The 229,114-nt window shown below is 62.2% G+C and carries 206 protein-coding genes, 2 tRNA genes and 2 riboswitches (2 of these 210 only partly in view); of the genes, 93 read left to right on the top strand and 115 right to left on the bottom strand.

Annotated features, from left to right (window positions below; genetic code table 11):
* The 24 genes from gatB to KP004_RS00595 all read right to left on the bottom strand — a co-directional run.
* On the bottom strand, positions 1-219 hold the start of the coding sequence (gene gatB / locus KP004_RS00480; RefSeq protein ID WP_216800450.1) for an Asp-tRNA(Asn)/Glu-tRNA(Gln) amidotransferase subunit GatB. It extends 1,221 nt beyond the left edge of the window; the window shows 219 of its 1,440 coding nt (coding positions 1-219); it begins with the start codon at positions 217-219; the stop codon falls past the left edge of the window.
* A 143-nt stretch (positions 220-362) separates the two neighbouring features.
* A complete protein-coding gene (gatA, locus tag KP004_RS00485) occupies positions 363-1,820 on the bottom strand; it encodes an Asp-tRNA(Asn)/Glu-tRNA(Gln) amidotransferase subunit GatA (RefSeq protein WP_216800451.1) in 1,458 nt (485 codons plus the stop codon).
* 67 nt (positions 1,821-1,887) lie between these two features.
* Positions 1,888-2,175: an Asp-tRNA(Asn)/Glu-tRNA(Gln) amidotransferase subunit GatC gene (gene gatC / locus KP004_RS00490; protein WP_216800452.1), complete on the bottom strand. Its 288-nt coding sequence runs from the start codon at positions 2,173-2,175 to the stop codon at positions 1,888-1,890.
* Positions 2,176-2,264: 89 nt separating this feature from the next.
* A complete protein-coding gene (locus KP004_RS00495; RefSeq protein ID WP_239026888.1) occupies positions 2,265-3,026 on the bottom strand; it encodes a fibronectin type III domain-containing protein in 762 nt (253 codons plus the stop codon).
* A gap of 12 nt (positions 3,027-3,038) precedes the next feature.
* Entirely contained in the window at positions 3,039-4,415 is a 1,377-nt protein-coding gene (gene argH / locus KP004_RS00500) for an argininosuccinate lyase (protein WP_216800454.1), read from the bottom strand.
* Between the two features lie 318 nt (positions 4,416-4,733).
* Positions 4,734-5,873, bottom strand: a complete 1,140-nt coding sequence (locus KP004_RS00505; RefSeq protein WP_216800455.1) for a hypothetical protein — start codon at positions 5,871-5,873, stop codon at positions 4,734-4,736.
* Between the two features lie 138 nt (positions 5,874-6,011).
* Positions 6,012-6,440, bottom strand: a complete 429-nt coding sequence (locus KP004_RS00510) for an NUDIX domain-containing protein (RefSeq protein WP_216802317.1) — start codon at positions 6,438-6,440, stop codon at positions 6,012-6,014.
* Between the two features lie 61 nt (positions 6,441-6,501).
* Positions 6,502-7,722 (bottom strand): argininosuccinate synthase, encoded by a 1,221-nt coding sequence (locus KP004_RS00515; protein WP_216800456.1) that lies wholly within the window; start codon positions 7,720-7,722, stop codon positions 6,502-6,504.
* 9 nt (positions 7,723-7,731) lie between these two features.
* Positions 7,732-7,920, bottom strand: a complete 189-nt coding sequence (locus KP004_RS00520; RefSeq protein WP_216800457.1) for a HepT-like ribonuclease domain-containing protein — start codon at positions 7,918-7,920, stop codon at positions 7,732-7,734.
* 124 nt (positions 7,921-8,044) lie between these two features.
* On the bottom strand, positions 8,045-8,380 hold the full coding sequence (locus tag KP004_RS00525; RefSeq protein ID WP_216800458.1) for a nucleotidyltransferase family protein: 336 nt from the start codon (positions 8,378-8,380) through the stop codon (positions 8,045-8,047).
* A 25-nt stretch (positions 8,381-8,405) separates the two neighbouring features.
* Entirely contained in the window at positions 8,406-9,317 is a 912-nt protein-coding gene (argF, locus tag KP004_RS00530) for an ornithine carbamoyltransferase (protein ID WP_216800459.1), read from the bottom strand.
* Positions 9,318-9,530: 213 nt separating this feature from the next.
* On the bottom strand, positions 9,531-10,724 hold the full coding sequence (locus tag KP004_RS00535; RefSeq protein ID WP_216800460.1) for an acetylornithine transaminase: 1,194 nt from the start codon (positions 10,722-10,724) through the stop codon (positions 9,531-9,533).
* A gap of 172 nt (positions 10,725-10,896) precedes the next feature.
* Positions 10,897-11,775, bottom strand: a complete 879-nt coding sequence (gene argB, locus KP004_RS00540; protein WP_216800461.1) for an acetylglutamate kinase — start codon at positions 11,773-11,775, stop codon at positions 10,897-10,899.
* A 96-nt stretch (positions 11,776-11,871) separates the two neighbouring features.
* Positions 11,872-13,011, bottom strand: coding sequence for a hybrid sensor histidine kinase/response regulator (locus KP004_RS00545; protein ID WP_216802319.1), 1,140 nt, complete (start codon positions 13,009-13,011; stop codon positions 11,872-11,874).
* A 109-nt stretch (positions 13,012-13,120) separates the two neighbouring features.
* Positions 13,121-15,748, bottom strand: a complete 2,628-nt coding sequence (alaS, locus tag KP004_RS00550) for an alanine--tRNA ligase (protein ID WP_216800462.1) — start codon at positions 15,746-15,748, stop codon at positions 13,121-13,123.
* Between the two features lie 269 nt (positions 15,749-16,017).
* A complete protein-coding gene (locus KP004_RS00555; RefSeq protein ID WP_216800463.1) occupies positions 16,018-16,479 on the bottom strand; it encodes a regulatory protein RecX in 462 nt (153 codons plus the stop codon).
* Positions 16,480-17,643: a type IV pilus twitching motility protein PilT gene (locus KP004_RS00560; protein ID WP_216800464.1), complete on the bottom strand. Its 1,164-nt coding sequence runs from the start codon at positions 17,641-17,643 to the stop codon at positions 16,480-16,482.
* A gap of 3 nt (positions 17,644-17,646) precedes the next feature.
* The gene (gene recA / locus KP004_RS00565) at positions 17,647-18,663 is read right to left on the bottom strand and encodes a recombinase RecA (RefSeq protein WP_199390767.1); all 1,017 of its coding nucleotides are present in this window, start codon (positions 18,661-18,663) and stop codon (positions 17,647-17,649) included.
* Between the two features lie 303 nt (positions 18,664-18,966).
* The gene (locus KP004_RS00570) at positions 18,967-20,937 is read right to left on the bottom strand and encodes a sensor histidine kinase (protein WP_216800465.1); all 1,971 of its coding nucleotides are present in this window, start codon (positions 20,935-20,937) and stop codon (positions 18,967-18,969) included.
* Between the two features lie 132 nt (positions 20,938-21,069).
* Positions 21,070-22,314 carry a competence/damage-inducible protein A gene (locus KP004_RS00575; RefSeq protein WP_216800466.1) on the bottom strand — a complete coding sequence of 415 codons (1,245 nt, stop codon included), beginning with the start codon at positions 22,312-22,314 and terminating at the stop codon, positions 21,070-21,072.
* Positions 22,311-22,760 carry a phosphatidylglycerophosphatase A family protein gene (locus KP004_RS00580; protein WP_216800467.1) on the bottom strand — a complete coding sequence of 150 codons (450 nt, stop codon included), beginning with the start codon at positions 22,758-22,760 and terminating at the stop codon, positions 22,311-22,313. The genes KP004_RS00575 and KP004_RS00580 overlap by 4 nt, the downstream gene beginning before the upstream one ends.
* A complete protein-coding gene (gene larC / locus KP004_RS00585) occupies positions 22,757-23,914 on the bottom strand; it encodes a nickel pincer cofactor biosynthesis protein LarC (protein ID WP_216800468.1) in 1,158 nt (385 codons plus the stop codon). Before larC ends, KP004_RS00580 begins: the two co-directional genes overlap by 4 nt.
* A complete protein-coding gene (gene larB, locus KP004_RS00590; RefSeq protein WP_216800469.1) occupies positions 23,911-24,666 on the bottom strand; it encodes a nickel pincer cofactor biosynthesis protein LarB in 756 nt (251 codons plus the stop codon). Before larB ends, larC begins: the two co-directional genes overlap by 4 nt.
* Before the next feature lie 196 nt (positions 24,667-24,862).
* A complete protein-coding gene (locus KP004_RS00595; RefSeq protein WP_216800470.1) occupies positions 24,863-25,141 on the bottom strand; it encodes a BrnA antitoxin family protein in 279 nt (92 codons plus the stop codon).
* Between the two features lie 188 nt (positions 25,142-25,329).
* Here KP004_RS00595 and KP004_RS00600 point away from each other — a divergent pair, with 188 nt between their 5' ends.
* Both KP004_RS00600 and KP004_RS00605 read left to right on the top strand, forming a co-directional pair.
* Positions 25,330-26,046, top strand: a complete 717-nt coding sequence (locus tag KP004_RS00600) for an SDR family oxidoreductase (protein WP_239026889.1) — start codon at positions 25,330-25,332, stop codon at positions 26,044-26,046.
* 490 nt (positions 26,047-26,536) lie between these two features.
* Positions 26,537-26,812: a helix-turn-helix domain-containing protein gene (locus tag KP004_RS00605; protein WP_183344920.1), complete on the top strand. Its 276-nt coding sequence runs from the start codon at positions 26,537-26,539 to the stop codon at positions 26,810-26,812.
* Between the two features lie 134 nt (positions 26,813-26,946).
* On the opposite strand, the gene KP004_RS00610 is transcribed toward KP004_RS00605, so the two are convergent.
* Positions 26,947-27,150 (bottom strand): helix-turn-helix transcriptional regulator, encoded by a 204-nt coding sequence (locus KP004_RS00610; protein WP_183344922.1) that lies wholly within the window; start codon positions 27,148-27,150, stop codon positions 26,947-26,949.
* Between the two features lie 390 nt (positions 27,151-27,540).
* On the opposite strand from KP004_RS00610, the gene KP004_RS00615 reads away from it, so the two are divergent.
* The 3 genes from KP004_RS00615 (at position 27,541) to KP004_RS00625 (ending at position 29,860) form a co-directional block, all read left to right on the top strand.
* Entirely contained in the window at positions 27,541-28,113 is a 573-nt protein-coding gene (locus KP004_RS00615) for a TetR/AcrR family transcriptional regulator (RefSeq protein WP_183344924.1), read from the top strand.
* Between the two features lie 64 nt (positions 28,114-28,177).
* A complete protein-coding gene (locus KP004_RS00620) occupies positions 28,178-29,014 on the top strand; it encodes an SDR family NAD(P)-dependent oxidoreductase (protein WP_216800472.1) in 837 nt (278 codons plus the stop codon).
* Positions 29,015-29,173: 159 nt separating this feature from the next.
* Positions 29,174-29,860, top strand: a complete 687-nt coding sequence (locus tag KP004_RS00625; protein WP_216800473.1) for an NAD-dependent epimerase/dehydratase family protein — start codon at positions 29,174-29,176, stop codon at positions 29,858-29,860.
* A gap of 115 nt (positions 29,861-29,975) precedes the next feature.
* Here the strand turns inward: KP004_RS00625 and KP004_RS00630 are convergent, their stop codons facing one another.
* On the bottom strand, positions 29,976-31,049 hold the full coding sequence (locus KP004_RS00630) for a Fic family protein (RefSeq protein WP_239027062.1): 1,074 nt from the start codon (positions 31,047-31,049) through the stop codon (positions 29,976-29,978).
* 407 nt (positions 31,050-31,456) lie between these two features.
* On the opposite strand from KP004_RS00630, the gene KP004_RS00635 reads away from it, so the two are divergent.
* The 3 genes from KP004_RS00635 to KP004_RS00645 all read left to right on the top strand — a co-directional run bounded on the left by KP004_RS00635 (position 31,457) and on the right by KP004_RS00645 (position 32,430).
* Entirely contained in the window at positions 31,457-31,798 is a 342-nt protein-coding gene (locus KP004_RS00635; protein ID WP_216800474.1) for a helix-turn-helix domain-containing protein, read from the top strand.
* Entirely contained in the window at positions 31,795-31,932 is a 138-nt protein-coding gene (locus KP004_RS00640) for a hypothetical protein (RefSeq protein ID WP_216800475.1), read from the top strand. Before KP004_RS00635 ends, KP004_RS00640 begins: the two co-directional genes overlap by 4 nt.
* A gap of 150 nt (positions 31,933-32,082) precedes the next feature.
* The gene (locus tag KP004_RS00645) at positions 32,083-32,430 is read left to right on the top strand and encodes a hypothetical protein (protein WP_216800476.1); all 348 of its coding nucleotides are present in this window, start codon (positions 32,083-32,085) and stop codon (positions 32,428-32,430) included.
* 164 nt (positions 32,431-32,594) lie between these two features.
* On the opposite strand, the gene KP004_RS00650 is transcribed toward KP004_RS00645, so the two are convergent.
* Positions 32,595-32,972, bottom strand: a complete 378-nt coding sequence (locus KP004_RS00650) for a hypothetical protein (RefSeq protein WP_216800477.1) — start codon at positions 32,970-32,972, stop codon at positions 32,595-32,597.
* A 286-nt stretch (positions 32,973-33,258) separates the two neighbouring features.
* Positions 33,259-36,351 carry a MobF family relaxase gene (mobF, locus tag KP004_RS00655; protein ID WP_216800478.1) on the bottom strand — a complete coding sequence of 1,031 codons (3,093 nt, stop codon included), beginning with the start codon at positions 36,349-36,351 and terminating at the stop codon, positions 33,259-33,261.
* Positions 36,352-36,572: 221 nt separating this feature from the next.
* Here mobF and KP004_RS00660 point away from each other — a divergent pair, with 221 nt between their 5' ends.
* The 6 genes from KP004_RS00660 (at position 36,573) to istB (KP004_RS00680) (ending at position 41,933) form a co-directional block, all read left to right on the top strand.
* The gene (locus tag KP004_RS00660) at positions 36,573-37,088 is read left to right on the top strand and encodes a hypothetical protein (protein WP_216800479.1); all 516 of its coding nucleotides are present in this window, start codon (positions 36,573-36,575) and stop codon (positions 37,086-37,088) included.
* Between the two features lie 68 nt (positions 37,089-37,156).
* The gene (locus KP004_RS00665) at positions 37,157-38,584 is read left to right on the top strand and encodes a hypothetical protein (RefSeq protein WP_216800480.1); all 1,428 of its coding nucleotides are present in this window, start codon (positions 37,157-37,159) and stop codon (positions 38,582-38,584) included.
* Between the two features lie 235 nt (positions 38,585-38,819).
* Entirely contained in the window at positions 38,820-39,089 is a 270-nt protein-coding gene (locus KP004_RS21545; protein ID WP_437178139.1) for a 4-fold beta flower protein, read from the top strand.
* Positions 39,090-39,173: 84 nt separating this feature from the next.
* Entirely contained in the window at positions 39,174-39,515 is a 342-nt protein-coding gene (locus KP004_RS00670; RefSeq protein WP_216800481.1) for a hypothetical protein, read from the top strand.
* A gap of 364 nt (positions 39,516-39,879) precedes the next feature.
* Entirely contained in the window at positions 39,880-41,151 is a 1,272-nt protein-coding gene (gene istA, locus KP004_RS00675) for an IS21 family transposase (RefSeq protein WP_216800482.1), read from the top strand.
* An 11-nt stretch (positions 41,152-41,162) separates the two neighbouring features.
* The gene (gene istB / locus KP004_RS00680) at positions 41,163-41,933 is read left to right on the top strand and encodes an IS21-like element helper ATPase IstB (RefSeq protein ID WP_216800483.1); all 771 of its coding nucleotides are present in this window, start codon (positions 41,163-41,165) and stop codon (positions 41,931-41,933) included.
* 45 nt (positions 41,934-41,978) lie between these two features.
* Here the strand turns inward: istB (KP004_RS00680) and KP004_RS00685 are convergent, their stop codons facing one another.
* Complete coding sequence (locus tag KP004_RS00685) at positions 41,979-42,701, bottom strand: tyrosine-type recombinase/integrase (RefSeq protein ID WP_216800484.1); 723 nt, start codon at positions 42,699-42,701, stop codon at positions 41,979-41,981.
* 295 nt (positions 42,702-42,996) lie between these two features.
* Between KP004_RS00685 and KP004_RS00690 the strand changes: the two genes are divergently transcribed.
* Positions 42,997-43,533 carry a hypothetical protein gene (locus KP004_RS00690; protein WP_216800485.1) on the top strand — a complete coding sequence of 179 codons (537 nt, stop codon included), beginning with the start codon at positions 42,997-42,999 and terminating at the stop codon, positions 43,531-43,533.
* Positions 43,505-44,548, top strand: coding sequence for a hypothetical protein (locus tag KP004_RS00695; RefSeq protein WP_216800486.1), 1,044 nt, complete (start codon positions 43,505-43,507; stop codon positions 44,546-44,548). The genes KP004_RS00690 and KP004_RS00695 overlap by 29 nt, the downstream gene beginning before the upstream one ends.
* A gap of 149 nt (positions 44,549-44,697) precedes the next feature.
* On the opposite strand, the gene KP004_RS00700 is transcribed toward KP004_RS00695, so the two are convergent.
* From KP004_RS00700 to KP004_RS00715, 4 genes are all read right to left on the bottom strand, one after another.
* Entirely contained in the window at positions 44,698-45,963 is a 1,266-nt protein-coding gene (locus KP004_RS00700; RefSeq protein WP_216800487.1) for a tyrosine-type recombinase/integrase, read from the bottom strand.
* A 194-nt stretch (positions 45,964-46,157) separates the two neighbouring features.
* Positions 46,158-48,944 (bottom strand): GPMC system transcriptional regulator, encoded by a 2,787-nt coding sequence (locus tag KP004_RS00705; protein ID WP_216800488.1) that lies wholly within the window; start codon positions 48,942-48,944, stop codon positions 46,158-46,160.
* A gap of 77 nt (positions 48,945-49,021) precedes the next feature.
* Positions 49,022-50,866 carry a TIGR04442 family protein gene (locus KP004_RS00710; protein ID WP_216800489.1) on the bottom strand — a complete coding sequence of 615 codons (1,845 nt, stop codon included), beginning with the start codon at positions 50,864-50,866 and terminating at the stop codon, positions 49,022-49,024.
* A gap of 37 nt (positions 50,867-50,903) precedes the next feature.
* Complete coding sequence (locus tag KP004_RS00715; RefSeq protein WP_216800490.1) at positions 50,904-51,659, bottom strand: GPMC system MBL fold metallohydrolase; 756 nt, start codon at positions 51,657-51,659, stop codon at positions 50,904-50,906.
* A gap of 157 nt (positions 51,660-51,816) precedes the next feature.
* On the opposite strand from KP004_RS00715, the gene KP004_RS00720 reads away from it, so the two are divergent.
* From KP004_RS00720 to KP004_RS00755, 8 genes are all read left to right on the top strand, one after another.
* Positions 51,817-52,839: a GPMC system family 4 glycosyltransferase gene (locus KP004_RS00720; RefSeq protein ID WP_216800491.1), complete on the top strand. Its 1,023-nt coding sequence runs from the start codon at positions 51,817-51,819 to the stop codon at positions 52,837-52,839.
* Between the two features lie 250 nt (positions 52,840-53,089).
* The gene (locus KP004_RS00725; protein ID WP_216800492.1) at positions 53,090-54,595 is read left to right on the top strand and encodes a methylmalonyl-CoA carboxytransferase subunit 5S; all 1,506 of its coding nucleotides are present in this window, start codon (positions 53,090-53,092) and stop codon (positions 54,593-54,595) included.
* A gap of 28 nt (positions 54,596-54,623) precedes the next feature.
* A complete protein-coding gene (locus KP004_RS00730) occupies positions 54,624-56,168 on the top strand; it encodes an acyl-CoA carboxylase subunit beta (protein WP_216800493.1) in 1,545 nt (514 codons plus the stop codon).
* Positions 56,169-56,177: 9 nt separating this feature from the next.
* Positions 56,178-56,378 carry a hypothetical protein gene (locus KP004_RS00735; RefSeq protein WP_216800494.1) on the top strand — a complete coding sequence of 67 codons (201 nt, stop codon included), beginning with the start codon at positions 56,178-56,180 and terminating at the stop codon, positions 56,376-56,378.
* Positions 56,379-56,447: 69 nt separating this feature from the next.
* Positions 56,448-56,855 carry an acyl-CoA carboxylase biotin carboxyl carrier protein subunit gene (locus KP004_RS00740; protein WP_216800495.1) on the top strand — a complete coding sequence of 136 codons (408 nt, stop codon included), beginning with the start codon at positions 56,448-56,450 and terminating at the stop codon, positions 56,853-56,855.
* A gap of 52 nt (positions 56,856-56,907) precedes the next feature.
* The gene (locus tag KP004_RS00745) at positions 56,908-57,291 is read left to right on the top strand and encodes a type II toxin-antitoxin system RelE/ParE family toxin (RefSeq protein WP_216800496.1); all 384 of its coding nucleotides are present in this window, start codon (positions 56,908-56,910) and stop codon (positions 57,289-57,291) included.
* Complete coding sequence (locus KP004_RS00750) at positions 57,284-57,586, top strand: helix-turn-helix domain-containing protein (protein ID WP_216800497.1); 303 nt, start codon at positions 57,284-57,286, stop codon at positions 57,584-57,586. The genes KP004_RS00745 and KP004_RS00750 overlap by 8 nt, the downstream gene beginning before the upstream one ends.
* A 134-nt stretch (positions 57,587-57,720) precedes the next feature.
* Complete coding sequence (locus KP004_RS00755) at positions 57,721-58,185, top strand: CHRD domain-containing protein (protein ID WP_216800498.1); 465 nt, start codon at positions 57,721-57,723, stop codon at positions 58,183-58,185.
* Positions 58,186-58,424: 239 nt separating this feature from the next.
* Here the strand turns inward: KP004_RS00755 and KP004_RS00760 are convergent, their stop codons facing one another.
* Genes KP004_RS00760 through recC form a run of 5 tightly spaced genes read right to left on the bottom strand, consistent with a single transcriptional unit; the run spans position 58,425 to position 69,072 of the window.
* Complete coding sequence (locus KP004_RS00760; protein ID WP_216800499.1) at positions 58,425-59,747, bottom strand: DNA recombination protein RmuC; 1,323 nt, start codon at positions 59,745-59,747, stop codon at positions 58,425-58,427.
* Positions 59,748-59,749: 2 nt separating this feature from the next.
* Positions 59,750-60,547, bottom strand: coding sequence for an alpha/beta fold hydrolase (locus tag KP004_RS00765; protein ID WP_216800500.1), 798 nt, complete (start codon positions 60,545-60,547; stop codon positions 59,750-59,752).
* A gap of 54 nt (positions 60,548-60,601) precedes the next feature.
* The gene (recD, locus tag KP004_RS00770) at positions 60,602-62,401 is read right to left on the bottom strand and encodes an exodeoxyribonuclease V subunit alpha (RefSeq protein WP_216800501.1); all 1,800 of its coding nucleotides are present in this window, start codon (positions 62,399-62,401) and stop codon (positions 60,602-60,604) included.
* 55 nt (positions 62,402-62,456) lie between these two features.
* Positions 62,457-65,828 carry an exodeoxyribonuclease V subunit beta gene (gene recB / locus KP004_RS00775; RefSeq protein ID WP_216800502.1) on the bottom strand — a complete coding sequence of 1,124 codons (3,372 nt, stop codon included), beginning with the start codon at positions 65,826-65,828 and terminating at the stop codon, positions 62,457-62,459.
* Positions 65,829-65,832: 4 nt separating this feature from the next.
* A complete protein-coding gene (gene recC / locus KP004_RS00780) occupies positions 65,833-69,072 on the bottom strand; it encodes an exodeoxyribonuclease V subunit gamma (protein WP_216800503.1) in 3,240 nt (1,079 codons plus the stop codon).
* Between the two features lie 399 nt (positions 69,073-69,471).
* Between recC and KP004_RS00785 the strand changes: the two genes are divergently transcribed.
* The 3 genes from KP004_RS00785 to KP004_RS00795 all read left to right on the top strand — a co-directional run bounded on the left by KP004_RS00785 (position 69,472) and on the right by KP004_RS00795 (position 72,938).
* On the top strand, positions 69,472-70,404 hold the full coding sequence (locus KP004_RS00785; protein WP_216800504.1) for a polysaccharide deacetylase family protein: 933 nt from the start codon (positions 69,472-69,474) through the stop codon (positions 70,402-70,404).
* Between the two features lie 81 nt (positions 70,405-70,485).
* Positions 70,486-71,523, top strand: a complete 1,038-nt coding sequence (locus KP004_RS00790) for an endonuclease/exonuclease/phosphatase family protein (RefSeq protein ID WP_216800505.1) — start codon at positions 70,486-70,488, stop codon at positions 71,521-71,523.
* Between the two features lie 212 nt (positions 71,524-71,735).
* Entirely contained in the window at positions 71,736-72,938 is a 1,203-nt protein-coding gene (locus KP004_RS00795; protein ID WP_216800506.1) for an acetate kinase, read from the top strand.
* Positions 72,939-73,260: 322 nt separating this feature from the next.
* Here the strand turns inward: KP004_RS00795 and metX are convergent, their stop codons facing one another.
* The 5 genes from metX to KP004_RS00820 form a co-directional block, all read right to left on the bottom strand.
* Entirely contained in the window at positions 73,261-74,364 is a 1,104-nt protein-coding gene (gene metX / locus KP004_RS00800; protein ID WP_216800507.1) for a homoserine O-acetyltransferase MetX, read from the bottom strand.
* Between the two features lie 98 nt (positions 74,365-74,462).
* A riboswitch (SAM riboswitch) is annotated at positions 74,463-74,561 on the bottom strand.
* Between the two features lie 85 nt (positions 74,562-74,646).
* Positions 74,647-74,817, bottom strand: a complete 171-nt coding sequence (locus tag KP004_RS00805) for a hypothetical protein (RefSeq protein ID WP_216800508.1) — start codon at positions 74,815-74,817, stop codon at positions 74,647-74,649.
* A complete protein-coding gene (locus tag KP004_RS00810) occupies positions 74,814-75,677 on the bottom strand; it encodes an NAD(P)-dependent oxidoreductase (protein WP_216800509.1) in 864 nt (287 codons plus the stop codon). Before KP004_RS00810 ends, KP004_RS00805 begins: the two co-directional genes overlap by 4 nt.
* 107 nt (positions 75,678-75,784) lie before the next feature.
* A complete protein-coding gene (gene pabB / locus KP004_RS00815; protein ID WP_216800510.1) occupies positions 75,785-77,545 on the bottom strand; it encodes an aminodeoxychorismate synthase component I in 1,761 nt (586 codons plus the stop codon).
* Positions 77,545-78,402 carry a TIGR02757 family protein gene (locus tag KP004_RS00820; RefSeq protein WP_216800511.1) on the bottom strand — a complete coding sequence of 286 codons (858 nt, stop codon included), beginning with the start codon at positions 78,400-78,402 and terminating at the stop codon, positions 77,545-77,547. The genes pabB and KP004_RS00820 overlap by 1 nt, the downstream gene beginning before the upstream one ends.
* Before the next feature lie 115 nt (positions 78,403-78,517).
* On the opposite strand from KP004_RS00820, the gene KP004_RS00825 reads away from it, so the two are divergent.
* Positions 78,518-78,889 carry a pyridoxamine 5'-phosphate oxidase family protein gene (locus KP004_RS00825; protein WP_216800512.1) on the top strand — a complete coding sequence of 124 codons (372 nt, stop codon included), beginning with the start codon at positions 78,518-78,520 and terminating at the stop codon, positions 78,887-78,889.
* A 2-nt stretch (positions 78,890-78,891) separates the two neighbouring features.
* On the opposite strand, the gene dtd is transcribed toward KP004_RS00825, so the two are convergent.
* The 5 genes from dtd to dapF form a co-directional block, all read right to left on the bottom strand.
* The gene (gene dtd / locus KP004_RS00830; RefSeq protein ID WP_216800513.1) at positions 78,892-79,341 is read right to left on the bottom strand and encodes a D-aminoacyl-tRNA deacylase; all 450 of its coding nucleotides are present in this window, start codon (positions 79,339-79,341) and stop codon (positions 78,892-78,894) included.
* Positions 79,338-79,856 (bottom strand): O-acetyl-ADP-ribose deacetylase, encoded by a 519-nt coding sequence (locus tag KP004_RS00835; protein ID WP_216800514.1) that lies wholly within the window; start codon positions 79,854-79,856, stop codon positions 79,338-79,340. Before KP004_RS00835 ends, dtd begins: the two co-directional genes overlap by 4 nt.
* 24 nt (positions 79,857-79,880) lie before the next feature.
* Complete coding sequence (locus KP004_RS00840) at positions 79,881-80,732, bottom strand: deoxyribonuclease IV (RefSeq protein ID WP_216800515.1); 852 nt, start codon at positions 80,730-80,732, stop codon at positions 79,881-79,883.
* Positions 80,732-81,169: an HIT family protein gene (locus KP004_RS00845; protein WP_216800516.1), complete on the bottom strand. Its 438-nt coding sequence runs from the start codon at positions 81,167-81,169 to the stop codon at positions 80,732-80,734. Before KP004_RS00845 ends, KP004_RS00840 begins: the two co-directional genes overlap by 1 nt.
* A 156-nt stretch (positions 81,170-81,325) precedes the next feature.
* Positions 81,326-82,162: a diaminopimelate epimerase gene (gene dapF, locus KP004_RS00850; protein WP_216800517.1), complete on the bottom strand. Its 837-nt coding sequence runs from the start codon at positions 82,160-82,162 to the stop codon at positions 81,326-81,328.
* A 134-nt stretch (positions 82,163-82,296) separates the two neighbouring features.
* Between dapF and KP004_RS00855 the strand changes: the two genes are divergently transcribed.
* The 3 genes from KP004_RS00855 (at position 82,297) to larE (ending at position 83,982) form a co-directional block, all read left to right on the top strand.
* Positions 82,297-82,506 carry a hypothetical protein gene (locus KP004_RS00855; RefSeq protein ID WP_216800518.1) on the top strand — a complete coding sequence of 70 codons (210 nt, stop codon included), beginning with the start codon at positions 82,297-82,299 and terminating at the stop codon, positions 82,504-82,506.
* Positions 82,507-82,617: 111 nt separating this feature from the next.
* A complete protein-coding gene (locus KP004_RS00860) occupies positions 82,618-83,076 on the top strand; it encodes an RrF2 family transcriptional regulator (protein WP_199387599.1) in 459 nt (152 codons plus the stop codon).
* Between the two features lie 99 nt (positions 83,077-83,175).
* A complete protein-coding gene (gene larE / locus KP004_RS00865; RefSeq protein WP_216800519.1) occupies positions 83,176-83,982 on the top strand; it encodes an ATP-dependent sacrificial sulfur transferase LarE in 807 nt (268 codons plus the stop codon).
* Positions 83,983-83,985: 3 nt separating this feature from the next.
* Here larE and KP004_RS00870 read toward each other — a convergent pair whose 3' ends face one another.
* Positions 83,986-84,408 (bottom strand): Hsp20/alpha crystallin family protein, encoded by a 423-nt coding sequence (locus KP004_RS00870; protein WP_216800520.1) that lies wholly within the window; start codon positions 84,406-84,408, stop codon positions 83,986-83,988.
* Between the two features lie 103 nt (positions 84,409-84,511).
* Complete coding sequence (locus KP004_RS00875; RefSeq protein ID WP_183345018.1) at positions 84,512-84,685, bottom strand: hypothetical protein; 174 nt, start codon at positions 84,683-84,685, stop codon at positions 84,512-84,514.
* Positions 84,686-84,869: 184 nt separating this feature from the next.
* Between KP004_RS00875 and KP004_RS00880 the strand changes: the two genes are divergently transcribed.
* Genes KP004_RS00880 through KP004_RS00890 form a run of 3 tightly spaced genes read left to right on the top strand, consistent with a single transcriptional unit; the run spans position 84,870 to position 88,754 of the window.
* Positions 84,870-85,043 carry a DUF4177 domain-containing protein gene (locus KP004_RS00880; RefSeq protein WP_216800521.1) on the top strand — a complete coding sequence of 58 codons (174 nt, stop codon included), beginning with the start codon at positions 84,870-84,872 and terminating at the stop codon, positions 85,041-85,043.
* Positions 85,044-87,722 carry a DNA polymerase I gene (polA, locus tag KP004_RS00885; RefSeq protein ID WP_216800522.1) on the top strand — a complete coding sequence of 893 codons (2,679 nt, stop codon included), beginning with the start codon at positions 85,044-85,046 and terminating at the stop codon, positions 87,720-87,722.
* 42 nt (positions 87,723-87,764) lie between these two features.
* Positions 87,765-88,754 (top strand): PilZ-like domain-containing protein, encoded by a 990-nt coding sequence (locus KP004_RS00890; protein WP_216800523.1) that lies wholly within the window; start codon positions 87,765-87,767, stop codon positions 88,752-88,754.
* Here KP004_RS00890 and KP004_RS00895 read toward each other — a convergent pair.
* Entirely contained in the window at positions 88,738-89,589 is an 852-nt protein-coding gene (locus KP004_RS00895) for an HDOD domain-containing protein (protein WP_216800524.1), read from the bottom strand. The genes KP004_RS00890 and KP004_RS00895 overlap by 17 nt on opposite strands.
* 1 nt (position 89,590) lies before the next feature.
* On the bottom strand, positions 89,591-91,507 hold the full coding sequence (locus KP004_RS00900) for a GspE/PulE family protein (protein WP_216800525.1): 1,917 nt from the start codon (positions 91,505-91,507) through the stop codon (positions 89,591-89,593).
* 232 nt (positions 91,508-91,739) lie between these two features.
* Here KP004_RS00900 and KP004_RS00905 point away from each other — a divergent pair, with 232 nt between their 5' ends.
* The 3 genes from KP004_RS00905 (at position 91,740) to KP004_RS00915 (ending at position 94,058) form a co-directional block, all read left to right on the top strand.
* Positions 91,740-92,468: a Smr/MutS family protein gene (locus KP004_RS00905; RefSeq protein WP_216800526.1), complete on the top strand. Its 729-nt coding sequence runs from the start codon at positions 91,740-91,742 to the stop codon at positions 92,466-92,468.
* A gap of 214 nt (positions 92,469-92,682) precedes the next feature.
* Complete coding sequence (locus KP004_RS00910) at positions 92,683-93,585, top strand: ROK family protein (protein ID WP_216800527.1); 903 nt, start codon at positions 92,683-92,685, stop codon at positions 93,583-93,585.
* Positions 93,586-93,671: 86 nt separating this feature from the next.
* Entirely contained in the window at positions 93,672-94,058 is a 387-nt protein-coding gene (locus tag KP004_RS00915) for an FKBP-type peptidyl-prolyl cis-trans isomerase (protein ID WP_216800528.1), read from the top strand.
* Positions 94,059-94,180: 122 nt separating this feature from the next.
* Here KP004_RS00915 and KP004_RS00920 read toward each other — a convergent pair whose 3' ends face one another.
* Positions 94,181-94,477 (bottom strand): MTH1187 family thiamine-binding protein, encoded by a 297-nt coding sequence (locus tag KP004_RS00920; protein WP_216496826.1) that lies wholly within the window; start codon positions 94,475-94,477, stop codon positions 94,181-94,183.
* Positions 94,478-94,713: 236 nt separating this feature from the next.
* On the opposite strand from KP004_RS00920, the gene KP004_RS00925 reads away from it, so the two are divergent.
* The 4 genes from KP004_RS00925 (at position 94,714) to KP004_RS00940 (ending at position 97,632) form a co-directional block, all read left to right on the top strand.
* Positions 94,714-95,655 (top strand): NAD(P)H-binding protein, encoded by a 942-nt coding sequence (locus KP004_RS00925; RefSeq protein ID WP_239026890.1) that lies wholly within the window; start codon positions 94,714-94,716, stop codon positions 95,653-95,655.
* A 115-nt stretch (positions 95,656-95,770) separates the two neighbouring features.
* A complete protein-coding gene (locus KP004_RS00930) occupies positions 95,771-96,163 on the top strand; it encodes a response regulator (protein WP_216800530.1) in 393 nt (130 codons plus the stop codon).
* Positions 96,164-96,182: 19 nt separating this feature from the next.
* Positions 96,183-96,902 carry a PilZ domain-containing protein gene (locus tag KP004_RS00935; RefSeq protein ID WP_216800531.1) on the top strand — a complete coding sequence of 240 codons (720 nt, stop codon included), beginning with the start codon at positions 96,183-96,185 and terminating at the stop codon, positions 96,900-96,902.
* Positions 96,903-96,927: 25 nt separating this feature from the next.
* On the top strand, positions 96,928-97,632 hold the full coding sequence (locus KP004_RS00940) for a cytidylate kinase-like family protein (protein WP_216800532.1): 705 nt from the start codon (positions 96,928-96,930) through the stop codon (positions 97,630-97,632).
* Here the strand turns inward: KP004_RS00940 and KP004_RS00945 are convergent.
* From KP004_RS00945 to KP004_RS01065, 25 genes are all read right to left on the bottom strand, one after another.
* Complete coding sequence (locus tag KP004_RS00945) at positions 97,622-99,793, bottom strand: alpha-amylase family protein (RefSeq protein ID WP_216800533.1); 2,172 nt, start codon at positions 99,791-99,793, stop codon at positions 97,622-97,624. The genes KP004_RS00940 and KP004_RS00945 overlap by 11 nt on opposite strands.
* A 223-nt stretch (positions 99,794-100,016) precedes the next feature.
* Complete coding sequence (locus KP004_RS00950) at positions 100,017-100,442, bottom strand: MarR family winged helix-turn-helix transcriptional regulator (protein ID WP_216800534.1); 426 nt, start codon at positions 100,440-100,442, stop codon at positions 100,017-100,019.
* Positions 100,443-100,541: 99 nt separating this feature from the next.
* Complete coding sequence (locus tag KP004_RS00955; RefSeq protein ID WP_216800535.1) at positions 100,542-102,599, bottom strand: PocR ligand-binding domain-containing protein; 2,058 nt, start codon at positions 102,597-102,599, stop codon at positions 100,542-100,544.
* Positions 102,600-102,787: 188 nt separating this feature from the next.
* Positions 102,788-103,387, bottom strand: a complete 600-nt coding sequence (locus KP004_RS00960; protein ID WP_216800536.1) for a response regulator — start codon at positions 103,385-103,387, stop codon at positions 102,788-102,790.
* A gap of 29 nt (positions 103,388-103,416) precedes the next feature.
* A complete protein-coding gene (locus tag KP004_RS00965; protein WP_216800537.1) occupies positions 103,417-105,327 on the bottom strand; it encodes a PAS domain-containing hybrid sensor histidine kinase/response regulator in 1,911 nt (636 codons plus the stop codon).
* 200 nt (positions 105,328-105,527) lie between these two features.
* Positions 105,528-106,268: a molybdate ABC transporter substrate-binding protein gene (modA, locus tag KP004_RS00970; protein ID WP_216800538.1), complete on the bottom strand. Its 741-nt coding sequence runs from the start codon at positions 106,266-106,268 to the stop codon at positions 105,528-105,530.
* A gap of 429 nt (positions 106,269-106,697) precedes the next feature.
* On the bottom strand, positions 106,698-107,126 hold the full coding sequence (locus KP004_RS00975; RefSeq protein ID WP_216800539.1) for a c-type cytochrome: 429 nt from the start codon (positions 107,124-107,126) through the stop codon (positions 106,698-106,700).
* 5 nt (positions 107,127-107,131) lie between these two features.
* Positions 107,132-107,599, bottom strand: coding sequence for a HyaD/HybD family hydrogenase maturation endopeptidase (locus KP004_RS00980; protein WP_216802329.1), 468 nt, complete (start codon positions 107,597-107,599; stop codon positions 107,132-107,134).
* A 67-nt stretch (positions 107,600-107,666) separates the two neighbouring features.
* On the bottom strand, positions 107,667-108,332 hold the full coding sequence (gene cybH, locus KP004_RS00985; protein WP_216800540.1) for a Ni/Fe-hydrogenase, b-type cytochrome subunit: 666 nt from the start codon (positions 108,330-108,332) through the stop codon (positions 107,667-107,669).
* Between the two features lie 12 nt (positions 108,333-108,344).
* Positions 108,345-110,042, bottom strand: coding sequence for a nickel-dependent hydrogenase large subunit (locus KP004_RS00990; RefSeq protein ID WP_216800541.1), 1,698 nt, complete (start codon positions 110,040-110,042; stop codon positions 108,345-108,347).
* A 1-nt stretch (position 110,043) separates the two neighbouring features.
* Positions 110,044-111,156: a hydrogenase small subunit gene (locus KP004_RS00995; RefSeq protein WP_216800542.1), complete on the bottom strand. Its 1,113-nt coding sequence runs from the start codon at positions 111,154-111,156 to the stop codon at positions 110,044-110,046.
* 224 nt (positions 111,157-111,380) lie between these two features.
* Positions 111,381-112,016 (bottom strand): response regulator, encoded by a 636-nt coding sequence (locus tag KP004_RS01000; RefSeq protein WP_216800543.1) that lies wholly within the window; start codon positions 112,014-112,016, stop codon positions 111,381-111,383.
* A 1-nt stretch (position 112,017) separates the two neighbouring features.
* On the bottom strand, positions 112,018-113,724 hold the full coding sequence (locus KP004_RS01005; protein ID WP_216800544.1) for a sensor histidine kinase: 1,707 nt from the start codon (positions 113,722-113,724) through the stop codon (positions 112,018-112,020).
* Between the two features lie 234 nt (positions 113,725-113,958).
* Positions 113,959-114,501: a C-GCAxxG-C-C family protein gene (locus tag KP004_RS01010; RefSeq protein WP_239026891.1), complete on the bottom strand. Its 543-nt coding sequence runs from the start codon at positions 114,499-114,501 to the stop codon at positions 113,959-113,961.
* Positions 114,502-114,622: 121 nt separating this feature from the next.
* Positions 114,623-115,753, bottom strand: a complete 1,131-nt coding sequence (locus tag KP004_RS01015; protein ID WP_216800545.1) for an ABC transporter permease — start codon at positions 115,751-115,753, stop codon at positions 114,623-114,625.
* Between the two features lie 10 nt (positions 115,754-115,763).
* Positions 115,764-116,897 (bottom strand): ABC transporter permease, encoded by a 1,134-nt coding sequence (locus tag KP004_RS01020; RefSeq protein ID WP_216800546.1) that lies wholly within the window; start codon positions 116,895-116,897, stop codon positions 115,764-115,766.
* Positions 116,894-117,913 (bottom strand): ABC transporter ATP-binding protein, encoded by a 1,020-nt coding sequence (locus tag KP004_RS01025; protein ID WP_216800547.1) that lies wholly within the window; start codon positions 117,911-117,913, stop codon positions 116,894-116,896. The genes KP004_RS01020 and KP004_RS01025 overlap by 4 nt, the downstream gene beginning before the upstream one ends.
* On the bottom strand, positions 117,910-118,884 hold the full coding sequence (locus KP004_RS01030; RefSeq protein WP_216800548.1) for an ABC transporter ATP-binding protein: 975 nt from the start codon (positions 118,882-118,884) through the stop codon (positions 117,910-117,912). The genes KP004_RS01025 and KP004_RS01030 overlap by 4 nt, the downstream gene beginning before the upstream one ends.
* Before the next feature lies 1 nt (position 118,885).
* Complete coding sequence (locus KP004_RS01035) at positions 118,886-119,884, bottom strand: HlyD family secretion protein (RefSeq protein WP_216800549.1); 999 nt, start codon at positions 119,882-119,884, stop codon at positions 118,886-118,888.
* 18 nt (positions 119,885-119,902) lie between these two features.
* Positions 119,903-121,240: a TolC family protein gene (locus tag KP004_RS01040; protein WP_216800550.1), complete on the bottom strand. Its 1,338-nt coding sequence runs from the start codon at positions 121,238-121,240 to the stop codon at positions 119,903-119,905.
* Between the two features lie 26 nt (positions 121,241-121,266).
* On the bottom strand, positions 121,267-121,899 hold the full coding sequence (locus KP004_RS01045; RefSeq protein WP_216800551.1) for a TetR/AcrR family transcriptional regulator: 633 nt from the start codon (positions 121,897-121,899) through the stop codon (positions 121,267-121,269).
* Positions 121,900-122,117: 218 nt separating this feature from the next.
* A complete protein-coding gene (locus KP004_RS01050; protein WP_216496797.1) occupies positions 122,118-122,330 on the bottom strand; it encodes a hypothetical protein in 213 nt (70 codons plus the stop codon).
* Positions 122,331-122,446: 116 nt separating this feature from the next.
* Positions 122,447-123,250: an amino acid kinase family protein gene (locus KP004_RS01055; RefSeq protein WP_216800552.1), complete on the bottom strand. Its 804-nt coding sequence runs from the start codon at positions 123,248-123,250 to the stop codon at positions 122,447-122,449.
* A gap of 25 nt (positions 123,251-123,275) precedes the next feature.
* Positions 123,276-124,025, bottom strand: coding sequence for a hypothetical protein (locus tag KP004_RS01060; RefSeq protein WP_216800553.1), 750 nt, complete (start codon positions 124,023-124,025; stop codon positions 123,276-123,278).
* Positions 124,026-124,244: 219 nt separating this feature from the next.
* Positions 124,245-124,320: transfer RNA gene (locus KP004_RS01065), tRNA-Asn, on the bottom strand.
* A gap of 285 nt (positions 124,321-124,605) precedes the next feature.
* Between KP004_RS01065 and KP004_RS01070 the strand changes: the two genes are divergently transcribed.
* From KP004_RS01070 to KP004_RS01080, 3 genes are all read left to right on the top strand, one after another.
* Positions 124,606-125,235, top strand: a complete 630-nt coding sequence (locus KP004_RS01070; protein WP_216800554.1) for a cation efflux transmembrane domain-containing protein — start codon at positions 124,606-124,608, stop codon at positions 125,233-125,235.
* 241 nt (positions 125,236-125,476) lie between these two features.
* Positions 125,477-125,902: a large conductance mechanosensitive channel protein MscL gene (mscL, locus tag KP004_RS01075; RefSeq protein WP_216800555.1), complete on the top strand. Its 426-nt coding sequence runs from the start codon at positions 125,477-125,479 to the stop codon at positions 125,900-125,902.
* Positions 125,903-125,972: 70 nt separating this feature from the next.
* Positions 125,973-127,355, top strand: a complete 1,383-nt coding sequence (locus tag KP004_RS01080) for an OmpA family protein (RefSeq protein WP_216800556.1) — start codon at positions 125,973-125,975, stop codon at positions 127,353-127,355.
* Positions 127,356-127,584: 229 nt separating this feature from the next.
* On the opposite strand, the gene KP004_RS01085 is transcribed toward KP004_RS01080, so the two are convergent.
* The 6 genes from KP004_RS01085 to KP004_RS01110 form a co-directional block, all read right to left on the bottom strand.
* A complete protein-coding gene (locus KP004_RS01085; protein WP_216800557.1) occupies positions 127,585-128,238 on the bottom strand; it encodes a hypothetical protein in 654 nt (217 codons plus the stop codon).
* An 87-nt stretch (positions 128,239-128,325) separates the two neighbouring features.
* The gene (locus tag KP004_RS01090) at positions 128,326-128,907 is read right to left on the bottom strand and encodes a putative metallopeptidase (protein WP_216800558.1); all 582 of its coding nucleotides are present in this window, start codon (positions 128,905-128,907) and stop codon (positions 128,326-128,328) included.
* Positions 128,907-129,203: a cytochrome C gene (locus KP004_RS01095; RefSeq protein ID WP_216800559.1), complete on the bottom strand. Its 297-nt coding sequence runs from the start codon at positions 129,201-129,203 to the stop codon at positions 128,907-128,909. Before KP004_RS01095 ends, KP004_RS01090 begins: the two co-directional genes overlap by 1 nt.
* Positions 129,204-129,433: 230 nt before the next feature.
* On the bottom strand, positions 129,434-130,210 hold the full coding sequence (locus tag KP004_RS01100) for an acyl-CoA dehydratase activase (protein WP_216800560.1): 777 nt from the start codon (positions 130,208-130,210) through the stop codon (positions 129,434-129,436).
* Positions 130,211-130,350: 140 nt separating this feature from the next.
* Complete coding sequence (locus KP004_RS01105) at positions 130,351-131,334, bottom strand: 2-hydroxyacyl-CoA dehydratase family protein (protein WP_216800561.1); 984 nt, start codon at positions 131,332-131,334, stop codon at positions 130,351-130,353.
* 5 nt (positions 131,335-131,339) lie between these two features.
* Entirely contained in the window at positions 131,340-131,678 is a 339-nt protein-coding gene (locus KP004_RS01110) for a hypothetical protein (RefSeq protein WP_216800562.1), read from the bottom strand.
* Positions 131,679-131,822: 144 nt separating this feature from the next.
* Here KP004_RS01110 and gcvT point away from each other — a divergent pair, with 144 nt between their 5' ends.
* The 6 genes from gcvT (at position 131,823) to lipA (ending at position 138,244) form a co-directional block, all read left to right on the top strand.
* On the top strand, positions 131,823-132,914 hold the full coding sequence (gene gcvT, locus KP004_RS01115) for a glycine cleavage system aminomethyltransferase GcvT (protein WP_216800563.1): 1,092 nt from the start codon (positions 131,823-131,825) through the stop codon (positions 132,912-132,914).
* Positions 132,915-133,032: 118 nt separating this feature from the next.
* Entirely contained in the window at positions 133,033-133,404 is a 372-nt protein-coding gene (gcvH, locus tag KP004_RS01120; protein ID WP_216800564.1) for a glycine cleavage system protein GcvH, read from the top strand.
* A gap of 1 nt (position 133,405) precedes the next feature.
* A complete protein-coding gene (gene gcvPA / locus KP004_RS01125) occupies positions 133,406-134,743 on the top strand; it encodes an aminomethyl-transferring glycine dehydrogenase subunit GcvPA (RefSeq protein WP_216800565.1) in 1,338 nt (445 codons plus the stop codon).
* The gene (gene gcvPB, locus KP004_RS01130) at positions 134,734-136,173 is read left to right on the top strand and encodes an aminomethyl-transferring glycine dehydrogenase subunit GcvPB (RefSeq protein ID WP_216800566.1); all 1,440 of its coding nucleotides are present in this window, start codon (positions 134,734-134,736) and stop codon (positions 136,171-136,173) included. The genes gcvPA and gcvPB overlap by 10 nt, the downstream gene beginning before the upstream one ends.
* 233 nt (positions 136,174-136,406) lie before the next feature.
* Positions 136,407-137,207 carry a lipoate--protein ligase family protein gene (locus KP004_RS01135; RefSeq protein WP_216800567.1) on the top strand — a complete coding sequence of 267 codons (801 nt, stop codon included), beginning with the start codon at positions 136,407-136,409 and terminating at the stop codon, positions 137,205-137,207.
* A 152-nt stretch (positions 137,208-137,359) separates the two neighbouring features.
* Positions 137,360-138,244, top strand: a complete 885-nt coding sequence (gene lipA / locus KP004_RS01140) for a lipoyl synthase (protein ID WP_216800568.1) — start codon at positions 137,360-137,362, stop codon at positions 138,242-138,244.
* 181 nt (positions 138,245-138,425) lie between these two features.
* On the opposite strand, the gene KP004_RS01145 is transcribed toward lipA, so the two are convergent.
* The 5 genes from KP004_RS01145 to KP004_RS01165 form a co-directional block, all read right to left on the bottom strand.
* Entirely contained in the window at positions 138,426-138,755 is a 330-nt protein-coding gene (locus KP004_RS01145) for a carboxymuconolactone decarboxylase family protein (protein ID WP_216800569.1), read from the bottom strand.
* Positions 138,756-138,776: 21 nt separating this feature from the next.
* On the bottom strand, positions 138,777-139,298 hold the full coding sequence (locus KP004_RS01150; protein WP_216800570.1) for a flavodoxin: 522 nt from the start codon (positions 139,296-139,298) through the stop codon (positions 138,777-138,779).
* Positions 139,299-139,479: 181 nt separating this feature from the next.
* The gene (locus KP004_RS01155; protein WP_239026892.1) at positions 139,480-140,505 is read right to left on the bottom strand and encodes an MBL fold metallo-hydrolase; all 1,026 of its coding nucleotides are present in this window, start codon (positions 140,503-140,505) and stop codon (positions 139,480-139,482) included.
* Between the two features lie 258 nt (positions 140,506-140,763).
* A complete protein-coding gene (locus KP004_RS01160) occupies positions 140,764-141,822 on the bottom strand; it encodes an NAD(P)-dependent alcohol dehydrogenase (protein ID WP_216800572.1) in 1,059 nt (352 codons plus the stop codon).
* A gap of 21 nt (positions 141,823-141,843) precedes the next feature.
* On the bottom strand, positions 141,844-142,854 hold the full coding sequence (locus KP004_RS01165; RefSeq protein WP_216800573.1) for an aldo/keto reductase: 1,011 nt from the start codon (positions 142,852-142,854) through the stop codon (positions 141,844-141,846).
* Between the two features lie 311 nt (positions 142,855-143,165).
* On the opposite strand from KP004_RS01165, the gene KP004_RS01170 reads away from it, so the two are divergent.
* Complete coding sequence (locus tag KP004_RS01170; protein WP_216800574.1) at positions 143,166-144,083, top strand: AraC family transcriptional regulator; 918 nt, start codon at positions 143,166-143,168, stop codon at positions 144,081-144,083.
* A 58-nt stretch (positions 144,084-144,141) separates the two neighbouring features.
* Here the strand turns inward: KP004_RS01170 and KP004_RS01175 are convergent, their stop codons facing one another.
* The 4 genes from KP004_RS01175 to trxA form a co-directional block, all read right to left on the bottom strand.
* Positions 144,142-144,369, bottom strand: coding sequence for a hypothetical protein (locus KP004_RS01175; RefSeq protein ID WP_216800575.1), 228 nt, complete (start codon positions 144,367-144,369; stop codon positions 144,142-144,144).
* 343 nt (positions 144,370-144,712) lie between these two features.
* The gene (locus KP004_RS01180) at positions 144,713-144,952 is read right to left on the bottom strand and encodes a hypothetical protein (protein ID WP_216800576.1); all 240 of its coding nucleotides are present in this window, start codon (positions 144,950-144,952) and stop codon (positions 144,713-144,715) included.
* 233 nt (positions 144,953-145,185) lie between these two features.
* On the bottom strand, positions 145,186-145,698 hold the full coding sequence (locus KP004_RS01185; RefSeq protein ID WP_239026893.1) for a TlpA family protein disulfide reductase: 513 nt from the start codon (positions 145,696-145,698) through the stop codon (positions 145,186-145,188).
* A gap of 13 nt (positions 145,699-145,711) precedes the next feature.
* Positions 145,712-146,041, bottom strand: coding sequence for a thioredoxin (gene trxA, locus KP004_RS01190; protein WP_199396653.1), 330 nt, complete (start codon positions 146,039-146,041; stop codon positions 145,712-145,714).
* A gap of 223 nt (positions 146,042-146,264) precedes the next feature.
* Here trxA and KP004_RS01195 point away from each other — a divergent pair, with 223 nt between their 5' ends.
* The 6 genes from KP004_RS01195 to hemB all read left to right on the top strand — a co-directional run bounded on the left by KP004_RS01195 (position 146,265) and on the right by hemB (position 152,930).
* Positions 146,265-146,939, top strand: a complete 675-nt coding sequence (locus tag KP004_RS01195; RefSeq protein ID WP_216800578.1) for a precorrin-2 dehydrogenase/sirohydrochlorin ferrochelatase family protein — start codon at positions 146,265-146,267, stop codon at positions 146,937-146,939.
* Entirely contained in the window at positions 146,936-147,751 is an 816-nt protein-coding gene (gene ccsB / locus KP004_RS01200; protein ID WP_216800579.1) for a c-type cytochrome biogenesis protein CcsB, read from the top strand. Before KP004_RS01195 ends, ccsB begins: the two co-directional genes overlap by 4 nt.
* Positions 147,752-147,783: 32 nt before the next feature.
* Positions 147,784-149,085, top strand: coding sequence for a glutamyl-tRNA reductase (gene hemA, locus KP004_RS01205; RefSeq protein ID WP_216800580.1), 1,302 nt, complete (start codon positions 147,784-147,786; stop codon positions 149,083-149,085).
* A gap of 78 nt (positions 149,086-149,163) precedes the next feature.
* The gene (gene hemC, locus KP004_RS01210) at positions 149,164-150,120 is read left to right on the top strand and encodes a hydroxymethylbilane synthase (protein ID WP_216800581.1); all 957 of its coding nucleotides are present in this window, start codon (positions 149,164-149,166) and stop codon (positions 150,118-150,120) included.
* A gap of 215 nt (positions 150,121-150,335) precedes the next feature.
* Complete coding sequence (gene cobA, locus KP004_RS01215; protein WP_216800582.1) at positions 150,336-151,877, top strand: uroporphyrinogen-III C-methyltransferase; 1,542 nt, start codon at positions 150,336-150,338, stop codon at positions 151,875-151,877.
* A 33-nt stretch (positions 151,878-151,910) separates the two neighbouring features.
* Complete coding sequence (gene hemB / locus KP004_RS01220; RefSeq protein WP_216800583.1) at positions 151,911-152,930, top strand: porphobilinogen synthase; 1,020 nt, start codon at positions 151,911-151,913, stop codon at positions 152,928-152,930.
* Between the two features lie 218 nt (positions 152,931-153,148).
* Here hemB and KP004_RS01225 read toward each other — a convergent pair whose 3' ends face one another.
* Entirely contained in the window at positions 153,149-153,481 is a 333-nt protein-coding gene (locus tag KP004_RS01225; RefSeq protein WP_216800584.1) for a cupin domain-containing protein, read from the bottom strand.
* A gap of 115 nt (positions 153,482-153,596) precedes the next feature.
* On the opposite strand from KP004_RS01225, the gene KP004_RS01230 reads away from it, so the two are divergent.
* Together KP004_RS01230 and KP004_RS01235 are read left to right on the top strand one after the other, a co-directional pair.
* Positions 153,597-154,673 carry a ribonuclease Z gene (locus tag KP004_RS01230; RefSeq protein WP_216800585.1) on the top strand — a complete coding sequence of 359 codons (1,077 nt, stop codon included), beginning with the start codon at positions 153,597-153,599 and terminating at the stop codon, positions 154,671-154,673.
* Positions 154,674-154,920: 247 nt separating this feature from the next.
* Positions 154,921-155,283 carry a translation initiation factor Sui1 gene (locus tag KP004_RS01235; protein WP_216800586.1) on the top strand — a complete coding sequence of 121 codons (363 nt, stop codon included), beginning with the start codon at positions 154,921-154,923 and terminating at the stop codon, positions 155,281-155,283.
* Positions 155,284-155,290: 7 nt separating this feature from the next.
* On the opposite strand, the gene yaaA is transcribed toward KP004_RS01235, so the two are convergent.
* The gene (gene yaaA, locus KP004_RS01240) at positions 155,291-155,488 is read right to left on the bottom strand and encodes a S4 domain-containing protein YaaA (protein WP_216800587.1); all 198 of its coding nucleotides are present in this window, start codon (positions 155,486-155,488) and stop codon (positions 155,291-155,293) included.
* A 95-nt stretch (positions 155,489-155,583) separates the two neighbouring features.
* On the opposite strand from yaaA, the gene KP004_RS01245 reads away from it, so the two are divergent.
* The 9 genes from KP004_RS01245 to KP004_RS01285 all read left to right on the top strand — a co-directional run bounded on the left by KP004_RS01245 (position 155,584) and on the right by KP004_RS01285 (position 168,210).
* Complete coding sequence (locus KP004_RS01245; protein ID WP_183345153.1) at positions 155,584-156,147, top strand: elongation factor P; 564 nt, start codon at positions 155,584-155,586, stop codon at positions 156,145-156,147.
* Between the two features lie 67 nt (positions 156,148-156,214).
* Positions 156,215-156,290, top strand: a tRNA-Phe gene (locus KP004_RS01250).
* A gap of 95 nt (positions 156,291-156,385) precedes the next feature.
* Positions 156,386-156,817 carry a nucleotidyltransferase substrate binding protein gene (locus KP004_RS01255; RefSeq protein WP_216800588.1) on the top strand — a complete coding sequence of 144 codons (432 nt, stop codon included), beginning with the start codon at positions 156,386-156,388 and terminating at the stop codon, positions 156,815-156,817.
* Positions 156,804-157,127 carry a nucleotidyltransferase family protein gene (locus tag KP004_RS01260; RefSeq protein ID WP_216800589.1) on the top strand — a complete coding sequence of 108 codons (324 nt, stop codon included), beginning with the start codon at positions 156,804-156,806 and terminating at the stop codon, positions 157,125-157,127. The genes KP004_RS01255 and KP004_RS01260 overlap by 14 nt, the downstream gene beginning before the upstream one ends.
* A gap of 652 nt (positions 157,128-157,779) precedes the next feature.
* Positions 157,780-160,113, top strand: a complete 2,334-nt coding sequence (locus KP004_RS01265) for an ATP-binding protein (RefSeq protein ID WP_216800590.1) — start codon at positions 157,780-157,782, stop codon at positions 160,111-160,113.
* Positions 160,110-162,347, top strand: a complete 2,238-nt coding sequence (locus tag KP004_RS01270; protein ID WP_216800591.1) for a CHASE domain-containing protein — start codon at positions 160,110-160,112, stop codon at positions 162,345-162,347. Before KP004_RS01265 ends, KP004_RS01270 begins: the two co-directional genes overlap by 4 nt.
* A complete protein-coding gene (locus tag KP004_RS01275) occupies positions 162,344-163,609 on the top strand; it encodes a sensor histidine kinase (protein WP_216800592.1) in 1,266 nt (421 codons plus the stop codon). Before KP004_RS01270 ends, KP004_RS01275 begins: the two co-directional genes overlap by 4 nt.
* 18 nt (positions 163,610-163,627) lie before the next feature.
* Positions 163,628-165,910, top strand: coding sequence for a response regulator (locus tag KP004_RS01280; protein WP_216800593.1), 2,283 nt, complete (start codon positions 163,628-163,630; stop codon positions 165,908-165,910).
* Between the two features lie 200 nt (positions 165,911-166,110).
* A complete protein-coding gene (locus tag KP004_RS01285) occupies positions 166,111-168,210 on the top strand; it encodes a hybrid sensor histidine kinase/response regulator (RefSeq protein ID WP_216800594.1) in 2,100 nt (699 codons plus the stop codon).
* A gap of 48 nt (positions 168,211-168,258) precedes the next feature.
* Here KP004_RS01285 and KP004_RS01290 read toward each other — a convergent pair whose 3' ends face one another.
* A complete protein-coding gene (locus KP004_RS01290) occupies positions 168,259-171,126 on the bottom strand; it encodes a hybrid sensor histidine kinase/response regulator (protein WP_216800595.1) in 2,868 nt (955 codons plus the stop codon).
* 176 nt (positions 171,127-171,302) lie between these two features.
* Here KP004_RS01290 and KP004_RS01295 point away from each other — a divergent pair, with 176 nt between their 5' ends.
* Positions 171,303-172,799: a hypothetical protein gene (locus KP004_RS01295; RefSeq protein ID WP_216800596.1), complete on the top strand. Its 1,497-nt coding sequence runs from the start codon at positions 171,303-171,305 to the stop codon at positions 172,797-172,799.
* On the opposite strand, the gene KP004_RS01300 is transcribed toward KP004_RS01295, so the two are convergent.
* From KP004_RS01300 to mgtA, 4 genes are all read right to left on the bottom strand, one after another.
* Positions 172,796-173,386 (bottom strand): DUF4337 domain-containing protein, encoded by a 591-nt coding sequence (locus tag KP004_RS01300; RefSeq protein WP_216800597.1) that lies wholly within the window; start codon positions 173,384-173,386, stop codon positions 172,796-172,798. The two genes, KP004_RS01295 and KP004_RS01300, sit on opposite strands and share 4 nt — an antisense overlap.
* A 208-nt stretch (positions 173,387-173,594) precedes the next feature.
* The gene (locus KP004_RS01305) at positions 173,595-174,254 is read right to left on the bottom strand and encodes a hypothetical protein (protein ID WP_216800598.1); all 660 of its coding nucleotides are present in this window, start codon (positions 174,252-174,254) and stop codon (positions 173,595-173,597) included.
* Positions 174,255-174,478: 224 nt separating this feature from the next.
* The gene (locus tag KP004_RS01310; protein WP_216800599.1) at positions 174,479-175,270 is read right to left on the bottom strand and encodes a PTS sugar transporter subunit IIA; all 792 of its coding nucleotides are present in this window, start codon (positions 175,268-175,270) and stop codon (positions 174,479-174,481) included.
* Positions 175,270-177,954: a magnesium-translocating P-type ATPase gene (gene mgtA, locus KP004_RS01315; protein WP_216800600.1), complete on the bottom strand. Its 2,685-nt coding sequence runs from the start codon at positions 177,952-177,954 to the stop codon at positions 175,270-175,272. Before mgtA ends, KP004_RS01310 begins: the two co-directional genes overlap by 1 nt.
* A 461-nt stretch (positions 177,955-178,415) precedes the next feature.
* Positions 178,416-178,584: riboswitch (M-box (ykoK) riboswitch) on the bottom strand.
* A gap of 480 nt (positions 178,585-179,064) precedes the next feature.
* Here mgtA and KP004_RS01320 point away from each other — a divergent pair.
* The 4 genes from KP004_RS01320 to KP004_RS01335 all read left to right on the top strand — a co-directional run bounded on the left by KP004_RS01320 (position 179,065) and on the right by KP004_RS01335 (position 181,067).
* The gene (locus tag KP004_RS01320; RefSeq protein ID WP_216800601.1) at positions 179,065-180,069 is read left to right on the top strand and encodes a hypothetical protein; all 1,005 of its coding nucleotides are present in this window, start codon (positions 179,065-179,067) and stop codon (positions 180,067-180,069) included.
* 213 nt (positions 180,070-180,282) lie between these two features.
* On the top strand, positions 180,283-180,528 hold the full coding sequence (locus tag KP004_RS01325; protein WP_216800602.1) for a hypothetical protein: 246 nt from the start codon (positions 180,283-180,285) through the stop codon (positions 180,526-180,528).
* Positions 180,521-180,739, top strand: coding sequence for a hypothetical protein (locus tag KP004_RS01330; RefSeq protein ID WP_216800603.1), 219 nt, complete (start codon positions 180,521-180,523; stop codon positions 180,737-180,739). Before KP004_RS01325 ends, KP004_RS01330 begins: the two co-directional genes overlap by 8 nt.
* Before the next feature lie 112 nt (positions 180,740-180,851).
* Complete coding sequence (locus KP004_RS01335) at positions 180,852-181,067, top strand: hypothetical protein (protein WP_216800604.1); 216 nt, start codon at positions 180,852-180,854, stop codon at positions 181,065-181,067.
* A 1,257-nt stretch (positions 181,068-182,324) separates the two neighbouring features.
* Here KP004_RS01335 and KP004_RS01340 read toward each other — a convergent pair.
* Both KP004_RS01340 and KP004_RS01345 read right to left on the bottom strand, forming a co-directional pair.
* Positions 182,325-182,798: a hypothetical protein gene (locus KP004_RS01340; protein ID WP_216800605.1), complete on the bottom strand. Its 474-nt coding sequence runs from the start codon at positions 182,796-182,798 to the stop codon at positions 182,325-182,327.
* Between the two features lie 29 nt (positions 182,799-182,827).
* On the bottom strand, positions 182,828-183,073 hold the full coding sequence (locus KP004_RS01345; protein WP_216800606.1) for a hypothetical protein: 246 nt from the start codon (positions 183,071-183,073) through the stop codon (positions 182,828-182,830).
* Between the two features lie 328 nt (positions 183,074-183,401).
* On the opposite strand from KP004_RS01345, the gene KP004_RS01350 reads away from it, so the two are divergent.
* Positions 183,402-184,037, top strand: a complete 636-nt coding sequence (locus tag KP004_RS01350; protein WP_216800607.1) for a tyrosine-type recombinase/integrase — start codon at positions 183,402-183,404, stop codon at positions 184,035-184,037.
* Positions 184,038-184,085: 48 nt separating this feature from the next.
* Here the strand turns inward: KP004_RS01350 and KP004_RS01355 are convergent, their stop codons facing one another.
* From KP004_RS01355 to KP004_RS01410, 12 genes are all read right to left on the bottom strand, one after another.
* Positions 184,086-184,226, bottom strand: a complete 141-nt coding sequence (locus tag KP004_RS01355) for a hypothetical protein (RefSeq protein WP_216800608.1) — start codon at positions 184,224-184,226, stop codon at positions 184,086-184,088.
* A gap of 268 nt (positions 184,227-184,494) precedes the next feature.
* The gene (gene istB / locus KP004_RS01360; RefSeq protein ID WP_216800483.1) at positions 184,495-185,265 is read right to left on the bottom strand and encodes an IS21-like element helper ATPase IstB; all 771 of its coding nucleotides are present in this window, start codon (positions 185,263-185,265) and stop codon (positions 184,495-184,497) included.
* 11 nt (positions 185,266-185,276) lie between these two features.
* Positions 185,277-186,548, bottom strand: a complete 1,272-nt coding sequence (gene istA / locus KP004_RS01365) for an IS21 family transposase (protein ID WP_216800482.1) — start codon at positions 186,546-186,548, stop codon at positions 185,277-185,279.
* Positions 186,549-186,663: 115 nt separating this feature from the next.
* Complete coding sequence (locus KP004_RS01370) at positions 186,664-188,235, bottom strand: DUF6538 domain-containing protein (protein ID WP_216800609.1); 1,572 nt, start codon at positions 188,233-188,235, stop codon at positions 186,664-186,666.
* Positions 188,236-188,558: 323 nt separating this feature from the next.
* Positions 188,559-188,837, bottom strand: coding sequence for a hypothetical protein (locus KP004_RS01375; RefSeq protein ID WP_216800610.1), 279 nt, complete (start codon positions 188,835-188,837; stop codon positions 188,559-188,561).
* A 151-nt stretch (positions 188,838-188,988) separates the two neighbouring features.
* Positions 188,989-191,571 carry a sigma 54-interacting transcriptional regulator gene (locus KP004_RS01380; RefSeq protein WP_216800611.1) on the bottom strand — a complete coding sequence of 861 codons (2,583 nt, stop codon included), beginning with the start codon at positions 191,569-191,571 and terminating at the stop codon, positions 188,989-188,991.
* A gap of 487 nt (positions 191,572-192,058) precedes the next feature.
* Positions 192,059-193,291 (bottom strand): hypothetical protein, encoded by a 1,233-nt coding sequence (locus KP004_RS01385; protein ID WP_216800612.1) that lies wholly within the window; start codon positions 193,289-193,291, stop codon positions 192,059-192,061.
* The gene (locus KP004_RS01390; RefSeq protein WP_216800613.1) at positions 193,288-194,094 is read right to left on the bottom strand and encodes an outer membrane lipoprotein-sorting protein; all 807 of its coding nucleotides are present in this window, start codon (positions 194,092-194,094) and stop codon (positions 193,288-193,290) included. Before KP004_RS01390 ends, KP004_RS01385 begins: the two co-directional genes overlap by 4 nt.
* Positions 194,095-194,247: 153 nt before the next feature.
* Complete coding sequence (locus KP004_RS01395) at positions 194,248-196,800, bottom strand: ABC transporter permease (protein WP_216800614.1); 2,553 nt, start codon at positions 196,798-196,800, stop codon at positions 194,248-194,250.
* The gene (locus KP004_RS01400; protein WP_239026894.1) at positions 196,797-197,519 is read right to left on the bottom strand and encodes an ABC transporter ATP-binding protein; all 723 of its coding nucleotides are present in this window, start codon (positions 197,517-197,519) and stop codon (positions 196,797-196,799) included. Before KP004_RS01400 ends, KP004_RS01395 begins: the two co-directional genes overlap by 4 nt.
* 63 nt (positions 197,520-197,582) lie before the next feature.
* Positions 197,583-199,085 carry an ABC1 kinase family protein gene (locus KP004_RS01405; RefSeq protein WP_216800615.1) on the bottom strand — a complete coding sequence of 501 codons (1,503 nt, stop codon included), beginning with the start codon at positions 199,083-199,085 and terminating at the stop codon, positions 197,583-197,585.
* Positions 199,075-199,692 carry a TetR/AcrR family transcriptional regulator gene (locus KP004_RS01410; RefSeq protein WP_216800616.1) on the bottom strand — a complete coding sequence of 206 codons (618 nt, stop codon included), beginning with the start codon at positions 199,690-199,692 and terminating at the stop codon, positions 199,075-199,077. The genes KP004_RS01405 and KP004_RS01410 overlap by 11 nt, the downstream gene beginning before the upstream one ends.
* 532 nt (positions 199,693-200,224) lie before the next feature.
* Here KP004_RS01410 and KP004_RS01415 point away from each other — a divergent pair.
* From KP004_RS01415 to KP004_RS01480, 14 genes are all read left to right on the top strand, one after another.
* The gene (locus tag KP004_RS01415; protein WP_239026895.1) at positions 200,225-200,608 is read left to right on the top strand and encodes a cytochrome c3 family protein; all 384 of its coding nucleotides are present in this window, start codon (positions 200,225-200,227) and stop codon (positions 200,606-200,608) included.
* Between the two features lie 86 nt (positions 200,609-200,694).
* Positions 200,695-204,312 (top strand): AsmA family protein, encoded by a 3,618-nt coding sequence (locus tag KP004_RS01420; protein WP_216800618.1) that lies wholly within the window; start codon positions 200,695-200,697, stop codon positions 204,310-204,312.
* A gap of 178 nt (positions 204,313-204,490) precedes the next feature.
* A complete protein-coding gene (locus KP004_RS01425; protein WP_239026896.1) occupies positions 204,491-205,081 on the top strand; it encodes a DUF1318 domain-containing protein in 591 nt (196 codons plus the stop codon).
* Positions 205,066-213,384 (top strand): CHAT domain-containing protein, encoded by an 8,319-nt coding sequence (locus KP004_RS01430; protein WP_216800620.1) that lies wholly within the window; start codon positions 205,066-205,068, stop codon positions 213,382-213,384. The genes KP004_RS01425 and KP004_RS01430 overlap by 16 nt, the downstream gene beginning before the upstream one ends.
* Positions 213,385-213,434: 50 nt before the next feature.
* Positions 213,435-213,944, top strand: coding sequence for an SH3 domain-containing protein (locus KP004_RS01435; RefSeq protein ID WP_216800621.1), 510 nt, complete (start codon positions 213,435-213,437; stop codon positions 213,942-213,944).
* 10 nt (positions 213,945-213,954) lie between these two features.
* The gene (locus KP004_RS01440; RefSeq protein ID WP_216800622.1) at positions 213,955-214,845 is read left to right on the top strand and encodes a M48 family metallopeptidase; all 891 of its coding nucleotides are present in this window, start codon (positions 213,955-213,957) and stop codon (positions 214,843-214,845) included.
* A 289-nt stretch (positions 214,846-215,134) separates the two neighbouring features.
* Entirely contained in the window at positions 215,135-216,142 is a 1,008-nt protein-coding gene (locus KP004_RS01445) for an ABC transporter substrate-binding protein (RefSeq protein WP_216800623.1), read from the top strand.
* Complete coding sequence (locus tag KP004_RS01450; RefSeq protein ID WP_216800624.1) at positions 216,126-218,066, top strand: sensor histidine kinase; 1,941 nt, start codon at positions 216,126-216,128, stop codon at positions 218,064-218,066. Before KP004_RS01445 ends, KP004_RS01450 begins: the two co-directional genes overlap by 17 nt.
* 18 nt (positions 218,067-218,084) lie before the next feature.
* A complete protein-coding gene (locus tag KP004_RS01455; protein ID WP_216800625.1) occupies positions 218,085-218,735 on the top strand; it encodes a response regulator transcription factor in 651 nt (216 codons plus the stop codon).
* Positions 218,736-218,863: 128 nt separating this feature from the next.
* Positions 218,864-219,154: a hypothetical protein gene (locus KP004_RS01460; protein WP_216800626.1), complete on the top strand. Its 291-nt coding sequence runs from the start codon at positions 218,864-218,866 to the stop codon at positions 219,152-219,154.
* 207 nt (positions 219,155-219,361) lie between these two features.
* On the top strand, positions 219,362-219,541 hold the full coding sequence (locus KP004_RS01465; protein ID WP_216800627.1) for a CsbD family protein: 180 nt from the start codon (positions 219,362-219,364) through the stop codon (positions 219,539-219,541).
* 157 nt (positions 219,542-219,698) lie between these two features.
* Positions 219,699-219,890 carry a Thivi_2564 family membrane protein gene (locus KP004_RS01470; protein WP_216800628.1) on the top strand — a complete coding sequence of 64 codons (192 nt, stop codon included), beginning with the start codon at positions 219,699-219,701 and terminating at the stop codon, positions 219,888-219,890.
* 55 nt (positions 219,891-219,945) lie between these two features.
* Positions 219,946-220,095, top strand: a complete 150-nt coding sequence (locus tag KP004_RS01475) for a lmo0937 family membrane protein (RefSeq protein ID WP_183345221.1) — start codon at positions 219,946-219,948, stop codon at positions 220,093-220,095.
* A gap of 79 nt (positions 220,096-220,174) precedes the next feature.
* The gene (locus tag KP004_RS01480; protein WP_239027025.1) at positions 220,175-221,008 is read left to right on the top strand and encodes a hypothetical protein; all 834 of its coding nucleotides are present in this window, start codon (positions 220,175-220,177) and stop codon (positions 221,006-221,008) included.
* A 111-nt stretch (positions 221,009-221,119) separates the two neighbouring features.
* On the opposite strand, the gene KP004_RS01485 is transcribed toward KP004_RS01480, so the two are convergent.
* Positions 221,120-223,690, bottom strand: a complete 2,571-nt coding sequence (locus KP004_RS01485) for a sensor domain-containing protein (protein WP_216800629.1) — start codon at positions 223,688-223,690, stop codon at positions 221,120-221,122.
* A 251-nt stretch (positions 223,691-223,941) separates the two neighbouring features.
* Between KP004_RS01485 and KP004_RS01490 the strand changes: the two genes are divergently transcribed.
* From KP004_RS01490 to KP004_RS01510, 5 genes are all read left to right on the top strand, one after another.
* On the top strand, positions 223,942-225,468 hold the full coding sequence (locus KP004_RS01490; protein WP_216800630.1) for a mercuric reductase: 1,527 nt from the start codon (positions 223,942-223,944) through the stop codon (positions 225,466-225,468).
* A 62-nt stretch (positions 225,469-225,530) separates the two neighbouring features.
* On the top strand, positions 225,531-226,214 hold the full coding sequence (locus KP004_RS01495; RefSeq protein WP_216800631.1) for a TVP38/TMEM64 family protein: 684 nt from the start codon (positions 225,531-225,533) through the stop codon (positions 226,212-226,214).
* Between the two features lie 66 nt (positions 226,215-226,280).
* Positions 226,281-227,336 carry a pyruvate dehydrogenase (acetyl-transferring) E1 component subunit alpha gene (pdhA, locus tag KP004_RS01500; protein WP_216800632.1) on the top strand — a complete coding sequence of 352 codons (1,056 nt, stop codon included), beginning with the start codon at positions 226,281-226,283 and terminating at the stop codon, positions 227,334-227,336.
* Positions 227,336-228,298 carry an alpha-ketoacid dehydrogenase subunit beta gene (locus tag KP004_RS01505; RefSeq protein WP_216800633.1) on the top strand — a complete coding sequence of 321 codons (963 nt, stop codon included), beginning with the start codon at positions 227,336-227,338 and terminating at the stop codon, positions 228,296-228,298. Before pdhA ends, KP004_RS01505 begins: the two co-directional genes overlap by 1 nt.
* Positions 228,299-228,443: 145 nt before the next feature.
* Positions 228,444-229,114, top strand: the 5' portion of a protein-coding gene (locus tag KP004_RS01510; RefSeq protein ID WP_216800634.1) for a dihydrolipoamide acetyltransferase family protein. Its footprint extends 661 nt past the window's final position; only the first 671 of its 1,332 coding nucleotides appear in the window; its start codon is at positions 228,444-228,446; the stop codon falls past the right edge of the window.

A 229,114-nucleotide genomic window follows, 5' to 3' on the forward strand; every position in this document is an offset into this window, starting at 1 on the left:
TCTCTGGGTGATGGAGCAGTTGGTCGCGAGTCCGGCGCGGATGGCGTTTTCCACCACCTGCTTGTTGAGGACCGGGAGTGCGCCGGGGAAGCCGAGGCAGACCGGGCAGGTCTGGGAGTTCGGCTCGGCGCCGAAGCGGGTCGAACAGCCGCAGAAGATCTTGGTGTTGGTGGTGAGCTGGGTGTGCACCTCAAGCCCGATGACAACCTGATATTTCATAGATAGCTCCGACAGAGTTGTTTTCTGTGTGATGCTGCCCCCCTCCCGACCTCCCCCCTCCTGGGGGAGGAGTTAACTCTCGCCCAAGCGTGGGAGTTGCTACTCCCTCCCCCGGAGGGGGAGGGCTGGGGAGGGGGGAAAGGCTAAAGCGGCGCCTTCTTCAGGTGCCACTGGGTCTCCTTCTCGAACGCGTAGGCGGTGGAGAGGATGGTGGCTTCACCGAACGGCTTGCCGATCAGCTGCAGGCCGATGGGAAGACCGGCGGCGCTGAAACCGGCCGGGATGCTGATGCCGCAGGTGCCCGCCAGGTTCACCGGAATGGTGAAGATGTCGGAAAGGTACATCTGCAGCGGGTCGGCCAGTTTCTCCCCGATCTTGAAGGGGGGCGTCGGCGCGATCGGGGTCAAGAGTACGTCCACCTCGTTGAAGGCGTTCAGGAAATCCTGCATGATCAGGGTCCTGACCTTCTGGGCCTTGACGTAGTAGGCGTCATAGTAGCCGGAGGAGAGGGCGTAGGTCCCGAGCATGATCCTTCTCTTCACCTCGGAGCCGAAGCCCTCGGCGCGGGTCTTGGCGAACATCTCCTTCAGGCCGCGCGCGTCCTCGGCGCGGTGCCCGAAGCGGACGCCGTCGTAGCGTGCCAGGTTGGAGCTCGCCTCGGCGGTGGCGATCAGGTAGTAGGTGGCGACGGCGTATTCGGTGTGCGGCAGGCTCACCTCGCGCATCTCGGCGCCCAGGCTCTTGTAGAGGGCGATCGCCTCGTCCATGGCGCGCTTCACGTCGGGGTCGAGACCCTCGATGAAGTACTGCTTCGGGAGACCGATCTTCAGCCCCTTGACGCCCGTGGCAAGCCCGGCGACGTAGTCGGGGACCGGGGTGTTGACCGAGGTGGAGTCTTTGGGGTCGTGCCCGGCAACGGCACCCAAAAGGAGCGCGGCGTCGGTGACGTCACGGGTGAGCGGCCCGACCTGGTCCAAGGACGAGGCGTAGGCGATCACGCCGTAGCGGGAGACGCGGCCGTAGGTGGGCTTCAAACCGACACAGGAGCAGTGCGAAGCGGGCTGGCGGATGGAGCCGCCGGTGTCGGTGCCGAGGGTCGCGGTCGCGGTGCGCGCGGCGATGGCGGCGGCGGAACCGCCGGAGGAGCCGCCCGGGGTGCACTCGAGGTTCCAGGGGTTCTTCACCGGCCCGAAGTAGGAGGACTCGTTGGAGCTTCCCATGGCGAACTCGTCCTGGTTCAGCTTGCCCACGATGACTGCGCCCTGCTCCTTGAGCTTGGCGACCGCGGTGCCGTCGTAGGGGGGGACGAAGTTTTCCAGGATGCGGGAGCCGCAGGTGGTGCGGATCCCCTTGGTGATGAAGATGTCCTTGAGGCCGACGGGAATGCCGGTCAAGGGGGCGATGTCGCCGGCGGCGATGCGCTTGTCTGCCGCTTCCGCCTCGACCAGTGCCTGCTCCGGGGTGACCGTGATGTAGGCGTTCACCTGGCCGTCAACCGCCTCGATGCGATCCAGCATGGCGCGGGTCGCCTCGACGGAGGAGACCTCCTTCGCCTTAAGCTTCTCGTGCAGCTCGTGTATGGTAAGGTCGAAAATTTCCATTAAAGACTCCGATCTCAAAGTTGTCGGACTAGTCCGACTAGTCCGACCAGTCTGACTGGTCCGACAGCTATTCTATTACCTTCGGCACCCTGAAAAAGCTCTCCGCGCGCTGCGGCGCGTTGGCGAGGGCGGCTTCCACGCCGATCGAGTCGGCGGGCTGGTCGGGGCGGAAGGCGTTTTCCATCGGCACCGCGTGCGAGGTCGGTACGATCCCCTCGGTATCCAGTGCGTTCAGCTTCTCGACGTAGGCGAGGATGCCGTCCATCTGTCCGGTGAAGGTGTCCAGCTCGCTGTCGGAAAGCTCCAGTCGGGCCAGCCTGGCTACGTGCTCCACCTCACTTCTCGTGATCTTCATACCTGCTCCAAATGCGCCCACGGAGGGGCGTCCTGACGTTAAAAGTGTCCCCGGTTATTATCATGAAAGGGCTGAAAAGGCAACGGGAGCTAGTCCGGGAGCACCAGCCCCGCATCGACGACGTTGGACGGCGCGCTTTCGACGGTCTGGCCGTCGACGGTGGCGACGCTGGTCACGGCGTAGCTGTAGGTTTTTCCCAGGATCACTTCCTGGTCCTGGAAGGTGTTGCCGGTCAGCGGCGCCTTGTTGAGCGGGGCGAGCGGCATCGGCTCTCCCTTTTTGCTCCGGTACACGTTGTAGCCGGCAGCGCTTCCCTGTTCCGGAGGAAGCCCCACGAAGTTCAGTGTCACCTCGTTGGGCGAGCCCGCCGCCTCCAGCACCGGGGGGAGGGGAGGGGTGACCGCCGTACGCCGCACCTTGTTGGAATCCTTGCTCTGCGCGCCGCTTTTGGTGAAGGAGCGCACCTTGTACTGGTAGGTCTGACCCTTCTTGAGGTCGAAGTCGTCGTAGATCCAGAGGCTCCCCACCTGGCGCACACCTTCGGGGAGCTCGAGATCGACCCGCACCAACTGCTTGTACGCGCTCGGGCACTCCTCGCAGTCCTCAGCCGGCGGAAGCACGTTGCGCCGGAAAAGCAGGAACCCCGCCAGGTCTTCCAGCTTGCCTCCCTTTTCCTGCTTCCCCGGGCCGGTCCAGCTTACCTGGAATTCGCCCCCCTTCTGGGGAGCGGCCAGCGTGGTGATCGGCGCCGGGACCAGCGCCTCGGGGGGAATCAGTTGTCCTCTCTTGCCGCACCCCGGCACAAGCGCGAGCGACGCGACCAGGAACAGGGGGGGCAGGAATCTACGCACGATCGCCACGGTTTAACGCCCTTCCTTGGCGCGTTCGATCTCGGCCTTGACCCGCTCCAGCGCGGTGCCGCCGGTTGCGCGGCGGGCGTTGACCGAGGCCTCCAGCGTGATGGAGCCGAAGATGTCGTCCTCGATGCGGTTGGAGAAGATCTGCCACTCGGCCAGGGAGAGTTCCGGGATGTCCATCTCGTTCTCGATGCAGTAGCGGACCGCCTTGCCGACGATCTCGTGGGCGTCGCGGAACGGGATTCCCTTTCTCACCAGGTAGTCGGCCACGTCGGTCGCGGTGGAGAAGCCGGCGCCGGCGGCCACCTTCATGCGCGCCTCGTTCACCTTCATCTCGCGCACCATGTCGGCGAAGATCTTGAGCGAGCCCTTCACGGTGTCGATGGTGTCGAACAGCGGCTCCTTGTCCTCCTGCATGTCCTTGTTGTAGGCGAGCGGGAGCGATTTCATCAGGGTAAGAAGGGACATGAGGTTCCCGTAGACCCGGCCGGTCTTGCCGCGCACCAGTTCGGGGACGTCCGGGTTCTTCTTCTGCGGCATGATGGAGGAACCGGTGCAGAAGGAGTCGGAGAGGTCGACGAACTTGAACTCGCTGGTGGACCAGAGGATCAGTTCCTCGGCGAAGCGGGAGAGGTGCATCATCAGGATCGAGGACGCCCCGCAGAACTCGATGGCGAAGTCGCGGTCGGAGACCGAGTCGAGCGAGTTCCTGGTCACCTCGGGGAAGTCGAGCAGTTCCGCCACGTACTCGCGGTCGATGGGGAAGGTGGTTCCGGCCAGCGCGCCGGCGCCCAGCGGCAGCACGTTGGTGCGCTTCAGGCAGTCTTCCATGCGCCCCTTGTCGCGCTTGAGCATCTCGTGGTAGGCCATCATGTGGTGCGAGAAGAGGATCGGTTGTGCCGTCTGCAGATGGGTGAAGCCAGGCATCATGACGCCGAGGTTCTGCTCCGCCTGGTAGATGAGCGCGTCGATGAGGAGGTCGATGTAGGCGGAGATCTCCACCAGTTCGTCCCTGAGGTAGAGGCGGATGTCCAGCGCCACCTGGTCGTTTCTGGAGCGGCCGGTATGGAGCCTCTTGCCCGCGTCGCCGATCTTTTCGGAGAGGCGCGCCTCGATGTTCATGTGGATGTCTTCCAGGGAGACCGAGAAGTCGAAGTCGCCCGCCTCGATCTTGTCCAGGATTTCCCGGAGGCCGTGCACGATCTGCTCGACGTCCTGGAGCGGGATGATGCCCTGCTTGCCCAGCATGGTGGCGTGGGCGATGGAGCCGCGGATGTCCTGGTGGTACAGGCGCTTGTCGAAGTTGATGGAGGCGGTGAACTCTTCTACGAACTTGTCGGTGGGCTGGGTGAAACGGCCACCCCACAGTTTGTCTTTGGACATGTCTTTCGGTCTCCTGCTGCTGGTTTTTTATAGAACTGCAACTTCTGTAACGCAAAGGCGCCAAGGCGCGAAGCCGCAAGGGAAAAGCCGTGAGGTTTAGCCGTCAAAAGTTTTCCTGATTGGCGACTCTCTTCCGCGATCTCCCACTCCCCCCTTTGCGAAGGGGGGGCGGGGGGGATTTGCCTTTCCCGAACCTAGAGCAAATCCCCCTAAATCCCCCTTCGCAAAGGGGGACTTTTACCCGCGGAACCTTGTGACTAATCGGGAAAGCCCTTACTTTGCGTCTCTGCGCCTCCGCGTCTTCGCGTTGAATGCTTTTTAAAGTACCTGCCCCGCACCGTCGCCCGCCTTGATCCACCCCTCATCGGTCCAGCGTTGCACCGTGTGCACTTTGAGCGGCACCCGGGAACTCCTCGGGTCGAGCTCGTGGTAGAGCGGCAGGTTGAAGTAGAAAAGCCTGGTCCCGGTGCCGAACCTCAACCGGCAGATCGGCGCACCATCGAAGTCGTCGCTGGCGAACTCCCGCTCCTGGACCAGGGACATTTTGTGGCGCGCGCTGATGGCCACAAACGATACGCCGTAGCAGCTCTGGCAGCGCACCCCCTCGATCTCACTCTCGTCGGAGCAGTTGCCGAAGACTGTGACCGTCTCGCGCACCCCCGGGGTATCCTCGAGGTGCTCGCCGTAGAAGCCGGTCAGCACGTCCCGGTAGGCACTGTGCTCGGGCTTTGGGTTGCACTGGATCACGAAGAGGGCGTCCAGCGACTGCCTCATGGTGAAGAAGAGCCGGTTGGCGTGATCGATGATCTGCTTGATGTTGGAGGAGTAGAGGTCCCGGTAGAGGTAATCAAGGCAGATGATCGTCATGAAGTTGAAGCAGGCCGGCTCGCCGCGGAACAGGTAGAAGTGGCGCCCGCGGTACAGGTCGTGGTCCTTGTCCAGGAACTCCTCGCCGCGGAAGGGGTGCGTCTTCGCCTCCAGGAAGACCCTGAGGCGGCCGCTGGTTTCCTTGATGGCGATGCAGCACCAGTTGACCGGCATACTCAGGATGTCGCCCGAGTCGATGTCCCGCTCGACGCACTCCAATGCCTCGGCGTTGTCCTCCCGGAACCGGGTCAAGAGCGCCCGGTACTGCTCCAGCCGGATCTGCTCCAGGCCGAACATGGTCACCGTGTCGTTGCGGAAGCGTTCCCCGATCACCTCGAGCAGGTCGTCGAACCGGGACACGGGAATCGAAGTCTCCGGGAACATCAGGAAGTGCAGCCGCTTCAGGTTTCCCGCACCGTCGGCCACCAAGTCGAGAACGCTGCGCACCATGTGCCACTGATCTTCCGGGTTCACCAGCGAGAACAGGTGCTCGCGGCGCTGCAGCCGGTTCGGGATCTGCGCGATGAGGCAGTGCAGGTGATGACCCAGAGGGAAATCGAGCTGGACGTGTTTCTCGACGATCTTGACCAAGCGTAACCCCAATTGACAATGGAAAATTGACAATTGACAACTAACACCCGGAGACAAGTGTCAATTGTCAACACGCAGCGTTTTGCCAGTACGAAGTGGCAGGTAGCCGTATCGTTGTCAATTGCCAATCGTCAATTGTCAATTGGTTTCAAAGATCTTACTCAGGATGAAGCGGGCGCCGGCCGGGATCTTGTACCTCTCCAACTCGGCCGGCTCGACCCAGCGGGCCTCAGCCACTTCGTCCTTGTTGTGGTTCACGTCGCAGTAAAGCGGCGTGCAGCGGTAGTAGATGATGATGAAGTGGTAGTTGTCCTCGCCCGGCGTCACGTGCTCAAAGACGTCGATCAACTCGCCCACTTCCACTTCGAGGCCGACCTCTTCCCAGACCTCGCGCTTGAGCGCCGCCACGATGGGCTCGCCCAGGTCGATCTTCCCCCCCGGCATCACCCATTCCCCCTGAAACGGGGGGATGTTCCTCTTGGTGAGGAGCACCCTGCCATCGGTATCGATGATCACGGCGACCACCGAAGTGACTATGTGGCTGGCCTTGAAACCGTTTTGCTCCATATAAGCGGATAGGGGCACGAAAGCCTCGTGCCCCTATGAGCCTCCTCTACTGCAGTCGGAACTACTTGTTCTTGTTGGCCAACATCAGGGAACGGATCCTGAGCCTCAGCGAGTTCAGCTTGATGAAGCCTTCGGCGTCCGCCTGGTTGTAGACCTGGTCCTTCTCGAAGGTCGCGAAGTCGAGGTTGAACAGGGAGTCGCTCTCGGACTTGCGGCCCACGGTGCGCACGTGCCCTTTGTAGAGCTTGAGACGGGCGACGCCGTTCACGGTCTTCTGGGAGTCGTCGATCAGGCACTGCATCATCTCGCGCTCCGGGGAGAACCAGTAGCCGTTGTAGATCATCTCCGCGTAGCGCGGGATCAGGGAGTCACGCAGGTGCATGACTTCGCGGTCCATGGTGATCTGCTCGACCGCCATGTGGGCTTCGCGCAGGATGGTGCCGCCCGGGGTCTCGTACACGCCGCGGGACTTCATGCCGACCGAGCGGTTCTCCAGGAGGTCGACGCGGCCGATGCCGTGCTCGCCGCCGATGGTGTTCAGGTGCGCGAGCAGCTGCGCCGGGGTCATGCGCACGCCGTCGACGGCTACCGCGTTACCCTTCTCGAACTCGATCTCGACGTACTGCGGCTTGTTGGGCGCCTTTTCCGGAGCCTTGGTGAGCACGAACATGTTCTCGGGCGGCTCGAGCCAGGTGTCCTCCAGGATGCCCCCTTCGAAGGAGATGTGCAGCAGGTTGCGGTCGGAAGACCAGGGGCGCTTCTTGGTGATCGGGATCGGGATGTCGTTGCGCTTGGCGTAGTTGATGAGCGCCTGGCGGGAGTTGAGTTTCCACTCCCTCCACGGTGCGACGACGGTGATGGCCGGGTTGAAGTGGTAGTAGGCCAGCTCGAAGCGGACCTGGTCGTTGCCCTTGCCGGTGGCGCCGTGGGAGACCGCGTCGCACCCTTCGATCTTGGCGATTTCCATCTGGCGCTTGGCGATCAGCGGGCGCGCGATGGAAGTGCCCAGCAGGTAGGAGCCCTCGTAGATCGCGTTGGCGCGGAACATCGGGTACACGAAGTCGCGCACGAACTCTTCGCGCAGGTCGTCGATGTACACCTTGTCGGCGCCCGTCTTGAATGCCTTCTCGCGCACCGGCTCCAGCTCGTCGCCCTGGCCTAAATCTGCGGAGAACGTCACCACCTCGCAGCCGTACTCGTTTTTGAGCCACTTGAGGATGATGGAGGTGTCAAGCCCGCCCGAGTAGGCGAGGACGATCTTTTTCACTTCTTTCTTTGCCATGGGTTCTCCTTATGCGTTGTTTTGTACTAGTTCTTCCAGGACAGGCAGCAGGTCCTTTTGCAATTCAGGCAGATCTTCTTGTACGGCGCTCCAGACGATTTCCAGAGCGATGCCGAAGTATTCATGTATGAGTTTGTCCCGCATTCCGGCAATCATGCGCCAGGGGAACGCCGGGGTATCTGCTCCGGATTTCCTCATCTATATGCGTGGCAGCTTCCCGAGAATCTCGAAACCGCGTGTTACGGCGTAGATGGTTTTTTTGTCGTTGCAGAACTCCTCATAGTTCATGCCTTGGGTGAACTCGAGGATGCTTTGCATCGCATCACTCATGTCGACCAGGTAGTCTCTGATATCCCTGGGGCAAGACATACTGGACTTCTCGGAGGATGACCCTGCCGATATACGGCTTGAGGGCTTTACGCGAAACGAGGTCCACCTTCGTGCCGCCGAACAACTCTTCGAGGTGGTACTCGAGCCTCATGAACTTCATCAGCCCGATAGGGCGGCTGAAGTCGACGAGGACATCGACGTCGCTGTCCTCGCGGGCTTCGCCCCTGACCACCGAGCCGAAAACACCGATTTCGGCGACGCCGTACTCCTCGGCAAGCTCGGTCTTGTGGTCCCGGATGATCTCTTTGATCTCGTTCAGAGGTTTCACTTCAAAGCCTCCTTCAGCTTTGAAACTACTTCATCAGTGTGGCCATGATGGCCTTCTGCACGTGCAGGCGGTTTTCGGCTTCGTCCCAGACGGCGGAGTGGGGACCTTCGATCACCTCGTCGCTGATCTCCTCGCCGCGGTGCGCCGGCAGGCAGTGCAGCACCATGGCGTTCCCCTTGGCGAGATCGAGCAGTTCCTCGTTCAGCTGGTAACCGGCGAAGGCCTTCTCGCGGATCTTCTGCTCCTCTTCCTGCCCCATGCTGGCCCAGACGTCGGTGTTCAAGACGTCGGCGTCCTTGGCGGCCTCCTTGGGGTCGCGGGTGATCACGATCTTGGAGGAGCCGTTGGCCTTGGCCCAGGCGAGTACCTGCGGGTTGGGATCGTACCCTTCCGGGCAGGCGAGGGTCAGGTCGAAGCCGAAGATGGCGGCGGCCTCGATCCAGGAGTTGGCCATGTTGTTGCCGTCGCCGATCCAGGCGAACTTGAGCCCGTCGTAGCTACCCTTGTGCTCGATCACGGTGAACACGTCGGCCATGATCTGGCAGGGGTGGTGCAAATCGGTGAGGCCGTTGATGATCGGGATGGAGGCGTACTTGGCGAACTCCTCGACGGTTTCCTGGGCGAAGGTGCGGATCATGACGCCGTCGCAGTAGCGCGCCATGACGCGGGCGGTGTCCTTGATCGGCTCGCCGCGACCCATCTGGGAGTCCTTGCTGGAGATGAAGAGCGGGTGCCCACCCAACTGGTACATGCCGACCTCGAAAGAGATCCTGGTGCGGGTCGAGGACTTTTCGAAGATCATGGCCAGCGTCTTTCCCTTGAGGAGGTGGTGCTCCTCGCGGTTCTTGGTCTTTGCTTTGAGCTCCTTGCACAGGGCAAACATGGCATCAAGTTCAGCCTTGGTGAACTGGCTCAGCGCCAGGAAGTCTTTTTTCATATTCGCTGGTTCTCGCTTCCTAAGTTGATAGCCGACAATGCGGCTTTGCTACGCTTTATGTCCACACTCCCTCTCCCCCTGGGCGAGGGGAGCAAAACTCTCGCCCCCGGAGGGGGAGGGCTGGGGAGGGGGTAGTTGTTGGTGCGAAACCTTCCCCCCTCCCGGCCTCCCCCCTCCGGGGGGAGGTGGGTGGACAGCGAGGGAGGTCGGCGCTTACAGTTCGGCCAAGATCTCCGTCAGCGTGGCGATCATCTCGTCCACTTCCTTCTTCCCGACGATGAGCGGCGGGACGAAGCGGAGCACCTTCTCCTGGGCGCAGTTTAAGAGCAGCCCGCGGGAGAGGGCGGTCTTGACGATGTCGCCGCCGGGGATGGCCAGCTCCACGCCGATCATGAGGCCGATGCCGCGCACCTCGGTGATCAGGGTGGGGAACTTCTTGCCCAGCGCCTCCAGTTCGCCCATCAGGTACTCGCCGATTTCCTCGGTGTGGTTCAGGATCCCTTCTTCCTGGATGGCGCGTACCGTGGCCACCGCGGCCGCGGTCACCAGAGGGTTGCCGCCGAAGGTGGAACCGTGGGTGCCCGGGGTGAAGGATTCCGCCAGTTTGTCGGTGGCGAGCATGGTGCCGATCGGGGCTCCGCCGGCCAGCGCCTTGGCGAGGGTCATGATGTCCGGGGTGATGCCGAAGTGCTCGTGGGCGAACATCTTGCCGGTGCGCCCCATCCCTACCTGGACCTCGTCGAAGATGAGGATCAGGTTGTTCTCGTCGCAGATCTTGCGCACTTCCTGGAAGTAGGAAGCATCGGGGACGACCACGCCCCCCTCGCCCTGGATCGGCTCCAGCATGACGGCGCAGGTGCCCGGCCCGATGGCATCCCTGAGGGCCTGGGCGTCGTTGAAGGGGATGTGGCGGAAGCCGTGCAGGAGCGGATCGAAGAACTTCTGCACCTTCTCCTGGCCGGTGGCCGAAACGGTCGCCATGGTGCGGCCGTGGAACGAGGAGATGGCGGTGATGATCTCGTAGCGGTCAAGGCCGTATTTCTCGCGGCTGTACTTCCTCGCCAGCTTGATGGCCGCCTCGTTTGCCTCGGCGCCAGAGTTGCAGAAGAAGGCCTTGTTGGCGAAGGAGAGGTTGCACAAAAGCTCGGCCAGTTCGATCTGGGTCGGGATGTGGTAGTAGTTCGAGCAGTGGATCAGTTCCGCCGCCTGTTTGGCGAGTGCCGCCGTGACCTTCGGGTGGCAGTGACCCAGGTTGTTGACGGCGACCCCGGCCAGGAAGTCGAGGTAGCGTTTGCCGTCCGCGTCCCAGAGGTAGCACCCCTCGCCCTTCACCGGCACCAGCGGGTACCTGCCGTACGTCTTCATGATGTATTTGTCAGCCTTTTCTATCCAGGCAGATGAATTCATAAAACCTCCAAAACCGGTTCAACGAAAACCGGTTCAACGTTCAATGTTCAACGTTCGAGGGAGGACCTCCTTCACAGCAATTTCACCGTGACGGCGCCGTACCGGTCGGTTGGCTATGGGCAAGACCCATGTCGAACCTTGAACGTTGAACGTTGAACGGCCGTTAAGGCCGTTAGGCCTGTATCTCCGTCCCAATCCCCACGTTGGTGAAGATCTCCAGAAGGATGGCGTGCTCGATGCGGCCGTCGACGATGTGGGCCTTCTTGACACCGGCAGCGAGCGCGTCGGTGCAGCAGGTCACTTTCGGGATCATGCCGCCGGTGACGGTGCCGTTGTCGATCAAGGCGGGGACATCGGCGAGCGGGATGCTGGAAAGAAGCTCCCCTTGCTTGTCCTTCACGCCGGAGACGTCGGTCAAAAGGATCAGCTTCTCCGCGCCCAGCGCCGCGGCAACCTTGCCGGCCACCACGTCCGCGTTGATGTTGTAGCTCTGCCCGTCACGTCCCACGCCTACCGGCGCGATCACCGGGATGAAACCACCCTTCTCCAATGCCTGCAAAATGGCGGGGTTCACTTCGACGACATCGCCCACGAAGCCGATGTCGACCATCTCGACCCCGCCGTCCTCTCGTCGGACTTCCTGGAGCAGTTTCTCGCAGAGCAGGAGACTCCCGTCCTTGCCGGAAAGGCCGGCGGCACGGCCGCCGTGCTGGTTGATGTAGCCGACCACCTCGCGGTTCACCTGGCCGGTAAGCACCATTTCGACGACACCCATGGTTTCCGCATCGGTGACGCGCATCCCTTTCACGAACTCGGACACTATACCGTAGCGCTTCAGTGTCTCGTTGATCTGCGGGCCGCCGCCGTGCACTACCACGGTGTTGATGCCGATGTATTTGAGCAGGATGATATCAAGGGCAAAAGACTTTCTCAGCTTTTCTTCTGCCATGGCGTGGCCGCCGTACTTGATGACGATGGTCTTCCCCGAGAAGCGTCTGATATAGGGAAGGGCCTCCATGAGAGTGCTGGCTTTTTCTATGAGATGCTGCATAAGTGCCTCTTATAGCGTTAATTAGGGCATAGAAAGACGTAATATAGCAGATAGGGGGAAATAATCAACTTCAAAGAGGGGCGAAGCCCAGAGTTATCAGGGGCTTTGGCTGGCTTTGTTGGGGAGTGTGATGACGACGCGGGTGCCGACGTTTTCCTCGCTGTCGATGCTCACGGTACCGCCGTGCATCCGGATGAACTCGCGCACGTAGAACAGGCCGAGCCCGAAGCCACGCACCTGGCCGGTATGTTCGGCGTCGACCTGGTAGAACTTCTCGAACAGCTTGGGGAGCTGCTCCGTCGGGATGCCGATGCCGTCGTCCTGGACCGTGATCTCGCACTGGTCCTCAAGGTTTCTCAACGTGACGCAGACCACGCCGGTTTCCTTGGAGAACTTGATGGCGTTGTCGATCACCTGGCGCACGGCGAAGCAGACCTTGTCGCGGTCCAGCATCAGCTCCGGAACGGTGTCCTGGGTGATGTGGGCGGTGACTCCGGGGCGGTCGGCGACTTCCTGGGCCTCCTGCAGGAGCTTGGGGAGCAGCAGGTTGAGGGTGCAGGGTTCCAGGTGCAGCCCGGCGCCGCTGTCCATGACCGAGGAGAAGGTGAGCAGGTCGGTGACCAGGTTGCCCAGGTAGCACGCCTCGTTGTAGATCAGCTTGATGTGTTCCTTGGCACCCTCGTCGGACGGGTCGATGATTCCGGAGGCGAGGTTCTGCAGGAACAGGGAAATCGAGGTGATGGGGGTGCGGAACTTGTGGGAGATGAGCGACAGGAACACCGTCTTGAAGCGGTCCAGGTTCCTCAGGTTGGCGATCTCTTCCTTGAGCGCCTTTTTCACCAGCGCCTTGCTGATGGCGCTCTTCAGCTGCAGGAGGTTGAGCGGCTTGGTGATGAAGTCGTCCGCGTCGGCCTTCAGGGCCTTGAGGATCAGGTCCTTGTCGGCGAAGCCGGTCATGATGATGACCACCATGGTCGGTTCGCGCTCTTTCAGTTTCTTCAGGAGCTCGATGCCGTCCATCCGGGGCATCATGACGTCGGTGAGGATGACGTCGATGCCGCCGCGCAGGAAGATCTCGTACGCCTCCTGCCCGTCCTCCGCCTCCACGATGTGGTAGTCGTTGAGAACCCGCCTGCACAGGTCGCGGATCACCCCTTCATCGTCGACGATGAGGATGGTTTTCTTTTCCCTGTCCTGTAGGAGTTCCTGGCTGTGCTGGGCGGTCAATTCGAGCATAGGCATGTCCCGGTCGTGCTGAAATATCTGCCTGTTGCAAGTACGAGTTAACTTCTTCCCCTAGAGGGGGGGGACAGGCACCTATCGGAGCCAGTCCCCTTCCATCTCTCTACCCTACGATGCGGTACACCGCCTCGAGTGCCTCGGCGAGGTTCTCTGGCTTGGTGCCGCCCGCTTGGGCCAGCTCCGGCTTGCCGCCGCCGTTGCCGCCGACGATGGGGGCGATGGCCTTGATGATGTCGCCTGCCTTCCAGCGCGAGGTGAGGTCGGAGGTGACCGCGACCAGCAGGTTCGCCTTGACGGCGTCTCCGGCGCCCAGGACGATGATGCCCGAGCCGATGCGGTCCTTCAAGGTGTCGGAGAGTTCGCGCAGCCCCTTGGCGTCGCCGTCGACTTTGACTGCGAGGATCTTGACGCCGTTTTGTTCGCGCACCTGCTGGATGAGGTCGGCGGACTTGGAGGCATTAACCTTCGCCTGCAGCGCATCGAGCTCCTTCTGCAGCTCGCGCTGGCCGGCCAGAAGTTTCTCCACGCGATCCAGGGTGCTGACACCTTCGGCCTTCAGGAGCGTCGCGATGCTGCGCTGCTCGTCTTCCATCTGGTGCACCACGGCCAGGGCGCCGTGCCCGGTCTGGGCCTCGATGCGCCTGACCCCCGCGGCGATGCCCGCCTCGGAGATGATCTTGAAGAAGCCGATCTCGCCGGCGCCGTGTACGTGGGTGCCGCCGCAGAGTTCGGAAGAGACATCGCCCACGCGCACCACGCGTACGACGTCGCCGTACTTCTCGCCGAAGAGGGCGGTGGCGCCTGCGGCCAGGGCCTCGGCAGCCGGCATCTCGCGGGCGTCGACGGAGTCGTTCTGCATGATGTGGCCGTTGACCAGGACCTCGACCCTGCGGATCTCCTCTGCGGTCATCGGGCTGAAGTGGGTGAAGTCGAAGCGCAGGCGGTCCGGGGTGACCAGGGAGCCGGCCTGCTTGACGTGGTCACCCAGCACCTCGCGCAGCGCCGCCTGCAACAGGTGGGTCGCGGTATGGTTCCTGGCGGTCGCGGAGCGGTTCGCCGAGGCGACCTTCAGGTCGACGGCCTCGCCGTTACGGATGTTGCCGGAAACCACCTTGCCGCGGTGCACGATGAGGTCGGTGAACGGGCGGCTGGTGCTTTCCACTTCCACGTGTGCCGCGCCGGTGGAGATGGTGCCGGTGTCGCCAGCCTGGCCGCCGGACTCGCCGTAGAAGGGGGTCTTGGCTGTGACGATTTCGACCTCGTCCCCGGCGTTGGCCTCTTCGACCAGCACGCCTCCCTTCACAATGGCGCTCACGGTCGAGTAGGCGGTCTGCTCGGCGTAGCCCACGAACTCACTGGTGATGCCGGAGCCGTGCAGTTCCTTGTAGATGGCGGCGAGCCCCTGCTCGCCGGAGCCTTTCCAGTTCTCCCTCGCCTTGACGCGCTGCTTCTCCATGCACAGTGCAAAGCCGTCCTCGTCCAGGGTGAGCCCTTCCGCTTCGACGATGTCGGCGGTGAGGTCGACCGGGAAGCCGTAGGTGTCGTAGAGCTTGAAGATCACTTCGCCGGAGAGCACGGTTTCACCCTTGCCCTTGAGCGCAGCGGTCTCCTCATTGAGGATGGCCAGGCCGCGGTCCAGGGTTTCGATGAAGCGCTCCTCCTCCGCCTTGATCACCTTCTTCACGTAGTGCTCGCGCTCGAGCAGTTCCGGGTAGGCGTCGCCCATCATCATGTTGACGGCGTCGACAACCTTGTAGAGCATCGGCTCGGACACGCCCAGCATCTTCGCGTGGCGGGCGGCGCGGCGCATGATGCGGCGCAGCACGTAGCCGCGACCCTCGTTGGAGGGGAGCACGCCGTCGCAGATCAGGAAGGTGGTGGCGCGGGAGTGGTCTGCGATGACGCGCATGGAGACGTCGTCCTTCTCGTCGGCGCGGTACTTCTTGCCGCAGATCGTCTCGATGTGGCGGATGATCCCCTGGATGAGGTCGGTGTCGTAGTTGGAGGTGACGCCCTGCATGACGGCGGAGATGCGCTCCAGGCCCATGCCGGTGTCGACGGAGGGTTTCGGAAGCGGCGTCAGGGTGCCGTCCTTGTCGCGGTTGAACTGCATGAAGACGTTGTTCCAGATCTCCATGTAGCGGTCGCAGTCGCAGCCGACGGCGCAGTCCGGGGAGCCGCAGCCGGTGCCGGGGCCGTTGTCCCAGAAGATCTCGGAGCAGGGGCCGCAGGGGCCGGTGTCGCCCATGGCCCAGAAGTTGTCCTTCTCGCCGAAGCGGTAGATGCGCTCGCGGGGCACCCCTTCCTGGGTGTGCCAGATGTCGGCCGCTTCGTCGTCGTCGTTGTAGACCGTCACGTAGAGGCGGTCCTTGGAGAGGCCGAGGTCGACGGTGAGGAATTCCCAGGCGAAAGCGATGGCTTCCTTCTTGAAGTAGTCCCCGAAGGAGAAGTTGCCGAGCATTTCGAAGAAGGTGTGGTGGCGCGCGGTGCGGCCCACGTTCTCGAGGTCGTTGTGCTTACCGCCGGCGCGAACGCATTTCTGCGAGGAGACGGCCCTGTTGTAGTCGCGTTTCTCAAGGCCCAGGAACACGTCCTTGAACTGGTTCATGCCCGCGTTGGTGAACAGCAGGGTCGGGTCGTTTTTCGGGATGAGGTTCGAGCTCTCCACCAGGGTGTGACCCTTTTTTTGAAAGAAGTTGAAGAACTGCGCCCTGATCTCTTTGCCTGTCATAAAAAAACCTCAGTAAATGGAATATCTGAACCTTGAATCGGTTGTGCGCGGTTTGTGCACCAGATGTCGTCTTCGCCCTTTGCCACGGTTCATCCGGATTGGAAGGGACGTTTTGCTGTGCTGGCTACCGTGGCGCTGAACGAGCCCTCACGTTCCCCCCTTGTGAAAGGGGGAAGCTGGGCTTGAGGCTGGTGGCTAGGCTGAACGCAGCGTTCCGCTAGAGGGACAGGCACCTGGCGGAGCCAGTCCCTTCTGCTATTCGCCCGCCTTTAATCCTCGTGCGCCTTCAACTCCCGGAAGATGGCGGAGAGTGAAAAACCCTTCCTCTGCAGGTACCCGACGATGCGTCGCTTCTCCTTGTCGGTTGCGCTGGCCGCATCGAAACCCGGATAGCGCCGCTCCACCAGCTGCGCCAGCAACTCGGCCTCGCTGTACTCCTGGGCCAGTTCGTCCAGCACCTGGTTCACGATGGAGCCCGCGATACCTCGGCGGGTAAGCTCCAGCTTCAGCCTCGGCCCGACCCCCTTGCCGTTTCTCAGCGCGGAAGAGGCGAAACTGCGTGCGAAGCGCAGGTCGTCGAGATAGCCCAGCTCTTTCATCCGGGCGACGCTCTCTTCGATCTCCCCTTCCTGGTACCCCTTGCCGGAAAGCTTCTTTCTGAGCTCCCCTTCCGAGTGGTCGCGCAGGGTGAGCACGCGCAGGCAGCAGTCGTAGGCCGTACCGCGCTGCACCTAGTACTTCTCGATGACCAGCTCCTTGTCGCCGCCCTCGGTCGCGCCCTCCGGTTGTTCCTCGGCGAAGCTGTCCCAGCTGGAATCCGAGGTGGAGGAGATGCCGGAGACTTTGAGGGCGAAGTCGTCGGGGTTGCTGGACTGGCGCAGGGCCTCTTCGTAGGTGATCAGCTTCCTGCTCAGCAGCTGCATGAGCGACTGGTCGAAACTCTGCATCCCGTAGGTGGTATGTCCCTGGGCTATGGCATCCGGGATCTGCTTGGTCTTTTCCTTGTCGTCGATGCAGTCCCTGATGCGGGCCGTGCCGATCATGACCTCGACGGCGGGAACGCGTCCCTTGCCGTCGATGCGCGGCACCAGGCGCTGCGAGATGACGCCCCTGAGGATACCGGCCAACTGCATCCGCACCTGGCGCTGGTGGAAAGGGGGGAAGACCGAGATCACCCTGTTCACCGTTTCGGCGGCGTCCAGGGTGTGCAGGGTGGAGAGCACCAGGTGCCCGGTCTCGGCGGCTGTCAGCGCGGTCTCGATGGTTTCGTAGTCGCGCATCTCGCCGACCAGGATGACGTCCGGGTCCTGGCGCAGGGCCGAGGTGAGCGCCTTGCCGAAGGTGAGCGTGTCGAAGCCGACCTCGCGCTGGCTGATCAGGCTCTTCTTGTCCTTGTGCAGGTACTCGACCGGGTCCTCGATGGTGATGATGTTACAGGTCCGGTGCTCGTTGATGTAGTCGATGAGGGAGGCAAGCGTGGTGGACTTGCCGGAACCGGTGGTCCCGGTCACCAGGATCAGGCCGCGCTGCTCCAGGGCGAGTTTCTTCAGCACCGGCGGCAGGTTCAGCGCCTCCAGGGTCGGGATGGCGATCGGGATGGCACGCAGCACCATCGCCACCGTCCCGCGCTGGGCGAAGGCGTTGACGCGGAAACGCCCGAGACCCGGCACGCCGTAGGAGAGGTCGGTCTCGTAGTTCTCCTCGAAGATCCGCTTCTGGCGCTCGTTCATGATCGAGAAGGCCATGTTCCGGACCGCGTCAGCGGAGAGCCTTTCAGCGTTGGGGATGGCGCGCAGGGAGCCGTCGATCCTGACGATGGGGGGGAGGCCCGCCTTCAGGTGGATGTCCGACCCCTTCGCCTTCATGGCTATGGCGAGGATCTCGTTAAGTTGCATGGTTTAGGCTGCGCCGGGTGCTTGGGCGTCTTGTTCTGGAGCGGTGAGCTTAGCCCTGATCTCTTCGGTGATTTCCGGATGTTCCTTGAGGAAAAGCCTTGAGTTTTCACGTCCCTGGCCGATGCGCTCCTTGCCGTAGGAGAACCAGGCGCCGCTTTTCTCCACCACGTTGCGCTCAACGGCCAGGTCGAGCACGTCGCCTTCCTTGGAGATCCCTTCGCCGTAGAGGATGTCGAACTCCACTTCCTTGAACGGGGGGGCCACCTTGTTCTTGACCACCTTGACGCGGGTCCGGGAACCGATCATGTCGTTGCCCTGCTTGAGGGCGGCGATCTTCCTGATATCCATGCGGACCGAGGCGTAGAACTTGAGCGCGTTGCCGCCGGTGGTGGTCTCCGGGTTGCCGAACATGACGCCGATCTTCATCCTGATCTGGTTGATGAAGATGACACAGCAGTTGGACTTGGAGATGATGCCGGTGAGTTTCCTCAGGGCCTGGGACATCAGGCGCGCCTGCAGGCCCATGTGCGAGTCGCCCATGTCCCCTTCGATCTCTGCTTTCGGGACCAGGGCGGCGACGGAGTCGACGACGAGGACGTCGATGGCGCCGGAGCGCACCAGGGTTTCCGCGATTTCCAGCGCCTGCTCGCCGGTGTCCGGCTGGGAGACCAGCAGGTCGTCGGTCTTGACGCCGAGCTTCCTGGCGTAGCCGATGTCGAGGGCGTGTTCGGCGTCGACGAAGGCCGCGATGCCGCCCAGTTTCTGGGCTTCGGCGATCACGTGCAGGGCGAGGGTGGTCTTGCCGGAAGATTCCGGTCCGAAGATCTCGATGACGCGGCCGCGGGGCACGCCCCCGACCCCAAGGGCGAGGTCCAGGGAGAGGGAGCCGGTCGGGATCGACGCCACGTCCGGCAGCGCCTCCTCGTTGCCGAGCCTCATGATGGCCCCTTTGCCGAACTGTTTCTCGATCTGGCTCATGGCCAGGTCGAGGGCTTTTTCCGCTTTTTCCTTATCGAGCATCGTTTTATATCTCCTTAGCCTTGTCAGGCGCTGTTTTGGGTCTGGTTCCGGAACCAATCACACATAACATAAAAACCGTTCAAGGTTCAACGTTCAATGTTCAAAACGGGAAAACGTTCGACGTTCAAGGTTCAACGTTCAAGATTTGACGGTCGCCAGATGAACACGCTCTGCTACGGCTCCCGTGCCACTTCGTATTGATGAGGTCAACGTCGAACGTGTTTTTAGAGATCTCTGTCGCCATGGCTCCCGTGCCACTTCGGATGATCGGGTTAACGTCGAACGTTGAACGTTGAACGGCCGTTAAAACAGCGCCGGCTGGATCAGCTCCTGTTCCAGCGGCAGCACCAGGAAGAAGGAACTGCCGTCGTTGCTCTCCACCCAGACCATGCCGCCGTGGGCCTCGACCATCCCCTTGACGATGGCGAGCCCCAGCCCGGCGCCTTTGCCCTGCCGCCTGCCGCTGGAGTGGTGCCTGATATCGCCCACCTCGTAGAAGATCTCGAAGATGCCCAGTTGTTCGTGCAGCGGGATGCCGATGCCGCAGTCGCGCACCTCGACTTCCAGATAGCAGCGTTCGCCGCAGCGCCTCAGGAAATCCGGGTTGAAGCGCGTGAGGGTGTGGGCGCGCTGGTGCAGGTCCTCTTGCTGGACCACGCGGCCGTTGACGACGATCTCGCCCCCTTCGGGGCTGAAGCGGATGGCATTTAAAAGGAGCTCGTAGAAGACCCGCTCGAGATAGCCGCAGTCCCCCTGGAAAAAGGGGAGGTGGTCCAGGTCGCGTAGCGTCACCACCTGGCTGCGCTCCTCGAAGAGGGGCTGCAACTGGTCCAGGAGGTTCTCCAGGAGCATCCTCAGGTGGATGGCGGACGTCTCCAGCCCTTCCCGGCGCGCCTCCAGCCGGATCAGCTTCAAAAGGTCCGCGACCAGGGCCTTCAACCTCAGCCCGCCGTCGCGCACCATCTCCATGACCCGGCAGGCGTCCTCCTGCGAACTCCATCCCTGCTGCAGCAGGTGGTCCACCCCGGAGATGATGCTGGTGAGAGGCGTGTTGAATTCGTGGGAGACCATGCCCAGGAACTGGTTCTTCATGCGATCCAGCCGGGCCTGTTCCAGGTGCGCCTTTTCCACCAGGGCGAGGTTGTGCTTGAGCTTCGTTTCGGACACGGAGAGGCTGTGGCTGCTCTTTTCCAGCAGCCGGTGCGAGCGGAGCAGTTCCTCGCTCTTCCACTTGAGCTCGGTGAAGAGCCTGATCTGCTCGATGATGCTCCCCATCTGCTTGCCGACCGTCTCCAGGAAACGCAGCTCTTCGGGGGCGTAGCTGTGGGGCTCGCGGTGGATGAGGTGAATCACCCCGATCAGGCGTTCCTGGGAGCTGATGGGGATGGAGGTGAGGCTCCCCCAACCTTCGCCGGCATCGCCCAGCGGCACCGTGCAGACCTGGCGGAAGCCGTCGGGATTCTTCAGGGTTTCCCCGAGCACCTGTTCCAGGTTGGGGGAGGCGTGTTTCGAGGCGCAGAGGGAAGGAGAGGATGCCTCCGGGGTGGAAAGGTGCAGGGTGCCCCCTTCGGCGCGGAACAGTTCCATCAGCTGGAGCAGGGTCCCTTCCTGTACCGCTTTAAGCTCCATGCCGAGGTTCATGCTGGTGAGCATGTTGTTGAGGATGGAGAGCTCGCGGTTTCTCTGCCAGATCTCCCGCTCGGTGCGGCGCTTCTCCGTGATGTCGCGCAGCAGGCAGTGCGCCACCTGCTCGTCGCCGAGGTCGATGAGCCGCGCGTTGATCTCGCCCAGGAACGAAGAGCCGTCCTTGCGTATCAGCCGTACCTCGTCCCAGTCAGCCTTGCCGCTGCGCACGAGCTGGTACAGGAAGCTGCGCAGCCGCTCGTGTTCGCAGGGGTCGAGCAGGTCGCGCACCACCATGTTGCCCAACTCGTCCTTGGTGAAGCCGAAAAGCTCGCGTCCCAGCCGGTTCTCTTCTTCGAGTTCGGCCGTTTCCACGTTGAAGATGAAGATGGCGTTGCCCGCTCCTTCCAGCAGGCTCTTGTAACGCCGTGCACTCTTGGCCGCCTCCTGCTGCATCTCTCCGATCTCGCGGCGCAGGCCGTCAACCATGCTCTCCTGGCGCTGCTTGAAGAGCGCCACAAAGCACAGGAGCACCGCCGCCAGCGACACGGAGACGCCGAGGTGGAGCCATCCGGGCAGCGGCGTGTACTGCTCGATCAGAACGAGCAGCAGTTCGCAGGCGACAATGAGTAACAGCGGCGCAAAGTGCAAGGTCGTTTCCCCTGTACCAGCATTTTGACACCTGATTGGCGACGATCTTCCGCTACCTGCCACTCCCCCCTTCGCAAAGGGGGACTTTTACCAGCGGAAGTTTGTCACTACTCGGGTTTTGTTATGGCCCCGTCACTCGGGGACCGCTGCACCATGGCGGGTGAGGAGGTGTTCGCGCAGCCAGTTGAGCGCGGTAAAGCAGGTGATGGAACGGACCCGGGCCCGGTCCCCCTGGAAGTTGCAGCGTTCGACCCGGCAGGATTCGGCGTCGGCCAGCGCGATGTACACGGTGCCCACCGGTTTTTCGGACGTGCCGCCGTCCGGCCCGGCGATGCCGGTGACCGACAGGGCCAGGTTGCTTCCGGAGGCCTCGCGGGCGCCTTCGGCCATGGCGCGGGCGACCTCGGCACTGACCGCCCCGTGCCGCTCGATCAGTTCCGGGGAGACCGCGATCATCCGGCTCTTGGCGGCGTTACTGTAGGTCACGTTCCCTTCCAGGAAGTAGGCGGAGCTGCCGGCCATAGCGGTGATGCGCGCGGCGATCATGCCGCCGGTGCAGGATTCTGCCAGGGCGAGGGTGACCCCGCTCTCCCGGAACAGGCGCGCCAGCACATCGTCCATGGTGTCGCCGTCCTCGGCGAAGAGGAACTCGGACAGCCGCCTCCTTACCTCGGCCGCGGCCGCCTCGAGGTGCTCCGCGTCTGCTGCCGCCGCCCGCAGGATCACGTGGATCTCCGGGTACTTAACGCAGTAGGCGAGCTGCAGAGGGGCGTCCGCCGGGAAGGCGCCTTCCAGCCGCTCGGCGATGGCCGCCTCCGGGATGCCGAACACCTTCAGGGTGATGCGCCGCCAGGGCGCGGGGAGCCGCTTGGAAAGCTCCGGGAGCACCGTGTCCGCCAGCATCCGCTCCATCTCGTAGGGGACCCCGGGGAGGAAGAAGAGCTCGGCCTGGTCGATGTCGATCGCGAAACCGCAGGCGGTTCCCAGTGGGTTGGGGATGAGCCGGGCACCCTTGGGGAAAAGCGCCTGGCGCCGGTTGGCCGGGTGCAGCGGTTTTGCGATCCTCTTTTCGAACTCCGCCAGGTGGTCCAGCGCCGTCTGTGAGAGTTCCAGCTCCACTCCCGCCGCCCGCGCCGCGCCTTGGGCAGTGTAGTCGTCGGGGGTGGGACCGAGCCCGCCGGTGACGATGACGGCATCGCTCACCCCTGCCAGCTCGAGGAGGGCCTGCGCGATCGCCTCCTCGTCATCCGGGACGGTGAGGTGCCGAAAGACGCGCGCACCGCAATCGTAGATCCGGCCCGCGATGTGGCTCGCGTTGGTGTCCGTCACCTCGCCGGTCAGGAGTTCGTCCCCTATGGAAAGGATGGCGACTCTCACAAAAACCTCAGGGCCAGGTGCGTGGCGGCGCAGGCGTAGATGCCGGCGACGATGTCGTCCAGCACCACGCCGTAGCCGTTTTTCAGCGAGCGGTCGAACCAGCGCGCCGGCTGCGGTTTCAGGATGTCGAAGATGCGGAACATGACGAAGCCCGCGAGGATCCCCTGCCAGGACGCCGGGACCGCGGTCATGGTCACCAGGTAGCCGGCCACCTCGTCGATGACGATCTTGCCCGAGTCGTGCTCGCCCCAGAGCTCCTCGCCGAAACCCGCGCTCCAGCAGGCGAACAGCGTGAAGGCGGCCGTGGTGAGGAGGTAGAGCCACAGCGGCATGCCCGAGAGGAGCAGGAAGAAGGGGATCGCCCCGAGCGTCCCGACCGTTCCGGAGGCAAAGGGGGAAAAGCCGGTGCCGAACCAGGTGGCGGAAATGATCACGAACTTTTTCATCCCTTGCTGCACTCCCTCTCCACGGTCCGGTACACCTCGAAAAGCGGCACTTGCTTTGCGAGGGCGATCTCCCGGCAGGATTCGTATTCCGGCGTGACCCGCCCGTTGCCCAGCACCTTGACCCGCACCTCGCCCAGCGAGGTCTGCCGCGTCTCGCAGGAGCGGGGGAGGGTGATCCGGCCGGCGGGGTAGTAGCGCAGGCCGATGGCGCTCGATTCCGCGAGGATGATGGCCGACAGTTGCTCCAGGTCGTCCGGCTTGGCGATCACGGTGAGGCGGGTTCCGGGGCGGTTCTTCTTCATCTGCAGCGGCGAGAAGGCGACGTCCAGCGCCCCCGCCTCCATGAGCCGTTCCATGAGGAAGCCGAAGATCTCCGCGGGCATGTCGTCGATGTGCGTCTCGAGGACCAGCACCTCCTGTGCCTCTCCGGATGCGGCGCTTTCCCCCAGCACGAGCCGGAGCAGGTTGGGGAGTTCCGGGAAATCCTTTTCTCCGGCGCCGTAGCCCGTCGCCGCGACGGTCATCGCCGGGGGAGGACCGAACTTCTCGGCGAGCGCCGCGACGATCGCCGCGCCGGTCGGGGTGACCCGTTCGCCGGGGCCGATGTCGGGGCCGAGCGGGATCCCCTCCATCAGCTTCGCTGTGGCCGGCGCCGGGACGGGAAGGAGTCCGTGGGCGGTTTTCACGAAGCCGTGGCCGTAGGGGAGGCCCGAGGCGCAGACCTTCTCGATGCCGAGGTAGTCGAGGCCGATGGCGGTGCCGACGATGTCGACGATGGAGTCGACGGCGCCGACCTCGTGGAAATGCACCCGCTCCAGCGGCACGCCGTGCACGCTCGCCTCGGCCTGCGCCAGCTTCAGGAAGATACGCTGGGAGAGTTCCTTGACCCGCGGCTTGAGATCCGACTTCTCGATCATCGCAGCGATGCCCGAGTAGTGGCGGTGCGGTTGGTCCTCTTCGGTGAGGGTGACCTTGAAGGAGGCGCCGGAGACGCCGTGGCGCTCCACCTTGCGGCTCTCCAGCGTGTAGCCGCACAGCGGCAGCGTAGAGAGTTCCTGCTGCAGCGTCTCCAGCGGGAGCCCGAGCTCGATCAGGCCGGCTACGGTCATGTCGCCTGCGATCCCGGCGAAGCAATCGAAATACAGTACCTTCATCCGTGAATCCTGTTCATGAGGCTCGCCGCGTAGGCAGCTCCGAAGCCGTTATCTATGTTGACCACCGTCACCCCGGCGGCGCAGGAATTGAGCATGCCGAGCAGGGCCGCGACGCCGCCGAAGGACGCGCCGTAACCAACCGAGGTGGGGACCGCGATCACCGGTTTGTCCACCAGCCCCCCCACGACGGAGGGAAGGGCCCCCTCCATCCCCGCCACGACGATGATCACCGAGGCTTCCGCCAGCGTGCCGCGCCGCGCCAGCAGGCGGTGCAATCCCGCCACGCCCACGTCGTACACCTTTTCCACCACGTTTCCCATCATCTGCGCGGTGAGGACCGCCTCGGCCGCCACCGGTATGTCCGAGGTGCCGGCACAGACCACCAGCACCTTGCCGCGGCCGCGCAATTCGACCGGATGCTGTTCGATGGTGAGCGCGCGGGCGTCGGGGTGGTAGATGGCCTGCGGGAAGAACTCCTTGAGTTTGGCCCCCTTGGCGCCGTTGACCCGCGTCGCCAGGACGTTGCCGCCTTTCTCCAGGAGCGCCGTGATGATGGTGCGCATCTGGGCGATGCTCTTGCCCTGCCCGAAGATCACCTCGGGAAAGCCCTGGCGCAGGGTGCGGTGGTGGTCCACCGTGGCGCAGCCGACATCTTCGAAGGGGAGGTGCTTCAATCTCTCCAGCGCCTGGGGGATGTCGAGCGCCCCCTCGCGTACTTCCAGGAGGACCTTTTCAATTACCTTGTTTTGCATGAATATGAAGCTGCCTCCGCAGGTTGCAAAATGGGATTAAGGCTAACATAGAAACGTGGGATTCGCTGCTAAAAAATACTTTTTTTGGCAGGAGCGGGGAATTTTCTGAGAGATGGACGGGATGGGGATGTCGCTGTGTCGTAACGTGTCAAAGTACAAAGAAAAGCCCCGTTGTAGAGGAGGCTTTTGAGAGGGATTAGGGCGTGCGGGATTTCTTTGTGACGGCAGAGGTCCCCACTCTCTTCTTGCGCTGTGCTTCCATGACCGTCCGCAGGATCCTGTTGGCCCTGGTCTGATACCCTCTGCCCGCCTCCTTAAGCCATGTCACCACATCGGAATCCAGGCGTATGGTAATAGTCTGCTTAGCGGGGACAAAGGTCGCCTTCTCGAAAAAATCGTCCCCCAGTTCCGGCAGGTCCGAGTAGTCGATTTCATCATCTTTCATGGCATCAACCTTGTCCCACTCGAATTTCATCTACGGCCTCATTGTAAATACACATGTATGTACAGTCAAGCAGCAGAATGCAGTCCCGGCGGTTATTATACCCGCTGTTTATGTTTGCGCGCGTATTGTCCATGTTGTACCGTTTGAACGCTTGACAGAATGGGGATGGTACGGGAGGTTGAAAGATGGCACAGGGGGAGCAGAAAATGGTGGCGCTGGTGACGGGAGCCGCACGCGGGATCGGCAAAGGCATCGCGCAGCGACTGCTTGCGGAAGGCTACGCCCTGGTGTTGGCCGACATCGACGGCGCGGCGCTTGCCGAGACGGCAGCGGCACTCGGTGCCCCCGATGCGGTCCTGGCGGTGGAAACTGACGTTGCGGATGAGCACTCCGTGCAGGCGCTCATTGCCGGGACGTTGGCCCGTTTCGGACGGCTGGACCTGTTGGTGAACAATGCGGCGCTGGCCCGTGCTCACGCGGCACCGGTGCATGAACTGCCGCTTTCTGAATGGAATCGCGTCATCGGCACCAACCTGACCAGCGTCTTCCTCTGCTGCAAATACGCGGCGCCGCACCTCAAGCAAAGCCGCGGCAGCATCGTCAACATCTCCTCCACGCGGGCGTTGCAGTCCGAACCGGATACCGAAGCCTATTCCGCCAGCAAGGGAGGCGTCGTCGCCCTCACCCACGCGCTTGCCATGAGCCTTGGGCCTGAGGTCCGGGTCAACTGCGTGAGTCCCGGCTGGATTCACAATGGCGATGAGGCGGAACTGCGACCGGTGGACCACCGGCAGCATCCGGCGGGGCGGGTTGGTCGCGCTGCGGACATCGCTGAAATGGCGCTCTTTCTCGCCTCGCCGCGCGCCGGTTTCATCACCGGCCAGAACTTCGTGGTCGACGGCGGCATGACGCGCAAGATGATCTACGAGGAATAGGCCGCGGCCCATATCCCGCGATGCGCCTTATGGTGCCGCCCGACCGGAACACGGGTGTAACCGTGCTTCCTCGCGTCGGCTAGATCTTCACCGTCTTGTAAAGGAAGTTTAAGGCAACTTCAGTTAAATTAGCTGGTTATCTATGATGGGTACGATATGGGTACGAAAAAAATTAAAGAAAGTTAATTATAAGTTCAAAAACTCACTCCTGATTTTGCTTCATTTTGTCTCATCTTCCGGTAGGTGTTTTGCGGATTGCTTTGCTACACCTCAGTATAGGGCTGCAGCCAGTTCTTTACCAGCCCTCCTCCACCCAGGGGCTCTTTTCCCGGACCTCCCGCTTTGAGGACCTCCTTTCCACTACCAAAGGTACGAATTCGCAGGTCTGAACCTTTAGACAAACCTGCTGAATATGTCCGTACGGCAATTTCTGGTTGGTTTCCCCGCGAGATCAGGTGTAATGTGTCCGTACGGAAAAACGGAGGGAGGCATGGACCAAGAACAAAAGACAAGGGTCGGTGAGGCAATCTACGGCAGGGTCGTCAGCGCCAAGGATCTCGGGCAGGCCATTCGCAGCAAGCGCAAGGAAATCGGGATGCGGCAGGAAACCGCCGCAGGAATGACCGGGGTCGGGACCAAATTCCTTTCCCAACTGGAGAACGGGAAGGAAACGGCGGAACTGGGTAAAGCGCTCCAGGTGCTGTACAAGATGGGGCTCGAACTGTACGTCTTCCCGAGAAGCGCCGACCCCTTCAAGGAACGATGAGTCTCCCCATATTCAGGAGATCCTGCCACGTGACGCACCTGTCATGGTGTTCCGGGCGCAGCGAGAATTAGGGATACGGCAGCCTGAGCGGACCGCATACAGGCGGGCGGTCCGCTCAGGCTGCTGACCTGGTTTCACCTCCTGCCGGGGTCGCTGGTGCTGGTGCGAAAATGTGCATCGATGAACTGCCGCACCGCCTCCTCCTGGTAACGCACCGCACCGTGCTGGGCCATCTTTATGAACGGGATGCCACCCCCCTCCCAGCGCTTTCTGCGCAGCCAGTGCACCGACATTCCCACCATCTGGGCCGTTTCCTGCTCCGTCATCAGCCGGTTCATATTTTCCTCCTTTCGGGCCAGGTTCAGGACCCGGCTAGATTTGAATCCTCCAATCTTTAGGCATGGAACATGCCAGCCCCAACTGCCCGATTTCACGTGCTTCAGCTGGTCGTGGCAATGCCAGGCTGGTCAGGATCTGCGCTGGCTGCTGTTCAGGATTCGAACTTTGGGTTGAGTGACGTGGAACGTGGTGGCGATCAAGGCAGGGCCGTTCGAATAAAAAGGATAGAAAGAGGGGCTTCCGGGTTTTCCGTGGGTGGCAGGGTAAAGATTGAGCCCGCCCAGCCGGAACCAGATCATGATTTTGAACTATACACGAGATTTTGCTTGCAATTGTTCCGGCTGGGCCCTATAGTTGAGTAACTACTCAGTTAAAAAGTGGGATAAATAATGGCGCGGCCCAAAAGCGAAGACAAACAAAAGGCAATTTTGAACGCAGCGGTCCTCGAAATTGCAGAACATGGGGTAAGTGCCCCAACTGCACGGATAGCTAAAATTGCCGGGGTTGCAGAGGGTAGTTTGTTCACCTATTTCAGCAACAAGGATGAACTGCTCAATCACCTTTACCTTTATTTAAAAGAAGAGCTTCGTGAGTCCATGATGTCGGACTACCCGAAGGCTGAAACCGTTAAGAACCGCATCAAACACGCTTGGGAAAAATACGTTGCCTGGGGTATCAAAAACCCATCGAAACGAATAGTTCTTGCTAAACTTGGTATGTCGAACCGCGTGAGTGAGCAAACCAAAGCATTGGGGCTGGATGCTTTTTCTGATGTCGTTAAAATGATTCAAGAGAGTACAGCAAACGGGTTGTTACGTGATTATCCGTTCGACTTTGTATGCGCAATCATGGGGTCGCTTGCAGATACTTCAATGGATTTCATCGTCGGAGAACCTGCTAAAGCTGAATACTATACTAATGCCGGCTTCGAAGCGTTCTGGAATGCTGTAGCAAACGATTAGTTTTTTTTACCATCATAAATGAGCAAGTACTCGCTCGTTTATATATTAACAAAGGAGAACCTATATGTCTAAAAACACAAAAGTCTGGCTGGTCACAGGAAGTTCACGAGGACTCGGACGTAAGGTAGTGGAAACTGCGCTCAAAGCCGGTTACACCGTCGTGGCGACAGCACGGAAGCCGGAGCAACTCAATGACTTGGCAGCCGAATATGGAGAGCGCCTACTTCCGTTAGCACTTGATGTTACTGACGCTGAAGCAGTACAGGCAACAGTAACTCAAGCTCACAAAACTTTCGGTCGAATCGACGTTGTTGTGAATAATGCGGGCTACGCAAATACAGCGTCTGTCGAAGACATCACTCTCGACGATTTCACACAGCAGGTTCAAACCAATTTCTTCGGTGTTGTGTACGTCAGCAAGGCTGTTATCCCCATTATGCGCGAGCAGGGGCATGGCAATATCTTCCAGATTGCGTCTATTGGTGCACGGCTCTCAGGTCCAGGATTGACAGCTTATCAGAGTGCAAAATTCGCTGTTCGAGGGTTTTCCCTGGGGTTAGCACAGGAAGTAGCGCCGTTAGGTATCAAGGTTACCACCATTGAGCCAGGTGGAATCCGGACTGATTGGGCGGGAGCCTCAATGAACATTCCCCCTGTTAGTCCACCTTACGAACAGACAGTAGGCGCATTTGCAAAAATGCTCCGGTCAATGGCGGGCAACGAATCGTCAGATCCGGCTAAAATTGCCAACGCGATCATCGAACTCGCAAACCGTGAAGACACACCATTCGAGATCTTAATGGGAGCGGATGCAGTCGAATATGTTGCCAACTCGGATAGCGCGGTTTCTGAAAATGATCGTAAATGGCACGACTTCTCCGTTTCCGTTAAAGCCGACTGAAAGGGGTTATTTCATGATATGGCCGTGACCCCTGTTTTTATCGGTTGGAAAACAAGAAAAGTCGGTCAAGATGTCAGTGACTCCGCTTCCTTGCCAGAAGCGGAGTGCTACACAAGATAACTTGTTGAACCCGTATTCACATTGAAGGGGCTCAATACAATGAAAGTGATAATATTTGGCGCCACTGGTATGGTTGGGCAGGGAGTATTGCGTGAATGTCTTCTTGCGGATGACATCGAGTGCATCCTGACTCTTGGACGCTCGCCTTCTGGTCAACGCCACCCGAAGTTGCGGGAACTGTTGCATACAGACCTATTTGACTACAGGGCAATCGAATCAGACCTGCACGGCTTTGACGCGTGCTTCTTCTGCCTTGGGGTGTCAGCAGCAGGGTTATCAGAAGCTGAATATACCCGATTAAACCATGATCTGACTCTTGCGGCAGCTCAGACGTTGGCTCGCCTAAATCCAAAAATGACGTTCACTTATGTGTCGGGTGCAGGTACTGACAGTACCGAGCAAGGACGTAGCATGTGGGCAAGAGTTAAAGGCAAGACAGAGAATGACTTGTTACGATTGCCATTCAAAGCTGTATATTTATTCCGTCCAGGTATTATTCAACCGTTACATGGCGCACGATCCAAAACGACCGCGTATCGGATCGTGTACACAATACTCAAGCCGCTGCTGCCTATACTCCGCGCATTGCTGCCTAATATGATATTAACAACTGAAATTATTGGAAAAGCAATGCTTGCAGTAGCCCGTCGCGGTGCAGCCAAGGCAATTTTAGAAGCTCGTGATATTAATACTGTTGCACAGGAAACTGCTGTGGAAGATGATTGACCCAATTGACTAGAGAAGAGTGCGACCGCAGTTCAAAACGAAAGAGCGCCAACTTCGGGTGCCAGAACGAGGGAGGGGCGGGGGGCGGTCCTTGTGAGGGAGCCGCCCCTTTATGTTAGGTACCCATAGGGAAGAGGTCGGGGAATAGGCGTCCTGCGGCGTGCGCCGGGAACCCCATTCTGACGGGGCCTTTTGCCGAAGAAGATACGAGGAGGCCTTCAGCCAGAAGCTGAGCGAGGATGTCTCTACCCATGCGAGGGGACGGGCAGGCTGCGGCAGCTTGGCCTCGGGTCATCTCCCCACGAAGCAGCACTTCCTGGAGGATATGTGCGGCCTCCACCCTCAAGGTGGGATACTGATCGGGTAGTGGCGCCGGAGCCATCTTCAACTCGCGGAGCTTCACGTAGCCAAGGATTCTTCCCAAGAGGCCATCAAGGGAAAGCATGGACGTCATGTACTCCACCTGGTCAAGACAGGTCAGCAGGAAAAACTTGCAGAAAAAGATGAGCCCTTCGTTGGACAGGTTCCCTCTTCCGTCCAGGTCATTTCTCCTGCCGGCATCTGCAACCGCCAAGGCCTCCATGTATTTGTCCTTGCCGCGGGCCAAGCCTCGACTGACATTCCATAAGCCATATCCAGGCAGAGGAATTGATCTCAGATAGGCGTCGGAGAAAAGCCGCGCGACCCTCCCGTTTCCGTCCAGAAACGGGTGAATCCAGACGAGCCTGTGATGAGAGGCGGCAGCGGCAATAATGGGTTCCAAGCCATGGAGCGTTTCGGCCTGGTACGCGTCGTGGAATCGAGCCAGAAACATCGGTAGCGAGGCGTATTCCGGAGGGAGGTGTCTTCCTACCTCTACGTCACGTTCCCGGAATTGCCCGCCGATGACCTCCACCTTTTCCCCGGTCTTTTCGTTGGTCACCCAGCGCATCTCATCCGGAATCAGCTTGTAGAACTCGTCATGGACCCACGAGAGGAAGTGAGCTGTCGTAGGATCGAAAGCCTCGAGAGTTTCTGCCGCCAACCCCTCTACGGCTCGCTGGCAACTGATGTGCGCCAAGCTCTCCAATTGGAGATTGCGCCTCGCGGGGTCCTGTGAGTAGTCGGCGCGCATGGCGCGCTCGATCTCCACGGGGTGGGTGCTATTGCCTTCGATGAGGTTGGAATAGTAGCTGTTGATGATCCGCACCAACTCGACAACCCCCTCTTGCGTTTTGGGGTGCAAGATGCCGCTAAGGACGGAGGAGCGGGAGAGGAGATCTCGCGCCAAGTCCGCGAGCTCACCCGAAGGATCGGTAGGGAGCATAGGAAACATTTTGGATGGCAAGTCAGGCATGGCGTCAATCTTATCGGCGATTATCGGCTTAGTCAAACACTTTATTTCCTGTAGTAATTTGCAATGTATGCCGGTGGATAAGCTCTGTTTTCCGTCAATCCTTCCGTCAATCCTTCTCTGGGGTGGAGGGGTGATCAAACGCTGATGTCCGCTGATCAAATCTCGCGCCGTAAAAGGGATTGGTATAATAACTAAAATATGGTAATCAATTACTACATTTTAGTAACTTCGCAGGGCGTCAAGCCGAGGAGAGCAACACTATGGTGTACTATCTAAGCGGACTGCTGGGCTCGAAGGCGAAGGAGTGCGTCCTCATGTTCGTCTTCGCCAGGGGCAAAGCTTACGTTTCGGAGATGGCGGCATTCTTCCCCGAACTGAGCCGTAGCGCGCTGCAAAACGCGGCTGAAGTGCTGGAGAAGGACGGTATCCTGGCAGAGGGACAGCAGGGAAACCTGCGCGTTTACGAGTTCAGCCCGCGTTGTCCATATTCAGGTTCCCTGCAACTCCTTTTGCAGGACGTGGCCAAGTGCTATGCCCCCGAGGAGCGCGAGCGCCTGTTCATTTACCGGGGCGCTCCGCGCAGGAAAGGAAAGGCGGTATGACACATCGCACCGACTTCAGTGAGGCCACTCCCGAGGAGATCGCGGCGGAGGTTTCCGAGGCCCTGCGCCGGCACGGCATCACCGCTGTCATGTCCGGGGGCGGCTGCGTATCCGTCTATTCCGAGAACAGATAACACTCGGACGACCTCGACTTTATAGACAGCTACCGGGACCGGTCCGGCATCCAGCGCGCCCTGGCAGAGATCGGCTTCTACAGCGAAAAAGACCGCTATTTCAAGAACGACAGCACCACGGTCTACCTCGAGTTCCCGCCAGGGCCGGTGATGATCGGCAACGAGCTGGCGAAGGCTCCCGTCGGGTGGGAGACCCCATCCGGGAGAATCAGGATGCTGAGCCCGACCGACTGCGTGAAGGACCGCTTGGCGAAATTCTACGCTTGGGATGACGCCCAGGCCCTCTATCAAGCGCTCCTGGTGGTGGCCTCACAGCCGGTGAACTTCAGGGAAGTGGAGCGCTGGTCCGTCAAAAGCGAAGGGCAAAAGGAGCGCTACCGGCTCTTCCACAACCTGGCGAAAAAGGTCCAAAGCCGCTGGGACTTCGATGAAAGCGCCATAGTCGATCTTGCCACGGACCAGATAATTAAGGAGCGGGTCAGAAGACTCGGGCGCTAGCACTAGCGAATGAACAAAGAAAAGGGTGCGGGACTCTCCGGCTTAAACGATAGCCGGTGCGAAGGGGGGCGCTGCAGCGCAAGCGGAAGCGCCACCCGCAGCACGGGCGGGACCGGTTAAAGCTGCCGCCACAGGCGGCTGCTTTGGTCCAAGAATTTTTCCTGCTAACGGCTCCGGGACAGGAAGGAGGTCCACCCGGTAGGGTGCGCTTTTTGCTCCGAGACCGTCTCCCGCAGTGCTCCGATCTGCTGCGAAAGATCCCACAGGAAACGCTCGATTCTCTCCAGTGCCGCGCCCAAAGCGGGGGGCATTTCGGGCGCGGGTGAGGGGGCGTTTTCCCCTCGCTCCGCGAGCCGCAAAACCCCCTCCGAAAGCGTACCGACCTGCCGCGTCAACTCCTCCACCCGCAGGCTCACCGTGAGCCCCTGGGGGGCGAAAAGGCGCTCCCTGATCAGCTCGGAAAGGGAGATGCCGAGCGCCTCGGCCTGCCCGTGCAGCATCCCCCGTTCCTCCTCGGAAAGTCGCAGCGAAATCTTGTCCATGGACACTTAGGCACCCCCTTTTACCGTCGGACGCAGCGCGATTTTTCCGGTACCGCTGGCGCCAGCTCTCATTTCGCGAGCTTAACTGCACTTTGTGGCCACCGTGGTACCACGCGGTGCCACGCAACCAGCTCAAATGACGACGGTTCTTTCGTCGGACATTTTAACTCGGGTAGCTTCAGCTGCGTGAGGTGTGAGAGAAAAAAGCAGCCGCGCGAAGCGAGGCCCGCAGTAAGCTTGTGCCGCCAAGAAAACCCTGTGCCGATGCCACCAAGAGGGAGCTGAATCACCTCTCCAGCTTCGAGCCGAACCCTCTCGGCAGGGTAAGCTCGAGCTCCCTTCCCGCCACCTTCTGGACCGCTGCGATTTCCTTCGCCGGAGACGGCACCGGAAGCGGAGTTCCTGGCCTCGCAGCGGGAACCTGCACGGTAGGCTCCTGCTTGCCGATCTTCTCCCCGAGCCGCCGCTCGTTCCCGGCAAATCTCCCCTGCAGCGTCGTGCTCTTTTCCTCCACCGTTTCCACCGAACGCGCGAGGCCCTCCATCGAGTTGGTGAAGATGCGGGTGCCATACTGCGCCCGCGTCACGGCGACGTTCAGGGCGTTGTAGGTCGTTCTCCCGTACTGCTCTTCCGGTGCCGCCTGCAGCTCCTCCGCCGGCCGCGTTTTCGCCTCCTCGCTGCGGCACGGTGCGTACAGGATGGAGTGCTCCACCGTGGCGCCCTGGCTCTTGTAGATGGTGAGCGCGTAGGCATGGTCCAGGTGCCGGTAGCGCTTGAGGTCGATGCGCACCTCCCGCCCTTCAAGATCGAGCAGCGCGCCCCCTGCAAGGTCGATCTCGCGGATGGTGCCCAGGGTGCCGTTTTGCACGTCGAGCCTGGAGTCGTTCTTCAAGAGCACGATCCTGTCCCCGGCTGAGAGGTGCCGCTCCTCTTCGCGATAGAGGGCCGTCTTCCCCGCCATGTCGGCGGCGGAGAATTCCCTGGTCACGGTGCGGGAGAGCTCGCGTCCGTCGTGCTTCTTGGTATCGAAGGAGTACGTCACCTGCACGAGGTTCCGTTCCCGGTTTATCCCCGTGACCTTCGCCTCCGTGTTGAGGCGCGTCCCCCAGCGCTCCACGTGTCCGTTCGGTCGCGTCTCCCCGCAGAAGAGGACCGTATCCCCGACCCGGTAACCTTCCACCGTGACCCCCTGGCGCACCGGAACCAGCACGGCATAGGGGTTCCCCTCGGCGATCTCGCCGGTGCTGATCCGCTCCCTCCTGATCTCGCTGTTCAGCTCCCTGCGCGCCGTGTTGGTGCTGGTCAAAAGGAGCACCCGCTGCGGTTCACCCGACTCCACCCGCCGGGGGTGCCTGGAAGGCTTTTTACTCTCCTCCAGGTAGTGCCTGACCACCGCGTTCCTGAGCTGGGCCTGGTCGGCGATCTCCACCACCTCCCGGCGCCCTTGAAGGGTGCGCAGTGCCCTCTGTGCGTTCTCGGCCAGCGGCCGGTCCATCCGGTTCAACCCGCGCGCGATCTCGAGGAGCCCCGGGTCCCTCTGCCGCAGGATGTCGGTCAGGCGCGCGCAGTCGATCTCCCCCCTGGCGCCGAGCCTCTGCAGGGGGCCAAGCAGGTTCCCCGCCTGGATCCCCGGCATCTGCTTCGCGTCGCCCAGGAGGTGCAGTTTTACCTGTACACCGCTCTTCCCCAACTCCCGGACCACGTCGAGCAGGCGCTCGGTCTGCCTCGCCCCGAGAAACCCCGCCTCGTCCACCCGGATCACCACCTGCTGCTGTGGCCCCACGGGCATGAGAATTTTTTCACCCCTTACCACTACCATGGGCGGCTCCCCGTTTTGCCTCTGTAGGGCAAATTTGGAAGCCGGATTCTCCTTTTCGAAGCTGTGGATGGTGCAGGCGGGTCTGCCGGTGGCGAGTGAAAGCTCCCGCGCCGCCTTCCCGGTATAGGAGAGGTTGATGGAGAGGTGCGTGCGCCCCTCGGGGCGCAGCTTCTCCTCGTTGAAGCGCTCGATCAGCCCGAGCGTCGAGGTCTTCCCGGTCCCCGGATCCCCCATGGTGAGAGCGACGCCACGGCTCCCGGTCAGCTCGTTCACGATCTCCCTTTTCTGGCCGCGCGTGGGCTCTACCCCCTCTGCCGCGAGCCGGCCGAGGAAGCGCTCTACCTCCGGCGCGGCAACGAAGGCCGCACGCGGCTCAAGCTCGGAGATCCGCTCCAGGTTGCGTCGCTCCAGGTCGCGCATCTCCATCGTCGTGTAGTACTCGCGCCCCCTGGCATCCCGCCCGAGGCAAAGCACTTCGGGCGTCCCCCCGTCCAGGGCCTGGTTCAGCTCCGGAATAGTGTGGGCTCCCCCGGAGATCCGCACCGCCTCGTCCAGCACCCTGGCCCGGTCCAAGACAGCCTCGCGCTCGGTGAGTTCCCGGACCGCCCGCTCGATCACCCGCGAGGGTGCCTCGGCCTCAAAAGCCGGCTTGAGGCTTCGCCCCTTCTCCAGTTCCAGGCGCACCCGCTCCGGCGACGTGCCGCAGGCCTCGAAACCCCGGGCGAAGATCCGGGTCACTTCCTCCTTGGTTATGCTGCGCTTGGGGTCCCGGCTTTCCATCGCCGCCATCTCGTAGAGCCGGGCGTGGGGCACCTCGGTGAATCTCCCCTCGGCCCTCCAGATCTCCACCTGTTCCTCTATCGCTTGCCGGCGGGAGGAAAAGTGCTCGGCGAGGTCTGGGGCGATACCCTTCAACTCGATGAACATCTGCGCGCGGTCCCGCACCTCCACATCGAAACCGCGCTCGGAAAGTTCGCGGGCGAGCGCCTGCCGGTACAAGAGCCCCAAGGACTTCTGATCCTGGAAGATGGCCCTCGGTTCGTTCGCCATCCATCTCCCGTCCCCGGTGTGCACCGCGTTCACCACGAAGACGTGGGAGTGCAGCTGCGGGTCCACGTTTCGAGAGGTGGCGTGGTCGAACTTGGCCGCCACCATGCCGCCGCTCCTGATACCCTCGGGGCTCCGGTAATGTGAGTAATGCTCCTCCATGTGCGAGAGGACCGAGAATACCGCCGCGTCGTGCGCATCCCTGACCAGGTCAACACCTGCCGCAAACGCGATCGAGACCGACTTGGGGGCGGAGAAGGTGCAGTCGTTCCCGGCCCGGTGTATCTCGATGGGTAAACAACTCTCCGGGTCCCGCGTCAGCTTCGGAGCGACGATCCGGTTTCCCTTGGGGGCCTCCCCCCGGCACAGCGCGCGGAAATCCTCCTCGGTGACCGGGCCGTGGAGCCCCAGCGCCCTTGCACCACGGCCGTACCAGTGGCTGCTCCCCTCTTCGATGCCGCGCAGGTAATAATCCTCCTTGGAGAAGTACCCGGCAGCTTGCCCTGCGGCCATCCCTGGTGAAACAGACATCATCGCCATCTCTCCGGCCAGCGAAAGGTTATGGTGTTCACTCCAAAGCGCTATAATCCATTGGCGTACTTTAACAAAAAATAAGAGTATTCCAATGCCGGTCGCAGGAGTAATTTCTTATTGTTATCGATTAACCTTGCGTGATATGCTGCGCCTGTTTTGGAAGAAGGAATTAAATCTTTCTACTACACTTAGGAGATCCTATGGCAATCACAGTATTAGGTCTGGCACTGGAAGAGTGGGCCCACATTGCAACCTCAGGTGGTGTGGTGATTGCTGTCATTACATACGTGACCTCTACGCTTGCGAACAAAAGACAACGTTCCATTGATAACGCGATTCGCTACTGGGACTGTCATGGAAAACTGTTCGCTCCAAACGGATATATACGATCCAATGTTAAAGCGATGGAAGCAGGAACCTATAACAGAGATTTAAGTGACATAGAGATGGAGGTGAAGTTCAACGAGTTCCTTTCAAACTGCGAACATGTGGCACTTTTGCAAAAAGCGGGTGGGGTTCCTAAAACAATCAATGCGTATATGATGGGATGGTTCGCAAAAAAAATATTTCCTGAGTTGACAGACCGCGAAAAGGCAGAACCTTATTGGGAAATAGCAGTGGATTTCCTCAGGGAAACCAAACTCGAAGCCGAACGCCTAGACACTTTTCCAAAAGAAAAAAGAATTGCTTATCTCAAGAAGAACCATTTTAGGTAGGCGCTACGCTTCCACCGCGGTCGCATGATGTGGTGAATCCGACAATGAAAATCATGGAGTTGTTTTAAATGGGAGAGGCGAAACGGAGAGGCACCTTTGAAGAGCGGAAAGCGGCTGCGATTGCTAGGAATAAAATGAAGCTGGTAGAGATGATTGGGGGCAGGGACGAACGCCTTAACGCTCTATTAAAGGGAGCGATCAACCTGTTCCTAGCACATCTTACGAAAGAAGAATGGAATAAACGGCGCAATGAGATAGTCGAATCACTCAAGCAATTCCCAGCAGAGAAGGGCCTTGAGAAGGCTAAGCCAATCAGAGTTAAAAAAGACGAAATAGGCTGGTACCTGTTCCTTTGCGAGCAGACAGTCGAGGACCCGTTATGCGTAGAAAGCTCACAACAGCAACGTATTCTGCCCTTTTTTGCAGGAATCGGGGAACGAAGTGCTTACGCAAAAAGAGTAAAGGGGTTTGGCCGAAAAATAAAAGAAGTCCTTACAAAGTATAAAACAGAACCCGATGGAGCCATCTTTGAAATACTTGTTGCCTTGTCATATGCTTCAAAAGGCTGGGATGTAGAGTTTATTGAAGAAGCGCCACCGTCAAAAACTCCAGATATAGTTGTTAGAAAAGATGGAAAGGAACTTTTTGTTGAGTGCAAGCGTCTTGACCGGAGAACTGCCTATGCAGAGAGGGAAAGGAATGAGGCCCTGCGTATTTGGGATGCTGCGGTGCCTGTATTGGTTAAAAACCAACAATGGATATGGCTTAAAACAACTTTTCATGTAAATATTTCTACTGTTGAGAGTGGGTTTTTAGCCGATATTCTAAAAACTAACTTGCCTATAAAAAATGAAGAGAGGATTATTCACGATAGTTCAATTGCTACTATTCATGCCCGTATTATCGATAAACACGCAGTAAATCTTCACCTCGATAAATATATGGTCAAAGAGCCATCTCCTATGCTGAACAACCTTTTGGGAGGGGATTGGGCACCAGAAAACTCAGAAGTCAGCGTTGTTTATTACGCAAAACGTGGCGAAATGAAAGGTTGTGAGGCTTCTATTCTGAGCACATACGTTGAAGAAATTGCTTGGGCGAGTGGAATGACTCGTAAATTCGATGCAGAGGAGTCTATCGAAAAGAAAGCCCGTGACATAACCAAGCTCCTCTCGGAGGCGGTAAAGCAGGTTCCCAACGATAAACCATCAGTGATTCATGTGGCCGCCGAAACACTTGAAGGCCGAGATGTAGAGTTAAGGCGAACTCAAAAGGTCATGTCCAAAATCCAGAAATTTGTAACAGATAAGCCTGTCTTGGGAGTCAGGTTTCACCGATTCCAGTCAAACTCTAGGACAAACATGCTTTACGAGTTCGATGAAACTATTGAAAGATTTGAAATTAATGGCAACATGCTTAGAGATATCCCAATGCAGGTGGTTGTCCCTGAAAGTACTCCTATGGTTAATGGGTCCCACTGGGAAATTTATGATTAGGTAGTACGGTGAACAATACACACAAGTGCCAAAGAAGTCTGGCTATAGTGACATCCCGAAATCGTGTTATCCACTGTAGTTGGTGAACAGATCTGCTCCTCGAAGGCCTTCAGCCAGCACGCTGTGGTTATGAATTATTGGTGCCGAGATGCTGGCATTCTAAATGAGGTACATCGTTTAACCGTTCAACTACAAAGTTGGCAAAAACTGGAAGACTAGGAGGAGGTAAACCCCAATGTACACAAAAAATGGACGGCCTCTACAAGTTCATGGGAACTATGTGTTCAGCCGCTCAGGTAGACCCGTCGGCCAAATTCGCGGGAATAAAGTCTTTGGTCCAGATGGTCGGTATGTTGGCAGTATTGATGGTGGTCGCTTGGTGTATCGATCGACAGAGAGCGCAGAAATCTCCTCATCATTTTCTGTTGCGCCCATAGCAGGCAGCGCATCTGCTAACATGGCAGGATCTGCTATCTGGGGCGATGAGCCAAATATTCTAGATTAAGTCCCCAGGATCAAAGCTTTTGCCAGAACCACAGCACCCAAACACACCGGGGGATCCTAATCCGAACAAGTGAGGGGGGTAAACATGGACAAGCAAAAAGGACAGTGGCAGTGCAGCAAATGCCACACCAAATTTGAAGGAACCGAGAAGCAGGCAGTAAAAAAATGGGATGAACACATATCGCAATGTCCCGCACTTCTGGCAAGGAGCTGGGAAGGAGGACGATTCTCTTTTAATGCTACCCTGCAACCGGTGGCTAGCCCCCCCATCCAGGGACAGGAGCTAAAAGCAAGGATGAGACAAACAGGCGTCATCGAAATTTGGGAAGGAGAACCAGGTGGAAAGAACTCCGAATTCGTCTGGTGCATTCCTGTGGCCATGGTTCCACCCGTGCTTGATATGTTACGTGAAGAGCAGGAAAAGTAGCTCAAAGGACGGGAGAGGGGGACGCTCTTGCGATTATGCGTTTCCCTTGTCCCGATCGGTAGAAACGCATAATCGCAAGGCATCACCATGTGGTGCATATGTACGCTGGTGCGAGGCCGAGATAAGCCAATGGAGCTGAGCAGAGGCGATACCAACAAGCGCAAGGACCGGACTACGCGGCCGATGAGAGCTGGAAAAGCTAGTAAGAGTTAGCGCTTCTGCCGGTCACGCTGGCGTTAGTGCAATTTTAGCACCTTTGCTTTCCCTTGTCAGCGATGATGTAAAAATACCCCCCTGTGGTAATTGAAAAGTACCCCCCTCACATCACAGGGAGGGGAAAATGATTCACCCAGGAGAGCTTCAGGTGCAAGATGCCCTTCAGCAGACTGTCATGCTGGAGGGGACCATGGTCGACAGAAACAAGTACGGAGCGATCCGAGAGCTTGCCCGGCTTGGAACCGCTAAGAAGGAGATCGCCAGGCAGTTGGAGGTGACCGTCAAAACGGTACGTCGTGCCCTCAAGAAGCCGCAGTGGGAGCCGTACCAGCGACCGAAGCCAACAGACACTGTGCTTTCGCAATTCGATGAATGGGCCACCTCCCGTGCTGAGGAGGTTAATTTCAACGCTGCCATCTTGTTCCGCGAACTCAAGGAGAAGGGCTACACCGGCGGATACGAGATGGTAAAGCTGTTGGTGCGCCCCCTGCGCGAGGAGTTCCAGCAGCGAGTGGATGCCGTAATGCGGTTTGAGACCGGTCCCGGAAAGCAGGGGCAGGTGGATTGGGGCAGCGCCCAAGTCTGGCTCGGCGACCAAAGAGTCCGCATCCACTTCTTTGCCATGGTCCTCGGCTACTCTCGCAGGCTCTTCGCTCGCGCATACCTTGATGAGCGCCTGCCGACTCTTCTGGCAGCCCACCAGGAGGCTTTCGCATGGTTTGGTGGCCGCCCTTCAGAACTGCTCTATGACAATCCAAAGACCATCGTTACCGACCATACGGCCAGCGTACTCACCCTCAACACAAAGTTCGCCGACTTTGCCGGCCACTTCGGTTTCGATCCACGGCTTTGTCGGCCTCACCGCCCCCAGACCAAGGGGAAAATCGAGTCGGGCGTGAAGTACATCAAGGGAAACTTCCTGCCCGGGCGCCGTTTCATCGACCTCGACCACCTGAACCGGGAACTGGAAAAGTGGATTGTCGAAGTCGCCGATGTCCGCATCCATGGGACCACCGGATGCCGTCCCGCCGAGAGATTCTCGGAGGAGAAGCTCATCGACGTCAATTCTGTGCCGCCTTACCGACTGGAGACGGCCCTCACGCGCAAGGTGGCCAGAGACTGCATGATAACCTTCGGCGCCAACCGTTATTCAGTGCCGTGGCGGTTCGCTGGGCAAACGGTTCAGATTGAGCTGTGGGGTGACGAGATCCGAATCCTGCAGGGCGAGGAGGTCATCGCCACGCATCAAAAGCTCGTCGGGACCGGCAAACAGCGCATCAATCCGGCTCACTTCCAGGGACTCTTCACCGACCGGCTGGAAAAGAAAAAAGAAGAGCCGCCGCGCTTCGATCCGTGGTGGAAGGATGAGGAGGTCATGATCCGCGACCTCGACATCTACGACCACGTAGCGAACATGTGAGGGGGTGACCAATGGAACAGATCACCGACCTCGCTGCATCGCTTCGCCACTTGAAACTCTCCCGCCTCGCCGACCACCTGGATAGCTGGCTCCAGGATGCCGCCAAGGGCGAGTGGGGCTATCACGAATTTCTCCAGCGCCTGGTCGAAGAAGAGGTGGCCGCGAAGAAGGACAAGCGCACCGAGATGGGGACCCGCATGGCACGGCTCCCCTTCATCAAGACGCTCGACTCATTCGACTACACTTATCAGCCGTCGCTCGATCCTAAGCGGATCAAGGAGCTCTCAGCCTGCCGCTGGGTCGAAAACGGCGAAAATGTAATCTTCCTTGGCCCTCCTGGCGTCGGCAAGACCCACCTCTCGGTCGGCCTTGGAGTCGAGGCGATCCGCCGTGGCTACCGGACCCTCTTCATCACCGCCCAGGGGCTGATTACCGCACTTGCACGGGCGCACGCGGAGAACCGGCTGGATGACAAGCTCAAGTTTTACTGCCAGCCTAAACTTTTGATCGTCGACGAGATAGGCTACATCCCCATTGACCGGTTGGGCGCAAATCTTTTCTTCCAGCTCATCTCGCGCCGGTACGAGAAAGGGGCGATGATCATGACCTCTAACCAGCCCTTTTCAAACTGGGGCGAGGTCTTCGGCGACCAGGTCATCGCCAGCGCCATTCTGGACCGGGTGCTGCACCACGCGATCTCTGTCAGCATCAAGGGCGAAAGCTACCGCCTCAAGGAGAAGCTCAAGGCCGGACTGCTGGCTAAACACATCGAGCAGTCATAACCACGGGGGGGTACTTTTCGATTACCGAAAAGGGGTACTTTTCAATTACCGTTGACACCCTCCCTCAAACATCTGCCGTTCCAGTTCGTTGGCAATGGTTTGCAAGGGCCTGCGCAGATCCTCAACGTCCGTTGCATCGTAGCGCCGCCCGGCAATCGTGCTGTCCACATGGTTGGTGAGCCGGTCAGCATCCTCGAAGATCTTCAGTCTGCGCGCCATCGTTATAAACGCCCTGCGCAGTCCGTGCACGGTGATGTCCAGCCCGGTGTAGAGCCTGAGCGCCGCAGCCATCAGCCTAACATGCCCAGTCTTGTTGGTGCTGTAGCGGACGGTCTTTACCGCCGGGAACGCCCAGGGGCACCCCTCCTCCCTTTGAGCCAGCCTTCTTTCCAAAATCTCGAGCGATTGACGGCAGAGCGGGGTATAGAGCGGCCTGCGGTTCTTGGTGCCGGGGATGGTCAGGGTCAGCCGGTCCAGGTTGACGTACTCCCAACGCAGGGTAGCCGCCTCCTGGCTCCTCAGGCCGTGGTAAAGGTAGGACAGGAAGCAGTCCCGGATGTTCTTGTTGAACTTCTGGATCCCCTGGTAGAAAATGACGAACTCCGACCAGCTGCGGATCAACCCCGTTAAGCTCGAAGTAGATCTCGGGCCGGTTCTGGACCTCGAGCCTGAATCCTTCGGCTCGTTGGCCTTCCAGCTTCCATCCTGGGCATGGACCACGTTCAGCGCGAAAACGTGGGAGTGCAGCTGCGGGTCGACGTTAAGCATCTGCCAAGAGGGCGCACAGCAGTAAAATCATCGAACCCCGCTGCGTCATGCGCATCCCTTCCCTGGTCAACACCTGCGGCATAGGCCGTGGAGACCGACTTGGGGGCAGTGAAGGTGCGCTGATACATTCCAATATTGGCAGTAGGAACAATTTAATATTGTTATTCATTAACCTCGCGTGGTATGCTGCGCCTACCAGGGGATGTTATGTAATCGCGCCAGACGCGCACGCCGAGGGTGCGAAAGAGAGAAGGGACCCAGTAGCAGTACGCTTTTGGCACACAAAGAATGGTAGTTGGAGAGCAAAATTAAAAAAATATACTTCATCAATTCCATACAGTTTGCTATAGGGTTGTTAACTCTGTTACTCGGTGTTATTTATTATGTTTTGGTTCGCAATTCTGGGAAGGTCTATGCAATTCAAGGTATAAACTGGCTTTGGCTTTCTAACTTAAACCATATTCACTCAATCAAAGTGGCGATGAAGTTTCTATCACCAGCATTCCTTCATAGTTGCTCATTTTCTTTGCTGACGGCTTCTTTATTGCCAGAAGATAACAATCGAAAATACATTGCTATATGTATATTCTGGGCGGTAACGGGGTCGCTTTTTGAATTTGGACAGTACTTTAAGCCACATATATTAGCCGAACATCACGACTTAATTGGGATTGGTTGGTTAATCAAATTGACATTCCAATACTTTGAGCATGGCACATACGACATGCATGACATCATAAATACAATCTTAGGATGTTTGATAGCCTACAAGATAATGCTATTAACAAAATATAGGGGGGATTATGCTCAAGAAAGAGTTGTTGTTAAGTAAAATTAGATACGCTGTCATTGTTTGTTTAATTGCTGTAGGTTTGTTTGCAATAATAGGCTCTGCAGAAACTAACCGTTATAATAGGCCGAGTTACACCCCCTCTAAGTGGAACGAGGTTCATAACTATCGATTATCAGTAGTAGACATAGATAACAATCCAGTAAAAGACGCTATAATTGAATATAAAATATTTAATAACAAATCACTCCATACGTCAGGAAAATATTCTTTTAACAATATATCTTCTGCTAATAAATCATCTGATAAATTGACTCAAAATAATCAAAATTTTGAGTATGAGTTGAGAGTCAATGCAGATACTACCTATTCGTCGTGGATCGACTTTAATTCAAAATTAGAATATAAAATTTTGGCTGATGGGTACTATGGAGCTAATGGAACTGTTAAATCAGATTATGGTTCATACTATAGAGGGTCGGAATATAGTTCAGAGAGGTCAAAATCAAGCAGTGGCCCAATTGTCCAGAAAACGGTAATGATATACAAACCTTATGATTACTTCAGTAAGGAATTTTTAAATACCGAAAAAGATACAAAGCTTAAGTCAAAAGTGATCGCTTTTGTAGATGTGATAAAAGCACAAGGATATTTATCAGACGCATACCTCGAATTTCATTCGATTAATACATCTGAGTTTAAGAACAACAAATACTTGAAATTTAAGTTTGACAATAGCGTAACCTATAATTCTCTCAAACTTAACAAATATGATATTGCAAAAAACATCTTCGATGATGTGATTAGAAAAATGCTCAATCCGTTAAACGACTATATCAGTGACCCCAAACGATTTTATGGCTATGATTTGACTGTTATAGGTCACACAAAGAGTTTTGCTGACGAATACGCTTCATCAAAAGCTATAGAGTATAGATTCTATATCCCAGAAGGAGCGGTTAAGTCCTATAAAAATAAGGATATTTCTGGGCAACAGCTGATAGACAAGTCCATCATATTGATGGATGACGAAAGAATCGATTTGAAATTACAGTAACTTAGCCGAAGTGCTGGTAAAATAGAAGTAACTACAAGGGTCGGTTCTCTAATTGAGGGCCGACCTTTTTTCTTATCTCAGAACACATTCCAAAAATATCCAACTTACGCCAAGACCGCCCAGAAAGCAGCTGATCAGGCTTGTGGCGGTTAATGAAGGTGTAAAACTTTTGCTTTCCCTCCCTCTGTCATCAATCGTTCCAGTTCGTTGGTTATTGTCTGTAGCGGTTGACGCAGATCCTCAACGTCCGTCGCATCGTAGTGCCGGCCGGAAATCGAGCTGTCAACGTGGTTGGTAAGCCTGTCCGCATCCTCAAAGATCTTCAGCCGCCTAGCCGTCGTTATAAAAGTCCGGCGCAGACCATGTACGGTGATGTCTAGGCCGGTGTAGAGCCTGAGCGCCGCAGCCATGAGCCTGACGTGTCCAGTCTTGTTGGTGCTGTAGCGGACCGTCTTTACCGCCGGGAATACCCAGGGGCACCCCTCCTCCCTTTGAGCCAGCCTCCGTTCCAGGATCTCGAGCGACTGACGGCAGAGCGGTGCATAGAGCGGCCTGCGGTTCTTGGTATCCGGGATGGTCAGCGTCAGCCGGTCCAGGGTGACGTTCTCCCAGCGCAGGGCCGCCGCCTCCTGGCTCCTCAGGCCATGGTAGAGGCAGAACAGGTAGCAGTCCCTGGTGGTCTCGTTGAACTTCTGGATCCCCTGGTAGAAGACCTGGAATTCCTTCCCCTCCAGCCGCTCGGTCCTCGCCTGGATCTTCTTCATGTGCTTGCCGAAACGCAGCACGGCCAGCGGATTGGTGGCGACGATACCCGGGTATTTCACCCGAGCATAATTGATGATCGCCGCAAGCATGACGAATGCGTTTCTGGCGCCGTAGGGGCCGTGGCCGATTTCCGCTTGCCGGTAACGGTCAATGACCACCTCCGGTGTGAGTTTGCCGATCTCGGCGAGGGGGAGGGAGAGCCAGGTTTCGAAATGGCGGGTGACGATGTTGGTGTACCCCCTGACAGTTGATGGTTTGTAGCTGTTCCCTTCCGCAGTCTTCTTCTCCAGAAAGTATGCCTCCAGCATCTGCGCCAGGGTGACATCCGACCCGTGCATCTTGGTCTGCCCCCGCTTGATCTCGAGGCGCAGTCCGGGGACGAACCCCTTGTCACGGTCGTCGTATCCCTGGATCTCCTTGCGCGCCTGTTCCAGTGTGATCTCCCCGAACCGCCCCAGCGTCTTGCGCACGCTGCGGTATCCGGTCTTAGAGGCTGCATCGCGGATGTCGACCTTCACGAAGAAGGTCTTGGACGAGTTGCCCACCCTCAACCCCAAGCCGCGTGTCTCGGTGTCGAAGTAATCCACCCGCTCCCCGGGAGGGGCTGCCAGCTTTTCCAGCGTCGACTTGGTAAACTTGATCTTTGGCATTGGCACCACCATTAGAATATTTTTATCGTACCCAGGCCTAGAAAAAGGGGGGCTGGGTACGATATGGGTACGAAGATCAGTAAAAAACCCGCTCAATCTGGCTTACAGATTAGCGGGTCTTTATGGCGGTGTCAACGTGTAAGTAATTGTTTTTTATTGATAAATATCCTTGTTTAACACTCCTTCAAAACGGGTCAAATCTTCACGGTTTTGTAAAGGAAGTTCTTGAACCTGAAGAATCGCTTTCTCTCTTCCTCGTCCTCTTGGGGGGAGCCGGTGACGGCTTTCAGGTGCCGCGCGACTTCGGGCATGCTCTTGCCGGCAACGCTCCGGCTTCTCTCCACCACCAACCGCACCACGTCCTTCGAAATCCTGCTCTGCGAGTACGGCTCGTACACGGCTTCCCAGAAGTCCTTCCCCGCCTCGATGTCGCTCAGAATGTCGCTGGCCACTTCCTCGGCCAGCAATTCAAAGGCGGGCACCACCTGCTCGCGCGACCCATCGCGAATGGCTTTCCTGATGTCCTCCCCGGTCACCATCTTGCCGGTCCTGAAGAACAGGGCACGCAGCAATATACTCCTCAACTCGCGGATGTTCCCCTTGTAGTTATGCCCCACCAGCGCCTCTTTGGCGTCCTTGGACAGGCTCGGCTCGTCGTTGCGACTCGCTTCTTCGGTGCTTCTGTAGGTCCGGTAGAGCTTGCCCAGGAAGTGGGTGGAGAGGTCGGGGATGTCCTCACGCCGCTCGTTCAGGGACGGCACCACGACGGAGAGCTCGGTGAGACGGTGGTACAGGTCTTCTCGGAAATTGCCGAGGGCGATCTCCTTTCTCAGGTCCTTGTTGGTGGCTGCCACCAGCAGGACGCGGCTGATCCGTTCCCGGTTCTCGCCCAGACGGACGAAGCCGCCGTTGTCCAGGAAGCGCAGCAGCTGCACCTGGGTCTTGGGGTCGGCGTCGCCGATTTCGTCGAGGAAGACGATGCCGCCGGATGCTTCCTCCAGGATCCCTTTCCTGTCGCTGTAGGCGCCGGTGAAGGCGCCCTTGATGTGCCCGAAGAGCTCGGAATAGGTGAGGTCCCCGCTGTAGGCGGCGATGTTCGTCTTCTTGACCGGCAGCTCGCCGTCCGGGTTGATCTGCTGCCGGTACAGCTCGTTCAGCTTGTTGTACAGGTTGTTGAAGAAGAACTCCTTCCCTGCGCCGGTGGGGCCGAGCACCAGGATGGAGGGGAGGCCGATGGTGGCCTCCTGCAGCACGTGCCGGCTCCAAAGGGCGATCCGGTTGGAAAGGGGCTGCGAGACGGTGTTGATGAAGGCGACGATCTCCTGGGCCTTGCGGCTGTTGCCGATGATGTTGCCCAGGCGATACGAGGAGACTTTGGGGTCCTTGTAGGCGATGTCGCTTTGCAGCTTGTTCACCTCGGACTGCAGCCGCTCGATGCGCTGGATGTCGGAGATGTGCCGGGAGGTGAGGCGGTCGATGATCTGCAGGATGCGCTTGTGCTCTTCGGTGAAATACCCCTCCTGCAGCGAATTGAGGCAGATGACGGCGATCACCTCGTCATCGCTGATCACCGGTACGGCCATCTCGCTCCTGATCAACTCGTTCATGGGGCGGTGGAAGCCTTCGTGCTGCGAGGTATCGGCGACCTGCCCGATGATCTTGGGCTCCTTGGTCCAGGCGACGTAGCCGGTGAGGCTGCGCTCCACCGGGGGGAGATCGCTTCCGCCGATCTTGAAGGGAGGGATCTTCTTTTTCAGCCATTCCTTGTTCTTGGCGCCGACGATGGTTCCTTCCTCGTTCTCGACGACCAGGTACTTCTCTCCCTCGCGCTCCTGCACGATGGCGATGCTGCCGGTGTCGGCGCCGATCAGCTCGGTCGCCTTGGAAAGAACCTTGGTGAGGAACGGGTGCAGCCCCTCGTTACGCTCCTGCAGCAGGTCGGAGATCTCGGAGAGGACCTTGATCTCGAGGTGCTCGCCACCGACCTCGTTGATGACCCGCTCCACCATCTCCGCGTGGGTCTGTAGCAGACCTTCCTCGAACTCGGAAAAACTGGCGAGCTGGCGCGTGAAGTAGTTGATCAGGCAGATGAGGCGCCGCGTGCCGGGCTCGATGCGCGGCACCATGTACAAGGTCCTCAGTCCCATCTCTTCGGTGAGCGCACGGCGCTGGATGGTCTGGTCCTGGAGGTCGGCGATGAAGAGCGGCTTCAGGAGCTGGTCGTCGGTCACTACGCCGGCCTCGTTGACGTAACGTGAGACCAGTGACGTGCCGTGTTTCAGGTCGATGCTGCCGACGTTGTCGTAGCGGGATTTGAGATCCGGGTCTTCGGCGTGGCTCGCCAGCACTTCCATGCCGCCGCGCGCCGGTACCAGCACCGAGGCGAGGGTGAGCCCGTCGATCAGGTTCACCGCGGAGCGCACCATGAAGCCCGCCGCCTCCCTTCTCTTGTACACCTCGACCCGGCGCGCCAGCAGCAGTTGCTGGTGGTACTTGCGGGCATGGTCCACCCTTTCGCCGGCCCTCGCCAGGAACGGGACCAGGAGCTCGATGCGGTCGCGGGAAAGGAGTTCGCCGTCCACGCAGGCCACGCCGATCGATTTCCCCTCGCTGGTGATGGGGAGCATGGTGGTGCCGTCGATCTGGAAGCGGCGGGAGAAGTCTTGGTCCAGGGGAAGCCCGCTCTCGGCTGGGAGCAGGAACTGGGACGGCATCTGCGTCACGAAGGTGTTGGAAACGCCGGCTTCGGCGGAGATGATGGGGAAGGTGGCCTCGCGGATCTCGGCAGCGAAGCTGCCGCAGGCAAAGGCACAGGACAGCGCGCCACGCGTCAGGTCTTCCAGGTAGATGCGGACGCGCTCCTGGTCCGAGACCAACCGCGCACCTTCGCCGACCAGGTGCAGCATCTCGTCCAGGTTTTCCTTGCCGAAGGAGGCGATTCGGTCGCCTAGCGTCTTAAGTTGCAGATCGGTAACGGCCATATGATCCTCTGAGTACATAATTTACACACGAGGAGCACACTAGAGGAATTGCGGCGGGGTGTCAAGGGGGAGGTAGGTTAGTTGAACCCCTTCCTGATCTGATACAGCTCCTCCAGGTTCAGGCCGTTCAGGTCGAAGAACTCGCGCTCCAGTTCCTCGACGTAGAAGCGGTCCAGACCTGAGTTCTCGAGGAAATCCTCGCGCAAGGAGGAGTTCTTCTCCAGGATGATCTGCGGCAGCAGGTTGTGGATGTAGACGGCTTCTTTCTTGATGGTGAGAATCGCCTCGCGGAACAGGTGGTCCGGGATCTCGCCGTCGATGAGCTTCTTGTTGAGGAATTCTTCAGTGAGTTCCTTCTTGAGCGCATCCTGATCCGCCTTGGTCGCATACTTTGAGTAGAAGTTACGGATGCGGTCCTTGACGTGCTCGAGCAGGGTGAGGTGCAGGCGCTCGTCGCTGTCGATCTTCACCAACTGCTCCAGCAGCGCCGTTGTAGTGAGCCGGTTCTCTTCGATGAGTTTCAGGCCCGAGGCGAGGTGGGTCACCTTCTTTCTGCCGTAGATCCCGAGGTACTTGTCCTCGAAGATGCCGGAGAGGAAGAGCTTGGTGAACAGGTCGGGGGCGAGCATGTCGAAGGCGTGCTTGTTCCCCAAAAGGCTTCGGATCATCTCCTCCGAGATCCTCACGTTCTCCATGAAGGCAAGCTGGTTGATGGCCGAGGAGGTGGCGTCGTAGCGGTCGAAGTAGGTGATGATGTACGAGTACCCTTCGAGGATCGAGATGTCGGCGCCGTCGCGGATTTTTTCGTCGCAGGCCTTGCTGGCGTCGAGCAGCATCTCCTCGAAGGCATGATCGCGGTTCTCGGCGGCCTGCTTCTTCGCGAAGAGGAGCTTCAGCATGTCCTCCGGCTCGATGGTGCTCTCGATGTGCCGCTCGGAGAGGAACATTCCCTCCAGGATCTGCCTGGTCTCGGAGATGTAGTTGCTCTCCTCCAGGTCGACCAGCTTCTTGTCCTTCTTGAGCATCTCGTCCAGGGTGTAAAAGAGCGCCCCCGGGATCTTGTTGCGCACCGACAGGGTCTTCAGACGGGTCAGGCGCGCGTTCTCCAGCTTGTTGATCTCGCCTTTGCGGTTGCAGGCGATCAGGATGTTCTTGTACTCGTCGACGATGCGCCGGTTGTCCGGGTGCTTGTACATCACGTCGATCCGGATGCGCTCCTGCTGGTAGCGGTCGATGCCGTAGCGCTCGGCGAGCACGGCCAGGGACTGGAACTCCGCGTCGGTAATCTTCTTGTTGTTGAAGTAAAGCGACTTGAACGCCTCGCTGTACTCGCGGTGCCGGATGTTGATCAGCTTGAACAGGAAGAGGTGGGCGTTGGGGTCGTCGACGATATCCAGGATCTCCTGGATGATGAGGTTGTCCTGTTCCTCGCCGACGGCGTCGGAGCGCTTGAGGGCCTTGCCCAGCACCCTGAGGATGCGCTCCTGCTGCTCGTGCATCGGGCCGGAAAAGTCGACGCCGGTCAGCGCAAAAAAATAGTTGAAGATGGCGTTGCCGTCGAAGAAGATCTTGTCGTAACTGACGAAACCTTCGGTACGTTCGCTGAACCTCAGCGTGCCGCTTTTGTGGTCGTAGTGGGTGCCGTAGATGATGAGCCTGTTGGAGACCTCTTCCTTGGCGAGGTCGGCGATGGGCTGGTCCACGCCGAACATGTACTCGCAGAAGGAGCCGCCGTTGCCCCGGTGGCTGATGCCGCTCTTGCCGATGATGAACTCGTTGCCGGGAGAGAAGAAGCGGATCTCGTCGGGATCGGAGGGGTCGGTGTTAAAGAAGTAACGGTTGTACGCCTCGCTGCCCGCCGTGATGGCGTAGAACTCGATCTGGTCGTTTGCATAGCCGTGCAGCCGAATGTCTCTGAACATCAGTTCCGTCCGTTTCTCAGGTTCTTTTAGTTCGTCTTCAAAGCTCGACCGACAAGCCGTCATAGGCGAATTCAACGCCCTGCGGGAGCCGCTCTCCGTCGCTGTGATGCACCTCGTGGGTCAGGTGGGTCAGCACGGTGCGGCGGGGTTTCAGGATCTCCGCCATCTTGAGCGCCCCCTCGATGTTGAAATGGTTGGGGTGCGGGGAAAAGCGCAGGGCATCGATGATCATCAGGTCGAGTCCCTGTAAAAGGGCCAAAGACTGATCCGGTATCTCGCTGCAGTCGGTGAGATAGGCAGCGTTGTCGAACCGGTAGCCGGTGGCCAGGTAGGAGCCGTGTTTGATCGGCACCGGGGTGATGTGGCAGCCGAACAGATCGAACGGGGCCGTCACGGGGAACGTCTCCAGCAGCGGCCAGTATCCTTCCGAGTGAAGCCCCTCGAAGATGTAGGAAAAGTTGGTGCGAACCTGGTCGAGGGTCTCCTGGCTCGCGTAACAGGGAATCACCCTGCGGTGGATGAAGTGGAAGCCGCGCAAGTCATCGATGCCATGGATGTGGTCGGCGTGGGTGTGGGTGAGCAGAACGGCGTCGATCTGCGGTATCCCTTCCCGCAACGCCTGCATCCTCAAGTCGGTCGAGGTATCGACGAGGATGCGTTGGCCGCAGGATTCGACCAGGATGGAGGCACGTGTTCTCTTGTCGCGCGGGTCAGAGGAACCGCAGACCTGGCAGTGGCAGCCGACCATGGGGACCCCGGTCGAAGTGCCAGAGCCGAGGATGGTAATTTTCATGTGTCGCACCTCGGAATGCCGGTAAAGTACCATGAACCTGTCAGTGAGGCAAGGGGTTTATCCCTTGCCTAGTGCGGGTTTTACGGCTATTATCAGAGCCTGTCGCCGGTGGGAGTTTCTAATGATGCCGGTGAAAAAACTTTAGTAGAGGTTCCCAATGCGTGTCGGTATCATCGCCCCCAACTACTATCCCGCGGAAACCGGCAATGCCGTCACAGTCAGGCGTATCGAGCGCCAGCTGAGGCTCATGGGGTGCGAGGTGCAGGTATTTCCCGTGGAGCGGCTGCCCGGGGAGCGGCTGCAAGCCGCTGTCGCGGAATTCACGCCGGAGATCCTGCACGCCTTTCATGCCTATCATGGCGGCAGGGTGGCCTATGCCCTGTCCAAGTCGCTTGGGCTTCCTTACCTCATCACGCTGACCGGGACCGACGTGTACCAGGCCCTTTGCGATCAGCGCGGCCTGGAGATGCACGGTGCGTTGCGCGGTGCCGCGAAGCTGGTCGCGTTTCATGCCTGCGTGAAGAAGCGTCTCGGGGAGCATCTGTCCAGCCTGGAAGAGCGGACCGTTTTGATTCACCAGGGGGTAGAGCTCCCGACCGAGTACGCTCCCGTGGCGGGAGCGGCCGAAAAGGAGGAATTCGTCTTTCTGCTCCCCGCCGGTCTGCGTCCGGTGAAGAACGTGTTGTTTCCGTTCGCGCCCCTGGCCGAGTTGCATGACCGTTATCCGCAGGTGCGGCTGGAACTGGCCGGTCCGGTGCTGGACAACGGATACGCTGCGCGGGTCATGGAAGAGCTGGAGCGGTATCCTTTTGCCCGCTATCTTGGTGTAGTTGCCCACGGTGTCATGGGAGAGCTGTACCGTCGGGTCGACGTAGTGCTGAACACCTCCCTCACCGAGGGGGGCATGGCGAACACCGTCCTCGAAGCGTTGTCCTACGCGAAGCCGCTGTTGGTGTCCGACATCGAGGGTAACCGTTCCATCATCAAAGATGGCGTCACCGGTCTGGTGTACCACAGTGCCGCCGATTTCTGCAGCAAAGCCGAGCACCTGGTGACCGATGCGCACCTGCGCGACCGGTTGGGGAAGAACGGCAGGTGTCTTGTGCGTGACAACTGCTGTCCAGAGAAAGAAGCCGGAGCCTACCTCGCCCTTTACCGTGACATCCTCGGTGCCGCCTAGCCGCGGCATCAGTTTCAGTCCACCCAGCGATCCCCGTCCACCGGGTCCACCTTGTCCAGTTTTTTGTCCATGTCGTCCACCTGCCGCTGTCCCTTGGCTGTCATCGTTGCCCCCTCTGCCATCCACCTGCCGCTGTCCCTTGGCCGTCATCGTTGTCCCCTCCCTCGTCCCCTGCCTTAAAATAGACATTAACCCTTGCCAATGAGTCCGGTTCCCGTAGACTATCCCTTCGTGACCAAGGGGGACCGACATGAACCGAATCATCGACATCACCGAGCTGGCCCTGCGCGATGCCCACCAGAGCCTGATAGCCACCCGTCTGGGCATCGACGACATGATCCCTGCCTGTGAAGACCTCGACAATGCGGGCTTCTGGTCCCTGGAATGCTGGGGAGGCGCCACCTACGACGCCTGCATCCGGTTCCTCAACGAGGACCCGTGGGCGCGGCTGCGGATCTTCAAGTCGCTCATGCCCAAAACGCGGCTGCAGATGCTGCTGCGCGGCCAGAACCTCCTGGGCTACCGGCACTACCAGGACGAGGTGGTGGATCGCTTCGTCCAGAAGAGCGCCGAGAACGGCATCGACGTGTTCCGCATCTTCGACGCGCTGAACGACCTGCGCAACATCGAGCGCTCGGTTCAGGCGGTGAAGAAAACGGGGAAACACGCCCAGGGCGCCATCTCCTACACGGTAAGCCCGATCCACACCACGCAGGCCTACGTGGAGCAGGCCAAACGCCTGGTGGAGATGGGGTGCGATTCGATCTGCATCAAGGACATGGCGGCGCTGATCAAGCCGCAGGCGGCCTACGAACTGGTGCGCGGCATCAAGGAATTTTGCGGCGAGCAGACCAGGGTGCAGCTGCACGTCCACGCCACCACCGGCGTCACCATGGTGAGCCTGATGAAGGCGGTGGAGGCGGGGGTGGACTGCGTCGACACGGCGGTGAGCTCCATGTCGCTGGGGCCGGGACACAACCCGACCGAAAGCTTCGTGGAGATGCTGGAACATACCGGCAACGCCACCAGGATCGATCTCGGCCGCATGCTGCACGTGAAAGAGCATTTCTCAAAGATCCTGCCTCGTTACCGCGAGTTCCTCTCCACCGTGACGGGCGTGGAGACGGAGATCTTCAGGAGCCAGATCCCGGGGGGGATGCTCTCCAACATGGAGAGCCAGCTGAAACAGCAGGGGGCCGCCGATCGCATGCACGAGGTGCTGGACGAAATACCGGTGGTCCGCAAGGATACCGGCTACGTTCCCCTGGTGACCCCCACCAGCCAGATCGTGGGTACCCAGGCCGTGCTGAACACCCTGATGGGGCGTTACAAGGTGTTGACCGGCGAGTTTGCCGACCTGATGCTCGGCTACTACGGCGCGGCCCCGGGTGAGTTGAACCCCGAGGTGGTGGAGATGGCCCGGCGGCATGCGAAGAAGGAGCCGATTACCGTCCGCCCGGCGGACCTGCTCGAACCGGAATGGGGGAAACTGCGGGCGGCGGCGCTGCCGCTGGAAGGATGCGACGGCAGCGACGAGGACGTCCTCACCTTTGCCCTGTTTCCGCAGGTGGCGCCCAAATTCTTCGCCGGCAGGCATGAAGGGCCCAGGAACGTCGGCAAGGACCCCGCCACCGGCGCGTCGGAAACGTATATACCCGAGGGGCACCCGGGCAAGGTCACCGGCCCCGTAACCTACACGGTCACCCTGAGCGGGCAGCAGCACAAGGTCACCGTGGCGCCGTACGGCCAGGAATAGACGCCGCACCCGCTAAAGGAGCGCGCTCATGTCGATAGAGGAAAAGGTCAAGGAACTCAACGAAAGAAAAGAGAGGCTGAAGCTTGGGGGCGGGCGGGCCAAGATCGATCAGCAGCACGCCCAGCAGAGCCTTACCGCGCGGGAGCGGATCGAGACGCTGGTGGACAAGGACAGCTTCCAGGAAGTAGGGCTGTTCGCCAGGCATCGCTGCACCAACTTCGGCATGGCGGGCAAGGAGTTTCCGGCGGAAGGTGTCGTGACAGGTGCGGGTACCGTTGCCGGACGGCTGGTGCACCTGGCGAGCCAGGATTTCACCGTGGCAGGGGGCTCGGCGGGCGAGGTGCACAGCGACAAGATCGTGCAGGCGATGCAGTCCGCGCTGAAGACCGGCACCCCCTTCGTCTTCATGAACGACTCGGGGGGCGCCCGCATCCAGGAGGGGATAGATTCCCTGGCCGGCTACGGCAAGATCTTCTACCACAACGTGATGCTCTCCGGCGTGGTGCCCCAGATCTCGCTGATCTGCGGTCCCTGTGCCGGCGGCGCCGCCTACAGTCCGGCGCTTACCGACTTCATCATCCAGACCGCCGGCGCCCGGATGTTCATCACCGGCCCTTCGGTCATCAAGGAGGCGACCGGCGAAGAGATCACCGCCGAGGCGCTGGGCGGCCCACTCTCCCAGATGAACTACGCGGGTGTCGCCCACTTCGTCGCCGAAAACGACCTGGTCGCGCTGCGCATCTGCAAGCGGCTGCTTTCCTTCCTCCCTTCCAACAACCTCGAAGACCCGCCACAGCTTCAGGCCGACGATATCGTGGTGCCGGACAAGACCTTGAACACCTTGGTCCCGACCGATTCGAAGAAAGGGTACGACGTGCGCCAGGTGATCACGCGCCTGGTCGATGGCGGCGACTTCCTGGAGGTCCAGCCGCTGTTCGCACCCAACATCGTGGTGGGCTTCGCCCGCATCCTGGGGCGCAGCGTGGGCGTGGTGGCCAATCAGCCCAGCGTCCTGGCCGGAGCCCTCGACATCAACGCCTCCGACAAGGGGGCGCGCTTCGTCCGCTTCTGCAACGCATTCAACATCCCTATCATCACGCTGGTGGACGTACCGGGGTTCCTCCCCGGCGTGCAGCAGGAGCAGGGAGGGATCATCCGCCACGGTGCCAAGATGCTCTTCGCCTATTCGGCCGCGACCGTCCCCAAGATCACCGTGATCATGCGCAAGGCCTATGGCGGCGCGTTCCTGGCCATGTGCGGCAAGGAATTGGAAACCGACCGCGTCTTTGCCTGGCCCACCGCGGAGATAGCGGTAATGGGGCCGCAGGGTGCGGTGAACGTGATTTTCAGAAATGAGATCGCCCAAGCCGAGGAACCGCAGCAGAGACGGCAGGAGCTGATCCAGTCCTACCAGAGCACCTTTGCCACTCCATACGCGGCGGCGGGGAGGCGCGACGTCGACGACATCATCGAGCCCGCCGAGACCAGGCGGCACCTTGCCATGACGCTCGACATCCTGCACACCAAGCGCGAGTTCAGGCCCATGAAGAAGCACGGGCTGATCCCGCTCTAGGAGGGGACCATGGAAGAAAGGGCAGGGAGCCATGCGGAGATAACGCCGGAACTGCTGATGGTGATGTCGGCAGCGATAGCGGCCTACCTGGGCAGGAACGTCCGCATCAGGAAAGCGAGGTTCGTCGATCCGATGCAGGCCAACGCGTGGGGACAGTCGAGCCGCGTGGTGCTGCAGGCGTCGCACAACCTGAACGTCAGGCACCAATAGTATCCCCTCCCCCGGAGGGGGAGGGATAGGGAGGGGGCAAGTGAACCGCGCAGCGATAAGGAGACGACCGTGCAGCTTACTATGACCATCGACGGAAAGAAGTATCGGGTGGATGTGGAAGTTGAGGAGGGCGAAGAGGTCCGGTTGGCCGAGTCGTATCCGACCACGACCGTGCAGGGGGGGCCGTCGCCGATGGCGGGCATGCCGATGGCCGCTCCCGCGCCGGTCACCGGCGCGCCGCCGGGAGGCGTGGCGGCTGGTTCTGACAAGATCTGCCGCAGCCCCATCGCCGGCGTGGTTTTCAAGGTGGTGGCGCAGGTGGGGCAGCACCTGGAGGTGAATGATCTCCTCGTCGTTCTGGAGGCAATGAAGATGGAGACCAACATCACCGCCCACATGTCCGGGAAGGTGGAAAAGATCCTCGTTTCCGTCGGCGAAGCCGTCCAACCCGGACAGGCGATCGCGGAATTCGAATAGTGCAGGAACTCCTCCGGCATCGACATCTATCCCACTAAGTGATATAGTGATCATGCCTAGAGTCTTTAAAAACAAGTGGTTCGATCGCTGGGCGCGGCGGGAAGGTATCCCTGACGAAGTCCTGTTTCACGCGGCAAAGGAGATAGCTGCCGGTAGGGTTGAAGCAGACCTTGGTGGCTACTTGTTCAAAAAGAGGATAGCAAGGCCGGGTGGAGGAAAACGTGGAGGCTTCAGGACAATAGTAGGGTTCAAATCAATCTCACCCCAGCGGATCATCTTCCTTTACGCTTTTGCCAAAAACACCAGAAGCAACATTTCTGCGAAAGAGGAGGCTGCTTTAAGTCTAGCTGCCGGCTCCTTTCTCTCTGCACCTGATCGCAAAATAGATGAATTTTTGACAAAGGGTTCGATAAAAGAGGTCATAGTAAATGAGTGAAATCCTGGATATAGCAAACGAGATGGCCAATGAACTGTTTGAAGCTGGATTGATGGATGACATCACTTTTCGAGAGATGCAGGCCTTGTGTCTTCCTCGCAAGAAGCCATTCAAGCCGGAAGACATCAAAAGGATAAGGACGGCCTGCCACGTGAGCCAAGCAGTGTTTGCAGCTTTGCTCGGGATCGGTAAAAGCACCGTGCAACAGTGGGAACAGGGGGTGAAGAAACCAAGCGGACCGGCGCTACGGTTATTGGATATCGTCGACCGCAAGGGGCTTGCTGCCCTGCGCTAACTCGCTCTGACTGTGGTCCCACTTGCAGAGAAAACTACCGATACCTGGTTGCAAATTAAATGTATAGAGATTTTTGAATATGAGGGGTACAATCGCGGGTAGTGGTAGTACCATGGCTATAAAGGAGGCAAGCGATGAGAAAGATGAGGTTGTTACTGCTGGTGCTGGTAGCCGCGTTCTTTGCTGTCTCGACCGGTTATGCCGCTGAGCACAGCTTCAAAGCAAAATTGACCCCGAAAGAGGAAGTCGGTAAACCTGACGCCAAATCCTCCGGTAAGGCGGAATTCAAAGTCAGCAAGGACGGCAAGGAGCTCACCTACAAGCTCTACGTCAAGGATGCCATGGACGTCAGCGCTGCTCACATCCACGTCGGCAAAAAAGGGGAGAACGGCCCCCCGATCGTGGGACTCTTCAGCGGTGGCAAAAAAGGCAAATTCTCGGGCGTACTTTCCGAGGGTAAAGTCGGTGCCAATGACCTGATGGGCGACTACAAAGGCAAATTCGAAGAACTGGTCAAACTCATGAGGTCCGGCGACACCTACGTGAACGTCCACACCGACAAGTACCCGGACGGCGAGATCCGCGGGCAGGTCAAATAACGCAGCTACTTCGCCGGCTGCATCAATAAAGCCCGTCGGCACCGGTTCTATGGACCGGCTGCCGGCGGGCTTTTTTTATGTCTGATCATCCGAAACATCGGTCATGGTCCCCCCTCCCCTTGCGGGAGGGGGATAGGGGGTGGGGGAGGGTGCCATCACTTACGCAGGTTGCGGCTTCACCCACCCCCCGGCCCCCTCCCGTCAAGGGAGGGGGGGAGACACGGTGCCTACATTGGTGTTTAAGCCTCGTCGATCAGCACCACCTCACCCGGTTCGATGTCGGGGCCGGCCGGCAGTTCCACACCTAACAGCCCCTTCGCCTCGTGCTCGGGTAATTCCTCGATCCCCTGCATCTTCCGCTGGATACGGCGGGTCCTGGTCGCGGCGGTGTCGATGCTGGAGGATGCCTCGTCCAGCTTCTTCCTCGTTTTTTCAAGCAGGGTCCCGAAGGTCATGAACTCGGTCTTGATGGCGCCCAACAGGCGCCAGACGTCGCTGCTGCGCTTCTCGATGGCAAGCGTCTTGAAACCGAGGCTCAACGAGGAGAGCAGGGCGGCGATGGTGGTGGGACCGGCGACGATGACCTTGTGCTCGCGCAGGATGGCGTCAAAAAGGCCGGGGCGGCTCAGTACCTGCGCGTAGCTGGCCTCGTTGGCAAGGAACATGACCGCGAAGTCTGTGGTCTCCGGCGGGGCGAGGTACTTGTCGCAGATCAGCTTGGCCATCCCCTGGACGGTCTTGTCGAACTGCTTCGTCGCGTCGACAACGGCGGCCTGGTTTCCCTGCTCCTGGGCTTCCACCAGGCGCAGGAAGTCCTCCTGCGGAAACTTGGCGTCGATGGGGAGCCAGAGCGGTTTGTCGTCCCGTCCCGGAAGCCTGACCGCGAACTCCACACGGGCGTCGCTGCCCGGCTTGGTGGCGACGTTGGCGCCGTACTGGTCCGGCGTGAGGATCTGCTCCAGGAGGTTGTGCAACTGCACTTCGCCCAAGGTGCCGCGGGTCTTGATGTTGGACAGCACTTTTTTCAGGTCGCCCACGCCGGAAGCAAGCGACTGCATCTCGCCCAGCCCCTTGTGCACCTGCTCCAACTGCCCGCTCACCTGTTTGAAGGATTCGCCCAGGCGCTTCTCCAGGGTCTCGTGCAGCTTCTCGTCCACCGTGGCCCGCATCTGCTCGAGCTTCTTGGAATTGTCCTCCTGCAGCCATTTGAGCCTTACTTCCACCGTCTCGCGCAGTTTGTCCAGGCGCTGCTCGTTGCTGGCGGTGAGGTTGCCGAGCTGCTGGGTGAAGCCGTCCATCTGCCCTTTCTGCAGGGAGGCGATGTCCACCATCCTCTTTTGCACCGCCTCGCCGAACTGCCGCAGGTTGCCGCCCAGCTCCTCGCGGTTGCGCCGCAGCTCATCCTGCAGGGTCCGCTCCAGCCGTTCCAGCCCCTTCTCGAGCTGGTCGAAACGCGCTTCCGACGAGGAGAGGCGCTTAAGCCCCAGGTAGCACAACAGCGTGACCACCAGCGTGGCGGCCAGGAGCAGCAGGGTGATCGATTGCACGACGTCGGCGCTCATGGTTACTCCGGCAGCGAGTTCAGGAACTCGATCATGGTCCGGTTGAAGATCTCGGGCTGCTCCATGTTGACCATGTGCCCGGCCTTTTCGATGACAGTGCTCCGGCAACCGGCGAGACCGTCGATCAGCACTTTGGCAACGTCCAGGGGGGCGGCGCGGTCTTCGGCTCCTGCCAAAACCAGCGAGGGGAGCTGGAAAGATCTGAGGTCCCCCACGTAATCTTTCCTGTCCCTCATGGCTAAAAGTCCTCCCGCCAGCCCACGTGGGGCGGCGCTGCGCATCCATGAGGTGACCAGGGCGATCAATGCGGGATTGCGCTCAGCCGTTTCAGTGGCAAAAAGAAGTTCCGCGAAGATCTTGATCACGGGGTTGGCGCCCAGCCGCTCGGCCTCGGCGGCCATGGCACTCCTGCGCGCGCGCCCCGCCTCGTCATCCGCGTTGGCGCGGGTGGCGATGAAGCAGGCGGCGCGGACCCGGTCCGGGTAGCGCTCCAGGAGGTTCATGAGGACGTAGCCTCCCATGGACATGCCGCCGATCACGGCCTGGTCAAGGTTGAGGGCGTCCATCAACGCTATGATGTCGTCGGCGAAGCGATCCATGCTGTAGCCGCCGGCGGGTGCGTCGCTGGCGCCGAACCCGCGCAGGTCGGGAGCGATGACACGGAAACCGGCGTCGGCTAAAGGCTGGAGCTGTGGCTGCCACATCTGGCGGTTGAGCGGAAACCCGTGGATGAGGATGACGGAGGGGCCGGTGCCCACGTCGTCGTAGGCGAGATTTATATCATCAACATTGATGTTCATGGTTGCTCCTTGGGGTGGACGGGCGAATGATTATTCGCCCCTACAGTCGTCGGATTAATTAGTTCCCCAGAGGCGGTCGCGCAGGCCGGACCTTCTGGTCACACGGCGTTCGACCGCGGTGGCAAAGAGGGATTGCTCGGTAAGAAGCTCAACCGACTTCTTCGCCCTCGTTATCGCCGTATAGATTAATTCCCTTGTCAGCACCGGGATGTCGCGGTCGGGGAGGACCAGGAGCACTTTCTCGAATTCGGAGCCCTGGCTCTTGTGCACGGTCATGGCGAAGGCGCACTCGTACTCGGGGAGCCGCAGCGGCAACACCTTCCTCATGCCGCCGGAACCGGAAGGGAAGAAGGCGCGCAGCTCGCCGCCGTTGTCGGCATCAGGCAGGATCAGACCGACGTCGCCGTTGAACAGCCCCAGATTGTAGTCGTTCCTGGTGATCATCACCGGCTCGCCCGCATACCAGCGGCCGTGCGGATGGATCAGCCCGGCCTGCGCCAGCCGCTGCCGCACCAGCAGGTTGATCGCCTCGACGCCGTACGGGCCGCTACGCATGGCGCACAGGATACGGAACCTGCTGAACTGTTCGAAGGCCTCTTCCGGGGTTTGCGTGTGCAGATACGCTGCGTACCCGTCGGTGATGCGCTTGGCAAGGGCTTCGGCAAGGCCGGCGGCGGACGGCAGCGAGGAGAGCGAGACGTCGGCAAGTGCGGGATCGACGCACGCCGCCAGGGCGCCCCGGGCATCCCCCGCGTTGACCAGGGCGGCGACCCTGCCGATGCCGCCTGCGGACGAGAAGCGATAGCTCTTTTGCAGCAGCACGACGGCATCGCCGAGCGGACCGATCCCCGGCTGGACTTCGACGGTGTCACCGGCCAAGTCGGCGGCAAGTTGCGCGAATGCGGCGGAGAAGCCGTGCACGCCGCCGGTGTCGCACATGTCGCCCAGGACGGCGCCGGCCTCGACGGAGGCGAGCTGGTCCCGGTCGCCGAGGAGGATCAGGCGGGTGTCCTGGCGCAGCGCACAGACTAGCTTCGCCATGAGCGGCAGCGAAACCATCGAGGCCTCGTCGACGATGACGACGTCGTAGGGGAGCGGGTTATCGCTGTTGTGACGGAAGCCGCTGGAACCCTTCAGGTACCCGAGCAGGCGGTGCAGGGTGAAGACGTCCTCCGGGATCAGCTCGCGTACCCCGGCATCGGCCTTGTCGAGCCCTCCGGAGATGGATTCCTTCAGGCGGGCCGCGGCCTTGCCCGTGGGGGCGGCCAGGGCGATCCTGAGGGCACTGCCGGTTCCGGCCTTTTCGGCCTGTTCCAGCAGCAGCGAGAGCACCTTGACCACGGTGGTGGTTTTGCCGGTTCCGGGGCCGCCGGAGATGACGCAGAAACGTCTGGTGACGGCGGCCAACGCGGCGAGACGCTGCCAGTCGGTTTCACTCGGTGTGGGCGGAAACAGGCGCGCGAGGCCCTGCCGTAATTGCTCCCGGTCAAACGGTGCCGGTTCTCCGCGACGGAGGATGGCCTCGGCCAGCTCGTTCTCGTAGCGCCAGTAACGCTGCAGGTAGAGGCGGTCGGCTCGGTCCAGGATGAGTGGCTTGAAGTCCCCCGGTGCGCCCACTACCGCCGAAGAGCTCAGCCGCTCCCGCCAGGTGGTCGCCGATTCGAGGCGGTACCCCGCGGCGCGCCCTTCCTCCAGCGCGGCCTCGAGGTCGAGGCAGACGTCGCCGGCAGTCACCCCGCGGCTTAACAGCGCGGCGGCCGCCTCGAGGTGCTGGTCGCGGCCTCCCGCCAGGCGGCAGATGAAGGCGGCGAATTGCCGGTCTATGTCGTTGAGCTGAATCCCCTCGGGAGTCATGGCACCACCTAAAAGCTTTTTACAGGGATACAAAGGATAAAAGGGATAACAACAGTCAGTACAAATCCAGACTCAGCTGCCCCTCTGCCGCACCCTTCTTGGGTTTTTGGCCAGTGCCCCCTCGCCCTTTGGGAGAGGGGTGGGGTGAGGGAAGCGCTTCTTCGGCCACACGCACCGACTCCGGCAGCAGAACAGCAGCCAGTTCGGCGATGAACTCCTTGGGCGGCCGGTCGGCGAAGACGCCGTTGCCGGTGCCGTCGATGCCGCGCAGGAACAGGTAGAAGATCCCGCCGAAATGACGGTCGTAATCGTAATCCGGGATCCGCAGCCTCAGGTAGTTGTCCAGCGCCACCGTGTAGAGGAGGTACTGCAGCGGATAGAAGTTCGCCTCCATCTCCTTTTTCAGCGCCGTCGGGCCGTAATCCGCGTGGCTGTTGCCGAGGTGGTTGGACTTCCAGTCCACGATGTAGTAACGCCCATCATGCTCGAAGACGAGGTCGATGAAGCCGAGCAGCATCCCCCGCACCGGCGCAAAAGAAAGATGGCTGAACAGGTCGGCCATGTCCACCGGGAACTCGGCAGCCGAGCCATGAACGGCGGCGAAGCGCTCGACCGCATCCTTCAGCCGGTCGGAGGTGACCTGGGCCAGCGGGAAGAAGAATTCCAGCTCGGTCAGCCGCCGCTCCAGCGTCACCTGTGCCAGTGCGATCCCGTGTGAGCCCAGCGGAGCCTGCAGAACGCTCCGCACCATGTCGCGCACGGCACCGCTCCACTCCAAGGCGAAACCGTGCTTGTCCAACTGGTCCTCGACCAGCGGAGCCAGCAGGTGCTCGGCCTGGGTGAAGTCCAGGTCCTCGAAGATCTTGTGCAGGAAGATACCGGCCTTGGCCCCCTTGGGGAAGGCGAAGATGCCGGTCGGCTCGACGTCGCGTACCGGGCTTTCCTCGGTGGGGCTTCCCTCGTCGCGGTCGGGGAGTTCGGCGGTGTGGTGCCGGCGGCTGGAAAGTGAGGTGAAGCTCGCCACGCGCCAGTCACGGGCGATGGCCCCGGCGAAGCGGGCGGCTGCCAGTTCGGGCATCTGCTCGTCGCCCGCGTGGAAACCCAGCAGGTCGGCTGCCGGCATCTCGAGCGTTTCGATGCTCCCTGCGGACGCGGCGGACAGCTCGTCCAGGCGCTCCCTGATCTGCCCGTCGGAGAGCGTCACCTGCCCCTTCACGCTCTCCTGGTCCGGGTGCAGCAGGTAGTGCAGCGAACTCTCCCCGGCGTCCTTGAAGGCGCCCCAGACGACGTAGGTGCGGTGCTTGCCGCGGGTGAGGGCGACGTACAGGAGCCTCAGGCTCTCGGCCAGCGCCTCCCGCGCGGCTTTTGCCTTGCTCTGCTCGGACTCTTCGGAACCGATATCGAGGACGACCTTGCCGTCATCGTCGTGGAACAGCGCCCCTTCGTCCTTGCCGCCGAGTTCGGCCCAGCAGAAGGGGAGGAAGACGATGGGGTACTCGAGCCCCTTGCTCTTGTGGATGGTCACCAGCTGGACCGCGGCTTCGTCGGTCTCCAGGCGTACCTCGTACTCCTCCTTCTTGGGTTCCTCGCTGATGCGGCAGGAGAGCCAGGCCACCACCCCTTCCATCCCCAGCCGCTCTTTGACCTGCGCCTGATGGATGGTCTCGATGGCGTGCAGCACGTTGGTGAGCCGCCGCTCGCCCATCGGGCCGGACAGAAGCCGCTGCCGCACCTTGCGCCGCTCCAGGAACTGCAGCGCCATCGCCATGCAGGAGGCGGAGTTCCAGGTGTCGTGGTAGCCCCGGAATTCCTCCAGGATCTCCTCCCACTTGTCCTCGTCGTCGATCAGCTGCGCCAGTTCGGAACCCGTGACACCCACCAGTTCGGTGGCGAGGGCGCCGCGCAGCAGCGCCTCGTGCCCGGGCTGCGCCACCGCCGAGAGCAGTCTCAACAGTTCCGCCGCTTCGTCGGACTCGAAGAGGTTCCCCGCGCTGCAAAGGACGCTCGGGATACCCCTGCGGCTCAAGGCCTGCTGCATGAGCCTCGCCTGCCGGTTGGCCCGCACCAGGACCGCCACGTCGCGCGGCCGGACCGGTCGCGGCACCCAGCGTTCGTCTTCGTCCTCCTGCTTCAGTTCCTCGATGGTGAGCTTCCCTGCTGCGCCGTCACGGAGGATGCGGGCGATCTCGGCGGCGACCGTTTCCGGGAGGAGGTCCCAGGCATCGCCCTTGTTGATCGGCTTGCCCGCCTCCTTGCGCGGCGCCAGCCAGAACTTGAGCGGCGCGTTGCGTTCCCCGCGCTCGGTGAGGATGCTCCGCGCCTTCGGCGCCGCCTCGACCTCGTTGAAGCCGATCTTTTCGTGCAGGAACGGGAGCTCCCGCGAGGTGAAGAGCTTGTTCACCGCCGTGATCAGTCCCGGCTCGGACCGGAAGTTCTGCAGCAGGGTGTGGCGTTTCTCGGTCGCGTCGGCAGCTCCCAGGTAGGCGAAGATGTCGGCGCCGCGGAAGCTGTAGATGGCCTGCTTTGGGTCGCCGATCAGGAAGAAGGGCGCTTCGCATCCTGCCGGGTAGACGGCATCGAAGATGGCGAACTGCACCGGGTCGGTGTCCTGGAACTCGTCGATCAGCGCGGCCTGGAAACGCTCCCGGATCAGCCGCGGCAGCGGAGAGGCGGCACGGGTGAGGGCGGCATGGAGGTCCCCCAGCAGGTCGTCGAAGCAGCGCACGTTCCTGAGCCGCTTTCTCTTGGGGAGCTCGACGCGCAGGTAGTCGAAGAAGTTGCGCTTGAGCGCGAGGAGCCAGTCGGCATCCTCTTCGGTGTCGGTGGGAGGATCCGGGATGACGGCGGCGTAAGGGTCGCTGCAGACCCTCTTGGCCAGCTTGAGCAGCGAGTCCGGCGTGATCTTGGCCTCGCCGGCGGCGGCGATCCGGTCGACGGGTTCGCCGTAGCAGTTGATGCGCCAGTAGTCCTGGGCGATCTCCTTGAGGATCTTCTCCTGGTCGGTCAGAAGCTCGGTGTCGCACAGCGAACCGCTCTCGAACGGGTTGTCCTGCAGCATCCTCTGGCAGAAACCGTGGATGGTGAAGATGGCGGCCTCGTCGAAGCTGCGCACCGCGCTTGCCAGAAGGCGCCGCGCCTTGCCGGAGTCGGCTGTCCGGTCCAGCAGTCCGGCGATCAGGAAGTCGTCGCTGCTGCCGGTCTCGAAGGCGAGCTCGGCGTCCTTGAGCTTTTGCCGGATGCGCTCCTTGAGCTCCTTGGTGGCGGCCTCCGTGAAGGTCACCACCAGGATGCGCGACACGTCGAGCTCTTCCTCGAGCACCAGGCGCAGGTAGACGCCGGCGATGGTGAAGGTCTTGCCGGTGCCGGCACTCGCCTCGATCAGGTTGCGTCCCGCAAGCGGGGTATGGAGGAGGTGGAAACGCTGCACGGCTTTATGAAACCTCTCCCGCTTTCTTCTTCCTGGAACTCTTGCCGGTCTGGTTGCCCAGGATCGGCTCCCAGACCTGGCGGGCCAGGGCCTGGAACTCGTCATCCAGCGGGGCTTCCTCGCCGAAGCAGCGGCGGACGTACTCGTCCTTGCCGTCCCCCTTCTTGCGCTCGCTGCCGCGCCACGCTGTCTGGGCGGCGCCGAGCGCCTTGCCCGCGGTCTTCGGTTCCCGTGCGTTTTTGGCGTACTCGAACGAGGTCTCCGGGAAGAACTTGAGCGGCGAGCTCATCCCCTGCCGGTAGAGCTCCAGGAGCTGGTTCAGGTACTGCTCGCCGTCCTCGATGGCGGGAAGGTCGATCGTGCTTTTCGACGCGACGAAGGTGCTCTGCAGGGGGTATCCCTCGGCACGCGCGCAGTTGAGCGCCAGGTGTTCGACCCAGAGCCGCAGTTGGTCTTTGGGCTTCAGCTCGGTGTAGCGATAGCGCACCATCCGGTCGTTGCGCAGGTTTTCCAGCCGCCCGATGATGCGCCCGGCAGGGAGCCTCAGGTCGATGTCCAGGGGGCGCAGCGGTTCACCGGCCGCAGCTTCATTCACCTTGGTCGCGAATGCCGCCGCCGGCTCGCCCAGCTTCTGGTACAGGGCCGCGCCGCAAACCCCGGGGGGGAGGTCGCCGCGGGCGCAGGCGACGGCAAAGGGAAGCTCCAGTTCCTCCCCGCGCAGCACCGCCGCTACGATCTCCTGCTCCAACTGGTATTTCTCCAGGGAATCCAGCGCGAACGGCTCAACCTCTTCCAGCGGGTCGTCCCCTTCCACGATGCGGACCCCCAGCCTGCGCCGCAACAGCTCCTTGGACGGGTTGCACAGGAAATCCACCAGGGACTTCAGGGTCACCGTCGACGACTCCTCCCACTGCGGGAGCGGGGTGGCGAGGAACGGCACGGGAGGTACGGTGGGCACAAGTTTCGCCGCCGCGCCGGCGCAGTTCTGCTGGGAATAGCTGAAGAGCCCGTTGTCGCCGGTGAAGTACCTGGGGCTGAACGGCTGCAGCGGGTGGCGCCGCGCCTGACCCGCGGGTTTCCCGTCATGCGTCACGAAGCACCTGGCCAGGTAGTCCTGCAGTTCGCTGACCAGCACGCAGGGGGGGAGCTCGGCGTTGTCCTTGATGCCCTGCCCCACGTAGCTTATGTGCAGCCGCTTGCGGGCGGAGAGAAGCGCCTCCAGGAACAGGTACCGGTCCTCGTCGCGCGGCGAGCGGTCCCCCGGGCGGCGCTCCCTGGTCATCAGGTCGAAGCCCTGGGACGGGTTCTTGCGCGGGAACTGCCCATCGTCCATGCCGATCAGGGCCACCACCGGGAACGGGATGCTGCGCATCGGGAGCATCGCGCAGAAGGTCACCCCGCCGGTCAGAAAGCCAAGGCCTCGTTCCGAGCTGCCCAACTGCTGCTCCACCCAGTAGCGCACCACCTCGATGGTGATTTCCTCCTCGAAACCGCCCTGGCTGCCGCACTCACCGAGCTTCTTGGCGATCTCGATCAGGGAGAGGAGCTCGCGCTCCCCCTCCTGGTCCGGCAGGATGAAATCATCCAGGATCCGGCGCAAGACCGGCACCCAGTCGGCGGCACGCCTGGCCCGGGCAAGCCCCTGCGTCTCTGCGAACAGTTTCTCGCAGAAGGAGAGGAAACGTCCCAGCACGAGCGCGACGCCTCCCTCCATGTCGTCGAAGGGAAGGATGTCGTGGTAGAAGGAGCGGCCGTCGCCATTCATCGCGTAGCCCAGCAGCAGCCGGTCCAGCCCCGCCGACCAGGAATTCTCGTGAAACGGCGGCACGCCGTGTTCGGCGCGCTGGGCGGCGTCGATGCCCCACCTGATGTTGGCTCCCCTGAGCCAGTCGCGCACCGTCTCCAGGTCGTCCTCGTTGAGGCTGAAGCGGCGTGCGACCGGTGCCGATTCCAGGATGTCCAGCACCGTGGCCACGCCGTAGCGGCCGCCGCACAGCCCGAGGATGGAGAGCAGTGCCTGGGCCGCCTCACCCTCGTTTTTGAGGCTGCGGTCCGCGATGGAGTAGGGGATGCGTTCGGCGCCGGGCTCCGGGTTGCCGAAGACGGCGGAGATGTAGGGGGCGTAGCTTTCGATGTCCGGGGTCATCACCAGCACGTCGCGGGGGGACAGGGTCGGGTCCGCATCGAAGATGGAGAGCAGTGTGTCGTAGAGCACCTCGACTTCCCGCATGGGGGAGTGGCAGGAGTGCACCTCGAGCGAGAGATCACCGGCGTCGAGGTGGCGCACCCCGGCGTCGGCGCCGCGCAACTCCACGATATCAGCCTGGACCTCGTACAAAAGCGGTCCCTGCGGGAGTCGGGAGAACCTGTCCTGCCGCTCGTGTTCGCCGCAGCCGTCGATGATGGCTTCGAAGAAATCGCGGCCGAGTTTCCCCCAGGAGGCGAGCAGGGGATTGCCCGTTTCGTACCACTGCTCCGCTACCTCTCCCCGCTTCTCGAGCCGGGCCAGTTCGCGCTCGGACACGATCTCGCCCCAGTACTGGCGGCACGGGTTCAGCAGGAACAGGTTCACCTCGGCGTGCTGCGCGATCCGGGCCAGGACCTCGAGGTGGAACGGAGGCAGGGAGGGGATGCCGATGACGGAGATGCGCCGCCGGTCGGGGAGCCGGCCGGCGTCCAGCGCCTTGCGGAACTCGTGCAGCAGGCGACCGCGATGCTTCTGTGTGACGTCCGCAGTCAGGGCGCGCCAAAGCTGCGCCTGCCAGTGATCTTCTTTCCCCTGCTCCCACTCAAGGAGTTTTTCGGGGCGGTAGACGGTGTAACGGTCGAAGGTGTCCGCGACGCGCTGGGCGAGCTGCATCCGCTTCAGGCCATCGGCATCATCCAAGAGGTAGGCCGCGATCTCCTCGAACCCCGGGGCCGCCGGTGCCTGCTGCAAAAGGCCCAGGATGCGCCAGGTCATCACCTCGGGGGAGAACAGGGGTGCCTCCTCGGGCGCGTCCGGCAGCACCTCGGTGAAGACCCGCTCGACGAAACGGTTGGGAAAGAGGAACTCGCCGTTGGCCCAGACGCCGATCCTCGCAGCCAGCTCCATGGAAAGCCAGCGCTGCATCCCCTTGCTCTGCACCACGATCAGTTCCTTGTCGAACGGGCTGCAGGGCGCGCGGCGCGGTGCTCGGACCACCTTCTCCAGGCGGTCCACCAGGTGTTCCATCAGGTTGCTGGTGTGGATGTACAGGGGCATCGGTCCTCGTGGCGCGGGGGCGTACGGCTTCTCCGGGGGAGGAGGACCCTGCCCCCGGGATGGGAAAACATATCATATCCTCCCGCGACTGTCTCGGTGAAAAGACGGCTCCTGGCGGTGCCCTACCCCTGCTGTTGTCCCGCTAGGAATTGCAATGTCCCCCTCCCGCCTTCGCGGGACGAAGCGCTTCGGCGCGCAGGCCGTCAAGGGAGGGAGAGAGCTGGAACCGGTGCGGGGATAACGCTGGCCATACCCCTGTTCCGGGGGCTTGCATTGCGCGTCGGTTTGGTTATATTTGTGTCTTTGTGTTTGCTAATTAGTGCAAGTTTGGTTGCCGTCCCTTCGCCGTCGACGCGCCGGCCCCACTACCCGGGCCGCGCTGCATGCAAAGGAGAGGTCATGAAGCCGTTCATCGAAGAGACCCTTGCACGCATCTATTATCGGGTGAAGCCTTGGATGTCGCGTCGGCTTCAGATCATGCTGCGCAGCATGGTGGCGAAGTACAAGCGCTACATCTTTCAAAACGTCTGGCCCATCGATCCCGAGGCGGGGGGGCACCCCCCGGGTTTCCGGGGCTGGCCGGAAGGGAGACGGTTTTCCGTGGTGCTGACCCATGATGTCGACACGGCGCGTGGCGTGGCGCGGTGCGAACAGCTCATGGCACTCGAGCAGGAGCTCGGCTTCCGCTCCTCCTTCAACTTCGTCGCCCATGACTACCACCTTCCTCCCTACCTGCGGGAAAAAATCGTGTCCCATGGCTTCGAGGTGGGGCTGCACGGCCTGGAGCATAACCGGAAGCTGTACGAATCGCAGGAGACCTTCGCCGAGCACGCATTGAAGATCAACGACTACCTGAAGCAATGGGGGGCGGTCGGCTTTCGTTCCCCGTGCGTCTATCACAACTTCGACTGGCTGCATCAGCTGGACATCCTGTACGAGGCCTCAGCGTTCGACACCGATCCATTCGAGCCGCAATCCGACGGGCTGAAGACGATCTTCCCGGTGCACAAGACCAAGGTCCCGGGCAGGGAATACGTGGTGCTTCCCTATACGCTCCCGCAGGATTTCACGATGTTCATCCTGTTCCGGGAGAAGGACATCACCATCTGGAAGGAGAAGCTGCGCTGGATCGCGGATCATGGCGGTATGGCCCTCCTGATCACGCACCCGGACTACATGAGCTTTGACAGCGACGTAGGCTATGACGAATACCCGTGCGAGCTGTACCGGGAGCTCCTCGACCACATCAAGACGGAGTACGATGGGCAATACTGGCACCTGTTGCCTCAGGAGATGGCCTCCTTCTGGAAACGGAGCGTCTTCAAGCAGTAAGCGAAGCGAGAGGGGCAGGCTCCGCCAGGTGCCTGTCCCCTTAGGCGCCGCACAGCCGGCGGTACCGAGGGAGGCAGGCGGATGAGCATCTTCAACTGGCTCCTGGGACTCAACGTGGCCTACATCTTTTTGCTGGCCGCGATCACCATTCTCAACCGGGTTGGCCCGGACCGTTTCTGGGTCGCCGCCTTGAACTTCTACCTCCCCCAACTCATATGGGCGATTCCCGGGCTGGTGCTGGCCCTTGCCGCCTGTCGCAGCGCGAAGATCCTGGTGTGGGTGCCGCTTCTCGGAGTCCTGTGGGTTTTGGGGCCGATCATGGACTGGCACTGGGCCCCGCACAAGGCATGGGCCGATCCTCCGCAGACGCTGCGGGTGATGACCTGGAACGTCAAGTACGGCAAGCGTGACCTGATGCCGCTCATCGAGGAACTGGCCAGGAGCCGCCCCGACATCATCCTGTTCCAGGACGCGGTGGATGCCGGGAGCGGGCCGCTGGCGGACTACCTGACCGGGTGGCAGATGCACAACGAAGGGCAGTACCTGGTCGCCAGCAGGTTTCCCATCTTCGATGTCGAAGTGCATGATCTTCCTTACCATGAACGCAAGGGTGAATCCTTCCTGCGCTGCCGGGTCCGAGTCGGCGCCCGCGACATCTCCCTCTACAACGTCCACTTCAAAACACCCAGGAGAGGCTTGAACGCCTTCCGCAAGGCGCGCCGCGGCGCCTGGTACATACCAAAGGCCATCGACCGCTTCGAAGCCAACGTGGATACGCGCCTCAGGCAGGCGCGGGCCGTGTCCGGATACCTGGCGCAGGAAGAGGGTGAGGTCGTAGTCGCCGGCGACTTCAACTCACCGGACCACTCGCTGGTCTGCGAGACGCTCAGAAAAGCCGGGCTGGCGGATGCGTTCGCCCAGGCGGGGAGGGGGTACGGTTACAGCTACGGGCACTTCCTGCTCAGGAACAAGGTGCCCTGGGTGCGGGCGTCCTGGATGCGCATCGACCACATCATGACCACCTCCGGAATCAAGGCGCAGCGCTGCTGGGTCGGCACCCGTAGGGCCTCGGATCACCGGCCCGTGATAGCGGACTTCTACCTCGGTGATTCCCGTTAGTTTCCTTTTGTCATACCCGTTACTGTTTGCACTTTTCAACAGATAGTGCTAGTTATGAACGTTCCGTCAATGCGACCGTGAAGATTGCGGCATCCCACCGATCATACTCTCCACACGCATCGTAGCTGACATCCCGGTACCTCTGCCGGTAGATATGGAAATAGCAGCGGGCACGGCTGAGCTTTCTCCTGCCCGGATCGGAGTATAGCAGCATGCTGATTCTCACCCTGAACTGCCGGCGGTTCTCGGCACAGTACCAACTCTACAACTGGAGCGACCAGGCTGTTATGGCCACCGGCATGGTGGAACGGATCGTGGTCGGGGACTCCTTTCTGACCCACCGTGTTCCCGGGGCAGACGCCAAGCACCTGGAAGGGGAGTGCGCCGATCACAAGGATGCCGTGCGGCTGATCCTCGACACGCTGGTCGGGGAGGGGATGATCTCAGACTTCTCCGAGATCAAGGCCATCGGGCATCGGGTGGTGCACGGGGGGGAGCGCTTCACGAAATCGGTACTGATCGACGAGGACGTGGTCGAGGCGATCAGGGAGGTGGCGACACTGGCTCCCTTGCACAACACGCCCAACCTCGCGGGGATCCGCGCGGCTCAGGAGCTCCTCCCGGAGCTCCCCCAGGTCGCCATCTTCGATACCGCCTTCCACCAGACCATGCCCGAACCTGCCTACATGTACCCGCTTCCCTACGAGTGGTACCAAAAGCACGGCGTCAGGCGCTACGGCTTCCACGGCCAGTCCCACCTGCATGCCGCCAGGAGAGGCGCGGAGCTGGCCGGGGTTCCCCTGGAGAGCTCCAACATGGTCACCATCCACACCGGCAACGGCGTCTCGCTCTGTGCGATCAGAAACGGCGTGTCGGTCGACACCAGCATGGGGCTCACCCCGCTCGAGGGGGTCATGATGGGAACCCGCTGCGGGGATATCGATGCCGGCATCATCCCGTTCATGGTGAACGAGGCCGGGGTCTCGGCGACCGAGCTCGACCTGTTCCTGAACCAGAAGAGCGGCCTGGCCGGCATCGTGGGGCGCCGGGTCAGCCGCCGGACCGTCGTGGACGAGGCGGTGGTGGGCGATCCCCGCTGCCAGCTCGCGCTCGACATGGAGGCCTACCGGCTGAGGAAGTACCTGGGGGCGTACATCGCCGTAACCGGGAGGCCCGACGCGATCGTGTTCACCTACGGCGAGGGGTGGGAGGACTGGCCGGTGCGGGGCATGGCGCTGCAGGGGATGAGCCAGTTCGGCATCGAGGTGGATCTGAAACGTGACGCCGAGGCCCTCTTGGGAGGAAAGGACGTCATGATCAGTGCGGACCACTCCGCCGTCAAGGTCTTCGTGATACCAAGCGGCGAGGACATGGTCCTCAACGAGGACGTGGCCGCCATCATGGGGTGGCAGTAGCGGCAGGAGCGGGCGGCGTCGAAAACGCCGCTTCGAAAAGAAACGACGAAGGGCGGATGATCGCATGATCATCCGCCCTTTTTTTATTGTGTGCACCGACGGTAAATGAAGGTGACCTATCGCCGAACCCCCCGGTCAACGCAGGTGAATTATCGACACACCCGTAGGGGCGAATAATCATTCGCCCAGCCGCCGGCGCCTGACTGATGTCAATGGCAAGATGGGCAACGGTGCCAACGGGGCGAATAATTTTCGCCCCTACAGGAGTAAACGCATTCGTGAGGATGGAGGGGCGGACCCGCGATGCCGGCTCGCGTGGCGTCTAGGATCCGATTCCGTTCAGGAACCGCTGCACCATGGGCGTGAAGGTCTGGTGCTCGAGCAGGAAGGCGTCGTGGCCGTAGGCGGAGGTGATCAGGTGGTACTCCACCTGCTTGCCCAGCTTCTGGAGCGATTCGACCATCTCCTCGGTCTGCGCCGGCGGGTAGAGCCAGTCGGAGGTGAAGGCGAAGAACTGGATCGGCGCGCGGACCGGCTCGAAAGCCTCTTCCAGGGATTCGCAGCCGGCGGCGACGTCGTAGAGGTCGAGCGCCTTGGCCAAGTACAGAAAGGAGTTGGCGTCGAAGCGGTCCACGAAGTTGTAGCCGTTGTAGTTGAGGTACCGCTCCACCTCGAACTGGCCGAAGAAGTCGAACTGGCCGTCCCGGGCCGAGAAGCGGCGGCCGAACTTGGCGGTCATGGACTCGTCGGAGAGGAAGGTGATGTGCCCGATGCCGCGGGCGAGCGCCAAGCCGTCCTTGGGGTTCTTGCGGTACTCCCCTTTCTTCCAGGTGGGGTCGTTGAAGATAGCCCAGCGTGCCACGGCGTTGAGCGAGATCGCCTGCGCCGAAGGGCGCGGCGTGGTGGCCAGCACCACCGCCGAGGCGACCCTTTCCGGGTACTGGGTCGCCCACTCCAGGGCCTGCATCCCTCCCATGCTGCCCCCCAGCACGCAAAAGAGTTTCTCGATGCCGAGCCGGTCCAGGAGCAGCGCCTGGGCCTTGACCATGTCGCGCACCGTGATCACCGGGAAGGCGAGGTTGTAGCGCTTGCCGGTTTTGGGGTTGATGGAGGTCGGGCCGGTGGAGCCGAAGCAGGAGCCGATCACGTTGGAGCAGATGACGAAGTAGCGGTCGGTGTCCAGAAGGCACCCCGGGCCCACGATGTCATCCCACCATCCGGCCCTTTTTTCGTCCTCGCTGTGGCGGCCGGCCAGGTGCGCGCTCCCGGTCCAGGCGTGGGTCACCAGGATGGCGTTGGAGCGGTCTTCGTTGAGGGTGCCGTAGGTCTCATAGGCGATGTCGATCGGCCCGAGGATGCGGCCGCTCTCCAGGCGCAGTTCGGTGTCGAAGGTGATGATCTGTTCTGTCACGATGCCGTAGGACATGTCTCTCTCGTACTTTCGGGTGCCGGGATCGGCACGAAAAAAGCCCCATCTCGGTGTGAGAAGGGGCTTTTCGGGTGTGACAATAGCTAAAAGCGCCTTTCTCATCTTCGCCTTTCGGCAGGATTTAGCACCTGTCGCCCAATGGGCCGGTTGCTGTGGCTTCGCAGGGCCTTTCCCTCCACCACTCTAGATAAGCAGGTCTTTCTATTCAATTTTCGGTGCAGAATAAGGGAGCCGCCGTTATTTGTCAACGGCAAACTGTGCCCGAGGTTCACGACCCTGCTACAGCTCATTGCGGTACTTGACCAGGATGTACAGGCAGACGGCACCTGCCAGGAACATCCCGATATCGCGCGGCCAGGGGATCGGCTTGTCCAGGCCGGACTGGATCATCGGGTCCAGCAGGGCGCTGGTCAAAAGCGTTACGCCCGCAAAGGAAAGCAGTTGTTTCATGAGTTGATGGCCTTCAGCACGGCGCAGAAGTCGCGATCGGCAAGGCCCAGCGCCTTCGCCCTCTTGAAGCTCTCATTGGCGGCCGCGGCGGAAGCCAGGGGCTGGTTCAGGGCGTCCCCCAGGGCGACGGCCAGGCGCATGTCCTTTTGCATGTGCTTGAGCGGGAAGGCGGCATCGAACACCCCTTGGGTCATCTGGGCCCCCTTCAGCTTGAACATCGGGTTGGCCAGCGCGCCGGAGTCGAGCACGTCCAGGAGGTCGGAGCTCGCGAGCCCCGCCTTCTCGGCGAGGGCGAGCCCCTCGCAGAAGATGGTCATCATCCCCCCCATCACCATGTTGACGATGAGCTTCATTTCGGCGCCGCGTCCCACCTCGCCCAGGAACAGGCTCTTCTTCCCCATCTTCTCGAAGAGGGGCATCGCCTCGTCGAAGAGGCCGCGGTCGCCGGCGGCGAGGATGATCAGGGTGCCGTCCTCGGCTGGTTTCTTGCTCCCGGAGACAGGCGCTTCCAGGAATCTCCCTCCTTTGGCGGTGATTGCCGCTGCAATCTCCTGTGCCGTGGCGGCGTCCACGGTGGACATGTCCACGTAGCTGCGCCCCGCTCCGATCCCCTCCAGGGCGCCGGCCGGGCCGAAGCAGACCTCGTGGGCCGCGGCCGGGTCGGCCAGCATGGCGATGGTGATGGCACACGTCGAGGTGACCTCGGCCGGGGTTGCGGCTACGGCCGCCCCGAGCGCTGCGAACTCCTCGCATTTTGCCGCCGAACGGTTCCAGACCTTGACCTTGAAGCCGGCTTTGATGAGGTTTTTGGCCATGGCGCTGCCCATGATGCCCAGTCCGATAAAACCGTATGTTTCCATGTCGTTGCCTCCCTGATAGTTAAGTTTTTGCTCTAATAGTGGGTCCATATCTCCTCCCCCCGGAGGGGGGAGGCTGGGAGGGGGGGCTTCAGTAAGGTGCCCCCTCCCTAACCCTCCCCCTCCGGGGGAGGGAACTTACCGGCATCAGTCTCTTCATCCAACAGTGTCGCCTGCCGCCACCCGCGCACCGAGTTTACCAGAAAAACCGCTTCGGCCCGCTCCAGGTCCTCCCTTTTCAGGATCCTTTCCTCGATCGTCCCCTGGGCCAGCAGCTCCTCGCGCAGGGTGCCGGGGAGGAGGCCGCAGTCGAGAGGGGGGGTGCATTTTGTGCCGTCGATGACGGCAATCAGGTTGCTGTAGGCCCCTTCAGTCACCTCGCCGCGCTCGTTCTCGAAGATCACCTCGGCCAGGTCCGGCCGGGCGGCGAGCTCCCGGTGGAACAGGTCGCGCCGGCTGGTCTTATGGTAGAGAAAGGGATCGGTGGAGCTGACACGCTGTCGTGCGAAGGAGACCTTTGCCTCCGGGGTGGCCTCGGCGAGCGGCGCCGCTTCGCAGCTGAGACGCCCGTCCCTGAAGAGCAGCAGGCGCACCTTGTACCCGGTTGAAGGGATGAGGTCGGCCGCGGTCTCCTGCAAGGCTCGCAGCGCGGCGCCATCCGCGAGAGGGAACGAGAAGTAGCTGGCTGAGCGTTTGAGCCGCTCCTGGTGCCGATCAAGCAGGAAGTACCCCCGCTCGTCGTGCAGCAGCGACTCGATCAGGTGGAATTCCGGTCGCTGTTCCTCGATGAAGGCGCGCTTGTCCAGGCACTCCTGGTATTCCGCTTCCGGCTGCGAATCGTAGGTGATCCCGCTGCCGATGCCCATCTCGCCTCGCCCCGTCTGGAGGTCGAGGACGGCGGTCCGAATGGCGACGCTGAACTGCGCCTCGCCGCCGGGAGAAAAATAGCCCAGGCAGCCGGTGTACAGGCCGCGCGGTTCCCGCTCCAACTGCGCAATGATCTCCATGCTGCGCCTCTTGGGGGCGCCGGTCACCGAGCCGCAGGGAAACAGGGCCTCGAACAGCTCCAGCGGCGTCACCCCCTCCTCGACCCGGGACTGGATGGTGGAGGTCATCTGGTGCACGGTGGGGTGGCTTTCCACGTCGAAGAGCGAGTCGACCTGGACCGAGCCGGTCTGGGACACCATCCCCATGTCGTTGCGCAACAGGTCGACGATCATCAGGTTCTCGGCCACTTCCTTAGGGCTCTGCCTGAGCTGCTCCTTCCGGGCCAGGTCCTCCGCGTACCAGCGGCCGCGCGGGGCCGTCCCCTTCATCGGGCGGGTGACCAGTCTGTCGCCGGACAGGGAGAAGAACAGCTCCGGCGAGGCGGACAGCACGCGCCACCTGCCGCACTCGAGGTAGCAGTTGTAGGGGGTGGGCTGGTTGCCGCAGAGTGCGCTGAAGAAGGAGCGGGAGCAGCCGCTGAAGGCGAACCTTTGCCTGATGGTGTAATTGACCTGGTAGCTGTCCCCGGCGGCGATGAAGTCACGGATCTCCTGGACGGAGTCTCGATAGCTCTCCCATCCGGGGCTGATCTGCCAGTCGGTGCAGCGGAAAGGGGCCTCGTGCTGCGGGAAGGTCTTCGGCCGCCGCGTGGTGAACAGGCCGAACCAGAGCAGCGGCATGGGGTGCGCGGGAGCCGTGGTGAGGGTGTCGTTGATGGCGCCGGCCGCCTCGTAGCAGACGAAACCGGCGGCATGGAGCCCCGCTGCCAACTGCCGCTGCAGTTCCTCGAACGCGGGCCGCACCTCTTCCGGCGTCCGGGCGCTGATCTCGCCGACGTGGCCGGCGAAGGCGAAACCGTGCAGGTAGGCCGGGAAGCGCTGCATCAAGCGGGTCCCGCCGAGCAGATGTCGCCGATGGGGCAGGCGGCGCACTTGAGCCTGTCCTTGCCGTCGCACCCTTCCGAGATCCCCAGGTGGCAGATGGCGAAGTCGTACTTGACCGGGTCGGCCGGATCGAGCTCGCGCAGCGCCCGGGTGATCTCGCAGGCCATGCGCCAGTCCGCCTGCTTGCGGTTGGTGAAGCCGAGGAAGCGGCAGATGCGCTGGATGTGGGCATCGACCGGGATGATGAGCTGCGCGGGCGAGATGCCCCGCCAGATGCCGAGGTCGATGCCGTCGGCGGGACGCACCATCCACCGAAGCAGCATGCACAGTCTCTTGCATGCGCTCCCCGAGGCGGGGGAGGGGAAGAAGAAGGGGAAGTAGGAGTCCGCGGGGACGCCGCCGGGGCCGAAGACCGGCGCAAGGTCGAGGCGCTTCACCGCATCGGAAAAGCCGGAGAGGGTTCCGGTCAGGTCCTCGTCCTGTGGGGTGTGAAAACGCAAGAGCCAGGCCTCGATGGAGCCCTCCTCCTCGATCATGATGCGGCAGGCGAGCAGGAGGGCACAGAGGTCGCGGGCGTCGTTGAAGCGGTGCTTGAAACCGGCGAAGAGCCGGATCCCCTGTTTCGGGTCGAAGCGCTCCACGAAGCGGCGCGGTGAAGGTCCCATGGCCTCGAAGATCCCGGCCAGGTTCTTCTTGATGATCTTCACGTTGCCGTAGGCGAACGAGGATGCCACGAGGCCCGCGACCTCCTGGTCCAGGGGCTCGCGGTAGCGGTGGCAAAAGGAGAGCGGGTCGTTGGCCAGGTGGGCCTGGGAGCGGTTCTGGTACAGTGCTTCGAGTATGGTTTTCAGCTCCACGTGCTCTTCCTTCGCTGCGGTCGCCCGGCGTGGGCGCGGTGGTGGACAATCGTTACGGGCCTGCTAGATTATCATAGTTGCTTCATCAGCTTAAAGAGAAAAGGGGGCGGAACACATGAAGCTTGCGGAACTGTTTCCGGAAGGGGGGCGTGGCATTCTGGGCACCGCCGACGCCAACGGCGTCGTCAATCTCGCCGTCTTCGCCATACCGCACGTGGTTGACGATCAGACGCTGGCCTGGGGCTTCGGCGACGGGCGCAGCATCGCGAACCTGAGGCAAAACCCGCACGCCAGCTACCTGTACCTGGCGCCGTCGCGAGGCTACAGCGGCTGGAGGCTGACCCTGACCATGGTCGAGGAAAAGGGGGAAGGGGAACTGCTGGGCGAGATAAAGGAGCGGACCGCGCTGGTGGCGAGCCCGCAGGCAAGTGCCGCGGTGGCGAGTGTCGTCTACTTCAAGGTCGACGAGGTCCGGCCCCTCATGTGAGTTCAGCGGTTGGGCGGGGTCTCCAGGACGAAGGTCACCGGCCCGTCGTTTACCAGCGCCACCTCCATGTCGGCCTGGAAGATCCCGCTTTGCACCGGAACGCCGAGCTCCCAGACCTGCCCCATGAAGTAGCTGTACAGCTTGTTGGCCTCCTCCGGTGCGGCGGCGGTATCGAACGAGGGGCGCCTCCCCTTGGAACAGTTGCCCGCCAGGGTGAACTGCGATACCGCCAGCATCTCTCCCTTCACGTCGGGCAGGGCGAGGTTCATCTTCCCCTCGTCGTCGGTAAAGATCCTCAGGTTGACGATCTTCTCCGCCATCCAGTCCGCCTGCTTGCAGGTGTCGCCGATTTCCACGCCGAGCAGCACCAGGACCCCGGGGCCGATCTCCCCGACCACCTTCCCCGCCACCGTGACGCTCGCCTGCTTGACCCGCTGAATTACCGCCTTCACTGAAAAACCTCCTGCATCGTTTCCCGATAGATCTGCGCGTCCTCGGCGGAGAACGCCACGAAAATGATTTTTTCCAGTTCCGGGTAGCTCGCCAGTGCCGCCTTGGACTCTTCCAGCGCGATCCGGCAGGCGGGGCCCTTGGGATAGCCGTAGACGCCGGTGCTGATGGCGGGGAAGGCTAGTCCGGTAAGCCCGTTTTCGTGGGCGAGGCGGAAACAGTTGCGGTAGCAGGAACGGAGCAGCTCGGGCTCGCCGCGGCCGCCGCCGTGCCAGACCGGCCCCACGGTGTGGATCACGTGCCGGGCCGGGAGCCGGTATCCCTTGGTGATCCTGGCCTCGCCCGTGGGGCATCCTCCCAGGGTGCGGCACTCGGCGAGGAGCTCGGGACCCGCCGCCCGGTGGATGGCGCCGTCCACCCCGCCGCCGCCCAGAAGCGAGCTGTTGGCCGCGTTGACGATGGCGTCGACCGCCACCCTGGTGATATCTCCCTGTAGGACTTCAACCTTGTCGCGCATGCCGCACCTCCTACCGGAGCCGGATCAGCTTTCGATCAGGCTCCGCAAAAGTTTCAGGTTCACTGCGTCCATCTCGTCGTTGTCTCCCTTGGGCGTTTCGATGACCTTCGGGATCAGGGCGAAGTGCGGGTCGTTGAGGATGAAGCGGAAGGGCTCCAGTCCCAGTGTCCCGGCGCCGATGTGTTCGTGGCGGTCCACCTTGCACCCCAGTCCCTTCTTCGAGTCGTTCAGGTGGAAGCCCATCAGCCTGTCGATGCCGAGCAGGGCGTCGAATTCATCGAAAGTTCTGCGGTAGCCGTCGTGGTCCGCGATGGCGTAGCCGGAGGCGAAGGCGTGGCAGGTGTCGAAGCAGACGCCGAAACGGGTCGGGTCTGCGCAGCCCTCCATGATCGCCTTCAGGTGTTCGAACCTGTAGCCGAGATTGCTTCCCTGCCCCGCGGTGTTCTCCAGGAGCACCTTCCCGGTGAACTGCGGCACCTCGGCGAAGAGCTGGTCGAAGGCCTCGCAGACGCGCCGGATGCCGACCTCCTCGCCGTCGCCGTTGTGTGAGCCGGGGTGCATGACCACCTTGTCGATGCCGAGCTTGGCGCAGCGCTCCAGCTCCTCCCGGAACGCGATCAGGCTCTTGTCCTTCACCTCGCCGGGCGCGGCGGCCAGGTTGATCAGGTAGATGTCGTGGCTCATGACGCTTTTCATGCCGCTGGCCGCGAACTTGTCGCGGAACAGCTGCGCGTCGGCGTCGGAGATGGCCTTGCCGCGCCACTGGTTCGAGTTCTGGGTGAAGACCTGGATGACGCCGCAGCCGGAGGCGACCCCGCGGTCGACGGCGTTGTGGATCCCTCCCGATATGGAGACGTGAGCGCCCAAAAGATCCATTACGCCCTCCCCTTGACGCCCAGTTTGCCCAGGTGGGTCCTGATCAGCTCGGCCCTTGCCAGGTACTCCTCGCTTTTGAGGATCAGTTCCTGGTGCGGCTCGCTCCAGTGCGGGCGAGGCCAGAGCGGGTCGCTCGAGCGGCGCGGCACCACGTGCCAGTGCATGTGCGGTGCCATGTTGCCCAGCAGTTCGTAGTTGATCTTATCCGGGGCGAAGGCGTTGTAAAGCGCCTCGGCCACGGCGCAGACCTCGGCCATGACGCCGTTTCGCACCGTTTCGGAGAGGTGGAACAGTTCGGTGACGTGGTCCCTGGTATAGACGAAGCAGTAACCCGCGAAGAACTGGTCGCGGTTCAGCGAAACCAGCGTGTGTTCCAGTTCGATGACCCGCTGGTCCTCGTCGTCTTGCCACTTGGTGCAGATAGGGCAGGAGTTCATAAAAATCCTATCAATTGACAATGGATAATTGACAATTGACAACGGGAACCGGACCTGAGCAGTAGCCGACGTGCTGCGCAGAGAGCTGTCCCCGCTGTCACCGGGCCAGATAGCTTTTAATAGTCAATTGTCCATTGCCAATGGTCAATTTGGGTTTTAGATTTCGATTTCGCCGCTGAAGACCTCTACCGCCGGACCGGTCATGTAGATGTTACCGTCCTCGCTCCATTCCATTTCCAGGTCGCCGCCGGTCAGATGGTTCAGGATCTTCTTTTCGGTCAGGCCGTTCAGGACGCAGGCCGCAGTGACGGCGCTGGAGCCGGTGCCGCAGGCCAGGGTCTCGCCGGCGCCGCGTTCCCAGGTGCGTTGGCGTATTTCGGTGCGCGAGATCACCTGTACGAACTCGACGTTGGTGCGGCGCGGGAACAGCTCGTGGTTCTCGATGAGCGGCCCGTACTTGGCCACCTCGAAGCTGTCCACGTCGTCCACGAAGATGACGCAGTGCGGGTTCCCCATCGAGGCGCAGGTGATGCTGAAGGTGGAGTGCAGGATGTTGAGCGGCTCGCTGACCACCTTCTCGCCGGGATTGCCCAGCATCGGGATCTCCTTCCGGGTGAGCCGGGGCGGCCCCATGTTGACGCGCACCTTCTCGACCTTGCCGTCGGCGCCGGTGAAAAGCTGGAGGGTCAGGATGCCCGCGCCGGTTTCGGCGGTGATCTCCCGCTTCGCCACGATGGCGTGGTCGTATGCGTATTTGGCGACGCAGCGGATGCCGTTGCCGCACATCTCGCTCTCGGAGCCGTCGGAGTTGAACATGCGCATCCTGACGTCGGCCACCTCGCTGGGCATGATCAGGATCAGGCCGTCGGAACCGATGCCGAAGTTGCGGTTCGATACCTTGATGGCCACTGCGGCGGGGTCCTGCACGGTTTCTTTGAAACAGTCGACGTAGACGTAGTCGTTGCCGGCGCCCTGCATCTTTGTGAATTTCATAGAGAAAGACCCCCAAGGAAAGTATCCTTCTCTAATAACAAAAACGGCCTGCGGCAACAAGGGAAAAACCGGAGTCCTTGACCGATGCGTATACTTTTCAGTAAGATCATGAGAAAAAAAGGGTGGGAGGCTTAATGGAAATCAAGAACAGAATCTGGATGAACGGTAGCCTGGAGTGGTACGCCTACATCGGCGACGCGGAGGTTTTCCTGGGAAGCCGCGAGGTTCCGACTCCGCTGGAAGAGGGCGACAAGTGGACCAACATGTACGGCGACGTCTTCCAGGTGATCGACGGCAGCATCACGTTGGTGGAGCGGGTCGAGCCGCCCCAGCGTTACTGGTGATATGGCCCATGTCCGCGGTGGTAAATGCGGACATGCAATTCTTTATATTGTTGACATGAAAAATGTGGTATTGTATCCTCGCTTAACCATTAAACAGCGGGAGATACAGACATGAGACTTTCCACCAAGAGCCGTTACGGCTTGAGGGCTCTTTTTGACATCGCCTACAACGCCGGGTCCCAGCCTGCGCAGATCCAGGATATCTCGCGGCGTCAGGATATCTCGCCCCGTTACCTCGAGCAGATCTTCCAGGGATTGAAAAAGCACGGCATCCTGAAGAGCAAGCGCGGGCCGCAGGGAGGGTACTGCCTCGCCAAGAGCCCGGAGGACATCACCGTTCGCGCCGTGATCGAGGCGACCGAGGGTGATACCCTCATCGTCGACTGCGCCGGCAGGAGAAAAGGGGAGTGCGGCTTCGATGGGAGCTGCGTGACCCAAACCGTCTGGGAGGAGTCCAACTCCAGGCTGAACGAGTTCTTCGAGTCCATCACCCTGAAGACCCTGTGCGAACGGGGTGAGGCGCTGGGCATAAAGCGGGAGCAGGATCACCGCTTCATGTACTTCATCTAGACGGCAGGCAGCTTTTCCACAACAAAACGACTGCAGCCGCGGCGGCACCAACGGCTGGTACGTGTGGGGGCGTTCCCGGGCGCGGTCCCGCGAGGCCCCATGGCATCACCCCATCAGAAATACACCAGACTGCAAGAGATCCTGCGCGAGATGGGAACCGTCCTGGTCGCCTTCTCGGGCGGGGTCGACTCCACCTTTCTCCTTAAGGCAGCGATAGACACCCTCGGATCGGCGCAGGTCCTCGCCGTCACCGCCACCTCACCCACCTACCCTGAAAGCGAGCTGAACGAGGCGAAGCGCCTGGCCGCGTCCCTTGGGGCGACGCAGCTGCTGGTCGAATCCAACGAGCTGGAGATTCCCGGTTTCAGCCACAATCCCAAGGACCGTTGCTACCACTGCAAGAGCGAGCTGTTCCGGATCTGCAGCGACAAGGCGCGCGAGCTCGGCTTCGCCGTCGTCGCCGACGGCAGCAACACCGATGACCTCGGCGACTACCGCCCCGGACGGGTGGCGGCCTGCGAGCTCAAGGTGCGCTCGCCGCTGCTCGAGGCGGAACTGGCCAAGGCGGACATCCGGGAACTGTCGCGGGGCTTGGGGCTTCCCACCTGGGACAAGCAGGCCTACGCCTGCCTGGCCAGCCGCTTCCCGTACGGCACCGAGATCACCGAGCAGAGGCTGAACCAGGTGGAGCGCTGCGAGGAATTCCTGAAAGGGGAGGGGTTCAAGGTGTACCGGGTGAGGTTCCATCAGGAGAGCGCGCGCATCGAGCTCTCCGAGGCGGAGCTGGGGCGGATGCTGGAGCCGGAGCTGCGGCGCCGCACCCTCGACTGCTTCAGGCAGGCCGGCTTCACCTATGTGTCGCTCGACCTGCAGGGGTACCGCACCGGCAGCATGAACGAGGGGTAAGCCTCAGGTGATCTCCACGGTTATGGTCTTGGGGATGACGATGGTGAGGACGCCGCAGTCGCAGTTCGCGCTGAAGCTCGCGGTGTCGAACTCGGGGGGGACGGCGAAGCTCCTTTGAAAGGGGCCGAAGTAGCGCTCGATCCTGTGGAAGTTTTCCTTCCTGATCTCCTCGCTGTGCTTTCGTTCACCCTTGATGGTGAGGGTATGCTCTTCCGCCCTGATCTCGATGTCGGAGAGGTTCAGGTCGGGAAGCTCGACCTTGATGGTCACCGCCGCGTTGCTCTCGTAGACGTCGGCCGGCGGGTGCCAGACCCCCTCCCTGATCTCCTCGCCGATCTCGCGGGTCCAGGCCAGGTCCAGCAGCCGGTTCATCTTGTCCTGCATGCTTCTGAGTTCGCTGAGCGGGTTGTACCTGACGATCGCCATCTTCTCCCTCCGCTGGTGCGCCACCGGGCGCGTATGGTAGGCAAAATTTAAGGGGAGGGAGCCGTTTCCTCAAGCCCCCTCCCCGTTGTTTCCTTCTCCTGGTCTAAATCCGCTTCCCCTTGGGTACGGTGTGCTTCAATTTTTTGGAGCCGTCGTAGAGGTGTTGTTTCACCAACTCCCTTTGTGCCTTCAAGTCCTTTTTCTCGTAGTCCATTGCCAGGTTGATTTCCATCCTCTGTGCCAATTCGTCGATGGTTTTTTCTTCGTCTCGTGCCATGCTGGCTCCCCTTTTACCTGGTTGTTAACGCCGACGCCTAACTGCCTGAACTTGCTGCACCCCCTTTTTTTATTTTTGAGAATCATAGCAGTTTGGATCTTTTTTGCAACAGAACATTTCGCCTTGAAGCATAAGGGGTTATCGGATAATATGGCCGGGAAAATCCCAGTCCTTAGGAGTGTTTATGTTGCAGTACAAGGTCGTCGAACTGAGCCATGTTTCCGAGGAAACCATCGAGGAAGCGCTGAACGAATGGACCCGGAAAGGGTGGAAGTTCGACGCCATGCAGTTTGCCATGCGTGACGCTAGCAAGCGCCCGGCCATGGCCTTCGTGGTCTTCACCAAAGAGGAGGAGTAGGTGACGGCCGAGAGAGAAACACTGTACCTGCTGGACGGCTCTTCCTACATCTACCGGGCCTATTTCGCCATCCGCCACCTGAGCTCCCCCAACGGCTTCCCCACCAACGCGCTCTACGGTTTCACCCAGATGCTCTTGAAGGTCATGAAGGACCGGGCACCGGCCCACGTGGCCGTGGTGTTCGACGCCGGCAAGATCACCTTCCGAAACGAGCTCTTCCCCGCCTACAAGGCGACCAGGAGCGCCATGCCCGAGGATCTTGCCCAGCAGATCGAGCCGATCAAGCAGATGGTGCGGGCCTTCAACATCCCCGCGCTGGAGCTTCCGGGGTGGGAGGCGGACGACATCATCGGGACCATCGCCAAGAAGGCGCAAGCCGCGGGGCTCGACTGCGTGGTGGTCACCGGCGACAAGGACCTGATGCAGATCGTCACCGAGCACGTGACCCTTCTGGACACGATGAAGGAGAAGAGCTTCGGCATCCCCGACGTCATCGAGAAGTTCGGCGTGGAGCCCGCGCGGGTGGTCGACGTGCTGGCACTTTGGGGGGATACCTCCGACAACATCCCCGGCGTCCCCGGGGTCGGCGAGGTGACCGCCAAGAAGCTCCTGCAGGAGTTCGGCACGCTGGACGAGCTGCTGGCGCGGGCGTCCGAGGTGAAGGGGAAGACCGGCGAGCGGCTGGTCGAGTTCGCCGACCAGGCCCGCCTGTGCCGCACCCTGGCCACCATCGACTGCAACGTTCCCATCGAGTACGACATCGACGACTTCGCGGTGACCCCTCCGGACAACCGCCGCTTGGCCGCGCTGTTTCGCGAGTACGGGTTCGCCACCTTGTTGAAGGACCTCACCAGTTCGCCCACCCTTTCCTGCGACCGCTATTCCCTGGTGCTGACCGAGGCCGAGCTGCGCGAACTGGTGGCGAAGCTGGCAAAGGCGCCCGCCTTCGCCATCGACCTGGAGACCACGAGCCTCAACCCCTTCGAGGCGGCCGTGGTCGGCTACGCGGTGAGCTGCCACTCCCATGAGGCCTACTACATCCCGGTCGGGCACCGCTACCTGGGCGCCCCGGAACAGCTCCCGGAACAGCTGGTACTGGAGCTTTTGGGACCGCTCCTCGCCGACCCGTCCCGCAAGAAGATCGGCCAGAACCTGAAGTACGACTACCAGGTGCTGCAGCTGGCCGGGGTGAAATTCGCCGGCATCTGGTGCGACACCATGCTGGCCGCCTACCTGGTCAACCCGTCGCGCAACAGCCAGGGGCTGGACGCCCTGGCGCTGGAGTACCTGGACCACCGCATGATCTCCTACGCGGAGGTGGCCGGCACCGGCAAGTGCGAGCTGAACTTCTCCGAGGTGGACCTGGACCGCGCCGGCCCCTACTCCTGCGAGGACGCCGACGCCACCTTCCTGTTGCACGAGATCCTGCTCCCCAAGGTGCGCGAGCAGGGTATGGAGGAGCTTCTCTTCGACGTCGAGATGCCGCTCATGGAGATCCTGGCGGACATGGAGCTGTGCGGCGTGAAGCTCGACCTTGAGCTCATGAAGGAGCTCTCCGCCGGGTTCGGCAAACAGCTCATCGAGCTGGAGGCGAAGATCCACGACCACTGCGGCGGCCCGTTCAACATCAACTCGCCCAAGCAGCTGGGGGAGATGCTCTTCGAGCGGATGGGGCTCGCCGTCGGCAAGAAGACCAAGGGGAAGACCGGCTGGTCCACCAACGTCGAGGAGCTGGAACGGCTGGCCGAGCAGCACGAGGTGGCGAGGCTGCTGCTGCAGTACCGCAGCATCTCCAAGCTCAAGTCGACCTACACCGACGCGCTCCCGAAGCTCGTCGACCCGAGGACCGGCCGCGTGCACACCTCCTACAACCAGGCGGTCACCAACACCGGCCGGCTCTCCTCGTCCGACCCGAACCTGCAGAACATCCCGGTGCGCGGGGCGGAGGGGCGTGACATCAGGCGCGCTTTCGTGGCCGAGCCGGGAAGCCTGATCCTTTCCGCGGACTACTCGCAGATCGAGCTGCGTGTGCTGGCCCACCTCTCCGGGGACCGGGTGCTCAGTGAGGCATTTGCCTCCGGTGAGGACGTGCACCGCCGCACCGCCTCCGAGGTGTTCGGCATGTTCCCGGAACTGGTGACTCCCGAGATGAGGCGCCAGGCCAAGGTGATCAACTTCGGCGTCATCTACGGGCAGGGAGCCTTCTCCCTCGCCAAGGAGCTGGGTGTTCCCGCGAAGCAGGCCAAGGCGTTCATCGACAGCTACTTCGAGCGCCACGCCGGGGCCAGGAGCTTCCTGGACAGCTGCATCTCCGAGGCCGAGACCTGCGGCTTCGTCACCACCATCCTGGGGAGAAGGCTGCAGATCCCGGAGATCGCCAGCAAAAACGGCAACATCCGCGCCTTCGCCCAGAGAAACGCCACCAACTACCCGATCCAGGGCTCGGCGGCCGACATCATCAAGGCGGCCATGATCAAGGTCTCCCGCCGCATGCGTGAGGAACAGGTGGCCAGCCGCCTGATCATGCAGGTGCACGACGAACTGGTGTTCGAGGTGCCGGAAAACGAGCGGGAGCTGATGGAGGAGCTGGTGCGCAGCGAGATGGAGGGCGCGCTTTCCCTGTCGGTGCCGCTCAAGGTGGATCTCAACTTCGGTCTGAACTGGGCCGAGGCGCACTAACGTTTTCGCGGCAGCTGCCGAAGAGGAGTAGACGGAGGCGTTATGGCTGAGGAGCTGGAACAGTACGCGAGATACTTCCATGAAGGGCACCGTGTCCGCGTGGGCATACCGCTGGAAGGGGGCGGCTGGTTTCCGGAGTGGGGATTGGTGGCCACGCTGGAGGACGACCTGCTGCTGGTCGATCTTTCGCGGGACCAGCTCCCCGAGGAATCGAGACTCGAGACCGGCCAGACCCTGAACGTGGGGCTGCCCGACCAGGAACAGGCGCTGACCTGTCGTGCCGTCCTGGTCCGCGTCGATGCGGCGGAGCACCGCCTGGCGCTGCGGCTGATCGAGGAAGTCTACCCGTTCGAGCCCCGGGAGTACTATCGCCAGGACGTCTACCTCCCACTGGATTACCGGCTTCCCCTGTCCCAGATCGAGGCGGACGTCAGGCTGCGCTGGCTGGAGCGGCGCAGGGAGATGGAATTCGCCGCTCAGATTCCGGAGCCGGGTGAACCGGAGGAACTCGAGGACAGCAGGGAGGAGATCAGGGCGAGGCTGGCAAAGCGCAAGGATACCCCGCCGGTAGCGGCCAACATCTCGGGCGGGGGGCTGCGCATCAACATCAACGAGAAGCTGATTGTGGGACAGCTGATCGAGCTGAGCATCTACGTTCCCAACTCGCAGCACCTGATCGAAATCGTGGGAGAGGTGGTAGAGGTGCGGGATCTGCCCGACCAGGTGCGCTTCAGCACCGCGGTGAGGTACCGTATGATCGATGAGGCCGACCGCGACCGGCTGATCGGCTACATCTCGGCGCAGCAACTGCTGCAGCTTTCCCAGCAGACTCCGAGGGTGCTGCCCTCGCCGGAGCCGGGACTGTCGGCGTTCGCCTGGCGCCTGCAGATCGCCCTGGCCTTCATCCTACTGGTAGCTTTCGTCGGCTGCCAGGTGCGGGCGATCCGCATGGCCAAGGAACGCGGGGAAAAGTGGGAGGTACAGCGGATCTTCGACGAAGGGTTCGTGGAATTCCTCAAGCGGCAGCGGTAACCATCTCCATGGCGTCCTCGATCATGATCTCCAGTTCGGCGAGCATGATCTCCTTGATCCCCATGCTTTGCGCCTCGAAGGTCGCCGCCAGCATCAGGTTCGGCTCCGGCGCCCCCCCAAGCCCCAGTTTCCGGCAGGCGTGATCCACCAGTCGCACCAGGCAAAGCAGCACGTTGCCGCTGTCGGTGAGCTCGCTGTGGTGGTCGCGCACGATGGTGCAGTAGATCTCCGGCAGGTTCCATTTCTGCATCAGCTGGTATCCCGATTCGGTGTGCATCGCCGCGATGATTTCCGCGGTGAGCTCGCGCGACACCCCCTTCCGCTCCCCGTCCGTGTTGACGATCCCCTCCAGGACCTTCAGTATCAAAAGGCTTCCGATGTCGTGCAGCAGCCCGGCGATGAACCCTTCCTGCGCGAGCTGCCTGTAACCGTTTTTCTCGCAGAGCCAGCGGGTGCCGATGGCGCAGCCGATGGCGTGCTTCCAAAGGACCTGGGAGTGGCTCTTCAGCTCCGGGTGGGTGAAGCTGTTGTAGCTGTTTTGCTGCGAGGCGAGCATGGCCACGCTCGCGATCTCGCGTGCCCCCAGCCGTACCACGGCGTCGGTGATGGTGGTGACCTTGGCGAGCCCGCTGAAAAAGGCGGAGTTGGCGAGCCTGAGGATCTGGCTGGTCAGCGCCTGGTCCTTGATGATCAGCGCCACCACCTGGTCGATGGTGAAATCCTTGCCGGACAGGATCCCCTGCAGCTTGACCGCGACCGGGTGGAACACGGGGAGGTTCAGGGTTTCCGAATCCAGCTGCTCCTTGACGACCTCGACGAAGGGTTTGCTCGTCATGTTATTCCCCCAGAAGACGCCTGATCTCGGCGATCGGGCGCGGCTTGCCGATCCTGGGCAGCAGCCGCACCGTATCGTGCAGCGATACCTCGCCCCGTGCCGCCTTGCACAGCCCCGATTCCAGAAGGGTCACCATGCCGGTGGTCTCGGTGGAGATCTTCCTGATCTCGTAGGAAGTCTTCTTGCTCAGGATGGCGTCTTTCACCAGTTCGTTCAGGATCAGCATCTCAAAGACTCCGACCCGGCCGCGGTAGCCGCTGTAGCGGCACTTGCTGCACCCCCGCCCGGTCTTGAACTCGGCGCCCCTCAGGTCGACGTTGCTGTAGCCGATCCTTCTCAGCTCGGTCGGGTTGGGGAGGTAGGGTTCGGCGCATTCCGGGCAGACCATGCGCAGCAGACGCTGGGCCAGCACGCAGACCACGGTGGAGGCGATCAGGAACGCCTCGATGTCCATGTTCATGAGACGCAGCAGACCGCCGACGCTGTCCTCGGTGTGGAAGGTGGTGAGCACCTTGTGCCCGGTAAGCGCGGCCTGGATGGCCGTCTCGGCGGAGAAGCTGTCCCTCATCTCGCCGAGGACGATGATGTCGGGATCCTGGCGCACGATGTGGCGCAGGGTTTCGTCGAAGGTGACCCCGATCTTCTGGTTGATGGAACACTGGGCGATCCCCTCGATGACGTACTCGACCGGTTCCTCGGCGGTGACGATGCTGGTCGAGAGTTCGTTGAGATGTTGCACGCAGCTGTACAGGGTCGAGGTCTTGCCGCTGCCGGTGGGGCCGGTGACGATGAGCACCCCGCTGGGCGTATCGAGGGCGTCGTCGATGAAGCGCTCCAGCATGCGCCCGGGCATGCCGATCTCCTTGAGGTCCAGCAGCTCCCCCTTCATGCTCAACAGGCGCAGCACGATCTTTTCGCCGTGGATGGTGATGTAGAAGGACACCCTCATGTCGAGGGTCGCGCCGGTCTTGGGGCTCTCGTAGCAGATCCTGCCGTCCTGGTGCCTCCTGCGCTCGGCGATGTCGGCCTCGGCCATGACCTTGATCCTGCTGCTCACCGGCAGCGCCAGCTCCTTGGCGAGGTCCTTGTAGAGCACCAGCATCCCGTCCCGGCGGAACCGGACCCGGAGCACGCCGCGCATCGGCTCGATGTGGATGTCGCTGGCACCGTCCTTGAGAGCCTCCTCGAAGATGGAATTGACGATGCCGGTGACGGTGTGCTCGTCGGTCGCGGTGCCGTCACCCTGGATCATCCCCCTTTTCAGGAGGAGGAAGGCTTCACGGATCGCCTTCATGGTGCAGATGGTGAAGACGGTGCTCCCCTGCCCGAAGAGTTTCTCGGCGGTCCTTCTCCCCTCCTGGTTCAAGGGGTCTGCTATGGCGACCACTATCTGGCCGTTCTCTTCCCGGACCGGGACGAAGTTGTGCTGCGCGAGCCAGTGCTGTGGGACCTTGGCCAGAAGCGACCGGTCGATGTCGGATGCCTGCAGATCGATGAACGGGTAGCCCAGCTGGAAGGCAAGCACCTCGGCCAGCGTGTACTCCTCGATGAAACGCTGCTCCACGAGGATCTCGCCGAGCATCTTGCAGTTCCCCCCGTCACGCTGGATGCCCAGGGCTGCTTGCAGCTCGGCGGGCTTCAGGTAACCGAGTTCGACCAGCAGTGCGCCCAGCTTCACCGACACGATGTTGCTGCGCAGGGTCTCGCGCAACTGCTCCCGGCTGAAGAACCCCAGCTCGAGCAGCACCGCGATCAGCGTCCTCGGCGTCACCAGCTTGGTTTTCACCCGTTGGGCGTAGGCCAGCTGGGTCTCCGCCAGGTAGCCGGATTTCACCAGGAGGGAGGCTATTTCCAGGCCGGAGTCGTCCATCCCTTCTTTGCGTACCGCTTGATTCGGGTAGTTGCCGTAGCTTTCCATGCACCTTCCCCCGCGTGAGCGCAGGCTGTAAGCCACACTCATCGTTGACATACGCCCCAAAACCTTGGTAGTATACCATGCCGATTGGAGCAGGCTAATTTATCTCCTCTCTCGAAATCGCACGTCTTCCCCCTTCAATACACGCAAAAACAGCAGCTTGTGCTGGCGCGCATCAGTCACTCCGCAGTAATGGGCCGCAGGCAGAGCAGAAGCAAAGGAAAGAGCCCGCCGCATGAAAAAGAAGGACAAAGAGAAACAGCAGCCCAAACAGAAAGAGTTCAGCGCCTCCCCTTTCAAGGCCCTCAAGGATGCCTCCCTCAACCTGCAGGGTGCGCCGTCGGCGCCGGCCCCTCCCAAGAAGAAAGAGGAGAAGCCCGCCAAGACGGCACTGGAACTGTCGGACGAGATGTTGTTTTTCGAGGCCGTCGCCGGAGTGAAGCGCATCTCCGGAACCACGCCGCCTGCGCAGGTGAAGGCGCAGCAGACGGCGAAGGCCCGCCGCGACGAGGAGGATCAGGAGGTCTTCCTGAAGGCCCTCGAGGCCCTGCGGCTCGACGTACGTTTTTCCGACCAGGTTCAGGACGAGGAGCCGGCTCCGCGTCCGGCTGCGGTGAACCGGCTGCGCCAGGTGCGCCGCGGCGGCATCAGGATCGACCTGCAACTCGATCTGCACGGACTGACCCGGGACGAGGCGGTGGAAAACCTGGAGCGCTTCGTGAAAGCCGCCTACAATCGCGGGCAGAAGGGGGTGCTGGTGATCACCGGCAAGGGGAACAACTCCCCCGGTGAACCGGTGCTGAAGGTCGCCGTCGCCAACTGGCTCAGGGAGCACGGCAAGGGGATGGTCGCCGAGTTCGTGCAGGCCCCCAGCGACATGGGGGGCAGCGGCGCTTTCGTGATCTTCTTCAAGGAGAAAAAGGTGGAGCCGGCAGAGGCGGGTGAGGCCGGGGGCAAGGAATAAGGGCTAAGGACCTTTCTGGAGAGGGTGCGCGGCAGAAGGGACTGGCTCCGTCAGGTGCCTGTCCCTCTAGCGGAACGCTCCTTTCAGGTCAGCCACCTCCTCCAAGCGCTAAGGGGACAGGCACCTGGCGGAGCCAGTCCCCTTCCTTCGGGGTACAGCACTAAGATGGGGAAAAGCCCCCGCTTTCTGGGGCTTGCCTGTTTCAGGAGCTCAAATGGTAGCAGCAGAGAGATATCGCATCGGCATCGACCTGGGGGGAACCAAGACGGAAGGGGTGCTGCTAGATTCCGCCGACGCGGTCCTTGCGCGGGAACGCCGGTCCACGCCCCTCTCCGAGGGATATGCGGCCGTCCTGGAGTCGGTGGCGCAACTGGTGCGCGACCTCGCCGCGCGACTGCCGCAGGGCGCTCCCTATACCGTCGGCGTGGGTATCCCGGGCTCGGTGGATGCGGTCACGGGGCTGGTGCGTAACGCCAACTCGGTCTGCCTGATCGGGCGACCCTTTAAAGGCGACCTGGAGCGGCTTTTGGAAAGAAGGGTGGGGGTACGTAACGACGCGGACTGCTTCACCCTGGCGGAGTGCCGCATGGGGGCGGGCGTCGGGCACCAGGTGGTGTTCGGGGTGATCATGGGCACCGGCTGCGGCGGCGGGATCTGCCTGGACGGGGTGGTGCGCGAGGGGCCGCACCGGATTAGCGGCGAGTGGGGGCATGTCTCCATCGATCCTGCCGGGGCCCCGTGCTACTGCGGCAATCGTGGTTGCATCGAGACCAAGATCAGCGGGTCCGGCGTCGAGTCGGCGTATCTCGCGCGCAACGGCGTGAGTCTCACCATGGAGGAGATCGTGGCCGGGGCCCGTGGCGGCGATGCCCGCGCCCTCGTTGCCTTCAACACCTTTCTCGACGATTTCGGCCGCAGCCTGGGCGGCCTCATCTCCATCCTCGACCCCGACGCCGTGGTGCTGGGAGGAGGTCTTTCCAACATCGAGGAGCTTTACCAGGCCGGCGTCGAAAGGGTGCGGCAGTACGCCTTTCATAACGACCTGCGCACGCCGATCCTGAAGCATAAGCTGGGCGATTCCGCCGGTGTCTTCGGGGCGGCGTGGATAGGAATCTGATACCGTCCTGATTTATTTGAAATAATTAATGTCTTTGCTACTATAGTTTGGTTTCTGGCCCATACCCCACATAAAGGCGGTGCCACATGGAAACCGAACCCGGCAAGAGGATCAACATCAGGTACAAGTGCAGGCTCGATGACGGCAGGGTTTACCTGGTCGGCGAGCACAACACCCTCGAATTCGTCGTCGGCTCCGGGCGGGTCCCGTCCGCACTGGAGCAGGGGCTCATGGGCATGGCCCGGGGCGACCACCGCGTGATACGGGTGCCTGCCGGCGAGGCCAATCTCTTCCCCTTTCCCTTGGGTTCCCACTTCGCCTTCTCGACGGACCGCGCCCCGGGCGTCGCTTATGACTTCGGTCCCGGCCTCGGCGGCGACGTCTCCCTGTCCCTGGGCAGGCGCGACTACCGCGAACCGCTCCCCACAGATCAGGATGTCTACTTCGAAATCGAAATGCTGTCGGTAGAGTAGAATGACCGAGCCTGCAACGGTCACGGCCTCCATCTCTCGAACGCCCCCTGTGTTGCCGTTGACCCCTGCAGAGTTTTCCCTCCACGACGGCGGGAGGATACCGCCTCCCGCCGACTCTTCATTTACATCTTCTCCTTCACGCTCCTGATCTTGTCCTCCATGGTCTGCTCCCGGTCGGTGCGGGTGCCGAGCTTCACCGTGGTGGTGATGCGCGGGGCGCCCATGGCGTGCACGGTCTCGTGGCAGCGCTTGATGGCAGCGAAGACTTCATCCCATTCCCCTTCGATGTTGGTCCCGTAGGAATGCAGCGCAATCTTCAGTCCCGCTTCGTTCAGCACCTTTTCGCAGGCAGCGATGTAACTGGACAGGGAGACGCCGACACCCAGCGGGACGATGCACAGATCAACCATAACTTTCATCACGTTCTCTCCTTATAGTGACAGTACTTTGAGGACCCGGCGGCTGCCCCTGGGTCCGGCTACCAATCATAATGGATGCCGGGCAGGTTTTAAAGCAGCAAACTCAGCAGGAGGCGCCGGCAGGCTCAAAGTCTCGGTGGCACAGGCAAGAAGTTCAGCGGTGTTGACTTTGACTGTCAAGCACCTAAACTGATTCAACTTGCATGTGTCATCACACTGTAACAGTGGAGAAACTATTGAGTCACACTGAGCAGGCAAATGCCAAGGTGCTGATCACCGGAGCCACCGGCTTCATCGGCAGAAGACTCGTGGATGCCCTGGTGGCGGAAGGAATCCCGATACGTTGCCTGGTGCGCCGGTCCGAGGTCGCTTTCCCGCCGCAAGCGGAGGTCGTCCAGGGTGACCTGTTGCAGCGCAACTCGCTGCTCGCACCGCTGCGGGGGATCGAGACGGCGTACTACCTGGTGCACGCCATGGGCGGCGAACGCGCGGGATTCGAGCAACGCGACCGCCAGGCTGCGGAGAATTTCGTGGCGGCGGCGGAGATGCAGGGGGTGAAGCGGGTCATCTACCTGGGGGGGCTGGGGGAGGAGGGGGACCAACTCTCCGAGCACCTGGCGAGCCGCCTGGAGGTGGCCAGGATCCTGCAGCGCGGCGCGTTCCAGACCACGTACCTCAGGGCCGCCGTCATCATCGGCGCGGGAGGCGCCTCCTTCGAGATGATCCGTTACCTCGTGGAGAGGCTTCCGGTCATGATCACGCCGCGCTGGGTCTCGACCAGGTGCCAGTTCATCGCGGTGCAGGACGTGATCGCCTACCTGGTCGGCTGCCTGAAGGACGCGCGCACCGCCGGCCACACCTATGACATCGGCGGACCGGAGCTCCTCTCCTACCGGGACATGATGGAGCGCTTCGCGGAAGTGGAAAAGAAGTTCATCAAGATCATCCCCGTCCCCTTCCTGACCCCGAAGCTCTCCTCCTACTGGGTCTGGCTGATCACGCCGGTAAAGCCGTCCATTTCCATGCCGCTCATCGAGGGACTGGGCAACGAGGTCATCTGCCACGATCAGGAGATCCGGAAGATCCTTCCCATTCCCCTTACCGGGTTCGACGAGGCGGTGCGCCGGGCACTCGAGGAGGAAGCGGGGCAGGGGCAGGGAGACACGGGGACGACGTAGCCGCTTTTACGCTTAAAGGTTAATTAATAACTGTCGATAAGGGAGGCAGAACCGGCAGTGATTATTCAGTCGAAGCTGCACCGGCATGGGCGACGGACGCGGCCAGGGGAGAGACATGAAGTGCTTGATCATTGAGGACAACGAATTCCTGCGCGAAGGTCTCATCATGTTTTTGCAGGGGGTGGCGGAGATCGAGACCGCCGGCAACGGCCGGGAAGGCGTCGACCGCTTCACCGAGGCGTTGCAGCAGGGGCATCCCTTCGACCTGGTACTGCTCGATATCGTCATGCCGGAGATGGACGGCCAGCAGGCGCTGAAGCTGATGCGCAAGGCGGAAAGGGAAGAGGGCGCCGGCGGGCGCAAGAGCGTGATCATCATGACCACGGCCTTGAACTCCCCCGCCAACATGGAAGAGGCGATGTGGGACGGCGACTGCAGCGACTACCTGGTGAAGCCGGTCGCTCGCGCCGACCTGATGGCCATGCTGCAGCGTCACGGCCTGCTCTGAAGCGGCGAAGGGACCGACCATGGAACCTAACTTCTACCGGCCCACGGTGCAAAGCTCCCTCGAGCAGGACTCCCTGGAGATACTCGCAAACTTCCGGGAGCTCATCAAGGAGAGTTCGGGAACCAGGGTCAAACTGCTGAACTACTACAAGGGACTGCCGATCAGCTATCCCGCCACCCTGGTGGAAGTGAGCGGCCAGGTCCTGGAACTGGACGTGCACCCGCAGCAGGCGGTGGCCCTCGGGCTGTCCAAGCGGACCTGCATCAAGTGCGGCATCTTCAGCCACACCCTTTTGGCCGAGGTCAAGGATGCGGACGTGCGGCGCATGATGGCGTCCCTGCACAACTTCAGCTACGTGGACCTGATGGCGGAGCAGCGCGCCTCGCTGCGGCTTGAGCTCGATCCTCCCTGCGAGGCGGAGATCACCGCTTCAGGCCGGACCGTGGCGGCAATGGCGCTCGATGTGTCGCTGGGCGGATTCTCCGCGCTGAGCTCGCAACCGAGCCAACTGGAGAAGGGGGCCGAGGTGCTGCTCAAGGTGATGATGCCCAACCTGCTGCACAACACGGTGACCCCGCTGGAGGTTCCGGCGACCGTGGTGGATGTCTCCTGCGGTGACGACGGCGATCTCTGCCGCTTTGCCATAAGCTCCGATGCACAGGCCGAAGGGGTGCTTTCCCGTTTCATTTTCCAGCGCCAGGTGGACCTGATTCGGGAGTTGAAGGAGATGAGCGGCTGAGGACAAGCCGCGTCAAGGAGAGCGTATGCCTGACAACCTGTTCATACCGTCGGTGGATTTGCGGATAGGGAGCCTCGAGGAGTACAACCGCAGACAGAAGGAGAAGGCGGCCTCGCGGCACGCCAAGCCGAAACCGCGCCCCTGCATCACCATCTCGCGGGAATACGGCTGCACCGGGTACCCGACCGCCGAACTGCTGCGCGACATCCTCATGCAGAGGACCGGCGAGGAATGGGTCCTGATCGACCGGGCCATCGTCGAGGAGGTCGCCAAGCGCCACAACCTGTCCCGGGAGATACTGCAGACGCTGGGCGAGGACAACCGGCTCCTCTCGGAGGTCCTGGCCACCTTCTCCTCGCGCTGGAAAAGCAATTACGACTATTTCCTCCCCCTGTCCCAGCACGTGGTGGCGCTCGCCGAGCAGGGAAACGTCCTGATCCTGGACCTGGGGGGCGCCATCGTCGCCAGGCACCTGGAGCATTCCTACCACTTCAGGATCTTCGGTTCCGAACAGTTCAAGACCGCGACACTCGCACGCCGTCTCAACATCGAGGAGGAAGAGGCCGAGAAGCTCATGCACCGGCAGCAAAAGGTGCGCGACCGCTTCACCAAGGACTTCCTGAACCAGGACGGCCATGACCCCGCTCTCTACGACATGCTGTTCAACAACGATCGCTGCCCTTCCGACCGGATCGCCCACACCATCGCCGACTTCGTGATCAAACCCTGACCAGCTTCAGGTACTGCACCTCGTTGGGGAGGGTGAAGACGACGTAGATGCCGTTGTCGTAGATGTCCTGCGCGTTGCGTGCCGCCGGCCACAGCGTGCGGTTTGGGTCGTCGGCCACCAGGTTCCTTGCCTGGTACTCCCCGGAAAGCCTGATCGCCCCCGGCAAACGGAAGGTGCCCGCGTTGCCGTGGGAGGTGTCCAGGTTGACGAAAACCAGCGTCACCGCGTCACGCTCGCCGTCCTCCCCGCGCCAGCGCGCCACCGAATAGATCTCCTCGTGAAACCCGCCTTCGACCAAGCACAGGAAGTACCGGTTCGGCTCCCGCAGTTCCGGCGTCGCCTCGCGCGCCTGGTTGATCTTCAGGTACATCCGTCCCACCGCCTCCCGTTCCGGGATGTCGTCGGTCCACGCCTTGTACATGTTGGCCCAGCTGTCCCGGAAGGGGAGCTTGTCCGCGAGACCCAGCGGCTGCCCCATGAAAATCATCGGACAGCCGTAGATGGACGCGGTCACGGCGTAGCGCGCCATCATGGCCCACTTGTTGTCGTTGCCCATCTCGTCGTGGCTGGTGCCGTTGTGCATCACCAGCGCCTCCCCGCCGAACAGGGTGCTCTCCGCCTCGAGCGAGTGGAACAGGTCGGTCATCCGCACCGCGTTCATCCGGTACAGGTGGTGGTCCTTCGTGGTCAATACGTCGAAGACCCGGTTCAGCCGGTACTGGATCACGTCCGGGTCGAGCACCTCGGCCAGGAAGATGAAGTCCCAGCGCGCCTTCCGGGTACGGTTCACGATGTACTCCCAGAGCTGGTTGGGGAGTCCCTGCGCGAAGTCGGCCCGGATCCCCGCCAATTTGCCGCCGCTTTTTTCGATCCAGTAGGGGAGGATGTAGCCGAAGTACTGCCAGAGCCGTTCCGTCTCGCTGTCCGAGGCGAGGTCGCTGTAGAGGATGTCCCGCTCGTCTTCGGCGTTCCCCTTCGGGTCCCAGTGGGTCACCGGGTTGCCCCAGTAGTCGGTTCCGCGGCCGGGCTTGGGGCCCAGGGCGGAGTAGTCCCCGAAGAACCAGTCCACGTTGGCGTCGTCCCAGATGTGCTCGTTGAGGCGGTCCGCCGGTGCCCAGACCGCGCACTCGAAGTCGGAATGGGCGGCTTCGCGGTAGTAGGGGACGCTGTGACCGTCGACGAAGGCCGTGCCGCGGGTGCACCAGGACGGGCGGTGCTGGCGGACCCACTCTTCCTGCTCCTGCATCGAGCAAAAGCCGAGGTCGACGGCTCCCGCCCCGTAGATGACGTCGCGGCCGGCGTGGTTGAAGGCGAGATCTATGAAGACATCCAGATCGTCGTCCTTGGCCTCCCGGAACAGGGTCTGGAACAGTTCGAGGGCGCGGGCCGGTGCGGCGTTGTCGGCAAGCCAGCGGTTGATGCTCCAGTAGTCGCGCGACGAGTAGGGGCTCCCGGGGCTGTCGTTGGTCGCCCAGTCCCACTTCTGGCGGTCCCAGCGCCACTGCGTGTTGGGGAAGACCGGCATGAGCCAGAGCGTGTTGAAGCCCAATTCCTTGTTGATGTAGGTGAGCTGGAACGGGTTGAAGCCGTCGAAGTCGTGGGTGGAGAGGAAGTCGTCCAGCGTGCTGCGGTTCTCGTAGGAGCCGCCGGCCAGGGCCTCGACGGTGAGGGCGTTGGCCTCGTAGAGCCGCGCCTGGGCGGCCTTGCCGGGTGATACGACAACGGCGCAGTCGCGCTGCGACGGTTGTCCCGGCCAGGGAGAGAAATCGTTGTGCCACCACCAGGTGTCGGAGCCCGCACTGCGGTAGCGGGCCGTGATGCGGTAAGCGCCGCACTTCTGGACCGGCAGTTCCAGGGTGAAGACCAGGTTGTCGAAGGACCTCCCCTGGAACGACATCCGGTAGGGCATCCAGTACGAGGTGGGGCCGCCGGAGTCGGCGAGCGGCTCGTGGGTCCTGACGAAGTCGCGCCGGTTCAGGTTGCTGAAGAGCTCCACCTCGAACTCTTCCGGTTGGCTCCCCTGGGCGGCGATCTCCACGCTGACCTGGAGCCGGCCCGGGGCCGTGCCGCTCATGGTCTCGTCCAAGAGGAGCTTTACCGTGCCGTAGTTTCCCCAGCGTCCGTTCACCTTGAAGTTGCCGATCCAGGGACTGTATGCCATCGCCACACCTCCCGCGCCGGCGGGTGGGCCACCGGCAGAGTAGTCCTTCGGGCAAACAAGGTAGAACAGTAGCGGAGTTTGGCCGGTTGGCAACAATGGGGCCGGCGGGAAGGAGTGTAGGTGCGAATAATCATTCGCCCTGCACCGTCGGGAGCGCGTCGAAAAGGGCAGTCTAACAGGGATAAAGGGATGAAGCGATGACGGGGATAAACGGTGTGAAGACCTAGGGGAGATTGGCGCGGATCTTCTTCAACAGGCGGACCAGCTCGCGCTGCTCCGCGTCGTCGACGCCGCGCCACATCTGGTCGATCAGGTTGCGCGACACCTCCTCGAAGACGGGCTGCAGCGCCTGTCCCCGCTGCGACAGCTTGACGTACACGGTCCGCTGATCGAGCGTGCTGCTCACCTTGTCCACGTAGCCGTTGGCGACCAGTTTCCCCACCAGCGCGGTCACCGTCGACTTGTCCCGGCGTACCGCCTTGGCCAGGTCCTTCATGGTGACCTCCTCGTTGTTGAAGAGGTGGTACAGGATGGCTCCGTGTGAAGGGGCGAGTCCCTCGATCCCCAGGCGCTTCAGCTCCTGGAGCAGGTACCGGTTGATCCCGGCGCGGGTGTCGCTGATGATGGCGGCGATATTCCTGGTTTCCATGACCTGGGAATTTAGTTTGACGGCAAACTAAAGTCAAGAAAAAAACCGGCGGGTTCAAACTGCGCCCTGCCGGCTGGGAAAAACTTGCCGCGATCGCGGTCAGTCGTCGGAGAGGAAGGTGTCCTCGATCTTGACGGACAGGGTGCTGATGTCGAACGGTTTCTGGATGAAGTGCATCCCCTCTTCGACCACGCCGCTCCTCGCCACCAGGTCGGCCGTGTAGCCGGACATGAACAGCACCTTCACGTCGGGGAAGTTCGCCTTGATCTCCTGGACCATTTCGCTGCCGCTCATGCCGGGCATGATGACGTCGGTCAACACCAGGTCGATCCTGTTCTCCCTCCTGGTGCAGATGTCGATCCCGGCCTGGGGGGTGTCGGCAACGATGACGTGATACCCCAACTCCTTCAGGTACGACCTGGTGACGTTGCGCACCATTTCGTTGTCCTCGACCAGCAGTACGGTGCCGGTGCCGATCCGGACATCGGTGCACCTTCTCTGCATCTCGGCGGGGGTGGCGCCGCTGGTGCGGGGGAGGTAGATCTTGAAGGAGGTGCCGTGGCCTAACTCCGAGTAGACGTTGATGAAGCCGCCGTTTTGCCGGACGATGCCGTACACGGTGGCGAGCCCGAGCCCGGTTCCCTTGCCCATTTCCTTGGTGGTGTAGAAGGGTTCGAAGATGTGCTCCAGCACCTCGTCTCCCATCCCTACCCCCGTGTCGCTCACCACCAGTTGCACGTACTCGCCCGGGACGGAGTCGCGCAGATACTGGCAGCTCTTCTGGCTCAGATAGATGTTGTCCGTGTGGATGGAGAGCACCCCCCCGTCGGGCATGGCGTCGCGGGCGTTGACGGCGAGATTCACCAGCACCTGGTCGACCTGGGAGGGATCCATTTCCACGCTCCAAAGGTCGGCTCCGGGGCGGAAGTTCAACGTGATACTCTCCTCGATGAGCCTCAGCAGCGTCTTCTGCGCCTCGCCCACGAGCTGGTTCAGGTCGATCGGCCGCGGGTCGATGATCTCCTTGCGGGAGAAGGCGAGCAACTGGCGGGTGATCTGGCTCGAGCGCTGCGCCGCCCTTGAAATCTCCTCCAGCGGGTGCCACAGCGGATGCCCCGGATTGATCTTCATCTGCGCGAGTTGTGCCTGCCCCATGATCACGGTGAGCATGTTGTTGAAATCGTGGGCCACCCCTCCGGCCAGCCTCCCCACCGATTCCATTTTCAGCGCCTGGCGCAGTTGTTCTTCGGTCTGTTTGCGCTCGGTGATGTCACGCACGGTGGCGATGACGCCGACGATTTCGCCGCCGGCGTTTCTAAACGGCGCCAGGGTGTCCGCATGCCAGATGGTGCGGCCCGAATCGGGGGCTCTCAGTTCCACCTCGTCAGATTCGACGCCGTTGCCGGCGAGCACCCGCTGCAGCCTCTGGACCACCCCCGCCTTCTCGAGCATGGGAAAGACATCCTGGGGGAGTTTCCCGAGGACCTGCTCGGCGCGGTAACCGGAGAGCGTCTCCATGTAGCGGTTCCAGACCTGAAAGCGCAGGCCTCGATCGTAAACGATGATCCCTTCCTGGGCGCTGGAGATGATCTGCTGCAGGCGTTCCTCGCTCTCGCGCAGGCACTCCTGGACCTCCAGACTTCTCAACTGGGTCAGCCCCTGGATGGCGAGCAGTTCGGTAAGGTTGGCGATGAAAGAAAGGTTCTGGTCCAGCCGGTCCTGGCTGATGACCGGGACGCGGTCCATGGCCAGCAGGTAGGATGCCTCGTCGAAGCCGTACTGCTGCGCCTGAAGCCGGAAACGGCCGCGATCGGGAGGTTGCAGGAAGAGCTGCCCGGTGAAGATGTTGGCGAGGTGTTCGCCCTCTATGATAAGCGGCGTGGCGGTGTCGGTGAGTCCCAGGGGGCAGGTGATCTGAACGTGGCGCTGCTGGTCCTGGAGCCCGCTGGTGATTTTCCGGTCGCTTTCAATGCAGAACAGCTCGGTGGTGTGGTTGCCGCGGTGGAACCTGGTACAGATTTCCTGCCACCCGGAGCCGGTCAGGATGGTTCCCTCCAGGTCGATGATCGCCGAGGGGATCCCGGACACCGCATAGAGGCTGTCGAGGATCGTCTGCAGTTTCGGGATGTCGAGAAGTTCGGCGATTGAGTATTTCATCTGGATTCCCGGTATCCGCTGTATCGGTTGCAGCCACTGATATAAGCACCTGTTGCGGCCTTGCCATATTACTTATAGAGTCTTCCGAATAGTGTCAATGAGTGAAAAGGAAGGGGGCGCCGGGAAACTTCGTAACGGGTCAGCGTAATAAACCCTCTCAGGCCGAGGACATGAACAGATGAGATGAACTACTTGAGAAAATCCTTCATGACCACCTCGGCACAGTCTGGACAGTAGCTATGGCTGAACAGGACCTCGGAATGTTCGGAGATGTACGACTCCAACTGGTTCCAGTACCCCTGGTCGTCGCGGATCTTCTTGCAGGTCATGCAGATGGGGAGGAGCCCGGACAGCTCCTTCACCCTGGAGAGGGCGGCCTGCAGTTCCTGGTTGCGCCGCTGCAGGGTCTCTTTCTGGGAGCGCAGTTCCAGGTGTACCGCCACGCGGCGGGTCAGGATGGCCGGTTTGATCGGTTTGGTGATGAAATCCACCGCGCCCGCCTCGAAACCGCGGGCCTCGTCGACCTCCTCGTTCAGCGCGGAGATGAAGAAGACGGGGATGTCACGGAGTCGCGGGTCCTGTTTGAGCAGGCGGCACAGCTCATAGCCGTCCATCTCCGGCATCATGATGTCCAGCAGGATCAGGTCGGGCGGGGTGGCTTGCGCGAGCCGCAGCGCCTCGGCGCCGCTGTTGGCACCGATCACTTCATACTCGGACCGAAGCACCTTGTAGAGGATGATGAGATTGTCGACGGTATCGTCTACGACAAGAACTGTTTTTTTACCCACCTGTCCCTCGATGCGACCAGGAAGTCCGCTCACAGACGCTGGTCAATCTGGATGTCCAACTCCTCGCAGAGCTTCTGTACTGTCTGTAAGGCCCCAGTGCAGTCGAACTGTCTGATTTGTTGGTTGAGCTGAGACAGCAGGGGAAATTCGGGGAGAGCATGGGCGAGATCGTTCACCTTATCAAGGACTCCCATGTTTCTCTGCTTTAACAGCGGGATCACGGAACTAAGTATGTCGGCTAGTTGTGTGATGTCAACAGGCCCCGCCGCTCGGGGCGCGGCTGCATCGGCAGGGGCTTTGGGAGGGGCGGCGGCCGACGGCAGGCAGCGTTTCAATTCCTGCAGCAGGGATGCAATTTCAACGGGTTTGGGCACGTAGCCGTCGTATCCCAATTTCAGGAACATCTCCTGCTGATTCTTCAGGGCGTGGGCGGTGAGGGCGATGATGGTGGTCCGGTCACCGGTGCTGCGCTCCTTCTCCCTGATGTGGCGCATCGCTTCGTTGCCGTCCATGGTCGGCATCTCGACGTCCATGAGGATGACGTCGAACCGCTGCTCGCTCCACTTGCGCAGCACCTCCTCGCCGTCGACCGCGGTATCGAGCTTGTGCCCGAAGCGCTCCAGCAGCCGGGACATGATGTTGCGGTTGGTCTCCTGGTCGTCGGCGAGCAGGATGTGCAGCTTCGCTCCTTCCCACAAAGGCCTGACGGGGCTCCGTTCCTGCTTGGGCAGGTTGGGGCGCTCGTCGGAGCGCTGAAACGGGATCACCATGTGAAAGCTGCTCCCCGCATTCTTGCGGCTCTCGGCCCAGAGCCGGCCCCCCATGAGTTCGACCAGTTTGCTGCTGATGGAAAGCCCAAGGCCGGTGCCGCCGTACTTCCGCGTGGTGGAGCTGTCCTCCTGGCCGAAAGGGGAGAAGATGCGCTCGATCGCTTCGTCCGTGATGCCGATGCCGGTGTCGGTGACGCTGATGTCGAGGACGGCGATCTCGCCGCGATCTTCCTGGAGGGAGACGGAGATGGTGACCCCTCCCGCGCCGGTGAACTTGACGGCGTTGCCCAGGATGTTCAGGAGCACCTGTTTCAGCCGCAACTGGTCTCCCACCAGGGTCTCGGGCACCTCCTCGGCTATCTCCGGCTTGAGGAAAAGACCCTTTGCCATGGCCGCGTTCATCTGGGCCTTGATGACTTCGTAGACGCAGCGCCTGATGCTGAAATCTTGCAGTTCCAGGTCGATCTTGCCTGCTTCCACCTTGGACAGGTCGAGGATGTCGTTGATGATGGCCAAAAGCCCTTCCGAGGAGGAGAGGATGCCGTCCACGTACTCCTTCTGCTCAGCGGTGAGGTCGGTGAAGGCCAGCAGTTGGGACATCCCCATGATGCTGTTCATGGGGGTCCGGATCTCGTGGCTCATGTTGGCGAGGAAATCGCTCTTGGCCCGGTTGGCCGCCTCGGCGCTCTCCCGGGCCAGCACCAGTTCCATCTCGGCGATCTTGCGGTCGGTGATGTCGAAGCAGTAGCCGATGTACCCGGCGAAGCAGCCGTCCACCGCCGCGATCGGGCGGCCGATATCGAGGATCCAGCGGAACTCTCCGTCGTGGCGGCGCAGACGGTATTCCATCTCGAAGCTTTCACGCTTTTGGAACGCGCCCAGCCAGATATCGACGCAACGCTGCAGGTCCTCCTGGTGCACCCCTTCGGCCCAGCCGTTGCCGTACTCCTGCTCCATGGTCCGGCCCGTGAACGAGAGCCAGGTGTCGTTGAACCAGTCGCATTCGGCCTTCGTGTTGGCGCGCCATATCAGGACCGGGGCCTGGGCCAGGATTTTCAGGTAGTAGTCCGCCAGTGTCTGCTCCAGGACGGGATCCCGGCCGGCGCAGCCGCCTTGGTTGCTGTCGGAGTCGGGGTGTGTGCTGGAAGTGAGGTTCTCTTCTGTCGGCATCCTGAACCTCTGCGCATGTCTGCTCGGGTCTAGATTGGTTACTGAGTCGGCTTCCATTATTATCAGATAATTTCAAGCTCTCAAACACATTTCTTGGCCGGCCGGGTAATCAGACATTGTTGCGCAAAAAAAGGGGTTTATAGTGACCACGAACGTCGCATTGTCAGTGCGTGAGTATGAAAGCATCGATTTGATTATTGTCAAAAAGTGAAGCCGTTCTTTCTCAACACTGAGACCGCTTCGGGCTGTTTGAGGTACCGGAAAAAAGCCGCGGCCTCGTTCTTTCCGGCGGCAGAGGTGGTGAGTGCCATGGGGTAGCTGATGCGGGGATAGAGCTGCTGCGGCACGGTGAAGAGGATTCTCGCCCGCTTTCCCAAGAGCGCGTCGGTCCGGTAGACGAAAGCCCCGTCCACTTCACCGCGTTCCGCGTACATCATGCTCTGCCTGACGTCCTTGGCGAAAACCAGTTTCCCGCTCAGCTGCTGGGTCAGGCCGGCTTTTTTGATGGCCTCGGTCGCGTACTCGCCGGCCGGGACGCTCTTGGGGCTTCCCATGGCGATCCTCCCCAGCGCGACGAGGTCGCGCATGTCGGTGACTTTCCTGTCGGTGCCGCCGGCAAAGACGAGGGTGTTGCAGGCAAGTGTGTCGCTTGCCGAGACCAGTCTTCTCTGCTTCAGGTAGGTCATCCATTCCTCGTTGGCCGAGATGAAGATGTCGGCGGGTGCGCCGCTCTCGATCTGCTTGGCGAGGGTCCCCGACGCCCCGTAGTTGGGCACGATTCTCACCCCCGGGTGCAATTTCTCGAAACGCTCCGCGATCTCGTTCATCGCTTCTTTCAGGCTGGCGGCGGCAGAGACGGCGATCTCCCCGGCGAGAACCGGTGTGGCCAACGCCAACAGGACCAAGAGGGACGATGCTGCCTGGATCAGTGCTTTCTTCATGGCGTGCTCCTTTTCTGGAAATGGACCGGGCGGAACTGGCGCGGTGCCTGCCGGTCGTTTCCCTGACTACATAACGCGTGCCATGTCGTTTGGAGCGGTTGCTGCCCGCGGATGAAAGTTACTCGGAGCAGCCCTGCGACTGCGTGGTCCTCGGGGCTCCCCCTCCCTTGACGGGAGGGGGACGGGGGGGGGTGAAGCCGCAAGCAACGGAAATGATAACATCTTCCCCCACCCCCTTCCCCTCCCGCGAGGGGAGGGGGGCCACGGCGGTTCCTTGTCGCTGCTATCTATCAGTGAAACGTGATCAAGGGAGACGGGAAGGAGATATGAGCGGGCAAAAGAGGGTGGATTGCCGGGAAAAGGGGCAACTGCAACGCGATGCGGCACGGGCTGCCTCCCTCTCGGCCTCCCCCTCCCTCCGGGTAGGGTTCAGCGGTAGGTGGCGAGGATGTATTCGGCGATGAGACGGGCGTCGGCGTCGGGGATGGTGCCCCGGTCGAAACGGGTCATCCCCGGGCCGGGGTTGCGCATCCTGGCGACGATGCCGGACGGCGTGGTGATGCCGTTGTCGGCGAGCACGCCGCCGTGCAGGGTCTTCTTACGGTTGATGACGTTGCCGCCGTCGGGGTGGCAGGGGGCGCAACGCTCCTTGAAGAGCTGTTCGCCGCGCGCGCTGGCAGGCGGCAGCGGCGCCATCTTCGAGGAGTCGGTGCAGCCGCCAAGGAGCGCGGCGAGGGCAAGCCAGGCGACGGTGGCGCGTCGAAGCGGCCTTTCGCCCGGTCTCGTGCCAGGCCCCCCTCCCGGCCTCCTCCCTCCGGGGGGAGGAGGTGACAGGCGGGTTGTCGGACGTACAGGCATGACTTTCAGTCCCGGCACTCGCTGACGGTGCGGGAGACGGGACGGCACTGGACGCCGTAGGCGGTGAGCTCCTTCAAGACCGCCCCCTTCATGCTCTCCACCTGCAGCGATACCTCGTGGGTCAGCTCGGTCCCCATCTCGATGCTCCCCGGCTGCACCCCGATCAGAACCATCTTGCCCGGCGCCTGCCCCATGAGCCGCGCGACGGAAAGAAGATCCTTCAGCCCCATCTGGTGCGGCGAGACCTTGGTCTCCAGGGCGATGGGGAGCTCCTCTCCGGAGAGCCGCACGCAGGTTCCCGGTTCCTTTCCTGTTTCGACGGCATCGACCATGATCAGGTGACTCCTCCCCTCCAGGACCGGGAGGAGGTCGAGCCCCAGCGTCCCGCCGTCGACGATCTCGACGCTCTTGGGAAAGCGGTACTCCCGCTGCAGCTGCTGCACCACCCGGATGCCGACGCCGTCGTCGCCCATCACCACGTTCCCTACGCCAAGCACCAGGACCTTCGGTGCGTTCTTCACGGAGTTAGCCGCCACGTGTTCAATCTCCTTTTTTCACGGTGAACTTGTAACCGCTGAACATGCTGGAGATTTCGCCGCCGTGCTCCTTGATGTCCATCAGCCAAGCGCTGTAGATGTGGTTGATGACGAAGCCGAAGATGAGCCACATCCCGAAATGGTGGGCCAGGCGCATCCCCTGCAGGGTGAAGTGGGAGTACATGAAGCCGAGCGACTTGAACATCACCCCGCCCGGTGCGTGGGTGGCGTACATGGCGAAGCCGGTGAGGATCATGCCCAGGTAGATCAGGAAGAGCACGAAGTAGGCGGTGGTCGCCAGCGGGTTGTGCCCCACGATCTCCGGCACCTCGTGGGTCTGCAGCGTGTAGTAGCGTATCATGTGCCGCAGCTTTTCCCTACCCGCCGCGGTGTACATGGGGAAGAAGGCGCGCCAGCTGGCGTGCTCGTTGCCGATGAAGGCCCACACCACGCGCGAGGCGACGCTCACGGTGAAGGCGTAGGCGGCGACGAAGTGGACGAAGCGGATCCATCCCATGGCGTAGTCGCTCGCGCTCGCCCCGAGGGTGACAGGGTGCCCGATCAGGTACCCGGTGCCGGACAGGATGACGATGGCCAGCACGTTGATCCAGTGGAACCAGCGCAGCGGCAGTTCCCAGACGTACTGCTTGAACTTGCAACGATCCGACATGGCCCACCTCCTCTAGGATGCCTTCACCCTGACCATCTCGTTCCCGGTGGCGTCGAGGACGTGCACGGCGCAGGCCAGGCAGGGGTCGAAGGAGTGGATGGTGCGCAGGATCTCCAGCGGCTTTTCCGGGTCGGCGACCGGCGTGCCCAAAAGCGCCGCCTCGTAGGGACCCGCCTGCCCCTTGGCGTCGCGCGGCGACGCGTTCCAGGTGGAGGGGACCACCGCCTGGTAGTTGAGTATCTTCTGGTCCTTGATCTTGATCCAGTGCCCCAGGCCGCCGCGGGGCGCCTCGTGCCAGCCGTAGCCGTGCGCCTCGGCGGGCCAGGTGGAGGGATCCCACAGCTCGTTGGAGTGGATCCTCAGGTCACCCTTGGCGATGTTGCCGATCAGTTCGTCCAGCCACTTGGGGGCCTGCTGCGCGATGACCAGGCAGTCGATGCCGCGGGCGCCGGTCCGCCCCAGGGTGGAGAAGAGCGCCTCCGGGCCGACGCCCAGTTTCTTCAGCACCAGGTCCACCGCCGCCTTGGTCTCCTTGTGCCCGGAGACGTAGGCGACCAGCACGCGGGAGAGCGGCCCGACCTCCATCGGTTTCTCCTCGTAGCGCGGCGCCTTGACCCAGGAGTACTTCTTGTCCGTGTCGAGGTACTGGTAGGGGGGCTTGGGGCCGGTGTAGTTGGGCTCGCTGGAGCCCTCCCACGGGTGCACCCCTTTCCCCTCGCTCCCCGCATCCTGGTACCAGGAGTGCTCCACGTGTTCGGTGATCTTCTTCTGGTCCAGCGGCACCACCTTGGAGATGTCCCGGTTCAGGATGGCGCCGCCGGGGAGCCACGGCTTGCCGGCGGCGTCCGGGAACTCGGGGTAGCACATGTAGTTGCCGACCCCGGCGCCGATCCCCGCCCAATCCTTGTAGAAGGAGGCGACCGCCAGGAGGTCGGGGATGTAGACCTTCTCCACGAATTCCTGGGCCTTGTGCAAGAGGCGCTTTATCTCGATCAGCTTGTCCGCGTTCAGGGCGTTCTGCGAGTCCGGGTCGATGGGGATCGACATCCCACCCACCAGGAAGGTCTGCGGGTGCGGGTTCTTGCTTCCCAGGATGGCGTGGATCTTGATGATGTCCTTTTGCCACTCCAGCGCCTCCAGGTAATGGGCGGTGGCCATCAGGTTCGCCTCGGGGGGGAGCTTGTAGGCGGGGTGCCCCCAGTAGGCGTTGGCGAAGGGGCCGAGCCGCCCCGAGGCGACGAAGGCCTTCACCTTGTCCTGCACCGACTTGAAGTAGGTAGGCGAGTTGTTGGGCCAGTCCGAGATGGAGGCGGCCAACTGCGCGGTCTTCACCGGGTCGGCCTTGAGCCCCGAGGTGATGTCCACCCAGTCCAGGGCGTGCAGGTGGTAGAAGTGGATCACGTGGTCCTGGGTGTTCTGGATGGCGATGATGATGTTGCGGATCAGCTGCGCGTTGGGGGGCACGGGGATCTTCAGCGCGTCCTCGACGGCGCGGATGGAGGCGATCGAGTGCACCGTGGTACAGACGCCGCAGAAGCGCTGGGTCCAGTACCAGGCGTCGCGCGGGTCGCGCCCCTTGAGGATGGTCTCGATGCCGCGGAACATGGTGCCGGAGACCCAGGCATTGCTGATCTTGCCGCCGGAGACTTCCGCCTCGACGCGCAGGTGCCCTTCGATCCTGGTGATCGGGTCGACAACGATCTTGCTCATCTTAGTCCTCCTTGGCGTCTTCGCCCGGTTCCTTGTCCTTTCTCATGGCGGAAAGCGCGCCGTGCACCACGAAGGCGCCCGCGGCACCCGCGGCGAGCCCCAGGCCGATGGCGTCGGCGGTGTGTTCGATGCCGAAGCCGGGCACGTTGGGGAGCCGTCGGTACATGGGGGACATGACGTCCCAGAACTGGGGCTCGGCGCAGCCGACGCAGGGGTGTCCCGAGCCGATGGGCCAGGCGGTTTTCTCGTTGTAGCGCTGGGTGGGGCAGTTGTGGAAGGTGGCGGGGCCCTTACACCCCATCTTGTAGAGGCAGTATCCCTTGCGGTGCCCGTCGTCCCCCCACTTCTCCACGTACTGGCCGGCGTCGAAGTGCGGGCGCCGCTCGCAGTTGTCATGGATGCGCTTGCCGTAGGCGAAAAGCGGCCGGCCGTGGCCGTCGAGTGCGGGGATCTTGTTGAAGACCAGGTAGTGCACGATGGTGGCGGTCAGGTTGTCGGCGTTGCAGGGGCAGCCGGGGAGGTTGATCACCGTGGCGCCGGGGACCGCCTCCTTGACCCCCACCGCGCCGGTCGGGTTGGGGGCTGCCGCGGGAATCCCGCCGTAGGAGGCGCAGTTGCCGATGGCGATGGTGGCGGCCGCGTTGCCGCAGACCTGGCGGGCGCGCTCGAGGTTGGACTTGCCCCCCACGCAGCCGTAGACCCCGCCGTCCTTCATCGGGATGGACCCCTCGATGACCGCGAAGTACTTACCCTTGTAGTCGGTGATGGTCTTGTCCAGCGCCGCCTCGGCCTGGTGTCCCGCCGCGGCCATGATGGTCTCGTGGTAGTCGACCGAGAGGATGTCGAGGACGATCTCGGCGACGGTGGGGTTCGCCGAGCGTAACAGCGCCTCGCTGTCGCCGGTACAGCCTTGGAATTCCAGCCAGACTAAAGGCGGCCGTTTCACCTCGTCCAGCGCCCGGGCCACGGACGGGGCGAAGGAGGGGGGCAGCGCCAGGGCCGCCGTGACCGTTGAGCAGAACTTGAGGAAGTCGCGTCGCGAGACGCCGCGTTCCTTCAGGATCTGGCTGATAGAGAAAGTGTCCTTACTACGCTCTGTTCTCGTCGTGCTCATCCCGGCCTCCCCTTGCTGACAGCGAAACGGTGGACTCTTTGGCGCGTGAACCAGAACTGGCAGTATATGTTATTTTAGTAGAAAGATGTTTTATTGCAAGAGGAGAAAATGGATATGTCGAGAAAAAAAGTCAGAATGAGTGGTGGTTATGAGTAAAACAAGGATTTTGCTGACGTCTCTGTAGGGGCGAATAATCATTCGCCCGCCTTTGCCTTCCGGCCCTGTTACACGAGCCCCTTCTCCTGTGCGTAACGCAGGAGCGCCACGCGCCCATCCACGTTCACCTTCTGGTAGATGTTGTGCAGGTGTACCTTCACCGTTCCCTCGCTGATACAGAGCCTGTCGGCGATCTCCTTGTTGCGCAGCCCGCCGGACACCATGCGTACCAACTCGACCTCGCGCTGGGTGAGGATGTTGGCCACCTCGCGCCCCCCCGCCTCGCGCTTCAGGAGTTTTTCCAGGGCCTGCTTGGCGGAGCGGCGCTCCAGCCACTGCTCGCCCGCATGCACCTTGCGGATGCACTGCACCAGGAACTGGGGTGCCATCTCCTTCAGGACCACCCCCTGGATGCCGAGCATCACCGCGTCCAGCATGTCCTCGTCATCCAGGGCCGCGGTGAGCAGCACCAGCCGGGCGCCGAGCTTTTCCTCGGTCACCCTGCGGGCCACGTCGATGCCGCTCATGCCGGGCATGCGGATGTCGAGCACCGCCACGTCCGGGCGCTGCCGGCGGATCTCTTCGATGGCGTCGGAGCCGTTGCTGCAGCTTGCCAGCACCTCGAAGTCCTCCTCGAAGTTGAAGAGGCCGGTCAGCCCGTTCAGGATCAGGGGATGGTCATCGGCTATGACCAGTCGTATCATGTCAGCCTCCTAGTTCCACGAGTGGCAGGGTGATGTCGAGGCGGGCGCCCCGCTCGCCGGATTCGATCACGAGCTTCCCGTTCAGCGCGTCGATCCGCTCCCGCAGCGTCACCGGGCCGCGCTTGAGGTCGCTCAGCTGGTCCTGGTCGTAGCGTCCCTGGAAGCCGAAGCCGCGCCCGTCGTCGCTTACCGTGATGCGGGCCCATTGCGCGTCGAAGCTGATCTCCGCCCGCAAGGTGGTGGCCTCGGCGTGGCGCACCGCGTTGATGAGCGCCTCGTGCACCACGAAGTAGATCTCGCGCGCGATGCTGCGCTGCAACTGCGGCGCCGGGGTGTGGCAGGTGACGGAGCAGGCGATCTCCCATTGCCGCCTGATGCGGCCGGCCAGCTCGTCCAGCCGCTTGGCCAGTCCGTACTCCTCGTTCTTGCGCCGGGAGAAGAGCTGCTTCATGTCGTTGATCTGCATTCTGAGGTCCCGCTGCTCCGAGGCGAGCAGCTGCTGCACCTGCCGGATGCTCTCCCTGGCCGCGGCGGGGTCCGCCTCGATCAGGCGGCTCACCGTCGCCAGTTGCAGCCCCGCTCCGGCCAGCGACTGGAGCAGGCCGTCGTGCAGGTCGTGGGCGAGCCGCAGGCGCTCGTCCGCCGCGGCGCCCTGCTGCAGCTGCTTCAGGAGCAGGGCGTGGTCGAGCCGGGCCGCGATCTCGTGGGCGACGATCCCCCCCAGCACCAGGTCGTCCGGGGTGAGGTGACGGCGGTCCAGGGCGACCAGGTATCCCGTGATCTTCTCGCCGTCCAACGGGGAGACGCACGCGGAGGTGACGTTGAAGCACCGCACGAATTCCGGATGCAGCGGGGCGCCGCGGCGTTCCTGCAGCCCGGCGGCGGTGTTGCAGACCACCAGCGCCTGACCCAAGCCGGCTTCGCGGGTAAAGAAGCTCGCCCGCTCCAGCCCTTTGGCCACGATGTCGCCGAAGACGCCCGGCTCCTTCCACTCGTAACGGCATCCCTCCGCCGTCCAGCTCAGCAGGTGCAGCCAGGGCTCCTCTTCCTCCTCCCACAAAAGGACCACCCGCGGCGCCCTCAGTATCGCGGCGGCATGACCGAGCATCCCCTGGCCGTCCTCCCCCGGTTCCTCGGGCGGCGTTTCCCCGGGCCACTGGGACAGCATGGCGAGTATCTCCCGCATCGACTCCTCGTAGGCGCCCAGGTATCCCAGCAGGGCCGCCACCACCGCCAGGTAGGCGATGCGGATGATGAAGCGGTTCAGCTCGAAACTGTGGTCCAGGAGCAGGTTGGATGGATACCAGGCGAGCAGGAGAGTGACCGACATGGCCGCTGCCGCGGTCCAGAGGGTGCCGCGCCACTGCCACCGGAAGGTGGCGCAGACCAGGATGAAGATGAAGTAGACGAAAAAAGGGCTGTTGGGGCCGGTGGTGAGGAACATGAGGCAGGTGAACACCAGCAGGTCGACGCTGTGGGTGACCAGGTGCAGGATGCCCCAGGCCAGGCCCCGGCGCCAGCTCACCGCCGCGATCACCACGGAGTAGCCGAGGTACGCGGTAAGGATGCCGTAGGTGATGTGGGCGTAGCGGGAAGGTTCGGATGGGTCGAGCCAGACGGCGAAGAGGAAGAACGCGGCCAGGATGACGCGCCCGGTGGCGATCAGGTACTCCGCCCGGGTTTTTGAATGGAATCTCAGTTGCGTCATCGGGTCGTTCTCCTGCTTCCAGGACAGCGGCTGAAGGCGTGACGTCGGGGGAGCGTCCTATCATTAGGATTCGCTTCAGGGGCAGCATTCTATACATGCTGTTTACGTTACGTCAATGATTTAGATGCGATTGGGCGGCGCAAAGGGTGGGATCGGGCGGGAAAAAATGAAACGGTGGACTATCGTCCACAGCCTCCCCGCCCCGGGCGGGGGCAGGGGCAGGGAGGGGCGAGGCTAGATCATCTTTTCCAGGATCTCCGCCGCACTTTTCACGTAGTTGGGGCAGCGGGTCTTGAAGAGACCCTTCCTGTCGGCTTCTTTCATTCCTGCCTTGGTCCCCATGTCGATACCGAGCAGGCGGGAGCAGTCCAACTCGCCGTGACGTGCCTTGAACTCGTTGTTGAAGGCCTCGATCTTGGGGAACACCTTCTTCTCCTTGGGGCCGTGGGCAAGTCCCAGCACCATGTAGGCGCCGGTGACGGCGCCGCACTCGCGACCGGCGACCATGCCGCCGGCAAAGCCGGTGGCGAGCCTGCAGGCGACCTCGGGGTTGACGCCGTAGGCGGGGGCGTAGTTTTCCAGGATGGCCTGGGAGCAGTTCATCGATTTCAGGAAATGCTTCCTGGCCGCTTCCGGGCGTCCCGCTGCGGGTCTGGCGTCCACGGCCGCTCCGGCCTCGCTGGTGATGCTACCCGCTGCGAGGCAGACGCCCAGGCAGAGCGAGCCTTTCAGCATGTCGCGCCTGCTGATCAGTTCCTGTTGCTTTTCCTTTTCCACGAAAACCTCCGATATGGTGGCCGCGGCAGGACCTGCCGCGGTTTGGGGGAGCTACGGAGGATGTGTTGTATCACATTATTTGAATTAAAGGAAGTGTCGAGGCGGTACAGCAGAACCGGCGCTATTCGAGTGACTTGCGGAAGCGGAGCACGCTTACAGTGAGCATCACCACGCCGATGAGCGCCATGGCCGCGATCTGGGGCCAGAGCACCTCGAAGCCGACCCCTTTGAGGTAGACGCTTCTCAGCACCACCTCCTGGTAGCGCAGCGGGTTCAGGTAGGTGAGCCGTTGCAGGAACACCGGCATGCTGGAGATGGGGGAGCCGAAGCCTGAGAAGATGACGGCGGGCATGATGAAGAAGAAGCTGGTGACCATCGCCTGCTGCTGGGTCGCCGAGACGGTCGAGATGAACAGCCCCACGCCGAGCATGCACAGGATGAAGCAGACGGTGCCGGCGGCGAGCACCAGGAGGCTTCCGGTGAGCGGCACCCGGAACCAGAGCGTCCCCGCCAGGCTGATCAGCGCCGTGTCCAAAAGCCCGATCAGGAAGAAGGGGATGGTCTTGCCCAGGATGAACTCGGTGCGCCGTATCGGCGTCACCATGATCTGCTCCAGTGTTCCGATCTCGCGCTCGCGCACCACCGCGAAGGCGGTCAGCGTCACCACGATCACCAGCACCAGGTTGCCGATGACACCCGGCACGAAGAACCACTGGCTGGTCATGTCCGGGTTGTACCAGGGGCGGCGCTCCACCACGATCTCCGGGAGAGAGGCGGCGACACCGGGAGCCTGCCGGTTCAGCGCCTCGATGCGGTACTGCCGCGCGAATGCCTGCGCCACCTGGTTCACGTAACCAAGCCCCACCAGCGCGGTGTTGGAGTTGCTGGCGTCCACCACCACCTGCAGGTGGGCGGTTTCTCCCTTGCGCAGGTCGCGGGCGAAACCGTCGTTGATCTGCAGCGCCATGGTCACCTGGTCGCGGTCGATCAGGTCCGGGATCTCGCGCCGGTCGGCGATGCGGCGCACCTCGAAGTAGCGGCTTGCCTGGAATCGGGAGACGAGGTCGCGGCTCACCTGGCTGTTGTCGTAGTCGACTACGGCGACGGGGACGTGTTTGATCTCCAGCGTGGCGGCGTAGCCGAAGACCAGCGTCTGGATGATGGGAGGGGCGAACAGGAAGAAGCGCGCCCTCTTGTCGCGGATGACGTGCAGGAACTCCTTGATCAGCATCTGGCGCAGGCGGCCCAGCATGTTACCCCCTTCAGCTCAGCTTCTTGTGGAAGACCCGCGTCGCCGCCAGGCCGAGCAGGGTTGCGAAGATGGCGAGCCCCAGCAGATCCTGCCACATGGTCAGCACCGGGGACCCCTTCAAAAAGACGTTGCGCAGGATGGCCATGTAGTAGCGCGCCGGCACGACGTGGGTGATCCCCTGCACCAGGGCGGGCATCTGGTCGATGGGGTACATGAACCCCGACAGCAGGAACGCCGGCAGGAAGGTGGCTATCAGGGAGATCTGGCTTGCCGCAAGCTGGGTCTTGGCGACCACGGAGAAGAAGTACCCAAGCGACAGCACCACGATCAGAAAGAGGAGGGTGCTCAGCAAAAAGACCCAGATGTGCCCCCGGAAGGGGACGCCGAACCACCACACCCCCATGATGGCGCAGAGGCTCGTGTCGGCGAGCCCGATCACAACGTAGGGGGCGAGCTTGCCGAGCATGATCTCCAGCGGCGTCACCGGGGTGGAGATCAGCTGCTCCATGGTGCCGCGCTCCCACTCCCGTGCCACGGTAAGCGAGGTGAGGAAGGTCCCGACCACCGCCATCACCATGGCCACCACGCCGGGGACGATGGTGACCATGCTCTCCAGGTTCTCGTTGAACCAAGTCCGGGCGTCGACGCTCAGGGGAAGCCGCGCCTGTCCCTGTCCGCGTCCCTGCAGCCATTCCAGCTGGAGCTGCTGGGAGTGGGCCTGCGCCACCGCCTCGGTGTAGCTCATGCCGAGGCTCGCGCTGTTGCTGTCGGTGCCGTCGAAGATCGCCTGCACGCTCACCTTCTGTCCCGAGCGGAGTTTTCTGGAGAAATCGGGGGGCACCACGAGTCCGATCTGACACTGCCCGGCGTCGATGGCCCGCACCAGTTCCGGGTAGTTCGACACCGTCTTGACCACCCGGAAATAGACCGACGACTGGAAGCGCTTCAGGAAGTCCTGGCTTTGCTGGCTCTTTTCCTGGTCGTAGATGTAGACCGGGATGTGTTTGGTGTCGAAGCTCACGCCGTAGCCGAAGGCGAACATCATCACGATGGGCATGGCGATGACGATGCCGATGCTGCGGGCGTCGCGCCGGATCTGGATCATTTCCTTGCGCGCCATGGCGCAGAGCCGGTTCCAGTTCATTGCCCCTTCTCCTTGTCGGTTACGGCCGTCTCCGTTTGATCGCCTTTATCCCGGTTATCCCTTTTATCCCTGTTCTCTTCGGTTTTGTTGAGGCTGGTCAGCGACACGAAGACGTCCTCCAGCGAGGGGCGGATCTGTTCGATGCGGGTCGCGGTGATGCCGCGCTCGGCGAGAAAGCCCTTCACCTCCGGGATGGCCCGCTCCGCCGAGGGGACCACCAGGTGCAGCGCGTTGCCGAAGATGGCGGCATCGGACACCCCCGGCGCCCGCTGCAACTCCTCCAGGGCCTTCCCCACCTGGTCGCACTCGAGCAGCAGCAGGTTCCCCGCCATGCTCTTTTCCTTCAGCTCAAGCGGCGAACCCGAGGCGACGATCCTGCCGCGGTCGATCAGCACCAGGCGGTTGCAGTACTCGGCCTCGTCCATGTAATGGGTGGTCACGAAGACGGTGACCCCGTCGTCGGCCATGCGGTGGATCAGCTCCCAGAAGAGCCGGCGCGAGATGGGGTCGACCCCGGAGGTAGGTTCGTCCAGGAAGACGATGGGTGGGCGGTGCAGGACGGCGCACCCCAGGGCCAGGCGCTGCTTCCACCCCGCGGCGAGGGTCCCGGTGAGAAGCTGTTCCCGCCCGGAGAGCCCCGCCATGTCTATGGCCCAGTCGATCCGTTCCTTCTGTTCGGCCGCGGGGACGCTGTACATCCCGGCGAAGAAGCGCAGGTTCTCGATCACCTTCAGGTCGTTGTACAGGGAGAACTTCTGCGACATGTAGCCGATGTTCTGCCGCACCCGCTCCGGTTCGCGCGCCACGTCCAGCCCGGCCACGACGGCCTTGCCCGAGGTGGGACGCAGCAGGCCGCAGAGCATCCTGATGGTGGTGGACTTGCCGGCGCCGTTGGGCCCGAGGAACCCGAAGATCTCGCCGGGGCTCGCCTGGAGCGAGATGTGGTCCACCGCCACGAAGTCGCCGAAGCGCTTCACCAGGTCCTGCACCACGACTGCGGGGGCGGTGCCGTTCATCGCTCGCCCCTTTGTGTGCCGCGGTCGCCGTCTTCCCGGGCTCCCTGTCCCTGTACCGCCTCGACGAAGAGGTCTTCGATGGAGGGGGCGACCTGTTCGATGGCGTCGCAGGAAAGCCCCGCCGCTGCGATGCGGTCGCGCAGTTCCGGGATCATGCGCCCGGGGTCGTGCACCACCAGGTGCAGGCCGTCCCCGACGATCATCGCGGTGGAGATCCCCTCCACCCCGGCCAGGAGGTCCCGCACCGGGCGCGGTTCCGCGCAGACGATGGAGAGGACGGCGCCGGGAAGGGAGTCCTTCAGGTTGGCGGGGGTGTCGCAAAAGAGCATGCGCCCCTCGTGCAAAAGCGCCACGCGGTGGCAGCGCTCCGCCTCGTCGAGGTAGGCGGTGGTCGTGAGGATGGTCACCCCCTGGTCCAGGAGCGTGTAGAGGATGCGCCAGAAGTCGCGTCGCGACACCGGGTCCACCCCGTTGGTCGGCTCGTCCAGCAGGATCACCTCCGGGGTGTGGATCAGGGCGCAGACGAGCCCCAGTTTCTGCTTCATGCCGCCGGAGAGTTTCCCGGCCAGGCGGGAGCGGAACTCCGACATCCCCGCCGCCCGCAAAAGCTCGACAGCGCGCGCGTCCCGCTCCTGGCGCGGCACCCCGAAGAGGTCGGCGTAGAAGCGGATGTTCTCGTCCACCGTCAGCTCCTCGTACAGCCCGAAGCGCTGCGGCATGTAACTGATGCGGTGCTTGGCCCTCTTGGCGTCACGGGAAAGATCGAAGCCGGCGACGGTGGCGCTCCCCTCATCCGGCGCGAGCACCCCGGCGAGCATGCGCATCGTGGTGGTCTTGCCGGCGCCGTCGGGGCCGACCAGCCCGAAGATCTCGCCGCGCCGGACGGCGAAGGTGAGCCCGTCCACGGCGCGCACGCCGGGAAAGGACTTGGTGAGCCCGTCGAGCTCTATGGCGTTGCCTGCCTCGCTCATGTCACTTGGCCGGGGCTACGGCCAGGGTCGCATCCGCCGGCATCCCAGGCTTCAGCTCGTGCCCGGGGTTCTCCAGCTCGATCTTGATGCGGTACACCAGGGTCACCCGCTCCTTGTGGGTCTCCACCGACTTCGGGGTGAACTCGGCCTGCGAGGAGATGAAGGAGACCCGCCCCCGGTAGGTCTTGCCCGGGTAGGTGTCGCTCTTGACTTTGGCGACCTGCCCGAGCTTCACCCGGCCCAGATCGGTCTCGCTCAGGTAGCCGCGCATCCAGAGGTGGTCCAGGTCGGCGACGGTGGCTACCGGGCTCCCGGCAGTCAGCACCTCGCCCAGTTCGGCCTGGCGCACCAGCACCACGCCGGTGATGGGGGACTGGAGGGTGGTGTAGGAGAGCTTGATCCTGGAGAGCTCCAGCGCCTGGCGCGCCGAGCGGACGGCGGCGCGGTTCACCTCCACCTGCTCCTTGCGCACCCCTTCCAGCACCTGGTCGTAGTTCTGCTTCGCCCGCTCCAGGACGGCCTGGCTCCGCTTCAGCGCCGCGGCGGCGGTATCACGCACCTGCGCCGAGACTTCGTCCTTTTCGTAGAGGGCCTGGTAGCGCTGCAGGTCGTGCTTTTTCAGCTCGTAGTCGGCCTGGGCGTCCAGCACCGACTGGTGCGCCGCCTTCTTCTCCTGGGGACGGCTTCCCGCCGTCGCGAGCCCCAGCTCGGCCTGGCGCGTGCCGACGGCCGCCTCGTCGATCTGGACCTGCTGCCGGTAGTCCCCCTGGTCCAGCCTGGCCAGGACGTCACCCGCCTTGACCAGCTGTCCCTCCTCGATGGGGAGCTCCGCCAGCCGACCGGGAACCTTGAAGCCGACCACGCTCTCGTGCGCCTCGATGTTCCCGGAGAGGGTGATCGAGGTGGCCTCGGCGTCGTTATGGGCGCGATGGGTGAAGAAGTATCCGGCGCCGACCAGCACGGCGACCAGCAGGATGATCGGGATCAGTTTTCTTTTCATGGGTGCATGACCTCGCAATTATTCGATGCCCAGGAAGAGCCGGTACACCTTTTCCGTGTCGCCCAGGGCGCGGGCGAGCGCGATCTTCGCCTCGGCATGCTGCGCCAGGGCGTTCAGTTCGTTGTCCCGGGCCCGCGCCAGCGCGTCCTGCGCCGTGACCACCTCGATGTTGTTGGCGATGCCGTTTCTGAATCGGTCGCCTGCGTACTGCAGTTCGCGCTCGGCGAGCTCGGCCCCCTCGCGAGCGGTGGCGACCTGGTCGGTGGCGGAAGTGAGGTTTAACAGGGCCTCCCGGATGTCCTGCTCCACGCCGAGCTTCAGGTCGGCGATCTGGCGCTGGTTGCGTTCCAGGCGGCTGTCCAGCTCCAGGCGCTCACCCTTGCGGTCGTAGTCGAACAGGTTCAGCACCAGGTTGACCTGGAGCATGCCGGTGGGGTCGAGGTTGCTCATCTCCTGGCCGCTGGTGCCGTAGTTACCGCTCACCACGATCTTCGGAAGGTAGCGTGAGCGGGAGGCCTTCACCTGCTCCTCCAGCGAGGCGCGCTGGGAAAACAGCGAACGGTAGTCGGGACGGCTCTCCAGGGCTGCCTGGATTCCCTGCTCGATCCGCGGCGGTTCCAGGGGCTTGTAGGCGAGCTTGTCGGTGAGCGTGACAGGGGTGCCGAGATCGATGCCGACGCTGCGGGAGAGGGCGAGCAGGGCGAGCTGTGCGTTGTTACGCGTCACCAGGAGGTTCTGGCGGTCGTTGGCGAGCTGAACCTGGGCGCGCAGCACGTCCAGGCCGTCGGCCACCCCGGCGGCGCGCTGGTCCCGGGCGAGCTTCTCCAGCACCTCCGATGTCTGCACCCGGCTCTGCGCCGTCGCCACCCGGGCCTCGGTGTAGGCCGCGTTCAGGTACTGCACGGTGACCAGGCGGATCACCCCCCCGCGCGCGTCCCGGTAATCGTCGAGCCTGGCCTGCTTTTCCTTCTCAGCCGCCTTGATGGTGTGGTAGCTCTGCAGGTCGAGGATGTTCTGCTCGCCGTAGATGCGGAAGTCGTAGCTGGTGAAGGGGCCGACCACGGCGGGAGAGTTCGGGAGGCTGATCCCCTGGGCGCGCAGGTTGCGGGTTTGCCAGGCGAAGGGAGTCTCGATGCGCAGGTGCGGGAGGTAGCTGGAGAGCCTCCGTTCCCGCGTCCCTTCCGCCTCGTCCACCCTGGTCCTGGCGAGGACCGCGTTGAGGTTCGTCTCCAGCCCGCGGGTGATGGCCTGGTCCAGCGACAGCGCGACAGGCGGGGAGTCCTGGGCGGCGGCCTCCCTGACCGCCATCCCGAGCAGCAGTAAAACGGTCACCAGTTTCAAGGTCTTTACGATCATGGCGTGTCCTTCGTTGCCTGTTGCTGTTACGAGCGCGCTCCGTCCACGAAGACCTGGATGCTCTTTTTCAGGTTCTCTTCCAGCGGATCAACCGGGTTGAGCGACCAGGTGATCATGGTGCCGAAGATGATGCGCTGGAAGCTCTGCGCGATGCTGAAGGCATCGAGGTCGCTGCGGAGCTCCCCTGACTGCTGGCGTCTGGCGATCAGGACGGCGAGCTGCTCGATGTTACGCTGCATCGCCTCCGCCATCCGCTTCTGGACCGTCTCGCTGCCGAACACGGCGGTCATCAGGCTCTGGATCAGCCCGGGACTCTTTTCCTGCTCCATGGTCAGCGTCACCGCCAGTTGCAGCAGAAGCGGCGCGAGCGGGCGGTCCGAGTCACGGTTGCTCGCGACGAATTCCGCCACCCGCTCCATCTGCAGTTCCCGGTATTCCAGCAGAACGCTTTCCTTGTTGTCGAAGTAGTTGAAGAAGGTTCCCTTGCCCACGTCCGCGGCGGCGGTGATCGCCTCTATCGTGGTGGCGTTGAACCCTCTCTCCGCAAAGAGCGAGAGCGCGGCACGAAAGATCCGCTCCCTGGTTTCTTCGCTTCTCTTCGCCCTGCGGCCGGACTGGCGGCCGGCAGCGGCGGGGATCCGTTCGGTGGTGTTGCTCATCACGTCTCTCCTTAAGTTGACCGATGGTCAGGTGTGACTATAGGTCGTGTTGCGCAGTATGTCAAGTGGTCGTGAGAAGAGGTGGGCAGGGTGGGGGAGGACGGTGGGGGAGTGGGGAAGTTATTGAGGCGGAAAACCAACACGCATCGCTACTAGCTAAAAAGAAAGGGGGGCTGTCTGTCGACAGCCCCCTTTACTACGTCCTACTTCCAACCTTCCTAGTCTTCCTCTTCACCCTGGTGCTTCGGCCCGCGCGGCAGCTCGAGCAGCTCGGCTCCGAGCGACTCCGCGATGAACTTCAGTTCGCACATGCGCATGTGCTGGCCGTACACCTTGAGATCGAGGTCCGCTACCGCCACCAGTACGTGCCGCGGCTGGTGGGCTCCGTCCTGCATCTTGGTCCTGTGCCGATAAAAGATTTTGCCTGCCATGAAAGGGTGCCTCCTTTCCTTTTTATCCTCCATGAGGAGGGGGTACACCTTCATTATACAGGTTGATCATGTGGACGGCCAGTCGATGTATCACATGAAAGTGTCGACCCGCTTCCTCACACCCTGATCAGGGTGCCCACCTTCTCCTTGCGGATCGCCATCCCCACGGTGCCGCGCTTGTGGCCGTTGACGATGCGAATCTCCTTCACGTTGGCCATGTCCCGCAAGAGGTAGAGCATCTTCCGCTCCAGGACCATGTCCTCCATGTCCATCTTGATCAGCTCGTCCACCGTGATCTCCTCGATCAGTTCCGCCTTGGGGTTCACGCGCGGATCTTCCGTGAAGAGCCCGTCGACGTTCTTGACCAGGATGCAGCTCTTCGCCCCCAGCACCTCCGCCATGAGCAGGGCGCCGGTGTCGGTGCGGTGCGGCGGGATGAGGCCCGTCTCCGGCGGGTGCTCGTAGAGCCCGTAGGGCGGGGTGCCGTGGATCACCGGCAGCAGCTTCAGGTGCAGCATGGTGGGGAGGTCGAGGAGGTCGCCGGTCTTGACGCGGCTCCCCCCCCAGCGGGAGAGGAGCAGGGTGACGATCTCGGCATTCTGCTCGCTGATCTTCCCGGCGAGCTCGGCAAGGACGCCGGTCGGCATGCCGAGGTCGATGCCGATGTCCAGGATGTGGCGCACCCTTACGCCGCCGCCGGTAACCACCATGAGCTGGTTTTCCCGGGACAGCTCGCCGATCTCCTCCAGAAGCGGCAGGACCACCTCGCGCCCGTAGTCGATGATGCCGTGCCCGCCGATCTTGACCACGTTCAGGTCGGGAACGAGCCGAAGCGTGGCGGCTCCTGCCCCGCGCTTGAGCCCCTTGCGGACCAGTGTTTCCCCCTTCAGGTGCGATTCGATTTCATGTCGTGCATTCATAACAGAACCTCCAGTGTTGGGTTCACTAATATTCCCGCAGCAGCCTTCGGGGGAGGGTCTCCCACGAGACGTTCTCGATTGGATGATCCGGAGGGCGAACCAGCAGCACCGATGCCCCGCCGCGCAGCACCGTCTTCGGCTTATCCCCGATGGAGACCGGCTCTTCCGGGGCCAGCGTGCTTCCGTCGAGGCCGCGCACCGCGTCGACGTCCGGCTGCTCGAGAAGCTCCCGCACGGTGAGCACCAGCCCGGGGCGTACCCCGGTGAGGCTTCCTCTCATGCGGCCGTCGTCGCCCGACAGTCGCAGCCCCACGCCGGCAAGGGCACCGATCACGCCGTGGCCGGTCCCGCCATGCTCGGACAGGTGCACCCCGAGTCTGCCGGCCAGCTCCGTGGCCTCACTCTTGGTGATCACCTCCAGTTTGGCCCGCCTGCCGAACGCTACCAGCTCGGCAGGGGCTGCGATCTGCTCAAGGACAGCGACGCAGAGTCCCGGATCGGAGCCGTCGGCGCACTCCCGTCCCAGGAAGTCGCAGGCGAAGGAGATCAACTGCGCAAGAGCCCCCTGCTGCATCTCCACCGGAAAGCACATGGTGCTGTTGTGCGAGGTGTAGGGTATGTCGGGATGGACCAGCAACTGGTGCCGGCTGATGAACCCGGCTGTCCCCCAGCCGTTCTCCTCGATGGCTTCGGCGATGAGCGAGGCGATCTCACCGGTTCCCCTGCTGACAGAATTATCCGTATCGTCGATAGCTATCAGTACTCGTACTGGCATGGCGGCTGCTCTCTTTGGAGTGAACGGGAGCGACCGACATACTATAGCATGGTGTTGCAGGAACTTAAGGGGAGGGGGAGCGCTAGGTATGAAAAAAAGTTATTTTTTCTTTGGTAGTGAGGTGTGGTTCGTTGTGCCTATGGACGCTTCGCGTTTGAAGGGATAACCGGTGCAAGAAATGAAAAAGGGTTACGACTATGTCGTAACCCTATTGATTTTTGGCTCCCGAGGTAGGACTCGAACCTACGACACACGGATTAACAGTCCGCTGATCTACCGACTGATCTACTCGGGAATATCTGGTTTTCTTCGCCCTGTGCCGCGAAGAGATTACGTGTATAGCATAGCGGTTTTTGGCTGTCAATAATATTTCTGCTGCCTCTTCAATAGAGCCTGTCATTTTTTGCACGGGGATATTTGCTTGATTTCGTAGTGTCGGCAAATCGATTACTTGTGCTGCAGTCCTGTTCGCATGCCTCATAGAGTCTGCGGCGCGGTGTTCCCTGGCGTTGACATTAATCGCCGCCGCGGGATATATTCAAAACTCTTGATACATTCTCCTGGATGCCAAAAGGACCCCATGAACAGGCAACTCGAAAGGCTGTACCGGACGGCGGCGCTCCTGGCGCTCATCACCATCTTCTACAACATCCTCGAAGGGGTCGTGTCCGCCTGGTTCGGTTTCGAAGACGAATCACTGGCGCTCTTCGGGTTCGGTCTGGACTCCTTCGTCGAGGTGGTTTCCGGCGCGGGCATCTGGCACATGGTGCGCCGCCAGCGGGAAAACCCCGAGCAGGCCCCCGACCAGTTCGAGCGCGGCGCGCTCAGGATAACCGGCGGCGGCTTTTACCTCCTTGCGGCCGGACTCCTCTTCACCGCCGCTTATGACGCCTTTCGCGGCCACGCGCCCACCACCACCTTCTGGGGTATCGTCGTTTCCTGCATCTCCATACTTTCCATGTGGCTGTTGATCCAGCAGAAGGTCAAGGTGGGGAAGGCGCTCGGCTCCCAGGCCATCCTCGCCGACGCCGCCTGCACCAAGGTCTGTCTCTATCTCTCCGTCATCCTGCTTGTCTCCAGCGCCGGCTACTACCTTACCGGCATCGGCTGGCTCGATTCGGCCGGAGCCCTCGGTATCGCCTGGTTCAGCCTGAAAGAGGGGAAGGAGGCCTTCGACAAGGCAAGCGGCCTCCCCTGTTCATGCAGTTGAAGTTCAGCGGGTTAGCCGGAGGCTGACCACAACTTTTCGTGTCGAGACCGCCTGCACCGTTTATGGTGCCGATGACCGGAATCGAAGAGCGACTCCTCTTTGCCCGAACGGATTCGCTCCCCGTAGTGCTCCTACTAAGCTGGTAAAAAAGGAGCAGCTTTTCTTGCGCCCCGTGCAAAGGATGGTAGCCTTTCTCATGTGTTTTGGCTGCTATCGTTTTAACAAAGGAGGGCGCTCGTAGATGCTCAAAGAATTCAAGCAGTTCGCGTTGAAGGGAAACGTGCTCGATCTGGCAATTGCGGTCGTCATCGGCGCGGCCTTCGGCAAGGTGGTAAGCTCTTTCGTCGCAGACATCATCACCCCCCCCATCGGCAGACTCCTCGGCAACATCGATTTTTCCTCCTTGTTCCTCAACCTCTCCAGCACCCCGGTCCGGTCGGTAGCGGAAGCCAAGGCCGCGGGGGTACCAGTGATCGCCTACGGCCTCTTCCTGAACTCCGTGTTCGACTTCGTCATCGTAGCCTTTGCACTGTTCCTGCTGGTGCGGCAGGTCAACAGGCTGATGCCGGCACCGGCCGCACCCGTGACCACCAAGGAATGCCCGCACTGCTGCACCATGATTCCGGTCAAGGCTTCACGCTGCCCCAATTGCACATCCAACCAGTAGGAGCTGAACGAGCCGCGCACCCGAAAAGCTAGACAACATTAGAAGCCTAAACAAACAGAGGAGGTGTCAGATGAAAAAGTACCTGCTGTTGCTTGTTCTGGTTCCAGCACTGTTGTTCACCCTGCTCCCGCAGGCACGCGCCGAAATCAAGGCGCAAAGCTTCTCCCTCTCACCCTTTGTCGGCGGCTACACCTTCATCGGCAAGGAACACCTGGAGACCGCGCCGGCCTTCGGGGTGCGCGGCGGCTACAACCTCACCCAGCACTTCGGACTCGAAGCCGTGTTCGACTACGTTCCCACCGAAGGAAAGCGGAACAGCAACATCGGCGACCTCGATGCCTACAACTACCACCTCGACATGCTTTATCACTTCCTTCCGGACCGGCAGCTGGTTCCCTACGTCGCCGCCGGCTACGGCGGACAGTCCCGCGAAGCGAAGGGAAACTTCGAGACCAGCAGGCCCGCTTTCAATTACGGTGTCGGCTTGAAATACTTCCTCACCGATGCGCTGGCCTTGCGCGGCGATCTGAGGCACCTGATCCTGAGGGAAGACGGCGAGTCGTTCCACAACCTGGAGTACAGCGTCGGCGTTGATTTCGTATTCGGCGGCGTTAAAGCGGCACCTGCAGTTGCGGCCAAACCGGAACCGGCACCGCCGGCACCGGCACCTGCCGAGGAACCGCCGCTGGAGCCGGTGCCTGCGGCTGAGCCGACCCCGGGTCACTACAAGTACTGCGTCACTCTGCACGGCGAGTTCGACATTGACAAGGCGGCCATCCGTCAGGAGGACAAGGATCAGATCGGTGTGGTCTGCGAGTTCATGAAGCAGTATCCGACCACCACCGCCGTGATCGAGGGGCACACCGACAACGTGGGAGCACCCGAGTACAACCTCGGCCTCTCCAAGCGTCGCGCCGAGGCCGTAGTCGACTACATGGTCGCCAGCTGCGGCATCGACCGCTCCCGTCTCGAGGCGCGCGGCTTCGGCATGGCGCGCCCCGTGGCGTCCAACGCCACCGACGAGGGGCGGCAGGCGAACCGTCGTATCGAGGCGATCATCGACTGTGCCTTCGACGTGAAGGAGGTCAAGCCTCCCGAGCGTCTGTGCATGGCGCTGGTGGTCGAATTCGACACCGGCAAGGCGAACATCAAGCCGCAGTACAAGGATGAAATGGCGAAGGTAGCCGACTACATGAAGAAATACCCGACCACCACCGCGGTCATCGAAGGGCATACCGATAACGTCGGCGGGTACGAGTACAACATGAAGCTGTCGCGGGAGCGCGCCGAGAGCGCGGTGCAGTACCTGGTCGACAACTTCGGCATCGAGAAGAGCCGCCTCGCCGCCAAAGGTTACGGCTACACCAGGCGTATCGCCTATAACAGCACCGCCGAAGGCCGCGCCAAGAACCGCAGGATCAACGCCATCATCGACTGCGTGGTTACTAAATAGACAAAGATTAAGATTAAGATTAAGAGAACCGGGCCGTTGCTGATCACAAATTGCCCAATAAAAAAGGGGAGGCCGTATGGCTTCCCCTTTTTGTTGTGTTGTCTCGACGCTATCTCACTCCGCTCCCCTCCCCCGGAGGGGGAGGGCTAGGGAGGGGGAGCAGGCGGCTCGTTCAAACAATCCCCCCTCCCGTCCTCCCCCCTCCAGGGGGAGGAGAGTTGGTCTCCCTCTAACCTATCTCTTTCGCGATGAACCGCTGCACGCCGCGCAGCATCTCGTCTACGTCCGCGGTGCGGTACCTCTCTCCCTGTCCGGACAGGAAGTCCGCTTTCATGTAGCACCAGTCCTTGACCCGCTGGTAGGTCCCCACCTGGTATGCCTTCGCCTGGTAGAGCGCCTCGTTCATCTCATCGGTGCTTCCCGTCGCGATCCCCTTGTTGGCGCAGATCAGCATCAGCACCTGTTCCAGCAGCACCGAGGCAAGGATGCAGGCGGTATGGTTGTCACCGCGTTTCAAAAAATCGGAGGTCCTGCCGCCCAGGTATTCCAGCACCGCATGGTCCAGAAAAAGGCTGATCTCGGTGAGGCCTCCCTGTTCGTATTCCTCGCGGGCGGACTGCACGATGGCGCGGCAGTTGTCGAAGCTTTCCTTGTAGGTGATGTTGATGATCTTGGAATAGATGGACTGGAAGTTGCGGTAGTAGGCGCTTTCCTCACCGAAGATCTGCTGCAGCAGGCTGAGCGCCGAGTTGGCCCAGTCCTGGAACAGCTTGGAATCGACGGTGGCCGCGATGTCGTTGATCAGCTGGGAGGAGCTGACCTTTTTCGCCTTTTCGGCCAGTTCCTCGAACTTGCGGGTGACGGTGTAGTCGAGTCTCAGCATGACGCTTGCCCCCTTTGGGGTCTACGGATCTGTAAACGCCTGTCAAGTTATAGTTTTATAGAGGAAAAGTCAAGAAACGGCTAAGGCTCACGCCGGCGTGATGCTGATGCGCGGGGCCTGCAGGCGCCTGGCCACGATGGCGCTGTGCCGCGAGCGCAGCGCCGCCAGGTTCCCCTCCAGGAAGGCGAGTGCGGAGCGGTCCGGGATCCCTGCCAGGTAGCGGTCCACCAGTTGCCCCATGAGGAGGTTGTAGTTCTTGGTCGAGGAGCCGTGGGCGTAGTTGCGGCCCGGGAAGCGGCGGATGTCGCCGTCGCAGGCCGGTGAGATGTGGTACAGCTCGTGGAAGATGGTGATCATCTTTTCGCGGAAGGAGAGTTCCAGGAAGCGGGGGACCAGGAAATAGATGACGTAGAGCATCTCCTCGCCGCGGTGGGTGATGCTGGGCATGGTGCAGAGAACGTTGCGTCTGCCGCGCCGGGCCTTGACGGACCTCTCGCCGCCGGCAAAGCGCAGCGGGTGGATCTTGGCGAGGCTTCCGCCGCGGGTGGTTCTGCCGGAGGAGACGCAGACCAGCAGCTTCTCGGGGATGATGTGGTGCAGTTCCGGGGAGCGGAGGGTGATGTCGTAGATCAGCCGCTCCAACTCCCCGGTCAGGTTCAGCGTGGTCATTACACTCCGGCTAACTTCAACTTGTGGCAGAACAGGCAGCGCATCGGCCCGTCCTTGGGTTTCACGGGGTGTTTGGCGGGGAAGGGTACGCCGCCGGGAGCGGTGTTGTGGCAGGCCGGGCACCCTTTGTCCGCCTCCATCTTGCTGCCGGTCTTCTTGAACAGCTCGTAGGAGGGTTTGTGGGTGTCGTCCAGGGGGACGCGCTTGGTTTTTTCCTCGCCGGAAATGACGTAGAAGATGATGAACACGGCAGCTATGATGCCGATGAAGATCCAGTCTTTCTTGCCGATTTTCATGTGCCCTCCAAGGATCAAATCTAAGCGGCGAGGTTAAACGGGCCGCAGGGAAAATTCAAGCGAAATTGTTAGAAGAGCTTTTAACGCAAAGGCGCCAAGGCGCAAAGAGAAAGAACAAATTGGGAATTCGGTTGTGGTTTGAAACGTACCTGCTTTTCCTTGCGCCTTAGCGCCTCCGCGTCTTTGCGTTGAGGCTTTGAAGCATGTAACGCAAAGCCGCAAATCGGTTTTTAAGGGTTGACCGCGCAGCCGATGGCGCCGTTGTGCTGCGGGTGCTTGGGTATCACGATCTCCATGCCGCACTGCGCCCTCAGCAGGTTCACCATGGCGCTGTTCAGCGCGACGCCGCCGGTGATGACCAGGGTGTCGGAGGGAAAGCGCTTCAGCATAGGCATCACCCGCTTCACGAGGGTCAGGTTGACGCCGGCGCAGAGCCTGGAGACGGGATAGCCGCGCAGGATCTGCCCGATCAGCTCGCTCTCGCCGAAGATGCCGCAGGTGGCGTCCAGCGCCACCGGTTCCTCCGCGTGCGAGGAGAGCTCGTCCAGGCTCACCTCGAGGACCGCGGCCATGTTTTCCAGGTAGCGGCCGCTGGAGGCGGCGCACTTGTCGTTCATGACGAAGTCGGTGAGCCGCCCCGCCACCACCTGGGCCACCTTGGTGTCCTGGCCTCCCATGTCCAACAGGGTGAAGTCGGCAAGCCCGGTCTGGGTGCGCGCGCCGGCGACGTGGGCCTTGATCTCGGAGATGACCCGCGCGCCATGCAGGTTGATGCTGTTACGGCCATAGCCCGTCACCGTGATCTGCGCCTCGGCCAGTTCCTCTGCGCTGAAGATGCCGCTTCCCAGCAGGTCGAGCGACAGCTCGTCGTTCACGATGCTGCCGTACTTCTTGTAGAAGGCGATGGTATCAAGGTCCGCCAGCCTGACGATTTCGTTGCCGCGCATCAGGGCGAACTTCGCCTTCCTGCTTCCCAGATCGATTCCTATTCTCAACGTGTCTGACACCTGAATCTGTTCTCCTGTCACTGCCTGCCGCTGCCATGCTTATCCGGAACTATCGGGCGCGGTTTTATCTTGTGGCGCTGCTTGCCAATTGCAGAGGCCATTGTATATTTTGTCACGGGTTTGGCACAGCCGAGGGACTGTCAGCCGCGTTCATCGAACAGTTCCAGAAACCCTTCCAGCCTGATCTTGGTCCTGGCATCGATATCACCCGGTTTGTCACCTTCGAGCGTCAGAATCGGGAGTTTGATGCTCTTTCTGAGCACCATGTCCTCGATCTGTCTGAAGCAGAAGGATTGCACATAGTGGATTACCCCGTCCACCTTGCGTTTCTCCAACTCCCGGCTGATATCGCCGATCCGGTGGAAGATGTCGTACGGGTAGCTGTAGGCGCGGTACTGCTCCACGAGGTCCTGGATACCGTACGGCATGGAGAACTGCCGCTGGGTTTCGTTGAAGACGACGCGGGCACCCACCTGCTCCACGAAGTCGTACAGCCCGGAAACGATCGGGGGCACCCCGAGGTAGGCGAGCCTGATCCGCTCCCTGCGCTCAGGCCTCTGCGCCGCCTGCGCCAGGAAGGCGTCCACCTCGGCCTCGAAGGCATCGAGGTCGCCATTCATGTCCGAGGTGCAGACCTGGAAGTAGTGGTTTTCCTCCCCGGTCACCCGGTTCTCCTGCCAACTGAGGCGGTCGATCTCGTGCACCTTTGCCCTGATGCGGTCCAGGCGTTTTTTCGCCTCGTCCACCTCGGCCCAACTGACGCCGAAAAAGGACATCAGCTTTTCGATCTCCGCCTTGAGCGGCGCGGCTTCGCGGCCCGCCGGGTAGGCGAAGGGATAAACCCGTACCCCGTTCAGCGAAAGAACTTCCATGAGGGCCTTGGTGTAGCTGCAGTCCCCTTCCGTGACGGCGATCATCTCCTTCACGCCGCTGGCGACCACAGCGCCGTAGATACCCTTGATCCAGGCGCAGACGTTGCGGGGGAAGCCGGTAAGCTCGGCATCTTCTATCAGTGAGGTCTTTTCGGGATGGGTGATGAAGACGTTGTTGAGATCGATGGGAACCACTCCCGCCGCGACCAGTACTTCCAGCGGGATGGTGGTGGTAAAGCCTACTCTGCGCAAAAGTTCTACTCCGTCTTGATGAAAAATAGGTAGATGAGGAATGCACCGATGGCGAGACCGCCGAAGGCGAAGGGAAGTGTCGAGGAGACGTTCAGGGAGTCGCCTTCCGCCGGCATGGTGTAGCGAATCAGTAGCAGTAAAGAAATGGTTGTGAAGAGAGCCGCCAGCACGAACTTCGACCGCACCACCACCGCGTAGAAGGCGATGATCAGGAAGCCGCAGACAATCCAGGGATTGGAGAGTGCGCTTTTCACGGTCAGGTGCCGGACGAAGTCTACCAAGTGGGCCGTCTCGAACGGTGAAAGCCTTTCCGCAGTTTTCTGTAAGAGCTCAGAGCTGTCCATTGGTTCTCCTAACAAAGGCTAGATTATATTCATATCGGCGAATTTAGCAAGAAGTTAAAGAGATAGGGTGGTTGGGGGGCATTGCAGCCGGTTTTTGTCTTGAATGGATAGACACTAATTGTTCTCAGTGAAAGGAGTCCTGGTATGGAAGAGCTCAAGTCAACCCCGCTGCGTGCGGACCATGAGAACCTCAAGGCGCTGATGGCGCCCTTCGGCGGATGGCTGATGCCGATCCAGTACTCCGGGATCATCGCCGAGCACAAGTGGTGCCGTGAGAAGGCCGCACTCTTCGACATCTGCCACATGGGTGAGTTCCTCTTCAAGGGAGACGTGGTTGCGGACGGGCTGGAGGACGTCTTCACCTTCTCGGTCAATTCCATCCCCGTGGGGCGCTCGCGCTACGGCTTTCTGCTCAACGACGCCGCAGGGGTGATCGACGACCTCATCGTGTTCCGACTGGGCGAGGACGAGGCGATGATCGTGGTCAACGCCGCCACCACCGACAACGATTTCGCCGTGATCCGCTCGCGGCTCAAGAATCCCGCCTCCCTCACCGACATCTCCGCCCGCACCGGAAAGGTGGACCTGCAGGGTCCGCTCTCCCGCGAGATCATGGTGGAGCGTTTCGGGGCCCAGATCAGGGACATCCCCTTCTTCAAGTTCATCAAGACCAGCATCCTCGGGAGCGATGCCATCGTCAGCCGGACCGGCTATACCGGTGAACTCGGCTACGAGATCTTCTTCCCGGCGGACCGGGTGGCGGAGCTGTGGCGTCTGCTGCTCGAAGATCCCCGGGTAGCGCCGGCCGGGCTGGGCGCCCGCGATCTGCTGCGGCTGGAGATGGGATATTCCCTCTACGGCAACGACCTCGACGAGACCATCACGCCTTTGACCGCCGGGCTCTCCTCGTTTGTGAACATGAACAAGGAATTCGTGGGCAAGCCGGCTTTGGAGCGGGAGTCGGAACAGGGCTCGCCCCGCATGAAGGTCGCCTTCAAGGTGGACTCACGCCGCGCGCCGCGTCACTTCTACCAGATCCTGCAGGGAGGGGAGGAGGTCGGTGTGGTCACCAGCGGCGCCTTCTCCCCCATGCTCTCCTGCGGCATCGGGTTGGGGCTGGTCAAGCCCGAGGCCGCGGCGCTGGGGACGCGGCTCACCATCAGGAATGAAAAGGTGGAAATGGAAGCCCAGGTGGTAGAGCTTCCCTTCTACACCGGAGGGTCGCTCAGAAGCTGAAATCATTAACATGGATAAAAGGGATACAGGGGATAAAGACATGTCTCTAGCGGTTATCCCTTTTATCCCCTTTATCCCTGTGCGTTTTGTTTTTCATCCAATAAACGGAGGTCGCACCATGACAAAGTTCTACACCAAGGAGCACGAGTGGGTCGAGATGGCGGGGGCGCAGGCGACGGTGGGGATCAGCGAACACGCGGCTCACGAGCTGGGGGACATCACCTACGTCGACCTTCCCAAAATCGGCAAGAACGTCAAGCAGTTCGATGCCCTGTCGGCGATCGAGTCGGTCAAGGCGGCAAGCGACATCTACGCGCCGGTTTCGGGCAAGGTGACCGAGGTGAACCAGGCGCTGGACGAAGCACCGGAGCTGGTGAACCAGGGGGCCGAGTCGCAGGGATGGATCTGCAAACTCGAAGGGGTCAATGAAGCCGAACTTGGCGCGCTCATGGATGCCGCGGCCTATGAAGAATACCTGAAAGGACTGTGACATGGGATACTGCCCAAACACGCCGGATGACATCCGGGACATGCTGGCGGTGATCGGCGCGGCCAGCGTGCAGGAGCTCTTCGCCCCGATCCCCCCGGAACTGCGCGCCAAATCATTCGACCTCCCGCCGGGCATGTCCGAGTTGGAGCTCATGCGGCTCATGAGGGAGAAGGCCGCCGCCTGCGGCGCCGACATCACCCCCTTCATCGGCGGGGGCATCTACGACCACTTCATCCCCGCCGCCGTCGACCACCTCGCCTCCCGCGCCGAGTTCTACACCGCCTACACCCCGTACCAACCCGAATGCGCGCAGGGGACACTCCAGGCGCTCTACGAATACCAATCCGCCATCTGCCGCCTGACCGGGCTGGAGGCGTCCAACGCCTCGCTCTACGACGGCGGCACCGCGGTGGCGGAGGCCGCGCTCATGTCGCTGCGCATCACCGACCGGCACAAGGTCGTCCTCGACGCGTCCGTGAACCCGTTGCACCGGGAGATCGTGACGGGGTATCTGCACGGGCTGTCGGCGGAAGCGGTAGTGGTGGCGCCGGACGGCTGCGCCTCCGACCTTGCCCGCCTGATGGCCTCCATCGATGACGAGACCGCCGCGGTGATCGTGCAAAGCCCCAACTTCTTCGGGTCGGTGCAGGACTTCAGGGAGCTGGCGCAGAAGGCGCACGACCACGAGGCGCTCCTGGTCGTCTCCTGCTACCCCATCGCCCTGGGACTCGTGGCCAGCCCCGGCGAGATGGGAGCGGACATCGCGGTAGGCGAGGGGCAAAGCCTGGGCAACCACGTCTCCTTCGGCGGTCCATACTTCGGCTTCATCGCCACCCGCAAGCGCTTCATCAGGAACCTCCCCGGCCGCATCGCCGGCGAGACCATCGATCACCAGGGGCGGCGCGGGTTCGTGCTCACCCTGCAGGCGCGCGAGCAGCACATCAAGAGGCACAAGGCCACCTCCAACATCTGCAGCAACCAGAGCCTGTGTGCCCTGCGCGGCCTCATCTTCTGCGCCGCCCTCGGGAAAAAGGGGTTCGAAGATCTGGGCCTTTTGAACTACGACAAGGCGCAGTACGCCAAGTCGGTACTCGGCGCGGTGCGCGGGGTGGACCTGCTCAACCCCGGCGCCACCTTCAACGAGTTCACCGTGGCCCTTCCCAAGGACGCGGCCGAAGTGGTACAACGGCTGCTCGACAAGGGCGTGGCGGCGGGAGTGCCGCTGGGACAGTACTACCCCGGCATGGAGCGGGCGCTGGTGGTGACCGTGACCGAAAAGCGGACCAAGGAAGAGATCGATCGCCTGGCGGCGCTGCTTGAGGAGGTGTTATGGAGCTGATCTTCGAGAAATCCGTCTCCGGACGCACCGGCGTCAGGGTCCCGTTGAGCGACGTTCCCACCGCGGCGCCACTGCCGGACGAGCTGACGCGCAAGGAGCCGGTGCGCCTGCCCGAGGTGGGCGAACTGGATCTGGTGCGCCACTACACCAACCTCTCGCGCAGGAACTTCTCAGTCGATACCAATTTCTACCCGCTGGGCTCCTGCACCATGAAGTACAACACCAAGGTGACCGAGAATGTCGGCGGGCTCTTCGCCTCCTGCCATCCCATGCTGGCGCTGCTTCCCGGAGGGGACAAGCTGGTGCAGGGACCGCTTGCCGTCATTCACGAACTGGAGCGCCAGCTGGCCGAGATCACCGGCATGGAGGAGGTGACCACCCAGCCACTGGCCGGCGCCCACGGCGAGATGACCGGCATCATGGTGATCGCCGCCTACCACAAGGCGCGCGGCGATGAAAAGCGGAAATACGTCATCGTCCCGGACTCCTCGCACGGCACCAACCCGGCCAGCGCCGCCATGGCCGGCTACGAGATCGTGACCGTTCCGACCGCCCCTTACGGCGACATGGACCTCGACCTGTTCCGGCAGGCGATGAACGACGAGGTGGCGGCGGTGATGCTGACCTGCCCCAACACCCTGGGGCTCTTCAACCCGCACATAGCCGAGATCTGTGCCATCGCCCACGAGGGGGGCGCGCTCACCTACTACGACGGCGCCAACCTCAACGCCATATTGGGCAAGGTCCGGCCGGGGGACGTCGGCTTCGACGTCATCCACGTCAACCTGCACAAGACCTTCGGCACCCCGCACGGCGGAGGCGGCCCCGGGAGCGGCCCGATCGGGGTGCGTGGCGACCTGGTCCGTTTTCTCCCCACCCCGCGCGTTGTGCGCCGGGACGACGGCAGCTACGCCGTGGAAGACCATCCCGAAGGGATCGGGCGCGTCTCCGACTTCTTCGGCAACTTCGCCATCATGATGCGCGCCTACGCCTACATCACGCTTTTGGGGCGCGAGGGGCTGATCGAAGTGAGCGAGCAGGCGGTCCTCAACGCCAACTACATGATGGCGAGGCTCAAGGAAGAGTACGACCTTCCCTTCGACCAGACCTGCATGCACGAATGCGTCTTTTCAGCGAGCCGGCAGGTGCAAAGCGGCGTGCACGCCATCGACGTGGCGAAGTACCTGATCGACCGGGGCTTCCATCCGCCGACCGTGTACTTCCCGCTCAACGTCAAGGAGGCGATCATGATCGAGCCGACCGAGACCGAGAGCAAGCAGACCATGGATGCCTTCATCGAGGTGATGCTGGAAGCGGCGCGGCTGGCCAGGGAGAATCCGGAGCGGCTGCACCAGGCGCCGGTGACCACCCCGGTCGGACGCCTCGACGAGACCCGCGCGGCGAGGATGCAGCAGGTGTGCTGCGAATAAAACCAAAAAGCAAAGGCAAAACCATTGGCCACGGAGAAAATCTGAGAACATCTGAGGAAAGACAAAAGCGGAGAAAGAACTTTACGGAAAGGCTACAGGATGCAGCCATCCATGGCTAAAGCGAAGCAGCGGATGTGTGGCCACTGTTTCTGCTTTTGCTGTACCCCTAAAAGTCTTTTGTATTTCTCAGATTTCCTCAGATTTTCTCCGTGGCCAATGGTCTAGAGGTTTTGATGTGTAAGTGGCGATTGATAGATACGGGACCGCTGGAAGGCCCCGCCAACATGGCCCTGGACGAGGCGCTGCTCAACTGTTTCCAGAACGATCCCACCCGGCCGGTCCTGCGCCTGTACGGCTGGACCCCTGCAACGCTTTCCGTGGGCCGCTACCAGAACGCGGCGGTCGCACTGGATCTCGGTCTTTGCCAGGATGAAGGGGTGCCGGTGGTACGCCGCATGACCGGCGGCGGCATCATCTACCACACGGCGGAGGTGACCTACAGCGTGGTCTGCGCTCCGGAACATCTGGGCGACCGGACCGGGGTCAAGGACGGCTTTCGCAAACTCTGCGGCTTCCTGCTCGGCACCTACCAGCGCCTGGGGCTCGATGCCCGCTTCGCCGTAGACTGCAATCCGGGCGAGGAGCGGCTGGGAGAGCGGACATCCTTCTGCTTTGCCGGCAAGGAGGAGTTCGACGTGGTCGTGCGCGACCGCAAGATCGGCGGCAACGCCCAGCGCCGCCTGTCGGGTGCAATCCTGCAACATGGCTCGATCCCGCTGGAAAACAGGGTGCAGCAGGGAATGCGTTACCTCAAAGAACCGGCACCCGGCGCGGCACGTTCCGTGAGCCTGGCGGAACTGGGGCACACCCCGGAACCGGACCAACTGAAGCGTCTGCTGGTCGAGTCGTTCCAGGAGCGCATGGGGGTGGAACTGCTCCCGGAGCCGCCGACCGAACAGGAGCTGGTGACCGCGGGAAAGCTGGAGCAGCACAAGTACCGCTGCCCGAGTTGGACCATCGAGGGGCGGAGCTAAAGGTAAACGATGCGAGTCCCCTCTCCCCCTGGGAGAGGGTGCCCGAAGGGCGGGTGAGGGCTCTGGCAACTACCGTAATGTTGCCTTTGGCAACTCCCTCACCCTGACCCTCTCCCGGAGGGAGAGGGGATGTGGACGGTTTTGGGGGTGGAATGGAAGTTTTGCGCAAGCCGGAATGGCTGCAAAAGAAAGTGAACCCGGCCGCACACGCCGAGATGGAAGGAATGCTGAGGGAACTAAACCTCAACACCGTCTGTCAGCAGGCCCGCTGCCCCAACATCACCGAGTGTTTCCGGCAGAGGCAGGCGACGTTCCTGATCCTCGGGCGTGCCTGCACGCGGCTTTGCTCCTTCTGCTCAGTCTCGAAGGAAGTGCCCCTGCCGCCGGAGCAGGGCGAGCCGGTCGCGGTAGCCGAGGCCGTGTGCCGTCTGAAGCTCTCCCACGTAGTGATCACCAGCCCTACCCGTGACGACCTCGCCGACGGCGGTGCCCGGCAGTACGCCGAGACGGTCGCCGCCATCCGCCATGCCTCCCCCGCAACGAAGATCGAACTGTTGATTCCGGATTTCCAGGGGGATCTGGAGGCGCTTAAGACGGTGTTGGCGAGCGCGCCGGACATCTTGGGGCACAACCTTGAGACGGTGCCGAGGCTGTATGCGATCCGTTCGGGCGCCGATTACCGGAGATCCTTGCAGCTTCTGGCCAATGCGCACAGGCTGGAACCGGAACTGAAGACCAAATCGGGATTGATGCTCGGGCTGGGTGAAGAGGAGAACGAACTGCTCGCCGTGTTCAGTGATCTGGTGGAGGTCGGCTGCAGCTATCTGAGTCTCGGCCAGTATCTCGCTCCCAGCCGGCAGCACTACCCGGTGCAGCAGTTTATCGAGCCGGAGCGCTTCGACCGGCTAAAGCAGCAGGCCCTTGCCGCCGGCCTTCTCCACGTCGAGAGCGCCCCCTACGTTCGGAGTTCGTACATGGCCGAGAGGTACGGGGAAAGGGGCGAGGGGACTGGCTCCGCCGGGTGCCTGTCCCCTTAGGATGCTGAGCAGAAAGGAGCGTTCCCGTCCCTCCCGAAGCGCTGCAAAAGGCCTAAGGTTCCCCCCTTCGCAAAGGGGAGGACGCGAGTTCACGTGCAGCGCTTTTGTGAACAGCAGATAGGCGTCGCTGGACTTCGCGGATAAACCTTCACGAGGTGGGGGCGGGGGGATCTTGTGGCGCTTATTCCCCCAGTGAATCCAGCACGTTCTTCAAATGGGCGAAACCCGATGCTGCCGTAGGCCAACCGGCATAGAACGCGATATGCGTGATCGCCGCCACCAGCTCTTCCTTGGTCAGCCCGTTCTCCAGTCCCTTCTTGAGATGAAATTCCACCTGCTCGATCCGGTTCAGCGCCACCAGGCACGTAACCGTGATCAGGCTCTTGTCCCGCGGCGACAACTCCGGCCGCTCCCAGATCTCCCCGAACAGGAAATCCTTGGTCAGCCTGGCAAAGTCCGGGGCCACCGCCTCCAGATCGCTCATCCCTTTTGCTGCTTCAGGTTTTGCCATTGTGTCCTCCTGTGCGGCTCATTATGCCGCCTCGGCAATACCGAGTTTGCGTAGCCAGTCCGATAGTTTCTGCCCGGCCCGGTTGACCTCGCCGCCGCGAATGGCAAGTCCTTCGAGGACCGTAGCGCCGGGACAGAGATCCCTGATGTCCCGCGCGCTTTGCCCTAAGCCGGTGCCTTCATGGGTGATGAACGGCACGATGGCCTTATCGCCGAAATCGTGTCCAGCCAAGTATGTCATGACCGGCGGTGCTACCGTGTTCCACCAGTTCGGGGAGCCTACGAACACGACGTCGTAGTTGGCGACGCCGGTACCCTTTGTCTTCAGCTCCGGCCGGTGCCCCGTCCGCAGTTCCCGCTTCGCCTGGTTCACGACTGTGTCGTAATCTTGAGGATATGGTTGTGCCGGTATCAGTTCGAGCAGGTCGCCACCCACCATCCGGTTGATCTGCCGGGCACATTCCCTGGTGTTACCTGAATGCGAGAAGTAGACGGTCAGCACCTTCCACCCCTCAAAGCTCGCCTTGTTGCTTTCATTGCTCATCAAAACATCCTCTCTGTACTGCTTTTTGTTTATCAGCTCCGTCAGGCACTAAAGGGGAGTCCTAAGGGGACAGGCATCTTACGGAGCCAGTCCCCCGGCAGCCGTTGCCCACGAAGCGCTGCACAAGCCCTCACGTCCCCCCCTTGATAAAGGGGGGCAGGGGGGATTTGCCCAGATTTCCTCAGATTTTCTCCGAGCCTACGCGCTGAGCGCTACGGCCCGCAAGCGTGGCCAATGGTTTGGATTTTGCCGCGATCAGCGCCGGGTCCGCAGCGACCGCCGCCCACCACGGCCTGTCCTGGGTGGCTGCTGATGAGTAGACCGGTTCGCCCATAACCGGCATGGCCACCTCGATGTTGCATGCCTTCGCTAGGGAGAGGATCCTGTCGAACGGTTCGCGCCACGCGTGCATAGATAGGTCGAAGGTGCCGTTGTGGATCGGCAACATCCGTTTTCCCCTGAGGTCGAGGTGTGCCTGCACGGTTTCTTCCGGCATCATGTGCACCCCCGCCCAGTTCACGTTGTAGGCTCCGGCCTCGAGGAGGGTGAGGTCGAAGGGGCCGTACTGTTCGCCGATCCGTTTGAAACCGTGGAAATAGCCGGAGTCCCCACTGAAAAATACCCGGAAGCCGGGAGCGAGGATGGTCCAGGAGTTCTGCAGGGTCTGGTTCTTGTTGAAGAGGCCGCGGCCGGAGAAGTGCCTGCAGGGAGTGGCGACCAGGCGGATGTCGTCCACCTGCGTCGACTGCCACCAGTTCAACTGTCGGACCTTGGCGGCGGGGACACCCCAGCCCGTTATGATGTCGCCCACGCCGATCGGCACCAGGAAGTGCTCCGTCTTGCCCGCCAACTTGACGATGGAATCGCGGTCGAGGTGGTCGTAGTGGTCATGAGAGATGATCACGGCCTTGAGGGGAGGTAATTCCTCGATGCTGATCGGCGTCTGGTGGAATCGCAGCGGACCCGCCCACTGTACCGGTGACGCCCGGTCGGAGAACATCGGGTCGGTGAGCCAGAAGGCATCCTGCAGCTTCAGGAGCACGGTGGAATGGCCGATCCTGAAGGCGGTGTTGTCGGGCGCGGCGAGCAGTGCTTCGCGGGACAGCTTGTGGACCGGGATTGCCCCTTTAGGACGGGTGTCGGCAGGTTTGTTGAAGAAGAAATTCCACATGACGCGGGTTGATTCGAGCACTCCTCCGGTGGTCATTACGTCTCCTGTTGTTTCTTTGGCGGCTTCCGTCGACCTCTCATGGCCGACTCCGCCGCCGCTACCTACTGTCATGACTGTTAAGCCTCCGACAACCACTACCGTGATTATTTTACGCTTCAGGTTCATTTGTTCCCAGTGGAGCCACCGGCCCGAGGCGGCCGCGCCGGTGGCGTATATTTTTGGAGCTTTCGGACTTTGTGGGAAGCTGCCTTGCTGCCCCCCCTCCCTTGACGGGAGGGGGACATTCAGGCGAACTTATTCCGCTTTCAGCGACGCCATGTCGATGGAGAAGCGGTACTTCACGTCCGACTTGACCAGTCTTTCGTAGGCCTCGTTCACCCTCTGGATCGGGATCACCTCCACGTCGGAGGTGATGTTGTGCTGCCCGCAGAAGTCGAGCATCTCCTGGGTTTCAGCGAGTCCGCCGATGAGCGAGCCGGAAACGCTGCGCCGGCCGAAGAGAAGCGCGAAGGAGGAAAGGGCGAGCGGCTTGTCCGGCGCGCCGACCAGGGTGATGTTCCCTTCCAGCGCGAGCATGTGGATATAGGCGTTCAAGTCGTGGTCGGCGGCGATGGTGTCGAGGATGAAGTTGAAAGTCCCCGCGTGCTGCTTCATCTGCTCCGCATCGGTGGAGATGATCACCTCGTCGGCGCCCAGGCGCAGGGCGTCCTCTTTCTTGCCGGGCGAGGTGGTGAAGACCACGACGTGGGCGCCGAATCCCTTCGCGAATTTGACTCCCATGTGGCCGAGGCCGCCCAAACCTACCACGCCGACCTTCTTGCCCTTGATGTCGCCCCAGCGGTGGATGGGGGAGTAGGTGGTGATTCCGGCGCAGAGAAGCGGTGCGACGCCTGCCAGGTTCAGGTTGGTGGGGACGCGCAGCACGAAGTGCTCGTCGACCACGATGCTGTCCGAGTAGCCGCCGTAGGTTACCCCACCCAGGTGCTTGTCAGGGGAGTTGTAGGTGAAGGTCGCGTTGGTGCAGAACTGCTCCAGGTTTGCCTCGCAACTCGGGCAGCTGTGGTCGGAATCGACCAGGCAGCCGACCCCCGCCAAGTCGCCCGGCTTGAACTTGGTGACCGCGGAACCGACCTTGGTGACGCGTCCCACGATCTCGTGTCCCGGCACGCAGGGATAGATGGTGGGCATGACGCTGTTCCACTCGTCGCGCACGGTGTGCAGGTCGGAGTGGCAGATGCCGCAGAAAAGGATTTCGATCTGGACGTCGCGGTCGGTCGGCTCGCGGCGCTGAATGGTGGTCGATGCCAGCGGGGCAGTCGCGCTGGCGGCGGAATATGCTTTTGCCTTATACATGGTTGATCCTCCTGTTTTTTGTTACCTGTTGGTGAGCTTTTCCAGCATCTCGGGGTAACGGTCCCCCTCCACGTGTATCTTCGCGGCGGCGGTGTCGATTTGGCGCAGGTCGTCGGAGCTCAGGGTGATGTCGACCGCGCCGTTGTTCTCGTCCAAGCGCTCCAGTTTCGTCGTTCCCGGGATGGGCACGATCCACGGCTTTTGCGCGAGCAGCCAGGCGAGGGCGATCTGCGCGGGTGTGGCTTTCTTCTGAGCCGCGATCTCCCCCAAGAGGTCCACCAGGGCCTGGTTCGCCTGTCGTGCCTCGGGGGTGAAGCGGGGGAGGGTGGTGCGGAAGTCGGTGCTGTCGAAGGTGGTGCCGGCGTCGATTTTCCCGGTCAAGAAGCCTTTGCCGAGCGGGCTGTAGGCGACGAGGCCGATGCCGAGTTCTTCAAGCGTGGGCAGGATCTCCGCCTCGGGGCGACGCCACCACAGCGAGTATTCGTTCTGCAAAGCGGCGACCGGCTGCACGGCGTGAGCGCGGCGGATGGTCTTTACGCCCGCCTCGGAGAGGCCGAAGTGCTTCACCTTCCCCTCCTGGATCAGTTGCTGCACCGCTCCCGCCACCTCTTCGATAGGCACGTCCGGGTCGACCCGGTGCTGGTAGAAGAGGTCGATCACGTCGGTCCTGAGCCGCTTCAGGGAGGCTTCGGCGACTTCTTTGATATGCTCCGGGCGGCTGTTCAGCGCCGGCGTGGCGCCCTTCATGCCCCTGGGGTCCTTGCCGGGGGCGATGTCGAAACCGAACTTGGTCGCGATCACCACCCGGTCCCGCACGGGGGCAAGCGCCTCGCCGACCAGTTCCTCGTTGGTGAACGGGCCGTAGACCTCGGCGGTATCGAAGAAGGTGACGCCGCGTTCAACAGCCGTCCTCAGCAGGGTGATCATCTCCTGCTTATCCTTGGGAGGGCCATACGAGAAGCTCATCCCCATGCAACCAAGGCCAAGGGCGGAAACTTCCAGGCCGCTGTTTCCCAGTTTACGCTTTTGCATTGCTGGTCTCCTTTAACTGACTTGTGTGGTAGTTGATGCAGTAGGGACCGGTGCTGTGAGAGTCGGCATACCGGCAAATTCTATCGCATCGTGCTCTATGCTCCAGCCGGGTCATGGTTCGTGTCCCGCTGAAGATGATCAGATCGTAGCTCCTATCAAGGAAACATTGGTAGACCGATCCTGTCTGATTTTTGCCTGATCCTCCGGATGCTGCAAAAAATGTTGTAATGAGTTTGGAGCTTGGGTAGGATGAGTCGTGTCAAAAGGTTGTTAAAACAGCTGGTTTGGGCTGATGGTTGGAGGTCTGCGCAATGGAAAACGCAATTGAAACTTTGAGGTGGAGCGTTGCCCGATGGACCGAACGCGAAGAGTTGTTCGAGACGCCGATCCCCGGTCTGTCGTTGTTCAAGAGGGAAGAAGTCACCGAGCCCACGAGCGGCATGTACGAGCCGAGTGTCTGCCTGGTGGCCCAGGGTGCCAAACGCGTGCAACTGGGCGATGAAACCCTGACCTACGACGCCAATCACTTTCTGATTACGTCGGTGCATCTGCCCACGGTGGTGCAGATCATCGAGGCAAGCCCGGAGAAGCCGTACCTTGGCCTGAGGCTGATGCTCGACCTGCGCGAGGTCTCGCAACTGATGCTGGACAGCAACCTTCCCCAGCCCCGCACGCAGCAATCCAGCCGCGGCATGGCGGTAGGCGAGGTGAACTTGCCTCTTCTGAGCGCCTTCCAGCGCCTGATCGACCTGCTTGGGGAGGAGAAGGATATTCCCATCCTCGCACCGATGATCCAGCGGGAGATCATTTACCGGCTGCTGGTGGGAGACCAGGGGGCGCGCCTGCGCCAGATGGCTTCGGCGGGAAGCCAGAGTCAGCAGATCGCCCGGGCCATCGACTGGCTGAAGGGCAATTTCTCCAGCCCGTTACGCATCGACGATCTGGCCACCAAGGTCAACATGAGCACTTCGACCTTCCATCACCACTTCCGGACGCTGACCGCCATGAGCCCGTTGCAGTACCAGAAAATGCTGCGTCTGAACGAGGCTCGGCGCCAGATGCTGACCGAGCGCGTAGATGCCACCACGGCCGCCTTCAACGTCGGCTACGAGAGCGCCTCCCAGTTCAGCCGCGAATACAGCCGCCTGTTCGGAACACCGCCGTTGCGGGACATCACCCACCTGCGCCGCATGGCTAGCGGTGACCTGACCACCTCTGTCTCGGCGTGACCCGCCCATCCTGCTGGCGCATCCCCGGGCCCTTCACCTAAAGTGGGAAGACCATCACCTAAAGTGCGAAGGTCATCACCCAAAGTGCGAAGGTCATCACCCAAAGTGCGAAGGTCATCACCCAAAGTGCGAAGGTCATCACCCAAAGTGCGAAGGTCATCACCCAAAGTGCGAAGGTCATCACCCAAAGTGCGAAGGTCATCACCCAAAGTGCGAAGGTCATCACCCAAAGTGCGAAGGTCATCACCCAAAGTGCGAAGGTCATCACCCAAAGTGCGAAGGTCATGACCTAAAGTGCGAAGGTCATCACCCAAAGTGCGAAGGTCATCACCTAAAGTGCGAAGGTCATGACCTAAAGTGCGAAGGTCATCACCCAAAGTGCGAAGGTCATCACCCAAAGTGCGAAGGTCATCACCTAAAGTGCGAAGGTCATCACCCAAAGTGCGAAGGTCATCACCTAAAGTGCGAAGGTCATCACCTAAAGTGCGAAGGTCATCAACCAAACGGTGATGACCTTCGCTAAACGGTTTGCACCTTTCGCCGAAAGGATGATGCCTTTTTCGGCTGAAGCATCTTCCGGCTTTCCGAGGAAGAGAAGCGTGGGCTCAGTGGGCGGCCGCGGCTAAGGATCATTGCTGATCTTCGATGTTCCAGTACCCCGGCTTTGCGCAGATGCTGAGCTCTTCAGAATCCTTTTGTGAAGCAGCCGGCTCCCGGGGTTGCGCCGCTGCTTCCTTGGTGAGGATTACCATTTCGACCTCCTCCCCCACGTGGCTCTTGATCACACCGACATCCTGGCCTTTCTTCAACTCGAGGACTATGTGGCCATCGTCGTCCTGTCCAATTATCCCCGTTGCTCTCAGTTTCATGGATAACCCCCTCTGTTGATGTGGTCGGGAAAAAGTACCCACGAATCGTGCCATGTCGTTAGAGAAAGTCAATGTGGCGGATGGGGAGATGTGCGCCCCAACTATCAGCGGGCCTAGTATCTGCGGGAGTAAGGCGGGGACAGTAACGAAAAGAGCGGCTGCTTCGCAGCGACTACCGTGATGGTATCGCAACGAAGAGCCGCTCTTGTTTTTCTACGTGCGGCTGACAGCGCCTATTCGGCGAGCAGCCTCTTGATGGTGTCTTCCATCGCTTTCGCGGTCTGGTCGGAGAAGCCCTGGAACCTTTCCACGACCACGCCTTTCTTGTTGATCACGAAGACGGTGGGGATGGAGCGCAGTCCGTATTCGGTCTGCATCTCCTCGCCTGCTATGGCGACCGGGTAACTGATCCTGCGTTCGTTGATGAAGTTCTTGACGTCGCGGTCGCTTCCTTCATCGACGCTGACTCCCAGTACCTGCAGTCCCTGCTTGCCGTACTTGGCCTTCAGCGAGTTCAGGTGGGGGATGGCCTCCTTACAGGGGATGCACCAGGTGGCGAAGAAGTCCATCACCAGGACGTAACCCTTGTAGTTGTTCAAGGAGATCGGCTGGCCGGAAGTCGTGGTCAGCTTGATCGGCGGAGCGGGGTCCCCTTTCTGCAGTATGGCGGCTGCCGGCTGGATGAACAGCAGTTGGGCTGCCAGCGCGAACGGGGTGATTCTCAACAGGTATTTCTTCAACTGCATCTGCTTTTTCATTTTACAGAGCCTTATTGATCAGGGCCTCCAGCTGGGCTTTGGGGATGGCGCCGACGACCTGGTCAAGCACCTTGCCGTCCTTGATCAGGATTACGGTGGGGATCCCGCGCACGCCGTACTTGCCGGGGGTAGCCGGGTTGTCGTCAACGTTGACTTTGCCTACTTTAACGCGTCCTTCATATTCGGACGCCACGGTATCGATGAGGGGAGCGATCGCTTTGCACGGGGCGCACCAGGTGGCCCAGAAGTCTACCAGCACCGGGATGTCGGACTGCAGGACTTCCTTCTCAAAGTTGTCGTCGGTAAAGGTATGTACGTTTTCGCTGGCCATGGAACCATCTCCTTTAATAAAAAAGTGAGTTCTACTATAAAGGAGCGGTTAAAAAAAGCAAGGAGTAAATGCCCCCTTGGTGAGAGACAACTAAAGTCTGCAAACCCCTCTGCATCGTTCATGTATTCAGCATTGACAGGGCGCAGGGATAGGCTCATATTGGGGCGGCCGCCCCGGGATAAACATCCGATCCCCAGGTCTCGCGGGGCGCTCAGGAGTGCTCGTGCGACATTACCCGATAAACCTGAACCTGAAGGGGCGACTGGTGGTAGTGGTGGGTGGCGGCAAGGTGGCGGCCCGCAAGGCGGCACGGCTTGTCGATGCCGGTGCGCGCGTCACCGTCGTGGCCCCCGCCGTCGAGGAATCGCTCGCCGCTTTTGCCGCGCAGGGGCGCATCGTGCATCTGTGTCGGAATTACCGGTGCGGGGACCTTGCCGGCGCCACTCTCGCCTTCGCCGCTACCAGCGAACCTGCCGTCAATCGTGAGGTGGCCCGGGAGGCGCGCGAACTGAACATACTGGTCGATTGCGTGGATCTGCCGGACGACGGCGACTTCGTGACACCTGCCGTTCTCGAGCAGGGGGACCTCCTGATAACCGTCTCGACAGGTGGAGCGAGCCCTTCTCTGTCAAAACGGATCGTTGAACGACTGAGGTCCCAGTTCGGTCCTGAATACGGTGAGGCGGTTGCCCTTTTAAATGCCCTCCGTGAAAAGCTATTGACTGAAAAGGTGGGGAACGCATACAATGACACGGTTTTTGCCGAGCTTGCCGCGCTGGATCTACCCGCGCTAATCAAAAACGGGCAGAGAGATGCCATAGACCAGATACTCCTGAAGCTCTCCGCTGCCGGGGCCACACCGGGCTCGGTAGGGGCAGGAAAAGAGGACCCTTCATGAACGCCTTGCTCTTCAACAGCACCCTGGTCATCTACGCGGTCGTCACCGCGGTCTACCTGATCTACTTGCTCAAACCGAAGGAATCCCTGGGCAAAACCGCCCTCTGGCTCACCCTGGCCGGCTTCCTCGTGCACTGCGGTTTCACCTTGAACCGCTTCCTCGAGGCCGGGCACACCCCGATCACCAACCTGCACGAATCGCTTTCCTTCTTCAGCCTCTCGGTGGTGGGCATCTTCCTGCTGCTGGAAAGGCGTTACAAGATCAGCATCCTCGGCTCGTTCATGATGCCGGTGGCTCTCTTGATCATGGCGATTTCCGCCTCCTTCTCGACCATCATTCCGCCTTTGAATCCGGCCCTGAAGAGCAAATGGCTCGCGGTCCATACCATCATGGCCTTCCTGGGCTACGCCGCCTTCGCCATTTCCTTCGGCGTCAGCATCATGTACCTGATCCAGTCGCATTTCCTTAAAACGCGCAAGCTGGGCTCCATGTTCCAGAAACTGCCGTCGCTGGACGTCCTGGACGACATCAGCTACCGCTGCCTCACCTTCGGTTTCCCGCTGCTTACCTTTGCCATCATCTCCGGCGCCATCTGGGCCGAAACGGCCTGGGGCACCTATTGGAGCTGGGATCCCAAGGAGACCTGGTCGCTGATCACCTGGTTCATCTACGCCGCGCTGCTGCACGGCAGGCTCACCACCGGCTGGCGCGGCAGGAAAGCCGCGATGCTCTCCATCTTCGGCTTCGTCATCATGCTCTTCACCTTCCTCGGCGTAAACCTGTTGCTGCCGGGGCTGCACAGCTATAAGTAAGAGGGATTTCCCCAGAAGGGGCAGGGATTGTTATGAACATTATTGTGGTCGGGCTTTCGCATAAAACTGCCGGAGTTGAGGTCCGGGAAAAGGTTGCTTTCTCCCCCACCCAGATGGAGAAGCCGCTCAACGCCCTCGTGGCGCTCCCCGACATCACCGAGGCCGTGATCGTTTCCACCTGCAACCGCGTGGAGATCTACGCTACCACCCGCGACGTCGCCGGCGGCATGGCTCGCCTGAAGCGCTTCCTTGCCGACTATCACAACTTTCCGCTGGAGACGCTCGAGAAGCACCTCTACAGCTACCACGGGGAGGAGGCCACCCGCCACGTCTTCCGCGTCGCGTCGAGCCTCGATTCCATGGTGGTCGGCGAGCCGCAGATCCTCGGGCAGATCAAGACCTCCTACGGGTACGCCGCCGAGTTCAAGAGCTCCGGCATCATCCTGAACCGCTTCCTGCACAAGGCTTTCTCCGTCGCCAAGAGGGTAAGAACCGAGACCAAGATCGCTTCGTCCGCGGTCTCCGTCGCCTTTGCCGCCGTGGAACTGGCCAAGAAGATCTTCGGCGAGCTCTCCGACAAGACGGTCCTCCTCATCGGCGCCGGCGAGATGTGCGAACTGGCCGCCAAGCACTTCATCAACGTGGGCGTGCGCGGCGTCATGGTCACCAACCGTACCTACGAACGCGCCGAGAAGCTTGCCGAGGAGTTCGACGCCAAGCCGGTGCACTTCGAGGCCCTGATGGACCACCTCCCCAAGGCGGACATCATCCTCTCCTCCACCGGAGCCCCGCACTTCATCATCCACGAGAAGGACATGGAAGACGTGCTGCGCCGCCGCAAGCTGAAGCCGATGTTCTTCATCGACATCGCCGTGCCGCGCGACATCGATCCCAAAGTCAACGATGTGGAGAACTGTTATCTCTACACCGTCGATGACCTCAACGGCGTGGTGGCCACCAACCTGGAGCAGCGCAAGGTCGAGGCGGCCAAGGCCGAGGCGATCGTCGAGCAGGAGATCGGGCAGTTCTTCAAGTGGCTCTCGTCGCTGGACGTGACCCCGACCATCGTGGCCCTCAGGAGCCACTTCGACGAGATCAGGAAGGCGGAACTGGCCAAGACCCTGTCCAACTGGAAGGATCTCCCTCCCGGTGCGGACAAGAAGATGGAAGCTCTGACCAACGCCATCATGAACAAGCTGCTGCATCATCCGACCAGCCTGCTGAAGAGGACCGACCAGGGAAGCCGCAACGATCTCTACGTCGATGCCCTGCGCCATCTCTTCGACCTGGAGACGGGCGAACAGCAGGAAAGCATGATGGAACTGGAAGACTGAGAGGCAGGTTAAGGTTAAGGCTAAGGTTGAGCAAAAAACGATACATCTTGAAATGATCCAAATATAAAGGAGAAGTACATGGCGCTGAAAGAGCTGAGAATAGGAACCCGCGCGAGCCAGCTCGCACTCTGGCAGGCAAACTGGGTCAAGTCCGAGCTGGAAAAACGCTACCCCGACATGACCGTCACCTTGAAAAAGATCAAGACCATCGGCGACAAGATCCTCGACGTGCCGCTGGCGCAGGTGGGTGGCAAGGGACTCTTCGTGAAGGAGATCGAAGAAGCGATGCTGCGCGGCGAGATCGACATCGCGGTGCACAGCATGAAGGATGTGCCGACCGAGTTCCCGGAAGGCCTGGGCCTGTACTGCATCACCGAGCGCGAAGATCCCCGCGACGCGGTCATCTCCAAGGGTGTCAAGTTCCTTGACCTGCCGCAGGGCGCCCGCATCGGCACCTCGGCGCTGCGTCGCCAGGCGCAGCTTCTAAAGGTTCGTCCCGACCTGGAGATGGTCATCATCCGCGGCAACGTGCAGACCCGCATGGACAAGCTGGAGACCGAAGGGCTCGACGCAGTCATCCTGGCCGCCGCCGGCCTGAACCGTCTCGGCTTTGCCGATCAGATCACCGAGCTGCTCCCGACCGAACTGTCGCTTCCGGCCATCGGCCAGGGCGCCCTCGGCATCGAGTGCAACCTCTCCAACGAGGACGTGAAGGACGCCATCTCCTTCTTCAACCACCCGGACACCAGCCGTGCGGTGCGCGCCGAGCGCGCCCTGCTGTGGCGCTGCGAGGGCGGCTGCCAGGTACCCATCGCCGCCTTCGGCGAAGTGACCGGCGACGAGCTCAAGCTGACCGGCTTCATCGCCTCGGTCGACGGCAAGGTTTCCGTGAAGGGTGTGGTTACCGGTCCGGCCGACGACTGCGAGAAGCTGGGTGTGAAGCTTGCCGAGCAGCTTCTCTCCGAGGGCGGCCACGCCATCCTCGCCGAGGTGTACCAGCGTGAAGTTTCCCGGGAGAAGGAAATCCCGGTATAATCCACCTTCGCCAAGGCTTCGGTGGACAAGTCCCACTTTACCAGTGAGTCTGTCCGCCGAAGCCCGTGTGAAGACGGCGCGATGATTGGAGCTTGCCCACCGAAGCCTTGGCGAAGGTGGGTGGTTACAGCTTTTGCTTTTTTCATTTTAAAGGCTAACGGTTCTACCTTAGCCTTTTGCCTTTTGCGCACGACACTCTCTTTTCCTGGTGCGAGATGACTGCTGAAACGACAAAGAAGGGCTACGTCTACCTGATCGGCGCGGGTCCCGGTGACCCGGGGCTGATCACGGTGAAGGGCCGTGACTGCCTGGCCAAGGCCCAGGTGGTGATGTACGACTACCTGGCCAACGACGAACTGCTGCGGCTCGCTCCCAAGGGGGCGGAGCTTATCTATGCCGGCAAGGTCGGGGGCGAGCACAACCGCGAGCAGAGCCAGATCAACGACCTGCTGGTGCAAAAGGCGCTTTCCGGCAAGGTGGTGGCGCGGCTCAAGGGGGGAGACTCCTTCATCTTCGGCCGCGGCGGTGAGGAGTGCGAGGCGCTGGTGGCGGAGGGGATTCCGTTCGAGATCGTACCGGGCATCACTGCTGCCGTCGGCGCCACCAGCTACGCCGGGATCCCGCTTACCCACCGCGGCGTGACCACCTCGGTCGCTTTCGTTACCGGGCACGAGAAGAAGGGGAAGGCATCCTCGGAGATCGACTGGGAAGGACTCTCCCTCGGGAGTGGCACCGTGGTCTTCTACATGGGGGTCACCAACCTGCCGCACATCGCGCAGAGCCTCATGGAGCATGGCCGGGCGCCGGAAACCCCGGTGGCGCTGATCCGCTGGGGAACGCGGCCCGAACAGGAGGTGCTGGTCGGCACGCTGGCCGATATCGCGGAAAAGGCGCGCACCGCAGGCTTCAAGGCACCCGCCATCACCGTGGTCGGCGAAGTGGTCAACCTTAGGGAGACGCTGCGCTGGTTCGACAACCGGCAGCTCTTCGGACACTCGGTCCTGGTCACCCGCGGCGCCGATCAGGCGGGGGAATTCACCTCGATGCTTGAGCAACTGGGAGCCCGCGCCTACTGCTGCCCGACCATCGAGATCGCCGCACCGCACAGCTATGCCGCACTCGACGAGGCCATCGACGCCATCGACAGCTTCGACTGGGTCGTTTTCACCTCGTACAACGCGGTCAAATACTTCTTCGAGCGACTTACCGAACACGGCTTCGACAGCCGGGCTCTCGGCCGTTGCCGCGTCTGCGCCGTCGGCCCCAAGACCGCCGCGGCCCTTGCCCCTTACGGGATCCGCCCCGACCTTATCCCCACCGATTACAAGGCCGAGGGAGTGGTGGCGGCTTTCTCCGAGCTGGACATGAACGGCAAGTGGGTGCTGTTCCCGAAAGGGGATCGTGCCCGCGAAGTGATCCCGGAAGAACTGGGCCGCCTGGGGGCGCAGGTAATCGCACCGGTGACCTACGCCAACCATACACCGGCGACCATTCCGGAGGAGGCACTGCTGGCACTTGAGGAGAAGCGTGTCGACTGTGCCACCTTCACCTCCTCCTCCACGGTCCGCAACCTCGCCGACATCCTCGGGGAAAACAGGTTCCTGCACCTCATGGAAGGGGTAAAGGTCGCCTCGATCGGCCCGATCACCTCCAAGACCTGCAGGGATCTGGGTTTGGAAGTGCACATGGAGCCGGCCGAGTTCACCCTGGAGGCCCTGTCGCGGGAAATGATCAGGTTTTTCGGCGGGAAGATTTAGAGTTTAACCACAGAAAGCAAAAGGAGAATTGGTATGTTCTACCCGGTGTACAGAGCGAGACGAATTCGGGGCAAGGAAGTCTTCAGAAACATGGTCAGGGAGACCGCCATCTCCGCCAACGACCTGATATACCCGATGTTTACCGCCTTCGGCAAGGGGATCAAGAAAGAGATCTCGTCCATGCCGGGCATCTACCAGCAGTCCATCGAGAACATCGTCGAGGAGGCCCAGGAGGCTTACGAGCTGGGCGTTCCGGCGGTGATCCTGTTCGGTATCCCGGAGCAGAAGGATGCCATGGGTAGCGATGCCTACTCCGAGACCGGCATCATCCAGGAGACCATCCGCGCCATCAAGAAGGAAGTACCCAAACTCGCCGTCATCACCGACGTCTGCATGTGCGAGTACACCGACCACGGCCACTGCGGCGTGATCAAGAACGGCGACGTGGACAACGACGAGACCCTGGAGCTTTTGGCCCGCGAGGCCCTTTCCCACGCCCGGGCGGGCGCCGACATGGTTGCCCCCTCCGACATGATGGACGGCCGCGTGGCCGCGATCCGCGAGTCCCTGGACAACAACGGCTTCAATCACATCCCGCTGATGAGCTACGCCGTCAAATACGCCTCAGGCTACTACGGCCCGTTCCGCGAGGCTGCCGAGTCGACCCCGCAGTTCGGTGACCGTCGTTCCTACCAGATGGATCCGGGCAACAGGCTCGAGGCGATCCGCGAGGCGCGGATGGACGTCGAGGAAGGCGCCGACATCCTGATGGTCAAGCCGGGCCTGCCGTATCTCGACATCGTGCGTGAGGTGAGAAACGAGTTCAACCTCCCCACCGCCGTGTACAACGTCTCCGGCGAGTACAGCATGGTGAAGGCCGCCGCCAAGATGGGGTGGATCGACGAGGACCGCGTCGTCATGGAGACCATGATGTCCTTCAAGCGCGCCGGCGCCGACCTGATCCTGACCTACCACTCCAAGGAAGTGGCGAAGCTGCTGAGGAAGGGGTACGAGGCCGAACTGAACGGCCGCTGCGGCTGCGGCTGCAGGTAAACGAGAACACGTTCAACGTTCTGCGTTCAACGTTTGACTCTTGTCTTCCTCCTTCGGCACCATTGTGGTGACGGCAGGGGAGAATGCGAAAAAAAAGGCCTTCGGGGTGTTCCCGAAGGCCTTTTTGCTTGGTTCTATTCAGATGCCGTCGCGGCAATCTCGCCAACGGTGGTACTTACTGGAACGTTGAACGTTGAACGTTGAACGTTGAACGGCCGTTAAGCCCTTATCATGACCAGCAGCATCTTGAAGCGCTTGACCGCGCGCAGGGAGTGGGGCTTGTTGGCAGGCATGATGATTATCTCGCCTGCCGAGACGTTATGGGCGGTACCTTCGATGTTGATCTCAGCCTCACCATCCAACACCTGCACGAAGGCATCGTAAGGAGCGGTGTGCTCGCTCAATCCTTCACCGGCGTCGAAAGCGAAGGCGGTGATGGTCCCCACCGGTTTGTCTATGACCGTCCTGCTAACCACCGCGCCGTCCTGATAGCCAGCCAGATTCACCAGGTTCAATGCTTCGCCCAGAGCAACACCTTTTTTCTCTGCCATTGTCCTATCTCCTTTTTCAGTAAGTTTACCTAGATTGTTTTTCTTGATTCGAACTGTAACCCGTACTGAGAGTGTTGCAATTGATGCAGGTCAATCTAATGGTAAAATTCTGCGCATGCCCAAACCTTTCCGCTACCTCGAACCTACCTTCTTCGCAGGACTGTTCGACGACCCGCTGCTTTTAGTCCGGGTCCGTCCCACCGGTCGCGCCCTTCTTTTCGATTGCGGCAAGATGCATCACCTCGCCAAGAGGGTCTACACCTCCATCGACGCCATCTTCATCAGCCACGCCCACATGGACCATTTCATGGGGATGGACAGCGTCATCCGCCACAGCCACGCCTCGCCGCGCACTATCGACGTCTTTGGTCCTCCGGGACTGTCCAAGCGCATGGCCAGCAAGTTCGCGTGCTATGACTGGAACCTTGCCGATACCTTCTGGGGGAATTTCAGGGTCAACGAGGTGGGCGCGAACGGCCGGGTCGCGAGCACGCTCTACAGCGGCCCGGAGGCGTTCCTCGCCAGTTCCGAAGGGGAGAGAAACGGCGTCCTTTACGGCAACCGCCACCTCACCGTGAGCGGGACCCAGTGTGAACATCACATTCCGGTGATGGCCTATCGCATCGACGAGGGGGCCGCCTTCGTGCTTGACGACGAGCGCATGGCGGCGGAAGGAGTACGGAAGGGTGAGTGGCTCAAGGACATGGAGAAGCTGTTCCATGACGGGATGGAGGGGAGGGCGGTCAGGTATCTGCATGAGCGCGGCGGGCGTGTCGAAGAGGCGGTTGCGCAGGATGCCGCGGCGTTGTACCAGCGCATCAGGACGTTCGAACAGCCGGCGAGCATCGGGTACGTGACCGATATCGGGTATTCCGAGGAGAACGTTGCCAAGCTCGCGGGGTTGGTGCAGGGGGTGACCCTGTTGGTATGCGAGTGTGCCTTCCTGGCGTCCGAGAAGGCTAAGGCCGGGTTGTCGCGCCATCTCTGCACGACCCAGTTCAACGAGCTCCTGGACCGGTTGCGCCCGAGATACGTGCTGCCGATGCATTTCTCCAAGACCTACCAGAGGGGGAGCGAGACCTTGTACCAGGAGATCGAGCCCCCGTCCGGGGTCACGGTTCTCAAGATCCCCGACCGGCTCACCCCGCGCCCCATCATGGAAAGCGAGGTGCCGCGGCCGATTGAGATGTGAGCCTCACGCAAAGTCGCAAAGGCGCAAAGAAAGAAAAAAGGCAAAACAATTAGCCACGGAGCAAATCTGAGGAAATCTGAGACTGCAAAAACAAAGAAAGGGTAAAAGCTTTTTGGTTTTACCCCAAGTCACGTGTTTGGTTTTCTCCGAAGTTCTCAGATTTTCTCCGTGGCCAATGGGGTTGCTTTTCTTTGCGTCTTAGCGGCTTTGCGTGACACGCCCTGGTTTTTCTGCTACAAAGGCAGCCATGAAAAAGTCCAGTTCCAGCGATGCTCCGCTTGTCTACTCCTCGGAATTCGGCCGCATGTGCCCCGGCTGCGGCAAACCCGTCAACGCCTGCGCCTGTAAGAAGTCGTCGACGCCCGCCGGTGACGGCACGGTGCGCGTAAGGCGCGAAACGAAAGGGCGCGGCGGCAAGACGGTCATCGTCATCACCGGCCTCCCGCTCGACGCGGCGGCGCTCACCGCGCTTGCGGGCGAACTGAAGAAACGCTGCGGCTGCGGCGGCACCGCGAAGGACGGCGTCATCGAGATCCAGGGCGACCATGCCGAAACCCTCATGGCCGAACTCGCCAAGCGCGGCTACAAGGCGAAGCGCGCCGGGGGGTGAAAGCCGGCTATTCCACCGAAAACGACTTCCCTTCCAGTTCCACCCGATCACCGGGACGCAGTTTCCTGCCGCGGCGCAGTTCCACCTCGCCGTTCACCGATACCATCCCCTCGGAGATGATGATCTTCGCCTCGCCACCCGAAGAGACCGCATCCACCGCCTTCAGAAAACTGTCCAACTTGATAAACTCCGTGTCGATCTTCACGCATCCTCCAATCTCTATGACTGCCACCGTTATGGCGCGGTTGAACTTATCACACTTTTCTGCTAAAAAGGGGCATTTCGCAAAGGAGATTGTGCATGTATACCACTAACGATTTCAAGAAGGGGCTCGTCATCAAACTGGACGGCGCTCCCTGTGTCATCATGGATGTAGCCTTCCAGTCCCCCTCCGCCCGCGGCGCCAACACCATGGTGAAGACCAAGTACCGCAACCTGCTCACCGCCCAGGTGCTTGAGAAGACCTTCCGCTCCGGCGACAAGGTGGACGAGGCCGATTTCGAGCGCCACAAGGGGCAGTTCCTCTACGCCGACGGCGGCCGCGGCATCTTCATGGACCTCGAGAACTACGAGCAGTTCGAGATGGAAGAAGACAACTTCGAAGCCATCGCACCCTTCCTGCTGGACGGCACAGAAGTCCAGCTCGGCATCTTCCAGGAGCGCATGGTCAGCGTCGACCTCCCCATGGTCGTCGAACTGGTGGTGACCGAAACTGCTCCCGCGCTTAAGAACGCCACCGCCACTGCGCAGACTAAGGAAGCGGTGCTTGAGACCGGCCATCGCCTGCAGGTTCCGCCGTACCTCGAGACCGGCGAGAAGATCAAAGTCGACACCCGCGACGGCCGTTTTATCTCCCGCGCTTAGTCAGTCATAAAAATTAGAAGAAAAGGGTTGACACAGTCGACGATTCAAAGTATAAAGTTGGTCTCTTGCCCAGATAGCTCAGTCGGTAGAGCAGAGGATTGAAAATCCTCGTGTCGGCGGTTCGATTCCGTCTCTGGGCACCACCAGAAAGTAAAGAGGCCAGCTAGAAATAGCTGGCCTCTTTTTTTTATTCCAATACGAGCCCGATGGGATCTGGCGAAAGTAGCAGGAGGCATCAATGCACCTGAACACCGATCACTTTGCCCGCTGCATTAGGACCCTCGAAAGCTCCCTCACCCTTCTCGCCGCATCCGATCCTGACAGCATCGATTACGAAATATACCGGAACGCAGTCGTCAAAGGTTTCGAGTTGACGCTGGAAACCGGCGGGAAGCTGCTCCGTAAGGCTCTTAAGGCGTACACCGGCAGCCCGAGAGAAGTCGACAGTCTCACCTACAAGGATGTGCTCAGGCATGCGTCGAAGCATGGACTGTTGGATGCCCATGCCGTCGAACGCTGGTTCCGCTACCGTGACAACAGAAACAGCACCGCTCGCGATTACGGTGTCGGGTTTGCCGAGGATACGCTGAAGCTGCTGCCTGGCTTCATCGTTGATGCCCGGGCGCTGGAGGCTACCCTATTGGAGCGTTTAGGTAATGCCGAAGCTTGATTTGCGTCCTGAATGGCTGGAGATGGTTCGCCACCTGCTGGCAGTGCACCTTCCCGATGCCGAGGTACTCGCTTACGGCAGCCGGGTCCAGGGAATGTCTCACGATGGCAGCGATCTGGATCTGGTGGTGCGCAACGTTGCCGATCTCACCCAGCCCCAGAGCAATCTGTTTGAACTGAAAGAGGCCTTTACCGACAGCAACATCCCCATTCTCGTCGACGTCTTCGATTGGGCGCGAATTCCTGAGAGCTTTCGGGAAGAAATTGAGAGAAGAGGAACCGTGCTGGTGCAAAGCGGCAAGCGCCTGTAGGGATAAGGGCGAAACAACACCAACCAATGACGTCCACTCCTCATGACAAAAGGGGCCAGTGTTTCTGCAACTGGCCCCTCTTCGTTTATTTTGCCTCTTTCGCGACCGTAAAATGAGCTTTACCCCAACGGCTGAGGCATCCTCGGTCTCCCTGCCAAGCCCAGGCGCTGGATGCTGCGCGAGTATGCCAACCTGCTGCGCCCACGGGAATAGAGGTGAAGGGGGATGCGAAAATACCTTTTACTTTTTACTTAATTGTAGAAGAACGTTTTAGTTGTACTATTTACCAGGACCTTGGTTGACAGGGCGAGAATTACTGTCATAGACAATTCGATGTGGGATTCCCAAGCGGGATGCCAAGCATTGTTAGTAGGAGAATGCTTTTGCTTTGACTGATTCCCTCCTCTGCTGATAGTGGAGGAATAGGACACTCTTGAATAAAACCCCACAGAGCAACGGCAGCTTTCTGAAGCGGCCGTTACCAAGGACATGCATGACGGCTCCCCCTTCTGTCGAAAAGCTGCTCCGTTGGACGTATCCGCTCTGCATCGTCGCGAGGACCCTATTTACCTCCCCTCAGGTTTTTGCCTTTTGCCTTTTATTGTTCCTCACCTGCCTCCTCCCTGCCGCCGCGACCGCTTCCGAAAGAACCGTGACCGTCGGCGTCTACCAGAATCCGCCCAAAATCTTCACCTCCGATGCCGGCAAGCCAACGGGCATCTTTATCGACCTCATCGAGCACATAGCCGATAAAGAAGGGTGGCGCCTGCGCTACGTCTCCGGCACCTGGAGCGAAGGTCTGGAACGCCTGCAGAAGGGGGAGATCGACTTGATGCCGGACGTCGCCTACACGGCGGAGCGGGAAAAGATCTACACCTTCAACAAGATTCCCATCCTGTCCGGCTGGTCGCAGGTCTACGCGCGCAAGGGGAGCGGTATCCAGTCGATCCTGGATCTCAACGGCAAGCGCGTGGCGGGTCTCGAGAAGACCATTCAACTGGAAACCGTGGACCGGCTGGCCAAGAGTTTCGGACTCAAAGTGACCCTGGTTCCCGTCTCCAATTACAAGACGGAGTTCCAGATGATCGCCGCGGGGCAGGTGGACGCCGGGGTCACCAACCGCTACTACGGGTTGATGTTCGCCAGGAAGTCCGGCCTTGAAGATACCCCCATCATGTTCGATCCGGCACCCTACCTGTTCGCCGCGCAAAAACCGACCTCCGAGGCAACCCAGCAGTTGCTGGACGCCATCGACCGCCACCTTGCCGGGATGAAGAACGATCCCCGGTCCGCTTACTACACCGTGCTGAAACGATGGACCTCCGAGGAGGTCGATTGGAAACTGCCGCTGTGGCTTGAGTTTTTGGGGCCGGTGCTGGGAATCGCCCTGCTGCTGACCATGGTCGGGGCCATCGTCCTGAAGCACCAGGTCAAGGCGCGCACCAAGGAGCTGCAGCTGATCAACCAGGAGATGGAGCAGCGCATCGAGGAACGGACCCGCTCGCTCCAGGAGGCGAACTCCAAGCTGCGTACGACCATGGATGAGCTGGCCGTCGCCAAGGAGGGGGCCGAGGCGGCCAACCGTGCCAAGTCGCTGTTTCTCGCCAACATGAGCCACGAGATACGCACGCCGCTCAACGCGGTGCTGGGCTTCAGCCAGATCGTGCTGCACGATCCGCAGTTGTCGCCGGAGAACCGCCACAACCTCGAGACGGTGAACCGCTCCGGCGAGCACCTGCTGGCCCTGATCAACGATGTGCTCGACATGGCCAAGATCGAGTCGGGGCGGGTGACCGTAGAGAAGGCGCCCTTCGACCTCCCCGGGCTGCTCCGGGAAGAGACGGAACTCCTTACGCCCAAGGCGCTGGCCAAGGGGCTGCAGCTGGTACTCGAGGTTCAGACGGACCTGCACCCGTACGTAACGGGAGACGCGGGCAAGCTGCGCCAGGTGGTCATCAACCTGCTCGGCAACGCCATAAAGTTCACAGAGCAGGGAGGAGTCTCGCTGCGTGCCCGGACCACGGAGCGGGATGGGGCGCTGTGGCTCGAGGTGGAGGTCCAGGACAGCGGCCCGGGGATCGACACGGAGGATATCCAGAACGTTTTCGGGGCTTTCGAGCAGGCCGAGATGGGACGCAGAACCGAAGGGGGGACCGGACTGGGGCTCGCCATCAGTCGCCAGTACGCCAGGCTCATGGGGGGGGAGCTCACCGTAACCAGCGAGCCGGGGCATGGGGCGTGCTTCCACCTGACCCTGCCGGTCACCGAGGCGGAGCGCCCGGCGGCACCGGTGCGGGGGGCGCTCCCGCGCCTGGCGCGTCTGAAGGCGGGGCAGCAGGCCTGGCGGGTGCTCGTGGTCGACGACCGGGATACCAACCGGGAGATCCTGGTGAAGATGCTGGCCCCGGTCGGTTTCGAGACCATCGAGGCCAAGGACGGAAAGAGTGCCGTCGCGCTCTTCTTGGCCCGGGCGCCGCACCTGGTCCTCATGGACGTCGTGATGCCCGTGATGGACGGCCGCGAGGCGACCAGGCGCATCCGCGCCCTCCCCGAGGGGAGGGAGGTTCCCATCATCGCCGTCTCTGCCAGCGTCTTCGAGGAGCAGTTGCGCGATGTGATGGAGGCCGGGGCCGACGATTTCCTGCGCAAGCCGTTTCGGGAGGAAGAGCTGCTGGAGAAGATCGCCCGACTGCTCCCGGCGCAGTTCGCCGATGAGGAGGTCGAGTCTCGCCCGCCGACGCCGGATGGGCCCTTTTCGGAGCAGAGCTTCGCGGAGGAACTGGGGGGGGTATCCTGCGAGCTGCGCGAAGCGCTGGTCGCGGCAGTCAGGGAGCTGGACCGGGGGCGGGTGGTGGCGCTGCTTGCGGAGCTGGCGGCGGTCGCACCCCAGGCCGCCGACCGCCTGCTGGGCCATGCCGAGAGCTACCGTTTCGACCTGATCGAGCAGGCGCTGCTGCGATCCCCGGAGCAGGGGGAGCAGGGATGATCCGGCGCCGGCCCCATTGGCGCGTGCCCGTCGTGGTGCTGACGGGACTGCTGGTCACCGTGGTGCTCTTCTTCCTGGTGCGCAAATCGGAACTTGCCTCCTTCCAGTCACGCCTGGAACGCGATGTTTCCAACTGTGCCGACACCTTCGGCAACAGGGTCGACGACACGGGCATGGTGCTGATGGCCCTGCGCAACCGTTTCGCCTCGAGCAACGAGGTGAGCAGGGGGGAGTTCACCATCTTCACCGAGTCCTTCCTCAGGGGACACGCCGAGATCAAGGCGCTCTCCTGGAACCCTGCCGTGCTGCGAAGGCAAAGGGGCCGCTTCGAGGAGGAGGGGCGCAGGGAGTTCGGCTCCGGTTTCGTCCTCACCGAACGCAATGCCGCCGGGGTGCGCGTACCTGTGCGGGATCGGGATTGTTACTATCCCGTCTGGTACATCGAGCCGATGGCGGACAACGGCAAGGCGATCGGTTTCGACGTGGGGTCGGACCGGGTGCGTCTTGCCGCGCTGGAACGGGCGCGCGACACCGGCACGGCGACGGCGACGGAGCGGATCAAGCTGGTGCAGGACCGGGCCTCGACCTACAGCGTGCTGGTATTCCACCCGCTCTACGCGAAGGGGCTTCCCACCGCGACGGTGGCGGAGCGCCGGGCGGCGTTTCTGGGCGCCACCGTTGCCGTCATCAACATCGAACAGCTCCTGGTGGCCACCTACGGGGGCGCGACCCCTTTGGGTCTCGACTTCGATCTCCTCGATCTTTCCGCCCCCTTCGGCGAGCAACTGCTGTACCGGTGGAGCAGCCGGCAGCAGGCGCAGGCGACCTGGTTCGCGCCGCTGCTCCCCCCTGCCCGGACCCTGGTCCGCAACTTCGAGTTCTGCGGGCGCCGGTGGGGGATGAAGCTATCTCCCAGCAGGGAGTACCTGGAACGCAACGCGCCGGTGGCCTACTGGCTGCTGCTGCCGGCCGGGGCGATGCTCAGCGCGTTCCTGGGATTGTACTTCCGGACAATTTACGCACAGCGCGAGGAGCTGGAACGGCTGGTGCGGGCGAGGACGGCGGAGCTGCAGTCCAGCGAGGCGACCCTGCGGGAGCTGAACGTCCATCTCGAGGAACGGGTCAAGGACAGGACCAGGCAGCTGGAGGGGGCGATCGAGGCGCTGTCCCTGGCCAAGGAGCGCGCCGAGGTGGCCAACCGGGCCAAGAGCGTTTTCCTGGCCCACATGAGCCACGAGATCCGCACCCCGCTGAACGCGATCCTGGGCTTCAGTGAGATAACTCTGCATGACGCCACCCTCTCCGCCGAAAAACGGCACAACCTGGAAATCATCAACCGTTCCGGCGAAGAGCTCCTGGCACTGATCAACGACGTGATCGAGGTCTCCCGGATCGAGGCGGGGAGCGCCACCCTGGAGCGTCGCGTTTTCGAGCCCCGCTCCCTGCTGGATGAGGTCGTGGCCGGCTTCCTTCCCGAGGCGCGCGCCAAGAACCTGCAGCTGGTTCACGAGCCGGCTGGGGGGCTGCTGAGCTGCGCCGCCGCAGACGAGGCAAGGCTCCGCCACGTCCTGGGCCACCTGGTGGGCAACGCCGTAAAGTTCACCCGCGAGGGGGGCGTCGTCGTGCGCAGCCGCACCGGCACGCGCAACGCAACCCCGTGGTTGGATGTGGAGGTACAGGACAGCGGACGGGGGGTCGCCGCCGAAGACCTTGAGCGGATCTTCAACGCCTTCGAGCAGGCGCAGCTGGGGGAAGGGGACCTCGGAGGGACGGGGCTTGGTCTGACCCTCAGCAGGCAGTATGCCCGCCTGATGGGGGGCGATATCACCGTGCAGAGCACCCTGGGGCAGGGTTCCTGCTTCCATTTCAGCGTGCCGCTCAGCCATGCCACCGCCGAGGAGGTGGCGGACGCCCTGCGCAGCCGGCCGCATCGGCCGGGCTTGGAGCAGAAGCCGGAACCGGTGCCGGCGGAACTGGACCTGGAACTGGACCGGTTGCCGCGAGAGCTTTGCCGCAGCGTGGCCGCAGCGGCCAGGGGGCTTGACAAGAACCGTCTGTTGGAGCTGCTGGAACCGGTAGCGCAAAGCGCACCCGGGGTCGCCCGGCGGCTTAAGGGGCTCGCGGAGAGCTACCGTTTCGATCTGATCGAGGAGCTGGTCGGGGCGGCAGGGGGGGAAGGACGGCACAGGTGCCACGAGGGGGGCACCCCCGGAAGGGATAGGAGCGGGACATGACACAGGGCAGAGGGAACATCCTGGTGGTCGACGACACTCCGGCCAACCTGCAGCTTTTGGAGTCGATCCTGCAGGAGCGAGGCTACACGGTCCGGGCGGCCATCAACGGCCGTCTCGCCATCAAGGCGGCCCGGCTCCAGCCCCCCGACCTGGTCATGCTGGACATAAACATGCCGGAGATGAACGGCTTCGAGGTGTGCCGCGAGCTGAAGAACGACCCCGGGTTGGCCGGCATTCCCGTGATCTTCGTGTCGGCGGCGGTGGAAACCGCGGACAAGCTGCACGCCTTCGAGGAAGGGGGGGTGGACTACGTCACCAAGCCTTTCCAGCCGCTGGAGGTGCTGGCCCGGGTGGAAACCCATCTCGAGCTGGCCAGGGTGCGCGCGGAACTGGAGCGGCAAAACCAGGCCCTGGCGCGGGCGCTGCAGAACCTGACCCGGGCGCAGACCCAGCTGGTCCAGTCGGAGAAGATGGCGGCGCTGGGACTGTTGACCGCCGGCGTCGCCCACGAGCTCAACAACCCCCTCAACTTCATATCCGCCAGCGTCCAGGGGCTGCAAAAGACGGTGGCCCCGGTCGACCAGCTGATGGTGCTCTGCCAGGACCTGGCGGGGGGGGAGGCCGGCGCGGTGCCGGGGCGGCTCGAGGCCTGGATCGGAGCCAACCACCCCGAGGAGCTGCGCCAGGAGATGAACGAGCTGGTGAGTAACGCCTGTTACGGTGCCAACAGGGCCGCCGAGATCGTCGCCAGCCTGCGCATATTCTCCCGGCTGGATGAGGCCGACAGGAAAAACGTCAACCTGCATGAATGCCTCGATGCCGCCCTGCTGCTGTTGCACAACCGCTACAAGGACCACATCCGCATCGAGCGCCGCTACGGGGACCTCCCTTTGTGGCTGTGCCAGCCGGGAAGGCTCAACCAGGTGTTCATGAACCTTTTGGGAAACGCGGTGGACGCCATCAACGCCAAGCCGGCTCATGCCGCCAACGACGTGATCCGGGTCAGCACCAGGCTGGAGGAGCGCGAGGGGCACTCCTGCGCCGTCGTCGAGATCGCGGACACGGGGATCGGCATGAGCGACGAGGTCAAGCAGCATCTCTTCGAGCCGTTCTTCACCACCAAGGAGGTGGGGGGCGGGGTCGGCCTCGGGCTGGCCATCTCGCACGGCATCGTGCGCGACCACGAAGGGAGCATCGAAGTGGAGAGCCAGGCCGGGCAGGGGAGCCTGTTCCGGGTGGTGCTGCCGCAGTTCGAAGCCTAGGGGAAAGGAACTTCAACCATGGAAGACCTGCAATCCGCCGCCAGACCGAAACTGCTGTATGTCGACGACGAGCGCCCGAACCTGGTGGCCCTGCGCGCGCTGTTGCGCGACACCTACGAGGTACTGATAGCGGAGAGGGCGGAGGACGCCTTCATTTTGCTGGAGAGCCATGACATCCCCCTGATCGTGTCCGATCAGCGCATGCCGGGCATGACCGGCACCGAGTTCCTGGAGAAGGTGGCGGAGGCCTATCCCGACAACGCCCGCATGATCCTCACCGGGTATGCCGACATCGACGCCGTCATCGAGGCCATCAACCGCAGCCAGATCTACTACTACTTCAAGAAACCGTGGAACGAGACCGAAATCCGCCTTACCCTGGCCAACGCGCTGGATTCGGTCCGGACCCGCCGCAAGCTGATCGACAGTGAACGCCGGTTCCGGAGCACCTTCGAGCAGGCGGGGCTGGGAATCGCCCACCTCCAACTGCACGGGGAGATCCTCAGGGCGAACAGCCAGTTGCAGGAATTCCTGGGGAGATCGGAGGCGGAGTTGCTGGGGCAGCCGTTCCGGAACTGGTTCGCCGGGTTCGACCCCGAGGAGCTGCTGTCGGCGCCGGGCCGGGTCGCGGTGCGGGAGGCGTCGGTGCCGGTCCCCAGCGGGGCGCGCTGGAGCCGCCTTACCTCTTCAGTCTCGCTGGACGGCAAGGGAGTCCCCGATTACCTGATCGCCCTGGTCGACGACCTGACCGAGCGCAGGCATACCGAGGAGCAGGTGATCAAGCTGTCGCACGCCGTCGAGCAGTGCCCGGTGTCGATCCGCATCACCGACCGCAACGGAGTGGTCGAGTTCGTGAATCCCAGGTTCACCGAGATGACCGGTTACTCGGCGGAGGACGTGGTAGGCAAGCCCGCGGACGTCTTTCTCACCTCGCAAGACGACGCCGGCAGCGCGAAGAGCGAGCTGCAGGCCTGCCTCGCCGCCGGCGCCGCATGGGAAGGGGAGCGGTTGCACCACAGAAAGGACGGCGCATCCTTCTGGGCCAGGGTCACCGTTTCGCCCATCAGCAACAGGCAGGGGGAGGTGACCCACTACCTGATCCTGAAGGATGACATCACCGAGCGGCACAAGCTCGAGGAGCAGCTCAGGCAATCCCAGAAGATGGAGGCGATCGGGCAGCTCGCCGGCGGCGTCGCCCATGACTTCAACAACATCCTCATGGTCATCATGGGGTTTGGTTCGATGCTCACCGCGGACGCCCTGCTGAGCTCGCAACAGAAGGAGAAGGTGGAGCACATACTCGAGTCGGCGGACAAGGGGGCCCAGCTCACTGCAAGCCTGCTCGCCTTCTCGCGCAAACAGGTGATGAAGCTCGAGGTGGTGAACCTAAACGATGTCATCCTCCACGTGGAGAAGTTTCTGACCCGGGTCATCGGCGAGGATGTCCAGCTCAGGTCGGTGCTCAGCGCCGCTCCACTGTCGGTCAACGTCGACTGCGGCCAGATCGAACAGGTGCTGATGAACCTCGCTACCAACGCCCGCGACGCCATGCCCAAGGGAGGTGTGCTGACCATAGAGACGTCGAGTCAGGCGCTCGAAGAGCGTAGCGTCATGCCCCACGATACCGGCGAACCGGGCAACTACGCAGTCATTTCCGTCTCCGATACCGGCCTGGGCATGGACGAGGCAACCCGGTCCAGGATCTTCGAACCCTTTTTCACCACCAAGGAGCAGGGGAAGGGGACCGGGCTCGGTATGTCCATCGTGTACGGCATCGTCAAGCAGCACAACGGATACGTCAACGTCTACAGCGAACCGCAGGTCGGCACCACCTTCCGCATCTATCTCCCGCTCATCGAGACGGTGGAGGCGGGCCAGAGGCGGCAGGGGGATTTCGCCCCCCCCAGGGCGGGATCGGAAACCATCCTGGTCGCCGAGGACGAGCCGGTCCTGCGCGAGCTGCTGCAAAGCATCCTCACCGAGTACGGTTACCGGGTCATCCTAGCCGAGGACGGGCTCGATGCGGTCGAGAAGTTCCGCGCGGCGGAGAGCGTCGACCTGGTGCTGATGGACATGATCATGCCGAGGATGAACGGCAAGGAGGCCTGCGACTCGATCAGGAGCACGGCACCGGGGGTGAAGGTGGCGTTCACGAGCGGCTACACCAGGGATTTCGTGTACCTGCGCGATTCCATAGACGCCGGAACCGAGCTGATCATGAAACCGGTGCAGCCCATGGAGCTCTTGCGGCGGGTGCGGGACATCCTGGACAGGGAACCGGCGGCTGGAGCCCGTGTCTAGCCTGCTGGGGGGCAATGGTGCCAGGTGAGGGGGCGGCTGCTGCCGGGAAAGCAGCAGTCGGTGAAGATCTGGGGCAGCCTTTCACAGATGGCAGCTGACAAAGGCAACTTTAAGGTATGGATAAGCTGAATCCAAATACAGACGCTGACACCGCCTTGGCCAAGTCAGTCAATGTCCTAAAGCGACACCTGTTTTCTGGCGTGCTGTTGCTGAACCTTGTCGTGGCCGGGATGATAACTTTCACCGTGGTGCAAAGCAGGGAAGCGTATCGCAGCCGGGCCGAGATAACGACCCAGAACCTCGCCAAGGTGATCGATGCCAACATCTCCGGCATCGTTTCCAAGATAGACATCGCCCTGCTCGCGGTCTGCGACGAATATGAGCGACAGCTTACAACGGGGGCGATAGCACCAAAGGAACTGAACAGCTTCATCGTGCGCCAGCACAAAAGGCTCCCCGAGCTGGTAGCTCTCAGGGCCACCGATCCTTCCGGCATGGCCATCTACGGCCCCGAAGTCACGCCGGCCACCACCAAGAGTCTCGCCCACCGGGACTACTTCAGCTCTCAGCGTGACAACCCGGCCCTTGGTCTGGTGATCTCGAAACCCCTGGTGGGAGGCATCTCCGGGAGATGGATGATTGTGCTTTCCAGAAGAGTCAACTTCCCCGATGGCTCGTTCGCCGGTCTGGTCTATGCCGGCATCACGCTCGACTACCTCTCGCAAAGCTTCGCCACGGTCAACGTCGGCAAACAGGGATTGTTGTCCCTGGTGGCGGCAGACCGGACCCTGTTGGCGCGTTACCCGAAGCTTAGTCGTCCGCCGGGGGCGCCGGAAGTAAAGATCGAGTCGCCGCAGTTCAAGGCCTTGCTGGCGTCCGGGCAGGAATCCGGCACCTACCGGGCCAAAAGCAGCGTCGACGGACGCGACCGCATCTACTCCTTCAGGAAGGTATCACTGTCGCAGCCGCTCTATGTCTTCGTGGCCCTGGCTACCGCCGACTATCTTGCCGGCTGGTACGGGGAGGTTTACCACGGCGTTTTTTTCATGCTGGTCTTCCTGATCATCACCATCGCCCTCGCACTGATCTTCAGCAGGCAGTGGGATCGCAGTCGCAGGGCGGAGCAGGCGCTGAAGGCGTTGGAAGACGAGCGGCTGAAAATGGAGAAGCTTGAATCGCTGGGGGTGCTGGCAGGGGGCATAGCGCATGACTTCAACAACATCCTGACCGGAATCCTGGGCAACATCTCCTTTGCCAGGCTGCAGATAGCGCCGGTGCACGGTGCACAACCGCTGCTGGAGGCGGCGGAGAAGGCAGGTCTGCGCGCCGGGGACCTGGCCAAACAGCTGCTTACCTTTGCCAGGGGGGGAGCGCCGGTCCGCGAGGTCTCCTCGGTGGCGTTCCTGGTCGATGAGGCCGTTTCCCTCACCTTGAGCGGTTCCAACGTGAAGGGGGTGGTCGACATCCCGCCCCACCTGAGTGCGGTCCAGGCCGACGTGGGGCAGATGTGCCAGGCATTCAGAAACATCATCATCAATGCGGCACAAGCCATGCCCGATGGCGGGGTGCTGAACATCGCCGCGCGCGACGTACTGCTCGATGCCGCTAACACGGTCAAGCTTCCCCCCGGACCCTACGTGGTCATCGACTTCACGGACCACGGCCCGGGGATCCCGGAGACTTCGCTCAAGAAGGTTTTCGATCCCTACTTCAGTACCAAGCCCAAGGGGAGGGGCCTGGGGCTCGCGTCGACATACTCCATCGTCAAAAGGCATGGCGGCAGTCTCAGTGTCGTTTCACGAGTCGGTGAGGGGAGCACCTTCACCATCCACCTCCCCTCCCTGGGCAGGGCGTTCCAGGCGCAGGAACCGGAGGCGACGGCGTCCGGGCAGGGATCGCTTGCCCCGGTTTCCATACTGGTCATGGACGATGAGGAAGTCATACGCCAGCTTGCGGAAGGGATGCTGCAGCATTTGGGGCACCGGGTCCGTACCTGTGCGGACGGGACGGAAGCGGTGAGTCTTTACCGGGAGGCTCTGCAGGCGGGGAGGCCTTTCGGTCTGGTTCTGACCGATCTTACCGTCCCGGGAGGAATAGGGGGGCGCGAGGCCGCCCAGCAGATCCTGGCGCTGGATCCCCAGGCGCGCCTTGTGGTGATGAGCGGCTATTCGAACGACCCGGTCATGGCCAGCTTCCGGGAGTACGGCTTCGTCAAGGCCCTTTACAAGCCGTTCGGGGTCGAGGCGCTGGCCGCGCTGCTGGAATCGCTGCCCTCGCTGACGCGAGAGGAAAACAGCTGAAGTCGGGGGCGCCCGCGGCAACGCCTGCGCAGGCCGGGGAAACCAAGCTTACTGTGCCAGCATCTGGGCGATCTTCTCGTTAAGCTTCCTCGCGTCCAGCGGTTTGGGGATGTAGTGCATCCCTTCCTCCACGATGCCGCGCTGGGCCACGATGTCGGCGGTGTACCCCGACATGAACAGCACCTTCACCTCCGGCCGGATCGCCCTGATCCGCTCGGTCATCTCCCGCCCGTTCATCCCCGGCATCACCACGTCGGTCAGCACCAGGTCGATACTCTCCCCCTTGCCGCAGATCTCGATGGCCTGTGTCGGGCTCTGCGCCTGGATCACTGTGTACCCCATCTCCTCCAGCATCCGGGTCGTGGTCCACAGGAGCATCTCCTCGTCCTCCACCAGGAGCACGGTACCGCTGCCGGTGGAGGGGATGGCGGCGTCGACCTCCTCCGCATCGGGCTTCGCATCGGGCAGACGCGGGAAGTAGATGGTGAACACGGTGCCGTGCCCCGGCTCGCTGTAGACGGTGATGAACCCGTTGTTCTGTGAGACGATGCCGTACACGGTGGCGAGGCCGAGCCCGGTCCCAACGCCCAGCCCCTTGGTGGTGAAGAACGGCTCGAAGATGTGATCCCGGGTTTCCCGGTCCATGCCGATGCCGGTGTCGCTCACGGTCAGCTTCACGTAGTCGCCGGGGGTGCAGCCGGAGTGATGCCGGCAGTAATCGGCGTCGAGGCGGACGTTGGCGGTCTCGATGTTGAGGGTGCCGCCGTCGGGCATGGCGTCGCGCGAATTGGCCGACAGGTTCATGAGGATCTGGTCCACCTGGGACGGGTCGATGAGGACGGTCCAGATGGAGGTGGTCGGCTTGAAGCTGAGGCGGATATCCTCGCCGATCAGGCGGCAGAGCACCTTCTCCGCGTCGATGATCTGGCTGTTCAGGTTCACCGCCTTGGGCGAGACGATCTCCTTCCTGGAGAAGGCCAAAAGCTGCCGGGTGATCTCGCTGGAGCGCTGCGCCGCCTTCAGGATGTGCTCCAGGTACTTCTGCACCGGCGTGTCTTCGGGAAGCCGGTGCCGGCACAGTTCTGCCGAGCCGATGATGACGCCGAGCATGTTGTTGAAATCGTGCGCCACGCCGCCGGCCAGGCGTCCCACCGATTCCATTTTCTGCGACTGCCGCAGTTGCTCCTCCAGCTTCTTGTGTTCGGTCACGTCGCGCCAGATGCAGTAGTACACCTGATGATCCTGGATGTTGACGATCTTCGCGTTCACCTCGATGTTTCTCAGTTCACCGCTGCGGGTCCGCTGCACCGTCTCGAAGCTGCCACTGCCGCTGGCGAGGATATCGGCGATGCGCCCGCGGGTCTCCTCGTGCGTCTCCCGCGCTTCCACGTCGAAGATCGACAGTTGGGCGAACTCTTCCCTGCTGTACCCCAGTTGCCGGCAGGCGGCGCCGTTGAAATTGATGAAGCGCGCCGTGGCCGGATCGATGATGACGATGCCGTCGGGGGACTGCTCCAGGAGGATGCGGTTGAACTGGGACTCCTCCTCGATCGCCCTCTCCATCTTCTTGCGCTCGGTGATGTCCGTGATGACGGCTATGCGGCAGGTTCTCCCCTTGTACGCCAGGTCGTGAGAGGTGACGACGATGGGGAACACGGTGCCGTCCTTGCGCCGATGGTGCCACTCACCGACATAGGTGTGGCCGGAAAGCCGCGCGGTCACACTGGCGATCTTTTCTTTCTCCTCTTCCGGGTAGAGGTCGATCAGGTGCAGCGATAGCACCTCCTCCCTGGTATAGCCGTAGCCGATCAGGAAGGCTTCGTTGACCGCCACCATCTCCATGGTGCCGCGTTCGTAGATGAGCATCGGGGCCGGGTTGTGCTCGAACATGTCGCGGTAGCGCTGCTCGCTCGCCCTCAATTCCGCTTCCGCTTCCCGGTGGGCCTCCTCCTCCTTGACGATCACCATCGCCTTGACCACGAACATGGAAACGGCCACCCCTCCCGCCAGCAGGATCAGCACGGCCAGCACCAGCCGGTTCCGGTACGCCGTAAGGGAGGCGAGGATTTCACGTTCCGACGACGTCACGGCGATGGACCAGAAGGTGTTGCCCATGCTTATGGGGTGGTAGACGGCGAGTTGCCGGGCCGGGGCGCCGTCGGGATCCCCGTCGGCGGGAGCGGTGTAGGTCGCCGTGCCGGAGCGCCCCTGCAGCATCTGCTTAGCCATGGCGAGCAGGGACGGGTACCCCTTGCCGTTGGCGAAGATGCTCCGGCCGCTGTGTCCGGGAACAGGGGAGTAGAGCTCGGTCCCGTCACGGCTGATCACCCAGGCGTGCCCAGTCTTGCCGATCCTGATCACGTCGAGGTAGCGCCCGGCGAGGTTCTGGAAGTTGATGACGATGGCGATGCTGCCCCTGAAGCGGCTCCCCTGGTACACCGGCACGTGCAGGGCGATGGCGTCGTACCCCTGCACCGCCCTGAACACGTCGCTCACCACCGGTATCCGGGTGCGCAGCAGTTCCTGTATGTGCTTTTGCGACGAGATGTTCCTGCCGGCCGCCTCGCGTTGCGGGATGCTGACCAGGACGATGCCGTTCTCGTCCACCCGGGTGAAGGAGCGGATCTGCTCCCTGTGGGCGTCGTAGAAAAACTCCATCTGCTGCCGACCGGAGGCATCCGCCGCTGCGATCTCTTTCATGCGCGCCATGGAGGTGAGGATGCCGGTCCAGGTGCTGAAGTAGTCCTGGATTCCCTGGGCCGCCTGCTTGGCGTGGATCATCTGCTCGTCGTGCAGCCTCGATATGGCGGACTCCCTGGCCTGCTGGTAGGCAAACAGGAAGACAAGGCCGCACAGGCAGGTACAGATGAGGACCAGGAATGCCAGTGCCGGTTTCTGGATCAGGCTTCGTTTCATTGACTGGGGCGTCCTTCAGCCGGAGAGAATGGGAGTGCGCTACGGCTCTTATCGGAATTTCGTGGGGAAAAATGAAGTGATAGTGAAAGGCATAGGCGCGGGGCTGATCGTTGAAAAAGCCGGGACGGTCGCTACAATAGGTGAGCTTATTTTAATTTATGCTGTGGGGGCTTGCCATGGAAAGCTACAAGGAAATTGTCGCTCTAGTCCTCGCTGCAGCCACTGCCTTCTTCTACCTGCTCTGGTTCTTGCTCCCCCCCGTCCGCCTGGTCTGGCGCTGCCTCGCCATCCAGGAAAACCTCCCCGTCCTGAACACGCTTAAGGCCTGCTATGACTCCGCCTGGCCCTTCCGCCCGGCCTTGTTCAGAAGGCAGATGCGGCTGTGGCTGGAGCTGCGGCTTTTGCACCCCAAGCCGCGCCGTGAGCCCAGGTGGTTCTTCGACGCGAAGACCAAGCGCTACCAGCTGCAGTACGACGACACTGCCTACCGGCAGGCTGTGGCCGAGTGGAAACGCTCGACCCGCGCCAAGTTCGGGGCGCTCAAGATCAAGGAGAGGGAGCCGGTGATCGAGGTGGTGGACGTCTTCCGCCTCAATGACGACGGCACCAAGGACGGCATCAAACAGTACCTGCTTGCCGTGTCCCAGTTGAGACTCTCGCTGGACGAGCAGGCCTCGTTTCTGTGCAGCGTCAAGATCGAGCACGGCTTTTTGTTGCCGCTGAACCTCCTGGCGGGGCTCATGTCCCGCTTCGCCGACGACTGGGATCCCATCATCTCCTGTTACGACCGCATGGCCGACCGCGCCTTCTCTCCGCAGCAGATGACCATCTTCAACCTGTGGCTGCTATGGGGGCCGAGCGTGCCCATCTGCAGCTGCGACCAGTGGGGCGGGCCGGTCACCCTGCAGTACGGCTTCGGCGACGAGAACAATTCCGTGCGGGTCAGGGTGAGGGACGAGAGGAAGGAGCAGTTGCTGGCCGATCTGCGCAAGGCGGTGGCGGCGAGAAGCAGCACCGCCCACCCCGCCCTGCATGCCAGCGTCACCGGGAGGCTGTGGCCCCCAAGCAGCTTTTTCCAGGGGGAGATCTGCGGGGCGCAGCAGGAGCTTTTGAACCCGGACCGCGAGGCCTTCATCCTCGAGTACGAGGGGCACAGCGTGATCGGCAATCCGGCGAGCTCGAGGCTTTTCTACACGGGGTACGTGTGGGCGCTGTTCGTGGTGGGGCGGGAGCAGAAGCCGACCGGGGAGCAGGTGCGCCAGGAGCCGTGGCTGCACGTGATCCCGTTCTTCGAGCACGGCAACATCGTGGACGAGTCCTGCTACAACATGGCCAAACTGCAGCTGGCGCTCAAAGTGATCAACTTCGTGAAGACCAGCGGTCACCTGGAGGCCGACCCGGGGCTCGCCCCGTTGAGGCTTTGGTACGTGTGTGCCCTGGACGACTCCGGGTGCGGGCGCGATATCGAGGTGCTCCCCAAGGGGAAGAGCATCCGCGGCATCCTCGACGAGCTGCTCTCGGAGAGCGAGCACAGGCCGCTCAAGAAGCGGATCGTCACCGACGACCGCGGTTATTGCCAGTTCCTGTCGGGGTGCCACCTGTCCAAGGTGGTGTCAGGGCTCTTCGACGCCATCGCCGGAAGCACGGGGCGCGGTGCGGGCGGGCAGGGTTAGGAGAGGGCCTTGACCAGGGCGGTCGGGTGCAGCGCGAGTCCGAACAGGCCGGCCACTCCCATCACGAAGCCGAAACCTGCGAAGGCCAGCGCCAGGTAGAGGAGCTTTCTTTTTCCCGTCAGCGAGGTGATGGCCAGCATCGCCAGCGAAACCGCCAGGGTGGCGTCGGAAAGGTCGAACTGGTCGTCCCGGTAGTTCAAGTCATCGTACTGCTTGCCCAGGCCGTTGGCCTTGTCGGCGAGCTTCGCTTCCTCCACCTTGTAGCGGGCGATGTTGTCGCTGTACTGCTTCTGCTGCGCCGCCAGGGGTGCCGACACCTTGCCCGGCGCCAGGGATGCGAGGGCCGCCACCTGGTTCAGCCCCAGCTCGGCCAGGTGCTGTTTGAGTTTCTTGGCCTGGTACTCGTTCCAGGCGTCCACCTGGTCCGACTTCGCCTGCAGCATGGCCTGGACGATGTTGTCGTCCTTCACCTTGCAGACCGCCATGAAGACCGATATGAGTGCAACTGCGATGGCGACCCAGTTGTTGAGGGTGTTTCTGGCTTCGGACGAATCGAGCCTGTTCTGCAGGTCGTTCAGTTCTGACATCAGCGTTCTCTCCTTTTAAACCACAGGGGACTGGCTCCGCAGGTGCCTGTCCCCCTTCGTCACGGGCAGAAACACATTTTAGATGACACTTTCTTGCATTCAAGTGACAAAGAGATGACAAAGCGGTCATCTTGAGAGAGTCGCACTACGAAAAAAGGGGCTGCCGTACTGAAACGGCAGCCCCTTTGTCATGCGGAACCGTAGCAGCTTACGGCGTCTGGAACAGGATGCCGGAAACAAGGGTGTCGGGGATCTGGGCGCCGGTCGGTTCAATGAGGTAGGCGGAGTACTTGACGCTGGTGATGCTCACCGAGCCTGGAACGAGGGTAGCGCCGTCGGGGATCAGGGCCGGGTCCACGATCTCGTCAAGCGGCACGATGGAGTAGAGGGCGCTCCAGTCGTAGCCGGTGATCCTGCCGTTGGGGTTCAGGCGGCCATCCTTGGTGACGGTCGGCGCCTTGACGGCTTTCATGCCGCTGGCAGAGAGCTTCTGCGTGGTCTTCACGGTGGTGTCGATGTTGAACGCCTTGTCCTCGGCAAACTCCTTGTTGGTGCAGGCGCCTTCGCCGATGATCTGGATGGTGCCATCCTTCTTTGTCTTGGCGCAGGACACGGTGCCGGTCTCGGTGACGATCTGGTACAGGAAGGAATAGTCGAAGGAGTAGTCGACGACGACTGACTTACCGCTCTGGATGGCACCGTTGTTAACGGACCCGCTGATGGTCACGTCGCCGCCGGTGCTGTCTCCGTGGTTGGTGTAGGTCGCGCTGACGACCTTGAAGTCGCCGGTTACGTCTGCGGAAGCGCCGGTTACATTGCCGGCCAGGCATGCCAACGTTGCAAGTGCTGCTACGAGTATCTTTTTCATTTCTGCCCTCCATAGGATTAAATGGCATGCGGTGCCGATAGATGGTCCTACGTATAAGACAGAAATATCAAATACTGAATATATACCCGGTTATAAACCGTCTATATCTTTGGATATATTTGCTGAAGGAGGAGGCTGGGACGGGGGCGATAGACCACGAAAGGAAGGAGGGGAAGGAGGGGACTGGCTCCGCCAGGTGCCTGTCCCTTCCTCTGTTATCAGCGTCACTTCCCTCCGAAAGTCCTGAGCGCGAGGCAGTCGATGAGGAGACGCTCGCCGGTGAAGGAGGCTTCCTTGCGTTTGACGATGCGCCAGCCGCCGGTGTTGAAGGCGCTGTGCCCGGTCAATTCCTGGGCCAACCCCGGGAACCCTTCCAAAAGCTCGACGAGCGCCTGGTCATGGCCCAGCACGACCGGCTTCAGACCGTCGCCCACCAGGATGGTGATCGGCTCGACGATGAGATTCGCCAGGTCGTAAGGCGCGGGTTCCACTGCGGCAGCCTTTCCCTGCAGGCGGATCATCCGCGCGCGCGAGTCGGGGCCGACGGTCCCCTTGGTGGTACTGATCAGGTCGAGCAGGTGATCGCGGATGTCGTTCAGGCTGTCCGCCGCGTTCAGCCGCTCTATCTCCGGGTAGATCTCCAGCGCCTTGGCCAGGAGGGAAACCTCGCGCAGGTAGTTGCTGCGCTGGTTCTCCGGCACGAGGTACATGGCGATCACCTTGACCGGCTTGCCGTCGGGTGAGCCGTAGTCGATCCCCTTCGGGCTCCAGCCGACGACGCAGATCAGGTCCTCTTCGAAGGGGACCCGGGCATCCGGGCAGGCCCACCCCTTGCCCAGGGCGGTCTTGGAGGTTCCCTCCTTGGCGAGGATCAGCCCCGCGACGTCGGTATCCGGCGGCAGCGACGGGACGGCCTCGAGGATGTGAGCCAGGAAGCGGAGCGCATCTTCCTTGTCGTAGTCATCAGGTATCTCGAGGAGTCGTCCTTCCTGTAGTGCGTCGAGCAAGCTGTCCATCAGTCACCTCCAAAGCGGTTGAAGAACCAGGTCTTCACGAAGTGGGTCAGTATCGAGTACGTCAACAGGAAGCCGATGATCCAGACCCAGTAGACCGGCGGCAGCGGCACCAGGTTGAGCGCCGCGGCGAAGGGGGAGTAGGGGAGCCAGGCGCCGATGCCCATGATGCCCAGGGTAGTCAACGTCATCGGAAGCGAGGCGCAGCTGCCGAAGAACGGTATGCGCCGGGTCCTGATGATGTGCACGATCAGGGTCTGGGTCAGAAGCGACTCCACGAACCACCCGGTCTGGAACAGCTTGGCGAGCCCTTCCTGCTGCAGCGCGGTGACGCCCGGTGCGTTGTAGGCGGCACAGCCGAAAACATACCACATGAGGGCGAAGGTTGCGTAGTCGAAGAGCGAACTGATCGGCCCCACGCAGAACATGAAGCGTTTGATGTTCTCGATGTTCCACTTGAGCGGCTTGGCCACCAGCTCGGGGTCGACGCGGTCGGTCGGGATCCCCGTCTGCGAGAAGTCGTATAGGAGGTTGTTGGTCAGGATCTGCACCGGCTGCATGGGAAGGAAGGGGAGCAGGTAGCTCGCGCCCATCACGGAGAACATGTTGCCGAAGTTGGAGGAGGCCCCCATCCTGATGTACTTGACGATGTTGGCGAAGACCCGGCGCCCTTCCATGATCCCCTCTTCGAGGACCAGAAGGCTCTTCTCCAGGAGGACGATGTCGGCGGTTTCCTTGGCGACGTCCACCCCGGAGTCGACCGAGATGCCGACGTCGGCGGCCTTGAGCGCCGGCGCGTCGTTGATGCCGTCCCCCAAAAAGCCGACCACGTGGCCGCTCGCGCGCAGGCTGCGTACGATCTGCTCCTTCTGGGCAGGGGAGAGCTTGACGAAGATGTCCACCTCCTGCACGACCGCGGCGAAATCCTCGGCGCTGACCCGGGAGAGCTCGGCGCCGGTAAGCATCCGGTCCGCCTTGAGTCCCACGTTGGTGCAGACCCTCTGGGTGACCAGGCCGTTGTCGCCGGTCAATACTTTCACCCGCACCCCCGCTTCCTGCAACAGTCCCAGCGCCTCGCTGGCCTGCGCCTTGGGCGGATCGAAGAAGGCGATGAAGCCCAAAAGGATCATCTGCGACTCGTCCTTCACCTCGAACTGGGTCTTCTCGCGCGGGAACTCGCGGTAGGCGATGGCAAGCACGCGGAAGCCGTCGCGATTGTGTCGCTCAACCTCCTCGAAGAGATTGTCACGGATCATGTCGAAGAGCGGGTAGACCTCCTCGCCGATCTGGTAGTGGCTGCAGCACTCGTAGATCTCCTCCACGGCGCCCTTGCAGATGAGCACGTGGTCACCCTCGAAGTCCACGACCACCGACATGCGGCGGCGCTGGAAGTCGAAGGGGAGCTCGTCCACCAGGCGACACAGCTGCACGTTCATGTCGGTGTGGTCGAGGATGGCGCGGTCGATCAGGTTCCTAAGCCCCGTCTGGTAGTGGCTGTTCAGGTAGGCGTAGGTGAGGACGTCCTCGCTGGTGCGGCCGGTCAGGTCGACGTACTTCTCCAGGACGACCTTGTCCTGGGTCAGGGTGCCGGTCTTGTCGGTGCACAGGATGTCGATGGCCCCGAAGTTCTGGATGGAGGGGAGCCTCTTGATGATCACCTTCTTGGCGGCCATGGTAAGCGCGCCCTTGGCGAGGTTCACCGTCACGATCATCGGGAGCATTTCGGGGGTGAGGCCGACGGCGATGGAGAGGCCGAAGAGGAGGGCGTCGACCCAGTTCCCCTTGGTCATGCCGACGATCATGAAGACGGCGGCGGTCATCACCAGCATGAAGCGGATCATGAGCCAGGTGAAGGAGCGGGTCCCCTTGTCGAAGCTGGTTTCCTCCGGCTTCTCGGCGAGCGAGGCGGAGATGGAGCCGAACAGGGTGCGCACGCCGGTGTTGACCACGACGGCGCGGGCCGAGCCGCTGTTGACGCTGGAGCCCAGGTAGCAGGCGTTGGGGAGCTCCCAGGCGGAGAGCCCGGCCTCGTGCTCCTTGTCTACCAGCGCGCTCTTTTCCACCGGCATCGATTCGCCGGTGAGTGCGGACTGGCTGACGAAGAAGTCCTTGGCGGAGAGGAGCCTGACGTCGGCGGGGATGATGGAGCCGGCCATGAGGAGCACGATGTCGCCCGGCACCACGTCGGAGATGCGGATCTCGGTCTCCTCGCCGTCCCTGAGCACAAGGGTGCGCGACTGCACCCTCTTGCCCAGCGCCTCGACCGCCTGGCCGGAGCGGCGGTCCAGGATGAAGGAGAGCCCGACGCTCAGGATGATCATGGCGCCGACGATGCTGGCCGACTTGGTCTCGCCGACGATGCCGGAGATGATGGCGATCACCAGGAGCTGGATGACCAGCGGGCTCTTGCAGCGCTCCAGGAGGTCGGCCACGACGCCCAGGCGTTTGGCATGGGCCAGTTCGTTGGCACCGTACTCGTCGAGGCGCTTTTCGGCCTCCTCGGTAGTGAGCCCTTCCTTGGCCTTGGTGTCGAGCTCTTTGAGCGTGTCGCGCACCGACATCGAGCAGAGCTCGACCAGGCGGCGCTCGCTGGCGCCCTGGGTGGCGGTTTTCTGCGCTGCTGAGCGCTGGGCGGGAGGCTGGTGCTTCGAGGAACGCCCGGTAGGTATATTGGAAATAATGAACATCCTTCCTTCTCCTGTCACTTACGTGCTGCTAGGTGGCGCCTGAGTGCGGCGGACCACGGCCTTGCACCGGCACGCCGAGAGGGATGCCGGGAAACGGTCACGCGAGGTGCGGCTGTTCGGAGAGTACGCGCAAAAGAATGACGTAGCTGTTCGCACTCCGGCCTGCACGCGGTCGGGCAGACGAACTGCCGCCGATGCGTGAACCGATCGGTGATTGCACTTAAGAGGGAGTGGGTACGACAACTCCCCGCTGCTTCTTCATGTCCCGTTCTTGGGCGGAAAGCGGGTCAAAGCAGGCAGGGAAGGAGGAAGGCTTTGAAAGGAGGCTAGCGCCGCAGGAACGGGATGGGTAACGGATATTCGCTACTATGACTGTCCAATTTGTAGAACCACCACCTTTCCGGTTTGACGTGAGGGTACGAAAAAAGGCCACGGGAGAACCCGGGCCTGAACGTCTGCCTGTGATTCCCCTCTCGTAGGTTTTCGGCAGAGCACAACGTAGGTCGCGGGGACCAGCTACCTTAAGTAAAGCCTTAATCCGGCAATACCTGGTCTACCCATTGGCGTCTTTCGACGTTTCCGGGCAGTAGCCTGTGTTTGTGCAAACGCCTCATCTTAACGAGGAACTTGATGAGCCTTATAAGTAGGTGAAACTGCGTCATTTTGGAGACGCCGCATTCCTAGCTATTTGTCCAAAAATTTGTACCAGCTTTGAACAGTCATTGCAAGCCTTTTCTCCCTGGCAATTAAGGTTGCGTCTGTAGATACCACACCGCCCTAAGCCTGCAATTCTCAAGCGTATAGTTTTATATTAAACTATTTATCAGGTGTTACGCCTGCCTACCCCAAGTCTCAATCCTTCCACCAAATCTAGTACACGCCACTCTCTACATCGCCCCACACGAACGGGAAACTCCCCCACACCTCTTCCTGATTTTTTTTCATCTGTCGCGGAAAAATCGGCGACTTCTACGTACATATATTAGTAGGGCAGTATTTCTGACCATACATGGACTGATTTTTTTTTACGATTTGGTGGCAGAAAACGGCGACTGGCCCGTACATAAATAAGTGAGGAGTATTTCTATCACTACAAGGAGTGAAGAGTAATTGAATGAAGTAGGTTTACACCAGCTTCGGTTCTACCCCAGGGAAGCGCCGTTGCTAGACATTCATGGCATGGTCCATGAGTCGAGTATCAAATCCATCGCAAAGCAGCTGTTCAACTTAGAACTGTCCCAGTTCACTCACCTGAAAAACCGAACGTCTCACAAGAGAAAGTACCGCGACGCCTGGAGCTTCAACGAACAAATCATCATCTTCGCCAACGACTTCACCAAACGGAAAAACATTAGCATCGAGATCAACGGATCAGCTTTCGATCATGCCTGTATCAACGTCGAGAAGGTCTGCAAGATCATTGCGGAAGAGTACGTGGTCGGAGCGTTACATGCGAAAATCGACACCCTGGAGACGTCGTTCAAGACGCTGTATCGGTGCTACCAGCACGAAGCGGTCACCGCTAAGACAATGAAAGGCTCCGACCGCTCCAGCAAGACCAAGACTCTTGTCTTCGGCGCAGATCCTAAGAAGTACGAGATTTACGAGGCCGGTCTGTACCACCCCCACATCAGCAACCCCAACCTGTGCAGGCATGAGCTGAAGCTGGAACGTGAGTACGCTCGCATGTTCTTTGATGAGTGGCGCAAGGCACCCGAAGAGCTTGAGCACCTGATTAAGTCGTACATCGCCGGTCAGTTTGGCGTGAAGTTCAAAAAGCTGTCATCTGACTCCAACGTAGGCCGTCGCCTGACACTACCAATGTGGGATAGCTGGCTGTCCAGCTCCAAGCCAAAACGGTTCGACCGAGTAGCACCGCGTAAGCCGCAGGTTGCTAACCAGCGGGTAGCTCTTGAGGCTCGGATGCTGAAGACTCGGTTGGAGATTGGCGAGGCTGAGTGGGAAAGGGCGCTCGCAAATGCGGATCTTGCTTTTCACCTCGACCGCCACCCCGACGAGAAGTCAACTGAGCGGCAACTAGCTTTTGATTTTGCGGAAGGGGGAATCCCGGACACCGTGCAGGACCTAGAGGTAGAGGACGAACTGCAGTTTTAAGTAGATCCTCTCTATAAATACATCTCTCCTGATACATACACATTGCCAGAAGATCCCGACATTTCACAACAATATCGCATTTAGATGTTTCAATTTCACAGTGCGATGAGGTGCCGAGGCTTTAGCCGAGGCTGTGGAGGTGCGAGTTTAGGGCCGCAGGCCCTGCACCTCCTTCAACTGATAACAACCAACATCAACATAGGAGCAGCACCCATGACCACCGAAGCACGCTACAACCAGATCCAGGACATCTTTGACAGCAACGAAGCCGACAAGGGGCTTCACGCCGATCAAGTCGCAACCGTAAAGGCAACCATCGAGGCCGTCTACCGCAAGACCCCGGCGATCCTCCTCAGGCACCTGGACACCATGAAGGCCAAACATGACACCGGAACCCTTGTCCAACTTCGGGACATCGCAAAGTCCCTCCTGGAGATCCTGGAGGCCGATCTTGCTTAACGAAAACCTGAAGGCCTTCATCGACCGCACCGCCGAGGAGATCCGCAAAGGAGATCCTGAAACCGTAGCTCACCTGGATGACTTCGAGTTGAAGGCCTTGATCCTGGACAAGATCCGGGAACAGGCCGAGGCCGAAGCAGACGGCATGATTGCCGCCGCCACCATGACCGAAATCGTCAAGGCCCTCCGCGCCCTCACAACCAAACTCTAATCCCTCCGCAGCTTCAGCAACTGCGGCCCACCCGGCGGGGATGCGCCGGGTTCTCCACAGGCGGCGGGGCTTCATTCCCCCCGCCGCCTCATTTACCAATCCGAGGAAAAACATGATCGAAACCTACCACAGCCAATCCGGCCACTCCTTCACCTCTCTGCCGCTCGCCCCCGTCGAAATCTACACTGACAGCGACATGGAAGGCCTCTACATCGGCAACACCGTCACCGCCGTCACCGGCGAGCGGTTCACCATCCTGGACTCTAAGAACATCCACGACCGAACCTACAGGCTGCTTCTCCTCCCAGTTGCCCAGGAGGTTGCATAATGCCCGTCCCTCGTTTGATGGTGGCGTTCCGAGTCGAGATGATCGACGGCACGGTCACCTCTGGCACTGTAGCCGTTCCCGGCACCGACCCCGCCGCAGCCTGCACTGCAGTCGCTGGCGCGATCCGCACTCGCAACACCGCAGCGGCCCGACATTCGGCTTTTGCTGGCATCGACCCGGCCCAGGTAGAAGACCTCTCCGTGCAATGCATCGGACCCGCCTGATTCCAGCATCACCTACAACCCAGACCATCACCCAGACCGGCCCCGACAAGGGCCGGTCTTTCAGTCTATGGAGATCCACTTGCAGCTTCACAACGTCACCTACGCACACCGCGTAGGAAACAAGACTGTCACCCGTTCCTGCCGCATCCCAGCGAACTCTCCCGTGACCGCAGAGCGCATCGTCAGGAGATGGTTGTCGCTCGGCGGCATCTGGCCGTGCTCCGTCACACCAGATCCCTGAATACGACCTCTAAATTCAGCTTTTAACGGGACTTTCTGTCCCGGCCTATACCTACCTATCCCTTAAATCGTTAAAAAGGAAATTTCGCAGTGGTTTACCATCAGCTCCACCTTCCCAGACGCAATAACTTCGAGATCCCCTTCGCTGGAGATCGTACCAAATGCCCCTTCTGCGGAGCCTATGGCTTCACCACCGGCACTCGTTGCCGGTGCGGTGTCTGGAATCCATCCGAGAACAGCTACAAGAGGCCCAGGCCGACGAACCGCAGGAAGACCCCGCCGTCTACTTCGCCGATCTACAAACCGATGCACGACGGCCTCGCCGACCACGATCCGCACCGCGACCAAGACGAACTAACACCGTACCGCGCCCAACTCGACAAGATCCATGATCCCGCAGCCGATGCACTGTGGGAGGACTAACATCAAACCGATAGCACCGACCACTGCCGGCATTGTGACCGTCGCAGGCGGTGAGCCTCGCACATCCACCTTAACTATCGCTAAAAGCCTTGAGATTGAGCAACGGGCGGTGATCCAGCTTGTCCACACTTACCAGACCGACCTGGAGGAGTTCGTCCACATGACATTTGAAATGCGTGTGGTTCTCAGGCCCCAAGGCCGGGGAAGCCCAGTCTAGCCGCAATGTTGGATGAACAGCAGGCATCTGCCTTGTTGACCTCCGCTAAGAACACCGAGATGGCATGTTCCTATAAGAAGGCGTTAAATGGGATGCGAAATGTTCTGCACTTCAGTACGCTTTTGAATGTTAAAGCGCAAACGTGGCTTTCTTTTAAACCTCAATGAAATCTATAAGATTTGGTATCTCATCAACCTTTGAAAATTTCCGTTCTATTTTTGCGCGTAATGGAGATTTACTGATGGCATCCTTTATATTATATTTATAAGTGTTTATTTCGACCTCAACAAGCATTGAGTACATTGGTGAACCAGGTGGCTCGTTATCTCTGATTTGTCTTAATATGTTTACTGTCTCAGGTATCGTGGAATTGCAAATAACACTGAGTCTTTCAACCTTTTCCATCCATTCAAACATATTATTGGCAATGCTGCCTCTCTCTCTAGTTATAGAATTAGGAATATAATCTCCGCGGTGTTGATTTCTGTTAGCTTCTTCCACTAAGATTTTACAGTATTTGTAATATACGTTGGCTATTGTATTAGCAAGTTCGACTGGTAAGTCGGTGACTGTACCCAGTTTATTTTTAATCATAGATGCAGTCATATCAATAATTTTAGTGTTCACTACTTCCCTCCATTGTGGTGAAAACAAGGTCATTTTTTAGGGATTTCGTAGTATCCATTTATGTCCCTTGGTGGTCTAAGGATATTGTGGGAGTCAAGGTGCGCTTCAAACTTAGCATCATAAATGGGATTCAGTCCGTCAGCATTGAGCTTTTGGCATCTGAAGCAAACTAGCAACTTGTAATGGGGAACAAACTCACCATCCCATCTATGTAGTCCGTAATTAAAAAGCTTTCCGCAGAAAAAACATTTCTCTTTATGTTCGCCTTCTTCCATGTAGCCCCCTATTGAATTGCCTGAGTTGCTGTAGGCATAATGTTGGGATCGCTGGTTGCCCTTCGGGTGGTGAGTATTGCACATGGATCTTTAATGTTCTAGCCAAAAGATACAATTGAGAGAACATCGTTGCCTACCGCTTGCTTCTCGTCTTTGTTGTAACCGCCAATGTTCACTTATTGAATAAGTGAACATTGGGTGAATCTGGAATTTGAATGACCGCTACAGCACTTAGCTCACTTTTCGCTCTCCATAGAAAAATAGCTCTTGTCAGTAATGTTCACTTATGATAGAAAACAATCACAAGTGAACATTGAGTGGGGGCGAAATGAGCGCACAGGGAACCGAGACAACCACCGCACCGATCAAGAGCATTGCCGACATTAACCGGATCAAGAAGAGCCTGGAGGGCAACACCCGCGACCTCGCCCTGTTCACCATCGGCATCAACGTAGCTCTTCGGGGTTCTGACCTCCTCGCGCTGAAGGTCGGACAGGTCCGCCACCTGAAAGAGGGCGACACCGTGACAGTCAAGGAAGGCAAGACCGGCAAGGTGCGCAACCTCTCCTTCAATGCCGCAGCCGTTGAAGCAGCCCAGCGTCTGATCGCTTCCATAATCGATCCCCAGGACGGCGACCTTTTGTTTCAGAGCCGGAAGCAGGCCGCCAGGAAGGCAATCATCAAGGGCACAGTCACCAAGGAGCCTAGTGCTGGTCAACTGACCATCCAGCAACTCAACCGTCTTGTTAAGGGATGGTGTGGTGTCTGCCGGAAGTCGCAGCCCAAGGACAACTTCGGCTCTCACAGCCTGAGAAAGACGTGGGCCTACCATCAACGGGTGACCTTCGGAGAAGAACTCCCGACGCTGACGGAAATCTTGGGGCACTCCTCCCAGGCCGTCACCCTTCGGTATATCTGCATCCAGCCTGAAGAGATCCACAACGTGTACATGAACTGCCTTTAGACGCCAGAAGGGCCGCTCCAGATCCCGGAGCGGCCCTTCTACGTTCTATCATCTCATCAGCAGCAGGTACACCAGCAAACTGATACAGCTAAGGTTGAACACACCGGCGAGATCCCGACCACGCCGGTAGAACCAGACCGCAGCGCAGGCGTGAACCAAGATCAGCGCCCCGAAGAACGATAAGTGCATTTTACCCCCCTGGTCTACCCCTTCGCCCGTTCCTAAAGTCCCGTTGAAAGCGATCCTCCGCGCCCACGCAGGCAGATCCGCCCCAGGTGGCGGCGGGGATCAAACTGGCATGGCATCCTGTGTGCTAAAAGGGAACCCCAGACCCGAGTAGGGTGTTTTAAAAAGCTATATAATTCAAGTGCTTGCAGTGGTAGCGACAGGCCCAGGCCGTTGTCAACGGTAATTGAAAAGTACCCCTTTTCGGTAATCGAAAAGTACCCCCCCGTGGTTATGACTGCTCGATGTGTTTAGCCAGCAGTCCGGCCTTGAGCTTCTCCTTGAGGCGGTAGCTTTCGCCCTTGATGCTGACAGAGATCGCGTGGTGCAGCACCCGGTCCAGAATGGCGCTGGCGATGACCTGGTCGCCGAAGACCTCGCCCCAGTTTGAAAAGGGCTGGTTAGAGGTCATGATCATCGCCCCTTTCTCGTACCGGCGCGAGATGAGCTGGAAGAAAAGATTTGCGCCCAACCGGTCAATGGGGATGTAGCCTATCTCGTCGACGATCAAAAGTTTAGGCTGGCAGTAAAACTTGAGCTTGTCATCCAGCCGGTTCTCCGCGTGCGCCCGTGCAAGTGCGGTAATCAGCCCCTGGGCGGTGATGAAGAGGGTCCGGTAGCCACGGCGGATCGCCTCGACTCCAAGGCCGACCGAGAGGTGGGTCTTGCCGACGCCAGGAGGGCCAAGGAAGATTACATTTTCGCCGTTTTCGACCCAGCGGCAGGCTGAGAGCTCCTTGATCCGCTTAGGATCGAGCGACGGCTGATAAGTGTAGTCGAATGAGTCGAGCGTCTTGATGAAGGGGAGCCGTGCCATGCGGGTCCCCATCTCGGTGCGCTTGTCCTTCTTCGCGGCCACCTCTTCTTCGACCAGGCGCTGGAGAAATTCGTGATAGCCCCACTCGCCCTTGGCGGCATCCTGGAGCCAGCTATCCAGGTGGTCGGCGAGGCGGGAGAGTTTCAAGTGGCGAAGCGATGCAGCGAGGTCGGTGATCTGTTCCATTGGTCACCCCCTCACATGTTCGCTACGTGGTCGTAGATGTCGAGGTCGCGGATCATGACCTCCTCATCCTTCCACCACGGATCGAAGCGCGGCGGCTCTTCTTTTTTCTTTTCCAGCCGGTCGGTGAAGAGTCCCTGGAAGTGAGCCGGATTGATGCGCTGTTTGCCGGTCCCGACGAGCTTTTGATGCGTGGCGATGACCTCCTCGCCCTGCAGGATTCGGATCTCGTCACCCCACAGCTCAATCTGAACCGTTTGCCCAGCGAACCGCCACGGCACTGAATAACGGTTGGCGCCGAAGGTTATCATGCAGTCTCTGGCCACCTTGCGCGTGAGGGCCGTCTCCAGTCGGTAAGGCGGCACAGAATTGACGTCGATGAGCTTCTCCTCCGAGAATCTCTCGGCGGGACGGCATCCGGTGGTCCCATGGATGCGGACATCGGCGACTTCGACAATCCACTTTTCCAGTTCCCGGTTCAGGTGGTCGAGGTCGATGAAACGGCGCCCGGGCAGGAAGTTTCCCTTGATGTACTTCACGCCCGACTCGATTTTCCCCTTGGTCTGGGGGCGGTGAGGCCGACAAAGCCGTGGATCGAAACCGAAGTGGCCGGCAAAGTCGGCGAACTTTGTGTTGAGGGTGAGTACGCTGGCCGTATGGTCGGTAACGATGGTCTTTGGATTGTCATAGAGCAGTTCTGAAGGGCGGCCACCAAACCATGCGAAAGCCTCCTGGTGGGCTGCCAGAAGAGTCGGCAGGCGCTCATCAAGGTATGCGCGAGCGAAGAGCCTGCGAGAGTAGCCGAGGACCATGGCAAAGAAGTGGATGCGGACTCTTTGGTCGCCGAGCCAGACTTGGGCGCTGCCCCAATCCACCTGCCCCTGCTTTCCGGGACCGGTCTCAAACCGCATTACGGCATCCACTCGCTGCTGGAACTCCTCGCGCAGGGGGCGCACCAACAGCTTTACCATCTCGTATCCGCCGGTGTAGCCCTTCTCCTTGAGTTCGCGGAACAAGATGGCAGCGTTGAAATTAACCTCCTCAGCACGGGAGGTGGCCCATTCATCGAATTGCGAAAGCACAGTGTCTGTTGGCTTCGGTCGCTGGTACGGCTCCCACTGCGGCTTCTTGAGGGCACGACGTACCGTTTTGACGGTCACCTCCAACTGCCTGGCGATCTCCTTCTTAGCGGTTCCAAGCCGGGCAAGCTCTCGGATCGCTCCGTACTTGTTTCTGTCGACCATGGTCCCCTCCAGCATGACAGTCTGCTGAAGGGCATCTTGCACCTGAAGCTCTCCTGGGTGAATCATTTTCCCCTCCCTGTGATGTGAGGGGGGTACTTTTCAATTACCACAGGGGGGTATTTTTACATCATCGCTGACACCGTAGCCGGAATGTCCCTCAAACAGCGCCGTGCTTCGTACCCTTCCGCGCTCTGGTCCCGTCAGCGGGATACAGGTACTCCAACTCATACAGAAGATCTGCCTTTAGTGTGGCGAAATCTAACTCGTACACCAACTTCTCCAGGTCGTCACGGTACATCGTTAGATTGTCAAGGAGTTGGTGCAGGTAGATGGTATCCATGCCGTGTTTGACGTGCCCCATGAGCGTCAATCGAACTGAGTCCGCAATCCTGCCGTGAAGTCTGGTGTCAAAGGTGGCTCTGCAACTGTGAAAGGTTTTGGACCGTAAAGTGCTTTTTATCCCAGTTGCGTACAGGATTTCATTGAACCTTTTTCTGTAGTTTTCGATGGTAACAGGAAAGATTTTATCTTTTTGTTTTCCTGCAAACTCAAGTAGTCCGAGTTCGATTAGGTTGCTATGTACTGGCACCATCCGTATGCTGGCTACATTGTTTTTTGTCAGCTTTGTAAAATCAAAATACGTAACACCGTTGTAGGTCTTTATATCGTTTTTAGTAAATGAGGCTTGTTCAGTTGATCTGAACCCAGTATATATGAACATCAGTATTAGGTACGTCAGTTCTAGCTGGCTTTGCCGGTCACTTACCTTATGAGGCTTGTTGTTAATAACATATGAAAAGAAAGTGTTAAGCTCGCTGAATGAGTACGGCAAGTTTGCCTTTTTGACTTTCTCCTCGCCATGCTTCTTAGGAGAGACAATGGTGGGCACCCGGTCAATGTGTCCAAACTCTTTAAGGTGATTGAAGAAAAACCGCAAGTAGCGCAGCCTTGTATCTGCAGACGCCTTGTTGAGGCCCTTCTTGCCGTTCTTTTCTTCCATCATGAAGAGCGTCAGTTTCTTGTAGTCCAGATCGAGAAGAGACTCGACCGGCACGTCCTTACCGTCCAGCCACCGAGTTAGCTGCTTGAGAGCCTGCTTATCGCTGTTGAGGGTGGAAGCATCCATTGGCCGGTAGTGTACAGTATCGGCTGGCGCTTCACGGTGCGCTTTGTACAGCTTTATCGCTTCACTGAGTAGCAACTGCTTCTGAGGCGGTGGCGCAGATGCAACAGGCTTGAGGTCAGGTGCAGGTGCAGGTTCCTGCCTCTGAGTCGGGGCCAGTACAGCAGATGGTATTTGAAGAGTCTGCACCCCCACGAACTCCCACTCATCGCTGGCCGTCAGTGTCCATCCCTCGTCAAGGCGTACCTGGATCGCAACGAGATCCGGGTGGGGTGCGAGTCCGGCCTCCTGCTCTACGACCCAACCGGGGCCAAAACTCTGAGTAGTAGTTACGCTGACGTGGGTTTGAGTGCCAGGATGCAAACGCCGGAAGATGGTTACAGCCTCTGCGGTGATGGTGGGCGGGGTGTACATTCGTTTACCTCTGATTTCGTGGAACTGCTTTTGGAGATCAGCGAGCGCAGGGTACAGCAGTTTTCGTGCGTCGGCGAGGCATCTGGTTCGCAGACTACGCTTAATTTCGCGGGTTCTGTAGTGGTCTTTTAGGTCAGGAGGGACTACCAGACGGAGGTAGTAGGTACGGTTGATTTTGGTCAGATAGGTCACGATCCGCATTCCTCACTTTGTACAAGGTTTTGTACCAAGCCAGGAATGGGCGCTGAATCACCACTTTGACCATCAATGATTTCGCTAGGTTAGGAAGGGTGAGATTCTGTTCTAACGAGGAATTCGGTGCTGCTATGCGTATGTAGTCGGAGCCTGGCGGGTTTGCGGAACTCCCGACGCGGTCTGACCGAAAATTTGTAACAGGTTTGGAGGCGGGTGGCAAGCAAAAAGTACCGCAGGTGGAGCCGACTTAGGACGACGAAGGCCACCGCGGCGAGCCGCGGTGGCCTTCGTCTGTGGAAGACGTGGTGCCGGATGAGATGCTAGTGGCCGGGCTTGTTCAAATCATCCAGGATATCGTTGGCTTCTTTCAGTTTTTCTTGGAGTTTTTTCAGCTCGTCGGCCGTGTAGACCCTGTGCCCCTTGTTGATCTCGCCCTGTAGCTTGGCGATCTTCTGCTGGATGCTGTCTACCTCGTTTCTGCAGTTTTTCGAGATGAGCAGGCATTCGTCTTTGGAACCCATGCCCATGTCAGCGGCAAACGTCGGTACGCTGCCCAGTGCCAGGAACCCTGCCATGACAATCAAAGCGATCCTCTTCATCGTGTGCCTCCTTGTCTGTAGTGTCCTTGTCGCAATGTGACATCCGGAATAAGTAGTAGCACCCCCGCTACCTGTGTCAAGTGATGCCGAAGGTCCGGGCACCCTGTGACATAGGATGGAACTGCTGATCCAATTATCTCACAATATGACTCTACAGGATAGCCATGAAGATGACCGCGGCCGCCAGGAGGAGCAGGCGGTGCCCGATCAGCGCCCGGGGGGGGAGGCCGTCCTGGCGCTGCAGTTTGCCCAGGATGACCCAGGAGAAGAGGGCGGCGAGCAGCAGCAGAGGGTAGATGAGCAGGCGCAGCGTTCCCAGTTCCGGGGTCAGCGCCGCCGCGTCCAGGAGGTTGCCGAGGCGCAGCGCGTCCACCAGGAGCGGCACGATTCCGGCGCCCCCCTCCACCAGCGCCCGGAAGAAGATCATGAACAGGCCGGCCACCGCCAGCGGCAGGTAGGCCAGACCGCTGGTGGTGAAGACCGAGCGCCAGCCGGTGCCGCGCACCGTGGCCGAGGCGAGGCCGGCGAGGACGGTGAAGCCCGCCACGATGGCCAGGGCCAGCAGGTAATCGTTGACGCTCCAGAGGGTGCGCGTGAAGATCTCGGGAGGGCGGCCCGCCAGCAGCGGCGTACCTTTGGCGGCGATTACCACGCCGATCAAAGTGGTGCTGAAGAGCGCTTCGCGGAAGCCGCGCCGGGCCCGGTTGAAACCGCCCCAGGTGGGGTTTCTCAGGTCGAGTTGCATGGAGCGGTGCGGACAGCTCCGGACGCAGTTAAGGCAGAGCACGCAATGATCGGAGCTGTCGACGCCGGAAGGGTGCAGCCCCATCGGGCACCCCTTCTCCTTGATGCAGTCGTCGACGCGGCAACGGCTCAGGCAGACGTTGTGGTTACTGTGCATCTCCAGCGGCGAGATGCGCGACACCAGGCTTACGATCCGCCCCAGGGGACACAGGAACTTGCACCACCCCCGGCGGCCGATCACCAGGTCGGCGCTGACGGTGGCGCAGAGGATCCCGGAAAGGAGCACCCCGGTAGCACCGGCGTAGCTGAACATGCCGGTCGCCTGCTCCAGAAGAAGAATCGCCACCAGTGCCACGAAAGAGAGCGACGGTCCCCAGCGGCGCAGCCAGGGGGCGGGGTCGCGCACCACGCGGCTGGAAACCCCCAGGTACTCCCCGATCGCCTCCATGGGACAGAAGCTGCACCAGCCGCGGGCGAAGAGGAAGGCGGTGACCAGAAGCGCCGGCCACCCGATGGTCCACGCGATGAGGTTGGCGGCGTTGTGCTGGCGCGGGCCGAACAAGGTGTAGAGCGTGACGCCGAGAAAGAGCGGCACGGTGAGCCAGCGCAACAGGCGCGGGAAGCGCGGGTTCCTGGCCAGGTTCTCCACGGCGGGGAGGGTGAGCAGGTTGAAACGCCCGTCACCGAAGGGGTGCCCCTGCAGCGAGATGTGCTCGGGCTGGATCTCGTCGTCGTTGCAGACCACCACCGCGCGGGAGACGACCTGGTACAGTTCGCTCGCGTTCAGGGGCCAGTCGTGGTCCACCAGCCGGTTCAGGGCGTCCTGGGAGAGGCGGCGCACCTCTTTGTGGTGCTTGGCGTTCAGCGACTTCAAAAGGCTCCGGGCTATGACCGGGATGTCCTTTTTGCGCTCCCTGAGCGGCACGAGCTCCAGGGTCTCACCGGAGAGCTTCTTGAACAGCACCGCGTGGAACTTGCCGCTGTCCACCAGCGGCTGCAGGGGCTTACCGCTGGTGGCGATGATGCGCACCTGCGCGCTTCTGAGCTTGGTCTCGCCGCGACGGGTGAAATGGCCGCTCTCCATGAAATCGACCAGTTCCTCCTGCACGGCGGCGGAGAGGCAGTCGATGTTCCTCAAGATGATGTCGCCGCCTGCGGCGAGCTCGATCATGCCGCGCCTGACCCGACGGGCGTACATGGCCCCCTCGGGGGCGTGGCCGAACAGGGCCGCCTCCTGGGCGAGGCCCAACAGGAGCGAGTTCTGCTGGGCGGAGTCGCTGGCGGAGCATTCCTCGCCCATGACCGGGGGAGGAGAGGCGCAGTCGAGAAAGAGGACCGGACGGTCCCCGGTGCTGTGGAAATGGATCAGGCGGGCGGCGAGGTCCTTCCAGGTTCCAGGTTCGCCGAGGATGAGGACGTGGCTCCTGGTGTCGGCCAGGTGCTGCAGTCGCTGGTTCAAGAGGCGCACCCAGGGGGAGGTGCCGGGGAACTCACCGAATTCGGGAAGGAGCTGCCAGCCGATGATGTTGGTGATCACCTCGCGGTGCTCGCTCTCCTCGCGCTGGTGGCGGTGCGCCCAGCTCCCCAGCTGCGCCGCAAGGATGCGGCTCAGGTTGGCATAGAGCAGGGGCATGGCCTCCAGCAGTTCCTCGAAGTGTTCCCGGGTGAGACGGGCGGCCTGAACCTCGGTGATCGCGCGCACGTCGGCGGAGCGCATCTCGTCGGTGAGGATGGCGCGCTCGCCGATCACGTTGCCGATGCCGAGCTCGGTGAGGTTGAGGATCTGCCCGGAGCGGTCCAAAAGCTCCACCCGGATCCTCCCGGAGAGGATCACGTAGAGCTCCTGTGCCGGCTCGTGCCTGGCCAGGATGACGTCGCCCGCGGCGAAGTCGCGCAGCTCCAGGCGCTGCGCGATGCGCTGCAGGTCGTTTTCGTTGAGGCCGCTGAAAAGGCGGATGCCCGAAATGGTCTCGGAACTGATTGAAGCCATCGTTCTCCCGGCTTCGGCAGGAGGTTACCCGGTGCGGTGGCGCTTGGCCCGGGGCGGGCTGCCGAAGAGGGTTACGATGGTAGCGTAAAAGGCGGGGCAGTGTCTAAAACGTATACCGCGCAAAGGGTTGCGGGCGCGTATACGTCGATCCACTCTCCCCCTCCCGCAAGGTTCATCCGGGAATTTCGGGGGCGCGGAAAGTGTGACCTACGAAGTGGTGCACGTGAACCAGAGCTCCCCCCCTTGCGAAGGGGGGACGGGGGGGATTTGCCTTGGTTTCACGCCGTTGGTGTGGTGAAGCTGGCTATTCTATTGAAACTTTTGCGGAAGGGCCAAACAGAGGCAAAATCAAATCCCCCCTATCCCCCCTTCGCAAAGGGGGGGACTGTGATGCTTGTGCAACCTTGTGGCCAGCTACGGCAAAGCGCCTCGGAATTCCCGGATGGACCTGCCGCAAGGGGAGGGGGAGTGTCCGATGGCGCCGGCGTCACCAACTGCGGCGTAATGCCGCCACCAGGCGGCGCGCGCCGTGCAGCGCGCCCAAGGGGCCCTTGTCGGAGCCGTAGGGGAGATCGCCGCCGACGGTGACCTTCCAGGTGTCGGTGACGTTGTAGCCGACCTCACCCTTCAAGAGGCCGTCGCCACGCGTGAGGCCGCAGTCCCAAACCAGTTTCCAGACGCCCCACTCCTCGGTCTGGTTCCAGGCGACGATGAGTGCGGGGAGCAGGCCGCGGTCGAAGAGGAGGGTCGGATCGACCGGCGGATCGATGGCGTTGCCGGCCAGGGTGATCAGGAGCGTGCCGTCGCCGAAGCCGCGCTCGACGCTCAAGGTGCCGATCAGGGCGTCGCCCAGTTCCCGGTCCGCCGAGAAGAGGGCGGCCACCTCGCCGCGCAGGACGTAGGGCCCGGCCACCCGCGACACCTCGACGCCGACGCCGTGCTCGCGCGGGTAGCGCCGTCCGACCGAGATCACCGGGACCGGACCGGTCTGCAGCGCAGGGTCAAGGGAGAACTCGAGAATGGGGGCGGGACGCACGCCGCTTCGTGCCCAGACGCCGAGGTCCCAGTCGCCGTGGGTCGCCAGGAGGCGCAAGGCGGCGAAGCCGGGAAGCGGCGGTTGATCATCCTTCTCGTAGAATCGGGTCCCTTCCGGAAGGGCGCCCGACGCGATGGGCGCGTTGCGGCTGCCCAGGGGGGGGAGGCGCCAGGGTGTGGTCACCGGCACCAGCACCGCCTGGTAACGCAGGTTCTCTTCCTGTCCGCTCAGGCGGATGGCCCACAGCGGCAGCTTCTCATCGGCAAAGGGATCGGTGACGTCGCGGGGGAGGAAGGCGTCGGCGGGGGAGTAGCCGTCGGTCTTGCCCCAGCCGAGCTGGAAGCGCCCGAGCTCCAGGTCGTGCGACGGGGCGAGCGGGACGCGCAGCCAGAGCTCCGGGACCGAGATAGGCGGCCGGCGGAGCTTTCGGTCGGCGGGGTCGAAAACCAGGGGGGTCGTCTGCGGCGCGGTGAGCCATTCGGCGCGCAGGGAGGCGGTGAACTGGCTCTCGGCGAGGCGCTGCTCCCACTTGTTGTAGAGCGTGCCCCAGCCGGCGCCGTACGGTTCGCCGGAGAAGCGCTCACCGTAGGCAAACCCCTTCAGCTCCGCGTAGCCTGAGAACCCTTCGGCCAGCGCGGAGCAGGGGAGGAGGAGCAGGAAAAGGATTAGGAGCCGGGTTATCAATCGCCCCCCTCGCGGGTCAGGTTCTGCAACGTGAAGCGGCTGGCGGGCTGGGGACGGTTGAAGGAGATCTGCTTCAAGGTCACCGTGGTGTGGCTTCCCTTCTTCAGGTCGGTCATCTCCATGCGCGCGGCGACGTAGTGCCCCTCGACGTTCTTGATGTCCGAGAGGATCAGGCGCTTGGCCGGCTCCTTGTCACCCTTCCTGATCAGGTCCTCGCGCACCAGGTAGAGGATGTCCTTTCTCAGGTAGAGGATCCGCTTCTGGTAGATGGACTTGCCCCCTTTCTCCAGCGGGATGGCGGTGATGACCCAGCAGGGCTGGCCGTCCAGCGTTTCCTCGCCCTGCAGTGCGACCTTGTACTTCTCGTGGTCGAACTCCTCCATGTCCTCGTAGTTGAAGTCGGTGCCCACGAAGGAGGCGTCGCGGTCCTGCGGAGCGATGCGCCGCTCCCGTTTCATGGAGGGGAGGTAGAGCCACTGGTCCGGGTTGTCCGAGCCCGGCCGCGGCAGGGAGAGAAAGCCGACCCCCTTCACCTCGGGAGGATCGGTGAAGCGGATCAGGTTCTTCGAGTCGCCCGCGTACCCCTGGCGATAGCTGTTCCACCCCTTCTTGCGGACCTTCCCCTCCTTGTTGACCACGGTGAGGTCGCCTGAGTACTGCTGGGTCTTGGTGCGGTGCCGGCTCTCGGATTCCTTCAGGAGCGCGCGGGCATCCAGCGCGGCGAGGGCCGGGGCGGCGCAAAGCGGCAGGAGAAGGGCGGCTGCGAGCAACAAAAGAAGCGATTTGAAACCTTTGCGGGTCATGGTGCAAAACCTCCTTGTTTGGATGAAAACCTTCGTGCGGTGTCCACTAGCTCCTCTCCCTGGAGGGGGAGGTTGGGAGGGGGGGCACAGCGCGACTTTCCCCCTCCCCGTCCCTCCCCCTCCGGGGGAGGGGGCCCTGTTGGACGACGTACTCTACTCGTACTCTATCGCCTCGGTCACCTTGACCCCGGCCGCTTGTCGGGCGGGGATCCCTGCGGCCAGGAAAGACACCACGGGAAGGGCGACCAAGAGCTGCCCCAGCACCTCCCACGGGTAGTGGTGCGGCATGGCCCACCCGGTGAATGCCTTGGCTACCGGCCCCTCCATGAACGATGCGAACAGGTTGCCCGCGGGAAGCGCGAGCATGAGCCCCACCAGGGCGAGCACCAGTGCCTCCAGCACCACGCTCCTCGCGATCTGCCCGGGGAGTGCCCCAAGCGCCTTCAGGATCCCGATTTCCCGGGTGCGCTCGGCCACCGAGATGAGCAGCGAGGTGACGATGCCGAGGAAGGCGACCCCGAGCGCCAGCAACACGGTGATGCGCATGACGGCGTAGAAGGCGTCGATGGCCTTGCCGATCTCGTCCTTGAACTCGCGCTGGGTGGAGATGAGCGCGGGATAGCGGCCGGAGAGCTTGGCGCGGATGGCATCGCGCACCCTGCCGGGGTCCGTCCCCGGCGTCACCGAGACGTCGTAGATGTCGACCCGGTCGTCCTGCCAGTGCCTGAGAAAGACCTTGCGGTCCAGGAACACGGCCCCCTGGTCGGAGGAGTAGTCGCGGATGACGGCGGCGATGGGAAACTCCACCATGCCGCCCGGCGTGTTGAGCGGCACCTTGTCGCCCACGCTGAGGCCGAAGCGGTCGTGGAAATTCTCGGTGACGGCGCACATCTCCTTGTTTATGAGTCCCTCCCGCATGGCATCGCGATTGCCCTGGGCGAAGTCGTAGCGCACCCGCTGCATGAGGGTGTCCATCTCCACCGAGCCGACCAGGATCTGCCTGCCGTGAAACTGCGGCCTGATGGCGCGGTAGCTCTCCACTGTGCGCACGCCGGGGAGCGCCAGGATCTCGCCTTTCACCGCGCCGGGGTAGAGGAAGTCGGGACGCGAGAAGTTGGCAGAGGCGCGCACGAAGAGATCGCAGGTGAGGATGTCGTCCATCCAGCGTACGATGGTGAGCCGGGTGGAACCCATGTACCCCCCCAGCCCCAGCACGAAGGTGAGGGAAAGGGCCATGGCCATGATGGTGCCGGCACTGCGGCGCGGATTGCCCAGGAGCGAATCCGACGAGAGCGGCCCGGCGGAGGGGAAAAGGCGGGTGAGCAGCGGGCCGAGTGCGACCAGGACGGCGCGGGAGAGCGGGCCGATCAGGAGCACGAGGCCGATGCCGCCCAAAAGGAGCACCGACAGTACCAGGCCGTTCCCCTTGACCACGTTGCTGAGCGCGAGCCCCACTGCGCCGGCCACCAGGGCGGCCCCGGCGGCGATGCGCGACGCCACCCGACGCTGCACCTTGGCCTGGAAGGATCCTTTGGCGAAGGCCTCGGTAGGGGAGATGCGCGAGGCGGAGAGGGCCGGTCCCCAGGCCCCCACCAGCGAGGCGACCAAGCCGAGCAGCATGGACTGCAGCACGATGGCCGGGGTGAGGTGCACGACGCCCGAGCCGGAGATGCCGTACACCATCTCGGTGCTCTGCCCCATGCTCACCAGGAGCGCCTGCGAGAAGGCGGTGCCGGCCAGGCAGCCGAGCGCGCCGCCGAGGAGGCCGATGATGAGGGCTTCGGCCAGGAACAGGACCTGCACCTGGCGCGGCGTGGCGCCGAGGGCGCGCAGCGTGCCGATGTCGCGGCGACGACGGTTCACCGACACGTTGAAGGCGTTGAAGATGAGGAAGATGCCGATGGAGAGGGCGAAGGCGCTGGAGACGTTGAACCCGGCGGTGAAGTTGGCCACCAGCCGCTCCATCTGTTCGCCGCGCCTGGCTGGGGTCTCCACGCGGTAGGCCGGGCCGAGCGCCTTTTGCAGCATCTCGGTCCCCTGGGCGACCGTGACGCCGTCCTGAAGCCGCACGTCGATGCGGTCGAAGCGCCGCCCGCGGCCGAAGAGTTCCTGCGCGGCATAGACGTCCACCACCATCAGGTTGCCGCCGAAGGCCTGGGCGAAGCCCTTGGGGCTCATCAGGCCGCGCGCGGTCACCTTTCTGACGCCGCTGGGGACCTTGACGGCAAGCGAGGTGCCGGTAGTAAGCCCGGCGCGCTTGGCGAACTCGCGGGTGAAGAGGGCGGAGTCGGGCTGGGCCAGGAAGAGCAGCGGGTCGTCGAGGTCGGCGTCGTCACCTTCGAAGCCGTAGTCGCGCATCTCCCGGTCCCCCAGCAGATCGACGCCGATCACCATCAGGCTCCCCAGTTCCCCCTTTTCCGGGACCACGATCTGCTCGATGACCGGGGAGGTAGCCCTGATGCCGGGCATGTTCCTGAGCCGCTCCTGCAGCGCTTCCGGGACGCCCCCCTCCATGGTCACCTGGAGCTGCGCCTTGCCGGCGACGCGGTCCACCGTCGAGCCGATGCCGACTACCAGTGCGTCCTGCGCCGTTTTGATGGAGCTGAAGGTGGTGACGCCGACCACCACCCCCAAGAGGGTGAGGATGGTCTTGGCCAGGTGGCGCCGGGCGTAGGAGAGGGAGAGGTGCCGCAGCAGGAACCTCATCTGTCACCTCCCGGTGCGGCACCGTCGTCCTCGACCAGGCCGTCCCTGAGACGAATGAGGCGGTCGCAGGCGGAGGCTGCCTCGCGGTCATGGGTCACCATGACGATGGTGGTGCCGCGCCGGCCGTGGATGGAGCGGAGCAGGGCAAGGATCTCCTTGCCGCGGGCGCTGTCGAGGTTGCCGGTCGGTTCGTCGGCCAGAAGCAGCGGCGCGTCGGTGACCAGGGCGCGTGCGATGGCGACGCGCTGGCGCTCGCCCCCGGAGAGCTCGTCGGGGAGGTGGTCGGCGCGGTGTTCCAGTCCCACCTCGGCCAGCACCCGCTCCACGCGGGCCTCAGCCTCCTTGGCGGGGATCCCGGCAAGCCGCAGCGGCAGCGCCACGTTCTGCCTGACCCGCAGCGTGGGCATCAGGTGGTAGGCCTGGAAGATGTAGGAAACGTGGGCGCGCCGGAACAGGGACCGCTCCTTCTCGCCTTGCCGGGCCAGGTCGGTCCCCGCCACCAGCACCTGGCCGGAACTGGGCACGTCCAGCCCCCCCATCAGGTTCAGCAGCGTCGACTTGCCCGAGCCCGACGGCCCCATGATGGCCACCATCTCTCCGGCGGCGATGGAAAGGGTAATGCCGGCGAGGGCCGTGACCGTCGATTTGCCGTCGTATGATTTCACCACGTCTCTAAGTTGCAGCACGGTTGGTTCCTCCTTGAGGAAAATTATGTTCACAGGCAGCTCCTCCCCCTGAGGTTGGGAGGGGGGGACTCGTTGGAAGCCTGCTTGAAAAGGCCGCTACCTTCCCCCTCCCTGGCCCTCCCCCTCCGGGGGAGGGGACGCTTCATTTCGGGATGTCATCGTGCTCTCTTCGCCGCCCCTCCCGCTCTCCCGCCGATAAATCTCCTGGAAATCGCAGCGCCCCTTGAGCCGATAGACGACGCCCCGCGCCCCCAGGATGAAGCGGGTGGTCCAGATGTGCACCGGCATGCCGCGCATGAACCCCTTGCGGGTCACCTCGATCATGGCATCCATGCCACGCCGGAAGAAATCCTCATCGCCGAAATCGAAGATCCCGTCGCTGAGCCACGGCTCCAGTTGCCAGCGGATCACCCTGCCGATCAACTCCAGCCGTTCCCGTCCCATCTGCTCAGCCGAATCGTAGAGGGATGCCTTGACGACCAGGCGCTCCATCTCCTCCTCGTCCCGGCGCAGCAGCGCATCTTCCACCTCGACCTGCATCTGCCACTCTTCCTCGCTCAACTGCCGGGTGCAGCCGAAGTCGACCAGTCCCAGCCGCCCGTCGGGCATGAAGATGTAGTTGCCGGGATTGGGGTCGGCGAGGAGCCAGTGGGTGCGGTACAGCATGCGCATGGTGGCGACGGTCATCAGGTAGGTATAGCGGTCGCGCATTTCCTGGGACGGCGCGCTGTCGAGGAACTCCTCCAGATGCACCCCTTCGAGGTGTTCTGTGGTCAGGACCCGGCGCGTGGAATAGTCGTGGTAGACGCGGGGGATGACGATCCCCTCGCCGGGGGTGAAGGAGTCGCGCACGGTCTGGGCGAAGCTTGCCTCGGCCAGGTAGTCGGTCTCGGCAAGGAGCACCCGTTCCACCTCGGCCAGCTTGGCCACGACGTTGCCCCAGTCCTCCCCCAGCCGCATCGGCTGCATGAGCAGGCGCAGGTTCTTCAGATCGGACTCGATGGTGCGGGCGATGCCGGGATACTGGATCTTCACCGCAACCAGTTCACCGGTGTGCAGCCGGGCACGGTGCACCTGACCCAGCGAAGCGGCGGCGAAGGCCTCCTTCCCAAAGCTCGCGAACAGTTCATGGGGCTCCTTGCCGAACTCGTCCAGGAAGACCTCGCGCACCATGGCGTAGTGCATGGGGGGAGCCTCGAAATGAAGCGCCGGTAAGAGGCGGGCGAACTCGTCGGGGAGGGCGTCCGGGAAGGTGGCCAGCATCTGCCCGAGCTTCATGACCGCACCGCGCAGGTAGCCCATGGTGCCCAGAAGCTCGAGCGCGGCTTTCAGGTGGGTCTCGCTTTTGAGCCGCTCCCGCTCCTCGGCATCGGCCCAGCGGCTGCGCAGCCAGTAGGCGAGGTAGGCGCAGGTGACCTTGGCCTGCAGCGACCCGAGGATCCAGAACCGGGAGAAGGAGGTGGTGGGGGGACGTTTGGCGGCGACGTTCTCCACCAGCTCGGCCAGACGCCTGCGTGCCGCCTCTTCCTGGCGAGGCATCAGGTCGAGCAGCGCTGCCCGTGCCTCGATTCCTCTCTTGCGCGTGGTCTCAGCGGACATGGTCGCCTCCCCTGTGCGCGCCGGAGATCATCTGCACGAAGGTGCGGATGGCGTAATCGATGAGGGCCCGGGAGGACTCCTGGTTGTCGGATTGGTCGCCGGTCCAGGAGGCGAGGATGCCGAGGTAGAGGGACCAGTAGATGGTGCCGGCGACGTCTTCGGGGGTAGTGACGAAGCCGTGGCGCAGCATGATCTGCCGCACGCACTCCAGGTGTTCCTGGCGCGCCGTCTCCCCTTCGGGGCAGACGCTCTTGCGCGGGAAAGGGCTCAAGGAGCGCTCCAGCACCGGCCCCAGGAAGGGGCGCAGGGGGCGCAGGCGGCGCAGTTCGGTGCCGATCAGCAGGAACAGTTCCTCCTCCAGCGATTCGCCGCCGTCCAGCCGGGTCAGGAATTCTTCCCGTCCCTGCGCCAGTGCCTCGTTCACCATGGTCATCGCCATGGTCTCCTTGCTGGGAAAGTAGTTGAACATGGTACCGGCGGCGACGCCGACGGCGAGCGCGATGTCCCGGGTGGTGGTCTGGTCGAAGCCGCGCGCGGCGAAGAGCTCGGCGGCCTTTTCAAGGATCCGGGCCCGGCACAGCTGTTTTGCCTGCTCGCTGATACGCATCGATTGCTCTCCCTGGAAAATGAACGCGCTCACTATAGCAGAAGCGCGGCGGCAGTCAATGCAAAAATGAGCATGTTCACAAAGGCGCAGTTGCAAACTCCCGGGGCGGCTGCTCCTCGCGTCCTCCCCCTCCCTTGACGGGAGGGGGGCGGGGGGTGGGTGAAGCCGTAAGAGTACGGCAATGATGGCACCTTCCCCCACCCCCTAACCCCCTCCCGCAAGGGGAAGGGGGACCGTTGGCGAAAAGGGGGACAGGGCAAAAGGGGGACAGGGGTAAAAGGGGGACAGGCACCTGCGGAGCCTGTCCCCTTTGCACGGAAGGAGACAGCGGGATGGGGTGAGCCAATGAGCCGAATATAATTGCGCCTTCGTTGTCTGTCATAGCCGCTGTGCTATGCTTTGTGAGTGAACCTGAAACGTGCCGCTGGATGTTGCAAGATACTTAAAAACAAGAAGATACGGAGCTTGATGTCCCCTCATACATAGGTGACTTATGGCCGAGTCAGGGAAGGTGCATTTAAGGCTGCAAGCTATGATCGCTATTGCCTTGGGTGGCATGCTCCTCTTCGAGATGGGAGAGGCCAACATCTACCATCAGACCAGCGCCAATCACATCCTTACCATGGCCGAATGCTTGGCCTGCCACTCCGAAGACTCCATCCGGCCCGTTTCAGTCTGTCTCCACGATCACTGCCTCTATACCAACGAGCACCCGGTACAGCGCAGGTACCCGCCTTCCGCCACAACAAGGGAGTTTGCCCCCGTCGCGGACATCCTGGCGGCGGGCTGCGTTCTGGAGGACGGGAAAATCACCTGCCTGTCCTGTCACAACCTGACCCGGCCGGCGCCGCACCTGATCAGGGATGGCGACGAGCTGTGCTATATCTGCCACAGGTACCTGAGATCCGGCTCCTGAGGGGTGATCCGGTTTGACTTTAGACGGCGGAGATGGTAACAAAAACTCTTCGCGAATTTCCTCCGCAGCCCCTGGGACATTGACTGATGCTCCGTCGCCTCCTTGCCTACATCAGTACCCTTCGTGTCAGACGCGTCATCTTCGTCGGCTGCACTCTGGCGTTCTCCGCCCTCCTTCTGCTGGTGCTGTTGGTGGCGTTCCTGCCCGCGCTCCTCTCCACCGACCCGGCGCAGTCCCTGCTGCGGCTGGGGATCTCCAAGGCCCTGAAAAAACCGGTTTCCTGGTCCGACCTTGACGTCTCCTGGTCCGACGGCATCGCACTCACCGGGTTGGTCCTGGGGGACGGGCCGCCGCCGCTTCTGCACGCTTCCCTGCAACACCTGAAACTCGAGCCGGGCCTGTCCCGCGACAAGGCGACCGGGCGCTGGTGCGTGAGCGTCGACCTCAAGGTCAGGAAGCTGGAAGCCGAGATCGTCCCCGGCCCTCCCAAGCCCCCCGAGGCAAAGCCGGTGCAGGATCCCCTCACCCGCATCGCTGAAGGGGTGCAGAAGTTCCAGTCCATGGAATGGCCGCTGCCGCTCGACCTGCGCCTTTCGATGGACGCAGCGCCCATGAAGATCCATTACGCCGACCCCGTCTCCAAGCGCGACGTGCTCCTGAGCGATTTCACCTTCGGGCTCGCCGTTCCTTCCCTGAGTCGGCTCCCGATCCGTACCTCCGTTTCCGGGAAGATCGCGCTGGACGAGGGGACACCGCACCCCGTGAGCGTGAGCGCCGAGGTTGCCGACCTGGTCACCGCGGCCTATCGCATCAAACCGGCGGCAGCGTCCCTGGCAGCCCGGGCGGCTCTTCCGGGACTTGTGTTCAGTGCCGGCGGCGGGGTGACCCGCCCCGAGGGACTCAAGGCAAATCTGGCCCTTTCCCTCCCCGAGTTGGTCCGCCTCGCGGCACCCTTTGCGAAGAAGCCCCTCCCTGACCTTGGCGGGAAGCTGGCGCTCGATCTGAAAGCGCAGACCGACCGGGCCGGGGACCTGCGGCTGGCGCTTGCCCTGGACGGCGACCGGCTGGCGGTGAGCCGCATCCCCGGCAAAAAGGGAGGGCTCGCGCCCCTGGACCTGCACCTGCGCCAGAAGCTGGTCAGCAACCACCAGCGCCGGCAGGTCTCTTTCGACGAGGGGAGCCTGGTGAGTCCCGGGCTGGTCGCTGCTTCATGGCATGCCCTGGTTGATCGCCCCACCGATAAGTCGCGCAGCGTCAAGGCGGAGCTGGGGCCGCTGCGCCTGGAACTGGGGCGCGCCCGGCAGGTGGCGGCGCCATTTCTGCCGAAAAACCTTCCGGTCCGGGAGCTTGAGGGGACTGTGTCGCTGGCGCGGTTGCAGGCGCAGCTCCAGGGGCCGGGGAACGACGGAACGGTGCAGATCCAGAACCTCGGGGTGGAGCTGCCGCGACTGCAACTTGCGCTGGCAGGCGGGCCATTGCAGGGAGAGGGAATGGTCCTCTCGCTGGACCGTGGGGTGATCCCCCTGAAAAAGATGAAGCCGGTGCGGGTCGCCGCCGACCTCTCCTGGGCCGGGCGCCGTGTGGACCTGGCCGGCAAGAAACCGGTGCGGATCGACGGCATGAAGGGGGGGGTGAGCCTCATCCTCACCGAAATCGATCTGAAGGGGAAACGGGCCCTGGTCGACGCTCGACAGAAGCTGGAGTTGGAGCGGGTCGGCGTGGGGAGCGAGCTGGCCCTGGAGCAGTTGCGGGAGGAACTGGAGCTGAAGGCACGCGCCTTTTCCGGCGGAGCCCTCGACCTGGCTCTCCCGGCGCTGCAGCTTTCCGCCCGTTCCGTGCAGGCGCACCAGCAGGGTAAAGACGTGACGCTGCAACCGTTCAACGCGCGCCTCACCGCGGAGGGGGTGCATCTCCCCCCCAAGGGACAGGGGAGCCCCACCGTGCAGCGCGCCACCTGCTCGCTCGCGGCGTCGGATGCGCTGGCGCTCGATGCCGAAGCGGCGCTTACCGGGCAGGGACGGCAGCTCGCCGCCAGCAAGGGGAGTCTGCGCGTCGACCTGCGCCGACTCATGCCGGTGGCGCGTTCGTTCCTTCCTGCCGGGTTCGATGCCGCGGGCCTCGCCGCCACCTCCTGGGACGTCGCGGCACCGCTGCCGGTAGCCCAGCTCCCCAAGGAGGAGAACCCGCTGCGCAAGGCGAAGGGAAGTCTCGCGTTGCTGGAGCGCGCCGACCTGTCGCTCACCCTGAACGATCTGGACCTGCGTGTCCCGGCGGCCCAGGGCACCTACCGGGTGCAGGGGCTCACCACGGCGCCGCAACTGCGTCTGGCACTGCCGCATCCCGGCAAACCGCTTGCCGTGGACGGCGGTTTCCGCTTCGCGTCGCTCTCCGGTCTCTCCGGCACGGCGGGGACGCTGCCCCTGCAGTCCGGGACGATCACCCTGCTGGGTGAACTGGCGGGGTGGAAGGAGCTCCGCCTCACCGAAGAATTGAAGGTCGCATCGCTGGGGCTGTCCCAGGTCGCGGACCTCACCGTTGGCCGCATCGATGCCCTCCTCGAGGACCGGGGGGGGAAGCTCGACGCGGCTACGCTCTTGCGGCGCCTGGACGCCACCATGTTCGCCCACCTGGAAGGGAACTTCCCGGCCGAGGCGAAGAAGGTGCTGGCGGGGTGGCAGCTGGCGGGGAACGTCTCAGCGGGCGCGCGCGTCGACCTCACCGCCGCACGGGAGCTCAGGGTGCGGGGCTACAGCAAGTGCCGCGACTTCGGAGTGGCCGACGGCAAGGGGGTCGCGGCGAGCGGCATCCGGGCGGATCTCGTGCTGGATCGCAGCTACGCGCTGGCGCAATCGCAGGGGAAAGGGGAGGATTGGGTGCCGCTCTCGGCGGGGCTGGTGCGGCCGGCGCCGGTGGCACCGCTGGGTGCGCCCAATTCGGACCTGTCGGCGCGCATCTACGAGGACCTGCGGGGGCTCATGGGCGGGCCGCGCAAGATCGGCGTCCGCAAGGCCTCCTTCACGTCCGGTGCCGTCCCCATAGACGCCAGCGCCCTGGAGGCGGATCTCCTGCTCGAGCCCGAGGTCCTGGGGGTGAGCTTCTTACAGGCCGAGGTGGGTGGGGGGACGGTGCGGGCGCGTGGCATGATCGATCTCTCCCGGGAGGTTCCGGTGCTGTCCACCTACTGCTATTTTTCGAAGCTGGACCCGGTGCTTCTCTTTCCTGCGGCGGGGGGGCAGCGTCCCGGAGGGGAAGGGGAATTGACCGGCGAACTGAGCCTTTCCGCGCCGCTGGCGACCGAACAGCGGGCGCTGCTGGAGGGAATGCGTCTGAATCTCAACCTGCGCCGTTTCAGCTCGCGCATCCTGGACCGTGCCCTCTTCGCGCTGGACCCGTACCAGCGCAACGAGAAAATCGTGGCGCAGCGTAAATCGCTGCAAAGTGCCGACCTGAAGGGGCTGCGGGTAAATGCCGTCGACGGCGCCCTCGACTGCGAGGGAGAGCTGACGGTGAAGGGGATCGATGTCGCCATCCCGAGGATCGAGCGTCTGCGTCTCTCCGAGCTTCCCATCCAGAACGAGCTGAAGCGGCTGCTGGTCTCCATCGCCTCGTCCAGGACGCTCCTGGACCTGGTCCGTTCCGACACGCTGGTGATCGACGAAAAAGGTAAGCCGTCCCTGAAAAGGAGGAGCAATGCCCACAACTAGAACCTGTTCTACGTTCTATGTTCTACGTTCTACGTTAAACCTTACGACCTTAAAACTTAGGACCCGTTCAATGTTCAACGTTCAACGTTCGACGTCTTTATCGATTGAAGCCAAGGGGCGTGCTGCGTTCACTGTTGTACGTTGCGCACTGAACCCGTTGTCAATTGTCCATTGTCAATTGTCAATTCCCGCTGCCGCCCTCGCCCTGCTGCTGGCATTGACTTCCGGCTGCACGCTCGCCAAGGTCGACGTCAATGTGGTGAGCGAACGGACTTCGCTGGAAAACCAGGTGCTGGGAACCTACAACGCGCTGTCCGAGGACGTGCTCCTGGTGGCGTCGGTGCGCGGGGTATCGCCGACGGGTAAGGTGGAAACGCCGCCCAAACACTCGCCGGAACAGCAGGAGGCCGCACAGGCACTGGAAAACATCGCCTTCCACGCCGATGACGTCGAGACCCTGAAACGGCTCGGGTGGGTGGGGGAAAACCTGGAGGGAACCCTGACCAGCTTCAACCGCGAGGTCCCGGAAAAGGCCCCGGCCGACCTGAAGGCTTTTGCGGGCCGCTTCGGAGAAGGGGAATTCCGCCAGGTGGTGAGCGAGGTGAACCGCTCCCGCGAAATCCTGATGCTCAGGGTGGTGCAGACCAACGAGAACTTCACCGCCAAGGACCTCCCCGCCATCCGCAAGGTCTTCGCCAGGGTGAACCGCCAGAACAGCGCCCCCGGCACCAAGGTGCAGGAGGATGACGGGAAATGGGTAACCCGATGAACGCCGCCGCGAAGATAACCCTGCTGCTGGCCCTCGCCGCACTCCTCCCCACGGGCGCCGGTGCGGTGCCGCTCGGGGAGGAACTGCTGGCTCCGGCCGCGCCGCGCCCGGCCCCGCGCTCGCGCCCCGAGGTCGCCCCGACGCCGGCGGTCTACACCCCGCAGTCCGTGCTCTACGCGACGCGCTCCCGGGACGGCAGGTGGATCGCGACCGTGGAAAAGGGGGATGCGGGCTACGAGCTCTGGCTGCATCCCGCCGGAAACGTCGCTGAACTGCCGCGCCTTTTGTCCAAAAGCCCGGTGCGCATCTCCGCTCCCGCCTTCAACGCGGCGGGTACCAAGCTCGCCTATGCCGACGAGCGCGACGACCTGAAGGGGGATATCTGGCTCATCGACCTGGCCGGCCCGGGCGCCGAGCCGCGCCGGCTGACCGGCAACGATGCCGGCGAAGACGCCCCGAACTTCGCCCCCGACGGCAGCGCCCTCTATTACCAGCGCCAGCTCCCCGGTGCCGACCGGCGCGACCTGGTACGCCTGGAGCTTGCCACCGGCAAGGGGGACGCCCTCCCCATCGGGATCGACGCGGCCTTCGCGTCCGTCTCCCCCGACGGCAACCGGATCGCCTTCGTCTCCCGCGACAAGGATCCCGGCGGCGACCTCTGGCTCTGGGAAAACGGGGGACGCCTGACCCAGCTCACCACCGGCGCGGAGCGCGACCTCTACCCGGTCTGGCAGGATGGCGAGACCCTCCTCTTCACCCGCTTCGCTCCCCCGGCCGGGGATGCGGCCAACGGTCCCGAGGGGGGAGCCGTGTTCCGGCTGCAGCTCAAGCGCCAGGGAAGCCACGGCTTCCCCGCCGCCTTCCCGCTTACCTCCGGCCTTCTTTCCACCGCGGCCCCTGTCCCGGCCGGCGACCGGGTGCTCTTCGTCGCGGGTGCCGCGGCGGGTGGGCAGGTCCTGTCGCTCCCGGCTTCGGGGGAAGTCCCGGACCAGGCAGATCCCGCCGCCCAATGGCAGGTGGCCCGGGTGATCCTGGAGCGCCAGCCTGCTGACCCGGCCACGGCACGGCTCGCCTGCCTGCGCGTGCTGGCGCGGGAGGAGGCCCCGACACGGGAAGGTGCACTCGCCTCGCTGGCCCTCGCCGGGCTCATGGAACAGGCCGGCGAGCGCAGCCAGGCCCAGGAACGCTACGCCGAGGCCGCCGTTCGTTATGCCGCCTTCCCGGAATCCTCGCTGGCCGCCATCGCCCGGGTGCGACTGGAGGCGGAGAGCCGTTGCGAAGAGGTGGTCGTCGCCGGACGCCGCACAACGGTGATCGCCGAGGCGCAGGAAGAGATGCTGCGGGCGGCAAAGGGGAAGGGGAGCGACGCGACCGCGCGCGCTCTCGTCGACGGCGCCAGACTCCAGGCCGAGTACGGCTCGGGCGCGGAGGATCAACTGGCCGCCATCGCCCGGTTCGAGAAGGCGCTCGCCGAAACCGCCGCCGCTCAGGACATCCTGGCCGAGGCGGCGTACCGCCGCGCGCGGCTTCTCTCCCGCATCGAGGGGGGGGAGGGATCGGTCGCGGCCCTGGTCGAGGTGGCCAGGAAATACGACCGGCAGGAACAGTGGGCCGAGGCGGCCATAGCCGAGATCCTGGACCAGTTGACCGCGAAGAACGCCGACGCGCGGGAGCGCCTGGCCGCCCTGGCCGAGCAGTACCGCTCCACCCTGCCGCGTCTGGCCATGGGGGCCTGGAACCGGGTCGGCGACCTCGCCTACCGCGGGGGGGACTGGGTACGCGCCAAGGACGCCTACCGCACCGTGCTGGAGCAGTTCCCTCCCGTCGCCACCCCGACCGCCGCGGCCCGCTTCGCGCTGGCCGAGATCCTCTACCGCGAGGAGCGCTACGGCGAGGCGACGGCGCTCTATGAAAAGGAGATGGGTGAGCACCCCGAGGACGCGCCCCTGTACCAGTTGGCCCGGGCCGCCTACCTGAGAAAGAGCCTCGCCGCCGGCGAGAGCCTGTACCGTCTGGGCGAGGTCTCCGCCGCCCGCGCCGCGTTCCTGGACCTGATCCGCTACGAGGGGAAGAGCCTCGAGGCGCACCGCGGCTATATCAAGTCGGTAGCCGCCCAGGGGCAGGCCCCGGAGCTCCTGGCGCTGTACAAAAAGATGCTGCAATCCTACCCGGACGATCCGGTACTCCTCTACGGGGCCGGGCTCTGCTACACCTACCTCCCGGGGAAGGGATCCCTCCAGGAGGGGGATCGCCTGATCGCGCGCGCCGCCGAGCGTCTGCCCGGCTCCGAGTACCCCTTCCAGACCCGCGGCTACATCGCGGAAGTATTGGAAACGGTGCACGGCGAGCAGGGTGGGCTGGAGCGGGCACTGAACCTGTACCGTCGCGCCAAACTCCTGAACCGTCCCCAGGAAAACCCGGAGAACAGCGCCAACCTCTCGCTCAACATCGGCAACATCGCCTATCTGCTGGGGCGCAACGCCACGGCATGGAACTTCTACAGCCAGCGCCTCGCCGCCAAGGCCCCCTTCGACAACGTCGACACCGAACTCCTCTTCGAGCAGCGCTACGGCGCGGTCGCCTTCCAGGTGGGGGAGAAACAGGCCGCCATCGACGGCTACGGCCGGGCCCTCAAGCTGGCTGAGTCGCGCCTGGAACCGGCGCGTGCCCTGGAGCAGTTCGGCCGCCTGACCCGCCGGGTCAACGAGCGGCTCTTCGCGGGGCAGAAGCTTTCGCCGCAGCAGGAGAAGTGGCTTGCCGGGCAGCAGTCGATCAACGCGGAGCTGGAACTGCTCGGCGCGGACCGGGTGGAGGCGCCTCCGGCCGCGGGTTGGCAGAAGTTCGAGACCGCCCTCAGGGGGCTTTTGGCGCGGCAGCGCAAGCTTGCCGCCGAGGCCTGCACCGGAGTGCCTCAGGGCGAGAAGTACCTCCTGGAGCTGAACGCGATGGCCGCGGCAGTGGAGCGCGAGCTGGACAACGTGCCGCGCCTGGTGGAGACCGGCGCGCAACTGCACGACCGGCTCGGCCTCGCCAATTTCGACGCAGAACGCTTCCAGCCGGCCCTGGCCCATTTCGACCAGGCCTACCGGCTGAACCGGGCGCTCGGGCGTCACGCCAATCTGGCCGCCAACCGCCGCTCCGCGAGCATCGCCGCCTACCGGCAGGCCGAGACCGCCTCCGGGGCGGAACGGCAGAGGCTCCTGTTGCTGTCCCGGGACGGGTTCACCGAGGTGCTGGCGCTTCTGGACCAGTATCCCCCCGAGAAGAAGAGCACACCCAAGCGCGGAGGCGGGCTGATCAACGTGGCCGCCAACGTCGCCCTCAACAAGGGGGGCGCCACCGAGGCCGCCTATGGTTTCTCGGCGGAGCAGGAAAGGCGTCTGGCCCAGAGCTACCTCGCGCGCATCGCCGCCGACCTCGGCGACAACGCCACGGCGGAGAAGCTGTTCCGGGAGCTGCTCGGGCGTTACCCGGAGCGGGTGGACAAGCTGGCCGAGGGGGACCTCTTCGGGGTGGGGCTCTTGAGCCACCGCGCCGCCCAGCTCGCCTACGCCCGCGGTGACCGTGCCGCCGCGGCCGCAGGGTTCAGGAACGCAACCGCCATCGCGCTCAAAAACGGCAACGCCGTGGGCTCCATGCTGAACCTGGTCAACTGGGGCATGCTGCTCCCCGGGGATGCCGCGCCGGGAGAGGTGGCGGAGTTTCTGGCGTCGCAGGGGGGCTGCTCGGCCCTGGCCGACTCCTATCGCGACGCCCTTCCCCCGGATGCCGTGGCCCGCTACGGCAACGACGTCGGCGCCATCCTGGCGCGGCTCGCCTCCGGGCGTCCCGACGACGGCAGCCGGCAGGCGCTGGTGTTCAAGGCGATTGCCGCCTGGGACCGGGTGCTCGCCTCGACTCCCCCTCCCTTGACGGGAGGGGGCAGGGGGGTGGGTGACCTCGCCATGGGCAAGGACTCGCCACGTGGCACCTTACCCCACCCCCAACCCCCTCCCGCAAGGGGAGGGGGAGAAGTGCACGCGCGCCTGGCGGCGCGCCTGAACCGCGCGGCGGCGCTCGCTTCGTTGGGACTGTCCGACGCGGCCCGGGCGGGTTACACCACGGCACTTGCCGAGGCGCGTGCCGCCGACAGCGGCGCCATGGCCTGGCGCGCACAGGCGGCGCTGGGAGACTACGATGCCGCCTTGAAAGTTCTGGACCGGCTCCCCCCCACGGAATACGACCTGCGCCTCGGGGAACTCGCCGAGCGCTTTGCGCCGCGCATCGAGGCGCTCGCCGCCAAGGATCCGGAGCAGGGCTTCGCACTGGTGGAGCGCCTCTCCGAGTTGGAGCGGGTGCAGATCCTGGGCAGGAGCCTCCTCGGCGTCGACGACCACGCCACCCTTGAGCTCCTGGCTAAGGCCGCCCCGCATTTGTCCGAACTGGACCGCGTCACCGCCGCGCTCGGGAAGGCCGCACCGGAGGACGCCGCCTATCTGAAGCTGCGCGCGCAGCAGGAACAGACGGTCCTGGACGGCATGCTCGGCAAGAAGCTGGAACTCCTTCCCCCCTTGTACGCCGTTGCCGGTCCCGGCGCGCTCCGCTTGGCCGCCTCGGCGGCGGCACTCCCGGGTACGCCTGCCGAGCGAGACCGCTTCGCCGCGCTTCTTCCCCCCTTCCGCAAGGGGTGCTCTTCCGGCAAAGGTGCGAAGCTCTGCCAGGCGCTGACGCCGCAGCCGGCCGAGGCGATCGATGTCATGGAGCGGCTTGCCGGACGCCCCGTGCTGCGCCTGGTGGCCCTTCCCGGTGACCGCTTCCTCGTGTTCGCTTTCGACGGCAAGGACGGCATCAAGGCGGAAACGCTGCCGCGCGAGGCGGTCGCGGCTAAGCTGAACGACCCCGCCCGCGTCGTCATCTACGAAAGGCCCGAACAGTTCGCCTCCGCCAACGTCCTCAGTTGGGGGGTGAGCGCGAGCCAGCTCCTTAAAAGCGTGGCGCAGCGCCGCCCGCTGCGGACCCAGGTGCTGGACCCGGCGGGGTTGTGGCCCTCTTTGGCGCCGTTTGTGAAGCTCCCCGCCGACGCGCTGCCGGGCCGTCTCCCCGATGCCCACACCCTGGCGCTTCCTGCCGCAGCGGGGCTTCTCCCTGCGGTGCCGAATCGCCCTGGTGACGGGGGAACGCTGAGCGCCGCGTGGGAGGATGCCGGTGGCGTCCGTCGCGACCTCGTGCAGCTTGCCGATGGCGACTCGGTGTCGCTCATCCTGGCTGCCAAGGGGGGGACGGGACAGGCCTGGTACCTCGGGCAGCTGGCCACCCTGGTCGGGGTGCCGAGCCTTCTCCTGTCCGATCGCCCCGCCGACCTTGCCCCCTTCGTGAAGAGCTACGCCGACCGGTCCCTCGCCCAGGCGCGGCGGGAGCTTCCGGGGGGGTGGCTGTTGATCGGCGACTGGGGGGGCGACGCGCGGGAGAGCGCCACGCTGGCCAAGAAGCTCTTCAACGACTACGTGAAAAATGCGGTGCAGGCACACAACGACGGGCGCTACGCCCAGGCGCTGGCCCTCTTCGACAACGCGCTGGTGGTCGCCGAGGCGACGCCGGAACTCGCCAAGAACCGCGCCGCACTGCATCGCCACGCCCGCGAGAGCGCCTTCGGCGCCGGCTTCACCGAGCGCGCCGTGAGCCATGCCGACAGCCTGGTGCAGCGGCTGGCCAAGGAGAAACCGTACTCCGCCGAACACGCCGACGCGCTGCTGCGGCTGGGGCTGTTGCAGGGGCGCCTGGAGCACTTCAAGGAGGCGACCGCCGCGCTCAAGGAAGGGGTTTCCATCTTCGCCGACCTGGGGCTCGCCAAGGACCAGGCCGCCGCCCTCTCCGACTTCGGCGTGGTCATGGAGAACGCGGTCGATTACTCCGCGGCGCGCTCGCTCTTCGAGGAGTCGGCGGGGCTGCGCGCCCAGTTGAAGGACGAGCTGAACTTGGCCGACCAGTACCGCAACCTCGGGCGCATCTTCGACCTGCGCCTGAACCAGTTCGCCGTCGCGGAAAACTACTATCGCAAGGCCCAGGAAATCTACGCCAAGAACGGCAATCCTGCCCTGGAGGCCGAGACGATCCTGGAGCGCGGCCGCTGCCAGCGCCTTATGGGGAACTTCCCCGCCGCCGATGCCCTTTATCGCGAGGCGCTGGCCAAGGTGGGCGTCACCGAACTGAAGACCCGCATGAGGATCGTGCTGGAGCAGGGGAACAACGCCTGGTTCCAGGGGCGCTACCAGGAGGCCTTCGACCTGCGCGAGCAGGTGGAAAAGGCGGCGCTCAAGGAGAACTGGGCGCTGGAGCAGGTGATGGCCAAGAACACCGGCGGCCTGATCTGGTGGACGCTGGGCGACAACAGGCGGGCGCTCGTCGAGCTGAAGCAGGCGCTGGAGCTGGCCGGCAAGCTCGAGGTGCGCCGCGACGAGAGCGCCACCACGCTGAACAACATCGGCCTGGTGCGCCGCGAGTCGGGCGACTACCAGGGGGCGCTGGAGAGTCTCGGGCAGGCGCTCGCCATCGACCGGGCCCTCGGCTCGCGCTGGGCCATCGCCTACGATCTCAGGAACCTCGGCCAGACCCGACTCAAGATGGGGGACCCCGCCGGCGCGCTGAAACTGCTCGACGAGGCGGCGGGACTTGCCGACGCCATCGGCGACAAGGTGAACCAGGCCAAGATCCACCTGGCGCTGGGGGATGCCCGGGCTCGCAGCAACATGGGCGGACCGGCGGCGCAAAGCTACCGGAAAGCGCTGGAACTGGCCGACGCGATGCTGCTCAGGGAGGTGCGCTGGCGCGCCCTGCTCGGTCTCGCGCGGCTCAAGGAACAAGGTGGTGACCGCGACGGCGCCGTTGCCTCCTACCGGCAGGCGCTGGACACGGTCGAGGGGCTGCGCGCCGAGATCAAGCTGGACCAGCTGAAGGACGGCTTCCTGGCGGACAAGATGGACGTCTACCAGGGGCTGGTGGGGCTCCTCGTCGACCTCGGGCGTCACGACGAGGCCTTCGCCGTGGCCGAGCGCTCCCGCGCCAGGAACCTGATCGACATCCTGGGGCGGCAGCGCCTCTCCCTCGCCGGGGGCGGCGATCAGGACCTCTACGACCGTCAGAACCGGCTGCGCGAACAGATCCAGGAACAGGAGCAGCTGGCGCAGCAGGCGGGGACCCCCGCCGAACGCGCCATGTACGCGGCTGCCCTGGACAAGCTGCGCGCCGACTACCAGGACCTCCTGCTCGACATCGAAAGGCGTCGGCCCGAGCTCCTGGCGCTGGTCAAGGTGGCGCCGGTCACCGTGGCCGAGGTGGAGTCCCTGCTGGAGCCGGGGGTAAGTCTGTTGTCCTACTACCAGCTCCCGGACCGGCTCCTGTGCTGGCGCCTGGAGCGGCAGGGCTCGCGGCTCTTCGTCCTCAAGGCCTCCGCGCGCGAGGTCGCCGAAAAGATCGCCACCTACCGGCGCATGCTGCAGAACCTGGAGCCCCTGGAGCAGAACTCCCGGGAACTGTACCGGCTCCTCCTTGCGGAACCCCTGGCCGGGGTCCCCGAGGGGCAGACCGTCGGCATCGTGCCCCACGGCAGCCTGCACTACCTCTCCTTCGCCACGCTCTACGACGGCCGCGACTACCTGGTGGACCGGCACACCCTGTTCCACCTCCCGGCCGCCTCGGTGTACCGCCACACCCTGGCGCGGCGCCAGGCCGAGAAGAACCTGCGCATCCTCGCCATCGGCAACCCGGACCTGGGCAACGCCGCACTCGATCTCCCCTTCGCCGAGAAGGAGGCCGGGACGCTGCGCTGGAACTACAGCGACGTGACCACCCTGACCCGGGAGCGCGCCACCGAGAGCTGGGTGCGTGAGAACATCGCCAAGTTCGGTATCATTCATCTCGCCTCGCACGGGGAGTTCGACACGGTGAACCCGCTCTTCTCCTCGATCCGGCTGGCAAAGGACAGCAAGAACGACGGCCGTCTTCAGGCGGAAGAGGTGTTCGGGCTGGACATCAAGGCGGACCTCGTGGTGCTTTCTGCCTGCCAGACCGGCCTGGGCGACGTGAAGAGCGGCGACGACGTGATCGGCATGAACCGCGCCTTCCTCTTCGCCGGGACCCACGCCCTGGTTTCCAGCCTGTGGCGCGTTTCCGACGTCTCCAGCGCGATACTGATGAAGCAGTTCTACCGGGACTACAGCCGCAGCGACAAGGCGCAGGCGCTCAGACTGGCCATGCTGCACGTGAGAAACCGTTACCCGCACCCGGGCTATTGGGGGGCGTTCGTACTGACCGGAGATTACAAGTAAAGAACACAACCCGGCCGGATCCGCTCCGGCCGATTCACGGAGGTGAAACCATGAAGAAGCGAGTTTTAGGCGGCGCGCTGTTGCTGCTGACCCTGTGCGCAGGGCAGACGCTCGGCGCCGAGAAACGCTGGGTGGTGAGCGAGGGGACCACCCTCAAGAAAGAGCAGTCGGTAAGTGCGCCGAACCTGGCCGACCTGCCGGTGGGCGCTGAGCTGACCCTCGTAGAGGGTGAGGGGCGCTGGCTCAAGGTGCAGACCGCCGACGGCAAGGAGGGGTGGGTCTACGCGGGACGGGTTTCCGACACCCAGCCGGTCGCGGAGGTCGCGGGCGGCGACGGCCTGCTGGGCGACAGCATGCAGAAGAGCCAGATCAACACCGCCAAGGCGGACAGCGCCCGCAGCGTGCGCGGCCTCTCCCCGGAGACCGCCGCGTACGCCAAGCAGCATGGCACGCCGGAGGCCCTGAAGAAGGAGCTGGACAAGGTCCTGGCGCGCAAGGTGTCCAACAACGAGGTCAATGCCTTCCTCAAGGAAGGTAAAATCGGCGAGTATGCCCAGTAAGGAGGGAGCCATGAACAAACTACGTCTTTTACCGCTGGTGGCGCTCTCCTGCCTGGTTGCGGCCCAGGCCCACGCCGGGTGGCAGGATACGCTCAACAACCTGATGAAGTCAGATTCCAAGGAAGGGAAGATCCTCTCCGGGGCCACCCAGGTACTCTCCTCGTCGCAGGAGATGACCTACCAGACCGAGTGCACCGTAGGCGAGAGCCTCGCCCTGGACAGCATGCAGCGCTTCGGCAAGCCGGTGCAGAACGAGGCGCTGCAGAAGTACGTGAACCTGGTCGGGAACGCGGTGGCCAGAAACAGCCGGCGCTCCACCATCCCGTACCGCTTCGTGGTGCTCGACAGCCCGGTACAGAACGCCTTCGCCGCCCCCGGCGGCATCGTCTTCATCAGTCGCGGGCTCCTCGATGTCCTGGACAACGAGGCGGAGCTCGCCGGGGTGCTGGCGCACGAGGTGGGGCACGTGGCCGAGAAGCACGCGCTGAAAAGCATCCGCCGCGCCCAGTTCCTGCAGGGTGCCAGCGCCATCACCGCCGCCACCATGAAGGGGAGCAAGGGGCAGCAGTTCGAATCGATGGTCGGCGACCTGCAGAACACCCTGTTCGACAAGGGGCTGGACCAGGGGATGGAGTACGAGGCGGACCAGGCGGCGCTGGAGACCACCTACCGCACCGGCTACGACCCCGGCGCCCTGGTGAGCGTGCTGCAAAAGCTCAAGAAGCAGGAGGCAACCGCGGCGAAGAACGGTTCCTGGTTCTCGACCCATCCGCCGCTGGACGAGCGTATCGCCAGGCTCTCGGCCCAGCTCGCCAAGTACCCCTCGGCAGGCTCGGTGAAGCTGCCGGCGCGGTTCGCGAAGTACGTGAAACCGGCCAAGGGTGGCAAAGCATCCAAGTGATGTGAAGACAGTCATAGCCCCGACAACGGGGAACGATTACTGTCATCGCTGTGGCAAGGGCAGGCTCAAAAAGCCTGCCCTTTCTTTTTGTTGTTCTTTCTTCTTTCTGAGACATGGGTACAATTGCCCAGACTATGGTAAAATTAATTGCACTTTGTTAGCCACCTGTCATATATTTGCTTACTATATCATGTGACAAAGACTGGAAGTCGCCCCGGCAATGACAGTTGGCAGCATATGGCAGCCGTCTATAGACCCCGCACAAGCTGCGCCGGACCTAAAGGAGTGGATGCTGAGAGCCGCGCTGATAGTGATACTGTGCCTGTGCCTGGCCGGATGTCAGCGCCCCGTGCAGCACCAGACGGGGGCGCCCCTCCCTCTGCGTCTGGCCTATGCCACCCAGCATGACTGCGCGCTGGTTCACATCGCCGTCGCCCGTGGCTTCCTGCGGGAAGAGGGGCTGAACGTCGAAGCGCACACTTTCGGCTACGGCAAAGAGGCCCTCCAGGCGGTGCTGGATGGGAAGGCGGATCTGGCCACCGTCGCCCAGACACCGGTCACCTTCGCGGCCCTGCAGGGTGAGAGACTTTCTCTGTTGGCGAGTATCTTCACTTCGAACAACAATCACGTCATCATTGCCGACCGTAAAAGTGGCGTCGTTCGCCCCGGCGATCTGAAGGGACGGCGCGTCGGGGTCATCCCCGGAACCACCACCCACATGTTCCTTTCGTCCTTTCTTATCGCCAACGGCTTGAGCATCGAGGATGTCGTCCCGGTTTCCGTGCCCCCGGAGCTGATGCAGGGTACCCTCCTCTCCGGCGAGGTTGACGCGGTCTCCACCTGGAGCCCCATCGGGAAGATCATCACCGGGAGCCTTGGCGGCAGAGGTGTCGTCTTCAAAGACCCCTATATCTATACCGAGACCTTCGTTATCGCAGGGAAGAGCGCCTATGTGGCAGCCAACCAGGAGACGGCGCGGCGGCTTTTGCGCGCCCTGGTCCGCGCAGAGGAATTCGCTTCCGCCCATCCCGGGGAGGCCCAGGCCATTGTGGCCTCCACCTCGTACATTCCCGAGCCCGTGGTCTCGGAGTGTTGGAGCGAGAGCTCGCACAAGGTAACCCTCGATCACGCGCTGCTGATAGCGCTGGAGGATGAGACGCGCTGGGTCGCTAAGCTCGGCCTCGTGCGTGAGGCCCGTATGCCCAATTACTTGGAGTACATCGACCCGCGTCCGCTCTTGTCGGTGAAGCCCGAGGCGGTCGAACTGCAGGTGCTGAAACGTGACCTTCGCCCGTAGACTCAGGATAATCTCGCTGCTCTCCTTCACCCTGCTGGTGATCGTGACGGGGCTACTGGCCTGGTCCTCGCGGGAGCTGGCCGTCACCGAGCGCAACCACGTCGTGGCTGATCAGATCCAGGCCACCGTGTTCCACCGGGTCACCATGCGCGACGAGTACTTCCTCTTCGGCCTGGAGCGCGCCAGGGAGCAGTGGTTCGCACTCAACGAGGCAGCCACCCGCCTGCTGGCACAGGGGCTGCCGCAGGTTGATGACCCCTCCGCCAAGCAGATCCTGGAGAGGAGCCGGCTCGATCTGGCCGATTCGGTGCAGATATCGAAGCGCCTGGTCGAACAGATGCGGCGGGTCCCTGTCGCCGATCCGGCCGTGGCGCATCACGACGAGTTCGCCAGCCGACTCTACAGCCAGATCATGCTCAGGGATTCGGCCCTGCAGCAGGAGGCGGTGAACCTGCAGCAGTATGCCCGGGACCGCGTCCAGAGCGCCAGCGACCGGATGATCTACCTCACCCTGCTGCTCGTGGTCCTGATGGCGCTGGTGACCATCCTGAACTCGGCCTTCCTGAACCGGGTGCTGCACCGGCGCATGGCCGCCATCAAACGGGGCGCCGACGTCATCGCGGCCGGGGACTTGAGCCACGGCATCGAGGTCGAGGGGAACGACGAGCTGGCGGAACTGGCCAGGCTCTTCAACAGCGTGACCTCCCGGATCCGGGAGTACACCCAGGCCCTGCACGACAGCGAGAAACGCTACCGGATGCAGCTGCAGGAATTGGCCAACATCTACACCCACACCCCGGTGGGGCTCTTCGTCGTCGACCGCGACCTGCGCTACGTGCGTCTCAACGAACACCTGGCCAGGCTCAACGGTAAGAGCATCTGCGAGCACGTGGGGCGCCGCGTCGACGAGGTGCTGCCGCCTGAGGTCGCGGCCCGGATCATGGAGACGTGGCGCCCGGTCCTGGAGCGGGGTGAATGCGTCCTAAATGTGGAGGTGCAGGGGAGGGTTGATCCGACGGACCCGGTACTGCACCACTGGCTGGCAAGCTACCAGCCCCTCATCACCGAGGCAGGGGAGGTGACCGGGGTCATGGGCGTGGTACTGGATATCACCGAACGGAAGCTGACCGAGCAGATGCTGGCCGGGGCCCGCCAGCACCTGGAGGAGGAAGTGCAGCAGAGAACAGCGAAGCTGCAGCTCACCAACGAGCACCTGGTCCAGGAGATCGAGATACGCAAGAAGGTGGAGATTGAGCTGTTGGCCCAGCAGCAGAAGCTTCAGGCCATGTCCCTCGATCTGGCCATGGCCGAGGAACGGGAGCGCGACCGTATCGCAAGCGAGCTGCACGACCAGGTCGGGCAGCGGCTCATCCTGGCCAAGCTCAAGCTGGACGCCCTGGCAAGCACCGTTCACGACGGCGAGTGCGAGATCGAGGCCGAAGCGGTAGGAGCACTGGTCCAGCAGACCATACAGGACATCAGGTCGCTCACCTTCCAGATCCGCCCACCGCTTCTGGCCAGCGCCGGCCTGGAGGCGGCCCTGCGCTGGCTCGGCGAGGAACTTCATGCGGATTTCGGGCTGGAAGCGGAGTTCAGCGACGACGGCACGGATAAGACCCTGCCCTACGAGATCCGTTCCACCGTGTTCCAGGCGGTCCGCGAGCTGATGTTGAACGTGATCAAGCATGCCGGCACCCTGCGCTGCCGGGTCGCGTTGTCCCGGCGGGACGGGTTCCTGGTGATTGCGGTCGACGACGACGGCGTCGGCTACCGTGAGGAGCAGGATACGGCGGAGAGCAGAAGTGGCGGCTTCGGGCTCGCCAACGTGAGGCAGAAGATACAGCATCTGGGCGGGAGTTTTTCCATCACCAACAAGGATACAGGCGGGACCGTAGCCACCATCAAGGTGCCGCTGGGGATTTAGCTGATAAAGGGGGCAGAGATGAAGATGAAGATTTTGATAGCAGACGATCACGCCATTGTGCGCCAGGGCCTGCGTGCCCTGATCGACAAAGAGGATGACATGATGGTGAATGCCGAGGCCGGGACCGGCGCCGAGGCGATCCGCCTGACCCGGGAGGAGCGCCCCGACATCATCGTGATGGACATCTCCATGCCGGACACCAACGGGATCGACGCCACCCGCAGCATCACCACCGCCTTCCCCGAGGTCAAGGTGCTGGCGCTCTCCATGGAGTCGGACCGCCGCTTCGTGGTCGAAGTGCTGAAGGCCGGTGCCAACGGCTACGTGCTGAAGGACGCCGCCTTCTCCGAGCTCGCCACCGCGATCCGCGCCGTCGCCGCCGGCGAGACCTACCTGCCCGCGCGGGTGACCACGCTGCTGATCAAGGAATACCTGCAGCGGATTCCCGAGGATGTACCCGCCACCTATGAGAACCTCTCGACGCGGGAGAGGGAAATCCTGCAGCTGATCGCCAACGGCTCCAACGCCAAGGAAATCGCCTTCGCCTTCGGCGTCAGCGTCAAAACCGTGGAAAACCAGCGCCACAGCATCATGAAGAAGCTCGATCTCTTCAGCGTCGCGGAGCTGACCAAGTATGCGGTGCGCCAGGGGTTGACCTCTTTGAAGTGATGACAGCCCGCCTCGGGCGGGCATGTGATATGCCGCAGTGGGAGCTGCCGATTGACCTATTTATTTGCGGGGGCAGTTAAACGCATACTGGCGTCGTCTGAGTAACAGAAGCGCGTCAGGAGCAGGAAATGCCCACGAACACCGAACCGGAACAGGTCCGGGAAAACAGCACGTCCGAACCAGAGAATCTCGTCGATCTCAGTGCAGCTCAACCGGAGGAGGTGCGTGACTCCGTCGATGCCGCGGGCGGGCAGCCCGGCGACGCTTCCTGCGGCACCCAGCCGTTGGTCCCCGCTTTTTCCATCTGCCTGGCGAGGAAACGTTCCTGCCCCTACGCCATGTCGTTCGGCCACCAGTACCTGTGCCGCCACCCCGACCACGCCAAGTTCCTGGTTCCTTCCCCCAAACATAAAAAATAACCTCCCCGCGCCTTCCTCCGCTGTTCCCGTCCCTCCCTGCTTGACACCACAGCAGCTCCCTATAAACTTGTCGAGTTTGTAAATTAACAAAATCTAATAATATTCACATCTCTCCTGTCAGCGCCCCATCGATCGCCAGCAGAGCGACCGCAGTCACCATGCAACCTGCACCTTCGAGGCACAAGAGCATCGCTCAGGAGGTACGTCATGAAACCGAGTACGAAAGAGCAAGGCAAAGGGAAAATGCATGAGTTGAAAGGACAGGTAAAAGAAACGGCTGGAAAGGCCACCCGCAACGTTTCAATGGAGCAACAGGGCAGGGGGGAAAAGATCACCGGCAAGGTCGAGAAGAACGTCGGTAAGGCGGAGAAAAAACTGGAGAAATAGTGCCGCACCTGGCCTGCCACCGGGTGGAAACCACGCTGAAGAAGGTGTCTTCGCGGCAGTTTCCGCGATGCCCCGGTGGTGGCTGCGGTCGCTCTGCTGGTGATCGCGGCGCTATGGGAGTGAAACCGGACGGTCGGTCAAAGAGGAGGTGTCTTACATGCCCTTGGTACACGTAGTACTGGTGCTGATCGTGGTCGGGGTCCTGCTGTGGCTGGTGAACACCTACATCCCCATGGCCGGATCGATCAAGTCGATACTGAACGCGGTCGTCGTCATCGTGGTAGTGCTCTGGCTTTTGAACGTTTTCGGACTCATGGGCAACCTGACGAAACTCAGGGTGGGGAAGTGACAACAGGCACGAGGGGGCTCCCGCAGGCATGGGAAGGCTTCCAAAGGAGGCAGAGATGCTTTGGACCATCGTAGTGATACTTCTGGTACTGTGGCTGCTTGGGCTGGTGACGAGCTACACCCTGGGTGGATTCATTCACCTGCTGCTGGTTATTGCCATCATCATCGTTATACTGAACCTGATACAGGGACGCAGGCCACTGTGATCAGTGGCGTTGCCGCAAGACAGGGCCGGGGCACGCCCCCGACTCGAACCGGTGCAAAGGGGGATCGCCAGTGAAAATCATGTTGACCGCAGTCGCAGTTCTTGTCGCATTGCCGGCCTTTGCCGCCGGTCCGGCCGATCCGGCCCAGGGCGGGATGCCGCAGATGGCGGACGCCGTGCCGGGTTCCCCGGGGTACATCATGAAGAGGCCCGTGGGACGCCAGATGATGCGCTCCCCGCAGCACCTGCTGATGATGGCGTATCACAGAAACGTCGCCAACTTCGCCCGTCTCCTCGCCACGGCAGCGGACGAAGGGACTACGGTTTCGCCGCAACTGGCACGGGCGGCGGTGGCGGAGATGCGGCGCAGCGTCGAGGAGATGGAGAAGTATCGTTCCGCCGTAGTGGGTGAGGTGCCACCCGATCGGCAGCGCATGATGGACGAGCACCTGGTACAGGTGAAGACCCACCTGAGGGCGCTGGAAGAGCTGGTGCGGCAGGACCGCATCGACTCGGACCAGGTGAAGCTGCATGTCGAGCCGATGCTGGCCGGCTGCGGTGCGCCGGGCTGCGCCCCCGGGAGAGGCGCCGGAGCCGGGTGGCGCGGCGGCTTTCCCGGACACGGTATGATGATGGAGAGCATGCTGCAGAAGGTAAAGGGACAGGATGCCGAGCTCGCGGCGCCGGTGCGCGAGATGGAGCAGGCCCCGCGTGAGAAAAAGGTGGACCTGCTCGCCGAGATCGTTGCCAGGATGGTACGGCAACGGGCCGAGATGACGCAGGAGATGGAGCGCAACCATCGGGAAATGATGCGCAGGATGGGGCCGATGCCGCCGGAACAGATGGATCGCCCCGACGATGACGATGACGACGACCACGGCTGGAACAACGACGAGGACGAAGACGAGGATTGACCGGTAACGGTGCGGCGCGTGCCGTACCGGACACGAGACACTAAGAGGCCGGCGCCTGGGAAGTTTTTCCAGCGCCGGCCTCTTTTTTTACCCTCCACCGGGGCGCATATTTTAGAGCTGTTTGGCCTGCATCCGGCCCCGCGGGTTGTGCAGGAAGTTCGCGTTTTCCTTGAGCAGAGCCGTCATCTTCTGCACCGGCACGGGGCGGCTGAAATAGTACCCCTGCGCCTCCTCGCTCCCCTCGGCCTGCAGCCAGGCGAGCTGCGAGGCGTTTTCCACCCCCTCGGCGATCACCTTGAGCTGCATGCTGCGCCCGATGCTGATCACCGCCCGGACCACGGCCGCATTGTCGTTGTCCCGGGCGATGTTGCGGATGAAGGACTGGTCGATCTTGAGCTTGTCCACCGGCAGTTTTTTCAGATAGCTGAGGCTGGAATAACCGGTGCCGAAATCGTCGATGGAGAGCTGGAGCCCGAGCGCCTTCATGGCCGCCATGCTCCCCAGCACCCGCTGCGGGTCGCTCATGATGGTCGCCTCGGTGAGTTCCAGTTCCAGGGACTCCGGGGGGATCCCGGTTTCCAGCAGCGAAGCCTCGATGGTCTCCTCGAAGTCGCGGTGCTGGAAGAAGCTCGCCGAGAGGTTGACCGCGGCGGACACCTGCCCCAGTCCCTGCTGCTGCCATTGCCGGAGCTGGCGGCACACCGTCGGGATGATCCACTTGCTGATCTGGTGCAGAAGGCCGCTCTCCTCGGCGATCTGGATGAAATGCTCCGGCATGATCAGGCCGCGTACCGGGTGCTGCCAGCGGATCAGGGCCTCCATGCTGCGGAAATGGCCGGTGGCGAGGTCCACCTTGGGCTGGTAGTGCAGCACGAATTCCTCATGTTCCAGTGCGTGGCGCAACTCGGCTTCCAGGGCGAAGCGTTCGTGCGCCATCTCGTTCAGCTTGTGGGTGAAGAACTGGAAGTTGTTTCCGCCACATTTCTTGGCGTGGTACATGGCGATGTCGGCGTGCTTCAAAAGGGCCAGGTAATCTTTGCCGTCCTCGGGGTAGAGGCTGATGCCGATGCTGGGGGTCACGACTACGTTGGTTCCCTGCAACGGGAACCCGGCGTTGACGATCTTCTCAGCCACGACGCTGGTTTGGTTTGCCCCGCAGTCCCAGAGCACCACCACGAACTCGTCGCCGCCCAACCGGGCCACCACGTCACAGGAGCGGGTGCAGTCACCAAGCTTGCGTGCTACCGATTGCAGCAGCCGGTCCCCCACGTCGTGCCCCATGGAATCGTTGATCTGCTTGAACCCGTCGATGTCCAGGAACAAAAGGGCCACGCTGGTCCGCGTTTTCTGGGCCACCCTGAGGACGTCCTCGATCCTCGCGTAGAGGGTGCTGCGGTTGGGCAGCTTGGTGAGCGGGTCGTGGTGGGCGAGGAAGAAGATGTTCTCCTCGGCGCGCTTGATCTCGGTGATGTCGAGGATGAAGCCGTCCAGGCGCGAGATGGTGACCCGGTTCCCCTTGCGGGTGCGCTGCACCGCGCAGTTGTTGAGGATCCAGCGTATCGAGCCGTCCTTGTGCACGATCCGGTGCCGGATCGGGTCCTGGTCTTCGCCGGCGAAGATGCTGTTCAGGAACTGGACCACCTGGTTGCGGTCCTCCTCGTGGATCATGGTGAACCACAAGAGGGGATCCCGGTAGTACTCCTCCGGACTGTAGCCGGTGATGTCCAGGCACTTGGGGCTGTGGTAGACGGACTTGATGTCTCCGTCCTCGAAACGGACGCTGTAGACGTACTCGTTGATGTTGCTCACGATGGTGCGGCACTGCTCTTCGCTCTTCAGCAGTGCGTCTTCGGCGTTCTTGCGGACGGTGATGTCCCGGATGTTGAACTGCAGCACCTTGCTCCGGTCGATGCGGTAGCCGGTGACGACAACCTCTACGATCAAGCTGCGGCCGTCGCGGGTGACCAGGCGCAGGTCGTCGTTGTGCAGGTAATCGCGGTGCTGGAGCACGGCGAACTCGGTTTCGCCGGCCGCCATTGTCGACAGCGGCGGGACTTCCCAGAGTAGCCTCCCCACCAACTCTTCCCGCGGGTATCCCAGCATCTCGATGAGGAACGGATTGACATCGTAGATCTCGCCGGTCATGGCATCGACGAGCATGATGCCGTCCTTGGCTGCCTCGAACAGACCCCGATAGCGCGCCTCGGAGATCTGCAGCGCCTTGGCGGCCCTTTCGCTTTCGGTGATACCGATCAGGGCGAGCCTGATCTCGGAGCCGTCGCGACAGGGAAGCGCTTCGATCCTCAGCTGTTGCAGGGCGTTGCCGGCATCGGACAGGAGTGCGTTGCAGGAGCTTCTCTGGTTGGAGGCGAGCAGGCGTTCGAAAAACTCGGCCAGGGGAGGGCGCGAGCTCTCGCTGAACAGGTCGGCGAAGTTACGCCCGAGGAGGAAGGCCCGCTCCACCCCGAGCATCTCCGCCCCGGTAAGGTTGACGGCGTGGATCACCCCGAAACGGTCCAGGGTGAGGTGGGCAACCGGCGCGTTCTCATAAAGGTCGGTGTACAGCTTGAGTTCTGCGGCAAGATCTTTGCCGGGAAGGCGCGCCGCCTTGGCGACCTTTTTCGAGCTGCTCTTTTCGGAACGAATCCTGGGGCTGCTCTTCGTCCCTACTGCTCCGCTCATGGGCTCCTCCGTGTTTTCGGCCAAATGAGTTGTGGGGCTACTGTCGGTGCTGTGATTTCGAACCATTGCCAGGGCGCCGCCGGCGGCACTTCTAATTGGACCGCCCGGCCGGCGTTTATTATGATAAAAATGATAAGGGAAAAGGAGCAAAAGTGCACCGGGAATTATCGAAACGAAGCTTCATTCATCCCCCTCAATGGGCGGTATTTCAGCATGTTGCCGGGGACGGCAGCTAAAACGGGACGCGCCGCATGATCGATGACCTGGAAGTGTTGCCTGATACCGAGGAAAACCGGCTGCTTGCGGCGAGGGTGCATCCTAAGGGGTGGCAGAACCCGGAGCCGTCGGGTCGTTACAACCTGGTGGTCGTTGGTGCCGGGACCGCGGGGCTGGTCTGCGCTGCGGGCGCCGCCGGGCTGGGGGCACGGGTCGCCCTCATCGAGCGAGGCTATCTGGGCGGCGACTGCCTGAACGTCGGCTGCGTTCCTTCCAAGGGGCTCCTGCATGCCGCCCGCGCCGTCTTCGATGCCCGCTCCGGCGCCGCCTTCGGAGCCGGTGCGGGCGAGGGGGGTGACCCTGATTTCGGCGCGGCCATGGAGCGGATGCGGCGCCTGCGGGCGGATATCGGACGGCACGACGCGGCGCTGCGCTTCCGGGACGAGCTTGGCGTCGACGTCTTCTTCGGAGCTGCGCGCTTCATCGCGGCGGATCGCGTCGAGGTGGCCGGCGCTGAGCTAAGTTTCGCCCGTGCCGCCCTCTGCAGCGGCGCCCGCGCCGCCGTTCCCCCGATCCCCGGGCTGGAGGAGGCGGGATATCTCACCAATGAGACGGTCTTTTCGCTCACGAAGCTCCCGGCGACCTTGGCCGTGATCGGGGGCGGCCCGATCGGCTGCGAGTTGGCCCAAGCCTTCGCCCGCTTCGGGTCCACGGTGACCCTCGTCGAGCCGGGGGGGCAGCTTCTTGGCCGCGACGACCCGGATGCCGCCGCCATACTGCGGGATGCCTTTAGCCGCGAGGGGATCGCGCTGCACCTGGGGACGCAGGCGATCGCCGTGGAGCGACGCGGCGGCGTCACAGTCCTGCAGCTCGAGCGGGAAGGCGCGCGGTTCGAGGTCCCGGTCGAGGCTATCCTGGTCGCTGCCGGCCGCGCCCCCAACATCGAGGGGCTGGGGCTCGAGGCGGCGGGGATAGCCTGGGACCGAAACGGGGTCACGGTGAGCGAAACCCTGCAGACCTCCAACCCGCGGGTCTACGCGGCGGGTGACGTCTGCTCGCGCTTTCGCTTCACCCACACGGCGGACGCCCAGGCGCGCATCGTGATCGCCAACGCGCTCTTCAAGGGGCGCCGCAAGCACACCTCGCTCACCATCCCCTGGTGCACCTACACCGATCCCGAGGTCGCCCACGTGGGTATGTACCCGGCGGATGCCGCCGCCCGCGGCATCGAGGTCGACACGCTCACGGTCCCCTTCACGGAGGTGGACCGCGCCGTCCTGGACGGCGAGGAACGGGGCTTCGCCCGGGTGCACCTGAAGAAGGGGAGCGACAGCATCCTGGGCGCGACCATCGTGGCCCGGCACGCTGGGGAGATGATCAGCGAGATCACCCTCGCCATCGGCTCCGGGCTCGGTCTTGCCGCCATCGGCAACACCATCCACCCCTATCCCACCCAGTCCGAATCGTGGCGCAAACTTGCCGACGCCTACCAGCGCCGCCGGCTCACCCCCCTGGTACAGCGGATCCTGCGCGCCTGGCTCTGCTGGCAAAGAAAATGGTAACGCCCGGGGCGCGGATATGTTAAAACCTGCATACTCTACCGCCGCAGGAGCCATCAAACCCCATGAACCTGAAAAAGATGCTGATCGTCGTGGCCGCCGCCGGCGCCGCGGCACTGTTCTTCTATCTCGACCTGCAGCGCTTCCTCACCCTGGCGGCGCTCAAGGCGAACCGGCAGGCCCTCGCAGGGTACTACGCGGCACATCAGGGGACGAGCGTCGCCCTGTTCATGGCGATCTACATCCTGCAGACCGCCCTGTCCCTCCCCGGCGCCGCCGTCCTGTCGCTGGCCGCGGGCGCGCTCTTCGGGGTGCTGGCCGGGACCGTCTACGCGGTCTGCGCCGCCACCATCGGGGCGACGCTGGCGTTCCTGGTCACCCGCTACCTGCTCAGGGATGCGGTAGCCGGCCGGTTCGGCGCCCGGCTCGAGGGGCTCAACCGCGAGCTCGAGCAGCGCGGCTGGAACTACCTGCTGTTTTTGCGGCTCGTGCCGCTCTTTCCCTTTTTCCTGATCAATCTCGCCGCAGGCCTCACCCGGCTGCCGCTGCGGGTCTTCGTGCTGGGGACCCTGGTCGGTATCATCCCGGGGGGCTTCGTCTTCGTCAATGCCGGCGCGAGCCTCGCCGCCATCGATTCCCTTGCCGACGTCGCCTCGCCCAGGGTGCTCGGCTCCTTTGCCCTCCTGGGGCTGTTCGCCCTGGTACCGGTCTTTTACGGTAAGCTGAAACAACGGCAGAATCGCTTTTGACATACTGCAAGTGTCCGTTTACACTCTCCTAATTGCCGACCTCCCATTTTAATAAGTGAGCGTGCCATGCCGGAAGTGTTGCTTGCCGATTTTCAGATCAAACGCCTGGAAGTCCTGAACGAGAAGGGGGAGACGGACCCGGAGTTGCTGCCGGAACTCTCCGACGCCGAGATGTGGCGCCTGTACGAGCTGATGCTGCTCTCGCGCATCTTCGACGAGCGCGCCGTGGCCCTGCAGCGCGAGGGGCGTATCGGCACCTATCCCCCCATCCGCGGGCAGGAGGCCGCCCAGGTCGGCAGCGCTTTCGCCCTGACCTCCAAGGACTGGCTCTTCCCTTCTTTTCGGGAGATGGGCGCGCACCTGACACTGGGCTACCCGATCCCGCAACTGCTGCAGTACTGGGGCGGCGACGAGCGGTCCCAGAAGGTGCCGCCGGGATTGAACATCTTCCCCTTCTGCGTCGCCGTGGGGAGCCAGATCCCGCAGGCCGCGGGGGCGGCCCTCGCCGCGCGCTACCGGCGCGACCCCGTGGCGGTGGTTACCTACTTCGGCGACGGCGCCACCTCCAAGGGAGACTTCCACGAGGCGATGAACCTCGCCGGCGTTTTCAGCCTCCCCCTGGTCTTTATCTGCCAGAACAACCAGTGGGCCATCTCCATCCCGCTCAAGGGGCAGACGGCCTCCGCTTCCCTGGCGCAGAAAGCCATCGCCTACGGTTTCCCCGGCGTGCAGGTGGACGGCAACGACGTCTTCGCCGTGTACCGGGCCACCCGCGAGGCGGTGGAAAAGGCCAGAAGCGGCGCCGGCCCCACCTTCATCGAATGTCTCACCTACCGCATGGCGGACCATACCACCGCCGACGATGCCGGACGCTACCGCTCCGGGGAAGAGGTCACCTTCTGGGCAGCGCGCGACCCGATCCTGCGCCTGGAGCGTTTCCTGGAGGGGCGCGGGCTCTGGACCCCGCAAAAGCGTGAGGAGGCCGCGGCGCAGGCCGCCGCCACCGTCGATGCCGGGGTGGCGCAGATGGAGGCAGCGCCCCCGCCCGCCGCGGCGGAACTCTTCGACGAGGTCCTCGCCACGCTGACCCCGCGCCAGGCAGGGCAAAGGAAGGTGCGCTGATGGCCCAGCTCAACATGGTACAGGCGATCAACCAGGCGCTGGCCCAGGAGATGGCGCGCGACGACCGGGTGCTGCTGCTGGGCGAGGACGTGGGACGCGACGGCGGCGTGTTCCGGGTCACGGAGGGGCTCCTGGAGCGCTTCGGCCGGGAGCGCGTGCTGGATACCCCGCTGTGCGAATCCGGCATCATGGGGGCGGCCATCGGCATGGCGGCCTACGGCCTGCGGCCGGTGCCGGAAATCCAGTTTCTCGGCTTCACCTATTCCGCCTTCGAACAGCTCTTCGCCCATGCCGCCCGGCTGCGTTCCCGCTCCCGCGGCCGCTACAGCTGCCCATTGGTGGTGCGCACCCCGTACGGCGGTGGTATCAAGGCGCCGGAATTGCACGAGGAGAGCACCGAGGCGCTCTTTTGCCAGGTCCCGGGGCTGAAGGTGGTGGTGCCTTCCGGGCCCTACCTCGCCAAGGGGCTCTTGCTGGCGGCGCTGCGCGATCCCGATCCGGTGCTGTTCCTGGAGCCGACCCGGCTCTATCGCCTTTTGCGCGAGGAGGTGCCGGAAGGGGAGTACCTGGTGGAACTCGGCAAGGCCCGGGTGGCGCGACCGGGGAACTCGCTCACCGTGGTGGCCTGGGGCAGCATGCTGGAGCGGGTGCTGAAGGCGGTCGAGGGGTACGACGCGGAGGTGCTGGACCTCATGACCCTGAACCCCTTTGACAGCGAGGCGATCGTCACCTCGGTGCGGAAGACCGGGAGGCTCGTGATCGTGCACGAGGCGGCCAAGACCTGCGGCTTCGGCGCCGAGATAGCGGCGACCGTCGCCGAGGAGGCGATCCTGCACCTGCGCGCCCCCATCCTGCGGGTGACCGCGCCGGACGTCCCGGTCCCCCTGGCGAAATTGATCGACCACTACCTCCCCGGTTTGCAGCAGATCCGGAGCGCCCTGGACGAAGTGCTGCAGTACTAGCCCTTACTGTCCCCTCCCCCGGAGGGGGAGGGTTAGGGAGGGGGCCCGCAGCGGCTCTCGCAACCCTTCCCCCCCTCCCAACCTCCCCCCTCCGGGGGGAGGAGCCATGGACGTCGGACGGACGGGATTTCAAGGAGAATTACGCATGGCTTTCGACTTCAAACTTCCGGACCTGGGCGAAGGGATCGCCGAGGTGGAGCTGCGCCGCTGGCTGGTCGCCGAGGGGGACGAGGTCCGCGAGCACCAGCCGCTGCTGGAGGTGGAGACCGACAAGGCGGTGGTGGAAGTCCCGTCGCCCCGCTCGGGCGTCGTGTCGGGACTGCGCCATGAGGAGGGGGAGACGGTCAAGGTGGGCGAGACCCTGCTGAGCCTGGCGGAGCGCCAGGCGGAACCGGCGTCGCAGGCGCTGTCCCAAGCGCAGGGAGAGCCGGAGCAGCAAGCGCGGCCGCAACCTGCACCCCAAGCGCAGGCGCAGGCGCAGGCACCGCGGCCGGCCTCGGTGGGGATCGTGGGATCCCTCCCGGAGGCGGAGGAAGAGCCACATCCCGTAACGGCCGGCATGGCGGGGGAGCCCGCCGTGCCGGTCCCGGCGGCCAAAGCCGCGGCAGGCTCCGGCGAATTCGACGGGCTGGCGACGCCGATGGTGCGCAAGCTGGCGCGCGAGCGCGGCATCGATCTCAGGAGCATCAAGGGGAGCGGGCCGCGCGGCTGCATCAGGCCCGAGGACCTGGAGCGCCAGCTCCCTGCGGCAGCCAAGGTCATGGGGGGCGCCGGGGCGGAGGAGCGGGTGCCGCTGCGCGGCCTGCGTCGCACCAT

The sequence above is a fragment of the Geomonas oryzisoli genome, from assembly GCF_018986915.1.
Classification (GTDB): domain Bacteria; phylum Desulfobacterota; class Desulfuromonadia; order Geobacterales; family Geobacteraceae; genus Geomonas; species Geomonas oryzisoli.

What these genes read in the sequence shown, in the direction of transcription:
- gatA (WP_216800451.1), bottom strand. Translation starts at nt 1,820, where the DNA reads ATGGAAATTTTCGACCTTACCATACACGAGCTGCACGAGAAGCTTAAG.
- gatC (WP_216800452.1), bottom strand. Translation starts at nt 2,175, where the DNA reads ATGAAGATCACGAGAAGTGAGGTGGAGCACGTAGCCAGGCTGGCCCGA.
- argH (WP_216800454.1), bottom strand. Translation starts at nt 4,415, where the DNA reads ATGTCCAAAGACAAACTGTGGGGTGGCCGTTTCACCCAGCCCACCGAC.
- KP004_RS00510 (WP_216802317.1), bottom strand. Translation starts at nt 6,440, where the DNA reads ATGGAGCAAAACGGTTTCAAGGCCAGCCACATAGTCACTTCGGTGGTC.
- KP004_RS00515 (WP_216800456.1), bottom strand. Translation starts at nt 7,722, where the DNA reads ATGGCAAAGAAAGAAGTGAAAAAGATCGTCCTCGCCTACTCGGGCGGG.
- KP004_RS00520 (WP_216800457.1), bottom strand. Translation starts at nt 7,920, where the DNA reads ATGAGGAAATCCGGAGCAGATACCCCGGCGTTCCCCTGGCGCATGATT.
- argF (WP_216800459.1), bottom strand. Translation starts at nt 9,317, where the DNA reads ATGAAAAAAGACTTCCTGGCGCTGAGCCAGTTCACCAAGGCTGAACTT.
- KP004_RS00535 (WP_216800460.1), bottom strand. Translation starts at nt 10,724, where the DNA reads ATGAATTCATCTGCCTGGATAGAAAAGGCTGACAAATACATCATGAAG.
- argB (WP_216800461.1), bottom strand. Translation starts at nt 11,775, where the DNA reads ATGCAGCATCTCATAGAAAAAGCCAGCACTCTCATGGAGGCCCTTCCC.
- KP004_RS00545 (WP_216802319.1), bottom strand. Translation starts at nt 13,011, where the DNA reads ATGCTCGAATTGACCGCCCAGCACAGCCAGGAACTCCTACAGGACAGG.
- alaS (WP_216800462.1), bottom strand. Translation starts at nt 15,748, where the DNA reads ATGACAGGCAAAGAGATCAGGGCGCAGTTCTTCAACTTCTTTCAAAAA.
- KP004_RS00560 (WP_216800464.1), bottom strand. Translation starts at nt 17,643, where the DNA reads ATGCAACTTAACGAGATCCTCGCCATAGCCATGAAGGCGAAGGGGTCG.
- recA (WP_199390767.1), bottom strand. Translation starts at nt 18,663, where the DNA reads ATGCTCGATAAGGAAAAAGCGGAAAAAGCCCTCGACCTGGCCATGAGC.
- KP004_RS00580 (WP_216800467.1), bottom strand. Translation starts at nt 22,760, where the DNA reads ATGAAAAAGTTCGTGATCATTTCCGCCACCTGGTTCGGCACCGGCTTT.
- larC (WP_216800468.1), bottom strand. Translation starts at nt 23,914, where the DNA reads ATGAAGGTACTGTATTTCGATTGCTTCGCCGGGATCGCAGGCGACATG.
- larB (WP_216800469.1), bottom strand. Translation starts at nt 24,666, where the DNA reads ATGCAAAACAAGGTAATTGAAAAGGTCCTCCTGGAAGTACGCGAGGGG.
- KP004_RS00595 (WP_216800470.1), bottom strand. Translation starts at nt 25,141, where the DNA reads ATGAAATTCGAGTGGGACAAGGTTGATGCCATGAAAGATGATGAAATC.
- KP004_RS00605 (WP_183344920.1), top strand. Translation starts at nt 26,537, where the DNA reads ATGGACCAAGAACAAAAGACAAGGGTCGGTGAGGCAATCTACGGCAGG.
- KP004_RS00610 (WP_183344922.1), bottom strand. Translation starts at nt 27,150, where the DNA reads ATGAACCGGCTGATGACGGAGCAGGAAACGGCCCAGATGGTGGGAATG.
- KP004_RS00615 (WP_183344924.1), top strand. Translation starts at nt 27,541, where the DNA reads ATGGCGCGGCCCAAAAGCGAAGACAAACAAAAGGCAATTTTGAACGCA.
- KP004_RS00620 (WP_216800472.1), top strand. Translation starts at nt 28,178, where the DNA reads ATGTCTAAAAACACAAAAGTCTGGCTGGTCACAGGAAGTTCACGAGGA.
- KP004_RS00625 (WP_216800473.1), top strand. Translation starts at nt 29,174, where the DNA reads ATGAAAGTGATAATATTTGGCGCCACTGGTATGGTTGGGCAGGGAGTA.
- KP004_RS00635 (WP_216800474.1), top strand. Translation starts at nt 31,457, where the DNA reads ATGGTGTACTATCTAAGCGGACTGCTGGGCTCGAAGGCGAAGGAGTGC.
- KP004_RS00640 (WP_216800475.1), top strand. Translation starts at nt 31,795, where the DNA reads ATGACACATCGCACCGACTTCAGTGAGGCCACTCCCGAGGAGATCGCG.
- KP004_RS00645 (WP_216800476.1), top strand. Translation starts at nt 32,083, where the DNA reads ATGATCGGCAACGAGCTGGCGAAGGCTCCCGTCGGGTGGGAGACCCCA.
- KP004_RS00650 (WP_216800477.1), bottom strand. Translation starts at nt 32,972, where the DNA reads ATGGACAAGATTTCGCTGCGACTTTCCGAGGAGGAACGGGGGATGCTG.
- mobF (WP_216800478.1), bottom strand. Translation starts at nt 36,351, where the DNA reads ATGGCCGCAGGGCAAGCTGCCGGGTACTTCTCCAAGGAGGATTATTAC.
- KP004_RS00660 (WP_216800479.1), top strand. Translation starts at nt 36,573, where the DNA reads ATGGCAATCACAGTATTAGGTCTGGCACTGGAAGAGTGGGCCCACATT.
- KP004_RS00665 (WP_216800480.1), top strand. Translation starts at nt 37,157, where the DNA reads ATGGGAGAGGCGAAACGGAGAGGCACCTTTGAAGAGCGGAAAGCGGCT.
- KP004_RS21545 (WP_437178139.1), top strand. Translation starts at nt 38,820, where the DNA reads ATGTACACAAAAAATGGACGGCCTCTACAAGTTCATGGGAACTATGTG.
- KP004_RS00670 (WP_216800481.1), top strand. Translation starts at nt 39,174, where the DNA reads ATGGACAAGCAAAAAGGACAGTGGCAGTGCAGCAAATGCCACACCAAA.
- istB (WP_216800483.1), top strand. Translation starts at nt 41,163, where the DNA reads ATGGAACAGATCACCGACCTCGCTGCATCGCTTCGCCACTTGAAACTC.
- KP004_RS00685 (WP_216800484.1), bottom strand. Translation starts at nt 42,701, where the DNA reads ATGCTTAACGTCGACCCGCAGCTGCACTCCCACGTTTTCGCGCTGAAC.
- KP004_RS00695 (WP_216800486.1), top strand. Translation starts at nt 43,505, where the DNA reads ATGCTCAAGAAAGAGTTGTTGTTAAGTAAAATTAGATACGCTGTCATT.
- KP004_RS00700 (WP_216800487.1), bottom strand. Translation starts at nt 45,963, where the DNA reads ATGCCAAAGATCAAGTTTACCAAGTCGACGCTGGAAAAGCTGGCAGCC.
- KP004_RS00705 (WP_216800488.1), bottom strand. Translation starts at nt 48,944, where the DNA reads ATGGCCGTTACCGATCTGCAACTTAAGACGCTAGGCGACCGAATCGCC.
- KP004_RS00710 (WP_216800489.1), bottom strand. Translation starts at nt 50,866, where the DNA reads ATGTTCAGAGACATTCGGCTGCACGGCTATGCAAACGACCAGATCGAG.
- KP004_RS00715 (WP_216800490.1), bottom strand. Translation starts at nt 51,659, where the DNA reads ATGAAAATTACCATCCTCGGCTCTGGCACTTCGACCGGGGTCCCCATG.
- KP004_RS00720 (WP_216800491.1), top strand. Translation starts at nt 51,817, where the DNA reads ATGCGTGTCGGTATCATCGCCCCCAACTACTATCCCGCGGAAACCGGC.
- KP004_RS00725 (WP_216800492.1), top strand. Translation starts at nt 53,090, where the DNA reads ATGAACCGAATCATCGACATCACCGAGCTGGCCCTGCGCGATGCCCAC.
- KP004_RS00730 (WP_216800493.1), top strand. Translation starts at nt 54,624, where the DNA reads ATGTCGATAGAGGAAAAGGTCAAGGAACTCAACGAAAGAAAAGAGAGG.
- KP004_RS00735 (WP_216800494.1), top strand. Translation starts at nt 56,178, where the DNA reads ATGGAAGAAAGGGCAGGGAGCCATGCGGAGATAACGCCGGAACTGCTG.
- KP004_RS00745 (WP_216800496.1), top strand. Translation starts at nt 56,908, where the DNA reads ATGCCTAGAGTCTTTAAAAACAAGTGGTTCGATCGCTGGGCGCGGCGG.
- KP004_RS00750 (WP_216800497.1), top strand. Translation starts at nt 57,284, where the DNA reads ATGAGTGAAATCCTGGATATAGCAAACGAGATGGCCAATGAACTGTTT.
- KP004_RS00755 (WP_216800498.1), top strand. Translation starts at nt 57,721, where the DNA reads ATGAGAAAGATGAGGTTGTTACTGCTGGTGCTGGTAGCCGCGTTCTTT.
- KP004_RS00760 (WP_216800499.1), bottom strand. Translation starts at nt 59,747, where the DNA reads ATGAGCGCCGACGTCGTGCAATCGATCACCCTGCTGCTCCTGGCCGCC.
- KP004_RS00765 (WP_216800500.1), bottom strand. Translation starts at nt 60,547, where the DNA reads ATGAACATCAATGTTGATGATATAAATCTCGCCTACGACGACGTGGGC.
- recD (WP_216800501.1), bottom strand. Translation starts at nt 62,401, where the DNA reads ATGACTCCCGAGGGGATTCAGCTCAACGACATAGACCGGCAATTCGCC.
- recC (WP_216800503.1), bottom strand. Translation starts at nt 69,072, where the DNA reads ATGCCCCTGTACATCCACACCAGCAACCTGATGGAACACCTGGTGGAC.
- KP004_RS00785 (WP_216800504.1), top strand. Translation starts at nt 69,472, where the DNA reads ATGAAGCCGTTCATCGAAGAGACCCTTGCACGCATCTATTATCGGGTG.
- KP004_RS00790 (WP_216800505.1), top strand. Translation starts at nt 70,486, where the DNA reads ATGAGCATCTTCAACTGGCTCCTGGGACTCAACGTGGCCTACATCTTT.
- KP004_RS00795 (WP_216800506.1), top strand. Translation starts at nt 71,736, where the DNA reads ATGCTGATTCTCACCCTGAACTGCCGGCGGTTCTCGGCACAGTACCAA.
- metX (WP_216800507.1), bottom strand. Translation starts at nt 74,364, where the DNA reads ATGTCCTACGGCATCGTGACAGAACAGATCATCACCTTCGACACCGAA.
- KP004_RS00805 (WP_216800508.1), bottom strand. Translation starts at nt 74,817, where the DNA reads ATGAAACAACTGCTTTCCTTTGCGGGCGTAACGCTTTTGACCAGCGCC.
- KP004_RS00810 (WP_216800509.1), bottom strand. Translation starts at nt 75,677, where the DNA reads ATGGAAACATACGGTTTTATCGGACTGGGCATCATGGGCAGCGCCATG.
- pabB (WP_216800510.1), bottom strand. Translation starts at nt 77,545, where the DNA reads ATGCAGCGCTTCCCGGCCTACCTGCACGGTTTCGCCTTCGCCGGCCAC.
- KP004_RS00825 (WP_216800512.1), top strand. Translation starts at nt 78,518, where the DNA reads ATGAAGCTTGCGGAACTGTTTCCGGAAGGGGGGCGTGGCATTCTGGGC.
- KP004_RS00835 (WP_216800514.1), bottom strand. Translation starts at nt 79,856, where the DNA reads ATGCGCGACAAGGTTGAAGTCCTACAGGGAGATATCACCAGGGTGGCG.
- KP004_RS00840 (WP_216800515.1), bottom strand. Translation starts at nt 80,732, where the DNA reads ATGGATCTTTTGGGCGCTCACGTCTCCATATCGGGAGGGATCCACAAC.
- KP004_RS00845 (WP_216800516.1), bottom strand. Translation starts at nt 81,169, where the DNA reads ATGAACTCCTGCCCTATCTGCACCAAGTGGCAAGACGACGAGGACCAG.
- dapF (WP_216800517.1), bottom strand. Translation starts at nt 82,162, where the DNA reads ATGAAATTCACAAAGATGCAGGGCGCCGGCAACGACTACGTCTACGTC.
- KP004_RS00855 (WP_216800518.1), top strand. Translation starts at nt 82,297, where the DNA reads ATGGAAATCAAGAACAGAATCTGGATGAACGGTAGCCTGGAGTGGTAC.
- KP004_RS00860 (WP_199387599.1), top strand. Translation starts at nt 82,618, where the DNA reads ATGAGACTTTCCACCAAGAGCCGTTACGGCTTGAGGGCTCTTTTTGAC.
- larE (WP_216800519.1), top strand. Translation starts at nt 83,176, where the DNA reads ATGGCATCACCCCATCAGAAATACACCAGACTGCAAGAGATCCTGCGC.
- KP004_RS00870 (WP_216800520.1), bottom strand. Translation starts at nt 84,408, where the DNA reads ATGGCGATCGTCAGGTACAACCCGCTCAGCGAACTCAGAAGCATGCAG.
- KP004_RS00875 (WP_183345018.1), bottom strand. Translation starts at nt 84,685, where the DNA reads ATGGCACGAGACGAAGAAAAAACCATCGACGAATTGGCACAGAGGATG.
- KP004_RS00880 (WP_216800521.1), top strand. Translation starts at nt 84,870, where the DNA reads ATGTTGCAGTACAAGGTCGTCGAACTGAGCCATGTTTCCGAGGAAACC.
- KP004_RS00890 (WP_216800523.1), top strand. Translation starts at nt 87,765, where the DNA reads ATGGCTGAGGAGCTGGAACAGTACGCGAGATACTTCCATGAAGGGCAC.
- KP004_RS00895 (WP_216800524.1), bottom strand. Translation starts at nt 89,589, where the DNA reads ATGACGAGCAAACCCTTCGTCGAGGTCGTCAAGGAGCAGCTGGATTCG.
- KP004_RS00900 (WP_216800525.1), bottom strand. Translation starts at nt 91,507, where the DNA reads ATGGAAAGCTACGGCAACTACCCGAATCAAGCGGTACGCAAAGAAGGG.
- KP004_RS00905 (WP_216800526.1), top strand. Translation starts at nt 91,740, where the DNA reads ATGAAAAAGAAGGACAAAGAGAAACAGCAGCCCAAACAGAAAGAGTTC.
- KP004_RS00910 (WP_216800527.1), top strand. Translation starts at nt 92,683, where the DNA reads ATGGTAGCAGCAGAGAGATATCGCATCGGCATCGACCTGGGGGGAACC.
- KP004_RS00915 (WP_216800528.1), top strand. Translation starts at nt 93,672, where the DNA reads ATGGAAACCGAACCCGGCAAGAGGATCAACATCAGGTACAAGTGCAGG.
- KP004_RS00920 (WP_216496826.1), bottom strand. Translation starts at nt 94,477, where the DNA reads ATGAAAGTTATGGTTGATCTGTGCATCGTCCCGCTGGGTGTCGGCGTC.
- KP004_RS00930 (WP_216800530.1), top strand. Translation starts at nt 95,771, where the DNA reads ATGAAGTGCTTGATCATTGAGGACAACGAATTCCTGCGCGAAGGTCTC.
- KP004_RS00935 (WP_216800531.1), top strand. Translation starts at nt 96,183, where the DNA reads ATGGAACCTAACTTCTACCGGCCCACGGTGCAAAGCTCCCTCGAGCAG.
- KP004_RS00940 (WP_216800532.1), top strand. Translation starts at nt 96,928, where the DNA reads ATGCCTGACAACCTGTTCATACCGTCGGTGGATTTGCGGATAGGGAGC.
- KP004_RS00945 (WP_216800533.1), bottom strand. Translation starts at nt 99,793, where the DNA reads ATGGCATACAGTCCCTGGATCGGCAACTTCAAGGTGAACGGACGCTGG.
- KP004_RS00950 (WP_216800534.1), bottom strand. Translation starts at nt 100,442, where the DNA reads ATGGAAACCAGGAATATCGCCGCCATCATCAGCGACACCCGCGCCGGG.
- KP004_RS00955 (WP_216800535.1), bottom strand. Translation starts at nt 102,599, where the DNA reads ATGAAATACTCAATCGCCGAACTTCTCGACATCCCGAAACTGCAGACG.
- KP004_RS00965 (WP_216800537.1), bottom strand. Translation starts at nt 105,327, where the DNA reads ATGCCGACAGAAGAGAACCTCACTTCCAGCACACACCCCGACTCCGAC.
- modA (WP_216800538.1), bottom strand. Translation starts at nt 106,268, where the DNA reads ATGAAGAAAGCACTGATCCAGGCAGCATCGTCCCTCTTGGTCCTGTTG.
- KP004_RS00975 (WP_216800539.1), bottom strand. Translation starts at nt 107,126, where the DNA reads ATGCCTGTACGTCCGACAACCCGCCTGTCACCTCCTCCCCCCGGAGGG.
- KP004_RS00980 (WP_216802329.1), bottom strand. Translation starts at nt 107,599, where the DNA reads ATGGGCGACGACGGCGTCGGCATCCGGGTGGTGCAGCAGCTGCAGCGG.
- cybH (WP_216800540.1), bottom strand. Translation starts at nt 108,332, where the DNA reads ATGTCGGATCGTTGCAAGTTCAAGCAGTACGTCTGGGAACTGCCGCTG.
- KP004_RS00990 (WP_216800541.1), bottom strand. Translation starts at nt 110,042, where the DNA reads ATGAGCAAGATCGTTGTCGACCCGATCACCAGGATCGAAGGGCACCTG.
- KP004_RS00995 (WP_216800542.1), bottom strand. Translation starts at nt 111,156, where the DNA reads ATGAGCACGACGAGAACAGAGCGTAGTAAGGACACTTTCTCTATCAGC.
- KP004_RS01000 (WP_216800543.1), bottom strand. Translation starts at nt 112,016, where the DNA reads ATGATACGACTGGTCATAGCCGATGACCATCCCCTGATCCTGAACGGG.
- KP004_RS01005 (WP_216800544.1), bottom strand. Translation starts at nt 113,724, where the DNA reads ATGACGCAACTGAGATTCCATTCAAAAACCCGGGCGGAGTACCTGATC.
- KP004_RS01015 (WP_216800545.1), bottom strand. Translation starts at nt 115,753, where the DNA reads ATGCTGGGCCGCCTGCGCCAGATGCTGATCAAGGAGTTCCTGCACGTC.
- KP004_RS01020 (WP_216800546.1), bottom strand. Translation starts at nt 116,897, where the DNA reads ATGAACTGGAACCGGCTCTGCGCCATGGCGCGCAAGGAAATGATCCAG.
- KP004_RS01025 (WP_216800547.1), bottom strand. Translation starts at nt 117,913, where the DNA reads ATGAACGGCACCGCCCCCGCAGTCGTGGTGCAGGACCTGGTGAAGCGC.
- KP004_RS01030 (WP_216800548.1), bottom strand. Translation starts at nt 118,884, where the DNA reads ATGAGCGAGGCAGGCAACGCCATAGAGCTCGACGGGCTCACCAAGTCC.
- KP004_RS01035 (WP_216800549.1), bottom strand. Translation starts at nt 119,884, where the DNA reads ATGAAAAGAAAACTGATCCCGATCATCCTGCTGGTCGCCGTGCTGGTC.
- KP004_RS01040 (WP_216800550.1), bottom strand. Translation starts at nt 121,240, where the DNA reads ATGATCGTAAAGACCTTGAAACTGGTGACCGTTTTACTGCTGCTCGGG.
- KP004_RS01045 (WP_216800551.1), bottom strand. Translation starts at nt 121,899, where the DNA reads ATGAGCAACACCACCGAACGGATCCCCGCCGCTGCCGGCCGCCAGTCC.
- KP004_RS01050 (WP_216496797.1), bottom strand. Translation starts at nt 122,330, where the DNA reads ATGGCAGGCAAAATCTTTTATCGGCACAGGACCAAGATGCAGGACGGA.
- KP004_RS01055 (WP_216800552.1), bottom strand. Translation starts at nt 123,250, where the DNA reads ATGAATGCACGACATGAAATCGAATCGCACCTGAAGGGGGAAACACTG.
- KP004_RS01060 (WP_216800553.1), bottom strand. Translation starts at nt 124,025, where the DNA reads ATGCCAGTACGAGTACTGATAGCTATCGACGATACGGATAATTCTGTC.
- KP004_RS01070 (WP_216800554.1), top strand. Translation starts at nt 124,606, where the DNA reads ATGAACAGGCAACTCGAAAGGCTGTACCGGACGGCGGCGCTCCTGGCG.
- mscL (WP_216800555.1), top strand. Translation starts at nt 125,477, where the DNA reads ATGCTCAAAGAATTCAAGCAGTTCGCGTTGAAGGGAAACGTGCTCGAT.
- KP004_RS01080 (WP_216800556.1), top strand. Translation starts at nt 125,973, where the DNA reads ATGAAAAAGTACCTGCTGTTGCTTGTTCTGGTTCCAGCACTGTTGTTC.
- KP004_RS01085 (WP_216800557.1), bottom strand. Translation starts at nt 128,238, where the DNA reads ATGCTGAGACTCGACTACACCGTCACCCGCAAGTTCGAGGAACTGGCC.
- KP004_RS01090 (WP_216800558.1), bottom strand. Translation starts at nt 128,907, where the DNA reads ATGACCACGCTGAACCTGACCGGGGAGTTGGAGCGGCTGATCTACGAC.
- KP004_RS01095 (WP_216800559.1), bottom strand. Translation starts at nt 129,203, where the DNA reads ATGAAAATCGGCAAGAAAGACTGGATCTTCATCGGCATCATAGCTGCC.
- KP004_RS01110 (WP_216800562.1), bottom strand. Translation starts at nt 131,678, where the DNA reads ATGGACAGCTCTGAGCTCTTACAGAAAACTGCGGAAAGGCTTTCACCG.
- gcvT (WP_216800563.1), top strand. Translation starts at nt 131,823, where the DNA reads ATGGAAGAGCTCAAGTCAACCCCGCTGCGTGCGGACCATGAGAACCTC.
- gcvH (WP_216800564.1), top strand. Translation starts at nt 133,033, where the DNA reads ATGACAAAGTTCTACACCAAGGAGCACGAGTGGGTCGAGATGGCGGGG.
- gcvPA (WP_216800565.1), top strand. Translation starts at nt 133,406, where the DNA reads ATGGGATACTGCCCAAACACGCCGGATGACATCCGGGACATGCTGGCG.
- gcvPB (WP_216800566.1), top strand. Translation starts at nt 134,734, where the DNA reads ATGGAGCTGATCTTCGAGAAATCCGTCTCCGGACGCACCGGCGTCAGG.
- KP004_RS01135 (WP_216800567.1), top strand. Translation starts at nt 136,407, where the DNA reads ATGTGTAAGTGGCGATTGATAGATACGGGACCGCTGGAAGGCCCCGCC.
- lipA (WP_216800568.1), top strand. Translation starts at nt 137,360, where the DNA reads ATGGAAGTTTTGCGCAAGCCGGAATGGCTGCAAAAGAAAGTGAACCCG.
- KP004_RS01145 (WP_216800569.1), bottom strand. Translation starts at nt 138,755, where the DNA reads ATGGCAAAACCTGAAGCAGCAAAAGGGATGAGCGATCTGGAGGCGGTG.
- KP004_RS01150 (WP_216800570.1), bottom strand. Translation starts at nt 139,298, where the DNA reads ATGAGCAATGAAAGCAACAAGGCGAGCTTTGAGGGGTGGAAGGTGCTG.
- KP004_RS01155 (WP_239026892.1), bottom strand. Translation starts at nt 140,505, where the DNA reads ATGACCACCGGAGGAGTGCTCGAATCAACCCGCGTCATGTGGAATTTC.
- KP004_RS01160 (WP_216800572.1), bottom strand. Translation starts at nt 141,822, where the DNA reads ATGTATAAGGCAAAAGCATATTCCGCCGCCAGCGCGACTGCCCCGCTG.
- KP004_RS01165 (WP_216800573.1), bottom strand. Translation starts at nt 142,854, where the DNA reads ATGCAAAAGCGTAAACTGGGAAACAGCGGCCTGGAAGTTTCCGCCCTT.
- KP004_RS01170 (WP_216800574.1), top strand. Translation starts at nt 143,166, where the DNA reads ATGGAAAACGCAATTGAAACTTTGAGGTGGAGCGTTGCCCGATGGACC.
- KP004_RS01175 (WP_216800575.1), bottom strand. Translation starts at nt 144,369, where the DNA reads ATGACCTTCGCACTTTGGGTGATGACCTTCGCACTTTGGGTGATGACC.
- KP004_RS01180 (WP_216800576.1), bottom strand. Translation starts at nt 144,952, where the DNA reads ATGAAACTGAGAGCAACGGGGATAATTGGACAGGACGACGATGGCCAC.
- KP004_RS01185 (WP_239026893.1), bottom strand. Translation starts at nt 145,698, where the DNA reads ATGCAGTTGAAGAAATACCTGTTGAGAATCACCCCGTTCGCGCTGGCA.
- trxA (WP_199396653.1), bottom strand. Translation starts at nt 146,041, where the DNA reads ATGGCCAGCGAAAACGTACATACCTTTACCGACGACAACTTTGAGAAG.
- ccsB (WP_216800579.1), top strand. Translation starts at nt 146,936, where the DNA reads ATGAACGCCTTGCTCTTCAACAGCACCCTGGTCATCTACGCGGTCGTC.
- hemA (WP_216800580.1), top strand. Translation starts at nt 147,784, where the DNA reads ATGAACATTATTGTGGTCGGGCTTTCGCATAAAACTGCCGGAGTTGAG.
- hemC (WP_216800581.1), top strand. Translation starts at nt 149,164, where the DNA reads ATGGCGCTGAAAGAGCTGAGAATAGGAACCCGCGCGAGCCAGCTCGCA.
- cobA (WP_216800582.1), top strand. Translation starts at nt 150,336, where the DNA reads ATGACTGCTGAAACGACAAAGAAGGGCTACGTCTACCTGATCGGCGCG.
- hemB (WP_216800583.1), top strand. Translation starts at nt 151,911, where the DNA reads ATGTTCTACCCGGTGTACAGAGCGAGACGAATTCGGGGCAAGGAAGTC.
- KP004_RS01225 (WP_216800584.1), bottom strand. Translation starts at nt 153,481, where the DNA reads ATGGCAGAGAAAAAAGGTGTTGCTCTGGGCGAAGCATTGAACCTGGTG.
- KP004_RS01230 (WP_216800585.1), top strand. Translation starts at nt 153,597, where the DNA reads ATGCCCAAACCTTTCCGCTACCTCGAACCTACCTTCTTCGCAGGACTG.
- KP004_RS01235 (WP_216800586.1), top strand. Translation starts at nt 154,921, where the DNA reads ATGAAAAAGTCCAGTTCCAGCGATGCTCCGCTTGTCTACTCCTCGGAA.
- KP004_RS01245 (WP_183345153.1), top strand. Translation starts at nt 155,584, where the DNA reads ATGTATACCACTAACGATTTCAAGAAGGGGCTCGTCATCAAACTGGAC.
- KP004_RS01255 (WP_216800588.1), top strand. Translation starts at nt 156,386, where the DNA reads ATGCACCTGAACACCGATCACTTTGCCCGCTGCATTAGGACCCTCGAA.
- KP004_RS01260 (WP_216800589.1), top strand. Translation starts at nt 156,804, where the DNA reads ATGCCGAAGCTTGATTTGCGTCCTGAATGGCTGGAGATGGTTCGCCAC.
- KP004_RS01270 (WP_216800591.1), top strand. Translation starts at nt 160,110, where the DNA reads ATGATCCGGCGCCGGCCCCATTGGCGCGTGCCCGTCGTGGTGCTGACG.
- KP004_RS01275 (WP_216800592.1), top strand. Translation starts at nt 162,344, where the DNA reads ATGACACAGGGCAGAGGGAACATCCTGGTGGTCGACGACACTCCGGCC.
- KP004_RS01280 (WP_216800593.1), top strand. Translation starts at nt 163,628, where the DNA reads ATGGAAGACCTGCAATCCGCCGCCAGACCGAAACTGCTGTATGTCGAC.
- KP004_RS01290 (WP_216800595.1), bottom strand. Translation starts at nt 171,126, where the DNA reads ATGAAACGAAGCCTGATCCAGAAACCGGCACTGGCATTCCTGGTCCTC.
- KP004_RS01295 (WP_216800596.1), top strand. Translation starts at nt 171,303, where the DNA reads ATGGAAAGCTACAAGGAAATTGTCGCTCTAGTCCTCGCTGCAGCCACT.
- KP004_RS01300 (WP_216800597.1), bottom strand. Translation starts at nt 173,386, where the DNA reads ATGTCAGAACTGAACGACCTGCAGAACAGGCTCGATTCGTCCGAAGCC.
- KP004_RS01305 (WP_216800598.1), bottom strand. Translation starts at nt 174,254, where the DNA reads ATGAAAAAGATACTCGTAGCAGCACTTGCAACGTTGGCATGCCTGGCC.
- KP004_RS01310 (WP_216800599.1), bottom strand. Translation starts at nt 175,270, where the DNA reads ATGGACAGCTTGCTCGACGCACTACAGGAAGGACGACTCCTCGAGATA.
- mgtA (WP_216800600.1), bottom strand. Translation starts at nt 177,954, where the DNA reads ATGTTCATTATTTCCAATATACCTACCGGGCGTTCCTCGAAGCACCAG.
- KP004_RS01325 (WP_216800602.1), top strand. Translation starts at nt 180,283, where the DNA reads ATGACCACCGAAGCACGCTACAACCAGATCCAGGACATCTTTGACAGC.
- KP004_RS01335 (WP_216800604.1), top strand. Translation starts at nt 180,852, where the DNA reads ATGATCGAAACCTACCACAGCCAATCCGGCCACTCCTTCACCTCTCTG.
- KP004_RS01345 (WP_216800606.1), bottom strand. Translation starts at nt 183,073, where the DNA reads ATGGAAGAAGGCGAACATAAAGAGAAATGTTTTTTCTGCGGAAAGCTT.
- KP004_RS01350 (WP_216800607.1), top strand. Translation starts at nt 183,402, where the DNA reads ATGAGCGCACAGGGAACCGAGACAACCACCGCACCGATCAAGAGCATT.
- KP004_RS01355 (WP_216800608.1), bottom strand. Translation starts at nt 184,226, where the DNA reads ATGCACTTATCGTTCTTCGGGGCGCTGATCTTGGTTCACGCCTGCGCT.
- istB (WP_216800483.1), bottom strand. Translation starts at nt 185,265, where the DNA reads ATGGAACAGATCACCGACCTCGCTGCATCGCTTCGCCACTTGAAACTC.
- KP004_RS01375 (WP_216800610.1), bottom strand. Translation starts at nt 188,837, where the DNA reads ATGAAGAGGATCGCTTTGATTGTCATGGCAGGGTTCCTGGCACTGGGC.
- KP004_RS01380 (WP_216800611.1), bottom strand. Translation starts at nt 191,571, where the DNA reads ATGGCTTCAATCAGTTCCGAGACCATTTCGGGCATCCGCCTTTTCAGC.
- KP004_RS01390 (WP_216800613.1), bottom strand. Translation starts at nt 194,094, where the DNA reads ATGACCCGCAAAGGTTTCAAATCGCTTCTTTTGTTGCTCGCAGCCGCC.
- KP004_RS01395 (WP_216800614.1), bottom strand. Translation starts at nt 196,800, where the DNA reads ATGAGGTTCCTGCTGCGGCACCTCTCCCTCTCCTACGCCCGGCGCCAC.
- KP004_RS01405 (WP_216800615.1), bottom strand. Translation starts at nt 199,085, where the DNA reads ATGTCCGCTGAGACCACGCGCAAGAGAGGAATCGAGGCACGGGCAGCG.
- KP004_RS01410 (WP_216800616.1), bottom strand. Translation starts at nt 199,692, where the DNA reads ATGCGTATCAGCGAGCAGGCAAAACAGCTGTGCCGGGCCCGGATCCTT.
- KP004_RS01415 (WP_239026895.1), top strand. Translation starts at nt 200,225, where the DNA reads ATGATCGCTATTGCCTTGGGTGGCATGCTCCTCTTCGAGATGGGAGAG.
- KP004_RS01420 (WP_216800618.1), top strand. Translation starts at nt 200,695, where the DNA reads ATGCTCCGTCGCCTCCTTGCCTACATCAGTACCCTTCGTGTCAGACGC.
- KP004_RS01430 (WP_216800620.1), top strand. Translation starts at nt 205,066, where the DNA reads ATGGGTAACCCGATGAACGCCGCCGCGAAGATAACCCTGCTGCTGGCC.
- KP004_RS01435 (WP_216800621.1), top strand. Translation starts at nt 213,435, where the DNA reads ATGAAGAAGCGAGTTTTAGGCGGCGCGCTGTTGCTGCTGACCCTGTGC.
- KP004_RS01440 (WP_216800622.1), top strand. Translation starts at nt 213,955, where the DNA reads ATGAACAAACTACGTCTTTTACCGCTGGTGGCGCTCTCCTGCCTGGTT.
- KP004_RS01445 (WP_216800623.1), top strand. Translation starts at nt 215,135, where the DNA reads ATGCTGAGAGCCGCGCTGATAGTGATACTGTGCCTGTGCCTGGCCGGA.
- KP004_RS01455 (WP_216800625.1), top strand. Translation starts at nt 218,085, where the DNA reads ATGAAGATGAAGATTTTGATAGCAGACGATCACGCCATTGTGCGCCAG.
- KP004_RS01460 (WP_216800626.1), top strand. Translation starts at nt 218,864, where the DNA reads ATGCCCACGAACACCGAACCGGAACAGGTCCGGGAAAACAGCACGTCC.
- KP004_RS01465 (WP_216800627.1), top strand. Translation starts at nt 219,362, where the DNA reads ATGAAACCGAGTACGAAAGAGCAAGGCAAAGGGAAAATGCATGAGTTG.
- KP004_RS01470 (WP_216800628.1), top strand. Translation starts at nt 219,699, where the DNA reads ATGCCCTTGGTACACGTAGTACTGGTGCTGATCGTGGTCGGGGTCCTG.
- KP004_RS01475 (WP_183345221.1), top strand. Translation starts at nt 219,946, where the DNA reads ATGCTTTGGACCATCGTAGTGATACTTCTGGTACTGTGGCTGCTTGGG.
- KP004_RS01480 (WP_239027025.1), top strand. Translation starts at nt 220,175, where the DNA reads ATGTTGACCGCAGTCGCAGTTCTTGTCGCATTGCCGGCCTTTGCCGCC.
- KP004_RS01485 (WP_216800629.1), bottom strand. Translation starts at nt 223,690, where the DNA reads ATGAGCGGAGCAGTAGGGACGAAGAGCAGCCCCAGGATTCGTTCCGAA.
- KP004_RS01490 (WP_216800630.1), top strand. Translation starts at nt 223,942, where the DNA reads ATGATCGATGACCTGGAAGTGTTGCCTGATACCGAGGAAAACCGGCTG.
- KP004_RS01495 (WP_216800631.1), top strand. Translation starts at nt 225,531, where the DNA reads ATGAACCTGAAAAAGATGCTGATCGTCGTGGCCGCCGCCGGCGCCGCG.
- pdhA (WP_216800632.1), top strand. Translation starts at nt 226,281, where the DNA reads ATGCCGGAAGTGTTGCTTGCCGATTTTCAGATCAAACGCCTGGAAGTC.
- KP004_RS01505 (WP_216800633.1), top strand. Translation starts at nt 227,336, where the DNA reads ATGGCCCAGCTCAACATGGTACAGGCGATCAACCAGGCGCTGGCCCAG.